This is a genomic window from Paracoccus solventivorans (assembly GCF_900142875.1).
GTDB classification, from domain to species: domain Bacteria; phylum Pseudomonadota; class Alphaproteobacteria; order Rhodobacterales; family Rhodobacteraceae; genus Paracoccus; species Paracoccus solventivorans.
In genome coordinates this window covers 223,816-449,206 of record NZ_FRCK01000002.1, presented here as the reverse complement: position 1 = coordinate 449,206, position 225,391 = coordinate 223,816, and the positions used below count along the sequence as shown (strand labels likewise).

At 68.6% G+C, this 225,391-nt stretch carries 206 protein-coding genes, 3 tRNA genes, 1 other RNA gene, 3 pseudogenes and 1 riboswitch (1 of these 214 cut by a window edge); of the genes and pseudogenes, 118 read left to right on the top strand and 95 right to left on the bottom strand.

Annotated features, from left to right (window positions below):
* From BUB57_RS05395 to BUB57_RS05345, 14 genes are all read left to right on the top strand, one after another.
* A protein-coding gene (locus BUB57_RS05395) for a hypothetical protein (RefSeq protein ID WP_073063300.1) crosses the window boundary here: on the top strand, nt 1-359 show its 3' portion. It extends 208 nt beyond the left edge of the window; only the last 359 of its 567 coding nucleotides appear in the window; its start codon lies off the left edge, out of view; its stop codon occupies nt 357-359.
* Nucleotides 359-1,543, top strand: a complete 1,185-nt coding sequence (locus BUB57_RS05390; protein ID WP_073063299.1) for a DDE-type integrase/transposase/recombinase — start codon at nt 359-361, stop codon at nt 1,541-1,543. Before BUB57_RS05395 ends, BUB57_RS05390 begins: the two co-directional genes overlap by 1 nt.
* Complete coding sequence (locus BUB57_RS05385) at nt 1,470-3,515, top strand: phage tail protein (RefSeq protein WP_073063298.1); 2,046 nt, start codon at nt 1,470-1,472, stop codon at nt 3,513-3,515. Before BUB57_RS05390 ends, BUB57_RS05385 begins: the two co-directional genes overlap by 74 nt.
* Entirely contained in the window at nt 3,508-4,092 is a 585-nt protein-coding gene (locus BUB57_RS16490; protein ID WP_143159622.1) for a hypothetical protein, read from the top strand. Before BUB57_RS05385 ends, BUB57_RS16490 begins: the two co-directional genes overlap by 8 nt.
* Entirely contained in the window at nt 4,058-4,606 is a 549-nt protein-coding gene (locus BUB57_RS17385; protein WP_456319939.1) for a glycine-rich domain-containing protein, read from the top strand. Before BUB57_RS16490 ends, BUB57_RS17385 begins: the two co-directional genes overlap by 35 nt.
* The gene (locus tag BUB57_RS05380) at nt 4,603-5,157 is read left to right on the top strand and encodes a hypothetical protein (protein WP_073063297.1); all 555 of its coding nucleotides are present in this window, start codon (nt 4,603-4,605) and stop codon (nt 5,155-5,157) included. The genes BUB57_RS17385 and BUB57_RS05380 overlap by 4 nt, the downstream gene beginning before the upstream one ends.
* Nucleotides 5,154-5,450 (top strand): hypothetical protein, encoded by a 297-nt coding sequence (locus BUB57_RS05375; RefSeq protein WP_073063296.1) that lies wholly within the window; start codon nt 5,154-5,156, stop codon nt 5,448-5,450. Before BUB57_RS05380 ends, BUB57_RS05375 begins: the two co-directional genes overlap by 4 nt.
* 1 nt (nt 5,451) lies before the next feature.
* A complete protein-coding gene (locus BUB57_RS05370) occupies nt 5,452-5,649 on the top strand; it encodes a hypothetical protein (RefSeq protein ID WP_073063295.1) in 198 nt (65 codons plus the stop codon).
* 6 nt (nt 5,650-5,655) lie between these two features.
* Nucleotides 5,656-6,042 carry a hypothetical protein gene (locus BUB57_RS16485; RefSeq protein ID WP_143159621.1) on the top strand — a complete coding sequence of 129 codons (387 nt, stop codon included), beginning with the start codon at nt 5,656-5,658 and terminating at the stop codon, nt 6,040-6,042.
* Nucleotides 6,033-6,227, top strand: a complete 195-nt coding sequence (locus BUB57_RS16245; protein ID WP_084731973.1) for a hypothetical protein — start codon at nt 6,033-6,035, stop codon at nt 6,225-6,227. Before BUB57_RS16485 ends, BUB57_RS16245 begins: the two co-directional genes overlap by 10 nt.
* Before the next feature lie 6 nt (nt 6,228-6,233).
* Entirely contained in the window at nt 6,234-6,440 is a 207-nt protein-coding gene (locus BUB57_RS05360) for a hypothetical protein (protein ID WP_073063294.1), read from the top strand.
* Nucleotides 6,437-7,096, top strand: a complete 660-nt coding sequence (locus tag BUB57_RS05355) for a hypothetical protein (protein WP_073063293.1) — start codon at nt 6,437-6,439, stop codon at nt 7,094-7,096. The genes BUB57_RS05360 and BUB57_RS05355 overlap by 4 nt, the downstream gene beginning before the upstream one ends.
* Nucleotides 7,093-7,452, top strand: coding sequence for a hypothetical protein (locus BUB57_RS05350; RefSeq protein ID WP_073063291.1), 360 nt, complete (start codon nt 7,093-7,095; stop codon nt 7,450-7,452). The genes BUB57_RS05355 and BUB57_RS05350 overlap by 4 nt, the downstream gene beginning before the upstream one ends.
* A 1,060-nt stretch (nt 7,453-8,512) precedes the next feature.
* Entirely contained in the window at nt 8,513-9,046 is a 534-nt protein-coding gene (locus BUB57_RS05345) for an HdeD family acid-resistance protein (protein WP_073063703.1), read from the top strand.
* A gap of 45 nt (nt 9,047-9,091) precedes the next feature.
* Here BUB57_RS05345 and BUB57_RS05340 read toward each other — a convergent pair whose 3' ends face one another.
* The gene (locus tag BUB57_RS05340) at nt 9,092-10,642 is read right to left on the bottom strand and encodes a phospholipase D family protein (protein WP_234951986.1); all 1,551 of its coding nucleotides are present in this window, start codon (nt 10,640-10,642) and stop codon (nt 9,092-9,094) included.
* A gap of 118 nt (nt 10,643-10,760) precedes the next feature.
* Nucleotides 10,761-11,696, bottom strand: a complete 936-nt coding sequence (locus tag BUB57_RS05335) for a patatin-like phospholipase family protein (RefSeq protein ID WP_159435558.1) — start codon at nt 11,694-11,696, stop codon at nt 10,761-10,763.
* A 618-nt stretch (nt 11,697-12,314) separates the two neighbouring features.
* Between BUB57_RS05335 and BUB57_RS05330 the strand changes: the two genes are divergently transcribed.
* The 3 genes from BUB57_RS05330 to BUB57_RS05320 all read left to right on the top strand — a co-directional run bounded on the left by BUB57_RS05330 (nt 12,315) and on the right by BUB57_RS05320 (nt 17,489).
* Complete coding sequence (locus BUB57_RS05330) at nt 12,315-13,154, top strand: universal stress protein (RefSeq protein ID WP_073063277.1); 840 nt, start codon at nt 12,315-12,317, stop codon at nt 13,152-13,154.
* Between the two features lie 306 nt (nt 13,155-13,460).
* Entirely contained in the window at nt 13,461-16,283 is a 2,823-nt protein-coding gene (locus BUB57_RS05325; protein WP_073063273.1) for a cation-translocating P-type ATPase, read from the top strand.
* Nucleotides 16,284-16,343: 60 nt separating this feature from the next.
* A complete protein-coding gene (locus tag BUB57_RS05320) occupies nt 16,344-17,489 on the top strand; it encodes an AI-2E family transporter (protein WP_200796414.1) in 1,146 nt (381 codons plus the stop codon).
* A gap of 130 nt (nt 17,490-17,619) precedes the next feature.
* On the opposite strand, the gene BUB57_RS05315 is transcribed toward BUB57_RS05320, so the two are convergent.
* Nucleotides 17,620-18,399 carry an acetoin reductase gene (locus BUB57_RS05315; RefSeq protein ID WP_073063269.1) on the bottom strand — a complete coding sequence of 260 codons (780 nt, stop codon included), beginning with the start codon at nt 18,397-18,399 and terminating at the stop codon, nt 17,620-17,622.
* 156 nt (nt 18,400-18,555) lie between these two features.
* Entirely contained in the window at nt 18,556-19,719 is a 1,164-nt protein-coding gene (locus tag BUB57_RS05310; protein ID WP_073063265.1) for a cytochrome c3 family protein, read from the bottom strand.
* A 160-nt stretch (nt 19,720-19,879) separates the two neighbouring features.
* On the opposite strand from BUB57_RS05310, the gene BUB57_RS05305 reads away from it, so the two are divergent.
* Genes BUB57_RS05305 through BUB57_RS05270 form a run of 9 tightly spaced genes read left to right on the top strand, consistent with a single transcriptional unit; the run spans nt 19,880 to nt 26,740 of the window.
* Nucleotides 19,880-21,109, top strand: coding sequence for a Na(+)-translocating NADH-quinone reductase subunit A (locus BUB57_RS05305; RefSeq protein ID WP_073063262.1), 1,230 nt, complete (start codon nt 19,880-19,882; stop codon nt 21,107-21,109).
* The gene (locus BUB57_RS05300; RefSeq protein ID WP_073063259.1) at nt 21,106-21,879 is read left to right on the top strand and encodes an RnfABCDGE type electron transport complex subunit D; all 774 of its coding nucleotides are present in this window, start codon (nt 21,106-21,108) and stop codon (nt 21,877-21,879) included. The genes BUB57_RS05305 and BUB57_RS05300 overlap by 4 nt, the downstream gene beginning before the upstream one ends.
* A complete protein-coding gene (gene nqrC / locus BUB57_RS05295) occupies nt 21,872-22,672 on the top strand; it encodes an NADH:ubiquinone reductase (Na(+)-transporting) subunit C (RefSeq protein ID WP_073063256.1) in 801 nt (266 codons plus the stop codon). Before BUB57_RS05300 ends, nqrC begins: the two co-directional genes overlap by 8 nt.
* 3 nt (nt 22,673-22,675) lie before the next feature.
* Nucleotides 22,676-23,338 (top strand): NADH:ubiquinone reductase (Na(+)-transporting) subunit D, encoded by a 663-nt coding sequence (locus tag BUB57_RS05290; protein WP_073063252.1) that lies wholly within the window; start codon nt 22,676-22,678, stop codon nt 23,336-23,338.
* Nucleotides 23,338-23,949 carry an NADH:ubiquinone reductase (Na(+)-transporting) subunit E gene (nqrE, locus tag BUB57_RS05285; protein WP_073063249.1) on the top strand — a complete coding sequence of 204 codons (612 nt, stop codon included), beginning with the start codon at nt 23,338-23,340 and terminating at the stop codon, nt 23,947-23,949. The genes BUB57_RS05290 and nqrE overlap by 1 nt, the downstream gene beginning before the upstream one ends.
* On the top strand, nt 23,946-25,166 hold the full coding sequence (gene nqrF / locus BUB57_RS05280; protein ID WP_073063246.1) for an NADH:ubiquinone reductase (Na(+)-transporting) subunit F: 1,221 nt from the start codon (nt 23,946-23,948) through the stop codon (nt 25,164-25,166). The genes nqrE and nqrF overlap by 4 nt, the downstream gene beginning before the upstream one ends.
* Nucleotides 25,167-25,178: 12 nt before the next feature.
* Complete coding sequence (locus BUB57_RS05275; protein WP_200796412.1) at nt 25,179-26,153, top strand: FAD:protein FMN transferase; 975 nt, start codon at nt 25,179-25,181, stop codon at nt 26,151-26,153.
* A 9-nt stretch (nt 26,154-26,162) separates the two neighbouring features.
* Nucleotides 26,163-26,330 (top strand): hypothetical protein, encoded by a 168-nt coding sequence (locus BUB57_RS16740; protein WP_159435557.1) that lies wholly within the window; start codon nt 26,163-26,165, stop codon nt 26,328-26,330.
* Nucleotides 26,327-26,740: a CBS domain-containing protein gene (locus BUB57_RS05270; RefSeq protein WP_073063244.1), complete on the top strand. Its 414-nt coding sequence runs from the start codon at nt 26,327-26,329 to the stop codon at nt 26,738-26,740. Before BUB57_RS16740 ends, BUB57_RS05270 begins: the two co-directional genes overlap by 4 nt.
* Before the next feature lie 308 nt (nt 26,741-27,048).
* On the opposite strand, the gene arcC is transcribed toward BUB57_RS05270, so the two are convergent.
* The 4 genes from arcC to BUB57_RS05250 are packed head-to-tail and all read right to left on the bottom strand — an operon-like array spanning nt 27,049 to nt 31,663.
* Nucleotides 27,049-27,954 (bottom strand): carbamate kinase, encoded by a 906-nt coding sequence (gene arcC / locus BUB57_RS05265; RefSeq protein WP_073063240.1) that lies wholly within the window; start codon nt 27,952-27,954, stop codon nt 27,049-27,051.
* Nucleotides 27,955-27,956: 2 nt separating this feature from the next.
* The gene (gene argF / locus BUB57_RS05260) at nt 27,957-28,958 is read right to left on the bottom strand and encodes an ornithine carbamoyltransferase (RefSeq protein ID WP_073063236.1); all 1,002 of its coding nucleotides are present in this window, start codon (nt 28,956-28,958) and stop codon (nt 27,957-27,959) included.
* Between the two features lie 11 nt (nt 28,959-28,969).
* The gene (locus tag BUB57_RS05255; RefSeq protein ID WP_073063234.1) at nt 28,970-30,199 is read right to left on the bottom strand and encodes an arginine deiminase; all 1,230 of its coding nucleotides are present in this window, start codon (nt 30,197-30,199) and stop codon (nt 28,970-28,972) included.
* 15 nt (nt 30,200-30,214) lie between these two features.
* Nucleotides 30,215-31,663 (bottom strand): YfcC family protein, encoded by a 1,449-nt coding sequence (locus BUB57_RS05250; RefSeq protein WP_073063231.1) that lies wholly within the window; start codon nt 31,661-31,663, stop codon nt 30,215-30,217.
* A gap of 323 nt (nt 31,664-31,986) precedes the next feature.
* On the opposite strand from BUB57_RS05250, the gene BUB57_RS05245 reads away from it, so the two are divergent.
* From BUB57_RS05245 to BUB57_RS05235, 3 genes are read left to right on the top strand one after another with little or no spacing between them, the layout of a single operon-like run.
* Nucleotides 31,987-33,051: an HlyD family secretion protein gene (locus BUB57_RS05245; RefSeq protein WP_073063229.1), complete on the top strand. Its 1,065-nt coding sequence runs from the start codon at nt 31,987-31,989 to the stop codon at nt 33,049-33,051.
* Complete coding sequence (gene rbbA / locus BUB57_RS05240; RefSeq protein WP_073063225.1) at nt 33,048-35,798, top strand: ribosome-associated ATPase/putative transporter RbbA; 2,751 nt, start codon at nt 33,048-33,050, stop codon at nt 35,796-35,798. Before BUB57_RS05245 ends, rbbA begins: the two co-directional genes overlap by 4 nt.
* 4 nt (nt 35,799-35,802) lie before the next feature.
* Nucleotides 35,803-36,915: an ABC transporter permease gene (locus BUB57_RS05235; protein ID WP_073063221.1), complete on the top strand. Its 1,113-nt coding sequence runs from the start codon at nt 35,803-35,805 to the stop codon at nt 36,913-36,915.
* Between the two features lie 219 nt (nt 36,916-37,134).
* On the opposite strand, the gene BUB57_RS05230 is transcribed toward BUB57_RS05235, so the two are convergent.
* Nucleotides 37,135-37,401 carry a conjugal transfer protein TraD gene (locus tag BUB57_RS05230; RefSeq protein WP_073063218.1) on the bottom strand — a complete coding sequence of 89 codons (267 nt, stop codon included), beginning with the start codon at nt 37,399-37,401 and terminating at the stop codon, nt 37,135-37,137.
* Between the two features lies 1 nt (nt 37,402).
* Nucleotides 37,403-37,729, bottom strand: a complete 327-nt coding sequence (locus BUB57_RS05225) for a conjugal transfer protein TraD (RefSeq protein ID WP_234951985.1) — start codon at nt 37,727-37,729, stop codon at nt 37,403-37,405.
* Between the two features lie 171 nt (nt 37,730-37,900).
* Here BUB57_RS05225 and traA point away from each other — a divergent pair, with 171 nt between their 5' ends.
* On the top strand, nt 37,901-40,888 hold the full coding sequence (traA, locus tag BUB57_RS05220) for a Ti-type conjugative transfer relaxase TraA (RefSeq protein WP_073063700.1): 2,988 nt from the start codon (nt 37,901-37,903) through the stop codon (nt 40,886-40,888).
* Nucleotides 40,889-41,087: 199 nt separating this feature from the next.
* Here traA and BUB57_RS05215 read toward each other — a convergent pair whose 3' ends face one another.
* The 4 genes from BUB57_RS05215 to BUB57_RS05200 form a co-directional block, all read right to left on the bottom strand.
* The gene (locus BUB57_RS05215) at nt 41,088-41,525 is read right to left on the bottom strand and encodes a hypothetical protein (protein WP_073063212.1); all 438 of its coding nucleotides are present in this window, start codon (nt 41,523-41,525) and stop codon (nt 41,088-41,090) included.
* A 55-nt stretch (nt 41,526-41,580) separates the two neighbouring features.
* Entirely contained in the window at nt 41,581-41,955 is a 375-nt protein-coding gene (locus tag BUB57_RS05210; RefSeq protein WP_073063209.1) for a hypothetical protein, read from the bottom strand.
* Nucleotides 41,956-42,078: 123 nt separating this feature from the next.
* Nucleotides 42,079-43,092: a type VI immunity family protein gene (locus tag BUB57_RS05205; RefSeq protein ID WP_073063206.1), complete on the bottom strand. Its 1,014-nt coding sequence runs from the start codon at nt 43,090-43,092 to the stop codon at nt 42,079-42,081.
* Between the two features lie 2 nt (nt 43,093-43,094).
* Entirely contained in the window at nt 43,095-43,544 is a 450-nt protein-coding gene (locus BUB57_RS05200; RefSeq protein ID WP_073063202.1) for a hypothetical protein, read from the bottom strand.
* 142 nt (nt 43,545-43,686) lie between these two features.
* On the opposite strand from BUB57_RS05200, the gene BUB57_RS16735 reads away from it, so the two are divergent.
* The 5 genes from BUB57_RS16735 (at nt 43,687) to BUB57_RS05180 (ending at nt 45,608) form a co-directional block, all read left to right on the top strand.
* A tRNA-OTHER gene (locus BUB57_RS16735) sits at nt 43,687-43,800 on the top strand.
* Nucleotides 43,801-43,883: 83 nt separating this feature from the next.
* Nucleotides 43,884-44,276 carry a hypothetical protein gene (locus tag BUB57_RS05195; protein WP_073063199.1) on the top strand — a complete coding sequence of 131 codons (393 nt, stop codon included), beginning with the start codon at nt 43,884-43,886 and terminating at the stop codon, nt 44,274-44,276.
* Between the two features lie 14 nt (nt 44,277-44,290).
* Complete coding sequence (locus BUB57_RS05190; protein WP_073063195.1) at nt 44,291-44,779, top strand: hypothetical protein; 489 nt, start codon at nt 44,291-44,293, stop codon at nt 44,777-44,779.
* A complete protein-coding gene (gene comJ, locus BUB57_RS05185; RefSeq protein ID WP_073063192.1) occupies nt 44,776-45,246 on the top strand; it encodes a competence protein ComJ in 471 nt (156 codons plus the stop codon). The genes BUB57_RS05190 and comJ overlap by 4 nt, the downstream gene beginning before the upstream one ends.
* Nucleotides 45,247-45,272: 26 nt before the next feature.
* Nucleotides 45,273-45,608 carry a hypothetical protein gene (locus BUB57_RS05180; RefSeq protein WP_073063189.1) on the top strand — a complete coding sequence of 112 codons (336 nt, stop codon included), beginning with the start codon at nt 45,273-45,275 and terminating at the stop codon, nt 45,606-45,608.
* A 44-nt stretch (nt 45,609-45,652) separates the two neighbouring features.
* On the opposite strand, the gene BUB57_RS05175 is transcribed toward BUB57_RS05180, so the two are convergent.
* Nucleotides 45,653-45,871 (bottom strand): hypothetical protein, encoded by a 219-nt coding sequence (locus tag BUB57_RS05175; protein WP_073063171.1) that lies wholly within the window; start codon nt 45,869-45,871, stop codon nt 45,653-45,655.
* Between the two features lie 287 nt (nt 45,872-46,158).
* Between BUB57_RS05175 and BUB57_RS05170 the strand changes: the two genes are divergently transcribed.
* The 4 genes and pseudogenes from BUB57_RS05170 to BUB57_RS17040 all read left to right on the top strand — a co-directional run.
* Nucleotides 46,159-46,377 (top strand): helix-turn-helix transcriptional regulator, encoded by a 219-nt coding sequence (locus BUB57_RS05170; protein WP_073063168.1) that lies wholly within the window; start codon nt 46,159-46,161, stop codon nt 46,375-46,377.
* A gap of 314 nt (nt 46,378-46,691) precedes the next feature.
* The gene (locus BUB57_RS05160) at nt 46,692-46,988 is read left to right on the top strand and encodes a type II toxin-antitoxin system RelE/ParE family toxin (RefSeq protein WP_073063163.1); all 297 of its coding nucleotides are present in this window, start codon (nt 46,692-46,694) and stop codon (nt 46,986-46,988) included.
* A gap of 13 nt (nt 46,989-47,001) precedes the next feature.
* A complete protein-coding gene (locus BUB57_RS05155) occupies nt 47,002-47,310 on the top strand; it encodes a HigA family addiction module antitoxin (protein WP_073063161.1) in 309 nt (102 codons plus the stop codon).
* Between the two features lie 58 nt (nt 47,311-47,368).
* Nucleotides 47,369-48,394 (top strand): annotated as a pseudogene (locus BUB57_RS17040) (recombinase family protein); the annotation flags it as partial.
* Nucleotides 48,395-48,616: 222 nt separating this feature from the next.
* Here BUB57_RS17040 and BUB57_RS16865 read toward each other — a convergent pair.
* From BUB57_RS16865 to BUB57_RS05125, 6 genes are all read right to left on the bottom strand, one after another.
* Nucleotides 48,617-48,829, bottom strand: coding sequence for a hypothetical protein (locus tag BUB57_RS16865; RefSeq protein WP_200796411.1), 213 nt, complete (start codon nt 48,827-48,829; stop codon nt 48,617-48,619).
* 129 nt (nt 48,830-48,958) lie between these two features.
* Nucleotides 48,959-49,048 (bottom strand) — tRNA-Ser (locus tag BUB57_RS05145).
* A 66-nt stretch (nt 49,049-49,114) separates the two neighbouring features.
* The gene (locus BUB57_RS05140; RefSeq protein ID WP_073063159.1) at nt 49,115-49,870 is read right to left on the bottom strand and encodes a squalene/phytoene synthase family protein; all 756 of its coding nucleotides are present in this window, start codon (nt 49,868-49,870) and stop codon (nt 49,115-49,117) included.
* On the bottom strand, nt 49,867-51,483 hold the full coding sequence (cimA, locus tag BUB57_RS05135; protein ID WP_073063157.1) for a citramalate synthase: 1,617 nt from the start codon (nt 51,481-51,483) through the stop codon (nt 49,867-49,869). Before cimA ends, BUB57_RS05140 begins: the two co-directional genes overlap by 4 nt.
* A gap of 28 nt (nt 51,484-51,511) precedes the next feature.
* Entirely contained in the window at nt 51,512-52,960 is a 1,449-nt protein-coding gene (cysS, locus tag BUB57_RS05130) for a cysteine--tRNA ligase (RefSeq protein WP_073063155.1), read from the bottom strand.
* A gap of 490 nt (nt 52,961-53,450) precedes the next feature.
* Entirely contained in the window at nt 53,451-54,989 is a 1,539-nt protein-coding gene (locus BUB57_RS05125; protein WP_073063153.1) for a diguanylate cyclase domain-containing protein, read from the bottom strand.
* A 120-nt stretch (nt 54,990-55,109) separates the two neighbouring features.
* Here BUB57_RS05125 and BUB57_RS16725 point away from each other — a divergent pair, with 120 nt between their 5' ends.
* From BUB57_RS16725 to BUB57_RS05110, 3 genes are read left to right on the top strand one after another with little or no spacing between them, the layout of a single operon-like run.
* On the top strand, nt 55,110-55,388 hold the full coding sequence (locus BUB57_RS16725) for a DUF3572 family protein (protein ID WP_073063150.1): 279 nt from the start codon (nt 55,110-55,112) through the stop codon (nt 55,386-55,388).
* Between the two features lie 56 nt (nt 55,389-55,444).
* The gene (locus BUB57_RS05115; protein WP_073063148.1) at nt 55,445-56,011 is read left to right on the top strand and encodes a heme NO-binding domain-containing protein; all 567 of its coding nucleotides are present in this window, start codon (nt 55,445-55,447) and stop codon (nt 56,009-56,011) included.
* On the top strand, nt 56,008-57,012 hold the full coding sequence (locus BUB57_RS05110; protein ID WP_073063145.1) for a GGDEF domain-containing protein: 1,005 nt from the start codon (nt 56,008-56,010) through the stop codon (nt 57,010-57,012). Before BUB57_RS05115 ends, BUB57_RS05110 begins: the two co-directional genes overlap by 4 nt.
* Nucleotides 57,013-57,698: 686 nt before the next feature.
* On the opposite strand, the gene BUB57_RS05105 is transcribed toward BUB57_RS05110, so the two are convergent.
* Together BUB57_RS05105 and BUB57_RS05100 are read right to left on the bottom strand one after the other, a co-directional pair.
* Nucleotides 57,699-59,126 carry a mannose-1-phosphate guanylyltransferase/mannose-6-phosphate isomerase gene (locus tag BUB57_RS05105; RefSeq protein ID WP_073063142.1) on the bottom strand — a complete coding sequence of 476 codons (1,428 nt, stop codon included), beginning with the start codon at nt 59,124-59,126 and terminating at the stop codon, nt 57,699-57,701.
* Nucleotides 59,127-59,247: 121 nt separating this feature from the next.
* Nucleotides 59,248-59,805: a peptidoglycan L,D-endopeptidase MepK gene (locus tag BUB57_RS05100; RefSeq protein ID WP_073063139.1), complete on the bottom strand. Its 558-nt coding sequence runs from the start codon at nt 59,803-59,805 to the stop codon at nt 59,248-59,250.
* A 294-nt stretch (nt 59,806-60,099) separates the two neighbouring features.
* Between BUB57_RS05100 and BUB57_RS05095 the strand changes: the two genes are divergently transcribed.
* From BUB57_RS05095 to BUB57_RS05075, 5 genes are all read left to right on the top strand, one after another.
* Entirely contained in the window at nt 60,100-61,728 is a 1,629-nt protein-coding gene (locus BUB57_RS05095; protein ID WP_143159620.1) for a L,D-transpeptidase family protein, read from the top strand.
* A gap of 21 nt (nt 61,729-61,749) precedes the next feature.
* Complete coding sequence (locus tag BUB57_RS05090) at nt 61,750-62,850, top strand: UDP-3-O-(3-hydroxymyristoyl)glucosamine N-acyltransferase (RefSeq protein WP_073063135.1); 1,101 nt, start codon at nt 61,750-61,752, stop codon at nt 62,848-62,850.
* Between the two features lie 15 nt (nt 62,851-62,865).
* Nucleotides 62,866-63,138, top strand: a complete 273-nt coding sequence (locus BUB57_RS05085) for an acyl carrier protein (protein WP_073063132.1) — start codon at nt 62,866-62,868, stop codon at nt 63,136-63,138.
* Nucleotides 63,135-64,352, top strand: a complete 1,218-nt coding sequence (locus BUB57_RS05080; protein WP_073063129.1) for a beta-ketoacyl-[acyl-carrier-protein] synthase family protein — start codon at nt 63,135-63,137, stop codon at nt 64,350-64,352. The genes BUB57_RS05085 and BUB57_RS05080 overlap by 4 nt, the downstream gene beginning before the upstream one ends.
* 311 nt (nt 64,353-64,663) lie before the next feature.
* Nucleotides 64,664-64,987, top strand: coding sequence for a 2Fe-2S iron-sulfur cluster-binding protein (locus BUB57_RS05075; RefSeq protein ID WP_073063126.1), 324 nt, complete (start codon nt 64,664-64,666; stop codon nt 64,985-64,987).
* A gap of 25 nt (nt 64,988-65,012) precedes the next feature.
* On the opposite strand, the gene BUB57_RS05070 is transcribed toward BUB57_RS05075, so the two are convergent.
* Together BUB57_RS05070 and typA are read right to left on the bottom strand one after the other, a co-directional pair.
* On the bottom strand, nt 65,013-65,630 hold the full coding sequence (locus BUB57_RS05070) for a WHG domain-containing protein (protein WP_143159619.1): 618 nt from the start codon (nt 65,628-65,630) through the stop codon (nt 65,013-65,015).
* A gap of 109 nt (nt 65,631-65,739) precedes the next feature.
* A complete protein-coding gene (gene typA, locus BUB57_RS05065; RefSeq protein ID WP_073063119.1) occupies nt 65,740-67,560 on the bottom strand; it encodes a translational GTPase TypA in 1,821 nt (606 codons plus the stop codon).
* A 451-nt stretch (nt 67,561-68,011) separates the two neighbouring features.
* Here typA and BUB57_RS05060 point away from each other — a divergent pair, with 451 nt between their 5' ends.
* The 4 genes from BUB57_RS05060 to cls all read left to right on the top strand — a co-directional run bounded on the left by BUB57_RS05060 (nt 68,012) and on the right by cls (nt 74,944).
* Nucleotides 68,012-68,701 (top strand): TetR family transcriptional regulator, encoded by a 690-nt coding sequence (locus BUB57_RS05060; protein ID WP_073063115.1) that lies wholly within the window; start codon nt 68,012-68,014, stop codon nt 68,699-68,701.
* A gap of 86 nt (nt 68,702-68,787) precedes the next feature.
* Nucleotides 68,788-70,089 (top strand): efflux RND transporter periplasmic adaptor subunit, encoded by a 1,302-nt coding sequence (locus tag BUB57_RS05055; protein WP_073063110.1) that lies wholly within the window; start codon nt 68,788-68,790, stop codon nt 70,087-70,089.
* Between the two features lie 3 nt (nt 70,090-70,092).
* Nucleotides 70,093-73,254, top strand: coding sequence for an efflux RND transporter permease subunit (locus tag BUB57_RS05050; protein WP_073063107.1), 3,162 nt, complete (start codon nt 70,093-70,095; stop codon nt 73,252-73,254).
* Between the two features lie 235 nt (nt 73,255-73,489).
* Nucleotides 73,490-74,944 (top strand): cardiolipin synthase, encoded by a 1,455-nt coding sequence (gene cls / locus BUB57_RS05045; RefSeq protein WP_073063698.1) that lies wholly within the window; start codon nt 73,490-73,492, stop codon nt 74,942-74,944.
* 85 nt (nt 74,945-75,029) lie between these two features.
* Here the strand turns inward: cls and BUB57_RS05040 are convergent, their stop codons facing one another.
* The gene (locus BUB57_RS05040) at nt 75,030-75,896 is read right to left on the bottom strand and encodes an NAD(P)-dependent oxidoreductase (protein ID WP_073063104.1); all 867 of its coding nucleotides are present in this window, start codon (nt 75,894-75,896) and stop codon (nt 75,030-75,032) included.
* A gap of 120 nt (nt 75,897-76,016) precedes the next feature.
* Between BUB57_RS05040 and BUB57_RS05035 the strand changes: the two genes are divergently transcribed.
* A complete protein-coding gene (locus tag BUB57_RS05035; RefSeq protein WP_073063099.1) occupies nt 76,017-78,476 on the top strand; it encodes a penicillin acylase family protein in 2,460 nt (819 codons plus the stop codon).
* Here BUB57_RS05035 and BUB57_RS16480 read toward each other — a convergent pair whose 3' ends face one another.
* The 4 genes and pseudogenes from BUB57_RS16480 to BUB57_RS05020 form a co-directional block, all read right to left on the bottom strand.
* Complete coding sequence (locus tag BUB57_RS16480; RefSeq protein ID WP_143159618.1) at nt 78,477-79,358, bottom strand: hypothetical protein; 882 nt, start codon at nt 79,356-79,358, stop codon at nt 78,477-78,479.
* A gap of 192 nt (nt 79,359-79,550) precedes the next feature.
* On the bottom strand, nt 79,551-80,717 hold the full coding sequence (metK, locus tag BUB57_RS05030) for a methionine adenosyltransferase (RefSeq protein ID WP_073063096.1): 1,167 nt from the start codon (nt 80,715-80,717) through the stop codon (nt 79,551-79,553).
* A 3-nt stretch (nt 80,718-80,720) separates the two neighbouring features.
* Nucleotides 80,721-80,771: riboswitch (SAM-SAH riboswitch) on the bottom strand.
* Nucleotides 80,772-80,804: 33 nt separating this feature from the next.
* Nucleotides 80,805-82,379: an apolipoprotein N-acyltransferase gene (gene lnt, locus BUB57_RS05025; RefSeq protein ID WP_084731968.1), complete on the bottom strand. Its 1,575-nt coding sequence runs from the start codon at nt 82,377-82,379 to the stop codon at nt 80,805-80,807.
* 860 nt (nt 82,380-83,239) lie between these two features.
* Nucleotides 83,240-84,781, bottom strand: a pseudogene (locus tag BUB57_RS05020) (DEAD/DEAH box helicase); the annotation flags it as partial.
* A gap of 300 nt (nt 84,782-85,081) precedes the next feature.
* Between BUB57_RS05020 and argS the strand changes: the two are divergent.
* From argS to nagZ, 3 genes are all read left to right on the top strand, one after another.
* Nucleotides 85,082-86,821: an arginine--tRNA ligase gene (argS, locus tag BUB57_RS05015; protein ID WP_073063093.1), complete on the top strand. Its 1,740-nt coding sequence runs from the start codon at nt 85,082-85,084 to the stop codon at nt 86,819-86,821.
* A 192-nt stretch (nt 86,822-87,013) separates the two neighbouring features.
* The gene (locus tag BUB57_RS05010) at nt 87,014-88,099 is read left to right on the top strand and encodes an SPOR domain-containing protein (RefSeq protein WP_234951984.1); all 1,086 of its coding nucleotides are present in this window, start codon (nt 87,014-87,016) and stop codon (nt 88,097-88,099) included.
* Nucleotides 88,096-89,130, top strand: coding sequence for a beta-N-acetylhexosaminidase (gene nagZ / locus BUB57_RS05005; RefSeq protein ID WP_073063090.1), 1,035 nt, complete (start codon nt 88,096-88,098; stop codon nt 89,128-89,130). Before BUB57_RS05010 ends, nagZ begins: the two co-directional genes overlap by 4 nt.
* Nucleotides 89,131-89,163: 33 nt before the next feature.
* On the opposite strand, the gene BUB57_RS05000 is transcribed toward nagZ, so the two are convergent.
* Nucleotides 89,164-89,853, bottom strand: coding sequence for an HAD-IA family hydrolase (locus BUB57_RS05000; protein ID WP_073063087.1), 690 nt, complete (start codon nt 89,851-89,853; stop codon nt 89,164-89,166).
* A 101-nt stretch (nt 89,854-89,954) separates the two neighbouring features.
* Between BUB57_RS05000 and glmU the strand changes: the two genes are divergently transcribed.
* Together glmU and glmS are read left to right on the top strand one after the other, a co-directional pair.
* Entirely contained in the window at nt 89,955-91,298 is a 1,344-nt protein-coding gene (gene glmU / locus BUB57_RS04995; RefSeq protein ID WP_073063084.1) for a bifunctional UDP-N-acetylglucosamine diphosphorylase/glucosamine-1-phosphate N-acetyltransferase GlmU, read from the top strand.
* A 1-nt stretch (nt 91,299) separates the two neighbouring features.
* A complete protein-coding gene (gene glmS, locus BUB57_RS04990; protein ID WP_073063081.1) occupies nt 91,300-93,117 on the top strand; it encodes a glutamine--fructose-6-phosphate transaminase (isomerizing) in 1,818 nt (605 codons plus the stop codon).
* A 155-nt stretch (nt 93,118-93,272) separates the two neighbouring features.
* Here the strand turns inward: glmS and rarD are convergent, their stop codons facing one another.
* Nucleotides 93,273-94,157 carry an EamA family transporter RarD gene (gene rarD / locus BUB57_RS04985; protein WP_073063077.1) on the bottom strand — a complete coding sequence of 295 codons (885 nt, stop codon included), beginning with the start codon at nt 94,155-94,157 and terminating at the stop codon, nt 93,273-93,275.
* A 107-nt stretch (nt 94,158-94,264) separates the two neighbouring features.
* On the opposite strand from rarD, the gene BUB57_RS04980 reads away from it, so the two are divergent.
* Together BUB57_RS04980 and BUB57_RS04975 are read left to right on the top strand one after the other, a co-directional pair.
* Nucleotides 94,265-95,080: a TIGR00282 family metallophosphoesterase gene (locus BUB57_RS04980; RefSeq protein ID WP_073063074.1), complete on the top strand. Its 816-nt coding sequence runs from the start codon at nt 94,265-94,267 to the stop codon at nt 95,078-95,080.
* A gap of 107 nt (nt 95,081-95,187) precedes the next feature.
* Entirely contained in the window at nt 95,188-96,966 is a 1,779-nt protein-coding gene (locus BUB57_RS04975; RefSeq protein ID WP_073063071.1) for an SLC13 family permease, read from the top strand.
* A 3-nt stretch (nt 96,967-96,969) separates the two neighbouring features.
* Here BUB57_RS04975 and olsA read toward each other — a convergent pair whose 3' ends face one another.
* Together olsA and olsB are read right to left on the bottom strand one after the other, a co-directional pair.
* On the bottom strand, nt 96,970-97,884 hold the full coding sequence (gene olsA / locus BUB57_RS04970; protein ID WP_084731965.1) for a lyso-ornithine lipid O-acyltransferase: 915 nt from the start codon (nt 97,882-97,884) through the stop codon (nt 96,970-96,972).
* A complete protein-coding gene (gene olsB / locus BUB57_RS04965; protein WP_073063068.1) occupies nt 97,881-98,663 on the bottom strand; it encodes an L-ornithine N(alpha)-acyltransferase in 783 nt (260 codons plus the stop codon). Before olsB ends, olsA begins: the two co-directional genes overlap by 4 nt.
* 355 nt (nt 98,664-99,018) lie before the next feature.
* Between olsB and BUB57_RS04960 the strand changes: the two genes are divergently transcribed.
* Nucleotides 99,019-99,678: a histidine phosphotransferase family protein gene (locus tag BUB57_RS04960; RefSeq protein ID WP_084731964.1), complete on the top strand. Its 660-nt coding sequence runs from the start codon at nt 99,019-99,021 to the stop codon at nt 99,676-99,678.
* A 19-nt stretch (nt 99,679-99,697) separates the two neighbouring features.
* Here BUB57_RS04960 and BUB57_RS04955 read toward each other — a convergent pair whose 3' ends face one another.
* A complete protein-coding gene (locus BUB57_RS04955; RefSeq protein WP_073063064.1) occupies nt 99,698-100,969 on the bottom strand; it encodes a glutamate-5-semialdehyde dehydrogenase in 1,272 nt (423 codons plus the stop codon).
* Between the two features lie 194 nt (nt 100,970-101,163).
* Between BUB57_RS04955 and BUB57_RS04950 the strand changes: the two genes are divergently transcribed.
* A complete protein-coding gene (locus BUB57_RS04950) occupies nt 101,164-101,853 on the top strand; it encodes a DUF2270 domain-containing protein (RefSeq protein ID WP_073063061.1) in 690 nt (229 codons plus the stop codon).
* Between the two features lie 17 nt (nt 101,854-101,870).
* Here the strand turns inward: BUB57_RS04950 and ssrA are convergent.
* The 4 genes from ssrA to BUB57_RS04930 all read right to left on the bottom strand — a co-directional run bounded on the left by ssrA (nt 101,871) and on the right by BUB57_RS04930 (nt 104,423).
* Nucleotides 101,871-102,225: a transfer-messenger RNA gene (ssrA, locus tag BUB57_RS04945) on the bottom strand.
* 18 nt (nt 102,226-102,243) lie between these two features.
* Nucleotides 102,244-102,744: a DsrE family protein gene (locus tag BUB57_RS04940; RefSeq protein ID WP_084731991.1), complete on the bottom strand. Its 501-nt coding sequence runs from the start codon at nt 102,742-102,744 to the stop codon at nt 102,244-102,246.
* Nucleotides 102,745-102,857: 113 nt separating this feature from the next.
* Nucleotides 102,858-103,271, bottom strand: a complete 414-nt coding sequence (locus BUB57_RS04935; RefSeq protein ID WP_073063057.1) for a PaaI family thioesterase — start codon at nt 103,269-103,271, stop codon at nt 102,858-102,860.
* A gap of 66 nt (nt 103,272-103,337) precedes the next feature.
* Nucleotides 103,338-104,423 (bottom strand): TRAP transporter substrate-binding protein, encoded by a 1,086-nt coding sequence (locus tag BUB57_RS04930; RefSeq protein WP_073063054.1) that lies wholly within the window; start codon nt 104,421-104,423, stop codon nt 103,338-103,340.
* Nucleotides 104,424-104,571: 148 nt separating this feature from the next.
* Here BUB57_RS04930 and BUB57_RS04925 point away from each other — a divergent pair, with 148 nt between their 5' ends.
* Nucleotides 104,572-104,841: a PepSY domain-containing protein gene (locus tag BUB57_RS04925; protein ID WP_073063051.1), complete on the top strand. Its 270-nt coding sequence runs from the start codon at nt 104,572-104,574 to the stop codon at nt 104,839-104,841.
* Nucleotides 104,842-104,996: 155 nt separating this feature from the next.
* Here the strand turns inward: BUB57_RS04925 and BUB57_RS04920 are convergent, their stop codons facing one another.
* Nucleotides 104,997-106,025: an extracellular solute-binding protein gene (locus BUB57_RS04920; RefSeq protein WP_073063677.1), complete on the bottom strand. Its 1,029-nt coding sequence runs from the start codon at nt 106,023-106,025 to the stop codon at nt 104,997-104,999.
* 175 nt (nt 106,026-106,200) lie between these two features.
* Between BUB57_RS04920 and BUB57_RS04915 the strand changes: the two genes are divergently transcribed.
* Nucleotides 106,201-106,893, top strand: a complete 693-nt coding sequence (locus BUB57_RS04915; RefSeq protein WP_084731963.1) for a 5'-methylthioadenosine/S-adenosylhomocysteine nucleosidase — start codon at nt 106,201-106,203, stop codon at nt 106,891-106,893.
* Here BUB57_RS04915 and BUB57_RS04910 read toward each other — a convergent pair.
* From BUB57_RS04910 to BUB57_RS04900, 3 genes are all read right to left on the bottom strand, one after another.
* Entirely contained in the window at nt 106,890-107,873 is a 984-nt protein-coding gene (locus BUB57_RS04910; protein ID WP_073063047.1) for an NAD(P)/FAD-dependent oxidoreductase, read from the bottom strand. The two genes, BUB57_RS04915 and BUB57_RS04910, sit on opposite strands and share 4 nt — an antisense overlap.
* A gap of 34 nt (nt 107,874-107,907) precedes the next feature.
* Nucleotides 107,908-108,651: an SDR family oxidoreductase gene (locus BUB57_RS04905; protein ID WP_073063043.1), complete on the bottom strand. Its 744-nt coding sequence runs from the start codon at nt 108,649-108,651 to the stop codon at nt 107,908-107,910.
* 76 nt (nt 108,652-108,727) lie between these two features.
* The gene (locus BUB57_RS04900) at nt 108,728-109,630 is read right to left on the bottom strand and encodes a TPM domain-containing protein (RefSeq protein WP_084731962.1); all 903 of its coding nucleotides are present in this window, start codon (nt 109,628-109,630) and stop codon (nt 108,728-108,730) included.
* A gap of 96 nt (nt 109,631-109,726) precedes the next feature.
* Between BUB57_RS04900 and BUB57_RS04895 the strand changes: the two genes are divergently transcribed.
* Nucleotides 109,727-110,359, top strand: coding sequence for a hypothetical protein (locus BUB57_RS04895; protein ID WP_073063040.1), 633 nt, complete (start codon nt 109,727-109,729; stop codon nt 110,357-110,359).
* 31 nt (nt 110,360-110,390) lie between these two features.
* On the opposite strand, the gene metA is transcribed toward BUB57_RS04895, so the two are convergent.
* The 3 genes from metA to BUB57_RS04880 form a co-directional block, all read right to left on the bottom strand.
* Nucleotides 110,391-111,317, bottom strand: coding sequence for a homoserine O-acetyltransferase MetA (gene metA / locus BUB57_RS04890; protein WP_073063037.1), 927 nt, complete (start codon nt 111,315-111,317; stop codon nt 110,391-110,393).
* Nucleotides 111,317-112,180, bottom strand: coding sequence for an ATPase (locus tag BUB57_RS04885; protein WP_073063033.1), 864 nt, complete (start codon nt 112,178-112,180; stop codon nt 111,317-111,319). Before BUB57_RS04885 ends, metA begins: the two co-directional genes overlap by 1 nt.
* Nucleotides 112,181-112,283: 103 nt before the next feature.
* Nucleotides 112,284-113,423, bottom strand: a complete 1,140-nt coding sequence (locus BUB57_RS04880; RefSeq protein ID WP_073063029.1) for an OmpP1/FadL family transporter — start codon at nt 113,421-113,423, stop codon at nt 112,284-112,286.
* A 223-nt stretch (nt 113,424-113,646) separates the two neighbouring features.
* Here BUB57_RS04880 and BUB57_RS04875 point away from each other — a divergent pair, with 223 nt between their 5' ends.
* Together BUB57_RS04875 and guaB are read left to right on the top strand one after the other, a co-directional pair.
* The gene (locus tag BUB57_RS04875; RefSeq protein WP_073063026.1) at nt 113,647-114,645 is read left to right on the top strand and encodes a TDT family transporter; all 999 of its coding nucleotides are present in this window, start codon (nt 113,647-113,649) and stop codon (nt 114,643-114,645) included.
* Nucleotides 114,646-114,746: 101 nt separating this feature from the next.
* A complete protein-coding gene (guaB, locus tag BUB57_RS04870) occupies nt 114,747-116,195 on the top strand; it encodes an IMP dehydrogenase (RefSeq protein WP_073063023.1) in 1,449 nt (482 codons plus the stop codon).
* 120 nt (nt 116,196-116,315) lie between these two features.
* Here the strand turns inward: guaB and BUB57_RS04865 are convergent, their stop codons facing one another.
* Nucleotides 116,316-117,074: a hydroxypyruvate isomerase family protein gene (locus BUB57_RS04865; RefSeq protein ID WP_073063020.1), complete on the bottom strand. Its 759-nt coding sequence runs from the start codon at nt 117,072-117,074 to the stop codon at nt 116,316-116,318.
* Nucleotides 117,075-117,644 carry a DUF1285 domain-containing protein gene (locus tag BUB57_RS04860; RefSeq protein ID WP_073063017.1) on the bottom strand — a complete coding sequence of 190 codons (570 nt, stop codon included), beginning with the start codon at nt 117,642-117,644 and terminating at the stop codon, nt 117,075-117,077.
* Between the two features lie 63 nt (nt 117,645-117,707).
* On the opposite strand from BUB57_RS04860, the gene BUB57_RS04855 reads away from it, so the two are divergent.
* Genes BUB57_RS04855 through BUB57_RS04830 form a run of 6 tightly spaced genes read left to right on the top strand, consistent with a single transcriptional unit; the run spans nt 117,708 to nt 125,984 of the window.
* Nucleotides 117,708-118,727 carry an AAA family ATPase gene (locus BUB57_RS04855; protein WP_143159617.1) on the top strand — a complete coding sequence of 340 codons (1,020 nt, stop codon included), beginning with the start codon at nt 117,708-117,710 and terminating at the stop codon, nt 118,725-118,727.
* A 1-nt stretch (nt 118,728) separates the two neighbouring features.
* On the top strand, nt 118,729-119,619 hold the full coding sequence (locus BUB57_RS04850) for a DUF58 domain-containing protein (RefSeq protein ID WP_073063014.1): 891 nt from the start codon (nt 118,729-118,731) through the stop codon (nt 119,617-119,619).
* A complete protein-coding gene (locus BUB57_RS04845; RefSeq protein ID WP_073063010.1) occupies nt 119,616-121,547 on the top strand; it encodes a BatA domain-containing protein in 1,932 nt (643 codons plus the stop codon). Before BUB57_RS04850 ends, BUB57_RS04845 begins: the two co-directional genes overlap by 4 nt.
* Nucleotides 121,544-122,437, top strand: coding sequence for a DUF4159 domain-containing protein (locus tag BUB57_RS17290; RefSeq protein ID WP_073063007.1), 894 nt, complete (start codon nt 121,544-121,546; stop codon nt 122,435-122,437). Before BUB57_RS04845 ends, BUB57_RS17290 begins: the two co-directional genes overlap by 4 nt.
* Nucleotides 122,434-124,563 carry a hypothetical protein gene (locus tag BUB57_RS04835; protein ID WP_073063004.1) on the top strand — a complete coding sequence of 710 codons (2,130 nt, stop codon included), beginning with the start codon at nt 122,434-122,436 and terminating at the stop codon, nt 124,561-124,563. The genes BUB57_RS17290 and BUB57_RS04835 overlap by 4 nt, the downstream gene beginning before the upstream one ends.
* Nucleotides 124,560-125,984, top strand: a complete 1,425-nt coding sequence (locus BUB57_RS04830; protein WP_073063001.1) for a D-alanyl-D-alanine carboxypeptidase/D-alanyl-D-alanine-endopeptidase — start codon at nt 124,560-124,562, stop codon at nt 125,982-125,984. The genes BUB57_RS04835 and BUB57_RS04830 overlap by 4 nt, the downstream gene beginning before the upstream one ends.
* On the opposite strand, the gene BUB57_RS04825 is transcribed toward BUB57_RS04830, so the two are convergent.
* Complete coding sequence (locus BUB57_RS04825) at nt 125,981-126,403, bottom strand: tellurite resistance TerB family protein (RefSeq protein WP_073062998.1); 423 nt, start codon at nt 126,401-126,403, stop codon at nt 125,981-125,983. The two genes, BUB57_RS04830 and BUB57_RS04825, sit on opposite strands and share 4 nt — an antisense overlap.
* A gap of 96 nt (nt 126,404-126,499) precedes the next feature.
* Here BUB57_RS04825 and BUB57_RS04820 point away from each other — a divergent pair, with 96 nt between their 5' ends.
* Entirely contained in the window at nt 126,500-128,083 is a 1,584-nt protein-coding gene (locus BUB57_RS04820) for a lysine--tRNA ligase (protein ID WP_073062995.1), read from the top strand.
* A 221-nt stretch (nt 128,084-128,304) separates the two neighbouring features.
* Nucleotides 128,305-130,596, top strand: a complete 2,292-nt coding sequence (locus BUB57_RS04815) for a glycosyl hydrolase family 28-related protein (protein ID WP_073062992.1) — start codon at nt 128,305-128,307, stop codon at nt 130,594-130,596.
* A gap of 59 nt (nt 130,597-130,655) precedes the next feature.
* Here the strand turns inward: BUB57_RS04815 and BUB57_RS04810 are convergent, their stop codons facing one another.
* Nucleotides 130,656-131,183: a HugZ family pyridoxamine 5'-phosphate oxidase gene (locus BUB57_RS04810; protein ID WP_073062989.1), complete on the bottom strand. Its 528-nt coding sequence runs from the start codon at nt 131,181-131,183 to the stop codon at nt 130,656-130,658.
* Nucleotides 131,184-131,363: 180 nt separating this feature from the next.
* On the opposite strand from BUB57_RS04810, the gene acs reads away from it, so the two are divergent.
* The 7 genes from acs to BUB57_RS04775 all read left to right on the top strand — a co-directional run bounded on the left by acs (nt 131,364) and on the right by BUB57_RS04775 (nt 140,338).
* A complete protein-coding gene (acs, locus tag BUB57_RS04805) occupies nt 131,364-133,319 on the top strand; it encodes an acetate--CoA ligase (protein ID WP_073062986.1) in 1,956 nt (651 codons plus the stop codon).
* 142 nt (nt 133,320-133,461) lie between these two features.
* Nucleotides 133,462-133,770: a DUF485 domain-containing protein gene (locus tag BUB57_RS04800; protein WP_073062984.1), complete on the top strand. Its 309-nt coding sequence runs from the start codon at nt 133,462-133,464 to the stop codon at nt 133,768-133,770.
* Nucleotides 133,770-135,491 (top strand): cation acetate symporter, encoded by a 1,722-nt coding sequence (locus BUB57_RS04795; RefSeq protein WP_073063664.1) that lies wholly within the window; start codon nt 133,770-133,772, stop codon nt 135,489-135,491. The genes BUB57_RS04800 and BUB57_RS04795 overlap by 1 nt, the downstream gene beginning before the upstream one ends.
* A gap of 53 nt (nt 135,492-135,544) precedes the next feature.
* Nucleotides 135,545-136,996, top strand: coding sequence for a DUF294 nucleotidyltransferase-like domain-containing protein (locus BUB57_RS04790; protein WP_073062982.1), 1,452 nt, complete (start codon nt 135,545-135,547; stop codon nt 136,994-136,996).
* On the top strand, nt 136,993-137,760 hold the full coding sequence (locus tag BUB57_RS04785; RefSeq protein ID WP_073062980.1) for a sensor histidine kinase: 768 nt from the start codon (nt 136,993-136,995) through the stop codon (nt 137,758-137,760). The genes BUB57_RS04790 and BUB57_RS04785 overlap by 4 nt, the downstream gene beginning before the upstream one ends.
* Nucleotides 137,757-138,122: a response regulator transcription factor gene (locus tag BUB57_RS04780; protein WP_073062978.1), complete on the top strand. Its 366-nt coding sequence runs from the start codon at nt 137,757-137,759 to the stop codon at nt 138,120-138,122. The genes BUB57_RS04785 and BUB57_RS04780 overlap by 4 nt, the downstream gene beginning before the upstream one ends.
* Nucleotides 138,119-140,338, top strand: coding sequence for a 3'-5' exonuclease (locus BUB57_RS04775; RefSeq protein WP_073062976.1), 2,220 nt, complete (start codon nt 138,119-138,121; stop codon nt 140,336-140,338). The genes BUB57_RS04780 and BUB57_RS04775 overlap by 4 nt, the downstream gene beginning before the upstream one ends.
* Here BUB57_RS04775 and BUB57_RS04770 read toward each other — a convergent pair.
* The 3 genes from BUB57_RS04770 to trpA all read right to left on the bottom strand — a co-directional run bounded on the left by BUB57_RS04770 (nt 140,335) and on the right by trpA (nt 142,802).
* Nucleotides 140,335-140,820: a hypothetical protein gene (locus tag BUB57_RS04770; RefSeq protein WP_073062973.1), complete on the bottom strand. Its 486-nt coding sequence runs from the start codon at nt 140,818-140,820 to the stop codon at nt 140,335-140,337. The genes BUB57_RS04775 and BUB57_RS04770 overlap by 4 nt on opposite strands.
* Before the next feature lie 107 nt (nt 140,821-140,927).
* Complete coding sequence (locus BUB57_RS04765; RefSeq protein WP_073062971.1) at nt 140,928-141,650, bottom strand: molecular chaperone DjiA; 723 nt, start codon at nt 141,648-141,650, stop codon at nt 140,928-140,930.
* Between the two features lie 306 nt (nt 141,651-141,956).
* The gene (trpA, locus tag BUB57_RS04760) at nt 141,957-142,802 is read right to left on the bottom strand and encodes a tryptophan synthase subunit alpha (protein WP_073062968.1); all 846 of its coding nucleotides are present in this window, start codon (nt 142,800-142,802) and stop codon (nt 141,957-141,959) included.
* A gap of 136 nt (nt 142,803-142,938) precedes the next feature.
* Between trpA and ychF the strand changes: the two genes are divergently transcribed.
* From ychF to BUB57_RS04715, 9 genes are all read left to right on the top strand, one after another.
* On the top strand, nt 142,939-144,036 hold the full coding sequence (ychF, locus tag BUB57_RS04755) for a redox-regulated ATPase YchF (protein WP_073062964.1): 1,098 nt from the start codon (nt 142,939-142,941) through the stop codon (nt 144,034-144,036).
* Nucleotides 144,037-144,305: 269 nt separating this feature from the next.
* Nucleotides 144,306-144,920: a class I SAM-dependent methyltransferase gene (locus BUB57_RS04750; protein WP_200796410.1), complete on the top strand. Its 615-nt coding sequence runs from the start codon at nt 144,306-144,308 to the stop codon at nt 144,918-144,920.
* 245 nt (nt 144,921-145,165) lie between these two features.
* The gene (locus tag BUB57_RS04745; protein WP_084731961.1) at nt 145,166-145,516 is read left to right on the top strand and encodes a hexameric tyrosine-coordinated heme protein; all 351 of its coding nucleotides are present in this window, start codon (nt 145,166-145,168) and stop codon (nt 145,514-145,516) included.
* Nucleotides 145,517-145,529: 13 nt separating this feature from the next.
* Entirely contained in the window at nt 145,530-145,889 is a 360-nt protein-coding gene (locus tag BUB57_RS04740; protein ID WP_073062960.1) for a carboxymuconolactone decarboxylase family protein, read from the top strand.
* A complete protein-coding gene (locus BUB57_RS04735; protein WP_073062958.1) occupies nt 145,886-146,248 on the top strand; it encodes a DUF488 domain-containing protein in 363 nt (120 codons plus the stop codon). The genes BUB57_RS04740 and BUB57_RS04735 overlap by 4 nt, the downstream gene beginning before the upstream one ends.
* Before the next feature lie 179 nt (nt 146,249-146,427).
* Nucleotides 146,428-147,621, top strand: a complete 1,194-nt coding sequence (locus BUB57_RS04730) for a cytochrome c3 family protein (RefSeq protein WP_200796409.1) — start codon at nt 146,428-146,430, stop codon at nt 147,619-147,621.
* A gap of 103 nt (nt 147,622-147,724) precedes the next feature.
* Nucleotides 147,725-148,489, top strand: coding sequence for an RNA methyltransferase (locus BUB57_RS04725; RefSeq protein WP_073062954.1), 765 nt, complete (start codon nt 147,725-147,727; stop codon nt 148,487-148,489).
* Nucleotides 148,490-148,578: 89 nt separating this feature from the next.
* A complete protein-coding gene (ctaA, locus tag BUB57_RS04720) occupies nt 148,579-149,724 on the top strand; it encodes a heme A synthase (protein WP_073062951.1) in 1,146 nt (381 codons plus the stop codon).
* Nucleotides 149,721-151,217 (top strand): carboxypeptidase M32, encoded by a 1,497-nt coding sequence (locus BUB57_RS04715; RefSeq protein WP_073062948.1) that lies wholly within the window; start codon nt 149,721-149,723, stop codon nt 151,215-151,217. Before ctaA ends, BUB57_RS04715 begins: the two co-directional genes overlap by 4 nt.
* A 656-nt stretch (nt 151,218-151,873) precedes the next feature.
* Here BUB57_RS04715 and BUB57_RS04710 read toward each other — a convergent pair.
* From BUB57_RS04710 to BUB57_RS04700, 3 genes are all read right to left on the bottom strand, one after another.
* On the bottom strand, nt 151,874-152,569 hold the full coding sequence (locus tag BUB57_RS04710; RefSeq protein WP_073062945.1) for an SDR family NAD(P)-dependent oxidoreductase: 696 nt from the start codon (nt 152,567-152,569) through the stop codon (nt 151,874-151,876).
* Between the two features lie 84 nt (nt 152,570-152,653).
* The gene (locus tag BUB57_RS04705; protein ID WP_073062941.1) at nt 152,654-154,006 is read right to left on the bottom strand and encodes a glutamine synthetase family protein; all 1,353 of its coding nucleotides are present in this window, start codon (nt 154,004-154,006) and stop codon (nt 152,654-152,656) included.
* 58 nt (nt 154,007-154,064) lie between these two features.
* Nucleotides 154,065-154,745 (bottom strand): type 1 glutamine amidotransferase, encoded by a 681-nt coding sequence (locus tag BUB57_RS04700; protein WP_073062938.1) that lies wholly within the window; start codon nt 154,743-154,745, stop codon nt 154,065-154,067.
* A gap of 170 nt (nt 154,746-154,915) precedes the next feature.
* Between BUB57_RS04700 and BUB57_RS04695 the strand changes: the two genes are divergently transcribed.
* The gene (locus BUB57_RS04695) at nt 154,916-156,061 is read left to right on the top strand and encodes an aminotransferase class V-fold PLP-dependent enzyme (RefSeq protein ID WP_073062934.1); all 1,146 of its coding nucleotides are present in this window, start codon (nt 154,916-154,918) and stop codon (nt 156,059-156,061) included.
* Nucleotides 156,062-156,656: 595 nt separating this feature from the next.
* Here BUB57_RS04695 and BUB57_RS04690 read toward each other — a convergent pair.
* From BUB57_RS04690 to BUB57_RS04630, 13 genes are all read right to left on the bottom strand, one after another.
* The gene (locus BUB57_RS04690) at nt 156,657-157,826 is read right to left on the bottom strand and encodes an acetate/propionate family kinase (protein ID WP_073062931.1); all 1,170 of its coding nucleotides are present in this window, start codon (nt 157,824-157,826) and stop codon (nt 156,657-156,659) included.
* Entirely contained in the window at nt 157,823-159,208 is a 1,386-nt protein-coding gene (locus BUB57_RS04685) for a bifunctional enoyl-CoA hydratase/phosphate acetyltransferase (RefSeq protein WP_073062928.1), read from the bottom strand. The genes BUB57_RS04690 and BUB57_RS04685 overlap by 4 nt, the downstream gene beginning before the upstream one ends.
* A gap of 248 nt (nt 159,209-159,456) precedes the next feature.
* Nucleotides 159,457-159,912: a MaoC family dehydratase gene (locus BUB57_RS04680; RefSeq protein ID WP_073062925.1), complete on the bottom strand. Its 456-nt coding sequence runs from the start codon at nt 159,910-159,912 to the stop codon at nt 159,457-159,459.
* A 14-nt stretch (nt 159,913-159,926) separates the two neighbouring features.
* Nucleotides 159,927-161,270, bottom strand: a complete 1,344-nt coding sequence (locus BUB57_RS04675; protein ID WP_159435555.1) for an MFS transporter — start codon at nt 161,268-161,270, stop codon at nt 159,927-159,929.
* 66 nt (nt 161,271-161,336) lie between these two features.
* The gene (locus BUB57_RS04670; protein WP_159435554.1) at nt 161,337-162,380 is read right to left on the bottom strand and encodes a TRAP transporter substrate-binding protein; all 1,044 of its coding nucleotides are present in this window, start codon (nt 162,378-162,380) and stop codon (nt 161,337-161,339) included.
* A gap of 35 nt (nt 162,381-162,415) precedes the next feature.
* Entirely contained in the window at nt 162,416-163,699 is a 1,284-nt protein-coding gene (locus BUB57_RS04665; RefSeq protein ID WP_073062919.1) for a TRAP transporter large permease, read from the bottom strand.
* Nucleotides 163,696-164,280 (bottom strand): TRAP transporter small permease, encoded by a 585-nt coding sequence (locus BUB57_RS04660; protein WP_084731958.1) that lies wholly within the window; start codon nt 164,278-164,280, stop codon nt 163,696-163,698. The genes BUB57_RS04665 and BUB57_RS04660 overlap by 4 nt, the downstream gene beginning before the upstream one ends.
* Nucleotides 164,281-164,307: 27 nt before the next feature.
* On the bottom strand, nt 164,308-165,186 hold the full coding sequence (locus BUB57_RS04655; protein ID WP_073062888.1) for an HpcH/HpaI aldolase/citrate lyase family protein: 879 nt from the start codon (nt 165,184-165,186) through the stop codon (nt 164,308-164,310).
* Nucleotides 165,186-165,641: a MaoC family dehydratase gene (locus BUB57_RS04650; RefSeq protein ID WP_073062885.1), complete on the bottom strand. Its 456-nt coding sequence runs from the start codon at nt 165,639-165,641 to the stop codon at nt 165,186-165,188. Before BUB57_RS04650 ends, BUB57_RS04655 begins: the two co-directional genes overlap by 1 nt.
* Before the next feature lie 15 nt (nt 165,642-165,656).
* Entirely contained in the window at nt 165,657-166,817 is a 1,161-nt protein-coding gene (locus BUB57_RS04645; protein WP_073062882.1) for a CaiB/BaiF CoA transferase family protein, read from the bottom strand.
* Entirely contained in the window at nt 166,810-168,108 is a 1,299-nt protein-coding gene (locus tag BUB57_RS04640; protein WP_073062878.1) for an acetyl-CoA hydrolase/transferase family protein, read from the bottom strand. Before BUB57_RS04640 ends, BUB57_RS04645 begins: the two co-directional genes overlap by 8 nt.
* A 32-nt stretch (nt 168,109-168,140) precedes the next feature.
* Nucleotides 168,141-169,307, bottom strand: coding sequence for an acyl-CoA dehydrogenase family protein (locus BUB57_RS04635; protein WP_073062873.1), 1,167 nt, complete (start codon nt 169,305-169,307; stop codon nt 168,141-168,143).
* A 13-nt stretch (nt 169,308-169,320) separates the two neighbouring features.
* Complete coding sequence (locus tag BUB57_RS04630; protein WP_073063651.1) at nt 169,321-170,538, bottom strand: CaiB/BaiF CoA transferase family protein; 1,218 nt, start codon at nt 170,536-170,538, stop codon at nt 169,321-169,323.
* Between the two features lie 195 nt (nt 170,539-170,733).
* On the opposite strand from BUB57_RS04630, the gene BUB57_RS04625 reads away from it, so the two are divergent.
* The 3 genes from BUB57_RS04625 to BUB57_RS16720 all read left to right on the top strand — a co-directional run bounded on the left by BUB57_RS04625 (nt 170,734) and on the right by BUB57_RS16720 (nt 172,685).
* Nucleotides 170,734-171,486 carry an IclR family transcriptional regulator gene (locus BUB57_RS04625; RefSeq protein ID WP_159435553.1) on the top strand — a complete coding sequence of 251 codons (753 nt, stop codon included), beginning with the start codon at nt 170,734-170,736 and terminating at the stop codon, nt 171,484-171,486.
* Nucleotides 171,487-172,287: 801 nt separating this feature from the next.
* The gene (locus BUB57_RS04620) at nt 172,288-172,533 is read left to right on the top strand and encodes a hypothetical protein (RefSeq protein ID WP_073062866.1); all 246 of its coding nucleotides are present in this window, start codon (nt 172,288-172,290) and stop codon (nt 172,531-172,533) included.
* Nucleotides 172,530-172,685, top strand: a complete 156-nt coding sequence (locus BUB57_RS16720; RefSeq protein WP_159435552.1) for a hypothetical protein — start codon at nt 172,530-172,532, stop codon at nt 172,683-172,685. Before BUB57_RS04620 ends, BUB57_RS16720 begins: the two co-directional genes overlap by 4 nt.
* A 453-nt stretch (nt 172,686-173,138) precedes the next feature.
* On the opposite strand, the gene BUB57_RS04615 is transcribed toward BUB57_RS16720, so the two are convergent.
* The 4 genes from BUB57_RS04615 to BUB57_RS04600 form a co-directional block, all read right to left on the bottom strand.
* Nucleotides 173,139-173,214, bottom strand: a tRNA-Thr gene (locus BUB57_RS04615).
* A gap of 45 nt (nt 173,215-173,259) precedes the next feature.
* The gene (locus tag BUB57_RS04610; protein WP_073062863.1) at nt 173,260-175,074 is read right to left on the bottom strand and encodes a heme biosynthesis protein HemY; all 1,815 of its coding nucleotides are present in this window, start codon (nt 175,072-175,074) and stop codon (nt 173,260-173,262) included.
* 12 nt (nt 175,075-175,086) lie between these two features.
* Nucleotides 175,087-177,039 carry a COG4223 family protein gene (locus tag BUB57_RS04605; protein ID WP_073062844.1) on the bottom strand — a complete coding sequence of 651 codons (1,953 nt, stop codon included), beginning with the start codon at nt 177,037-177,039 and terminating at the stop codon, nt 175,087-175,089.
* Between the two features lie 134 nt (nt 177,040-177,173).
* On the bottom strand, nt 177,174-177,911 hold the full coding sequence (locus tag BUB57_RS04600; RefSeq protein ID WP_073062841.1) for a uroporphyrinogen-III synthase: 738 nt from the start codon (nt 177,909-177,911) through the stop codon (nt 177,174-177,176).
* A gap of 61 nt (nt 177,912-177,972) precedes the next feature.
* On the opposite strand from BUB57_RS04600, the gene tsaD reads away from it, so the two are divergent.
* The 6 genes from tsaD (at nt 177,973) to BUB57_RS04570 (ending at nt 183,225) form a co-directional block, all read left to right on the top strand.
* The gene (tsaD, locus tag BUB57_RS04595) at nt 177,973-179,037 is read left to right on the top strand and encodes a tRNA (adenosine(37)-N6)-threonylcarbamoyltransferase complex transferase subunit TsaD (protein ID WP_073062839.1); all 1,065 of its coding nucleotides are present in this window, start codon (nt 177,973-177,975) and stop codon (nt 179,035-179,037) included.
* Nucleotides 179,034-179,972, top strand: coding sequence for an NAD(P)H-dependent glycerol-3-phosphate dehydrogenase (locus tag BUB57_RS04590; protein ID WP_073062836.1), 939 nt, complete (start codon nt 179,034-179,036; stop codon nt 179,970-179,972). Before tsaD ends, BUB57_RS04590 begins: the two co-directional genes overlap by 4 nt.
* Nucleotides 179,969-180,244: a YciI family protein gene (locus tag BUB57_RS04585; RefSeq protein ID WP_200796408.1), complete on the top strand. Its 276-nt coding sequence runs from the start codon at nt 179,969-179,971 to the stop codon at nt 180,242-180,244. The genes BUB57_RS04590 and BUB57_RS04585 overlap by 4 nt, the downstream gene beginning before the upstream one ends.
* On the top strand, nt 180,241-180,669 hold the full coding sequence (locus BUB57_RS04580) for an EVE domain-containing protein (RefSeq protein WP_073062834.1): 429 nt from the start codon (nt 180,241-180,243) through the stop codon (nt 180,667-180,669). Before BUB57_RS04585 ends, BUB57_RS04580 begins: the two co-directional genes overlap by 4 nt.
* Nucleotides 180,670-180,672: 3 nt before the next feature.
* Entirely contained in the window at nt 180,673-181,065 is a 393-nt protein-coding gene (locus BUB57_RS04575) for a DUF1761 domain-containing protein (RefSeq protein ID WP_073062825.1), read from the top strand.
* A 354-nt stretch (nt 181,066-181,419) separates the two neighbouring features.
* Complete coding sequence (locus tag BUB57_RS04570; RefSeq protein ID WP_073063645.1) at nt 181,420-183,225, top strand: ABC transporter transmembrane domain-containing protein; 1,806 nt, start codon at nt 181,420-181,422, stop codon at nt 183,223-183,225.
* A gap of 157 nt (nt 183,226-183,382) precedes the next feature.
* Here BUB57_RS04570 and map read toward each other — a convergent pair whose 3' ends face one another.
* Nucleotides 183,383-184,183 (bottom strand): type I methionyl aminopeptidase, encoded by an 801-nt coding sequence (gene map, locus BUB57_RS04565; protein WP_073062822.1) that lies wholly within the window; start codon nt 184,181-184,183, stop codon nt 183,383-183,385.
* Between the two features lie 133 nt (nt 184,184-184,316).
* Between map and BUB57_RS04560 the strand changes: the two genes are divergently transcribed.
* Both BUB57_RS04560 and BUB57_RS04555 read left to right on the top strand, forming a co-directional pair.
* Nucleotides 184,317-185,057, top strand: a complete 741-nt coding sequence (locus BUB57_RS04560) for a competence/damage-inducible protein A (RefSeq protein ID WP_073063642.1) — start codon at nt 184,317-184,319, stop codon at nt 185,055-185,057.
* Nucleotides 185,054-185,788: a GNAT family N-acetyltransferase gene (locus BUB57_RS04555; protein WP_073062819.1), complete on the top strand. Its 735-nt coding sequence runs from the start codon at nt 185,054-185,056 to the stop codon at nt 185,786-185,788. The genes BUB57_RS04560 and BUB57_RS04555 overlap by 4 nt, the downstream gene beginning before the upstream one ends.
* Nucleotides 185,789-186,309: 521 nt before the next feature.
* Here the strand turns inward: BUB57_RS04555 and BUB57_RS17240 are convergent.
* From BUB57_RS17240 to BUB57_RS04530, 6 genes are all read right to left on the bottom strand, one after another.
* On the bottom strand, nt 186,310-186,432 hold the full coding sequence (locus BUB57_RS17240) for a hypothetical protein (RefSeq protein ID WP_268801858.1): 123 nt from the start codon (nt 186,430-186,432) through the stop codon (nt 186,310-186,312).
* Nucleotides 186,433-186,593: 161 nt separating this feature from the next.
* A complete protein-coding gene (locus BUB57_RS04550; RefSeq protein ID WP_073062818.1) occupies nt 186,594-186,992 on the bottom strand; it encodes a hypothetical protein in 399 nt (132 codons plus the stop codon).
* Between the two features lie 13 nt (nt 186,993-187,005).
* Entirely contained in the window at nt 187,006-187,791 is a 786-nt protein-coding gene (locus BUB57_RS04545; protein WP_073062817.1) for a DUF6478 family protein, read from the bottom strand.
* Between the two features lie 31 nt (nt 187,792-187,822).
* Nucleotides 187,823-189,556, bottom strand: a complete 1,734-nt coding sequence (gene ilvD, locus BUB57_RS04540; protein WP_073062816.1) for a dihydroxy-acid dehydratase — start codon at nt 189,554-189,556, stop codon at nt 187,823-187,825.
* A 76-nt stretch (nt 189,557-189,632) separates the two neighbouring features.
* Entirely contained in the window at nt 189,633-189,944 is a 312-nt protein-coding gene (locus tag BUB57_RS04535; protein ID WP_073062815.1) for an AzlD domain-containing protein, read from the bottom strand.
* Nucleotides 189,941-190,630, bottom strand: a complete 690-nt coding sequence (locus BUB57_RS04530) for an AzlC family ABC transporter permease (protein WP_073062813.1) — start codon at nt 190,628-190,630, stop codon at nt 189,941-189,943. The genes BUB57_RS04535 and BUB57_RS04530 overlap by 4 nt, the downstream gene beginning before the upstream one ends.
* A gap of 274 nt (nt 190,631-190,904) precedes the next feature.
* Here BUB57_RS04530 and accD point away from each other — a divergent pair, with 274 nt between their 5' ends.
* Together accD and BUB57_RS04520 are read left to right on the top strand one after the other, a co-directional pair.
* Nucleotides 190,905-191,894 carry an acetyl-CoA carboxylase, carboxyltransferase subunit beta gene (gene accD / locus BUB57_RS04525; RefSeq protein WP_073062812.1) on the top strand — a complete coding sequence of 330 codons (990 nt, stop codon included), beginning with the start codon at nt 190,905-190,907 and terminating at the stop codon, nt 191,892-191,894.
* A 1-nt stretch (nt 191,895) separates the two neighbouring features.
* On the top strand, nt 191,896-193,161 hold the full coding sequence (locus tag BUB57_RS04520) for a bifunctional folylpolyglutamate synthase/dihydrofolate synthase (protein ID WP_073062811.1): 1,266 nt from the start codon (nt 191,896-191,898) through the stop codon (nt 193,159-193,161).
* 144 nt (nt 193,162-193,305) lie between these two features.
* Here the strand turns inward: BUB57_RS04520 and zapE are convergent, their stop codons facing one another.
* The 4 genes from zapE to ccmI all read right to left on the bottom strand — a co-directional run bounded on the left by zapE (nt 193,306) and on the right by ccmI (nt 196,823).
* A complete protein-coding gene (gene zapE / locus BUB57_RS04515) occupies nt 193,306-194,448 on the bottom strand; it encodes a cell division protein ZapE (protein ID WP_073062810.1) in 1,143 nt (380 codons plus the stop codon).
* 448 nt (nt 194,449-194,896) lie between these two features.
* On the bottom strand, nt 194,897-195,058 hold the full coding sequence (locus BUB57_RS04510; RefSeq protein WP_073062809.1) for a DUF1289 domain-containing protein: 162 nt from the start codon (nt 195,056-195,058) through the stop codon (nt 194,897-194,899).
* On the bottom strand, nt 195,055-195,522 hold the full coding sequence (ruvX, locus tag BUB57_RS04505; RefSeq protein ID WP_073062808.1) for a Holliday junction resolvase RuvX: 468 nt from the start codon (nt 195,520-195,522) through the stop codon (nt 195,055-195,057). Before ruvX ends, BUB57_RS04510 begins: the two co-directional genes overlap by 4 nt.
* The gene (gene ccmI / locus BUB57_RS04500; RefSeq protein WP_073062805.1) at nt 195,519-196,823 is read right to left on the bottom strand and encodes a c-type cytochrome biogenesis protein CcmI; all 1,305 of its coding nucleotides are present in this window, start codon (nt 196,821-196,823) and stop codon (nt 195,519-195,521) included. The genes ruvX and ccmI overlap by 4 nt, the downstream gene beginning before the upstream one ends.
* A 213-nt stretch (nt 196,824-197,036) precedes the next feature.
* On the opposite strand from ccmI, the gene BUB57_RS04495 reads away from it, so the two are divergent.
* Nucleotides 197,037-197,378: a hypothetical protein gene (locus BUB57_RS04495; protein WP_073062802.1), complete on the top strand. Its 342-nt coding sequence runs from the start codon at nt 197,037-197,039 to the stop codon at nt 197,376-197,378.
* A gap of 136 nt (nt 197,379-197,514) precedes the next feature.
* Nucleotides 197,515-197,787: a hypothetical protein gene (locus BUB57_RS04490; protein ID WP_073062799.1), complete on the top strand. Its 273-nt coding sequence runs from the start codon at nt 197,515-197,517 to the stop codon at nt 197,785-197,787.
* Nucleotides 197,788-198,006: 219 nt separating this feature from the next.
* Here the strand turns inward: BUB57_RS04490 and BUB57_RS04485 are convergent, their stop codons facing one another.
* Nucleotides 198,007-198,606, bottom strand: a complete 600-nt coding sequence (locus BUB57_RS04485; RefSeq protein WP_073062797.1) for a superoxide dismutase — start codon at nt 198,604-198,606, stop codon at nt 198,007-198,009.
* Nucleotides 198,607-198,849: 243 nt separating this feature from the next.
* On the opposite strand from BUB57_RS04485, the gene BUB57_RS04480 reads away from it, so the two are divergent.
* Genes BUB57_RS04480 through der form a run of 3 tightly spaced genes read left to right on the top strand, consistent with a single transcriptional unit; the run spans nt 198,850 to nt 202,449 of the window.
* Nucleotides 198,850-199,578, top strand: a complete 729-nt coding sequence (locus tag BUB57_RS04480; protein ID WP_073062794.1) for a tetratricopeptide repeat protein — start codon at nt 198,850-198,852, stop codon at nt 199,576-199,578.
* A 55-nt stretch (nt 199,579-199,633) separates the two neighbouring features.
* Nucleotides 199,634-200,968, top strand: coding sequence for an outer membrane protein assembly factor BamB family protein (locus tag BUB57_RS04475; protein ID WP_073062790.1), 1,335 nt, complete (start codon nt 199,634-199,636; stop codon nt 200,966-200,968).
* Nucleotides 200,968-202,449 carry a ribosome biogenesis GTPase Der gene (gene der, locus BUB57_RS04470; protein ID WP_073062787.1) on the top strand — a complete coding sequence of 494 codons (1,482 nt, stop codon included), beginning with the start codon at nt 200,968-200,970 and terminating at the stop codon, nt 202,447-202,449. Before BUB57_RS04475 ends, der begins: the two co-directional genes overlap by 1 nt.
* 329 nt (nt 202,450-202,778) lie before the next feature.
* Here the strand turns inward: der and pip are convergent, their stop codons facing one another.
* On the bottom strand, nt 202,779-203,756 hold the full coding sequence (pip, locus tag BUB57_RS04465) for a prolyl aminopeptidase (RefSeq protein ID WP_073062783.1): 978 nt from the start codon (nt 203,754-203,756) through the stop codon (nt 202,779-202,781).
* Nucleotides 203,757-203,815: 59 nt separating this feature from the next.
* On the opposite strand from pip, the gene ubiG reads away from it, so the two are divergent.
* Entirely contained in the window at nt 203,816-204,559 is a 744-nt protein-coding gene (gene ubiG, locus BUB57_RS04460) for a bifunctional 2-polyprenyl-6-hydroxyphenol methylase/3-demethylubiquinol 3-O-methyltransferase UbiG (protein WP_073062780.1), read from the top strand.
* Here the strand turns inward: ubiG and BUB57_RS04455 are convergent.
* The 3 genes from BUB57_RS04455 to grxC are packed head-to-tail and all read right to left on the bottom strand — an operon-like array spanning nt 204,556 to nt 206,108.
* Nucleotides 204,556-205,008, bottom strand: a complete 453-nt coding sequence (locus BUB57_RS04455; RefSeq protein WP_073062777.1) for a MarR family winged helix-turn-helix transcriptional regulator — start codon at nt 205,006-205,008, stop codon at nt 204,556-204,558. The genes ubiG and BUB57_RS04455 overlap by 4 nt on opposite strands.
* Entirely contained in the window at nt 205,005-205,841 is an 837-nt protein-coding gene (locus tag BUB57_RS04450; protein ID WP_073063639.1) for a carbon-nitrogen hydrolase family protein, read from the bottom strand. Before BUB57_RS04450 ends, BUB57_RS04455 begins: the two co-directional genes overlap by 4 nt.
* A 6-nt stretch (nt 205,842-205,847) precedes the next feature.
* Entirely contained in the window at nt 205,848-206,108 is a 261-nt protein-coding gene (gene grxC / locus BUB57_RS04445; protein ID WP_073062772.1) for a glutaredoxin 3, read from the bottom strand.
* A gap of 217 nt (nt 206,109-206,325) precedes the next feature.
* On the opposite strand from grxC, the gene BUB57_RS04440 reads away from it, so the two are divergent.
* The 7 genes and pseudogenes from BUB57_RS04440 (at nt 206,326) to infB (ending at nt 216,397) form a co-directional block, all read left to right on the top strand.
* Nucleotides 206,326-207,435 carry a carboxynorspermidine decarboxylase gene (locus BUB57_RS04440; protein ID WP_073062769.1) on the top strand — a complete coding sequence of 370 codons (1,110 nt, stop codon included), beginning with the start codon at nt 206,326-206,328 and terminating at the stop codon, nt 207,433-207,435.
* Nucleotides 207,436-207,488: 53 nt separating this feature from the next.
* Nucleotides 207,489-208,721, top strand: coding sequence for a saccharopine dehydrogenase family protein (locus tag BUB57_RS04435; RefSeq protein ID WP_073062766.1), 1,233 nt, complete (start codon nt 207,489-207,491; stop codon nt 208,719-208,721).
* 507 nt (nt 208,722-209,228) lie between these two features.
* Nucleotides 209,229-210,602, top strand: coding sequence for an AI-2E family transporter (locus tag BUB57_RS04430; protein ID WP_159435551.1), 1,374 nt, complete (start codon nt 209,229-209,231; stop codon nt 210,600-210,602).
* Nucleotides 210,603-210,822: 220 nt separating this feature from the next.
* Nucleotides 210,823-211,353, top strand: a pseudogene (rimP, locus tag BUB57_RS04425) (ribosome maturation factor RimP); the annotation flags it as partial.
* 191 nt (nt 211,354-211,544) lie between these two features.
* On the top strand, nt 211,545-213,221 hold the full coding sequence (gene nusA, locus BUB57_RS04420; protein WP_073062762.1) for a transcription termination factor NusA: 1,677 nt from the start codon (nt 211,545-211,547) through the stop codon (nt 213,219-213,221).
* Between the two features lie 16 nt (nt 213,222-213,237).
* Complete coding sequence (locus BUB57_RS04415) at nt 213,238-213,876, top strand: RNA-binding protein (protein WP_073062760.1); 639 nt, start codon at nt 213,238-213,240, stop codon at nt 213,874-213,876.
* A complete protein-coding gene (gene infB, locus BUB57_RS04410) occupies nt 213,866-216,397 on the top strand; it encodes a translation initiation factor IF-2 (protein WP_073062758.1) in 2,532 nt (843 codons plus the stop codon). Before BUB57_RS04415 ends, infB begins: the two co-directional genes overlap by 11 nt.
* 473 nt (nt 216,398-216,870) lie before the next feature.
* On the opposite strand, the gene BUB57_RS04405 is transcribed toward infB, so the two are convergent.
* The 4 genes from BUB57_RS04405 to hisA all read right to left on the bottom strand — a co-directional run bounded on the left by BUB57_RS04405 (nt 216,871) and on the right by hisA (nt 220,794).
* A complete protein-coding gene (locus tag BUB57_RS04405; RefSeq protein WP_073063635.1) occupies nt 216,871-217,386 on the bottom strand; it encodes a hypothetical protein in 516 nt (171 codons plus the stop codon).
* 53 nt (nt 217,387-217,439) lie between these two features.
* Entirely contained in the window at nt 217,440-219,086 is a 1,647-nt protein-coding gene (locus BUB57_RS04400; protein ID WP_073062756.1) for a CTP synthase, read from the bottom strand.
* A gap of 152 nt (nt 219,087-219,238) precedes the next feature.
* A complete protein-coding gene (gene secG / locus BUB57_RS04395; protein WP_073062754.1) occupies nt 219,239-219,808 on the bottom strand; it encodes a preprotein translocase subunit SecG in 570 nt (189 codons plus the stop codon).
* 269 nt (nt 219,809-220,077) lie between these two features.
* Nucleotides 220,078-220,794 carry a 1-(5-phosphoribosyl)-5-[(5-phosphoribosylamino)methylideneamino]imidazole-4-carboxamide isomerase gene (gene hisA, locus BUB57_RS04390; RefSeq protein ID WP_073062753.1) on the bottom strand — a complete coding sequence of 239 codons (717 nt, stop codon included), beginning with the start codon at nt 220,792-220,794 and terminating at the stop codon, nt 220,078-220,080.
* Between the two features lie 157 nt (nt 220,795-220,951).
* Here hisA and BUB57_RS04385 point away from each other — a divergent pair, with 157 nt between their 5' ends.
* Nucleotides 220,952-221,338: a DUF2147 domain-containing protein gene (locus tag BUB57_RS04385; protein ID WP_073062750.1), complete on the top strand. Its 387-nt coding sequence runs from the start codon at nt 220,952-220,954 to the stop codon at nt 221,336-221,338.
* Between the two features lie 78 nt (nt 221,339-221,416).
* Here the strand turns inward: BUB57_RS04385 and edd are convergent, their stop codons facing one another.
* Complete coding sequence (gene edd, locus BUB57_RS04380) at nt 221,417-223,219, bottom strand: phosphogluconate dehydratase (RefSeq protein WP_073062747.1); 1,803 nt, start codon at nt 223,217-223,219, stop codon at nt 221,417-221,419.
* Nucleotides 223,220-224,004: 785 nt separating this feature from the next.
* A complete protein-coding gene (clpX, locus tag BUB57_RS04375; RefSeq protein WP_073062743.1) occupies nt 224,005-225,270 on the bottom strand; it encodes an ATP-dependent Clp protease ATP-binding subunit ClpX in 1,266 nt (421 codons plus the stop codon).
* Between the last annotated feature and the right edge of the window lie 121 nt (nt 225,271-225,391).

Here is a 225,391-nt window from a genome sequence, read left to right as displayed (position 1 = left end):
CCCGCCGGATCGTGCATTGCGACGATGCTCCCGTGTCCACTTCTGAGACCGAGGCGGAGGCTAAGGCGCGGATGGCCGCTGTTGCCAACGGACTGCTGCCGGTCCGCGAACTCGGACGCGAGATCGCTCGATCTGCCTTGGACGACTTGCCCGAAGAGGCGCGGGCCAAGCTCCTGGCCGATATGTTGTGCGATTTGCGCGGCCCGGCTGCGCGGGACGCGCTGGTCACCGCCCGTAATCGGATCACCCACCATCTGCATGATCTGATCACCGCAGAATACGACGCCGAACTGACGCGGATGAGCGGGCGTGATGTGGCCGAGTTGGCCCGGGACGATACCCCCGGAGGGCAGCTGTAATGCCACAGGAAAATGCTGTGCCTGCGGGCGCGACCAAGTCCGATCATTGTCTCCGCGCTCCGGCTGCCACCGTCGAGCTGCGTGAGCCCGCCAGCACGCGCCTCCTCCCCCTGCGCGCGGGCTGGCAGCGGCTCAAGGCCGCGGCGGCCTGGCTGGATGACAGCTGGCTGCGGGACGTGCAGCGGGCCATGCGGCGGTGGGAAGTCGAGTACCGCAACGAGCTGCTGCGGTTGCGGGATCCCGATGCCTACCGGTCGCGCGTGGAGTTCGCTGCCACCGGGTCGACCCGGGCCGACGACCTGAACGACCTCTGGCAGATCGACGCGTCGCCCGCCGACGTCATGCTGACGGGGGGCAAGCGGCATTCGATCTATATGTGCATCGACATCTACAGCCGCCGCACCATCGTCCTGGTGACCCAGACGCCCCGCGCCTCGGCCGTGGGCGCGCTGATCCGCAAGGCGATTCTCGCGTGGGGTGTGCCGAAGGTTATCAAGACCGACAACGGCAGCGATTTCACGGCCAGTTCGACGACACGCCTGTTCGAAGCCCTCGGCATCACGATCGAGCTGTCCCCGCCATACCAGCCCAAGACCAAGGGCGACGTCGAGCGCGTGATCGGCACCTTCCAGCGGGATCTGGCCGGCTGCCCCGGGTTCATCGGGCACAGTGTCGCCGACCGGAAGGTGCTGGAAAATCGAAAGGCCTTCAACGCCCGCCTGGGTGCAAAAGCCGAGGCGCTGTTCGACGTCGAGATGGACCTGCGTGAGTTCCAGAACTGGTGTGACAGCTGGTCGGACCAGATCTATGGCCATGCCCCGCATGAAAGCCTGCGGCGCAAGACGCCGTTCGAGGTTGCAGCGGCGTGGCGCGGGACGGTTCGCCGGATCGAGCACCCCGAGGCTCTGGATATCCTGCTGGCGCCGATCCCGGGCAACGACGGCATCCGCACCGTGACCAAGACCGGCGTCCGCGTTGACCATCATCACTATTACACATCCGCAGCCATGCCCGGCACCCGGGTCCTGGTGCGCATGGACCCGACCGACATGGGGCGGGTGCTGCTGTTCGCCGAGGACGGCGAGGCGTGGCTGGGCGCGGTCAGACGAGGTGGTCGAGGCTGTGTTCGCGCTGGCGGGGCCGCATCGACTGTCGGATATCCGCATCGGCTCCGCCACGATTGAAGATGTCGCCGGGGTCGAGGTCGAGACTCGGGAAGGCTGGCCGGGAGATGCCCGCCTTGATCTGATCCGCCGGCAGGCCCGTACCGAAAGCGTGCAGGCGCAGCTCTCGGCCCATATCACCGATGGTGATGATGGGACGCGTCTCGACCCCACGCTTGATCCGTCGCTCGCGATCCCCCAATCCACGATCGTCGCCACCAGGGCCGCGCCCCATGAGCACCAGCTGCAGCTGATATTTCCGCAGGGGCTGTTCACGCAAGAGGATGGCAATATACGTCTGCGCGTGCCGGTCCGGCTGCGACTGCGGTTGCGCAACGGTGGTGCCTGGCGCAATCTCCCCGAGCTGCACTTCCAGGCCGCCAACCTGCGCCAGCTGCGCGCCACCATCCGCCTGATCTGGACGGACCGCGTTGCCACCCCATCCGCCGCCAGCGGCGAGGGGTGGGTCGAGGCCCGCCGCCATTGCCCTGCCCAGACCGTGGTCCCCGAAAACACGGAATGGGTTGCAGATCAGGCCTTCGGAACCAGCGAACCGGCATGGATGGCCGCCGGCAATGTCGGTACCACCGGGGTCCAGTCCGTCGAACTCGACCGTTACGAGGCCCGTATTCTGCTGGACCCTGCCGACTGGCCGCCCGGGATGTGGGAAATCGAAATCATCCGCGGCGCCTGCTTCAAGGCCTCGAACTGGACCGCATCGAGCTATCAACTGTCAGGATCAGTCTGGGACCTGTTCGGTTATCGCAACCCTGCGGCGCCGACGATTGCCATGTCGCGCGACCAGATCGGCGACAACCTGATGCTGCTGCGATCGGTCAGTATCTGGAATGAGACCCCGGTGGTAACGGGCGATGTGGCGCTGATCGCGGTGCGGGCGCGCAACCGGAAGCTTGACCGGCTGTCAGTCCTGGCCGGTGGCTGGGTGCCGGATTGGGACGGTTCCGGCTGGCAGGACTGGCGGGTCACTGACAACCCCGCGCCCCATATTCGTGACATGCTGTCGGGCATGCTCAACGCCGATCCGCTGCCCGCGGCTGCGTTGGACGAGGCGGGATTGCAGGATTTTCGCGCCCACTGCAGCCAGCAGGGCTATCGCGTGAATGCCGTGCTCGAGGGCCAGTCGGTTGCCACCGCGGTGGAGCTGGCTGCCGCCTGCGGCTATGCCCGCCCGATGGCTTCCGAGATCTGGGGCGTGGCGATGGACCGCGACACCTCTCTCGAAGCGCCCGTGCAACTGTTCACCCCGCGCAACTCCTCCGACTTTGCCTGGCGCCGCGCAATGCCGCGACTACCTGACGGGCTTCGGGTGAATTTCCGGGATGCCGACCTTGATTACGAGGCCCGCCAGCTCACCGTCCTGCGGCCGGGCGGCAGCCTTGGCGGCGTGCTCGAACAGATCGATTATGAGGGATTGGTGACCGAGCCCGAGATCCGCGCCCGAGCACTCTACGACCTGTCCCAGCCGGTGGCACGCGGTACCGAATACAGCCTGACCGCCCCGGCCGAGGCCATTATCTGCCGGCGCGGCAGCTTGGTGGCGGTCAGCCATGACAGCATTGCACGCCAGATCGGTGCGGCACGGGTGGCGGTGGTGCATTTCGGCGCGGCGGGCATGGTCGAGGGCCTTACGCTTGACGCTGCCGTAATGCTGCATGCGCGCCCCGGCTTTGATGCCATCGCCGACCTGGGCGCAGTCGAGGACATGGGACTGATCGGCGCAGGTTCGGCCGCAATGATCCGGCGCACCGACGGCAGCACGACGACCCATCCGGTCATCGGCGACGGCGAAACCGACCACATCGCATTCATCCCCCCGATCTCGCCTGCGGGTATCGCCGAGGATGTGCTGGTCGCTATCGGCCTGAAAGCCTCCGAGACCCTCCGGCTGAAGGTGACCGCGATCGAACCGCGCGAGGACTTCAGCGCCGTGCTGACCCTGATCGACGAAGCAAACGAGGTGTTCAATGGCTGACCGCACCACATTCAACGGGGCGTCAAGCCCTATGCCGACCGGGCTCCAATTCCTTGACCAATACGCCGATCGCATTGGGCAGTTGTTCGATGCCTCGGTCCTGCAGCTGACCGGTATCGGCGGCAGTCCCGACATGGTCACTGCCATGCTGGACCCGGCGCTGTCCGGGGGACTTATCTCGGGGATGAAGTTCACACTGACCTGGTCGGGGACCAACACCGGCCCGATGACATTGGCAATAAATGGCGGGCCGGCCAGCCCGATCCTCACCGCCGCAGGCAGCACGATGACGCAAGGAGCTGCCCAGGAAGGCGCACGCGCGTTACTTGAATATACGGGCGGCGCGTTTCGCATCCTGTCAGCATCCGGCGACGCCGGCGGTAGGGCGGCAAGTCATTACTGGCAGTTCACCTCGTCGGGAACATGGTCCAAGCCGACCGGTTTGCCCGACGATACCATGGTTACCGTCGAGCTTTGGGGGGGCGGAGGTGGTGGGGGGGGGTGGCGACTACCGTGCTGGCGGGGGCGGTGGTGGTGGATACATGCGCGCGCAATTCCGGATCACCGATCTGCCTAGCACGGTGTCGATTTCCATCGGGGCGGGCGGCCTAACAGGCCAGGCGGGCGGCAATACGACCTTTGGCACGCTAGCGACTGCGTATGGCGGCGGCGGTGCTGCGTCGGTGAGCGGTTTCAACATATCTGTCGGCGGCGGTGGCGGCGGACCCTTTGGTGCAGGCGGCACAAGTGGAACCGACAACGCTGGCCGCGGCGGCGGGGGTGACGGTGGTATTGGGAAAGCAGCCGATGCCAAGAATATGTTCGGCGGTGGCGGTGGTGGCAACGGGCAGAACGGGTCCACCAACGCTGGCGGTGGTAATGCCGTGTATGGCGGCGGCGGCGGTGGTGGCGGCGCTGGCGGTAGTAATGCATCCCCCGGCGGGGTCTCCATCTTCGGCGGCAATGGCGGTGGCGGCCCTGGCGGTCGAGTTGCCGGGTCTGCACCCGGGGGTGGCGGATCGGGATCCGGCCCTGCGGTGGGTCAAACTGGCGGGCCAGGCGCCCGCGGCGAGGTGAGGATCTGGATATGAGGCTGGCGCAGATCGAGGACGGCATTATCGTCAACGTGATCGAGGTGGACCCTGCGGCTATGCCGGACTGGGCGTCCGATTGGCCGAAGGTGGACCAAGCCGGGCCGGGCTGGACTTTCGACGGCGCGGATTTTATCCCGCCGCCGGAATCTACCGCCGCTTTGTCAGAGGTTTGTGCTGCCGCAATCGACAGCATCAATTCAGCCATCGGCCAAGCGCGCACCGAGTTCATCACCGATCTTCCCGGGCAGGAAATGCTCTACCTCGTAAAAGAAGATGAGGCCGGGCGTTTCATCAAAGACCTTGACGCGGATTTGGAGAATTATCCGCTGATTGCGGCGGAAATCGGCATTACCGGACCAACGGCCTACGAGGTGGCGCAGGTCTATCTCAATCTTGGGGCGCAATTCCGCCAGATCGGCGCCCAGCTGGAAACCATCCGGCTGGGTCATATCGCCCAGGTCGAGATTGCCGAAACCGCCACGGACGTCACGGTGGTGCTGGCCAGCTTTGCCGATGCCATGGGTGCCATTCAGGGCTCCGTGCCATGATCGACATCCACTACACCCAGGGCGAGCGCAAAATCTGGCGCGCCACCCCGCGCACCCGAACGGGCGAGATGCCCGATCTCGACGGCGCCACGGCCGAGCTGCGGATCACCACCAGCGACGGCTGCCTGCCGCTGGTGGCGGATCCTGACGATCGCGGCTTTCCGTTCACGCTCTCGCCCGACGCCCTGGACCTGGCACCGGGGCGCTATGCGGCGCTGTTCTGGATCCGCTGGCCGGACGGGCAGCTGCGCAACTACGGCCGCCTCGTCCTCCACATCCACAAGGGGTGCTGACGTGACAGACGTTGCCATCATCGAAATCGACGACGACCGGGTCGCGGTCCTCGAGATCGGCATCGAGGGGCCGCGCGGCCGCGACGGGGCCGCCACCCTGCTGCAAGGCGCCCCCGGCCAGCTGCTCGGCTATGGCCCGGACGGCGCCCCGGTCGCGGTCAATCCTCCCCTACCAACCCTTTCCTCCCAGCAGTGGTGATTCATCATGCCCGCACCCGCATACGAAGTCTTCAAAGAGACCGCCGTCCCGGCCCAGATCGTGCCCAACGCCGTCTATCTGGTCGGGCCGACCGCCCGGCCCGGCGTGCTCGAGATCTATGTCAGCGACGCCGCCGGCACCGCGGTGCGAAAGGCGATCGACGAGGCGACCGTGCAGACCATGATCGACGCCGCGGTCCAGGCCGGGAGCGGCGGGTTGCTCATCGTCGATGACATCGCCGCGCGCGACCTGCTTGCCCCGGCCAACGGCACCCATGTGCTTGTCGTGGATGCCAGCGCCGATTCCACCGTGACCTCGGGATCCGCCACCTATGTCTGGCGCGAGGCCACCTCGGCCTGGATCAAGATCTCCAAGTTGAGAGCATGGACCTGACCTTGGCCTGGGACGGGATCATCGGCCGCCCGACCAGCAGCCCCGCCCAGATCGATGCCGCCGTCACCGCCAGCCACAACCACGTCAACAAGACCCAGCTCGACGCGCTTGGCGAGGACGAGGGCCAGAACCTGACCTATCGCGGCCAGCGCCCGACCATCGCCTGGTCCAGCACCAACTGGTGACCGGGGATGGCTGATGTCGCACTGAGCAAGATCGTCGGCGCCCTGCCGGCCGAGCCCGACCCGGACGCGCTGTATTTCGTGCGGGTCGGCGCGGGGTTCGACCTCTATGTCGGGGGGACGCGGCTCAACCCCGGCTGGGTCGAGATTACCCAGGCGGCCTATGAAGCACTCGATCCGCCCACGCCCGGGGTCATGTACGTGGTAACGGAATGACCGCGCTGGCCGAGGCCGGGGCGGTCTACATCGGCGACAAGGCCGCACAGCGCATCTATCTGGGGGCGCAGCTGGTCTGGGCACGGGCCTCCGGGCCGGCGTTGCCGCCGATTACCGCCGGGCTGATCTGGCATACCGACACGCCGATCGCATTCACCGAAACCGGCGCGGCTGTCCCGCCGATCGCCATGCCGAGGCCGGCCGGGCCGCTCTACGTGGTAATTTCGTATCATCAGGCCGCCACGGCCGAGAGCGAGACCGCAGTATTCTACGTCGGCGATCCGACCGATAACCTCTGGCTGACAAATACCTTCTATGTTCAGCGGGACTGGGGGACGGGCATTGCGGTTTATACCTCCCCGGGAGCGGGCAAGCTGGTGAGCCTGCCCGAGCCGCCCTCTGATTTCGTCGGGGAGATCTGGGCAGCTGCGACCGGGGCCAACATGGTCGACCATGCGCCGGGCACCACCAGCTGGTATATGGACCCGATCCCCAACCACAATCCGGTCGCCACGTCGCATCTGTTCGTCGGCTACAAGCCTCAGGACGGCAATCCGGCCTGGCGCGGCGCCGGCACGATCCGCCGCATGGCGATCTATGACCGGGTCCCGTCTGAGGCCGAGCGCGGGCAGCTGGTCGCCTGGGTGCAGGGATGATCGAGCTGCTGCGCCAGATGTTCGCCGAGCCCGAGGCGCAGGCCGACGCCTATGCCTGGGCCGCGGCGCTGCTGGGCCACTGGGCGATCGGCGCCGCCCTGGCGGTGCTGGCCATGGCCGCCGCCCGTCCCGCCGCCGCCGCGGCAGCCGTCAGCCTCGCCTATGGCCTGCTCTGGGAGGGCGGCCAGCTGCTGCTCGCCGGCGCCTCGCCCTGGGACAGCGCCCTCGACTGGACCGCCGTCACCCTCGGCGCCACCGCCGCCGCCGCCACCTGGCAACACCGCCGCCGCCTCGCCGCCGCCGCCATCGCCGCGGTGGTGGCGATCCTGACGGCAGGGGTCGGCAGGAGGCGGTAAGCTATGCATACACCGCAACGGTATGCGGGTATGGCCCGGATTGGCGTTTTCTCGACGATTGCCCGGCGATCAGCGCGTAACCCGTTGATTTTACGCAACATGCAAATGCACCGTTCGGACCGTGCAGGATTTGCACCTTCGTCATTCCGTAGGTATGATTGCGGGGTCACGAAATCAGCCGCTAAACCTGTGATGTTACGGGGTTTCAAACAGGCCGCGCGCGGGCGTCACCCGCTCCCTGTGCAACCGACTTTCGCAGCGGCTCGAACCGATGTCGTTCTAACATGCAAATGGACGGCACACGGTCTGCAGATCGCGCTCGGAGCGCCAATCTCCAGCAATTGTTGGGTTTTACCGCCTAATCCCACCTGTTCCCGCATGAGCGCGGTCAGGCCCTAGAACACCCATGTTTCTGTCGCGTTACAAAATGCTACTCATTTTTCAGCACATAGCTTCGCCATAAGGCAGTAAATGCTGGCTATGTGGGGATTGAGTGGCGGGCCGCGACCGATAGTGATGATCACTACATTTACGCTATAGCTTTCTGGGGCGCGAAATCTTTGTGAAGCAAAACGAGAAGCGATATCGTCGCGGCCTCGTGGAAATTCTGGTTCTCGAATAGTGGGAGGGCAGCGGTCCCTCGTTTCGTTGGCCGCCATGTCTGCCTCAATCCCTGACACGAATTCCCACCTTGACCGGAACGGTTTTCAAGGTAGCATCAATGCGAGGCAAGTTTGTGAGCGGTCAAAACCAGACGATCCCGTGCGGCAAGACCAATCGCGGAACGATCGATTCCGAAACGATCGGATCGCTGTTTCCGGTTGTGCGTGAGGTCCAACCTGCTAAGGTTCCGGTCGGATGTCGAGCTTCGCAGGACGCGTCTCGCTGACTCCACCGCCCGGTCGGGAAGCCCGCTTCCAGAGACCACTTCAGGAGCAGCTCGACGCCTCCGATGCGCAAGTATGCACTTCATGGTTCGTCCGATACCGCCAACTGACGCAGAATTGGGAAAGCAAGCATGATTGCCACAATATTCGGTCCGATCGCGAACAAGGATCTGATGCTGCTGCGCGAACGGTGGGGACTGCTGCTGGCATTCGGGCTTGCGATCTGCGGCCTTGGCATCGTTGCGTTCTTCAACGTCACGATCGCCACGGTGGCTTCGATCTATTATGTCGGCGCCACGATGCTGATCGCGGGGATATTGCAGATTGCCTACGCTTTTCAGGTGAGTGGGTGGCGACCGTTCCTGAACTGGTTTCTGATAGGCCTGCTTTATTCGGTCGCGGGTGTCCTTGCATTCTTCAATCCGCTGCTTGCCTCGTCGGTTCTGACTCTGCTTCTCGGGTTCAGCCTTCTGGTGGTGGGCGTGTTGCGGATTGCGGCCGGCTTCTCGCTCCGGCCGGCGAGTTTTGCGAGCTGGATGTTGGCGGCCGGAACGGTCACGCTCCTTGCCGGGATCATCGTCCTGGCGGGCTGGCCTCTCAACAGTCTCTGGCTGATCGGAATGCTGCTCGCGGTCGATCTGGCTTTTCACGGGGTAGCGCTGGCGGTGTTCGCCATCATGCTCAAGCGCTCGCATCAAGCGGGTTAGACCCGACCGACATTCGGCCAACGTAGCTTGCCGAACTACGGCTCTTCAAAGCAGCCATTCGATCGGGAGCAGACCGAGAAACCAGAGGGAAAAGCGCGACAGGGTATTCGTTCCCGGTTCCTCCTCGTGGCGGATCGGCTTTCCGTCAATTCCGACTTCGTCCCACACCATCGCGCCGTCGTCGGTCAGTTTCGGCACGTAACTCATCAGCCGATAGCGTTCCGAATAGGCGGCGGAAAGCCCGCATGCCATGCGCGGACTGTCGATGACGACGCCCATCTCGGTATTGAGGAGCAGGGAACGCAGATCGAAATTGAACGAGCCGATAAAGATCCGCTCTCCGTCGACAGCGAGGGTCTTGGAATGAAGGCTTGCGCTGGACGAGCCTACGAGCCCTCGGGCGTCGGGTTCGTCCTGCACCGCGAACTCGGGCTTCAGTTCGTAAAGCTCAACGCCCGAGCGCAACAGATCCGGCCGATACTTCACATAGGCGCTATGCACGACGACCACATCGGTAGCCGCCTGCGAATTGGTGAGTATCCGCACGCTGACGCCCTGATCTGCAGCTCGAGCCAGCGCGGCCGTGAATTCCCTGCCCGGAACGAAGTAGGCGGAGACAATATCGACCGAACGTGACGGCCTGGACAGCAGCGTCATCAGTTGAGTGAAAAGCAGGTCGCGGTTCTCGGCCTCTCCAAGTCCCTTGGCGGGATCGTCGCTGACCAGCGCGACCTTGACCCATTCGAGCGTCAACTGGCCCGCGGCCATCCGGGTGACGATGTCGGATTGCCGCAGCCGTTCGGCATAGAGCCTGCCCTCCGCCGATTCCCCCGCCTCCTTCGCGTCCGAAATCAGCCGGTCGAGCGAACCCTGCCCCGGATCGTCGACGATTCGATCGATCGGGTGGGAGGAACGGCTTTGCCAGTAGCGGTCGAAGTCGCTGCCGATGTCGGCGGCGGCCTGACCCGCGACCATGACGTCGGTATCGATGTACCCGACGCCTGTCCCGAATCCGAAATAGATGTCGCCGATGTTACGGCCGCCAAGGATGCTGACCGCTCCGTCCACGGTGAGCGACTTGTTGTGCATCCGCCGATTCAGCCGAACGAAATCGAACGCGTAGCCGAGCGTCTTGAAGCTGCGCAGGATGAAAGGATTGAACAGTCTGACTTCGACGTTCGGCAAAGCGTCGAGGGCGGCGAGATCCTCATCGAGACCGCCTATGCCGTTATCATCAAGCAGGAGGCGAATGCGCACCCCGCGCTCAGCCGCCTTGCGCAACTCGTCAAGCAGGATCAGCCCGGTCGCGTCACGGTTCCAGATGTAGTACCGGACGTCGAGGGCCACCTCGGCAGCACGAATCAGCGCTACGCGGGCCGCGAAAGCATCAGGGCCATCGAGCAACGGCAAGACGCCGCTCTCTCCGCCCTGTCGCGCTGCCGGTGCCAGCAGGGCCGCGCCGAGCGCGGTCGATACCGACGCTTCGACGGCCTCGGAGACGGTCCGTCCCTCCAGCGAGGGGGGCCTGAATAGGATATGGGCGGCGGCCAGAATCGCGATGACCACAGCCAGCGTCAGGCCGATCTTCTTCAGCACGTGTTGTGGCACCCCCCTCTGTCTACAGCACGTCGCATCCAGCGTATCTTATCCAAGTGTCCGGGGAAAAGCGCCAATTACGAAGAGCGGAAGAGTTGTCGCGATCTTCCCGGCGGCATCAGCACGACAGCATATCCCTGATCGCACCGATGGTCCTTTCGACCGCGGCGCGACCGGCGGCGATGGTTTCCTTTGCGCGATCGAATTCGAGCAGGTTGATGGAAGCGACCTCCGGTGCAATCATCACATGCGGCGGCTCTCCCGCCAGCCGCGAACGGGTGATTCTTTCCTGCATGATGTTCAGGGAATTGACCAGCACGTCGAAATAGCCGGGGGATTGCGGCCCGCCCTTCACCAGATAGGGCAAAATATGCTCCGCAGGGCTGCGCAGGCCTGCCGGCACCTGACCCAGCATCTGCGACACCCGCGCCTCGCGCTCCGCGTCTTCGTTGCCGCCGAGGCCGGCGCGCAGCTTTTCCCTGCGTCGGTCCAGAAGCCCCTCGCTGACGCTGACGGCGATGACAAAGTCCGCGCCAAGCGCGCGACAGGTCGAGACCGGAACTCGGTTGATCAACCCGCCATCGACGAGCCACCTGTCTTCCAGCAAGACCGGGCTGAAAATCCCGGGCATCGAGATCGAGGCGCGTATCGCGGCCGCCGCCGGTCCCTTCTCCAGCCAGATTTCGCTCCCGTCGGCCAGATCGGTCGCCACCGCCGCGAACGCAACGGGAAAGGATTCAATCAACTGGCCAATGCCCAATTCGACCAAGAGGTTCTGGATACGTTGTCCATCGACGACACCGCCCCTGGTAAGGCTAATGTCGAGGAGCGACACCATGGCCTTTCGGTCCAACGCTTCGGCCCATTTCCGTAGCGCGTCGAGCCTGCCGGCGGCATAGGCGCCACCGACCAATGCGCCCATCGAGGTGCCGGCAATGGCGACTGGCTCGATGCCCGCTTCGAGCAGCGCTTCGATGACGCCGATATGCGACCACCCTCGCGCGGCGCCGCCGCCGAGCGCCAGACCTACCTTGTAGCCATTGGCGCCAACCACCGTTCCATTCCTGCCGCGTCGCGGCATTTTGCCGTTCCGATGGAACGTGCTCAAAATGTCGCTTGACCGCAAGTGGATTGAAAGTCGGAAGACAACGTATGGCCCGCCCGTCGGCAAGAGGTTTATTTCTGATGGCAACTATTGGTCTGCATCAACGTATACGGCGTATCGGCTGAAGCCGTCGCCAAGATGGAGATCCGCACGTTCAGTGTTGGAATTGGGAACTGGTGTTCATACCGTTCCCCTGACGCGTAGTTGATGCTCTGGTCAAAATTCTTCTGTGCAGGGCTTTTAACGGCGTTGCGTATTCTGGGAGATCAGGCCGGTCCTCTCAAGAACCTCGACGACTGCCAAAACTCATGCGATTTTGTCGCGCGCCAGACCAAATTCGTCGATCGATTCTTGGAATGCCAGCCGGGATGGCGACCGAACTACAGTCTTTTTCGGCACGGGTTTCCTCGCCAGCGGCAAATGACCCTGCTCGGCCTTGCAAGTATTGGCTGCGGAATCCAGCTTACAGGTTAGAATTTGTCGCAATCTCGGGACAGGTCAATACCGTTATTGCAAGCATTGGGAGCCCGGATCAAAATGAGACAAGGTGCAACGACGCATCCCAGGATGTCCACAGGACCGTTCAAATCCATTCTGGTCGGCATTCCAGGCGGTGAGAGGGTCGAAACGCCGGCCCTGAAAGCCGCGATCGCGATAGCCCAGCGCTCCCAGGCCGTGGTTTCGCTTTACGTCTTCGCACCATCTATCAGTGAACCCTTGCCGATATCCAATGCTAGAGCAGTTGGCTGGCTGGAGGCTGAGAGTGCAAGGCTAGAAACGCTCAGTGCCGCCGCAACGCATGCGGCCGGCAAGGTGATCGCGCGGGCAGGCGTTGATTTTGTTGCCGAGCATCCGCACTCCCCGTTCGAGACAGGGTCGTACCGATTCGTCCATATAGCGCGGGTCAACGACATCACAGTGCTGGATGCGGTCGATGCCGCCGATGCGGCTCTCCGGGAGGCTGCCGAAGATGTTTTGTTCGATAGCGGAAGGCCTGTGCTACTCGTGCCTCCTCATGGCGGCGCGGCATCACCGCAACGGATTGTCGTCGCCTGGGACGGCAGCGCTCGCTGTGCGCGTGCAGTCCGGGATGCGTTGCCGCTTCTTGCCGCCGCGTCGATGGTCGTGGCCGTCACGGTGACGGGGGAGAAGGATCTCTCGCGCATGGCACCTGGATCAGACCTTGCCACTTATCTGGCCCTGCATTGCATTGACTGCAAGCTTGCTACCCTTGTGGCCGAGCGGCGTGACGTAGCCGAACGGCTGCGCCTTTTCGTGGCGGAAGAGGAGATCGACACGATCGTCATGGGCGCATTCGTACATTCGCGTTTCAGGCAGGCAATCCTTGGCGGGGTCACGAGTTCCTTGCTCGACCAACCTCCGGTTCAATTGTTCATGGCTCACTAGCGAGACCAGAATTTTTGTTACCTCCCTCGACGTGGTCCGGAAGCGAAACCGCAAGTCCTTGCGCACAATATGCGTACCGAAATCCGCAATCCCACCTCATCTTCCTGGCTGGCGGGACGGACATTGAATTCGAAGCCGGCGCCGGCAACCCGGGTCGCTCTCAAAGCTTTGGCCGCCAGGAAGCTGGTCGCTGGCTGACAGAGGCTCGAAGATCATATTATTGTACAACGTTTCTGCAAAGAAGGGCGGGGACACGACCAACTGCGGACTGCATTGCCGCTAATGGTAACCCGCAGAGATGTTGGAATGATCGTGCAAACTTTTGCGCCCATGACGGGTGATCCTTCTTTCGAATCTTCCGACGCGGTTGCGCACGCGCTTGGCGTCGACCCCGCTGTCGGCCTTACAACAGCGGAGGTCTCGCGGCGTCAGGAGCAGTATGGCCCCAACGAGTTGCGGCAGAGGGTGCAACGACCGCTCTGGCGACGTATCCTGGCGCAATTTGCTGATCCTTTGACGTATCTCCTGCTCGCCGCGGTGGCTGTGGCGACTGCGGCCTGGCTGATCGAGGGCCATGAGAGCTGGCCTGTCGATGCAGTCGTGATCGCAGCTGTCATCTTTTTCAACGCAGCACTTGGCTTTACCCAGGAACGAAAGGCCGCCAACGCCGTCGCTGCCTTGGCCCGGATGACGGCGGTGACGTCATCGGTTCTTCGTGATGGCGAGCGCCGGCGGGTTCCGAGCGCTGAACTGGTTCCGGGTGACGTGTTGCTCCTTGAAGAAGGCGATGCCGTGGGCGCGGACGCACGGCTTCTCGCCGCAACCGCGCTCAGCGTTCAGGAAGCGTCGCTCACAGGCGAAAGCGAAGCGGTGCTGAAAGATCCGAAACCTTTACCAGTTCCAGCACCGCTCGCGGAGCGGACGCCGATGGTTTTCAAAGGCACGGCTGTCGTCCAGGGAACCGGCCGCGCGGTCGTGACCGCGACCGGCATGCGTACCGAAATGGGCGCGATCGCCACGATGCTCGACGAAACCCAGGAAGGGGCAACGCCGCTTCAGAGGGAGGTGGCACTTATCGGACGAATGCTGGGTGTCGCCGTGGTCGTCATTGCTGCAATCGTGGTGGCGACGATCCTGATCTTGTCGCCGATCGATGATGTCGGCGATGTCGTTGACGTGCTGCTGCTCGGTGTTTCACTCGCTGTCGCGGCCGTCCCTGAGGGCTTGCCGGCAATCCTGTCGTTGGTGCTGGCGCTCGGCGTTCAACGCATGGCGGCCCACAAGGCCGTAGTAAAGAACCTGTCCTCTGTCGAAACCCTCGGTGCGGCCACGGTCATCTGTTCGGATAAGACGGGGACGTTGACGCGCTCGGAAATGACGATCCAGCGCATAGTGACAGCCTCCGGAGATAGCAGCGTCACCGGTGTCGGCTACGCGCCGCAGGGCCGGATCGAGACAGTGAACCACACACCGCTGGGCGCCGCCGCAAGGGCCGAGCACATCGTGGTGCTTAGCGGCGGAAGTCTCGCGAGCAATGCCGACCTTCGGCAAACGCAAGACGGGACGTGGGAAATTCAGGGCGATCCCACTGAAGCGGCGTTTCTGGTGGCGGAAAGGAAACTCGGTATCGATAACCGCCGAAAGAAGCGCTTCGAGCGCGTCACGGAAATCCCGTTCAGTTCCGACCGCAAGATGATGTCGAGCATCGAGCGCGACCTCGAACATGAAGGCGAACTGGTCATCATCACGAAGGGAGCACCCGATGTGTTGATCGGCCGGTGCAGCCGCGTTCGGGTCGGCATGGATATCGTATCGTTTGACGACGCTCGTCGCGCTGAAGCGCTGGGCGACGTTGAACGCCTTTCAGGCGAGGCGCTGCGCACGCTTGCCGTTGCATACCGGCCACTTGCGGAGGAGGAAAGTGTAGCCCCGGGGGAGGGTCTCGAACAGGACCTGATCTTCGTCGGTATCGTAGGCATCATCGATCCGCCGCGCGAGGAAGCCGCCCTGGCGATCGCTGAGGCGCATCGTGCGGGCATCCGCGTCATGATGATTACCGGCGATCATCCGCGCACCGCGGCTCGCATCGCCGCCATGCTCGGCATCGCCGGTCCGGACGCAAGGGTGTTGACCGGCGCCGACCTGGATAGCCTGGACGAAAGCGCCCTTGCCGCCGCTGTGCGGAAGACAACCGTCTATGCCCGGGTGGCGCCCGTCCACAAGCTGCGCATCGTCGATGCCTTGCAAGCCGATGGCAATGTGGTCGCGATGACCGGAGACGGTGTGAACGACGCGCCGGCGCTGAAATCGGCGGATATCGGGATTGCGATGGGCATCACCGGCGCCGAGGTTACGAAGGAAGCCGCCAAGATGATCCTGGCGGACGACAATTTCGCCACCATCGTCGCGGCGGTCCGCGAGGGCCGCGCGATCTTCGACAATATCCGGAAGTTCCTGCGCTATCTCCTCTCCTCGAACATGGGTGAGGTGCTGACGGTGTTTTTCGGCGTCGTCGGCGCCGGCGTGATTGGGCTGGACGGTGGGAGTAGCGGCCAGGGCCTGATCGCCCCGCTGCTCGCCACGCAAATCCTCTGGATCAATCTGATCACCGATTCCGGTCCCGCGCTCGCGATGGGCGTGGACCCGGAAACGGAGGACGTCATGGCGAGGCCACCGCGCCGCGCCGGCGAGCGTGCGATCGACAGCCCGATGTGGAGGGGTGTCATCGAGATCGGGCTGGTGATGGCGGTGGCCACCCTGCTCACCATCGATTTTTATCTGCCGGCGGGATTGATTGAAGGCAACCACACATTGGCCGAGGCGCGCACGGCCGGCTTCACCGTGCTGGTCTTCGCGCAGCTGTTCAACTGCTTCAGCGCGCGGTCCGAGACAGTGAGCGCCTTTATCAACCTGTTCGGCAATCGCTGGCTTTGGGGCGCTGTCGTTTTCGCCGTCGTGCTGCAGGTGGCGGTGGTCCATGTCGCGCCGCTTAACGTCGCTTTCGGCACCAATCCTCTGTCGCTCGATCAATGGCTTCTATGCGCGCTGATGGGAAGCATGGTGCTATGGTACGCCGAAACTCGAAAATGGGTGCTGCGTCGCCTGAGTGTTGCAAGCCATGCGTCCTGAATGGGCGGTGCCGCTGAGCGTCGGCGCGCCTTACCAGTCTTTCAGCAGAAGGATGTATGAATGTTCGGCAGGCCGCTGCGCCTCTGTTGGAGCATCGTGGAGACCCAAATGCGCACAATAGAGGACCAAGCATTTCTGTGGCTCCTCGTCGGGACCTCGCTCGCATTCGGTTACATCATATGGCCCTACTTCGGTGCGGTGCTCTGGGGCATCGTAGCCGCAATCGTCTTCGCCCCGCTTTATCGTCGCCTTTTGAAGGCGACGGGCCGGCGCGCCGGCCTCGCGGCCATGCTTACGGTCGTGCTGGTCGTTCTCCTGGTCATCGTTCCGCTGATGCTGATCGCATCGTCGCTGGTGGTCGAGGCCAACAGCCTCTACAATAGCATCCAGTCGGGACGGCTGGATGTAAATCAGTATCTCAACGACGTCGGCAAGACACTGCCCGCCTGGGTCAAAGACCTGCTTGACCGTTTCGATCTTTCCAACTTCGAGACGATCCGCGAGCGGCTGTCACAACTGTTCACCCAGTTCCTCCAGTCGCTCCTCGCGCGCGCGGTGACCGTCGGGCAGGCCACGTTCGAGTTCATCGTGGCTCTCGGCGTGATGCTGTACCTGCTGTTCTTCCTGTTGAGGGACGGCTCGAGCCGGACGCGCCGGATCAAGGACGCCATCCCGTTGCACGCCGCGCAGCGGGACGCACTCATCGAGAAGTTCACGGTCGTCGTTCGCGCGACCGTCAAGGGCTCAGTCCTCGTTGCCGCCCTGCAGGGCGCGCTCGGCGGTCTGATCTTCTGGCTGCTTGGTCTTCATGCGCCCGTGTTATGGGCGGTGGTAATGGCCTTCTTCGCGCTGCTGCCGGCTGTCGGGGCGAGCATCGTCTGGCTACCCGTCGCGCTCTATCTGTTGATATCTGGGGCGACCTGGAAAGCGATCATCCTGGTTGCCTACGGCATGCTGGTTATCGGTCTCATCGACAATCTCCTGCGGCCCGTGCTTGTCGGCAAGTCCACAAGGATGCCGGACTACCTGGTCCTGATCTCCACCCTCGGCGGCATTTCGATCGCTGGCCTCAACGGGTTCGTCATCGGTCCAATGGTTGCTGCCATGTTCATCGCTGTATGGGACATGTTCACGACCACCCGCGGCACATCGAATGGCTCAACACTGATTCCGCCAGCGGAGGCAGACCGATCCTCGTTGGAATGAGATCATCGTGCCGTGAGCGAAAACGTCTGCGTCGTCTGGACTGGTGGGTAACGAACACCGCCCACCAGGCGAACAGTCGGCGGGAGCAACGAGATGCGATCTTGCGCTACCGTCACGCAAAGGTGTCGGATCAACGGTAAACGATACCACCATCGGTCAGGATTGCCTGGCCGGTGATGTAGTCGGAATCATCGCTCGACAAAAAGGCGACCAGGGCTGCCACGTCCTCCGGCGTCTGGGCCCGGCCGAGCGCAATACCTTCAACGAACTTCTTGTAGGTCGAGCCCTTGGCAGCGCCAGTCAGCTCCGAGAAGCGCTCGTCGATCTCGACCCACATGTCCGTGCCGACGATACCGGGACAGTAGGCGTTCACGGTGATGCCGGCACTGGCATATTCCTTGGCTGCAGCCTGCGTCAACGCGCGCACGGCGAATTTGGTCGCCGAATAGACACCAAGCATGGCGAAGCCGTCATGGCCGGCGATTGACGAGGCGTTGATGATCTTGCCTTTGCGACCGCGCGCCTTGAACTTGGCGGCCGCAGCCTGGATTCCCCAGACGACGCCGTCGATATTGATCCGGAAGATGCGGTCGAGGTCCTCGGGCTGCACATCGGCCAGCGGCTTCACCTGTGCGATTCCGGCGTTGTTGATGATAACGTCGAAGCCCCCGAGTTCTTTCTCGGCGTGATCGATCGCAGCATAGACCTCGTCGCGCTTGCTGACATCAGTGACAAAGGTGGTGGCCTTTGCGCCAAGCGTCTCCACTTCCTTGCGCACGTCTTCCAGCTTGTCGGCCTTGATGTCGACGAGTGCGACATTGGCCCCGTCCTTCGCCAGACGCAGCGCGATGCCTCGCCCTATTCCCTGACTTGCTCCCGTGATCAGTACAATCTTATCTTTGACAGACATGCCATTTCTCCTTTTTGACCAGTTTTGCGCCCGAGGCGCAGTCATCTCGCGCCGTCGTCCGCCACAATCGAGCGTGCCTCCGCATTTCTCCCGCAGAACGCTGCCGGAGCGATGCTAGGCAATGACTGTCACCGATCGTCCGAGGCATCACGGGTCTCACCGCATCAGGTTCAACCCGGCAAAATCGATGTCCAGCGGGTCGGCCAAGTCCTCCATCGAATCGTAAAGCAACTCCAGCGCATAGTGGGGGTTGTGGACGTGGATGCCAGCATCGGAACCGATGAACTTCCAGTTGTAGGCTGCCCTCAGCAAGCGCGGGGTCCACGCATTATAGGGAACCGGCTTGCCGTCCGCCAAGTCGGCGACACCATCGCCATTGGCGTCCGTGAAGAAATAGGGATGCTGGTGGCCGTCGTAGTGGATCGGCACGCCGGCGACCCTGGTCGCATAGTCCTCCAGCATTCCCATGAGCCGCGCCGCGTTGGCTGCAATGTCGGCGCGTATGCCTTTTTTCAGGTCGCCGCTGCCGTCGAAGCTGTTGCGCGAAATGCGGATGTTTTCCGCCTTGCCGTCGGCGTGGCAGGTCAGACAGGTCTCTTCCGCCACGCTCAGACTATGCGGGTCGTGGCAGGATGCGCAGGTCGAGACCGGGCGTGCATGCAGGAAGCGGCCGGAATAGTCTTTCCCAGCGTATTGATAGCCCATCCCGCCATAGCCGCCGAGCAGCGTCGCCGCAGCCGTCGCATAATGTGGATTGATGAATGTGAGGGCGGGATCGGGGGTGTCTTCAGCCTTGCCGCTCACCGCGCGTTCGACCATGGCGCCCGCCGCCCGACTCTGGTGACAGGTCATGCAAGATGCCTCTCCGGCATTGACGGGGTGGCTGAGGCCGCTCGGCAGCGAGATCGCGCTTATCGACGCCAGTCCGGGATTGTGGCAGGTCTCACAGTCGACGACACCCCCTACCGGCACCGGATGCTCGGGCAGGCCAGGCGTGCTGCCGTCCAGGCCGTGGAACGATCGAAAGCCGACGCCTGAATGGCAGACAGAGCAAACAGGTGGGATGGACCCTGCATCGTTCCAGTAGGAAAAGGAAACCGACGACGCGTCCGAATGGCCCGAACGCGCCCACGCCGCGATGTATTCACTTTGCGGGATCGCTACCTGTTCGGGAGCAAAGGGTCCCGATTTGGGCATGACGTAGATTGGAGTTTCGCCGTTGGCCTCCTGCGCGTTGCTGCTCATGGTGTGGCTGAGATACGCACTGGCAGCCGGCAGGATCGTGCAGAGAGCGACGAGCGGTATCAGGATTCGGCGCATCCATGCCTCGCAACTTGCTGGGGTAAACGGACTTTGTTAGCCTCAAACTAACAAGGTATTCGATGGTAGAGCAAGGATAGCCGTACTGATCCAGATCAAAGAGCAGCGTCAAATACCGGAGTCGCTGGCGGGCAGACTGACCGTGCCGAAAGCTCTTGCCATGCCTGCGAGCGCCGACATCCGGGTTCACATCACGGACCAGTGCGCGCTGTTTGCCCGCCCCAGCGATGATTTCCGCGCCGACATCCTTGTTGCGGCTGGTGACAAGGTTGCACAAGGCGCTCCGGTGCTGCGCTCGCGCCGGCATCCCGATCTGACTCTCGTTGCGCCGGTCGCGGGCGAGGTTGCTGCGGCTGATCTCGGACCGGGCAAGCGGCTCTCCCACATCCTCTTCTTCCACGATGCAAAGGCCGGACGTCACGAACACGATGTGTCCGCCGCACGCGCCGAAAATGACCCGGTGGCCGTGCGCGCGCTGCTGCTGTCGGCTGGCATGTGGCCGCTTTTCCGGTCGCGCCCTTTCGGACGCGTGCCGCTGCCAGCCGAGCAGCCGGCAGCGATCTTCGTCATGGCGCTCGACACGAGGCCGGACGCGCCACTGCCGCAGTTGGCGCTGGCGGGCCGTCTCGACGCCTTCTTGCGAGGTTGTCAGGCGTTGGCGAGCCTGACCAACGGTCCCGTGTACGTGTGCCATGACGGCGCCGCCGACCTGGACGACCTCGACGTCGGCAACGACCGCATCCGACTGACCAGGATCGGGCCGTTCCACCCTCATGGTCTGGCCGGGCTGCAGATCGCCGCCCGCTTTCCCGCCGCGCCGGGCCGCCCGGTCTGGGATGTTCATGCCGAGGACGTCGTCGGCCTTGGCTCCTTCCTCGAAACCGGGCTTGTGCCGGAGACGAGACTTGTTTCAGTGTCGGGAGGGGCGCTGCGCGAACATCGCCTGGTGCGCTGTCAGCCAGGCGCCGATCTGCGCGCGCTGACCTTCGACATCGTGAAACCCGGCCCGCACCGCCTGCTGTCGGGTTCATCGCTGGACGGGGTGGAAGGTCGCTGGCTCGGCCCGTGGCGGAGGCAGGTCGCAGCGATCGCCGGGACCGGTACGGAGCGGTCGCCGCATTGGTTTTCGGCTGCGCTCCGCCGCTCCAGCCGACCGCTGCCGATCATCCCGACCGCTGCGCTCGACCATGCCTTCGGCGGCATCCTGCCCGCCGCACTGCTGGTGCGTGCGCTTGCGGCGAACGATTCCGAGACCGCCATGCGGCTTGGTGCATTGTCGCTGGTCGAAGAGGACGTGGCGCTCGCCGACTACATCACAGCGGCCGCGCCGCACCTCACCGCCATGCTGCGCGCCATGCTGGACCGTATCGCGGCCGAGGAGATCGCATGACACGGGGTATCTGGGATCGCGAGACCGTTGCGCTATTGTTGCTGGCGGCAGCGATGCCCCTGGCGGTGACTTGGCTTCTCGCGACGGGTATGCAGGGCGCGCTGCGTCTCGTCTTCGTGCTCATCGCCGCCGGCCTGTGGCACCTCGCCTTCATGCTTGCGCGTGCGCAGCCTCCGTCCTTCGCCGGCGCGCTGACGGCGTTCGCCGTCGCGGTTCTGGCACCGGCCGAACTCGGCCTGCTGCCGATGCTGATCGGCATCAGCTTCGGCGTCGTGGCGGGCGAACTCGCTTTCGGCGGATGGGGGCGCAACGTGGTCAACCCGGCCACCGTCGCCATCGCCTTTCTCGGCTTTGGCTTTCCGGCTGCGCCGTGGCCCGTGCTGCCGATCCAGTTGGGTTGGGCCGCGATTGCTATGGCGGCAATCGGTATGCTTGTAGGCGTGATGGCGTGGCGCATCGCGGTGAGCGCGACCGCAGTGCTCGTGATTGCATGGTATGGCGGTATGCTCGCCATGCCGTTCCTGACAGCGGCAGCGGTGGTGCTCGTCCTGTTGGTCTGCGACCCGGTGACCAGCGCGGCGACGGATCTGGGTCGCTGGCTTAATGGCTTGCTCTACGCCGCGCTCGTGATGGTGTTCGCTTCAGGCTGGCAGGGAGCGGCTGCGGTTCAGGTTGCGATCTCGGCGGCACTCCTGACCTCTCTGGCTGCACCGCTCCTCGATGAAATTGCCATGCGCCGATGGCTTGCGCGGAGGAAGCATCTTGGCTGACCTCAATCCGCTGTCGCTGTGGCGACGCTTCCTTGCCACCCCGAATGACAGCCGCGCCAAGACGTTGGTCGTAGCCTTTCTGGTGTCCGCCATCTGCGCGGTTCTCGTCACCGGCGCGACAGTTGTACTGAGGCCAATCCAGACACAGAACCGCGCCGCCGAGCAGCAGGCCCGGCTCGAAGCGTTGATTGCGGCCGTGCCCGGCATGTCGGAACTGGTCGAAGAGGCGGGCGGCGACGCCTTGTCCACGGTGGTCGTCAACCTCGATGCCGGCGCCGCAGCGACCGACGTCACGCCTGAGACCCTGGACACGGCGCTCGCCGACGTCTCGAACTGGACGACGCTCGCCGCCGGCGACGATCTCGCCGGAATCGGCAGCCGGCCGAACTATGCGCAGATCTATCTGCTGCGCAGGGGCGATGCCGTCTCGCTGGTCATCCTGCCGATGGCAGGCACCGGCTATGGCGGTCGTATCCAGGCACTGCTGGCCTTGCGCGGCGACATGGCTACGCTGGCAGGCATAGCAATTACAGAACAGGCGGAGACGCCGGGCCTCGGCGCGCGCATTGAGGAGGCGCAATGGCAGCAAAGCTTTGCCAGCAAGCGTCTTTTTGACGAGATCGGTGTCCCGCGCTTCGCCGTTGCGCGCGGACAGGCCCGAACCGAATATGAGGTCGACGGCATCACCGGCGCCACCCGTACCAGTAACGCCGTCACCCAGATGGTGCGCTTCTGGACCGGACCGAAGGGCTACGGCCCGTTAATGACCGCCATCCGTCGCGGAGAGTTCTAGGCGATGGCGAGCAACGTGAGCCTTTGGGGCACGCTGACGACGCCGCTGATCCGTCAGAACCCGGTGACGCTGCAAATCCTCGGCATCTGCTCGGCCCTTGCCGTAACCACCTCGCTCGACACCGCGCTCACCATGTCGATCTCGCTGACTGTGGTGGTGGTGCTCGCCGCCGGCATCATCAGCGCGATCCGCCGCCACATCCCGAACACGATCCGCATCATCGTGCAGATCATCATCGTTGCCTCGCTGGTGATCGTCATCGATCAGGTCCTGCAGGCCTACTTCTACGGGCTCAGCCAGCGCCTGTCGGTATTCGTCAGCCTGATCGCCACCAACTGCATCGTTCTCGGACGGACCGAATCCTTCGCCCGCACGAACCCGCCGCTGCCGTCCATGGTCGACGCACTCGGCAGCGGGCTTGGCTATGGGCTTGTGTTGATGCTGGTTGGGGCCTGCCGCGAACTGTTCGGCTCAGGCAAGCTTCTTGGCTATCAGGTGCTGCCGCTAGCCGATCAGGGCGGCTGGTTCACGCCGCTCAGCCTGATGCTGCTCGCCCCCAGCGCCTTCTTTCTGCTCGGGGCGCTGGTCTGGACGATGCGCAGCATCTGGCCCGAGCAGGCGGATGAGCCCGACTTCGCGCCGCATGAGATCGAGGAGGAACGCTGATGGCCGATCTCGGCGCGCTCTTCCTGCGGGCGATGTTCATCGAGAACATGCCGCTCACCTATTTCCTCGGCCTGTGCACCTTCCTGGCGCTGTCGCGCCGCACCGACACGGCTTTCGGCCTTGGCGTCGCGGTCATCGTGGTGATGGGTGTCACGGTTCCCCTCAACCAGCTCATCTACAACGCGGTGCTGGCGCCGGGTGCTTGGGGCTGGGCCGGTATGCCGGAGGTGGACCTGTCCTATCTGTCGCTGCTAACCTTCATCGGCGTTGTCGCGGCAAGCGTGCAACTGCTGGAAATGGTGCTCGAGCGCTATCTACCGCGTGTTCAGGCCGCGTTCGGCGCATTCCTGCCGCTGCTTGCGATCCACTGTGCGATCCTCGGCGGCAGCCTGTTCATGGTCGAGCGGCGTTACGATCTCGCCGAGGCTGTCGTCTATGGTCTCGGAAGCGGGGCAGGCTTCGCTCTGGCCGTGATTCTGCTTGGCGCGGTGCGTGCTCGACTTGCTTATGCCGACCTGCCCGCAGGGCTGCGGGGCCTCGGCGTCGCCTTCCTGATTACCGGCATGATGTCGCTCGGCTTCTCCTCTTTCGCACAGATGGCAGCCCAATGACCGAGGTCGTGTTGGGCACTGTGTTCATCATCCTGCTGATCGTTGCGTTGACGACGGCGCTGATTCTTGCGCGCGGGCGGCTCATCCCGCCAGGCGCGGTCGCCGTCACGGTCAACGGCGGCAAGCAAATCGACGCGGCGCGTGGCGACCAGTTGCTTGCCGTCCTCCATGGCGCTGGTATCGCCATTCCGGCCGCCTGCGGCGGCGCAGGCACCTGCGGTCTCTGTCGCGTCGCAGTCGAGGGCGAGGGTCTGGGCGACCCGCAGGCGACCGAGATGGGCCTGCTGTCACCTGCCGAGCGGCGCGACCATGTGCGCCTCGCCTGCCAGACCAAGCTGCGCGGCCCGGTCGAGGTCACCGTCGCAGCCGACGTGCTGGCGGCGGACTCCTTTCCCTGCAAGGTCCTGTCCAGTCGCATGCTGGCGCCGCTTATCCGCGAGCTGGTGCTGGAGCTGCCGGCCGGCCGAGACTTCCGTTTCCGCGCCGGCGGCTTCGCCCAGCTCACAGCGCCCGCCTACGCGCTCGACTTCGCGACGATGGAAATCGACCCGGCGCATGCCCAAGCTTGGCGCATCGCCGGCTGGTCGTCATTGAAGTCGGCATCACCGAAGCCCGTGACGCGCGCCTATTCCGTCGCCAGCCGGCCGCTGGATGCCGGCCGCATCGTCTTCAACATCCGGCTCGCCGTGCCGCCGGCCGGTCGCGAGCACAACATCCCGCCCGGCGTTGTCTCCTCCTGGCTGTTCTCGCTGAAGCCGGGCGATACGGTCGAGACGGGAGGCCCGTTCGGCGAGTTCCACGTCCAGCCCACGCAGCGCGAGATGGTGTTCATCGGCGGCGGCGTCGGCATGGCGCCGCTGCGCGCCATGATCCACGAGCAGATCGGTCTCGGCACGACGCGGCGCATGTCCTATTTCTACGGCGCGCGCACGGCAGCCGACCTCTTCTATGTCGATGAGTTCGAGGAGATCGCAGCAAGGCACCCGAACTTCACCTGGGTTCCGGCCCTCTCCGACCCCGCTCCGTCCGACCGCTGGACCGGCGCAACCGGCTTCATCCACGACACGGTGCGCAAGGTGCTGGCCGGCCATCCCGCGCCGGAGGAATGCGAATACTATCTCTGCGGACCGCCGGTGATGATTTCGGCCGTGCTCGCCATGTTGAACCGGCTGGGTGTCGAGCCGCATTCCATCTACAATGACGATTTCGGAGGCTGACCCATGCGCCCCATGTCCACCCTCATCGACCGGCGTCGCTTCCTCGCCCTCGGCGCCGCCTGTGTCGCGGCTCCCGCCGTCGCGCGCGGCGTCTCGCCGCTGGCGGGCATCGGCGGAGCCGCGTTCGGTACCGGCTGGAGCGTTTCGCTGCCGGCAGGCACGCCAACCGCCGCCTTGCAGGCTCACATCGAAGCGCTGCTCGCCGATCTGGACCTCGTCTTCTCACCGTGGCGGGCCGACAGCGTGATTTCCCGTTTCAATGACGCCGGCGCCGGAGACATGGCCGTTGCCGACGAGGTCGCGGAAGTGGCGCATTCGGCTCTCATCATCGCCGAGAGCAGCAGCGGCCACTTCGACCCGACGGTCGGCCCGCTGGTCGCGCGCTGGGGTTTCGGGCCGATCGACCATGGCGAGGCGATGCCCGGAGGTTGGCGCGGCCTGTCCGTGGCCAACGACCACATCGCAAAGACGAGACCGGGTCTCACGCTCGACCTGTGCGGCATCGCGAAAGGCCACGCGCTCGACCGCATGGCCGGCCTGCTGCTGGATGCCGGCCACGACGACTTCCTGATCGACTTCGGTGGCGAGCTAGCCGCTCGTGGACGGCATCCGTCGGGACGCGTCTGGCAGGTGGGCATCGAGGACCCGCGACCTGAAGCGGAAGGCTTCGTCGGCATGCTGCGGCTGGACAGCCTCGCGGTCGCGACGTCGGGCGATCGCGCCAACGGCTACAACATCGGCCCGCGCCGCTACAGCCACATCATCGACCCCGCCACGCGGGAGCCGGTCGAAGGCGCGCTTGCCTCGGTGAGCGTGCTGACGGCCTCAGCGCGCGAGGCCGACGGCTGGGCGACGGCGCTGATGGCGGCCGGCGAGGCCGGGCCGGAGCTGGCGCGCAACCGAGATATCGCCGCGCTGTTCCTGTTCCGCGACGGTGTCGGCCTGCGAAGCGTTGCGACCGGCGCGGTCGAAAAGCATCTCGCCTGAGGTCCGCCGATGGAAGCGCTTCTCGCAATTCTGATCGTCTGCCTGTCCGCCATCGGCCTCGGCGCTGGCCTGATGATGGGCCGGGGGGCGCCGAGCCGGGGTTGCGATGGCCTTGCCTGTGTCGGCGGAACGCGCTGCGACGGCTGTCCGCACGCGAAGGAGGAGAACCGGCGATGACCATGGGCACCACCGTCGAGCACATCATGCGTGCGGAGTTTCCGCGCCTGTCTCCCGAGATGCCGATCCGTGAAGCGGTCGCGGCCTTCGCCAGGCAACGCATGGCCTCGGCGCCGGTCATCGACGATCGTGGAGGGCTGGTCGGTATCCTGACGGAGAAGGACTGCTTCCGCCCGATGTTGAACGCCAGCTACTACCAGCAATGGGGCGGAGCGGTTGCCGACTTCATGACCCGGGAGGTACGCGCGCTCACTGTCGATCTCGACCTTGTCTCCGCCGCCGAAGAGTTCCTGGCGCGCTCGCACCGTGTCTATCCCGTGCTGCGCGACGGCGAGGTGGCCGGCATGCTGCACCGGTCGGATCTCTTCGCTGCGATCCTGACTGCCTCCGAGCACAGTTCAGGGCCTTGATTAGCTAGTCACGAAGTAAAAATGATGGTCATGCACCGATGAACTCATTATCGCGCGGAGGGGATTCGGATTGATCCAGTGCCATTCGATTGTCCGATGACAGACATCTGCCGACACGGTTCCAAACCCGGCTCTTGCACGCAATCGTTCAGCAGGATCCGTCTCTTGTCGCTCGCTAAGAGGTGCCGTCGCGCTCGGCGCGACGTCCCTTACCACCTGCTCGGCAGGCTTTGGTGATTGGAGATCTTGATTTCCTCTTCGGTCCTTCATTATTACGTTGAGATCAGACTCCCTTTTAGACCACAATGTCAATTCTGGACGCGCGTGCCTGCGCGCCGTTCCAGAATTTCCACAGCCTGATCAAGCCGGCCGATACCCGCCAGCCCACCCTGATCCGCAAAGTCTGCCGCAGCTGTCATCTTCGGTCCCATCGACCCGGCGGGAAGATCGAGTACGCGTGCCTCGTCTGGTGTCAATGTGGCGATCGGTGCCTCTGTCGGGGTGCCGAAACCGCGATAGACCGCGTCCACGTCGGTCAGCAGCAGAAGGGCATCGGCTCCGATCTGGCGCGCGAGAAGCGCGCTGGCGGCGTCCTTGTCGATCACCGCCTCGATGCCGCTCATGCTGCCGTCGCGCTGCCGCAGCACCGGAATGCCGCCTCCGCCGGTGCAGATAATGATCACATCCCGATCCAGGAGAAGCTGCAGCACACGAATGTCGGGGATTTCCTTCGGCATGGGCGAGGGCACGACGCGGCGCCACTTGTCCCCATCCTGCGCGATGGTCCAACCGGCCGCGTTTGCGCGGGCCTCGGCTTCTTTGCGTTCATAGACCGGGCCGATGAACTTCGTGGGTTTGTGAAAGGCCGGATCGTCAGCGTCCACAATCACCTGTGTCAGGAGCGTGGCGACAGGCCGCGTGTGGCCCAGTGCGTTCTCCAGTTCCTGTTCGATCATGTAGCCGATCATGCCGCCGGTTTCGGCCCCGAGCACATCCAGCGGATAGGCCTCGTCCGGCTTGTAGGCCGCGCCCTGAAGCGCCAGCAACCCGACCTGCGGACCGTTGCCGTGCGTGATGACCAGCCTGTGCCCGGCCTCGACGATGCAGGCCAGTGCGCGCGCGGCCTGGCGCACATTGGCCCGCTGGTTCTCGGCCGTCAGAGGCTCCCCGCGCCGGAGCAGCGCATTCCCGCCAAGTGCTGCCACGACAAGCATGTTCAGCCCCCCAGGGTGGCGACCAGAACCGCCTTGATCGTGTGCAGCCGGTTCTCGGCCTGATCGAAGACGATCGAGGCCGGCCCTTCAAAGACCTCCTCGGTCACTTCCATGCAGTCCAGACCGTACTCGTCCTTGATCTGCTGGCCAACCGTCGTCTCGGTATTGTGGAAGGCGGGCAGGCAATGCATGAAACGGGCGCGCGGGTTGCCGGTCTTGTTCATCACATCGGCATTGACCTGATAGGGTATCAGCAGCTTGATGCGGTCGGCCCACTTCTCCTTGGCCTCGCCCATCGAAAGCCAGACATCGGTATAGACGAAATCCACGCCCTTCACGCCCTCGTCGATGGAATCGGTCAGGGTGATCCGCGCGCCGGTGTCTTTTGCGACGGCCTTTGCATAGTCCTGGACTTCGGTCGTGGGCCACAGTGTCCGAGGGGCGCAAAGCCGCACATCCATGCCCATCTTGGCACCGCCGATCAGCAGGCTGTCACCCATATTGTTGCGGGCATCGCCGAGGAAGCAATAGGATACCTCGCGCAACGGCTTTTCGGCATGTTCCTGCATCGTCAGGAAATCGGCGAGGATCTGGGTCGGGTGGAATTCGTCCGTCAGCCCGTTATAGACCGGCACGCCGGACCAGTCGGCCAGGGTTTGCACCACCTCTTGCCCGAAGCCGCGGTACTCGATCGCGTCATAGACACGGCCCAGCACCCGGGCGGTATCCTTGACGGTCTCCTTGTGGCCCATGTGATTGCCCGAGGGGCCAAGATAGGTCACGGTCGCGCCCTGGTCATGCGCCGCCACCTCGAAGCCGACGCGGGTGCGGGTGCTGTCCTTCTCGAAGATCAGCGCGATCTCCTTGCCCCTGAGCGTCGGAACCTCGGTGCCCGCGTATTTCGCGGCCTTCAGATCGGCGGAGAGCTTGAGAAGATAGCCGATCTCCTGCGGGGTGAAGTCCCGCAGGGTCAGGAAATGACGGTTCTTCAGGTTGAAAGCCATTGTGCGCCTCCTCAAACTGCGTCGCGGATGGTGGGACAGGACATGCAGTGGCTGCCGCCGCGGCCCCGGCCCAGTTCGGCGCCGGGAATGGCGCGCACCTCGATGCCGGCGGCCTTCAACGCCGCATTGGTGTCATCGTTGCGGTCATAGCCGACGACCACGCCGGGACGCAGGCAGAGCACGTTGTTGCCGTCATTCCACTGCTCGCGCTTGCGTTCCTCTTCGGTGTTGCCGCCGGTCGGCACCAGTTCCAGCGACTTGTAGCCCAGAACCTCCGCCACGATCTCGAAAATTGGACGCGGATCGTGGCGGAATTCCACCGGCGCTCCGCCCTTGCCGGGGCCTATGTCGTAACAGACCAGTTCATCTGCCACTTCCTTGAAAGTCGTCACCACGTTGCCGCCGCAAAGGGTGAAGATCGTGTCAAGATGCATCGCGGCGCGCGACTTGGGGATGGCGAAAGCCAGAACCCGATGGGCGGCTCCTTTTTCGAACAGCGAAACCGCCAATTGCCCGATGCCCTGCGGCGAGGACCGTTCGCCCATGCCCACCAGCACGGCGCCATTGCCGACCGGCATCACATCGCCGCCTTCGACGGTCGACAGCCCATGATCGACAGCTGGGTCTCCGAAGTAGATTTCCGCCTTGCCGGCAAACTTCGGATGAAACTTGTAGATCGCGGTGTTCAGCAGCGTCTCGGGACGGCGCGCCGGCCAATGCATCGGGTTGACGGATACGCCGCCGTAGATCCAGGCCGAGTTGTCGCGGGTGAACAGCGCGTTGGGCAGCGGCGGCAGGATCAGGCCCTGATAGCCCAGATAAGCACCGAACAGGCCATGCGGCTTGAACGGCAGGTCGCTGGTGGCCAGCCCGCCCAACAGGTATTCGGCCAGCCTAACGCCGGGCAGTTCCTCCATCCAGGCGCGGAGATCCGACAGCATGCCGACGCCGACCTGATCGCGGTTGATGCGGTGATCCAGCACATATTTGCGACCTTCGGCCACATCCAGCGTTTCGGCCAGCAGGTCGTTCACGTCCAGCACTTCGATGCCTTCCTCGCGCATGACAGAGGAGAACACGTCGTGATCCTTTTGAGCCTGCTTGACCCAGAAGACGTCGTCGAACAGCAGTTCCTGGCAATTGTCCGGGGTCAGACGGCGATGGGCAAGGCCGGGGCGGCACACAATCACCTGATGCAACTTGCCGGTTTCGGAGTGAACACCGAGAGTACGATCAGACATGGCATTTCCTTTCTCTTACAGAAGCGCACCAAGGGTAAGTACCACCGAGATGAACGCCAACAGGATCAGCATCAGCGGCCAGATGAAGACGATCCAGCGGTCGTATGACACACGGCCGATGGCGAGACCGCCGATCACCACCGCGAAGGTGGGGTTGATGAGGTTTACCAAGCCGTTTGCCGACTGATAGGCTGTCACCACTAGATCACGGCCGACACCTGCAAAGTCGGCAAGCGGCGCAAGAATCGGCATCGACAGCACGGCGAGCCCCGACGAGGACGGCACGAAAAAACTCATCCCGATCTCGATCCAGAGCATCAGGTTGATGAAGGCCAGTTCGCCCAGCCCTCCCAGCGTTTGCTCGGCGCCATGCAGAATAGTGTCGGCAATCCGCCCATGGTCCATGATGACGACGATGCCGCGGGCGAGACCTATCACAAGCGCCACGCCGAGAAGGTCACGCGCACCGTCCACGAAATTGCCGGTAAGTTTTTTTTCGCCCATCCGCGCCACCAGCCCGATAACGATGGCCGATCCGAGAAACAATGCTCCCATTTGCGCCATCCACCAGCCCTGGCCGGCAACGCCCCAGATCATCACCGCAAAGGTCATGGCGAAGATGACAAGGACGAGCTTCTGCGTGCCGGTCAAGGCAGTATCTGCATCCTTGCCGGCCTTGCCCTGCAAGAACACTTTGCGATGCGATTCGGCCTGCCCGGCCACGACCGAGCGTGAGGGATCGGCCTTGATTCGATGCGCATAGCGCATGACATAGGCCGCGCAGATCACCAGTCCACCCAGCAGGATCACCAGGCGGAGGGTCATTCCTTCGGTGAATGCGACACCGGCCGCATTGGAGGCGATGACCGTGGCAAAAGGGTTGATGGTCGAGCCCAGCACGCCGATCCCTGCGCCGATCAGGATGATGGCCACACCCGTCACCGCGTCATAGCCCGCCGCAATCACTACCGGGATGAGGATTGCATAAAAGGCCAGCGTTTCCTCGGCCATGCCGTAGGTCGTCCCGCCCAGCGCGAAGAGGGACATCATGATCGGGATCATCCAGATCTCGCGTCCCTTCACTGCCGACATCGCCGTCCTGATCCCTGTGTCTATCGCTCCGGTGGCGTTCACGACGCCCAGAAACCCGCCAAGGAACAGCACGAAAAGCGCGACGTCGATGGCGTTCGCCGCGTTGCTGTCGGGATCGTAAAAGCCCGCAACAGGCGCAAGCATCACGTGGACGAAGCCCTGTGGGTTCCGCTCGACCTCGCGGTAGGTTCCGACCACGGCTACCTCGCGGCCGACTTCCTCGTTCATCACGCGGTCATATTGGCCAGCGGGAATGATCCAGGTCAGAGCGGCGACAAATACGATGAGAAGAAAAAGGATCGTGTATGCAGTCGGAAAACGGGACGAAAGCTCTTGTGCCGGATCGTCGCGTTGCATCGTTTCTTCGGTCATTGAAAACTCCTTCCGGCGCGTCTCCCTGCGCATTTTGCCTGTGATTCTATCGCATAGCAACGATTTCGCCTATCTATTGTCAAGGCCGCACTCAATGCGGTCATTGACGTGCATCAAGTCGGGTCGGATTTCCTTGTGGTAGTTTTACTGTAACTAATCCCGCCACCGTCGCATCAGACGGAAACTTGCCATCGCCATCCAGAGGCAAAGACTCCGCTACCTTGCCAAAGACAATCGTCGAGGCGTGCTTGCGCTAGATAGTTTGCCCCGGTACCCTCAAACGCGACGTGAGGCCATAAATTGCCGTACTTGAGGACCAGTTCGTGAAGAAAAGATCGAAGTATCTCATCCCGGTCATTCTGGCGGTCGCGGTCGTCGCGGCTTATTTTGCTTGGGGCAAACTGAAGGCACCGGCCTTGCCCGACGGCATCGTCAGTGCGAACGGGCGGATCGAGGCAACCGAGATCGACATCGCGGCCCTGACTGGGGGACGCATCGCCGACATCACGGCTGCCGAAGGAGACTTCGTCAAGGCTGGCGCTGTTCTGGTGCAAATGGATATCGTCCAGCTCAACGCCCAGAAACGGCAGGCCGAGGCACAGCTGCGCCGGGCTGAAATCGCGGTCGAGACCGCGAAGGTCCTGGTCGCAAAGGCAGAAGCGGAAAAGCGTGCTTCAGTAGCCAGAGTCGATCAGGCGGAAGCGGTGGCGGATGCGGCGGCGCGGAAGCTGGCGCGCTCGGAACGGCTTCTTCTGTCGAACACGACTTCCCAGCAGGTGGTTGACGACGACCGGGCGCAGGATCGCCAGGCAAAGGCGGGTGTCGCCTCGGCCGAGGCCTCGGATGCCGCCGCCCAGGCCGGCATCAATTCCGCACAGGCGCAGGTGGTGGACGCCCAGGCTGCGGTCGAGGCCGCACAGGCGTCGATCGATTCGATCACGGCCTCGATCAACGACGCGACGCTGGTTTCGCCCCGCGACGGCCGCATCCAGTACCGCGTCGCAGAAGAAGGTGAGATCGTCGCCTCGGGTGGCCGTATCCTCAGCCTTGTCGATCTGGGCGACGTCTACATGACGATCTTCCTGCCCACCTCGCAGGCCGGGCGGGTGCAGGTCGGATCCGAAGTGCGGCTGGTCATGGATGCCGCCCCCGACTATGTGATCCCTGCGACGGTCAGCTATGTGGCAGACGTGGCGCAGTTCACCCCCAAGACGGTCGAAACCGCCGACGAACGCGAAAAGCTGATGTTCCGCATCCGTGCGCGGATCGACCCGGAACTGCTTGTCCGCTATATCGAATACGTCAAGACCGGCCTGCCGGGCATGGCCTATCTGCGGCTTGATCCATCGGTCGACTGGCCGGCCACACTTGCCAATATCGTGAAATGATCGGGGCCGAACATCCGCCCGTAGCGACAGTTGCCGGCCTGACGCTGCGTTACGGCAAGGTCACGGCGCTGGACAATGTGACGCTGGACGTTCCCGCCGGCATGATGGTCGGACTGATCGGCCCCGACGGGGTGGGCAAGTCCAGCCTGTTGTCGCTACTGGCCGGAGCGCGCGTGATCCAGGAGGGGCGCGTCGCGGTTCTGGGTGGCGACATGCGCGATGCCGGGCACCGGGGGCGGGTCTGCCCGCGCATCGCCTATATGCCACAGGGCCTGGGCAAGAACCTCTATCCCACGCTATCGGTCGAAGAGAATCTCGATTTCTTCGGCAGCCTTTTCGGCCACGACAATGTCGAGCGTGCGCGGCGCATCACCGACCTGTTGGCCGCCACCGGCATGTCGCCGTTTCGCAACCGTCCGGCGGCAAAGCTCTCGGGCGGCATGAAACAGAAGCTCGGCCTGTGCTGCGCGCTCATCCATGACCCGGATTTCCTGATCCTCGATGAGCCGACCACCGGTGTCGATCCTCTCTCACGCCGTCAGTTCTGGGATCTGATCGACCGGATCCGCAAGGACCGCCCCGGTATGAGCGTGATCACCGCCACCGCCTATATGGAGGAGGCCGCGCGTTTCGACTGGCTGGTGGCGATGAATGCGGGCGAGGTGCTGGCGATCGGGACCACCGCCGAACTGCTCGGCCGGACCGGCGCGGCGGATCTGGATGCCGCCTTCATCGCGCTTTTGCCTGAAGACGACCGGGGTGACGATGTCGCCGTTGTCATTCCGCCGCGCGAAGGCGGCGACAGCGAGATCGCCATCGAGGCCGAGGGGCTGACCCAGCGGTTCGGCGATTTCACTGCCGTCGACAATGTCAGATTCCGCATTTCCAAGGGCGAGATTTTTGGCTTCCTCGGCTCGAATGGCTGCGGCAAGACCACGACGATGAAGATGCTGACCGGGCTGCTGGAGCCGACCGAGGGGACGGCAAAGCTGTTCGGGCATGAGGTCGATGCACGCGATATGGCGGTGCGCCGCCGTGTCGGATTCATGTCTCAAGCGTTCTCTCTCTACTCCGAGCTTACGGTGTTTCAGAACCTGGAGCTGCACGCGAAGCTTTTCGCGATGGATCCGGAAATGATTCCCGCACGCGTTCAGGAGATGATCACCCGCTTCGATCTTGAGGATGTGACCGACACACTCCCCGAGGCGCTGCCTCTGGGCATCCGTCAACGGCTGTCGCTGGCGGTGGCGATGATCCACGGCCCCGAGATACTGATCCTCGACGAGCCGACTTCCGGGGTCGATCCTGTGGCGAGGAACGGCTTCTGGCGCATCCTTGCGGAACTGTCGCGCAAGGATGGCGTCACCATCTTTGTCTCGACCCATTTCATGAACGAGGCCGAATGGTGCGACCGCATCAGCCTGATGCATGCGGGCAAGGTGCTGGTCAGCGACACGGCGGAGGCGATCACGAAATCCAAAGGCTGTGCGACCCTTGAGGATGCCTTTGTCGCTTATCTGCAAGAGGCGATCGACGACACTGCGCCTGAACCCGCGCCAGAGCCCGCTACTGTGCCGGCTTCGTCCGGAACAGCGCCGGCCCGTCACAACGAAACCGGCGGCTACAGTCTTCGCCGCCTGATCAGCTATTCGAGGCTTGAAAGCCTGCAGTTGCAGCGCGATCCGATCCGGCTGGCCATGGCCCTGATCGGCTCGGTGCTTCTGATGATCGTCATCGGTTTCGGCATCAACATGGATGTCGAGGATCTCACCTTCGCGGTCCTCGACCATGACCAGACCACCGCAAGCCGCGACTATGTCCAGGACATCGCCGGATCGCGCTACTTCATCGAAAAGGCGCCGCTCACAAGCTATGAGGATATCGACGCACGGATGCGTGCGGGAGACATCAGCCTTGCCATCGAGATCCCTCCCGGTTTCGCCGCCGATGTCGCACGTGGCCGCAGCGTCGAGATCGGCGCCTGGTTTGACGGGGCTAACCCGTCCCTTGCCAATACGGTCCAAGGCTATATCCAGGGGATGCATGGCGACTGGATCACGCGCAAAATGCGCGAAGCTTACGGCGACAGAGCCTCAACCGCGGATTTCCAGCTTGTCATCCGCTATCGTTATAACCCGGATGTAAAAAGCATCGTCGCCATGGCGCCGGCGGTCATTCCGATGCTGCTGTTGATGATTCCCGCGATCCTGACCACCCTTTCGGTGGCGCGGGAGAAAGAGTTGGGCTCGATCATCAATTTCTACGTCACGCCGGTCACGCGGCTGGAATTCCTGCTGGGAAAGCAACTGCCCTATATTGGCCTTGCCATGGTCAACTTCTTCCTGATGATGGCATTGGCCGTGTTCTTCTTTGGCGTGCCGTTCACCGGCAGTTTCGCAGGCTTGACGGTAGCCGCGCTGATCTACGTGACGGCATCGACGGCGCTTGGCTTTCTGGTGTCGGTCTTCATCTCAAGCCAGGTGGCGGCGCTGTTCGCCACCGCGCTGCTGACAATGATTCCGGCTGTGTCCTATTCAGGGTTGATTGATCCGGTTTCGTCCCTGCAAGGCTTCGGACGCTTGATCGGCGAGATCTACCCAACGACCTGGTTCGTCACCGCGGCGCGGGGCGCCTTTTCCAAGGCCTTCGGCTTCGCTGAAATGCTCGGGCCGATGCTGGCGATGGGGCTTGCTGTTCCGGTGATCCTTGCCCTGGCCGCGACTTTCCTGAAAAAGCAGGCGGGATAGGGTCATGGATCTGAAGAACGTCTGGAACCTCGGAACCAAGGAACTGCGTGGCCTTGCTCGGGACTGGATCATGCTGATCCTGATTGCCTATTCCTTCAGTCTTTCGGTTTGGACCTCGGCCAACTCCCGCCCCGACGCGCTGAGCAAGGCGGCGATCTCGATCGTTGACGAGGATCAGTCGCAGCTGTCCTCGCGGATCACTTCTGCCTTCTATCCACCGTATTTCGTTCCTCCGAATCTGATCACGGCTGCCGAAGTCGACAGGCGGATGGATGCCGGCCTTGATACTTTCGCACTGGATATACCCCCGGACTTTGAACGCGACGTGCTGGCGGGCAAGTCACCGGAAATCCAGCTCAGCGTCGACGCCACCCGGATGAGCCAGGCCTTTACCGGGGGCGGTTATGTCAGCCAGATCGTTTCCAGCGAAGTTTCGGAATATGTAGCCGGTCATCGGACGCAGACCGCCCTGCCGGTCGGGTTGGCCTTGCGCGCCCGCTACAACCCCGCGCTCGATCCCAGCTGGTTCGGGGCGATTTCCAGCGTGATCCAGTCGATCACCATGCTCTCACTGATCCTGACCGGCGCGGCGCTGATCCGGGAAAAGGAACACGGCACGGTCGAGCATCTGCTGGTCATGCCGGTGACAGCGACCGAGATCATGCTGTCCAAGATCTGGTCGATGGGTTTTGTCGTTCTGCTCGGTTCGGCCTTCTCCCTGATGGTCGTGGTTCAGACGCTGATGGCGGTGCCGGTGCAGGGTTCTGTACCGCTGTTCCTGGGCGGAGCGGTGCTGATGATGTTCGCGATGACTTCGCTGGGGATATTCATGGCGACAGTGGCCGGGACCATGCCTCAGTTCGCGCTGCTGATGATGCTGGTGCTGCTGCCGTTACAGGTGCTGTCGGGCGCCATGACGCCGCGCGAATCCATGCCTGAAATCATCCAGTTCATCATGCTGGCCGCGCCCAACACGCATTTCATAATCCTGTCGCAGGCCATTCTGTTCCGTGGCGCCGGGTTCGATGTCGTCTGGCCGCAGTTCCTCGCGCTGGCGGTGATCGGAGGGGCGCTGTTCTGGCTGGCGCTGCAGAGGTTCCGCGCCTTCCTGAAGTAGTAGCCTCACTCGGCATGCCCCGATCTTGCAAGACAGGCCAAGGATTGACGGGGCGTTGATAATGTAACCACCCCCCGACGGCATTGATGTGCCAGAGTAGGATCGTGTGTCAATGAAGCTGGGCGATATTGACCGGGCCGTTCTCCGGGAGCCTCAGTAGGAGGGCCAGAGTCAAAATATCGAGCGGGCCGAACGGGTCTCCGCGCCGCCCGCCATCGGTCACGCCCCATCCAGCTGTGGCTGTGGCTTGTTGTGTGCGCCTGCTGAGTGTTCCGCCTCGAACGCGCTCTTTCCCTTTTCGGCCCAGAGCGCGATTGCTTTGTCGCGCTCATCGCTTCGGAGCTTGTCGGCCATCCAGATGAGCGCGCCAAGAATGGTCGCGCGGTCGTCGCCGGTCAGGTCCACGATGCCCGCTTTGAAAATGAGACCGCCCAGTTCGATGAGATGCCGGGTGCGCTTGCGGCGTTCGACCTGCCATGTTCGCATGTCATTGCGCGCCCGTGCCGCCTGATGCCGGTTGCGCGCTGCCCGGTTGCGATTGAGCGCCGTCAGTGTTGCGGTCAGACGCTGACGCAGATCGCCGCGACCGCCCTTGAAAGAATGCCGCGCCGCGCTTCGCCCATGCCTCCCTCTTTCCGGCATCGGTCGTTTCGGCCAGCACGACCAGCGCCCCAGCCAGTTCGTCGGCGGTGAGGCCGTCCGCCCCGGCGGCGATGACCAGTTCGCCAAGCTGCTGAACCTTGCGCTGTTTCAGTTCACGCGCCTTGTCTTCCAGGGCCTTCAATTCCGCATCAAAGTCCCGCGGCTTGCGCATTGCGTCCTCCATAAGCTGTTGATGCAGCGATAATAGTTGAGCGCGTTGCGGATTGCTTCTATGTTGCCGGGACGGTGTGGCACGGCCCGGTCCATCCCGAGATTTTTTCGAGGGAGGGCGCGCTTATACGTCGTTCCGACGTGCGCTTGGCCGTGCCAATGCTTGATCGCGATGGCGATCTATCATCTTCACGTCAAGGTCATTGGCCGCAAGGCCGGGTCGAGCGCGGTGGCGTCCGCCGCCTACCGCTCGGCCTCGCGGATGCGCGACGAGCGTATCGACCGCGTGCAGGACTTTTCCAACAAGCGCGGCGTCGTCCATTCCGAGATCATGTTGCCGGAAGGAGCACCGGAGCATCTTGGCGACCGCGAACGGCTCTGGAACGATGTCGAGGCGTTCGAGGTACGCAAGGACGCCCAGCTCGCCCGCGAGGTGGAGTTCGCCATTCCGCGCGAGATGACACAGGCGCAAGGCATCGAACTTGCCCGCGATTTCGCCCAAGCCGAATTTGTCGATCAGGGCATGATCGCCGATGTGAACGTGCATTGGGACATGGCCGAGGACGGAAGCCCCAAACCTCATGCCCATGTCATGCTGACCATGCGCAGCGTGGACGAGAACGGTTTCGGCCCAAAAGTGCGGGACTGGAACCGCACGGAGATGGTGGAGCGCTGGCGCGAACGCTGGGCCGAACATGTCAACGAGCGCCTTGCCGAACTCGACATTGACGCCCGCATTGACCATCGCAGCCTTGAGGCCCAGGGCATCGGGCTTGAGCCGCAAAGCCAGATCGGGGCACCCGCGCAACGCATCGAGGGCGAAGGCATTGAGGCCGCCGACCGCGCCGACATGCACCGTGAGATCGCCCGCAACAACGGCGCGCGGATCATCGCCGATCCATCGGTAGCGCTGGACGCGATCACACAGCAGCAATCGACCTTCACGCGGCGCGACATGGCGAAGTTCGCGCACCGGCACAGCGACGGGATCGAGCAGTTCAACGAGGTCATGGGCGCAATGCGCGGCTCGCCCGATCTGGTCGAACTCGGGCAGGACGGGCGCGGCGAGGATCGCTTCACCACCCGCAACATGATCGAGGCGGAACAGCGCCTTCACCGTGCTGCCGAGATGATGGCCGTGAAGGAACGTCACGAGGTGAACGATACGCATCGCGACATGGCATTGGCGCGCGCTGAACAACGCGGCCTTGTTCTTTCCGGCGAGCAGGCCGACGCGCTGGCGCATGTCACGGACGGGCGCGATCTTGGCATCGTCGTCGGCTATGCCGGGACGGGAAAGAGCGCCATGCTCGGCGTCGCCCGCGAGGCATGGGAGGCGGCAGGCTTTGAGGTTTGCGGTGTTGCCCTGTCAGGCATCGCGGCTGAAAACCTTGAAGGCGGATCGGGCATTGCGTCCCGCACCATCGCCAGCATGGAACATGGCTGGGGACAGGGCCACGACATGCTGACGTCCCGCGATGTGCTGGTCATCGACGAGGCGGGCATGGTCGGCACGCGGCAATTGGAGCGCGTGCTTTCCCATGCGGCGGAAGCCGGTGCCAAGGTGGTGCTGGTCGGCGATCCGCAGCAGTTGCAATCCATTGAGGCGGGCGCCGCGTTCCGTTCGATCCATGAACGTCATGGCGGTGCGGAAATCGGCGAGGTGCGCCGCCAGCGCGAGGACTGGCAGCGGGACGCGACTCGCGATCTGGCGACCGGCAGGACCGGCAATGCCATCGCCGCCTATGACCGTCACGGCATGATGCATGCCGCCGAGACCCGCGAGCAGGCGCGCGGCGATCTGATCGACCGCTGGGGCCGCGACCGGCAGGCATCGCCGGACGCGAGCCGCATCATTCTCACCCACACCAACGCCGAGGTGCGCGAACTCAACGAGGCGGCCCGTGACCGTATGCGGACGGCGGGTGATCTGGGCGAGGATGTGCGCGTGACCGTCGAGCGCGGCGACCGGAATTTTGCCAGCGGGGATCGCGTCATGTTTCTGCAAAACGAGCGCGGCCTTGGCGTCAAGAACGGCACGCTCGGCACCATCGAACAGGTCAGCTCGGAGAGCATGACCGTGCAGACCGATGACGGACGCGGCATCTCTTTTGATCTGAAAGACTACGACCGCATCGACCATGGTTACGCTGCGACAATCCATAAGGCGCAGGGCATGACGGTGGATCGCACCCATGTTCTGGCGACACCGGGCATGGACGCCCATGGCAGCTATGTCGCCCTGTCGCGCCACCGCGACGGCATGGACCTGCACTATGGCCGCGACGACTTCACCAGTCAGGATAAACTCATCAACACCCTGTCGCGTGACCGGGCCAAAGACATGGCGACGGATTACGAACAGATCGACCCGGCCCAGGACTATGCCGAACGGCGCGGCATCACCTTCCGCGCCCGTGTCGCCCAGATCATGCGCAGGCTGATGCCGGAGCGGCTGCGCGATGCTGTCGATGGGATGCTGGACGGTCTGCGCCAGCCCGGTGACGCCGCGCCTGGCGCTGATGGTGTGAGACGACCGGAAAGGGAAAGGACCGGAAAGCCGGTGGTGGAGCGGCAGATCGGGGAAGACCCCGAGGCCGCGTTGCGCCGCGCCCGTGGCCGGGCCTTTGTCCGTCATGCCCGTGCCGTGGATGCGGTCTTCAAGGCGCAGGACCGGGGTATCTCGGCGACGCCCGAGCAGGTGCAGGAACTGCATGAGGCCCGCGCCGGATTTGACGATATGCGCCCTCATGGCTCCCGCGACGCCGAGGCCGTCTATAAACGGAATCCCGGATTCGCCGCCGATGTCGCTTCAGGTGATGCCGACCGCGCCTTGCCCGCCAGACGCGCCCTGCAACTGGAAACCGAAATGCGCCAGAACCCCGATCTGCGCGCCGACCGCTTCGTGGAACGTTTTCGCGACCTCAGGCAGACCGGCGACCGCCAATATGCGGCGGGCAACTATTCCGGCTACAAGGCCGCCCGCGCCGAGATGGGCAACATGGCAATGAGCCTTGAGCGCGATCCCCAGATGGAATCCCTGCTCGAAGGTCGCAAGAAGCAACTCGGCATCGACATGGATTTCGACTCAGGCATGAGGCTCGGTCGGCAACTCGCCCTCAGTCACGGCCTCGGCAGGGGAAGGGGCATCGGGTTGTAAAACCGTCCTGTTAGCCACCGCCCCCTTGTCGCATATCGTGTCGCGTGTCGTTCGCGACCTGCGACAAAAACTTGCGACACGAAACCGCCTGATTTTCTGGGGACTGCCGATCTGGTGGAGGTTTTAGGATTTCCGCGAACAAGGAAAGCTCTCCGAGGCGACCCGCCCTTAGCCGAACCGGCCGACCATATTGCGCAAATCACTTCCAACGCTGAGCGCAGACATGCTCACCCTCCGTGTCGGCCAGATAGAGTGGGTAGAAGGTCCGCAGCCGGACCGCGCCGACGATCTTGCAGCCTGCCTTGTCGGCACAGATGGCCAGCGTCTTGCGCGCATCGTCAACGGTGCAGAGCACTGTCGAACAGCGCCGGTGATGCAACGCCCCGCTCGCATCCGAGGTCAGAAGGCCAAGCCGCTCGGCATCGTCAATGTCGAGGCCGAACAGATCGGCCTCGGCCAGCGGGTGCGTTCCCGTAACCTGTGGCGGCGGCACCTCGACACCATAGGCGATAGCGCTGGACCAATGGACCGTCGATTTGGCATCGGCGCGGCACATCAGGCCGAGGTCGACGGGCCCGGCTTCGCTGGACGCCGGGAAAAGCGCGAGGATGACAAGAAAAAACAGCACTGGTTTCATTCGTCTCATTCCGTGGCGCGGATGCGGGCATTGCCGTTTCCACGTTGCAAATCCTTCACATGCCCCCCGATGTCGGGAAGCGAATGTATGAACTTGTCGATGCGACGTAGAGCCAGACGAGGCTAGCCCCCACCCACAGGATGGCAAGCCAGGAGAGGACGCGCAGGACACTCGATTGTCCGGCCCGCTTCCACCTGAGATCGACAAGGCCGGCGACAGGGAACCAGATCGCCCATAGCATGCCGGCCCAGATCGTCGCGGGCCAGACATCATCGCCGCTCCAGTCGTTCAGATTTCCGTAGAGGGGCGCAAGGAGCGGATAGCAGGCGTAATAGAGTCCGACGCCCAGCATGCCCATGCTGAACAGGCCGAGGGCCGCGACGACGAAGCCGGCAATAATGGAGCCTTTGATGGCGAAAAGCGTGTTCATTGGGATCGGGTCTTCCTCAGGTCTTGTATTACGTCCAGACGCCGATCGGCAGGATCGGCACGCCGAGAATTGCCGTCGGCCAATGCTCGACGGTGAAGCCGCCGATCACCCTGAAGAAACCGGTCATGTGGCCTCCGGTGCCGGCTCCGCGGCTGGTTCGGGGCGGCCGTCCCTGTCGAAGCGAAAGATCCAGTTCAGCGTTTCGCTGTGACGATCTAGCCTTGCGGGCAGCTTGATCAGGTCGCCCGGCCGGTCCCGATATCCGGTGAAGACGATCGGGCGCAAGGCGGCGCTGACGGCATGATAGGTTTCGGGGACGCCTTCCTCCTGAAGATCGCCCATCTGCGGATAGCCCCCCGCGCGGATGACGACGCCGCCGTCGAAATCGTGAAGGGCAAAGCCGGGCGCGGCCGGCGCGATGTCCACCCATGCCCGCGCAAGGCGCGCCTCCAGCCGCTCGCGCCCGCCGATGGCGGTGAGCGCGGCGTCGCCGAGGACGGTCAGCCAGTTCACGGCCTGGATGCGGCCGGGCTTCCTGCTCAGGTTGAAGGCGCCGGGAAAGTCGAGCCCGCAGAAGCGCGATAGGATCGGCCAGCTTTCGTCGGGCCACTGAAGCTCCATCCCCGGTTCCGCGATGAGGGCGAAGCCGGCCGAGCCGTAATCTGGCTTCACGATCGAGGCCCATTCCACAACCGCCGCGACATAGCGGTCCGGGTCTTCCTTCATGAACGAAGCGGGCAACACCGCATGGAAATACGACAGCCAGTCCGGCGCGTAGTCTCCGACCAGTTGCGCCACGCCATGCCAAAGAGGAATCTCCCGGTCCTCGCAGATCGTGATGCCGAACGCCTTGACCGCCTCGGCTTCGGTCGCCTGCCTGCGTTGCCTTTCCGGAAAATCCGCCTTGGCGAGAGCCGAAAGACGTTTCGAGTCGTTCGGCAGGATGCGCGTGACATGCGGGCCGGCGAGCCTTGCATAGGCGGCGAGCGCATCGACTGCCGAGGTCCGCACCCGCGGCTCCGGGCCGTTCGGGAAGTAGAACTGCGCCCGCACGCCGATACGCATGATCGGCTTGCCGCTGTGGCGGTGGGGGATGAGCGCGTCGTCAAGCGTCTCGTAATCCATGCGGCGGTCCATGGTCAGTCCCTTTCACCGCCTCGCCGAAGGCCGAGAAGCGATCCGGCCAGCCACATGCAGAGGGCCGCCCGCACGATGGCGACCGTGCTGAAATCCATCGTGCCCACAGCCGCGCCGGTCGCGGCCATGATCATCAATTCGCGTTGCAGGCGCGGCGCGAGTTCATCGCGAATGGCGGAAGCCAACGCATCCCGCTCGTCCGCCGCGAACGGCTTCAGGTTGGCGCGATACCAGGTGCTTTCGGGACGCCAGATGCGCGGGGCCGAGCGCAGGCAGGCCATGGCGATCAACCAGTAGAGCCCGACCGCCAACAGCGCCATCGACGCCACGAGTGGAACGGCCGGCAGAAACTCGTACAGGGGCAAGGCGAACTGCGACGCCACGAACAGGCCGGCGAGCGCAAGATAGGGAACGGAGCCCGGCAGGCCGCGGGCGTTGCGCAAGTCGATCATCGGGCCGGTTCCGGTATTTTCGTGCAGTGAATCGCCTCCGAGGATTGCAGATCGAATCGTCACGCAAGCATAAAGGTCCCGCCAAGCCGGGCAAACCGCCAGACGGTTACATCTTTGCTGCAAATGGCTATATTGGCACATACGAGGCGTGGCAGAGAGGTTTATCGCGGGCGGCGGCTTCGAAAGAGGCCCGCTCCGGGCTTTGAGGCCTTCAGGACTCTCACGGCGCGCGCAGGTTCGAATCCTGTCGCCTCGTCTCTGGAGCGGGTGGATGCATCCTCACGATCTGCTGTGCATGATGCGGGCGCCAGATTATCGCGTGAACAACCGGGCAGGACGATGCTGAGCGCCTCTTTGCAAGATTTCATCGACACCTACGATCTGGACGACAAGGGCGTGGATGCGATCACGCAGGATGACGCCGGACGGGTGCGCTTCGTCTTCGAGCTGTTCCATTGCGACGATGCGCTTCGCAGCGACGAATCCATGGATTACCGGCTGGCCGCTACGTTTCGCCCGGAAGATGTGACCCTCCACGAGGGTGTGCTGTGGCACGAGGAGGGAGACTGGCTGGGTACGATTCTCGATCTTCAGACGCAGGACGGCCCGTTGCGCCTCGGCATCGAATGGCGGAGCCTCATTGACCGGAACCATTCCTGGACGAGCCTGTCGCTGTGCGATGGTCCGCTCCAGGCCGAGGAAATCGTCAGTGAACGCAGGAGAGAACGCTGACGAAAGGAAACGAAATGGACAGCTTTGCACGATTCATTCCCGACGGGGCAGAGCTCGACGCCAGGGCGATCCGCGCCGCCGGTCTTGCGGCGCGACCGTTTCCCGAATTGGCAATTCCCGCCGAAATCGCCGCTGTCGGCAGGCTGGTGGGAGCCGAGCAGGCGGAACTCTGGAGCTGCCAGTATCAACGGGAACCACTTCACCTCGCGGGATTGAGCTTGGATGAAGCCGGACGCCAGTCCTTCGCCCTCGGTTATGAAAGCGTTCTGGTCGCGTTCGAGGCAGCGCGAACCTATATCTGGCAGCCGCTCGAACATGAGTTCTTCGTCATCTTCGCTCCCCAGCCGACGCTGGAAGCCATTCGCTCGGCCGGCATCTTCGCGTATGATTTCCACGACTATGCCCGTGAAGACTATTTCAAGGGAAAGCGGTCCGACTATCTCGTTGAAATGGGCAGGCGCTACACGATCGCCGGTCGTGATCCGCAAGGAGATGACGCATGATGCTGGCTGATTTCCCAGCGACTATCTTATACACGCAGGTGCTGGTCCAGACTGAAAGCCATGCGGGGATCGGCCTGCTGTGGACCGACGAGCATGTGGCGCAAGGCTTTGCCTGGTCGGACGGCCTCGTTTCCTTCGGCGTGCCGGATCATGACGGCGAGTGCCGGATACAGGTCGAGGTCTCCCGTGGCGCCGTTCCGGACCCGCAGGCGCTGTGGGCGGTGCAGGTTCCCTTCTACGTCGCCGGCCCGTTGCAAATCGGCGCCATCTTCGATCCGCACAGCGTCGTTGTTCCGAATGGGAGCTATAACCTCACCTGGCAGGCGTTTTCAGGCGGAAGCGACCATGCCTATACGCTGCGGCTGACCTTCTCGCAGAGCGCCACGCCGGAGTTCCGCATCCTGAAGAAGGGCGGCGACATCACCGCCGATACGGTCCTGCGCCGCGACGCCGAAGCGGCGAAATAGAAGCGGCCGCAGGCGGAGGACGAGTCGTGCATTGGACAGAGATAGACTGGAAGAGGATAAATCCGATCCACGACGACCTTCTGGCGAAGGTTCGCAGCGAGACCGGCCGAGCCTGGAAGGATGCCAACGGGGAGTTGCATTCCCACTACAAGGAAATGCCGTTCTGGATCGTCCTTCATGAGGATGGCGATGTCCGCCAGGCGCATGCTGTCTTCCGGGAGATCGTTCGTCCGGCGCTCAGTGAGATCGAGCCGGTACAGTGCACGGTCGGGTATAGCGTCGTGAAGGATGGAAAGCGCCGGCACTACTTTCTCGGGACCAACGCCGAAATCCTGAATGACGGCGGCCTGCTCGACGATTGACCCCGTAGGACCAAATACGTTGCCTCAAGTGTAAATCGGAGGGATCAAAGGTCACATCGACTATCGTTTTCTTTTGTCGGTGATGCTGCAATATCGTCGGGGATCTCGCTCAGGAAGCTGCTGCTCTGCTGAAGCCGAATGGCAAACGTCTGGGCGAAGCCCTCGAAACGCTCCTTGCCCTTGACCTGCTCTGGCCCAGCACGCTTCAGTTCGCAAAACTCCCGAAACGTGCAACATGACGGCCGGAACGCCGAGAGGGCCATGCCTCGCACTTTTGGCGCATCCGTAGAAATCCTCAACTGGAATCCATCCTCGCCAACCGCAGCCGGGAAATCCCGCTCGAATCAGGATGCCGCCCAGCGCAAAACTCATGTTCATCCATAGCATCGAATACGGCATGGGTGGAGAGTCGGGCCGTAGAACCATCCTATTTACCGTCGCTTCTACGCCACACTACTACGCCAACTAAATATCTATTGCACAACGATAATTCGTTGCTCTGTCTGGTCTCTGCAATCGTCAAAAACGACCAGCAGGAGGCAGCACGACCATGCGCCAACCAGACCGTATCGTCCGTTTGAAGACCGTTCTCGCCCGCACCGGGCTGTCCCGGTCCACCATCTACCGTAAGATCGCCGAGGGCACGTTCCCGCCCCAGCTCAAAATCAGCGCCAACGGCGCGGGATGGAAGGAATCCGACATCAATCACTGGGTCGCCGATCCCGTCAGGTGGAGGCCGCGCAGCGAGTTCGATGCCGATGCCCTCTGATCGCAGGGACAGCAAGCCGGAGGCGGCATCCCGGTCCCGGCGTGTCAAACGCCCGCCCACGGCGTCGGAGCAGCTTGAGGAATTGCTGGGCTATTCGTGGCCGTTCCCCGGCAGACCGCCGAAACACGACCTCAGTACATGGACCGTGACCGACGACTGGCCCGACCCTGTTCCGGTTACGGAAGCCGAGATTGAGGTGTTCGAGCGATGGTTTGGCGACCTGTTCGATGAATTGTTTGGCCCGGACAGTTGAGCCGTTTCCGTTGCAATGTGAGTTATAGTGTGGTACATATGCCCATTGTTGGAGTGAACCTGTGATCGTAGGCTTTCGGGACGACTGGCTTCGGGCCTTCTTTGTGGATGATGTTCGTTCCCGCAACATCCCGCCCGATCTTGAGGCCCGCTTGTTCCGCAAGCTCCAGATGATTGACGACGCCGTGACCGATCAGGACTTGCGCGTGCCGCCCAGCAATCACTTCGAGAAGCTGCGCGGCAATCTGGCAGGACTGCATTCGATCCGCGTCAACCAGCAATGGCGGTTGATCTTCCGCTGGGATGGTGAGCGCGGTGAGGCTGACGGGATTTATCTGGACGACCACAGTTACCGATGAAAGTGAGGCGAACATGCTGACCACCAAGCGCAAGCCGGCGACCGTCGGCGAGATACTGACCGAGGAGTTCATGCAGCCGATGGGGCTGACACAGGGCGCGCTTGCCGAGGCGATGGGCGTCCAGCGCAAGCACGTCAACGAGCTATGCGGCAATCGCAGGAACGTGACGGCGGCGACGGCGCTGATCCTGGCCCGCGTGTTCGGCACCAGCCCTGACTTCTGGCTCAACGTGCAGCGGCGAAGCGATCTTTGGGAGGTGATGAACACGCCCAAGGAGCGCGAACGAGTTGAGCGCGCGCGCCCGTTGGAGAAAGCGGCCTGAGCGCGTCCATGCGGTCCGATGGTTGGGGCCGAGCCACGATTGTGAAGGAGACATCACCATGACCGTGCCGCTGCGCGCCGCCCTCTATCTGCGCGTTTCGACGGCGCGGCAGGCCGAGCATGATGTCTCCATTCCCGACCAGAAGCGGCAGGGTGAAGCCTATTGCGAATCCCGTGGTCTGCAACTGGTCGAGACTTTCATCGAACCCGGCGCATCAGCCACGAACGACCGCCGCCCCGAGTTCCAGCGCATGATTGAGGCGGGGACCAGCAAGCCCGCGCCGTTCGATGTCGTCGTGGTCCATTCGTTCAGCCGGTTCTTCCGCGATCACTTCGAGCTTGAGTTCTATGTCCGCAAGCTGGCGAAGAATGGCGTGAAGCTGGTCTCGATCACCCAGGAAATGGGGGATGACCCTATGCACGTCATGATGCGGCAGATCATGGCGCTGTTCGATGAATACCAGTCCAAGGAAAATGCCAAGCACGTCATGCGGGCCTTGAAGGAGAATGCCCGCCAAGGCTTCTGGAACGGCTCGCTTCCTCCTATCGGCTATCGCACCGTCGCCGCCGAGCAGCGCGGGGCCAAGACCAAGAAGAAGCTGGAAATCGACCCGCTGCACGCCGACACGGTGCGGCTGATCTATCGCCTCGCGCTGGAAGGCGACGGCACCACCGGCCAGATGGGCGTGAAGAACATCGTTTCCTATCTCAATAGCCGCCGCATCTTCACCCGCGACGGCGGGCGTTGGGGCATCGGGCAGGTTCACCGCATCCTGACCCGCCGCACCTATATGGGCGAGCATGAGTTCAACAAACGCAGCAAGACCAAGGAATTGAAGCCGGTCAGCGAGATCGTGATGGTTCCCGTCCCGCCGATCATCGACCGTGACACGTTCGACACCGTGCAGAAGCTGCTCAAGGCGCGCAATCCCAAGGTCATGCCCGCCCGCGTCATCAGCGGCCCGACCATGCTGACCGGCCTGATCCATTGCGCCAAGTGCGGTGGGGCCATGACCATCCGCACCGGCAAGGGCGGGCGCTATCGCTATTACGCCTGCTCGATGAAAGCGCGACAGGGACCGACCGCGTGCAGTGGCATGGCCGTTCCGATGGAGAAGCTGGACGATCTGGTCGTCAATCACCTTGAAAAGCAGCTTCTCCGGCCCGAGCGTCTGGAAATGATTCTTGCCGCCGCGCTCGACCGCAGGGAAGAACATGCCGAGCGCCGCCGCGAGCATATCGCCGAATTGAACAAGCGCTCAGCCGAATCGGAACTGCGGCTCAAACGCCTCTATGACGCCATCGAGTCAGGTGTTGCCGATCTGAACGATCCGGCGCTGAAAGACCGCATCGACGGCCTCAAAGCCATTCGTGACCAGGCCAAGGTGGATTCCGACCGGGCGCAGGCCATGCTCCAGAACTCGGGGCAAAAGGCCGTCACGCCGCAGATGCTTCGAAAGTTCGCCACGACAGCGCGCCAACGTATCCGGCTGGAAGGTGGAGGCTATCGCCGCGATCACCTGCGCGCGCTTGCTCAGCGTGTCGAGGTCGCCGAGGGCGAGGTTCGTATCATGGGATCGAAGTCCCGGCTGCTACAGACGCTCGTGGCGGGAAGTGGCGTAAACTCAGTGCCCACTCAGGGACTGAAGTGGCGGAGGCGGTGGGATTCGAACCCACGGTGGAGTTGCCCCCACGTCGGTTTTCAAGACCGGTGCATTAAACCACTCTGCCACGCCTCCGTGCGCGGGTGTTAGCGTGGGGCGGGCGGGCGATCAAGCGAATGCGGGGGTGGGTTTCGCTGTGGATCACAGCCACCAGCGGCCGGTCAGCGCCAGCCGGGCGAGTGCTGCGCGGCGGGTGAATTCGGACGGCGCGGCGGGGGTGGTTGCCGCCAGCGCGGCGCGCAGAGCGGGGCGGATGGCGGGGCCGGGGAACAGCGCCGGGGCGGCCTCGCGCGGGATCTCGCGGCGGGAGCGGGCGGCCTCGGCAAAGGCGGCAGCGGCGGTGCGGGCCAGCGATTGCAGGGCTGCGGGCTCGGGGCGGGCAAGGCCCAATCCCAGCTCCTGCAGTGCGGGGCGGGCGCGCAGCCAGGCGACCAGCGCGGCGCCGCGGCCTTGCGCGCGCAGGGCAGGCCCATCCGCGGCCCCCAGCGCCTGCGCGGCATGGGCCATCAGCGCGGCGCCGGTGGCGTCGGCATAGGCGACCACCGCGTCGGGGGTGGCAAAGGGCTCGCGGTCGGCGTCGTGCAGCCGCGCCTCGGCCAGCGGGGCGAACGCCGCGGCGTCGGCCCCCCAGGCGGACCATAGCGGCGACAGCAGTTCGTGCGGGGGCGGGGGCGCGTCGCGCAGCGCCGCCAGCTGCTCGGCCCACCACTGCACCCGCATCCCGGCCAGCAGCGGGTCGCGCGCCGACAGTGCGGTGCGGGCAAGCTCGGCGTTCAGCGCGTACAGCGTCAGCAGCCGCGGCCGCGCGGCGGGGGCGGCCAGCATCGCCATCGCCCAGCGGTCCGGGTCCTCACCCCGCAGCCGCTGCGCGAGCGCGTCGAGCGCCTCAGCCGTCATGCCGCGCCGTCATGGATCAGCTTCCAGCGGATCGCGTCGATCAGCGCCTCGAAACTGGCATCGACGATGTTCGGCGACACGCCCACGGTGGACCAGGCCGCGCCGCTGCGGTCGATGGAATCGATGGTCACCCGCGTCACCGCGTCGGTGCCGGCGCCGATGATCCGCACCCGGAAATCCGCCAGCGCCATCTGGTCGATCGAGCCCTGCCACGGCCCCAGGTCCTTGGCCAGCGCCCGCCACAGCGCATGGACCGGCCCGGCATCCTCGCCATTCTCGCCCAGCCCGTCGCTGACCGACATCACCCGTTGCCCGCCGACACGGGCCACCACCACCGCCTCGCTGACGGAAATGCGGCGTCCCAGCGCGTTCATCCGCCGCTCGACGGTGACGCGATAGCGCTCGACCTCGAAGAAATCGGGCAGGGCGCCCAGCTCTTCGCGCGCCAGCAGCTCAAAGGAAGCCTGGGCGGAATCATAGGCATAGCCCTGGTCCTCGCGCTGCTTGACCGCGGCGAGGATGCGCGGCAGCGCCGGGTCGCCGGGGGCGACCTCGATCCCCGCACCGGCCAGCCGGGCGCGCAGGTTCGACTGCCCTGCCTGGTTCGACATCGGGATCACCCGTTCGTTGCCGACGGTCGCAGGGTCCACATGCTCATAGGTCTGCGGCGCCTTGAGGATGGCGCTGGCGTGCAGCCCGGCCTTGTGTGCGAATGCCGAGGCCCCGACATAGGGCGCGGCGCGCAGCGGCACCCGGTTCAGGATCTCGTCCAGCCGCCGCGAGATCCGGGTCAGGCTTTCCAGCGCCTTAGGCCCCACCCCCGTGGTCAGGGTCGAGCGGAAGGGTTCCTTCAGCAGCAGCGTCGGGATCAGGCTGGTCAGGCTGGCGTTGCCGCAGCGCTCGCCCAACCCGTTCAGCGTGCCCTGCACCTGCCGCGCCCCGGCCTCGATCGCGGCCAGCGAACAGGCGACGGCGTTGCCGGTGTCGTCATGGGCGTGGATGCCCAGCCGCTCGCCGGGGATGCCGGCGGCGATCACCGCGCGGGTAACCTCGCCCACCCGGGCGGGCAGGGTGCCGCCGTTGGTGTCGCACAGCACGATCCAGCGCGCGCCCGCCTCCATTGCCGCCTGCAGGCAGGACAGCGCATAGGCCGGGTTGGCGGTGTAGCCGTCAAAGAAATGCTCGGCGTCGAACAGCGCCTCGCGCCCCTGCGCCACCACATGGGCGACCGAGTCCGCGATGCAGGCGAGGTTGTCGTCCAGCCCGATCCCCAGCGCCTCGGTCACGTGGTAATCGTGGGTCTTGCCGACCAGGCAGACCGCCCTTGTCCCCGCATCCAGCACCGCCGCCAGCACATCGTCGTTTGCGGCCGAACGCCCGGCGCGCTTGGTCATGCCGAATGCGGTCATCGTGGCCCGCGTCGCCGGCGCATCGGCAAAGAAATCGCTGTCGGTGGGGTTGGCGCCGGGCCAGCCGCCCTCGATGTAATCCACCCCCAGAGCGTCGAGCATCCGCGCGATCTCGGCCTTTTCCGCGGCCGAGAACTGCACGCCCTGCGTCTGCTGCCCGTCGCGCAGCGTGGTGTCGTAAAGGTAAAGGCGCTGGCGCGTCATGGGCTTGGCCCTTTTGGCTGGCTGGTGGTTATTGCGGCAATCTCGATGCATCGAAGCCGGCGCTGGGGAGCAGTTCCACCCCCTGCGCGGTCATGCGGACCTCGACCCCGGCCTCGGTCAATGCGGTTTTCAGGGCGTCCACGGCCGAAAAATCCTTGCTGGCCTTGGCCTCGGCGCGCAGCATCTGCATCCGTGCGGCCAGCGGCGAAAGGTCGGGCGCAGGGGCGATCCAGCCGCCGAGTGCGTCGGTCAGCAGCCCCAGCATCCCGGCGCTGGCGAGGAAGATGCGGTTGAGCTCCAGTGCGTCGCCGTCTGCGAGCTGCCGCAGGTCGTCGGGCATGGCATCCGGGTTGCGGATCGCCTCGGCAATGCGGTGCAGTTCGGCGATGGCGCCCGCGGTGTTCAGGTCGTCGGCCAGCGCGGCGACGACGGCGTGCGCCGGGCTTGCCGCGGGCTCGATGCCCGCGACAAGACCACGCCAGCGGCGCAGCACCGCCTCGGCCTCGCGGGCCTTGTCGGCGGTCCAGTCCATCGGCTTGCGGTAATGCGTCATCAGGAAGACGAAGCGGATCACCTCGCCCGGGATGCCCTGGTCCAGCAGGTCGCGGACGGTGAAGAAATTGCCGAGGCTTTTCGACATTTTCCTGCCCTCGACCTGCAGCATCTCGTTATGCAGCCAGATCCGGGCGAACTCGTCATGCGGGTGGGCGCAGCAGCTTTGCGCGATCTCGTTTTCGTGGTGGGGGAATTGCAGGTCGATGCCGCCGCCGTGGATGTCGAATGAGCGGCCCAGCAGCGCCTCGGACATGGCCGAGCATTCGATATGCCAGCCCGGACGGCCGCGGCCCCAGGGGCTGTCCCAGCCCGGCAACTCGGCGTCCGAAGGCTTCCACAGCACGAAATCCATCGGGTCGCGCTTGAACGGCGCGATCTCGACCCGCGCGCCGGCGATCATGTCGTCGACCGAGCGTCCCGAGAGCTGCCCGTATTCTGGAAACGAGCGCACGTCGAACAGCACATGGCCTTCGGCTGCATAGGCGTGGCCCTTGGCGACCAGATCCTCGATCATGGCGATCATCTGCGGGATATAGTCGGTGGCCCTCGGTTCGTGGTCGGGGCGCAGCGCCCCCAGCGCGTCCATGTCGGCGTGATACCAGCCGATGGTTTCCTCGGTGCGCTCGCGGATCAGCTCTTCCAGCGGGCGGGAGTCGCCCTGTTGCTGCCGGGCCAGCGCCGCCGCGTTGATCTTGTCATCAACGTCGGTGAAGTTGCGCACATAGGTGACGTGGCGCGCGCCATGGACATGCCGCAGCAGCCGATAGAGCACGTCGAACACCACCACCGGCCGCGCATTGCCCAGATGCGCCCGGTCGTAGACGGTCGGGCCGCACAGATACATCCGCAGGTTCTGCGGGTCGATCGGGACCAGGCGCTCTTTCGAGCGGCTGCGGGTGTTGGTCAGCTGGATTTCGACCATGAGTTCCCCCTGTGGCGGGGTCCATGTCGCGCGTGAACGGCCCGCCTGCGCTTGCTCAGACGGTAATGCAGATAGTGGTGGAATAACCGTTCATGGCGGCCGCCATAGCAGCGGCGCGGCGCTGCGGCAAGCGGCTTGTCCGCCGGGAAGGCGCGCGGTTTCGCCGCTGCGATGGCTGCGATGGCTGCGATGGCTGCGATGGCTGCGGTGGCTGCGGCGAGGGCTACGGTGGCCGCGGCGAGGGCGGCTCCGGCGGCAAGAGCGGATCGGGCGGCGAGGATGCCTCGGACGGCCGTTGCGGCGGTGCTCCGGCTCGGGCAGCAAGAGCGGCTCGGCTAGCGTCTGCAAGCGTACCCGCGGTCCCGTTCCGCGGCGACGGGAGGCTGGCGGCAAGAGCGGATCAACCAGCGTCTGCAAGCGTGGCCGCGGTCGCCCCGTTGCGACCGCGGGTCGGCGACAGGGCGGATCAGCCGCGGCAGCCGGGGCGCGCTCATGCCGCGGCTTCCTCGCGCCAGACCATCAGCCGGTCGCGGCCGCGGCGCTTGGCGCGCAGCAATGCGGCATCCGCCCGTTCCAGCAGCGCCGCGGCCGCCGCGCGGCCGGTGTCGGGGTGGCTGGCCCATGGCTGGCCTTCGCCCGCATGAAGCCTGCCCGCATGGCTCTCGCCCGGGTGGATCAGGCTCGCATGGCCCTCGCCTGCCTGGCGGCTGCCGCCACAGGCTCCGCCGGAATGACCCGCGCCGCCCGGGCCTGCGCCATGGCAGGCGATCCCCGCAGAGAGGGTGATCCGCAGCGCCAGCCCCGGGTCGCGGCCGGGCAGGTGCACGGCGGTCCCCGAGACCTGCGCCCGCATGATCTGTGCCAGCTCGGCCGCCTCGGTCTCGGCAAGGCCCGGCAGCACGGTCAGGAATTCTTCGCCCCCCACGCGGGCCACGAAGCCCGGCGCCGGGACGCAGCGTTCCAGCCGCGCCGCGATCTCGGCCAGCACCGCGTCGCCGGCGGCATGGCCGTAGCGGTCGTTCACCTCCTTGAAGCGGTCGATGTCCATGGCGACCACCGCGCAGCCCGGCCGCCCGGGCCCGCCCTGGCAATGCTCGGCCAGCCGCGGCAGCGCAAAGCGCCGGTTCGGAAGCCCGGTCAGCGGGTCGATCCAGGCCAGCGAGCGTTCCCGCTCGGCCGCCTCGCGCTGGGCGTCGGCGGCCAGCTTGCGGCGGATCAGCGCGGTCAGCCGCAGCGCGGCCTCGTCCGCCGCCTTGCCGCCGGTGAAACCCGAGGTCAGCACGTCCCCCGCCCCCAGGTCCAGCGCCACCGACATCATCTCCAGCCGCGCCGGGTCCAGCACCACCGCAAACGCCGCGTTCCGTGACGAGCGGCGCGAGCGCAGCTCGGACAGCAGCCGCAGCCCGTCGCCCGGCTGCATCATGTCGGCGGCGACGAGATAGAGGTCCGGCACCATCCCCATCGCCGCCTCGGCCAGGGCGCGCTCGGGGTCGGCGATCCGCAGATGCGCCGAAAGCCGCGGCAGCAGCGCGTGGCGCCAGCCCAGCCCGGCGCCGGCATCTCCCGCAATCAGCAGCGCCGTGCAGGGGCGGGGGGGCGCCTCGTGCCGGAACGGCTGCTGCCCTTCGGCCAACCCTGGCCCATGGGTACCGCCATGCCCGGCCACGCCGGCAAGCTGGTTGCGCATCAGCCCGCGGATCCGTGCGAACAGCGCCATCTCGTCGATCGGCATGTCCAGCACCGCCGCCGCCCCGGCCTCGAGCGCGGCGATTCGCCGCTCTTGCGGGACCGTCATCACCACCGGCACCGTCGAGCCGGCGGTGATCCGGCGGCACAGCTCGATCGCGTCCATGTCGCCCGGAGCCCCGCCGATCAGCACCATGCTGGGCCGGGCGCCCTCCAGCGCCTCCAGCGCTTCAGCCCCGGTGCGCGCGGTCAGCGGCTGGTAACAGGCCGCCGCCAGGCGCACCTTGAGCGTGATCCGGTTCGTGGCCGCGCCGTCGACCACCAGGATTGGCCCCTCGATCAATTTTCCGCCCCCGCAGCCTGTGCTCTCCCGACTCACTCCTAGACCGAAACCATTAACAAAGCGTTTCCGCCGCCGCAGTCGGTGCTTGCGAAATCCGCCGGCCGGGGCCAAGCATCGGGCATGATCGACCGGAAATCCCTTGACCTGCTGGCGCAGGCGATCCTCGACCACCTGTTGCGCAACCCCGATCTGATCGGCGCGCTGGTCGCCGAAAGCGGGCTGCTGCCGGGCGATCTGCGGGGGCTTGCCGCCGATCCGACGCCGGCCTTCGCCACCGCGCTGGTCGATTTCATCTGCGCCAGCGACGAGCGCCTGACCGGCTTTGCCGCGGAATCGGGCTGGCCTCCGTTGAAGGTCGCGCAGATCCGCGAGGCGCTGTCCTGCGGATTCCCGGACTGAATTCACCGCATCTTAACGTCTGCTGGCCATAGAGGCGGGGCAACAGAGGGAATCGGATGCACGGCCTCGTCAACCGCTCGATCGAATATTTCGCGCGCCAGACCCATGGCGACGCGGTGTGGACGGCGGCGGCGACCGCCGCGGGCGTCGATCCGCGGGGGGTCGAGCTGATGTGCGAACAGGATGATTCGACGGCGCGCCGGCTCTTGCACGAGATTGCGGCGCTGGTCGGCTGCTCGCCCCCGGAACTGGCCGGGGATATCGGCGCCTGGGTCGCGCAGCGCTCGGCGATCCGGCGGCTGCTGCGTTTCGCCGGGCGGGATTTCGCCTCCTTCGTCACCACGCTCGACGAATTGCGCGGCCGGGCCCGGCTGGTGCTGCGCGATCTCGAGCTGCCGGCGATTTCGGTGGCGCCGCTGCCTCGTGGATGGAAGCTCACCCCCGCCTGCGACGAGGTCTGGCTGCACGCGCTGGCCGGGGTGCTGCACGCCATGGCCGATGATTACGGGGTGCTGGCGGTGATCGAGATCCGGGGCGATGCCATCCTGGTCGATGTCCCGGTCGTCGATTTCAACGAGGGGCGGCCGTTTTCGATCAGCGACCCCAGCGTGGGCGCGGCATGAACCTGGAACGCGCCGCGCTGATGCTGATGCCGATGCATCTGCATGTCGATGCCGCCGGGCGGGTGCTGTCGGCCGGCTCCACCCTGCAGCGCATGGTCGGCCCGGTCCGCGATTTCGATGCGGCGTTCGAGCCGGTCGGGCCGGTCGCCGGCGCCAGCCTGGCGCAGCTTGCGGCGGCCGAGCGGGTGTTCCTGCGCAGCCGCGCCGACCCCGGGCAGGTGCTGCGGGGGCGGGCGATCGCGCTGGCGGACGGCGGGCTGGTCTTCAACCTCGGGCTGGGGATCGGGCTGGTCGAGGCGATCCGCAACCACGAGCTGACCGACCGCGACTTTGCGCCCTCGGACCTCGCGATGGAGTTCCTGTTCCTGCACGAGGCCAACAATGCGATGATGGACGAGCTGTCGCAGGCCAATCTGCGGCTGGAGGAGGCGCGGCGGCGGGCCGAGGCGCAGGCCTTCACCGACCCGCTGACCGGGCTGAGCAACCGCCGCGGGCTGCAGCTGTCCTTCGAGGCGCTGCGCCAGGGGACCCTGCACGCGGCGCCCGGCCATTTCGCGCTGGTCGCGATGGACCTCGACCGTTTCAAGGAGCTGAACGACAGCCGCGGCCATGCGGTGGGCGACGCCATGCTGTGCGAGGTCGCGGCGCGGCTGCGCGCGATCACCCGCAGCTGCGACACCATCGCCCGCACCGGCGGTGATGAATTCGTGCTGCTGCTGCCCGGAATCTCGGACCCCGCCGCGCTCGAGCAGCTGGGCCGGCGGATCGTGCGGCGGATCGAGGCCCCGGCCCGCATCGCCGGGGCGGTCAGCCGGATTTCCGCCAGCCTCGGGGTGGCAATCTCCTCGCGTTACGCCCGCATCGACTGGAGCCGGATGGAATCCGACGCCGATGCAGCACTTTACCGCGCCAAACGCGAGGGGCAGGGCCTGCTCCGCATCGCTCCGGGTGATCATGGGGAGGCTGGCCTGGCGGGGGGCCGGGGCAATGGCGGGGTGTAAGCCGGAACGGGCGATGCGAGGACCAGTGGATTGCCGCTATGCGCCAAGGAGCGCCGCGCAGGGACAAGGACGGAGCAATACAATGGTCTGAAGGAAACTACGGCGGCGGCGCAAGAAGCAGGCAGCTGGCGGCTGGTGGCAACGGGCAAGCCGTTGGTGGCGGGCGGTAACATCCAGGCCGCATCTATATCCTCTTGCCGACGGCCTGTGGCGGCGCAGGGGTCACAGGGAGGAGGTCGGGGCAATACAACGGCCTGAATGAAACTGCGGCGGCTGCGCAGGAGCAGGCAACTGGCGGCCGGTGATAACGGCGAAGCCGCTGGCGGGGGCGGTAACATCCAACCGCATCTATATCCTCTTGTCGACGGCCTGTGGCGGCGCAGGGGCCGGAGGGAGTAGACCGGGCCAATACAACGGCCTGAATGAAACTGCGGCGGCTGCGCAAGAAACAGACAACTGGCGGCTGGTGGCAACGGGGAGGTCGCTGGTGGCTGGTGGCAACGAGGCAGGCCGCTGGCGACTGACTGCAGCGGGCAGGCCGCATCAATCTCCCTCCTCTCAACCGACCGTTAGTTGCAGCGCGGATGAAGCAAGCAGTCTGCGACGCTTACCTGCGACGCTTGAACACGCTCCACCGCCCCCCCCCAGCACATGCCGACGGCCGCTCCGCCGAATCAGCCGGCGGTTCAGTTGCGGGCGTAGACGTCGTCGTAGCGGATGATGTCGTCCTCGCCCAGATAAACGCCGGTCTGCACCTCGATCAGCACCATCGGCACCTTGCCCGGGTTCTCCATCCGGTGGACCGCGCCCAGGGGCACGTAGATCGACTGGTTCTCCGTGATCAGCGACACCTTGTCGTCCACCGTCACCTTGGCGGTGCCGCTGACCACGATCCAATGTTCCGCCCGATGGACGTGGCTTTGCAGCGAAAGCGCCGCGCCGGGGTGGACGACGATGCGCTTGACCTGGAAACGCTCGCCCATCACCAGCGTCTCGAACCAGCCCCAGGGGCGGTGGTCGCGGCGGAAGCTTTCCGCCTGCCGCAGGCCGCGGGACTTCAGCGCGGTCACCGCCTGGCGCACGTCCTGCGCGCGGTCCATGTCGGCGACCAGCACCGCGTCGCGCGTGGCCACGACCATGGTGTTCTTCAGCCCGATGCCGACGACCTGCATGTCCTCGTCGTCCGAGCGCAGCAGCACGTCGTCGCAGTCGATCGCGGTCGAGCGCGAATCGGCCACCACCCCCCGCCAGGCCGGGCGGTCGATCTGCGCCTCGCGCCAGATCGCGTCCCAGCCGCCCAGGTCCGACCAATGCTCGGCGAATCGCACCACCGACAGGTTGTCGGCCTTTTCCATCACCGCATAGTCGATCGACAGCTCCGGCAGCGTCTCCCACGGTTCGGGGGCAAGCCGCAGGAAACCTAGGTCGCGGGTGGCGCCGTCCAGCGCCGCCTGCACCGGGTCGAGGAATTGCGGGGCATGGGCGCGGAAGGCCTCGATCATGCTGCGGGCGGTGAACAGGAAAATCCCGGCATTCCACAGGAAATTGCCGGCCCTAAGCATGGATTCGGCGGTCTCGGCGTCGGGTTTCTCGACAAAGCGGCGCAGCGTGGTGGGGCCGGGACCGGCGTCGTCCTCGCACTCCAGATAGCCATAGCCGGTCTCGGGGCGGGTGGGCTCGATCCCGAAGGTGACGATGCGGCCGGCCAGCGCCGGGGCGATGCCCTGGTCGACGGCGCGGCCGAAGGCCTCGGCATCCGGCACCACGTGGTCCGAGGGCGCGACCAGCAGCAGCGAATCGGGGTTGTCGCGCGCGACATGCAGCGCCGCCGCCAGGATCGCGGGGGCGGTGTTGCGGCCGGCCGGCTCGATCAGGATGCCGGCGGGGGTGATTCCCGCCTCGGCCAGCTGCTCGGTCACGATGAAGCGGAAATCGGCGTTGGTCAGCACCAGCGGCGGCGCGTAGCGCGGCCCCGACAGCCGCAGCGCCGAGGCCTGGAACAGCGATTCTTCACCCGTCAGCGGCGCGAATTGCTTGGGAAAGGACTTGCGCGAGACCGGCCACAGCCTTGTCCCCGAGCCGCCGGACAGAAGAACGGGAATCACGCTGGACATGTCGGCTCTCCGCGAAGGGCCCGGCGGCGCGGGCGGATATCTCCCTCATGCACCGCCGCGTGAAAATGCGAAAGCCCGCAGGAATATGCGGGCTTCGCAAGGCTTGCGCCGGAGGATGAACTCAGGAGCCCCAGGTCCGCAGCGGGCCGCAGTCCATATGGACGAAGTTCGAGCGCGAGTATTTGCCGACGCCGCCCGCCCGGCACGAGGCCGCGGCCTTGTACATCTGCCCGACCGACCGCGATTTCAGCCGCAGATCCGCGGCCTTGCCGCTCATGTGCAGCGAGCTTTTCGCGACGCCGCTGCTTTGGGCGCGCAGCATGGCGTTGGTCTTGGGCGAGCGGTAGCCCGACAGCATCATGTAGGGTTCGTTGGTCTGCAGCAGCCGGTGGCTGGCGGCAGCGATGTCGATGGTCCGCGGGTCGATCCCGATCACCTGCCCGGTGCGCCAGTCCCGCATGAAAATGTTGATCTCATTGAGGGAATCGCGGATATACTTGCCATCCACCCAATAGACCGTATCGAGGCTTTCGCCCGTCCGGCCGGAATACATCCGGACGCGCCGGTAATCGCCGGCGCCGCGCATGAGGCCAAAGGCATTCGCCATAACCGGAGCCGCCGCAACCGTGGTTGCCGCGAACACGCCGAGAATGCCGCGTCGCGAGAATTCGAAGGTCATGTTCAGATCCGCCTGTCCTGCGTTCTTCTTTGCGCCAGTCGCCTGACGGTGCCGGTTTACCCCGGACTGCTTAACAATATGTCACCGCGGGCACGGTTGCGGAACCGTGAGTTCCCGTGGCAGGCGATTTCATGCCATCATAGGCGAAATCCTGCCGATCGTGACCAGGGTGCAGCAGATGGCCCACAGCACTGTATCCGCAATGCAACGCTCGGGGCCGCAATCCCGGCCCTCGCCGGTTCCATCTGCGCGATTCTGTCGCATATGTCTGGGGATGACCTGTCAGGATTCCGCATGATGCTCTGCCCGCTTTTCCTTTGTCGCATGGGGGCGATTCTGCTGGCGGCGGCCGTGGCGCTGCCAACCGCCGCCGCTGCCGGCGCGCCGGCGCCGCGACTCGACTTCGGCGCTGCGGATTGGGCACTGGCGCGGGGGGTGTCGGACGACCCGGGGCTGGCGGCGTGGTACGGCGGAACCGGCTTGCAGCCGGTCTTTGCCGCGCCCGAGGGGGCGCCGCTGCGGGCCGCGCTGATTGCCGAGGTGGGGCAGGCGGCGGCGCACGGGCTGCCCGATGTTTATGGCGTCGAACGTCTGCGCCGGCTGGATGCCGCGATGCCGGCGCCGGTCGAGACCGAGCTCGCCTTTGCCCGCAGCTTTGCCCGCTGGACCCATGACGTCGGCGGCGGCATCCTCGAGCCGCGCCGCGTCCACCCGGAAATCCGCCGCGATGTGCTGCGAACGCCGCTCGACCAGCTGCTGCGGCGCTTTGTCGAGGCCCCGGACCCGACGGCCGCGCTGGCCTCGGTCGCGCCGCAGACCCCCGAATACCGTGTGTTACAGGCGGCGCTGGCGGCGCGGACCGGCCCTGCCATCGACCCCGACCTGCCGCAGGTGCCCGCCGGCGCCTGGCGCGAGGGCGCGCGCGACCCGGCCGTCGCGCTGCTGCGCGCCCGGCTGGCGGCGGCGGGATTCGCGGCCGACTCGGCCGAGCCCGAGCTGTTCGACGCCGATCTCGCCCGGCAGCTTCGCGCCTATCAGGCCCGGGTGGGGCTCGCGCCCGATGGGGTGGCCGGGCCGCGCACCCTCGACCGCCTGAACGGGGGTAGGGACGCCGATTCGCGCGACCTGCTGATCGCGCTGGAACGGATGCGCTGGATGAACGGCCACGACCTGGACACGCGGATGATCTGGGTGAACCTGCCCGAGTTCAACGTGCGGGTGAAGGACGGCGGCCGCACCATCTATGAAAGCCGCGCAGTGATCGGCAAGGACCGCGACGACTGGCGCACGCCCGAGTTTTCCGACGTGATGCAGAACGTGGTGGTCAACCCCAGCTGGAACGTGCCGCGCAGCATGGCGATCCGGGACTATCTGCCGCGGCTGCAGCAGAACCGCTTTGCCGCCGCGCATCTGGACGTGGTGGACAGCCGCGGCCGGGTGGTGGACCGCGCCTCGGTCGATTTCTCGCGCTATACCGCCAAGAGCTTTCCCTATCGGCTGCGCCAGAAACCCAGCGCCGACAACGCCTTGGGAGAGGTCAAGTTCATCTTCCCCAACAGCATGAACATCTATCTGCATGACACGCCAACCAAAGGACTTTTCAGCGAATCGGTGCGCGCGTTCTCCAACGGCTGCATCCGGGTGCAGAAGCCGGTCGAGCTGGCCCATGTGCTGCTGGAAGGCGCCAGCGCCGACCCGGCCGCCACCTATGCCCGCGCCCGCCAGTCGGGGACCGAGCGGTTCCTGAAGGCCGCCGGCCAGCCGGTGCATCTGGTCTATTTCACCACCACCGTGGACGAGGACGGCACCATCCGCCATTTCCGCGACATCTACGACCGCGACCCGGCGGTGTGGCGCGCGTTGCAGCAGGCCGCCGCCGAGGCCGGGGCCACCGGGCTGGAAACGGCCGCGCTGGCGCAGTAGGACCATCGCAAGGAGAGCGGCATGACGATAACCTTGGAAGATCTTGCGCGCGATCTCGGGGCGCGGCTGTGGGGCGATGGCGCGCTGCGGATCACCGGCGCGGCCGAGCCCGCCGACGCCGCCCCCGCGGCGGACGGCGCGGCGCGGATCGCCATGGCGATGTCGCCCAAGTTCGCCGCCGACCTGGTCCCCGGCGCCGTGGCGCTGCTGTCCGAAGGCATGGACCCGCAGGCGCTGGGCCTGGCCGGCGCCGCCATCGTGGCGCGGCCGCGGCTGGCGATGGCCGGGGTCACCCGCGCACTGGACCGCGGCGCCGAGTTTCCCGCCGGCATCCACCCCTCCGCGGTGATCGACCCCAGCGCAGAGATCGGCGAGGGTGCCTCGATCGGGCCCTTCGTGGTGATCGGGCCGCGGGTGCGGCTGGGCGGCGGCGCCCGGATCGGCGCCCATGCCAGCATCGGCGCGGAGAGCGTGATCGGCCGGGACGCCACCATCCACGCAGGCGTGCGCATCGCCCATGGCGTGACCGCCGGCGAGCGGCTGATCGTGCAGTCCGGGGCGGTGATCGGCGGCGACGGGTTCTCATTCGTCACCCCCGAGGTCTCGGGGATCGAGGAAATCCGCCACACCCTCGGCGCCCGCAGCGAGATCCGCGACCAGCACTGGGTGCGCATCCATTCGCTGGGCGGCGTCACCCTGGGCGACGACGTCGAGATCGGGGCGAACGCCACCATCGACCGCGGCACCATCCGGGACACCTCGGTCGGGTCGGGAACCAAGATCGACAGCCTGGTGCAGGTCGGCCACAACGTCCGCATCGGCCGCGACTGCCTGTTGTGCGGGCTGGCCGGGGTCGCGGGCTCGGCCCGGATCGGCGACCGGGTGGTGCTGGCCGGGCATTGCGGGGTGAACGACAACATCTTCATCGGCGACGACGTGATCGCCGGCGGCGCCAGCAAGATCTTTACCAACGTGCCGGCGGGGCGGGTGGTGCTGGGCTCACCGGCCACCAGGATGGAAACCCAGCTGGAAATCAACAAGGCGGTGCGCCGCCTGCCGCGCATGGCCGCGCAATTCGCCGAGCTGCAGAAGACCGTGGCCCGGCTGATGCAGAAGGACTGAGACAGAGGCGCTTTCATGTCGACCAGCACCCCCAGCATTCATGACCGCATCGTGGCGATCATCGCCGAACAGGCCATGCTCGACCCCGCGCAGATCACCCCGGACGCCAGCCCGGCCGAGCTGGGGGTCGACAGCCTCGGGCTGGTCGAATCGATCTTCGCCATCGAAGAGGCGTTCGACATCACCATCCCGTTCAATGCCAACGAGCCGGAGAAATCCGACTTCGACATCTCCTCGATGGGCGCGATCATCGCGGCGGTGGAACGGCTGATCGCCGAGCGCGGATGAGCGGTCCGCGGCGGGTCGCGATCACCGGGGCCGGCACGGTCAACGCGCTGGGCCGCGACGTGCCGCAGACCCTGGCGGCGATGCGCGAGGGGCGCTGCGGCATCAGCCCGCTGGAGTTCCGCGACGTCGAGCGCCTGTCGGTCCGCATCGGCGCGCAGGTGCGGGACTGGCGCGCCGAGGATCATTTCAACCGCCAGCAGATCGCGCTTTACGACCGCTTTACCCAGTTCACCATGCTGGCCGCGAAACAAGCGGTGGCGCAGTCCGGGCTGAGCTTCCAGGGCGAGCTGGGGCTGTGTTCGGGGGTGGTGCTGGGCACCGCCGGAGGCGGGCTGAACACCTGGGACGAGAATTACCGCGCCGTCTTCGAAGAGGGGAAGAACCGCGTCCACCCCTTTGTCGTGCCCAAGCTGATGAACAACGCCGCCACCAGCCATGTCAGCATGGAGTTCGGGCTGCGCGGCCCTTCGTTCACCGTGGCGACGGCCTGCGCCTCGTCCAATCACGCCATGGGGCTGGCGTTCCAGATGGTGCGCGCGGGCGCGGCGCGGGTGATGCTTTCGGGGGGCGCCGAGGCGATGCTGTGTTTCGGCGGCATCAAGGCGTGGGAGGGGCTGCGCGTGATGTCGCGCGACGCCTGCCGGCCGTTTTCCGCCAACCGCAACGGCATGGTGCAGGGCGAGGGCGCCGGGGTCTTCGTCTTCGAGGACTGGGACCATGCCGCTGCCCGCGGCGCCGAGATCCTGGCCGAGGTGGTGGGTTTCGCCATGTCGGCGGATGCGCAGGACATCGTGATGCCCTCGGCCCAGGGCGCGGAACGCGCCATCGCCGGGGCGATGCGCGACGCCGGGCTGAACCCCGACGAGATCGGCTATATCAACGCGCATGGCACCGGCACCGCCGCCAACGACAAGACCGAATGTGCCGCCGTCGCCCATGCCTTCGGCCAGCACGCCGACCGGCTGCTGATCTCGTCCACGAAATCCATGCACGGGCATCTGATCGGCGGCACCGGCGCGGTCGAGCTGCTGGCCTGCATCATGGCGCTGCGCGACGGGATCATCGCCCCCACCATCGGCTATGAAGAGCCGGACCCGGAATGCGCGCTGGACGTGGTGCCGAACCAGGCGCGCGAGGCAAGGGTCGGGGCGGTGCTGTCCAACGCCTTCGCCTTTGGCGGGCTGAACGCGGTGCTGGCGCTGAAACGGGCATGAGCTGATCCTGGCGGCACGGGGCGCATGGGTATTTGGACCAGAAAGAAACCCGAGGGGGTGCGCCCCGGCCAACCCCGCCGCGCGGACGGGACGGGATGTCTCACCCATGACCGGGGCGGCTTCTCTCTGGGCGGTCATCGGCTCCCCAGCCTGTACCGCGATTCGGACCATGGCAGGGCCAGGTTAAGATTCGGTTGACGGGCTTCTTTCTGGTCCCAATACCCATGCGGCGGCGACGCGGGCTGGGCCGCGCATCTTTTCATCCGTGCCCCCATCGCCTATCTGCGTCGGCGCAGACAAAGGATGGGCCGATGGCGAAGATCACCTATATCGAATGGAACGGCACAAGGCACGAGGTTGAGGTCCGTCCCGGCATGACCGTGATGGAAGGGGCCCGCGACAACGGCGTTCCGGGGATCGAGGCCGATTGCGGCGGCGCCTGCGCCTGTTCCACCTGCCATGTCTATGTCGCGCCCGAATGGGTGGACCGGCTGCCGCCCCGCGACCCGATGGAGGCCGACATGCTCGATTTTGCCTGGCAGCCCGACCCGGTGCGTTCGCGCCTGACCTGCCAGCTGAAGGTCACCCCCGAGCTCGACGGGCTGGTGGTCCAGATCCCCGAACGGCAGATCTGAGGGCCCGGCCCGGGGGCGGGGCCGCTCAGCCCCCGGCGGGCCGTCCGGTCAGCAGCAGGTCCACAAGCTCGGCGATGGTGGCCGAGATCTCGGCATCAAGGTCCTGGTGCGGCAGCAGCCAGATGGTCTCGCGCCGCTCCAGGATGAGATCGGTCAGTCCGAACATCGCCGCCCGCGCCAGCGCGGCGCGGCGGGTGGTGCTGCCCGGTTTGTCCTCGCTCAGGTAGCGGCGGACCAGCGGCGCAAAGCTGGCATCATAGCGCCGCACGATCGAATCGGCGCCCGAGGGCTGCAGCAGCCGGCTCGAGATGGCGCCGTAAAGCGCGCGGTTGCGGCGTGCCCAGTTCACATAGGCCTCGGACAGGCCGATCAGCGCGGCGCGGTTGTCGCCGCCGGGCGCCGCGATCAGCGCCTGGGTCATCGCGTCGGCCATCTGCACCATGGCAAACCCGGCGAGGGATTCGTTCAGCGCCGCATCCTCGGGAAAGATCGCCCGCGCCTCTTGCCGCGGAATGCCGGCCCGGTCCGCAACCTCGTCCACCCTGACCCGGAACGTGGGGATTTCGCGCAGCTGATCCACTGCGGAATGCAGCAATCGGTCCATGACCGAGCGGCCAGCGTCATTTTCCGTCGAAGTCGTCATTTCAGGGTTGTCTGTTTGTCAGATCGCCACCAAGCCGGCGAACCTTGGGTCAGGGTCCGACGGATCGCAAGCGAATTTTCGTGTCTTTGCGCGGAATTGCAGTCCCGGGTCAGGTTTCCGCGCGGGCCTGGCGCTTGCGTTCATGCGGGTCCAGGAAGCGCTTGCGCAGCCGCACGATCTTGGGCGTGACCTCGACCAGCTCGTCGTCGGCGATATAGGCGATCGCCTCTTCCAGCGACATCCGCACCGGCGGCGTCAGTCGCACCGCCTCGTCCGAGCCCGAGGCGCGGATGTTGGTCAGCTTCTTGCCCTTGAGCGGGTTCACTTCCAGGTCGTTGTCGCGGGAATGCTCGCCGATGATCATCCCCTGGTAGACCTGTTCCTGCGCGCCGATGAACAGCCGCCCGCGTTCTTCCAGATTCCACAGCGCATAGGCGACGGACACCCCGTCCTCCATGGAAATCAGCACGCCCTGGCGGCGGCCCTGGATCGGGCCCTTGTAGGGGGTCCAGCCGTGGAAGATGCGGTTCAGCACTCCGTTGCCGCGGGTGTCGGTCATGAACTCGCCCTGATAGCCGATCAGCCCGCGCGAGGGCACATGCGCGACGACGCGGGTCTTGCCGTGGCCGGCCGGGCGCATGTCGATTAGCTCGCCCTTGCGGTCGCCGGTCAGCTTCTCGATGACCACGCCGGTGAAGTCGTCGTCGACGTCGATGATGACTTCCTCGACCGGCTCCAGCCGCTGGCCGTCCTCTTCGTGGAAGATCACGCGCGGGCGGGAAATCGACAGCTCGAACCCCTCGCGGCGCATGTTCTCGATCAGCACGCCCATCTGCAATTCGCCGCGGCCCGAGACGACGAAGGCCTCGCCGCCCGGGGTATCCTCGACCCGGATCGCGACGTTGGATTCGGCCTCTTTCAGCAGACGCTCGCGGATGACGCGGGACTGCACCTTGCTGCCGTCGCGGCCCGCGAGCGGGCTGTCGTTGATCCCGAAGGTGACCGAGATCGTCGGCGGGTCGATGGGCTGCGCGGGCAGGGGGGTGTCGACCTCAGGGGCGCAGATGGTGTCGGCGACGGTGGCTTTCGCCATCCCCGCCAGCGTCACGATATCGCCCGCCACCGCCTGGTCGATCGGCGTCTGGGTGAGCCCGCGGAACGCCAGCACCTTGGAGATGCGGAACTGTTCCACCCGCTGGCCGTCGCGCGACAGCGCCTTGACGGTGTCGCCGGCGCGGGCGGTGCCGGCCTCGACCCGGCCGGTCAGCAACCGGCCCAGGAACGGGTCCACCCCCAGGGTGGTGGCCAGCATCCGGAACGGCTCGTCGCGGCGGGCCAACTGCCGGGGCGGCTCCACATGGCGCAGGATCAGGTCGAACAGCGCGCCCATCCCCTCGCGCGGGTCGTCGAGCGAGGCCACCGCCCAGCCGTTCACCCCCGAGGCATAGACATGCGGGAAATCCAGCTGCGCGTCCGAGGCGCCCAGATTGGCGAACAGGTCGAAGACCTCGTTCAGGGTCTGGTCGGGGTCGGCGGCGGGCTTGTCGACCTTGTTCAGCACCACGATGGGTTTCAACCCCAGCGCCAGCGCCTTGGAGGTCACGAACTTGGTCTGCGGCATCGGCCCTTCGGCCGCGTCCACCAGCAGGCAGACGCCATCGACCATCGACAGGATCCGCTCGACCTCGCCGCCGAAATCGGCGTGGCCGGGGGTGTCGACGATGTTGATGCGCGTGCCCTTCCATTCGACCGAGGTCGCCTTGGCCAGGATGGTGATGCCGCGCTCACGCTCGATGTCGCCGGAATCCATGATCCGCTCGGCCACGGCCTGGTTCTCGCGGAACGATCCCGACTGCTTGAGCAGCTGGTCGACCAGCGTCGTCTTGCCGTGGTCGACGTGAGCGATGATCGCGATGTTGCGGATGTCCATGCGGGGGGCCTGTCTTGCAGCTTTGGGCGCGACCTATCGCAGCAGCGGCGGGAACGCCACCCGGAATTGCGGGGCCGGTGCCCGTGGCGCTGCGGAAGCCGGGGCCGGAACCCGGGGGCTGCCTGCCCCCGGACCCCCCAGGATACTTGCGGCAAGATGAAAGACCCGGGCGCCGCGGGGCGGGGCAGAACGGTCAGCGCAGGCCCAGCATCGAAAGGATGAACAGCACGACGACGACCAGCCCGACGATGTAGATGATGGAGTTCATTGCAGAAGTTTCCTTTGTCCCTGGGGCTGTCCTGTGGGCCAACGGCCGCGCCCCGGGCCGAGTTCCGTTGCGGCACCGGGGAATATGCCCATGGTTCGGCGGCGGTTTCCAGCCCGGGCGGGGTTTACATACATTCGTGAATGTTGGTAAGGGCGGCGGGCACAAATCCAGGCCCGACCCCATATGCGCCGCCGCAAGGACGATTCAGAACAGACCCGCAATGCGATCCTCGACGCCGCCGAACAGGCGTTCTGCGAACGGGGCTACGCTGCCACCACGCTCGAGATGATCTCGCGCGCGGCGGGGGTGACGCGAGGGGCGTTCTACTGGCATTTCAAGGACAAGGCCGAGCTGCTGACGGCGCTGCACGCCCGCATCCTGCTGCCGCAGGAACAGTTCCTGGCCGCGGCCGCCGATGCGGGCGGGCCCTGCGATCCGCTGGACCAGCTGCTGCACGCCGGGCTCGAGGCGCTGCGCGACTTCGAGGTGAACGAGAGCCGGCAGCGGATGTTCCGCATCATGTCCGACCTGGGGATCGGCCCGGCCGGGCGGGCGGCGCTGTCGCGGCTCGAATGCGAACTGTGGAGCCTGATGCTGCGGGTGATGCAGCGGGCGCGCGACGAGGGCTCGCTGCACCCCGATTTCACCCCGCACGAGGCGGCGGTGATGGTCCATGTCACCTTTCTTGGGCTGCTGGGCGAATGGCTGCGGTCGGACCAGGGGTTCCCGCTGGCCGGCTACGGCGAAAAGCTGGTGCGCCGCCAGTTCGCGGCGCTGCGCGCGGATGGCAGCGGCCGGGCGGATGCCGGCGGCGCCGGTCCCCGCGACCCGCCGGCCGTCCCCGTCCCCGAGTCGGAGGTTTTGGCGGATTGACAACCAGGCCCGAAACCCGTCGAAAAAACCCAGCCGGGACCGCCGCGAATCCCGAACCCCCACCTGATCACCGAAAGCTGCCCCCGATGCCTCGCACCCCGATTCTCTTGTCTCTTGGCCTCGCCGCCGCGCTGGTGCTGGGCCCGGTCCCAGCCGCGCGGGCGCAGGAGGACGGCCCGCCGCCGACCCCGGTCACGGTGATCGAGGCCCAGCCCACCGACTACACCGTTACCGCAAGGCTGCCGGGGCGGATCAAGGCCTCGACCGTCTCCGAGGTGCGCCCGCAGGTCGCCGGCATCATCCGCGAGCGCCTGTTCGAGGAAGGCACGGTGATCGAGGCGGGGCAGCCGCTCTACCAGATCGAATCCGACACCTATGCGGCGGCGGTCGCGGCGGCGCAGGCGGCGGTGGCGCAGGCGCAGGCGAATTACGACCTGGCCATCCGCGAGGCCGAGCGCGCCCAGGAGCTGTTCGAGAGCAATACCGGCTCGGGCCAGCGGCTGGACAGCGCCGTCGCCGCCCGCGACGCCGCCGATGCGGCGCTGCAGCTGGCCAAGGCGCAGCTGCAATCGGCCGAGATCGACCTGGACCGCACCACGATCCGCGCGGCCATCTCGGGCGTGATCGGATTTTCGCAGGTCAGCACCGGCGCGCTGGTCGCCGCGCAGCAGGCCAACCCGCTGGCGACGATCCGGGCGCTGGACCCGGTGCATGTCGACGTGACGCAATCGGCCAACGACCTGCTGCGCTGGCAGCAGACCCAACACGCCACCACCCCGGAACACCGCCAGGCGACGCTGATCCTGCCGACCGGCGAGCATTATCCGCTGCGCGGCGAGCTGCGCGCCGCCGAGCCGCAGGTCGAGCCGACCACCGGCATGATCACGCTGCGCATCTCGTTCCCCAACCCCCAGCACCTGCTGCTGCCGGGGCTTTACGTCGAGGTGATCCTGCCGCAGGCCGAGGAAAAGGACGTCTACCTGGTCCCGCAATCGGCGGTGATGCGCGACACCCAGGGCACGCCGCACGCCTGGGTGGTCGAGAACGACACCGTGGCGGTGCGCACGCTCGAGGTGCTGACCTCGGACGGCAGCAACTGGGTGGTGACGGCCGGGCTGGAGCCCGGGGACCGGATCATCACCTCGGGCTTCCAGAAGACCGGGCCGGGCGCCCCGATCACCGTTATTCCCGGCCAGCAGCCTACGCCCGCCGCCGGGGCTGCACCCGATGCGGCCCCCGCCGATGCTGCCTCCGACGCTGCGCCGGATGCCGCGGCGGAAGCGGGTGCGGAAGCGGGTGACGCTGTGAACGCCGAGGCGCCGGAAGCGGGTGCGGACGCGGGTGACGCCGCCGATGCTGCCGACACCGCCGCGCCGCAGGGGAACTGACCCATGGCCCGTTTCTTCATCGACCGCCCGATCTTCGCCTGGGTGATCGCGATCATCATCATGGGGCTGGGCACGCTGTCGGTGCTGCGGCTGCCGATCTCGCAATATCCGACCATCGCCGGGCCGTCGGTCGTCATCAACACCGTCTATCCCGGCGCCTCGGCCGAGACCGTGGCCGACACCGTGGTCCAGCTGATCGAGCGCGAGATGACCGGGCTGGACGGGCTGCGCTACATCAACTCGACCACCACCTCGACCGGCGGCGCGACGATCACCCTGACCTTCGAGATGGGCACCGACGCCGACATCGCGCAGGTGCAGGTGCAGAACAAGCTGGCCCGGGCGCAGGCGATCCTGCCCGAACCGGTGGTCCGCCAGGGCGTGGCGGTGTCGAAATCCGCCACCGGCTTCCTGATGGTGGTCGGGCTGATTTCCAGCGACGGCGCGCGCACCGCGGTGGACCTGGCGGACTATCTCAACTCGTTCATGGTCGAGCCGATCTCGCGGATCGAGGGCGTGGGCAAGGTGCAGGTGTTCGGGTCGGAATACTCGATGCGCATCTGGCTGGACCCGACGCGGCTGAAATACTACGACCTCTCGCCCGCGCAGGTGGTGGCGGCGATCCGGGCGCAGAACGCCCAGATCTCGGCCGGCGCCTTTGGCGCCATGCCGGCGCCTCCCGGCCAGCAGCTGAACGCCACCATCACCGCGCAATCGCTGCTGCGCACCCCCGAAGATTTCGAGCGCATCGTGCTGCGCGCCGACACCGACGGCGGGCTGGTGCTGCTGCGCGACGTGGCACGGGCCGAGCTGGGGTCGGAAAACTACGAGATCGCCGGCACCTACAACGGGTTGCCGTCCTCGGGGATGGCAATCCAGCTGGCCTCGGGGGCCAATGCGCTGGACACCTCGAAGCTGGTCAAGGACAAGCTGGACGAGCTGGCGCAGTTCCTGCCCGCAGGGATGGAATACGTCATCCCCTATGACACCACGCCCTTCGTGCTGATCTCGATCGAGGCGGTGGTCAAGACGCTGATCGAGGCGATGGCGCTGGTCTTTCTCGTCATGCTGATCTTCCTGCACAACTTCCGCGCCACGCTGATTCCGACGCTGGCGGTGCCGGTGGTGATCCTGGGCACCTTCGGGATCATGGCGGCGCTGGGGTTCACCATCAACACGCTGACCATGCTGGCGATGGTGCTGGCCATCGGCCTGCTGGTCGACGACGCCATCGTGGTGGTCGAGAACGTCGAGCGGATCATGCGCGACGAGGGGTTGGGCCCGCTCGAGGCCACCCGCAAGTCGATGGACGAGATCTCGGGCGCGCTGGTCGGCATCGGGCTGGTGATCTCGGCCGTGTTCGTGCCGATGGCCTTCTACGGCGGCTCGACCGGTGAGATGTACAAGCAGTTCGCCGTCACCATCGTTTCAGCCATGCTGCTGTCGGTGGTGGTGGCGCTGGTGTTCACGCCGGCGCTGTGCGCCACCATGCTGAAGCCCCACGCCCATTCCCATGCGCACGCGCCGCGCCAGGGGCTGCTGGGCCGGCTCGGCTCGGGCTTCGGCAACTGGTTCGAGCGCAACTTCACCCACGTGACCCATGGCTATGTGGCGATCGTGCGGGCGACCACGGCGCGGCCGTTCCGCATGATCCTGGTCTATCTGCTGATCGTGGGCGGGATGGTGGTGCTTTATCAGCGCACCCCCACCGCCTTCCTGCCCGACGAGGATCAGGGCGCGCTCATGGTGATCGTGCAGGGCCCGACCGGCACCACCGCCGAGGCGACCGAGGCGGTGATGGCCCGGGTGTCCGAGTATTTCACCACCGCCGAGGCGGGCAACGTGGAATCGGTGTTCGCCGTGCGCGGGTTCTCGTTCGCGGGGCAGGGGCAGAACATGGGGATGATGTTCGTGCGGCTGACCGACTGGTCCGAACGCCCCGAGCCCGACCAGTCTGCCGCCGCCATCGCCGGGCGCGCCTTCGGCCCGCTGATGGGCGGCATCCGCGAGGCGCTGGTGATCCCGATCGTGCCCCCGGCGGTGCTGGAACTGGGCAACGCCAGCGGGTTTTCCGCCTATCTCTCGGCCGCTGCCGGCCAGAGCCACGAAGAGCTGCTGGCCGCGCGCAACCAGCTGCTGGGCATGGCCAGCCAAAGCCCGGTGCTGACCGCGGTGCGCCCGAACGGGGTCGAGGACGCCTCGCAGTTCAAGCTGAACATCGACTGGGCCAAGGCCGGCGCGGTGGGCGTGACGGCGACCGATGTCGGCTCGTTCCTGGCGACGATCTGGTCGGGCACCTATGTCAACGACTTCCTGTACAACGGCCGCATCAAGCGGGTGTATGTGCAGGGCGAGCCCTGGGCCCGCACCGCGCCGCGCGATCTGGAGCTGTGGCGGCTGCAGAACGGCAATGGCGAGTTCGTCGATTTCTCGACCTTTGCCACCCAGGACTGGGTGTTCGGGCCGCAGCAGGTGACGCGCTACAACGCGCTGCCCGCGATGGCGATCGAGGGCCAGCCCGCACCCGGCTATTCCTCGGGCGACGCGCTGGCCGAGATCGAGGCGCTGGCCGCACAGCTGCCGCCCGGCTTCAACCTGCAATGGAGCGGCCTCTCGCTCGAGGAAAAAGAGGCCGGGGCCGGGGCGCTGACGCTTTACGCGCTGGCGCTGGCGACGGTGTTCCTGTGCCTGGCCGCGCTTTACGAAAGCTGGACCATCCCCATCGCGGTGCTGCTGTCGATGCCGGTCGGCATCCTCGGCGCGCTGATCGGCGCCTGGGTCGGCGGGCAGGCGAACGGGGTCTATTTCCAGGTCGGGCTGCTGACCGTGGTCGGGCTGACCGGCAAGAACGGCATCATGATCGTGGCCTTTGCCCGCGAACGCATGGAGGGGATGGGCGAATCCGCCCTGACCGCCGTGCGCGAGGCCGCCCGCCTGCGGTTCCGCCCGATCCTGATGACCTCGCTGGCCTTCGGGCTGGGGGTGCTGCCGCTGGTGCTGTCCTCGGGGGCCGGGGCGGGGGCGCGCCACGCCATCGGCTACGCCACCTTCTTCGGCACCGTCACTGGCACCCTGCTGACGCTGCTGTTCGTGCCGGTGTTCTTCGTGATGGTGACGCGGCTGTTCCGCCCCCGCCGCAAGGACCCCGCGCCGCAACCGGCCTGACCTGACCGGCACCATGATTTGCAAAGGCCCCGCCCCCACCGGACGGGGCCTTTTGCCGTTCTGCCCCCCGCTCCTGCTTTGCCGCCCCTGCTTTCATCGTGGAGGAAATATCCCGCGGGATCGTCGTATACGACGATGGGGGCGCGCAGCCCCCGGCGGCGCCGCCCGAACCGCGTCTGGCCCTTTCCCCCCGCCCGCGCCATGATGCGCCCAACCACGAACACCAGGGGACATGATGCCGGCGCCGATCCTGACCGCCCTATCGCTTGGATTTGCCGCCTATCTCGTCGTCATCGGCGTCTACATCATCGCCGAGAACCGCCGCCCCAGCGCCACCCTGGCGTGGATGCTGCTGTTCGCGCTGCTGCCCGGGGTGGGGGTGGTGCTCTACCTGCTGTTCGGACGCCAGCACCAGAACTTCGGCCTGACCGGCAAGCTGATGCGGCAGGAACTGGACGCGCGGCTGGCGCCGCTGATCGCCGGGCTTGAACCCGAACACCGCGAGGCGCTGGCAAGGATGGAGGCCGAGGACGGCTCGGCCGCCTCGCTGTCCGAGCTGGTGCGCAACACCACCCGCTCGACCGTGACCACCCGCAACCGGATCGAGCTGCTGCAGGACGCGCCCAACGCCTATCCGCGGCTGATCGAGGATCTGCGCGGGGCCACCCACTCGATCCACCTGCAGTATTTCAGCTGGAATGCCGATGATTTCGGCGAAGAGCTGAAGGCGATCCTGACCGAAAAGGCGGCGCAGGGGGTGGCGGTGCGCATCCTCTACGACCCGGTGGGCTCGATCTTCATGCTGCGCCGGGGCTATATCCGCCAGATGCGGGCGGGCGGGGTGCGGTTCGAGCCGTTCTCGAAACTGTGGCGGGTGCACACGATTTCCTATCGCAACCACCGCAAGATCGCGGTGATCGACGGGCGGGTCGGCCATACCGGCGGGCTGAACATCGGGGGTGAGCATCTGCACCCGCCGCGCGGCTTCCGGCTGTGGCGCGACACCAATATCCGCATGACCGGATCGTCGGTGGCGCTGCTGCAGGCGGTGTTCGCGGTCGACTGGCGCAACGCCACCGGCGAGGACCTGTTCCAGCCCGACCATTTCCCGCCCACCCCCGCGGAGTTGCAGGACGCGCGGCTGCCGGTGCAGCTGACGCTGTCGGGGCCGGACTCGGAATGGCAGGCGATAAGGCAGCTGTATTTCGCGATGATCGTGGGGGCGCGGGAACGGGTCTATCTGCAATCGCCGTTCTTCATCCTCGACACCAGCATCGCCGAGGCGCTCAAGGCGGCGGCGCTGTCGGGGGTGGATGTGCGGGTGATGATCAGCGAACGCGGGGCCCGGCAATATGTGCCCTACTGGGCGGCGAACACCTATATGCGGGAAATCGCCGCCTCGGGGGCGCAGGTGCTGCTGTATCAGCCGGGCTATCTGCACGCCAAGACGGTGATCGCCGACGGGCGGGTCTGCTCCATCGGCTCGGCCAACATCGACATCCGCAGCTTCGGCATCAATTACGAGCTGAACGCGGTGATCTATGACGAGGCGTTCTCGCAGCGGCTGGAACGGGATTTCCTGCGCGACATGCAGGACTGCCGCGAGTTCACCGTCGAGGGCTACCGCGCCCGTAACCCGCTGCTGCGGTTCCGCGATTCGCTGGCGCGGCTGTTTTCGCCGCTGATGTAGCGGGGAAAGGGGGCTTTGCCCCCGCCGGCCTTGCGGCCGGCCCCCCAGGATATTTTCATGATGAAGAAGCGGCGCGCAGGGTCTGTCAGCCCTTGAGCCGGGCGAGCAGGGACGAGGTGTCCCAGCGGCCGCCGCCCATCAGCTGCACGTCCTTGTAGAACTGGTCGACCAGCGCGGTGACCGGCAGGGCGGCGCCGATCTCATCGCCGGCCTTCAGGCAGATCCCCAGGTCCTTGCGCATCCAGTCCACCGCAAATCCGAAGTCATAGCGCCCCTCGGCCATGGTGGCGTGGCGGTTCTGCATCTGCCAGCTGCCGGCGGCGCCCTGGCTGATCACCTCGACCAGCTCGGGGATCGAAAGTCCGGCGCGCTGCGCGAAGTTCAGCGATTCGGCCAGCCCCTGCACCAGCCCGGCGATGGCGATCTGGTTGCACATCTTCGCCAACTGCCCCGCGCCGCTGTCGCCCATGCGCCGGCAGATGCGCGCATAGGCGGCGATCAGCGGCTCGGCGGCGTCATAATCTGCCTGCGCCCCGCCGCACATCACCGACAGCTGCCCGTTTTCCGCGCCCGCCTGCCCGCCGGACACCGGCGCATCCACGAAACCGATGCCAAGCTCGCGCGCCGCCGCCGACAGCTCCCGCGTGACCTCGGCCGACACCGTGGTGTGATCGACGAAGATCGCCCCCGGGGCCATGCCGGCAAAGGCGCCGTCCGGGCCCAGGCACACTGCGCGCAGGTCGTCGTCGTTGCCCACGCAGGCCATGACGAACCGCGCGCCCTGCGCCGCCTCTCGCGGGGTGGCGGCGTGTCGGCCGGGATGGCGGCCGGTCCAGTCCAGCGCCCGTGCCGCCGTGCGGTTGTAGACCGTGACCTCGTGTCCCTTGGCGGCCAGATGCCCCGCCATCGGGAATCCCATCACGCCCAGCCCCAGAAACGCCACCTGCGCCATTGCATCCTCCTGTCCGGGCCGCGTTGAAAACCGGCGGCCGCTGCCCTATCAGCCTGTCACATTCCATTGCCCTCTGGCCCCGTCAACCGGGGCCGCCCGTTTTCAAGGACGCCGCCGCCCATGCTTTCGCTGTTTCGCTGGCTGGTCCGGCTGACCATCGGCCTGATCGCGGTCCTTGTCGGCGCGCTGGCGCTGGCGTGGTATTTCGCCGTCCGCTCGCTGCCCGACTATGACGCCGAGCTGGCGCTGGCGGGGGTCGAGCAGCCGGTCGAGATCGTGCGCACGACCGAGAACATCCCCCATATCCTCGCCTCGACCGACCGCGACGCGTTCTTTGCGCTGGGGTTCGCCCATGCGCAGGACCGGCTGTTCCAGATGGTGGTGCTGCGCCGCGCCGCGCAGGGCCGGCTGGCCGAGATGTTCGGCGAACGCGCCTTTGCCGCCGACGATCTGGCGCGGCGGCTGGGGCTGTGGCGCCATGCGCAGGACTCGCTGGCCGCGCAGGACCCGGCGACGCAGACGGCACTGCAGGCCTATGCCGACGGGGTGAACGCCTGGGTCGAGCAGGTGAATCAAGGCGCCCTGGGCCGCGGCGCGCCCGAGTTCTTCCTGCTGCCCGGCGACATCGCCTATTGGCAGCCGGCGGATTCGCTGGCGATCCTCAAGCTGGTCGCCGCCGGCGCCTCGCGTCAGGTCGCGGCCGAGGTGACGCGGGCGCGGGTCTCTCTGGCCGCGCCCGAACGGGGGGGCGATCTGGTCCGCGCCGCCGGCGAAGCGCCGCTGCCCCCCTATGCGGCGCTGTTCGGAGAGGGCGCGCGCTTTGCCCCCGTGCCCGAGGCCGCGGCCGAGGACTGGTTCGCGGGGCTGGTCGGCTATATCCGCGTCGGCCGCGGCAGCTCTGCCAACGGCTTTGCCGCCGGCGCCAGCCGCACCGCCGCCGGCGCGCCGCTGCTGGCCAACGACCCGCAGGTGGCGCTGACCGCGCCCTCGCTGTGGTATCTGGCGCGGATGGATTTGCGCGCGGGCAGCGTGATCGGCGGCACCATCCCCGGAATCCCGGCGGTGCTGACCGGGCGCAACCAGAGCCTCGCCTGGGGGCTGACTCCGGCCTGGGTGGACGATCAGGACATCGTGATGGAGGAGGTCCAGCCCGGCGCCCCCGACCGCTATCTGGCCGATGGCGGCTGGCGCGAGTTCACCACGCGGCACGAGGTGATCCGCATCCACGGCGCGGAGGACCGCCGCATCACCCTGCGCGAAACCGAATCCGGGCCGGTGATCCCGCCCGCGCATCTGGGGCTGCTGGCGGTGACCCCGGGCGGCTATGTCCCGGCGCTGCGCTGGACCGGGCTGTCCGGGCAGGACACCACGCTCAGCGCGCTGATCGCGCTGATGCAGGCGCCCGACCGCGCCGGCGCCGCGCAGGCCGCGCGCGGCATCGTCGCCCCGGCGGTGCAGGTGACGCTGGCCGACGCCGAGGGCGTGGCGCAGGTCCTGGCGGGGGAAATCCCCCGCCGCCCGCCCGAGCATCCCACCGCCGGGCGGATGCCCGCGCCCGGCCGCGACCCGGCGGTGCGCTGGCTCGAGCCGGTGGCGCCGGACGATCCGCTGCGGATGACCGAGCCCGCGCAGGGCATGGTCGCCGCGACCGGGGCCGAGGCGACCGGGGCCAGCGCTCTGGCCCTTGGCCATGACCGCGACGAGCCGCTGCGGCTGCTGCGGCTGTCGCGGCTGCTGGCCTCGCGCGAGATCCATTCCCGCGACAGCTTCATCGACGCGCAGCTGGATACGGTCAGCCCGGCGGCGCGGGCGCTGCTGCCGCTGGTCGGCGCCGACCTGTGGTTCACCGGCGAGGCCGCCGCCCCCGGCACCCCCGAACGCCAGCGCCAGGACGCGCTGGCGCTGCTGGCGGAATGGGACGGCAACATGGGCGAGCACCTGCCCGAGCCGCTGATCTATTCCGCCTGGATGCAGCAGCTGCAGCTGCGGCTGATCCATGACGAGCTGGGGGCCCTGGCGGCAGAGGTCTCGGCCGAGCTGCGTCCCGCCTTCATCGACCGGGTGTTCCGGGACACCGGCGGCGCCGCGGTCTGGTGCGACGTGGTGCAGTCGGCCCCGGTTGAGGACTGCACCACCATCGCCCGGCAGGCGCTGGACGCGGCGCTGGTCGAGCTGAGCGCGCGGTTCGGCCCCGACGTGGAAAGCTGGCGCTGGGGCGACGCCCATGTCGCGCGCCACGAACACCCGGCGCTGGGGCGGATGCCGCTGATCGGCTGGGTGGTCAGCCTGGTGCAATCCACCTCGGGCGACGGCTCGAGCCTGGCCCGGGCGCCGGTGATGGGGCAGGGCGCCAACCCCTGGGCCGCGGTCGGCGGCGCCGGCTATCGCGGCGTCTACGATCTCGCCGACCCCGACAGCTCGGTCTTCGTCATCGCCACCGGCCAGTCCGGCCACCCGCTGTCACGCCACTACGACGACCTGTCGGAACGCTGGCGGCGCGGCGAATACGTGACGATGTCGCTGGACCCGACCCTGGCCCGCGCCGGCGCCCGCGGGGTGACGGTGCTGCGGCCGGATTGATCAGATGCAATTTTCCGATGCTTTGAGCTGCGGTATGCAGCGAAATATTGGAACAAGACTGGCTAGTTCTGCATTGGTGCGAGCTTTGTATGTAGTCATTTTCGGATTCTTGTCATGCATTTTTTTATGTGCTAAAATCGATACTAGCCCTGCAGCATCAATAATGTCATTGTGGACTAAGATTTCGAGTTGGCGCGTAGTTAAGTCTATTCTTGCGGCTCGTTGTCCATCTGGAAGTTGCCAAACCAGTCGGTTAACGCTTAGTTCGATATATCCACTGGATATTTCAACGTCCTCGTCCTGTAGCATGGAAAGGAATTTTCCAAGTGGAGAATCATGCCTCACGCCGATAAATGATGCAAGAATAACATCAATAGCTTCGCGGAGACTTTTTGTTTCTTTCTTTTCTGCATAGATTCGCTCGCCCGTACCTTTTCCCAAATACCAGACGGCTGGCGACATGGTCTTCTGATAGTCGACCCAGGTGCTTTGCCAGTTGTCAAGCGAAGCTTTTGCTGAAATTGGATCAGTTTGTGAAAGGGTTGAAATGATACGGTCTAACTTGGACTGAATAAGAAAGCCTTGTGGGTCGAGAATGGGACCCACGACTGCTGACTGGTCTTGTATGTGGAATATCCATATGTTTCCGTTTGAAACAACTCCCATTTCCCCGCTGGTCAAATAAGGAGTTATGAATCCTGGATTGAGGATGCGGGAATATTTTTTTGCCTCTATCATCCATACCGGCTGATCGTCATTGATCAGTGCGATATCCACGGATAGGCGACGATTTGGTCCGTTTGGGCGAAAGTATTCGAAGTAAGGTTCAAGTCCGCTGATGGTGCAGGCCTCGTCAACGATGGGAGTGATGAGTCTATACATAGCCCACCTCTCCGCAGGCTGGGGCTTGAATTGCCTTTTGGTCCAGTGACTCACAGGTCTGCCCTTGCAGTTTTTATCGCACGAGCCTTCCTATTCTGCACATTTTGTTGCAATGCTTTAACCCAAAGTGAATAGATCGGTGGATCAGAAAACAACCTGCCCAGCGTAGACTGAGCAGGGCTGCGCCGTCCCTCAAAACGCCTTCTTCAGCGCCTCGGCCAGATCGGTGCGTTCCCAGCTGAAGCCGCCGTCCGCTTCCGGCGTGCGGCCGAAATGGCCGTAGGCGGCGGTGCGGCGGTAGATGGGCTTGCACAGGTCGAGGTGGTTGCGGATGCCCAGCGGCGTCAGGTCCATGACCTCGCGCAGGGCGCGCTCGATCTCGGCCTCGGGGACCTCGCCGGTGCCGTAGGTGTCGGCATAGATCGACAGCGGCTCGGCCACCCCGATTGCATAGGACAGCTGGATCACGCAGCGTTTCGCCAGCCCGGCGGCGACCACGTTCTTGGCCAGGTAGCGCGCGGCATAGGCCGCCGAGCGGTCGACCTTGGTCGGGTCCTTGCCGGAAAACGCCCCGCCGCCGTGGGGGGCGGCGCCGCCGTAGGTGTCGACGATGATCTTGCGCCCGGTCAGCCCCGCATCCCCGTCCGGGCCGCCGATGACGAAGGTGCCGGTGGGGTTGACGTGCCAGACGGTGTCCTCGGTCAGCCAGCCCTCGGGCAGCACCTCGCGCACATAGGGTTCCACGATGGCGCGGATGTCGTCCGAGGTCTGCGCCTTGTCGTGGTGCTGGTGGCTGACCACGATCTGGGTGATCCCGACCGGGCGGCCGTTTTCATAGCGCACCGACAGCTGCGACTTGGCGTCCGGGCCCAGCGTCGGCTGTTCGCCCGACTTGCGGGCTTCGGCCAGGCGGCGCAGGATCGCGTGGGCATACTGGATCGGCGCGGGCATCAGCTCGGGCGTCTCGTCCACCGCATAGCCGAACATGATCCCCTGATCGCCGGCCCCGTCCTTGTCCACGCCCTGCGCGATATGGGCGGATTGCTCGTGCAGGAAGTTCAGCACGTGGCAGGTGTTCCAGTGGAACTTTTCCTGCTCGTAGCCGATGTCGCGGATCACGCCCCGGGCGATTTCCGGGATCCGCCCCATGGTCGAGGTCAGCCGCCCCTTGTCCTTCAGCCCGATCTCGCCCCCGATCACCACCATCCCGGTGGTGGCGAAGGTCTCGCAGGCGACGCGGGCCAGCGGCTCCTGTTCTAGCAGCGCGTCGAGCACCGCATCCGAGATCTGGTCGCACAGCTTGTCGGGATGCCCCTCCGAGACGGACTCGGAGGTGAAGACGTAATTCTGACGGGACATGATTGCTCCATTGGTTCAGGACCTCTCCACGCCAGGAAGCCGTTGTGGGGGTCGTCGCCCGGGCGATACGCGCTTGCGCCGGTGGCGTCAATGACTGCGGCGGTTGCGCCGGGCGATGGCCAGCGCCGCGGCGGCCAGCGCCATCAGCGCCAGCATCGGCAGATCGCCCCAGCGCCACCATAGCGTCGGCGGCAGCGCGCCCGGCAGCGGCGCGTCCAGCACGCCGTCGCGGTTCAGCGCCAGCGTTGCGCGCAGCCCCCCGCGCGCGTCGATCACCGCCGAAACCCCGGTATTGGCCGCCCGCAGCAGCGGCAGCCCGGACTGGATCGCCCGCAGCCGCGCCTGCGCCAGATGCTGGTAGGGGCCGGACCAGGTGCCGAACCAGGCGTCGTTGGTCACCTGCAGTATCCATTCCGGGCGCTGGCCGCGCAACAGGTGGCGCTCAAAGATCGCCTCGTAGCAGATCAGCGGCTGGAAGGGGGGCAGGCCCTCGACGGCGATCACCTGCGGGCCGGGGCCGCGGGAATAGCCGTTGCCGTGCTGGGCGGCAAAGGCGGTGATCCCGAACCGCGCCAAGGCATCGCCCCAGGGGATGTATTCGCCGAAGGGGACCAGGTGGAACTTGTCGTAGACCGCGCCGATACGGGCGTCCGGGGTGAACTCGGCCAGGCTGTTGAACCATGCGGCGCCGTCAGAGCGCTGGATGCCGACCAGGGTGGTGGTGCCGGACTGGGAGGCGATGTCCTCCAGCGCCGGTCCGGCCTCGTTCAGCAGGAACGGCACCGCGGTTTCCGGCCAGACCACCAGATCGGGGCGGCCCTCCCCCAGCGCCGGGTCCAGCGGCAGCGCCGACAGCGCGGTCAGCCGGTCGTAGAACTGCGGGGCCCAGAACGGGTCCCATTTCAGCGTCTGATCGGCGTTGGGCTGGACCAGGCGGATGATTTGGGGCTGGTCCGGCGGCAGGGGCTGCGCCAACCGGGCCAGCCCGGCGCCCCAGGCCAGGGCGATCAGCACCGCCGACAGCCCGGCGCCGATGGTGATGCTGCGGCGCGTGCTGCCCAGCACCGGCAGCAATGCCGCCGCCAGCGTCAGCGCCGACAGCCCCGGCGCGCCCAACCAGGCGGCGATCTGCCCGGCGGGGGTGTCGATCCAGACATGCCCGGTCAGCGCCCAGGGTAGGCCGGTGAAAATCCAGCCCCGCAGCCAGTCCGAGACCAGCAGCGCCAGCGCCAGCGCCGCCGCGCGGATGGCGCGGTTCCAGCCAAGCCGATGCGCGGCCAGCGCCGGCAGCGCCCAGAACAGCGCACCGCCAAGTGCGGTCAGCAGCAGAGCAAAGGGTGACATCCAGCCGTAGCGGTCGGCCTCGACCAGAAAGGGCTGGGTGATCCAGGCCAGCGCCAGCGCGAAATGCCCGGCGCCGATGGCCAGCGCCCGCCAGGCGGCCGCGCGGGCCGAGGGCGCCGTCGCCACCCGCCAGATCAGCGCCGCCAGCGCCAGCACCGTCACCGGCCAGAGCCCCCAGGGGGCCTGACCCAGCGCCGCCGCCGCCCCGATCAGCAGGTCGGCGCCAAGGCGCAGCGCAAGGGGGAGCCGGCGGGCCGGGGTTGCCTGCAAAGCGCCGGGCGCCGCCCCCGAGTCGGGCCGCCGCGGGGCGGGACGCATCAGAGGCGTCAGCCCTGCGCCGGGCCGGCGTCCTTCTGGCCGTCCGCGGGCTTGGTGTCAGCGGCATCCGCGGCCGCGGGCGCGGCGGCATCCGTGCCGGTGCCGGCGTCGCCCGCCTTGCTGGTGGCGGCCTTGGCGGGCTTGGCAGGCGCCTTGCGGGTGCGCGGCTTTGCGGCGGGTTTCGCCGGGGCCTCGGTCGTTTCGGTCGCAACGTCGGCGGCGGGGGCCTCTGCCGCCTCGGCAGGAGCCTTGGCCGCGGATTTCGCGCTGCGGGTGGATTTTGCGGGCGCCTTGGCGGCCGTCCTGGCCGCGGGCTTCGCCGCGGTCGTGCGGCGGGTGCGCTTGGGCTTTTCCGCGACCTCGGCCTCGGCGGCGGGAACCTCCGCGGGCGTCTCGCTGCCCGTATCCTGAACCTCGGCCGCCACCTCCGGCGCCGCCGCTTCCGGGAGGACTGCGGGCACGGCGGCATCGGCCGCAGCAGCGTCCTCGCTGACCGCTTCCACTGCTGCCGTCTCGGTCGCAGGGGCAACCGACCCGGCCGGTTGGTCGCTGGCCGCTTCTGCGACCGCTTCGGTTGCGGGGGCAACCGTCTCGGCGGCAGCCTCGACAGCCTCGACGACCTCGACCGCCTGATCGCCCACGGCCGCATCCGCAGCTTCGGTCACAGCCTCGGTGCTGCGGTCCTTGCTGCGCGAGCGGCTGCGCGAGCGGCTGCGGCCCGAACCCGAGGACGCGGCGGCCGGGGTCTCGGCCGGGGCCGCGTCTTCCTCGGCCGGCTGCGGCTCGGACTGGCTGCGGCTGGCCATGCGGGCGTCGGTGATCGCCAGCGCCTCGGTGAAGCTGGTGCGCATGAAGTCGGGAACGTGGTCGCCCATCCCGGCCACCGCCGGGCCGCGGTCGTGGTCGCGATGGCGGTCGCGCCGGTCATCGCGGCGCTCGTCACGCCGGTCATCCCTGCGGTCGTCGCGGCGATGCTCGCCGCCGTGGCGGCCCTCGCCACCCGACTGGCCGTTGCCGTGACCACCCCGCCGCGGCTCGGCGCTGCGCTCGCTGCGTTCCGGGGCCGCCGCGCGCGGCGCCTCTTCGGGCTGAGCGACGGGGGCGGCGGCGCTTGCCTCCACCACCTCGGCGCTATCCTTCGCCGGTTCCCTCAACCCGCCGCGGCGCGAGCGGCTGCGCGCCGGTGCGCCCCGGGTGACGCCGCGCTCGGATGCCGGGCGCGGCGGGCGCTGCGCCGCATCGGACAGGCGGAAGCCCTCGGGGACATCGGCGCGGGGCAGGGACTGCTTGACCAGATTCTCGATCGCCGACAGGTATTTCTCATCCGCCGGGGTCGAGATGGAAATCGCCGTGCCCTGCCGGCCGGCGCGCCCGGTGCGGCCGATGCGGTGGACGTAATCCTCGGCGTGCGAGGGCAGGTCGAAGTTGAACACATGGCTGACCGCCGGAATATCCAGCCCGCGCGCCGCCACGTCCGAGGCCACCAGAAACCGCAGCGAGCCGTCGCGGAACCCGTCCAGCGTCGTCATCCGCACCCGCTGGTCCAGGTCGCCATGGATCGGCGCGGCGTCATAGCCATGCGCCTTCAGCGACTTGGCGACGATATCCACGTCGGTCTTGCGGTTGCAGAAGATGATGGCGTTCTTCAGCCCCTCGCCCTCGGCGTCGATCAGCGCCCGCAGCAGCTCGCGCTTCTGCTTGGCGGACTGGTCCTTGCGGGTGGGGGTCAGCTCGACCAGCTTCTGGGTGATCGTCTCGCTGGTGGTGGCCTGGCGGGCGACCTCGATCCGCTCGGGGGCGTGCAGGAAGGTGTTGGTGATCCGCTCGATCTCGGGCGCCATGGTGGCGGAAAAGAACAGCGTCTGCCGGGTGAAGGGGGTCAGCTGGAAGATCCGCTCGATATCCGGGATGAAACCCATGTCGAGCATCCGGTCGGCCTCGTCCACCACCATGATCTGCACGCCGGTCAGCAGCAGCTTGCCGCGCTCGAAGTGATCCAGCAGCCGGCCGGGGGTGGCGATCAGCACGTCGACGCCGCGGTCGATCAGCAGGTCCTGTTCCTTGAACGACACGCCGCCGATCAGCAGCGCCTTGGTCAGGCGGGTATGCTTGGCGTAGATGTCGAAGTTCTCGGCCACCTGCGCGGCCAGCTCGCGGGTCGGGCACAGCACCAGGCTGCGCGGCATCCGCGCCCGCGCCCGGCCGCGGCCCAGCAGGGTGATCATCGGCAGCACGAAGCCGGCGGTCTTGCCGGTGCCGGTCTGCGCGATGCCCAGCACGTCGCGGCCTTCCAGCGCGGGGGGGATGGCGCCGACCTGGATCGGGGTGGGGGTCTCATAGCCCGCCTCGGTAACGGCCTGCAGCACCTTGGGGTCGAGCTTGAGATCGGAAAACTTGGTCATCGGGGTCTTTCGTCAGGAAGTATCGCGGTCCGACGCGCGACGCTTGCGCGCAAAATGGGACGCGGCCTTCCATGCGCCCCTCGGTCGCCCGCCGGATGCGGGCTTGCGGCCCCTAGCGCAGAATGGGCCTCGCGTCAATTCTTGACTGCGGTGCGCCACCCCCGGGGCTTTCATCTTGCGACAAATATCCCGCGGGGGAGCCTGAAGGGCGGGGGGCGCGAAGCCCCCGGCCGGGCCCTGCAAGGTTGCGGCTTTCAGGCCGCTTCGCTACTGCATTGCGGGCAAGAGCGAGAAAGCCCGATGAACATCTTTGCCGATATCCGCGTGCGCGTGCTGGACGCGCTGACCGACATGACCGCCGCCGGGCAGCTGCCCGCGGGGCTGGATTTCGCCGCCGTGGCGGTGGAGCCGCCGCGCGACCCCGCGCATGGGGACATGGCGACCAACGCCGCGATGGTGCTGGCCAAGCCCGCCGGGTTGAAGCCGCGCGAGATCGCCGAGGCGCTGGCCGCCCGCCTTGCCGCCGACCCGAGGATCGAGGCCGCCGAGGTCGCCGGACCCGGCTTCCTCAACCTGCGGCTTTCCCCCGAGGTCTGGACCGGGGTGCTGCGCGCGGCGCTGGACGCCGGCGATGATTATGGCCGCGCCCCTGGCGGGCAGGGCGCCCGCATCAACGTCGAGTTCGTCAGCGCCAACCCCACCGGCCCGATGCATGTCGGCCACATGCGCGGGGCGGTGTTCGGCGATGCGCTGGCCAGCCTGCTGCACTTCGCCGGCAACGATGTGACCCGCGAATACTACATCAACGACGGCGGCGCGCAGGTCGATGTGCTGGCCCGCTCGGCCTATGAACGCTACCGCGAGGCCCACGGGCAAGAGCCTCGCATCGCCGAGGGGCTCTATCCCGGCGACTACCTGATCCCGGTGGGGCAGGCGCTCAAGGACCGCTACGGCGACAGCCTGCTCGACCGTCCCGAATCCGAATGGCTGGCCGAGGTGCGCGACTTTGCCACCGGGCTGATGATGCAGGTGATCCGCGACGACCTGGCGCTGCTGGGCGTCGAAATGGACGTCTATTCCAGCGAAAAGGCGCTGTACGGCACCGGCCGGATCGAGGCCGCGATCCAGCGGCTTGCCGACGCGGGGCTGATCTACGAAGGCGTGCTGGCCCCCCCCAAGGGCAAGCTGCCCGAGGATTGGGAGGCGCGCGAGCAGACGCTGTTCCGGTCCACCGCCCACGGCGACGACGTGGACCGGCCGGTGAAGAAATCGGACGGCAGCTGGACCTATTTCGCCCCCGACATCGCCTATCACTGGGACAAGATCGACCGCGGCTTCGACCAGCTGATCGACATCTTCGGCGCCGACCACGGCGGTTACGTCAAGCGGATGCAGGCGGCGGTTGCGGCGCTGTCGGGCGGGCGCGTGCCGCTGGACGTCAAGCTGATCCAGCTGGTGCGGCTGTTCAAGAACGGCGAGCCCTTCAAGATGTCCAAGCGCGCCGGCACCTTCGTCACCCTGCGCGACGTGGTGGAACAGGCGGGGCGCGACGTGACCCGTTTCCACATGCTGACCCGCAAGAACGATGCGGCGCTGGATTTCGACTTCGACAAGGTTCTGGAGCAATCCAAGGACAACCCGGTCTGGTATGTCCAATATGCCAGCGCCCGCATCAACTCGGTGCTGCGCCGCGCGGCCGAGATGGGCGTGGACGTGTCGGACGCGGCGCTGGCGCAGGCGGTGGCGCTGGACCACCCGGCACAAGGGGCGCTGGCCCGGCGCATCGCCGAATGGCCGCGCACGGTGGAAATCGCCGCCCGCGCGCATGAGCCCCACCGCATCGCGTTCTTCCTCTACGACCTCGCCTCGGACCTGCATGCGCTGTGGAACCGCGGCAACGACGAACCCGGGCTGCGCTTCGTGCAGGATGGTGACATCGACGCAACAGCAGCGAAAATCGCGCTGGCGCGGGCCGTCGGCGTTGTCATTTCGGCGGGCTTGGGTATCTTGGGGGTAACTCCGGCCAAGGAAATGCGCTGACTCAACGAGGCGTCCGGTCCGGGGAAGGAACGAGCAGTCAACGACAACCGGGTCAACCGGCGGACAGGCAGGACGATAGCGATGACGGTGGTGGATTTCCGCTCCGGCGGGTATGGGGACTCTTCTCACTTGTATCCGGGGCGCGATGGGGATGATTCGCCCGCGCCCGGGCGCCACGCCGCGGATTGGGGCGTGCAGGACGACGAGGTTCTGGAAGGGCACGGCTGGACCGCGCAGGACTGGGACGAATCGCGCTACGCCACCCATGGCGACGGGCTGCGGCTGACCGACCGCGACAGCGTGCTGGGCCGGGTGGCGCGGCTGACCCATTACCTGGGCGCGCTGGTCTCGGTGTTCCTGATGGCCAGCCTGGCGGTCTGGGGCTACCAGCTGGTGGTGCGCGACGTGTCCGGCGTGCCGGTGATCCGCGCGGTCGAGGGCGACAGCCGCATAGCCCCTGCCGACCCCGGCGGAATGCTCAGCGACCGCGAGGGGCTGGCCGTCAACGGCGTGGCCGCCGGTGCCGGCGCCGCCCCGGTCGAACGGGTGGCGATCGCCCCTGCGCCGACCGCGCTCGACCAGCAGGACGTCGCGATGGGAGAGCTGGGCGCCACCGCCCGCGAAGCCGCCGCCGAGGATGATTTCGTCGAGGATGCCGGCGCCCCGGTCGTCGCCACCAGCGACGCCGAGGCCGCGCGCCGCGCCGCCGAGCTTGCGGCCGAGGCCGATCTGGCCGTGGGCGTGCCCGCCGTCGGCCCGATGGAGGCCGATGCCGTGCCGGTGACCGCCGCGGTCACCGATGCCGCCGGCCAGCCCGCGCTGGACCACGCCATCACCGCCGCGCTGGCCGAGGCCGGGGCGCAGCCCGCGGTCGCCACCTCGGCACGCCCGATGCCGCGCCCGCGCCGTCTGGCCGCTGCAGCAGCCGCCCCGGCCCCCGCGGCCCCGGCTGCCGCCGAAACCGCCGTGGCTGCCGCCCCCGAGGCCGCGCCCGCCGCTGCTGCGCCGGCGCCGGTCAAGGTCGCCTCGGGCGCGCCGCTGGTGCAGATCGGCGCCTTCGACAGCAACGCCATCGCCGAAAGCGAATGGAGCCGCGTGTCGGGCCGCTATGGCGATCTGTTCGCCGGCAAGGCGCCCTTGGTGCAGGAGCACAAGGCCGGCGGCCGGGTGTTCTACCGCCTGCGCGTCGCCGGGTTCGAGACCCGCGACGAGGCCCGCAAGTTCTGCGCCGACCTGATCGCCGCCGGCACCGACTGCATCCCCGCGGCGGCGAATTGAGCCGGACCCCCGGTCCTGGCCCCGCGCATGGCGCCACCATCCTCGGGGTCGAGGGCCTGACCCTCGGCCGCGACGAGCGCGCCTTCCTGCGCGAGGCCGACCCCTGGGGCTTCATCCTCTTTGCCCGCAACGTCGATACTCCCGAACAGCTGCGCTGCCTGACCGCCGATCTGCGCGAGGCGGTCGGCCGCGACGCGGTGGTGATGACCGATCAAGAGGGCGGCCGCGTCCAGCGCCTGCGCGCGCCCCACTGGACCGACTGGCCTGCACCGCTCGACAGCGCAAGCGACGGCGCCGAGGCCGTGCGCCTGCGCCACCGGCTGATGGGCCGCGAACTGCGCGCGGTCGGGATCGACGCCGACGCCGCCCCCTGCCTCGACATCGCCGGGGACCAGACCCACGAGTTCCTTAGGAACCGCTGCTTCGGCACCGATGCCGCCACCGTCGCCACCATGGGCCGCGCCGCGGCTGAGGGGCTGCTGGCCGCCGGCGTGCTGCCCATCGTCAAGCACATGCCGGGCCACGGCCGCGCGCTCGTGGACAGCCACCACCAGCTGCCGGTGCTGGACACGGCGCTTGACGAGCTCGACGCCAGCGATTTCCAGCCGTTCCGGGCGCTTGCCGACCTGCCGCTGGGGATGACCGCGCATATCCGCCTGACGCAGCTGGACGACCGCCCGGCCACCGCCTCACCCGCCGCGATCCGCCTGATCCGCAAGCGTATCGGCTTCGACGGCCTGCTGATGAGCGACGACATCGGCATGAACGCGCTGAGCGGAACCCCGGCCGAGCGCACCGCCGCCGCCATCGCCGCCGGCTGCGACCTGGTGCTGGCCTGCAACCTGAGCCGCGTCGAGTTCGAACAGGTCGCCGCCGCCGCGGGAACCATGGGCCTTGCCGCCCGCCGCCGCGCGAACGCGGCGCTTGCCCGCCGTGCCGCCCCCGACGCGGCTGATCCCGCCGAACTGCGCGCCGAACTCGCCGCGCTTCTGGATCCACGCCATCTTCTGTCGAAAAATATCCCGGGGTGAGCGCCGCAGGCGCGAGGGGCAGCGCCCCTTTCGTCAGCCCAGCCACCCCCGCGCCAGCGCCGGCAGCGCGTCGAACCCCGCCAGCACATGGTCGGGCCGCAGCCGCGAAATCGCCGCGCCCTCGGGGCCGAAGCCGACCAGCGACACCCGCACGCCGCTGGCGCGGGCGGTCTTCAGGTCGGTCTCGGTATCGCCCAGCAGGAACGACCGCGCCACCGTGCCGCCGGCGCGTTCCACCGCCGCCGCATAGGGGCGCGGGTCGGGCTTCCTGACCGGCAGCGTGTCGGCGCCGATCATGGCGCCGAACAGCACCCGCACCCCCAGCGCCGCCAGCAGCTTTTCGGCCAGCGCCTCGGGCTTGTTGGTGCAGACCGACAGCAGATAACCCTCGGCCCGCAGCTGCTCCAGCGCCTCTTCCACCCCGTCATACAGCCGGGTCGAATCGGCGATGCAGTCGCCATAGAACCCCAGCAGCCGCGGGAAATCTTCGTCCTCGGCGCCCGGGGGCAGCAGCGCATCGGCCGGGATCCGCCCATAGCCCGCCCGCAGCATCGCCCGCCCGCCGTGGAATGCGATGCCGGCATCCGCCACCGGGTCCAGCAGCCGCCCCAGCCCGCGGGCCGCGAAACAGGCATTCGCCGCCGCGATCAGGTCGGCGGCGGTATCGGCCAGCGTGCCGTCCAGATCGAACACCACCGTGCCGCGATCGCCCCTTGCCGTCATCTTCCGTAACCTTTCGACAGATACCGTGACCGGGCGCACCCTTCCGTCCCGTGCCGGGCCTAGCTACAAGACGCCGAAAGATCAACGAAGGGCAGGCGCGGATGACGGAACGGGCGGTGGCGCTGATCGTGCTGGCGGCGGGGCAGGGCAGCCGGATGCAGTCCGACCTGCCCAAGGTGCTGCACCGGCTGGGGGGCACGGCGCTGCTGGCGCATGCGCTGGCGGCGGGGCGCAGCCTCGACCCCGCGCTGGTGGTCGTCGTCGCGGGCCATGGCGCCGATGCGGTGAGCCGCGCGGTGGCCAGGCTCGACCCTCAGGCGCAGGTGGCGCTGCAATCCGAACAGCTGGGCACCGGCCACGCGGTGGCGCAGGCGCTGCCGCTGCTGGACGGGTTCGACGGCCGGGTGGTGGTGCTTTACGGGGACACGCCCTTTATCGGCGAGGACACGCTGGCCGCGCTGGTGTCGCACCCGGCCGATGTGGTGGTGCTGGGGTTCCGGGCCGCCGATCCGGGCCGCTATGGCCGACTGGTGGCCGATGGCGATACGCTCGACCGCATCGTGGAATACAAGGACGCGGATGATGCCACCCGTGCGATCACCCTGTGCAATTCCGGGGTGATGGCGGTGGATGCGGCCCTGCTGCGCGATCTGGTCGGGCAGCTGTCGAACGACAACGCCGCCGGGGAATACTACCTGACCGACGTGGTGGCGCTGGCCCGTGCGCAGGGCCGCAGCGCCGCCGTCGTCACCTGCGACGAGGCGGAAACCCTGGGCATCAACACCCGCGCCGAGCTCGCCGCCGCCGAGGCCGCCTTCCAGTCCCGCAAGCGCGCCGAGGCGCTGGAAAACGGCGTCACCATGGCCGACCCGGCCACCGTCTGGTTCGCGCTGGACACCCATGTCGGCCGTGACGCCATCATCGGGCAGAACGTGGTCTTCGGCCCCGGCGTCACCGTTGAGAGCGGCGCCGAGATCCTGCCCTTCTGCCATCTCGAGGGCTGCCACGTCAGCGCCGGTGCCAGCGTCGGCCCGTTTGCGCGGCTGCGCCCGGGGGCGGAGCTCGGCGGCGACGCCCATGTCGGCAATTTCGTGGAAATCAAGAACGCGGTGCTGGCCGAGGGTGTCAAGGTCGGCCACCTGACCTATCTGGGCGACGCCGAGGTGGGCGAGCGCACGAATATCGGCGCCGGCACCGTCACCTGCAACTATGACGGGGTGGGCAAGCACCGCACGGTGATCGGGGCGGATGCGTTCATCGGCTCGGACACCATGCTGGTAGCGCCGGTCAGCGTGGGGGCGCGGGCGATGACCGGCTCGGGCTCGGTGATCACCCGGGACGTGCCGGACGGGGCGCTGGCGCTGGGCCGCGCCCGGCAGGTGACCAAGCCGGGGCTGGCCGTGCGGATCATGCAGGCGCTGCGCGCCGCCAAGGGGAGAGCCTGACATGTGCGGAATCATCGGTATCCTCGGCAAGAACCAGGTGGCGCCGCAGCTGGTCGAGGGGCTGCGGCGGCTGGAATACCGCGGCTATGACAGCGCCGGCGTGGCGACCGTCGACAGCGAGGGGCGGCTGGACCGCCGCCGGGCGGTGGGCAAGCTGGTCAACCTGTCCGACCTGCTGGTGCATCAGCCGCTGGAAGGCCGCGCCGGCATCGGCCACACCCGCTGGGCCACCCATGGCGCGGCCACCGAAACCAACGCCCACCCGCACAGCCACGGCCCCGTCGCCGTGATCCATAACGGCATCATCGAGAACTTCCGCGAGCTGCGCGCGGACCTTGCCGCCCACGGCATCGTCGCCCGAACCGAGACCGACACCGAGACCGTGGCGCTGCTGACCGCGCACCACATGGCGCAGGGCATGGCCCCGACTGACGCCGTGCGCGCCACGCTCTCGCGGCTGCACGGGGCCTTTGCGCTCGCCTTCCTGTTCCAGGGCGAACCCGACCTGATGATCGGCGCCCGCAAGGGCAGCCCGCTGGCGCTGGGCCATGGCGAGGGCGAGATGTTCCTGGGCTCGGACGCGATCGCGCTGGCCCCGTTCACCGACCGCATCACCTATCTCGAGGATGGCGACCATGTGGTGATCACCCGCGCGGGGGCCGAGATCTTCGACGCCGCCGGCCGCCGCGCCAACCGCGACATGGCCCGCATCGACGTCGGCGCCACCGCCATCGACAAGGGCGGCTACCGGCATTTCATGGCCAAGGAGATCGCCCAGCAGCCGGTGGTGTTGGGCGACGCGCTCAGCCACTACATCAAGGACGGCCGCATCGTCCTGCCCGACTCGGTCGATTTCCGCGGCGTCGACCGCATCACCCTGGTCGGCTGCGGCACCGCCTATTACGCCGCCTGCGTGGCGAAATACTGGTTCGAGCGGCTGGCGGGTCTGCCCTGCGACGTCGATGTGGCGTCAGAGTTCCGCTATCGCGAGCCGCCGCTGTCCCCCGAAAGCTGGGCGATCTTCGTCAGCCAGTCGGGCGAGACCGCCGACACGCTGGCGGCGCTGCATTACTGCAAGGACAAGGTGGCGCGCACGCTGGGGGTGGTGAACGTGGGCACCTCGGCCATCGCGCGCGATACCGACATCGCCCTGCCGATCCTGGCGGGCGTCGAGGTGGGCGTGGCCTCGACCAAGGCCTTCACCTGCCAGCTGGCGGTGCTGGCGGTGCTGGCGCTGAAGGCCGCGGCCGACCGCGACGCGCTGGAGCCGGCGGAGCTGGCGGCGCATCTGGACCAGCTGATCGCGGTCCCGGCGCTGGTGGCGCAGGCGGTGGGGGCCAGCGACGACTGCCGCCGGCTGGCCGATTGGCTGGCCGAGGCGCAGGACGTGCTGTTCCTGGGCCGCGGCGCGCAATACCCGGTCGCGCTGGAGGGGGCGCTGAAGCTCAAGGAAATCAGCTATATCCACGCCGAGGGCTATGCCGCGGGCGAGCTCAAGCACGGGCCTATCGCGCTGATCGACCGCAACGTGCCGGTGGTGGTGGTGGCGCCCTCGGACGCGCTGTTCGAAAAGACCCTGTCGAACATGCAAGAGGTGATGGCCCGCCACGGGCAGGTGCTGCTGGTGTCCGACAGCGCCGGGATCGAGGCGGGGGCCGAGGGCACCCATGCCGTGCTGACCATGCCCGCCGGCGCCGGCGCCTTCGCGCCCATCGTCTATGCGGTGCCGATGCAGCTGCTGGCCTATCACACCGCGGTGGCCAAGGGCACCGACGTGGACCAGCCCCGCAACCTCGCGAAATCCGTCACGGTGGAATAGGCGCCGCCCGCCGGCCCAGCCTGCGGCACAAGCGGCTTCTTCATCATGAAAATATCCCGGGGCCTCCGAGCACCCGGAAAACGGTCCAGTGGACCGTTTTCAGCGAGGAAGGCCGCGGCAGCGGCCCGGGGCAGCGCCCCGGTCCGGCCGCCCCGTCAACCGATCCGAGCGGGCCTGCGGATCAGCGTCGCCGTATACAGCACCAGCGCCGCCCAGATCAGCGGGAAGGCGACCAGCCGCACGCCCGCAAAGGGCTCGTGGAAGATTGCCACCGCGATCAGGAACACCATGGTCGGCGCCAGATATTGCAGCACCGCGATGGTGGACAGCCGCAGCAGCTTGGCGCCGTTGGCATACAGCATCAGCGGCACCGCGGTGATCACCCCGGTGCCCACCAGCAGCAGCGATTCGCCAGCCGAGCGGCCGAAATGCCCGGCCCCGGTCCACTCCAGCCACAGCAGATAGCCGGCGGCGGGCACGAACAGCAGCAGCACCTCGACGGTGAAGCCCTCGTTCGGGGGCAGCGGCAGGCGGCGCTTGCAATAGGCATAGACCCCCCAGGTCACGGTCAGGGTCAGCGCCACCACCGGCAGCCCGCCCGCGGCGGTGGTCAGCAGCACCACCGCCAGCACCGCCAGCGAGATCGCGGCCAGCTGCGGGCGGCTCAGCCGCTCGCCCAGCAGCGCCCAGCCCAGGAAGATGCTGAACAGGGGGTTGATGTAATACCCCAGCGCGGCCTCGACGGTCTGGCCGTGGGTCACGGCCCAGACATAGGTCAGCCAGTTCACGGTAATCAGCACCGCGGTCAGCCCGGCCATGGCCACCAGCCGCGGCTTGCGCAGGGTCGCGGCCACCGTTTCCAGCTGCCCGTTCTGGCGCAGCACGATCAGCGCGATCGGCAGCGACCACAGCACCCGGTGCGCCACCACCTCGCCCGCGGGGACGTCGCGCAGCGTGTAGAGATACAGCGGCATCAGGCCCCAGATCAGATAGGCGCCGATGGCGAAGGACAGGCCGCGGGGGGAATCATGGGGGTTCATGCGGCATGATTAGCGCCGCGCCCCGGCAGCGTCCATCGCGACCATCGGCCCGCCCCGTGGCGTATCAGTGCTTGATGCGCCGCTTGCAGTTGTCGTAACGCTGTCGGATGCGGATACTTTTTCTTGGCGACGTGATGGGCCGCACCGGGCGGCGGGCGATCTCGGAACGGCTTGCGGGGCTCAAGTCCCGGCACCGGGCGGATTTCACCATTGTGAACGGGGAAAACGCCAGCGGCGGCATGGGGCTGACCGGCGCCCACGCGCGGCTGCTGCTCGAGGCGGGGGCCGACTGCCTGACGCTGGGCGACCACGCCTTTGATCAAAAGGACATGCTGAGCTTCATCGAGACCGAGCCGCGGGTGCTGCGGCCGCTGAACTTCGCGCGCGAGGCGCCGGGGCGGGGGGCGCGGGTGTTCCAGGATGCGCGCGGGCGCAAGATCCTGGTGGCGCAGGCGCTGGGGCAGGTGTTCATGCGCCGCCCCTTCGACGACCCGTTCAGCGCCATCGACGCAGTGCTGCGCGCCCATCCCGCCGGCGGCATGGTGCAGGCGGCGGTGCTGGATTTCCACGCCGAGGCCACCAGCGAAAAGATGGCGATGGGGCATTTCTGCGACGGCCGCGCCAGCTTGGTGGTGGGCACCCACACCCATGTCCCCACCGCCGACACCCAGATCCTGCCGCGCGGCACCGCCTATCAGTCCGATGCCGGCATGTGCGGCGACTATGACAGCGTGATCGGCATGGACAAGGCGGAACCCATGCGCCGCTTCCTGACCGGCATGACCCGCGAGCGCTTCACCCCTGCCGAGGGCGAGGCCACGCTGTCGGGCCTGCTGGTGGTGACCGACGACCGCACCGGGCTGGCGAGCTCGGTCGAGCCGATCCGCGAGGGCGGCAGGCTGGCGCTGCCCCTGCCGGTCTGAGCTGCGCGCGCGCCCATGCAAGCCCGCGAAATCCCTTGCGGACAGGTAGGAAATAGCGCATCCGGGGCCGCGACCGCCCCGCGGCGGTCAGGTGACGAGGTTCGACGATGTTCGATGCAGGACTGACCGGCCATGCAGCCGCGGTCACGACGCTGGTCATCATCGCGGCAATGTTCGTGATGTTCGTGCGCGAGCGCCACCCGCCCGAGGTGGTGGCGGTCGGCACCGCCGCCCTGATGCTGGCGCTGGGGCTGGCGCCCTATGACGACGCGGTGGGGGTGCTGTCCAACAGCGCGCCCTGGACCATCGCCTTCATGTTCATCCTGATGGGGGGGCTGCTGCGCACCGGGGCGCTGAACCAGCTCAGCCGGCTGGTGACCTCGCGCGCCGAAGCGGCGCCGCTGCTGACCATTGCGGGGATGTTCGCCTTTGTCTGCATCGCCTCGGGGATCATGAACAATACCCCGGTGGTGGCGGTGATGATCCCCATCGTGATCCAGGTCGCCCGCAAGACCGGCATCCCGGCATCCCGGCTGCTGATGCCGCTGAGCTATTTCACCGTCATGGGCGGGATGCTCACCCTGATCGGCACCTCGACCAACCTGCTGGTGGACGGGGTGATCCGCGCCCGCGAGATGGAACCGTTCGGCATCTTCGACATCCTGCCGGTCGGCTTGGCCGTGACCGTGGTCGGCGCGCTTTACCTGGGGCTGGTCGGCTGGCGGCTGCTGCCGGACCGGGGCTCGATGGCCTCGTTCCTGACCGACCGCAGCCAGATGAAATACTTCACCGAGTTCGCCATCCCCGAGGGCAGCAACCTGATCGGGATGGGCCTGTCCGACGTCAAGCTGTTCAAGCGCGAGAACGTGCGGGTGATGGACGTGCTGCGCGGGGACACCTCGCTGCGGCGCAACCTGGCCGATGTGGTGCTGGAACACGGCGACCGGGTGGTGCTGCGCTCGGGGATGGCCGACCTGCTGGAAATGCAGAAGGACAAGGGGCTGCGCGCCTTCGACAAGCTGTCCTCGGTCGAGACCGAGACGGTGGAGGTGCTGATCTCGCCCGGCGCGCGGATGATCGGGCGGCGGCTGGGCGACCTGCGGCTGCGGCGGCGCTATGGGGTCTATCCCATCGCCGCGCACCGGCGGAACCAGAACATCGGCCGCCAGCTCGACGACCTCGAGGTCCGCGTCGGCGACACGCTGCTGCTGGAAGGCGCCCCGGCCGACATCGCGCGGCTGGCGGCGGACATGGACTTGGTGGACGTGTCCCACCCCACCACCAAGCCGTTCCGCCGCAGCCACGCCCCCATCGCCACCATCGCGCTTTTGTCGGTGGTGCTGCTGGCGGCGCTGGATCTGGCGCCGATCATGGGGCTGGCTTTCCTGGCCTCGGCCATCATCCTGCTGACCCGCTGCGTGGACGCCGACGAGGCCTTCGGCTTTATCGAGGCGCGGCTGCTGGCGATGATCTTTGCCATGCTGGTGGTCGGCGAGGCGCTGGAGGCCACCGGCGCCGTCAACCTGATCGTGGACAACGTGGCGCCGTGGCTGCAGGGGCTCAGCCCGTTCTGGACGCTGGTGGCGGTGTATTTCCTGGGCCTCGTCATGACCGAGGTGCTGTCGAACAACGCCGTGGCGGTGATGCTGACCCCGATCGCGATCGAGCTTGCGCTGCAGCTGGGCCATGATCCGCGCGCCTATGTGGTGGCGGTGATGTTCTCGGCCTCGGTCGCCTTTGCCACCCCCATCGGCTATCAGACCCATATGATGGTCTATGGACCGGGCGGCTACAGGTTCACCGATTTCATCCGGGTCGGGCTGCCGCTGGACATCGTGACCGGGCTGGCCGCCTGCCTGACGATCCCGCTGTTCTGGCCGCTCTAGGTCTTAGGCGCGCGGCGCGGGCTCGGGGAAGGGCGCGCGTACCGCGGCCTCGGCTGCGGCGGCCAGCGACTTGCGGTCGTGGCCGGCGACCGGGATCGGCGGATGCAGGGTCACGGTGACGCTGCCCTGCCGCCACTGGCCCAGCACCGCCAGCAGATGCGGGCCCAGATCCATGTCGCCCCACCAGCCATAGAAGCGCGGTTCGCGCCCCCAGGGGGCGGTATAGCGCACGCTTACCGGCTGGATCGCCAGCCCCTCGGGCAGCGCCGGGTCCAGGAACGCTTGGAACAGCGTCGGCTTGAAGGGCAGCACGCGGCGGCCGTCGGTGCTGGTGCCTTCGGGAAAGAACAGCAGCCGGTGGCCAAGCGCGGTGCGTTCCGCGAACTCGGCCGCCTGCACGCGGGCGAGCTTGGGGTCGCGGGTCACGAAATGCGTGTCGGTGACCCGGGTCAGGATGTTGATCCCGGGCCAGCCCGCGACCTCGGACTTGCTGACGAAGAACACCGGCGCCGCCGCGTTCAGCACGAAGATGTCGAGCCAGCTGGAGTGATTGGCGACCATCGCGCCCGGGCCGCGCATCCTTGCGCCGCGGCATTGCCAGCGGATCCCCAGCGCCAGCAGGCACAGCCGGCACACCCCTTGCACCCAGGGCCCGGTCAGCGGCCGCCTGCGCCCCGCCGCCAGCCGCTCCGCCCCGCGCAGCGGCAACAGCAGCAGCACCCCGACCAGCAGCACCGCCACCACCGCGCCCCCGCGCAGCGCCACCAGCAGCCAGCCCAGCCCCGAGGGCCGCGGCGGCACGTCGGAGGGCAGGCCCCGCCAGGTCGCGCCGTTCGGCCGCGCGGCGCCGCCCGCTGCCGTGTCCTCGCCGGCAGGCGCCGCTGCGGCGGGCGCGGGTCGGGGGGGCGCCGTGGTCATGCCCCCTGCCGGCGGTCCTGGTAATACTGGCGGTGGCGTTCGGACATGGCGGCGGTGTCCATCAGCAGGAACACGTCGGTGGTGTTGAACTCGTGGTCGATCCAGGCGCCGTCGCCGACCACGCCGCCCAGCCGCAGATAGGCCTTGATTAGCGCCGGCATCGCGGTCATCGCGGCGCGGCGGTCCAGCGCCTCGGGGGCGATCAGGTCCATGCGCTGGTAATGCGGCGCCCGCGCCACCGGCCGCAGCGCCGCGGGCGCCAGATGGTGGTGATGCAGCCAGGACAGCGCCTGCGCCAGCGGCTCGATCCGGGTGCCGTGGAAACTGGCGACGCCGAACAGGATCTCGATGTCGTGGGCCAGCACATAGTCGGCCAGCGCGTTCCACAGCAGGAACATCCCCGAGCCGCCGCGATAGGCCGGGTCCACGCAAGAGCGCCCCAGCTCGACCAGCCGCCGTCCGGACTGGCGCAGCGGGGTCAGGTCGTATTCGCTGTCGCAGTAATAGCGGCCGAACGCCTCGGCCACCTGGCTGCGCAGCAGCCGATAGGCGCCGATCACATGCTCGCCCGCGTCGGGGTCGCGGCGGGTGTCGACCAGCAGCAGGTGATCGACCACCGGGTCGAACTCGTCCCGCTCCAGCCGGGCGTCATGATCGACCAGCGGCCCGTCTCCGCCCAGCTCTTCGACAAAGACGCGATAGCGCAGCCGTTGCGCCGCGCGCAGGTCGCGCTCATCTGCCGCCAGCCGCACCTCGAGCCAGCCCGGATCGGTCTTCATCGGCTCTCCTTTCGCTCGGGCGTTGCAAATGCGCGGCACTCCGCCGACGGCAATCGCCAAATCGGCGGAAAATTGCTTGACACATCCGCAGATTGCAAGGAATTGGTTGTTGCAATTAGAGCAGAAAACATCACGAGGGCGCAGGAGTGAGCAGTTCTGATCCAACACGGCCCGGACCCGCATCCCGCCCGCACCAAGAGCGCCATCGCGTCCGGCCCGGGGTGCAGCGGCCATCGGCCGGGACGGCACCGGGGGCGGGCATCCCGGCAATCGGCCCGGCGTCGGGCGCGGCTGTGGATGTCGTGTTCATCTTGGGATCCGCCTTGGCTGGTCTGGGCGCAAAGGCTAGCGGACGATGAGGCCGGTCACAATCCCGGCCGACGCGATCCCGGCCGGCGCATCCGGCGGGCTGGGCATCGAACTGGCCAGCCTGGTCGCGGCGCGGTTGTGCCATGATCTGGTCTCTCCGCTGGGGGCGATCGGCAACGGGGTCGAGCTGCTGGAAATGGCCGGCGAATACCCGGGGCTGGCCAAGTCGCCCGAGCTGTCGCTGATCGGCGAAAGCGTCAAGGCGGCGCGGGCGCGGGTGCGGTTCTACCGCACCGCCTTTGGCCATGCCACCCGCGACCAGCGCACCGCCGTGACCGAGGTCGCGCAGCTGGCGCAGGATTACGCCCGCGGGACAAGGCTGGCGGTCGAGATCGAGGGCAGCGGCGATCTGTCGCGGGTCGAGGCGCGGATGCTGCTGCTGGCGCTGATGTGCATGGATTCGGCGATGCCCTGGGGCGGGCGGGTGCTGGTCTGCCGCTCGATGTCGGGCTGGCGGGTGGTGGGCGAGGCCTCGCGCACCCGCAGTCAGCCGGGGCTGTGGGGCTGGCTGGCGCCGCTGGGGGCGCCGCTGTCGCCGCCCGAGCCGTCCGAGGTGCATTTCGCGGTGCTGGGGGTGCTGGCGCAGCAGCACCATCGCCCCATCCTGTGGGAGGTGGACGCGACCGGCGGCGAGATCAGTTTCTGACCCCGCCCACCTGCGTGGTTCAGGGACGGATGGTGCCGTCCCCGGTCACCAGATACTTGAAGCTGGTCAGCTGCTCGGCCCCGACCGGCCCGCGGGCGTGCAGCTTGCCGGTGGCGATGCCGATCTCGGCGCCCATCCCGAATTCTCCGCCATCGGCGAACTGGGTCGACGCATTGCGCAGCAGGATCGCGGAATCGATGCGCTGCATGAACCGGGCGGCGGTGGCGTCGTTTTCCGTCAGGATCGATTCGGTGTGGCCAGAGCTGTGCTGGCTTATATGGGCGATCGCCCCGTCCACGCCGTCGACCAGCTTTGCCGCGATGATCATGTCCAGGAACTCTTGCCCGAAATCCTCGGGGCGGGCCTGGGTGGTGCCGGGAATGGCGGCCAGCTCGCCCTCGGCCCGGACCTCGACGCCCGCGTCCAGCAGGTCGCGAATCAGCACCTCGCCGTGGCGTTCATAAAAGCCGCGGTCGATCAGCAGGGTCTCGGCCGCGCCGCAGACGCCGGTGCGCCGGGTTTTGGCGTTCAGCACCACGCGCCGCGCCTTGTCCAGATCGGCGTCGCGGTCGGCATAGACGTGGCAGATGCCTTCCAGATGCGCAAACACCGGCACGCGGGCCTCGGCCTGCACCAGCCCGACCAGCCCCTTGCCGCCGCGCGGGATGATGACGTCAATCAGCCCCTGCGCGCGCAGCATCGCGGCGACGGCGGCGCGGTCGCGCACCGGCACCATCTGGATCGCGTCCTCGGGCAGCCCGGCCTGCCGCAGCCCCCGTTTCATGCAGTCGAGGATCGCGCCCGAGGAATGGATGCTATCCGTCCCCCCGCGCAGGATCACCGCATTGCCGGATTTCAGCGCCAGTGCGCCCGCGTCGGCGGTGACGTTGGGGCGGCTTTCGTAGATCACCCCCAGCACCCCGATGGGCGTGGCCACCCGCTGGATATGCAGCCCGTTCGGCCGGTCCCATTCCGCCAGCACCCGCCCCACCGGATCGGGCTGTTCGGCCACCGTGCGCAGCCCGTCGGCGATGTCGCGGATCCGGGCCGGGTCCAGCCGCAGCCGGTCGATCATCGCCGGCGACAGGCCCTTTTGCTCGGCATAGGTCAGATCCTCGGCATTGGCGTCGAGGATGGCGGCTTCCGATTCGACGATGGCATGGGCGGCCCCGATCAGCGCGGCGTATTTGCGCTCGGCGTCGGCATGGGCCAGCGCGGCCGCGGCGGCGCGCGCGGCCGCGCCCATGCGGGCGATCAGGGTCTCGGCATCGCGGGCGTCATCCTGCGGCATCTCGGCGGCACCTTCCAGCAAACCTGCCCGCACCAGCGGCGGGCCGGGCGTTGGTCGCACAAGCAGGCGCAAAACGAAAGGGCCCGCGCAGGCCCGCCCGCGCCCAAGCTGCGGGCTTGCGCGGCCCCATTGCGGCGTGGTCCACTTGCCCGACCGGGACCCGGAAACCCGGCAGGGAAGGGGAGGGGCAGGACTTGACCACGGACAGCGCCAGCGACGACCAGCCCGAGCCGCGCCGCTTCACCCCGGCCGAGCTTGGGGCGCTGGCCCATCTCTACCGGGGCGAGATCTATCGCTCGACCGTCTGGCGCACGCGGCTGGACACCACCACCAACTGGTCGGTGGTGACGCTGGGGGTGGCGCTGTCGATCACCTTCGCCTCGCGCGATTCCTCGCCGCTGCCGCTGGTGCTGGTGGGGATCCTGATCCTGCTGTTCCTTGCGCTCGAGGCGCGGCGCTATCGCTATTTCAACGTCTGGCGGGCGCGGGCGCGCTGGATGGAAAAGCATCTCTATGTGCCGATGCTGCGCGACGGGGTGCTGGACGACGGCACCAACTGGCAGCTGACGCTGGCCGACGACTATCGCGCGCCGCGCTATCACGTCAGCTATCTGGTGGCGATGTCGCGGCGCATCCGGCGCAACTACCTGTGGATCCTGCTGATCCAGTCCATCGCCTATGTCGGCAAGCTGCTGGTCCACCCCAGCCCGGTCACCTCGCCGGCCCATTTCATCGAACGCGCCCGCATCGGCCCGATCCCGGGCGTCGTGGTGCTGGCGATGGGGCTGCTTTATATCGGTGTGTTCCTGGGGCTGGCGATCTGGGTCCGGCGCGAGGATGCGCGGCGCGCCAGCATGCGCGGATCGCAGGGGCCGATGGGATAGCGGAAAAAGGGGGGGAAGGTGCAGGATTCTGTTGCCAGGCTCCTGCGGGCCCCGCCTGCCGCGGCTAAGCGACAGGGCTTAGTTTTCGGTTACCCGAGCTGCTTACGCAGCCAGAGCCACCGGAGCACGGTTGTCGTTGGCAACTGTACTTTTCGCACCGATAACGGTGGTAGCTCACCGAGACAAAGCAAACAGCTTTAGACGTTCGTCGATCCTGTTTCGGCCCCATTCGCCCCCAACGAGGGATGGGTGGTGGAGCCGCCGGGTACCGCCCCCGGGTCCGATCCGCTTATTACCTGCGCGTTTATGTCCATAGTCCGGGCGAACCCGGACAGCTCTAAGATAGGGGGGCCGCCGCCCCCCTGCAAGGTCCGATCGAGGGGCCTCGCGTCAGGGCTTGATATAGACAAAGCCCTCCTGCTGCAGCCGGGCGACCTCGGCCACCCCGGCCTGCACGATATCCTCGGGCCAGACGTCGAACAGGTCGGTTTCCGGGTCGATGTTGCGGCCGACCAGCGTGTTGTTGCAGACGAGGAATCGCACCCCCCGCGCCTTGAGGTCCGAGATCGTGGCCTGCAGCGCCTGGTCCTTGTTCGCCGCGGCCAGCAGCCCCAGCCCGTCGCCGTGCATCACCACCCGCAGGTCCAGATTGTCCTCGCCCACCGCGTTCAGGTGGTTGTCGAGGTTGTTCAGCGCCGGCTTGTAGCCCGAGCCGTCGATGCCGCCCGGATAGTTGATGTGATAGACGGCCTTTTGCGGCGCGTATTCCTGCGCCGCCGCTTCCGGCGCGGCCTGTCCCGCGGTCTCGGCCCGGGCGGCGGCGTCCTGGGCCAGCGCCGGAGCCGTGGCCAGCAGCAGCGCCAGCGCGGCGGAACGAAGGGTGTCTTGCATGTTCATGGTCGGCCTTTCCTGTTGGGGGAACGGCCATGGTCGGGGCTGGGCAAGCTTATTACAACCTGTTTTGTCCTTTTGTCGGTCCGCCGGGACGCCCGTGCCGCCGGGGCTCAGCCCTTCCAGTCGATGACCATCTGGGTCTGGGTGACGATCGCCGCCACCTTGCCGTCGCCGCGGGTGATGGTGGTCTGCCACACCATCGTCGTGCGCCCGCGGTGCAGCGGAATGCTGCGGCCGGTGGCGGTGTCGCCGACGCGGATCGGGCGCAGGAAATTGGTCTTGCTTTCCACGGTGGTGGTGGTCTTGCCGGGGGGCAGGTTGATCATCGTGGCGGTGCCGCCCAGATTGTCGGCCATCGCCATGATCGCGCCGCCATGCATGACGCCGTTGCGGTTGGCCAGCTCGTCGGTGACCGCGACCTCGCCCACCAGCTCGTCCTGGGTGATGCCGACCAGCCGAAACCCCAGCAGCCGCGCGAAGGCGGGCTGGTCAAGGGCGATGCGTTCCTGTTCGCTGCGGTCCATGCGCTGTTCCCGTTCATGAAGGCGGCGCGGCCCGGGCGGGGCCGCGCGCAGGTGGAGGTTGGAGTGTTACTGCCCGGCCTGGGCCGAGGTGAAGTAATCGTAGGGCAGCTCCGCCACCCGCAGCCACTGTTGCTGCCGGGTCCAATAGGCCGACCAGTGGTCGTAGATCTTGCGGAAATTGTCGTTCGCCGCCGCATATTCCGCATAGAGCTTGCGCGATTCCGCAAAGGCCGCCGCCAGCACGTCGTCGGGGAACGCCTGCAGCTGCGCGCCGCTGGACACCAGCCGCATCAGTGCCTCGGGGTTGCCGTTGTCGTATTTGGCGACGCAATGGGTCATCGCCTCGGAACAGGCGGTTTCCAGCACGGCCTGGTAGGACGCGGGCAGCGCCCCCCAGGCGTCAAGGTTGATGTACAGCCCGACGTTGGCCGTGCCTTCCCACCAGCCGGGGTAATAGTAATAGGGCGCGACCCGCTGGAACCCCAGCTTCTCGTCGTCGTAGGGCCCCGAGAACTCGGCCGCGTCGATGGTGCCGCGTTCCAGCGCCGCATAGATGTCGCCGCCGCCGATCTGCTGGGGAACCACCCCCAGCCGCGACAGGATGGTGCCGCCCAGCCCGGCGATGCGCAGCTTGAGCCCGTTCAGGTCCGCGACCGAGGTGATCGGCTTGCGATACCAGCCGCCCATCTGCGCCCCGGTGTTGCCCGAGGGGATCGAGCGGACGTTGGCGCTGGCGATGAACTCGTTCACCAGCTCGAGCCCGCCGCCGTACAGCAGCCAGGCGGTGTTCTGGCGGGTGTTCATCCCGAAGGGCAGCGAAGTGTCGAAAGCCCAGGTCGGGTCCTTGCCGATGTTGTAGGAGCCCAGCGTATGCGCGCATTCCACCGTGCCGTCCGACACCGCGTCCAGCGCCTGCAGCGGCGGCACCAGCTCTCCGGCCGCAAAGGGCTGGATCTGGAAGCCGCCGTCGGTCATCTCGGCCACCCGGCGCGGGACATGCTCGGAAATGCCGTAGAGCGTCTCGAGGCTTTTCGGATAGCTCGAGGTCAGCCGCCAGGTGACATTCGGCCGGGCCTGCGCCAGCGCCGGGGCGGCCAGCGCGCCGGCGGCCGAGGCCAGCGCGGCGGTGGACAGGAAGTCGCGACGTTTCATGGGAATATCCTTCCGAGATTCATGGGCGCAAGCTACACAAAGCTGCCGCGGCCGCAATGTGATCCGCGGGGGCGGGCGCCGCGCGCCCCGGAACCATCCGCCCCCCGCGGCGTTGCCGGGCAGTCACCGACATGATCGAGGTTTTCCCATGCGTATTTTCCCCGCCGCCGCCGCCCTGACCCTGACCCTGGGCCTTGCCCCCGCCCTCGCGATCGCCGCGCCGCCGCCCGCCGACGGGCTGAAGCTGTCGCAGATCGTCGCGCAGGTCGAGACCAGCGCCGGCGCCGCGCTCGCCTATATCGACGAGCTGGAATGGGACGACGACGGCTATTGGGAGGTGAAATACATCACCACCGATGGCAGGAAGATCGAGGAAAAGCTGGATCCCCGCACCGGCGCCACCATGCCGCGGCGCTGAGCCTGCCCGAAAAAGAAAGGGGGGCTGTCTGCCCCCCATCGCCTGGCGGCGATTCCCCCCCGAGGATGTTTGCGCCACGATGAAACCCTCGGCTGGTTTCATCGTGGCCCAAATATCCCGGGGGTGCGGGGGCAGCGCCCCCGCGTCCGGGCCGCTCAGTAGCCGGCCTTGATCTTTTCGAACTCGATCAGCTGGCGCTCGCGCTGTTCGGGGTCGTTGGGGACCTGCGCCAGCACCGGGGCGTCGATCTCGGCCAGACCGTGGACCACCCGCGGGTCGTCGGCGACGGTTTCCAGCCCCTTGGTGTTGGTCAGCCCATAGCCGATGGTGTCCAGCAGCCCGATCGCGGAACCGGGGTCCAGCCAGGCGTTGATGAAGTCATAGGCCTTGTCCTCGCTGCCCGGGCCGTTCTTGAGGTTCACGAAGCCGCAGAAGAAGGTCGAGGACCCCTCGGTCGCGGTGCGCTGGAAGCCGATCGGATAGCCCTCGGCCTCGAGCAGCGGCAGCACGTCGTTCCACGACCACGCCACGTCCACCGCCCCCGAGGCCATCAGCTGCGCCTCTTCCGCGGGGTCGGCCCAATAGACGGCGACGTTCTGGTGCGCCTTGCGCAGCCAGTCGGCGGCGGCCTGGAATTGTTCGTCGCTGACGTCGGTCCAGTCGGTCACCCCGGTGGCCAGATAGCCCAGCGCCCAGACGTCATCGGCGGAATCGGGCAGCGAGGTGCGGCCCTGATAGGCCGGGTTCACGAAGATCTGCAGGGTCGAGACGTCTTCCTCGGGCACCGTCTCGGTGTTGTAGGCGACGGCGGTCGAGCCGAAATCGGCGGGGATGTACCACAGCCCCTGATCGTCGCGGAACACCTCGGAATCGAGGAAGCGCGGGTCGATGTCGGCCACCGCCGGGATGCGGCTTTCGTCCCAGGGCTCGATCAGCCCGGCGTCGCGGTATTTCGACACCATCTGGCTGCACGGGTGCGCCACGTCCGCCCGGAACCCCGAGGCGATTTTCTGGTAAGCCTCGTCGTCGTCGCCGTAAAAGGCGAAGGTCGGGCCCTGGCCGTGCTTGTCGATGTATTTCTGATAGATCACCGGCTCTTCGAACCCTGCCCAGTCAAAGACGGTCAGCTCGGGATCGGCGGCAAGGGCGGGGGACAGGCTGGGCGCGGCAAGGACAAGCGCCATGGCGGTGGTGCGCAGGATGGACACGGGCTGGACTCCGGGTTGGACGTTTGGTCAGAACGCTAGCGGCGGGTCGGCCGCGGGGCAAGGGCGAAGGCCGCGGGTGCGGCCTGCCTTTGGCAAGACAGAGAATGTCGGCCGTGGCTGGGACAGGATGGGACGGCAGCGAGGGGATGCGATGAGCGGTGATGCAGGCGAAGCGTTCGGCGGGTTGCGCCCGCCCCGGATCGGCGCGGGGCTGCCGGCGGTGGATCTGGTCGCCGGGCGGCCGCTGCTGTTCGTCATGGCCGCGCCCGAGGAGTACGGTCCGGCGCTGCGGGCGCGGATCACGCCGCTGATGGCCGGCATCGGCCCGGTCGAGGCCGCCGTCGCCGTCACCGCCGCGCTGACCCGGCTGGAATCCGCGGGCGCGCTGCCGCTGGCCGTGGTGTCGCTGGGCAGCGCCGGGTCGCGGCATCTGGAACAGGGCGGGGTCTATCAGGCGCAATCGGTCAGCTATCGCGACATGGATGTCTCGGCGCTGGGGTTCCCACGCGGGCTGACCCCGGGGCTGGACCTGCCGGCCGAGCTGGCGCTGGCCCCGCATGTCCCCGGCATCCCGCTGGCGCGCCTGTCCTCGGGCGCGGCGATCGTGTCGGGCGGGGATTACGACGCCATCGACGCCGACATGGTGGACATGGAGACCCATGCCGTCTGCCGCGCCTGCCTGGGGTTCGGGCTGCCGTTGATCGGGCTGCGCGGGATTTCCGACGGGGCCGAGCCGCTGTCGGGTTTCATGGACTGGACCCGCTACCTGGCCGAGATCGACCTGCGGCTGGCCGCGGCGGTGGACCTTCTGTCGGCGGCGGTGGCCGAGGGGCTGCTGGGCTAGGGAACCAGCAGCTCGTCGTCGCGGGCGCGCAGGTCGTTGTGGATGGCGACGGCGGCGCGGGCGCCGGTGCCGATGGCGATGCCGATCTGGTCCAGCGCGTCCACCGCGTCGCCGGCTGCATAGACCCCGCTGGCGGTGGTGCGCTGATGGGCGTCGGTGACGAAACACTCGCCATCGACCAGCCGCGTGCCCAGCATCTCGCCCAGGCGGTTGCGGGTATGGGTACCAAGCGCGGCATAGAGCGTGTCGAACACATGCTGCGAGCCGTCGGCCAGGGTCAGCCGCACCTCGCCCTTGTTAAAGCCGAAATGCGACACCGGCGCGGGGGTCAGCGCCACGCCGGCGCGCTCCGCCTCGGCCCGTTCGGCGGGGTCCAGCGCCAGCCCGGTCAGCGAGACCAGCGTGACGTCGCGGCTGTAGCTGCGCAGGAACACCGCCTCGGCCAGCCCGTGGCGGTCGCCGCCTAGCACCGCGATGCGCTTGCCGCTTTGTTCGTAGCCGTCGCAGATCGGGCAGTAGCGCAGCAGCCCTGCGGCGACGGCGCGGTCGTGGGTGGCTGCGTCCAGCGGCGGGCGGTGGTTCACCACCCCGGTCGCCAGCAGCACGGTGCGGGCGCGCACCGATTGGGCGAGGGGGGCGCCGGTGGCAGGGCCGGTGACAGGCGCGCCGGCGGCGGGGCCCGCGATCTCGGCCTCGATCAGCCCGTCCGCGTGGCGCAGCGCGGTCACCTCGGCCTGAACCAGCGCCGCGCCGTAGCGGGCGGCCTGGCCGCGCATCTCGGACAGCAGGTCGGCCCCGCGGATACCCTGCGGATAGCCGGCAAGGTTATGGGTCCGCGGGATCATCTGCAGCCGCCCCTCGCCCTTGTCCACCACCATCACCCGGCGGTGGAAGCGCGCCAGATACAGCGCCGCCGTCAGCCCGGCCGGGCCGCCGCCGACGATCAGGCAGTCAAGCGGGTCGGCGGCGGCGTCGGGCATCTTGCGGCACCTTTCGGGCTGGGGCAGGGCAGGGTCAGCGCATCCGCAACGCGCCGTCGATGCGGATCGTTTCACCGTTCATGTAGCCGTTTTCCACGATGAAGGCCGCCAGCCGCGCATATTCCGCCGGATCGCCCAGCCGCTTTGGGTTGGTGACTTCGGCCGCGAGGCTGTCCTGCACCTCTTGCGGCAGGCCGCGCAACATCGGCGTGCCGAAGATGCCCGGCGCGATGGCGCAGATGCGGATGTTGTTGCGGGCAAGGTCGCGGGCGATCGGCAGGTTCATGCCCGCGATGGCGGCTTTCGAGGCCGCATAGGCCGCCTGTCCCGCCTGCCCGTCGAAGGCCGCGACCGAGGCGGTGTTGACGATCACCCCGTTTTCCTCGCGCCCGTTCTTCGCCATTTCGGCGGCGGCCAGCCGCAGCACGTTGAAGCTGCCGATCAGGTTGATCTCGATCACGCGGCGGAAGCTGTCCAGCGCCAACGGCCCCTCGCGGCCCAGGGTCTTGCCGGCGGTGGCCACGCCCGCGCAGTTCACGCAGATGTCGATGCCGCCCATGCGTTCCACCGCCAGCGCGATGGCGGCGGCGACCGAAGCCTCGTCGGTCACGTCGGTGCGGGCGAAGTGCGCGCCGATGGCGTTGGCCGCGGCCTGGCCGGCCTCGTCACGGTCCAGCACCGTGACTTGGGCGCCGCGCTGGCGGAAAAGCTCGGCAGTGGCGGCCCCCAGCCCCGAGGCGCCGCCGGTGACGATGGCGCGGGCATTCGACAGATCCATGGTGTCCCTCTCCTCAACTTGGTTTCGGTGCCGGTGCTAGGGCGCGGCGGCGGCGCTGGCAAGCGTTCCGCGCCCGCTACCAGCGCCCTGAGGCGCCGCCGCCGCCCGAGGATCCGCCCCCGAACCCGCCGCCACCGCCGCCGCCGACTCCGCTGCGGCCCGGGGCTGGCTCGACCCGTTCCCGCCGCCCGTCGCGGTCGTAATGGGTGATGACCGGCAGCGGGATGGTCCGGTCGCGGCTCCAGCCGCAAGCGGGGCAGTGCTGGCGCCGCGAGGCCTCGGCCGTGCGCCAGCCGCCGTCGGGGCGGTCCTCGCGCAGGGGGGTGTCGGTGGTGGAAAGCCCGGCGCCGCATTGCGGGCAGCGGTTGCGGCGGGCCCGCGCGCGCAGCTGCAGCCCGACCATTGCCGCCGCTGCGGCCAGGAACGCCGCCAGCCCGCCCCAGCCGCTGCGGTCGCGCGGCGGCGGCACCGGCGGCTGCCCGGCGGCATGGGGGCGGGCGATATGGTCGATCACCGCCAGCGTGCCGTCGCGCAGCGCGGCCGAGACCTCGCCGCGCCGCAACGCCGGCAGCATCACTCGCGACATGATGTCCTGCGCGACGATGTCGGATTCGACCGGATAGCCGCGCCCGAGCTCGATCCGCGCCTCGCGGTCGTCGCGCAGGAACAGCAGCATGAAACCGTCGTTGCGCTGGGCGTCGCCGATGCCCCAGTGGTTGAACAGCCGCGTGGCAAAGGGCTCCAGCGCCTCGCCGCCGTAGCGGGCGCGGTCGGGCAGGGTGACCAGCGTGCCCTCGACGCCGCTGTCCCGGCGCAGCTGCGCCAGCGCCTGGTCGACCGCCTGCGCGTCCTGCGGGGCCAGCACCGCGGCGAGGTCGTTGACCGTGGTCGCCTGCCAGTCGGGCAGCGCCTGCGCCCCGGCCCCGGTTGCGGCCCAGACCAGCAGCAGGAACGGTGCGAGGATTCGGCACAGGCGCATGGTGGGTCCGCGGGCGGTTGAAGAATCCGCCTCAGGGTTGGCGCCCGTTAACCCTCTGTCAACCTTGCTGCGCTAGGGAGGGGCGAGAGGTCCCCCATGCGCCTGTTTCGCCTGCTGTCCCTGCTGATCGCGCTCTGCGCCGCTGCCCCGGTGCTGGCGGCGGATGGCAGCTGGACCCAGCTCGACCTGCACCGCGAGGGCGGCCAGCTGGTGGTGCAGGTTGAAAAGGGCCGGCTGCTCTGGGGGATGTCGCTGGGCGAGGATGCCAAGGACCGCTGGGCGCGCGCCTCGGTGCTGTATACATGGCCGCTGGGTGGCGGGCAGGCGCCGTGGAACCTGCGCGCCGGCCCCGCGCTCAAGGCCGAGGAGATCGGCTGGTGGCAGGTCGCGGATTACCGCTGGGCCACCTGCCTGGAGGACCGCGACCGCTGCGGCGCGCTGCGCGCGGGCTGGCGGCTGTCGGCGGACCGCTGGGCGCAATACGGCGACTGGGGGCTGTTCCTGATGGTGGATTTCACCAGCATCGACCGGGCCACGCTGGCGGTGGCGGGGGCAACGCATCTGCCCTCGGGCTGGGGCGGGCAGGTCTCGCTGTGGCACGAGCAGGGCGGAGAGTTGACCCCCACGCTGATGCTGACCCGCCGGCTGAGCCAGCGGCTGACGCTGCGGCTGGGCCACAAGTTCGTTGAGGATGAAACGTTTCTGGGGATCAGCGTCTCGACCTATTGAAGGGGGCGAGACCACGGCCCCGCCCGCCCGATCATTCGCGCCCGATCTCGGCCAGGTCGAAGGGCGTGGTCTGGTAGATCTCGTTGATCCAGTTGCCGTAAAGCAGATGCGCGTGGCTGCGCCAGCGGTTCGTCGGCGTGCGCGAGGGGTCGTTGTCGGGATAGTAGTTCGCGGGCACCTCGATCGGCTTTCCGGCCGCCACGTCGCGGTCGTATTCGTCCTTCAGCGTGGTGGAATCATATTCCAGGTGGTTGAAGATATAGAGCCGCCGCGCCGCCGCATCCTCGATCAGGCAGGGGCCGACCTGTTCCGAGGCCAGCAGCGTCTGCAATTCGCCGCGCGCGTCGATGTCGGACTGGCGCACCTCGGTCCAGCGGCTGACCGGGATCAGCACGTCGTCCGAGAACCCGCGCAGATAGGGCGACGAGGGCGCAAGGTTGCGATGCCGGAAGCAGCCGAAGGCCTTTTCCGCCAGCATGTGCTTGGGCAGGCCGTGGAAATGCCAGGCCATCGCCATGCCGCCCCAGCAGACCCCGAAGCTCGAATGCACATGGGTCCGGGTCCAGTCGAACACTCGACGCAGCTCGTCCCAATAGGTCACCTGGTCGAAATCCAGATGCTCGACCGGGGCGCCGGTGACGATCAGCCCGTCGAAACGCTCGCCCGAGGCCTCGACCTCGTTGAACGGCCGGTAGAAGGATTCCAGGTGGTCGGCGGCGGTATTGCGCGATTCGTGGTCCGACATGCGGATCAGCGACAGGTCGATCTGCAGCGGCGTCGCCCCGATCAGCCGGGCGAACTGGTTTTCCGTCTGGATCTTCTTGGGCATCAGGTTCAGCAGCGCGATCCGCAGCGGGCGGATGTCCTGGCGCGCGGCGCGGTCGGGCGCCATCACCATCACCCCTTCGCGCTTGAGGATTTCAAACGCCGGCAGGTTCGAGGGCAGCGTAATCGGCATCAGGCGTCCTTTCGGTGTTTGCGGGTGATCGCGCGGGCGATCAGCGCGGCGAAATCCTGGGGCGAGGCGACGCGGGCGATCTCGTCGGCCTCGACGGTCACGCCGCGCCGGGCCATGGCCTCGTATCGGGGCTGCCTGTGGGCCAGCGCGCGGGCATAGGTCCAGCGGATGAAGGCGTCGGGGCAGACCGGGCCGGGGTGGGTATCGGCGTAATCGCTCCACGCGCGGGACAGGAAATCCGGCTGGTAATACATCGGCTTGGGCGCGCGGTCAAAGCGGCGCACCAGTTCCGCGGTATGCGCCTCGGTCCCGCGGATCCAGACCGGCAGCATCAGCCGGGCGGTCGCCGCCAGCACCGGATCGTGGGGATCGTCGGGGTCCACCACCTCGCACACCGAGCCCGAGGTGTCGCAGACGAAATCGCGATAGCCGTAGATCGCGCGGGCGCGGTCGATGAAATGCCCGCAATCCAGCATCGCCGCGATTTCCGCGGCGCGGTGCTGGTTCTGCCGGGTCATGTAGTCGGGAAACGCCAGCCCGCCCCGCGCCGGATCGCCGGGCTTGCCCAGATACATCGACAGCGGCGCCAGGTTGTCGAAGGTGATGTTCGAGCGGATGCGCACGGAATCGGTCAGCAGCAGCTCGCGCAGCAGCGGCACCTGCATGGCGTGCAGCTTGAACTCGTCGGCGATCAGCTCGCCCATGTAGCGGGTGCCGATGCGGTAGTCGACGCTGTAGTGGAACCAGCCGCCGGCGCGGCGCAGCATCGAGGCGACATGGGTTTTCCCCAGCCCGGACATGCCGAACAGCATCACCCGCTTTTCGGGCGCCTCCAGCCACGATTCTGCGCTGTCGTAGATCATCGGTCCCGCCCGTCTGCCTTGCCGCCGCGATAGGTAGGCCGCGACGCGGCAAAGGAAAAGGGGCGGCCGACGGGCCGCCCCCTGTGACACCCCGTGGAGGGGGTCAGAAGCTGTAGCCGACCTTGACGCCGATGCCCCAGGCGTCGTTGTCGCGGAACTCGGCCGACGGCTCCGCCGCGTCGGCAGTGGCATCGCCCAGCTTGATGTAGGTGATGCCGGTGGTGACCTTCCAGTTGTCCTGGGTGTAGATCGCGGCGAGGCCGACGCTTTTGCGGCCGGTGGTGGGCGAGAGCGGCGACACCAGCCGGTTGCCGGATTTCTCGTAGCCGAGCGAGAGGGCCCCGGACCAGTTCTCGGTAAACTTGCGGGCAACACCCAGCGTGTAGGTGGTGGTGTTCTCGAGCGTCACGAGGCCGTCGGTCTGACCGAAACAGGGCGTCGGCGGCGTCGGGTTCATCGGCGCGCAGGAAAATGCTTCGGGTGCAACCTTGAACTCGGACCACTTCACCCAGCGGATCGAGCCGAACACCAGCGTATCGGCGGCCACCCCGGTCTGTCCTTCCAGCGTCCACGAGCGGGGAGTGTCCACCGAGGTCGTTGTCTGGCCGGCTCTCAGAGGCCCCCCGGAAAGCGTCTCCGTGGTGTCGAAATCATGCGTAACCGGCGAGTTGTAGGTCAGCGAGACGCGTGCGGCGATTTCGGGCTTTTCCCAGCTTGCGCCCAGCACATAACCCCAACCCCAGGTGCCGTCTAGGACGGCGCTATAGCCGTCCAGCAGGGCGTATCCGTCACCCCGCAGATCGACCTCGCCGCTGGCGTGCGAGCCGCGGATCCCGCCGTGGATGCCGATGTTGTTATCGAACTTGTAGCGCAGCAGCGCCGTGTAGGTGGTCGAGTCGATGGTCACCGCCGTCCCGCCCAGCATCGCCGAGCCGGTGGTGGGATAATACATATCCGCCCCGAACGGCTGTTCGACAATGATCGCGCCCGAGAGGTTCTCGTTGAACTGGTGCTTGTAGCCCAAGCCGAAGAAGTTGTAATTCTTGGCGATGTCCCCGGTCGGCGTGCCGGAGCCAACGTCGTTCCCCGACAGCTCCGGGCTCACCCGGCCGACGCCAAACTCGACGTAATTCCCTTCCTCGAACAGGATGCCCAGCGACTGCGGCGCGCGCTCGATGGCGCCGGCAAAAACCGGTGCGGCGGTCAGCATCAGCGCCGCGGTGCCCGTCAACAGATGTTTCATCGAATTAACCTCCCCCTGTCTCGCAAAACCGTCATTGGCGGTTTCCTGTCATTTTCGGCCTGTAAAGGCGCTGGTCAATCCATTGTGCATGTGACGCGGCGTTCCGCGGCCCGGGTGGGGCTTTGCGTGGCGGCAGTGCAACGTCCGGGCCGCTGTCGCGGCCGCTGTGCCTGCGCGATTTGCCGCGCTTGGCAAGCGCGCGCGGGGCTGCGATCATGCGCCCATGACCAGGGACCGCCTGCATTTCGCCATGCCCCGCACCGTTCCGCCCGGCCTGTGGCGCCGGGTGCCTCCGGCCGTGTTCCCGCCGGTGCTGGGGGCGCTGGGGCTGGCGCTGGCCTGGCTGGGGGGCGTGGCGGCCTTTGCGCTGCCGCGGGCGCTGGCGCAGCTGCTGGCGGGGATGGCGGTGGCGATCGCGGGGTTCGCGATGCTGGCCTATGCGGTCAAGCTGGCCCGCCGCCCGGCCGTGCTGGCCGAGGAGCTGGCGATCCTGCCCGGCCGCGCCGGGGTCGCGGCGGGGGTGCTGGCGGTCTATCTGGTGGCGGCACTGCTGGCGGCGCTGGGCATGGTGGGCGCCGGCAAGGCGGTGCTGGGCGCGGGGCTCATCCTGCACGGGGTGCTGCTGGTGGTGCTGGTCGCGGTGCTGCGCGGCCTGCCCCCCGAACAGCGCCGCGTCGCCCCGGCGTGGCATCTGAGCTTCACCGGCCCCATCGTCGCGGCGCGGGTGGCGGTGGCTCTGGGCTGGCCGGGGCTGGCGTGGTGGCTGTTCTGGCCGACGCTGCTGGTGGCGCTGGCGATCTATGCGGTCAGCGCCCGGCAGGCGCTGAGCCTACGGGTGCCGCCGCCGCTGCGGCCGCTGCTGGCCATCCACCTTGCCCCGATTGCGCTGTTCGGCACGGTGGCGCTGGGGCTGGGCTGGACCGCCGCGGGGACGGTGCTGGCCTGGCTGGCGCTGGCGCTGCTGGTCCTGGGGCTCGCCGCGGCGCGCTGGCTGCTGGCGGACGGGTTTTCCGCGCTGTGGGGGGCGCTGACCTTCCCGGTGGCGGCGACCGCGGGGCTGTGGGTGACGCTGTGGCAGGTCCAGCCGTCCGAACTGCACCGGCTGATCGCCGGGGTGGTGCTGGTGGTCGCGACGCTGGTCGCCGTCCCGATCCTCGCGCTGGTGCTGAAAGCCTGGGCGCAGGGGCGGCTGCCGGTCAAGACCAACGCTGCCATCGCCTGAACCCGCAGTCGCCTGACATACATTCTTATGGGCGGCTGGACTTTCCGGCCCGCCCGTGAAATGGGGAACCGCCAAACGAACCCCTGACAGGATTGCATCCCATGCAGATTCGCGAGGCGCTGACCTTCGACGACGTTCTTCTGGTTCCCGCCGCATCCAGCGTGATGCCATCGACGGCGGATGTGACCACGCGGGTCTCTCGCAACATCCGCATGAACATCCCGCTGGTCAGCTCGGCCATGGATACGGTGACCGAAAGCCGCATGGCCATCGCCATGGCGCAGGCGGGCGGCATCGGGGTGATCCACCGCAACCTGTCCCCCGAAAAACAGGCCGCCGAGGTCCGCCGCGTCAAGCGCTTTGAATCGGGGATCGTGTATGAGCCGATCACCCTGCGTCCCGACCAGACCCTGGCCGATGCCAAGGCGCTGCAGGAACACTACCACGTCACCGGGTTTCCGGTGGTGGACGACCAGGGCCGCGTCGTCGGCATCGTCACCAACCGCGACATGCGCTTCGCCAGTGACGACCGCACCCCGGTGCGGGTGATGATGACCTCGGACGACCTGGCGATCCTGCACGAGCCCGCCGACCGGGACGAGGCGATCAGCCTGATGAAGGCGCGGCGCATCGAAAAGCTGCTGGTCACCGACGGGCAGGGGCGGCTGACCGGGCTGCTGACCCTGAAGGACACGGAAAAATCGGTGCTGAATCCCCTGGCCTGCAAGGACGACCAGGGGCGGCTGCGGGTGGCCGCGGCGTCCTCGGTCGGCGACGAGGGGTATGAGCGCAGCGTGGCGCTGATCGAGGCGGGCGTGGACATGGTCATCATCGACACCGCCCACGGCCATTCCGAAGGCGTGGGCGAGGCCGTCCGCCGCCTGAAAGCGGCCTTTCCGCAGGCCGAGATCTGCGCGGGCAACGTCGCCACCGCCGGCGCCGCGCGCGCGCTGGTCGATGCGGGGGTGGATGCGGTCAAGGTGGGCATCGGCCCCGGCTCGATCTGCACCACGCGCATCGTGGCGGGCGTGGGCGTGCCGCAGCTGACCGCGATTCTGGATGCGGTGGCGGGCGCGGGCGACGTGCCGGTGATCGCCGACGGCGGCATCAAGTATTCGGGCGATTTCGCCAAGGCCATCGCGGCGGGCGCTACCTGCGCCATGGTCGGCAGCGCCATTGCCGGCACCGACGAATCGCCGGGCGAGGTGATCCTGTATCAGGGCCGCAGCTTCAAATCCTATCGCGGCATGGGCAGCCTTGGCGCCATGGCGCGCGGCTCGGCCGACCGCTATTTCCAGAAAGACGCGGCCAGCGACAAGCTGGTCCCCGAGGGGATCGAGGGGCAGGTGCCCTACAAGGGCTCGGTCACCGCGGTGCTGCACCAGATGGTCGGCGGCCTGCGCGCAGCCATGGGCTATACCGGCTGCGCTACCATCGAGCAGATGCGCACCGGCTGCGAGTTCGTGCGCATCACCGGCGCCGGCCTGCGCGAAAGCCACGTCCACGACGTGCAGATCACCCGCGAATCGCCGAACTATCGGCTGGGGTGAGCCGCGCGGTGCGGCCGCCCGCAGGGGCGGCCCACCCCCGTGGATTGCGGCACCGCCCCCGGCGATACCCACCGCAGCACCCGGCAGCAATTCCAGCAGCCGCGCCGGATGCGGGACCCGTCACCCCACATCGGTGAGCCAGCCCAGCCCGGCCTCGGTGGTAGTGGCGGGGATGTATTCGGCCGATACGAACCCGTCATAGCCCGAGGCCGCCAGCCGCCGGAAGAACGCCGGATAGTCGATGTCGCCGCCCGCAGGCTCGTGCCGGCCGGGGACGCCGGCGATCTGGACGTGGCGGGCGCGGGCGCCGTGGCGGTCCCAGCAGGCGAGCGCGTCGCCGGTGATGCGCTGCGCGTGATAGGCGTCGAATTGCAGGCCGATATTCGGCGCCCCGATCTCGTCCAGGATCTCGGCGGCGAGGTCGAAGTCGTCCAGGAAATAGCCGGGCAGGTCGGCGGTATTGGCGGGCTCGATCAGCAGGCTGGCCTGCGGCGCCCGTGCCGCCGCCCAGGACAGGTTGCGGATGAAGCTCTGCCGCGCCTCTGGCCCCCGCGCGCGTCCGGCCATGACATGGATATGCCGCGCGCCCAGCTCGCCGGCAAAGCGCAGCGCGCGGTCGAAGTCGCGGCGAAAGCGATCCTCGCCGCCGGGGATGGCGGCAAAGCCGCGCGGCCCGCCCGCCCAGTTCGGGGGCGGGGTGTTCAGCGCCACGAACTCCAGCCCCTCGGCGCGGGCGGCGCGGGTCAGCTCGCGCGTGGCGAGGTCATAGGGAAACAGCACCTCGACCCCGGAAAACCCCGCCCGCCGCGCCGCGGCAAAGCGCTCGGTCATCGGCAGTTCGGTGAACAGAAAGGTCAGGTTGGCCGCCAGCCGCGCCATTCAGCCCTCCAGCGCGAAGCTGGCCCCGCGCGAGCGCAGCACCAGCCGGCCCGCTTCATCCTCGGACGCGGCCTCGACCAGCCGATAGAAGGTCTTGCGGTCGATCAGCGCATCGAGGCCGCCGCGCACATGCACATAGGGGCGCGGCTCGCCGTCGCGACTTTCGACCCGGATCGGGTTGTCGGGCCCGGCCACCACCTCGTCGCCGATATTGGTGACAAAGCGGATCTCGTCCGCGGCGATCTCGGCGTCCACGGCCAGGAACGGCGCGTCCTGCACCTTGATGCCCAGTTTTTCCACCGGGGTGACCAGGAAGAAACGGTCCCCCTCGCGTTTCAGGACTGAGGCGAACAGCCGCACCATCTCGGGGCGGCCGATGGGGCTGCCCTCGTGGATCCAGCGCCCGTCGGCGCGGATTTCCAGGTCCATCTCGCCGCAATAGGGCGGGTTCCACAGATGCACCGGCGCCGGGCCGCGGCCCTTGGCCTGCCGCGCCGCGGCGATGATGCCGGCGCCCGGGGTGGTCGCCGTCGCGCGATCGTGCGGCGAATCTGCCTGTCTGTCCGTCATTGCTGGTGGAGCCTCTGCATTTCTCCTCATATGCTCGGGATAACGCAGAGCAGGGGCAGAGTCATGGCCGCACACGCCGATATCGCCGCAGGGCAGGATCTTGCCGCCGAGGCCGGGCAACTGGCCGCGCGCCTGACCGCGGCCCGCGCCAGCATCGAGCGCCGCTTCGTCGGCCAGCACGAGGTGGTGGAACAGGTGCTGGCTGCGATCCTGTCGGGCGGGCACGCGCTGCTGGTCGGGCAGCCGGGGCTGGGCAAGACCATGTTGGTCGATACGCTGTCGACGGTGCTGGGGCTGGACAGCGCCCGCATCCAGTTCACCCCGGACCTGATGCCGGCCGACATCCTCGGGTCCGAAGTGCTGGACATGAACGCCGACGGCAGCCGCGCATTCCGTTTCGTTCAGGGGCCGGTGTTCACCCAGCTGCTGATGGCGGACGAGATCAACCGCGCCAGCCCCCGCACCCAATCCGCGCTGCTGCAGGCCATGCAGGAGGGCGAGGTCACCATCGGCGGCGCCCATCGCCCGCTGGGCCGGCCTTTCCACGTGCTGGCCACGCAGAACCCCATCGAGCAGGAGGGCACCTATCCGCTGCCCGAGGCGCAGCTGGACCGTTTCCTGGTGCAGGTGGACATCGACTATCCCGACCGGGACACCGAACGCGCGATCCTGCTGGCCACCACCGGGGTCGAGCAGGACCGTCCCCACCCGGTGCTGGACGCGCCGGCGCTGATCGCGGCGCAGCATCTGGTGCGGGCGATGCCGGTGGGGGAAAGCGTGACCTCGGCCATTCTCGACCTGGTGCGGGGCGCAAGGCCCGGCGCGCCCGAGGCCGATGCGTGGCTGTCCGAGACGCTGGTCTGGGGGCCGGGGCCGCGCGCGGCGCAGGCGCTGATGCTGCTGGTGCGGGCGCGGGCGGTGCTGCAGGGACGGCTGGCGCCGACGCTGGACGACGTGGCCGCCATGGCCGCGCCGGTGCTGCGCCACCGCATGGCGCTGTCGTTCGCAGCGCGGGCGCGGGGCGCGACCTCTGACGAGGTGGTGGCGCGGCTGATCGAGGGCAGCCTGCTGGCGGCCGCCTGACATGAGGGGGGCCGGGTCCAGCCGCGGATTCGCGGCGACAGGGACGGGCGGGGCGGCGGCGCTGCGGTTGCGGGCCGAGGCGGCGGCGCTGGGGCTGCCCGAGCTGATGCTGGCGGCCGAGCGGCTGGCCTCCAGCGTCGATCCGGGCGCGCATGGGCTGCGCCGCGCCGGCACCGGCGAGGATTTCTGGCAATACCGCGCCGCCGTGCCCGGCGATCCGGCCGGGCTGATCGACTGGCGCCGCTCGGCGCGCTCTGACGCGGCCTTTGTGCGCGAACGCGAATTGCAGGCGCCGCAGGCGGCGGTGCTGTGGGTCTCCGGCGCGCCCGGCATGGGGTGGAGCGGCGATCCCGCCCGGCCAGCCAAGCGCGACCGCGGCCGGGTGCTGGCGCTGGCGCTGGGGCTGTTGATGCTGCGCGGGGGCGAACGGGTGGGCGTCGGCGCCTCGCCCGCACGGCCCGGCCGCACGCAGGCCGATGCGCTGGCCCGCGACCTGCTGGCCGCCACCGACGAGCTGCCGGGCGAAGCCGCGCTGCGCCCGCATCGCCGCGTGGTGCTGGTCGGGGATTTCGTGGGCGATCTGACGGGCCTGCGCGGGCTGCTGGGGCAGGCGGCGGCGCTGAATTGCCGGGGCGCGCTGCTGCAACTGCTCGATCCGGTCGAGGAGACTTTTCCTTTTGCCGGGGCGGTGCGGTTCCGTGCCCCTTCGGGCGAACGCCACGCCACCGGCAACGCCGCCGCCCTGCGTGACGCCTATCTGGCCCGGCTCGCCGCCCGCCGCGACGAGCTTGCGCAGCTGGCCGCGGGCGCGGGCTGGCAGTTCGGCACCCACGACACCGGCGCCGCGCCCGCGGCCGCGCTGCTGTGGCTGCACGGGGCGCTGTCGCCATGATGACGCTGGGCCCCCTTGGATTTGCGGCGCCGTGGCTGCTGACCGCGGGGCTGGCGCTGCCGCTGCTGTGGCTGCTGCTGCGCGCGGTGCCGCCCGCCCCGCGCGAGGTCGAGTTTCCCGGCACCGCGCTGCTGCTGGGGCTGGCCGACCCCGCGCCGGTTACCCGCCATACGCCCTGGTGGCTGCTAGCGCTGCGGCTGCTGGCGGTGGCGGCGGCGATCATCGCCTTTGCCGGGCCGGTCTGGCGTCCGCAGCCGCAGGCAGCCGGCGGGGATGGCCCGCTGCTGGTCCTGATGGACGCCGGCTGGGCCGCTGCCCCCGGCTGGGCCGAGGCGCAGGCGCGCGCCCGCGCCTCGGTCGACCGCGCGCAGGCCCAGGGCCGCCCGGTGGCGCTGTGGCTGGCCGACGGGCAGGGCGGGCGGGGGCAGGGGCCGGTGTTCGGCACCGCCACCGATGCCGCTGCCACCCTGCGCGCCGCCAGCCCGCAGCCGTGGGAAACCCGCTATTCCGCCGACCCCGCCGCGATGCTGGGCGATGCGCCCGCGCAGTTCCAGACGCTGTGGATCGCGGACGGGCTGGACCATCCGGGGCGCGCTTCGCTGCTGGCGGCGCTGGCCGCGCGTGGGGCGGTGACGGTGGCGGTGCCTGCCCGTCCGCTGCTCTCGTTGGCCGTACAGGATAGTGCGCAGCCCTCGCTGATCCTGCGGGCACATCCCCCCGGACCGCTGCCCGAGGTACTGGCGATGGGGCCGGACCCGCAAGGCATCCCGCGCCAGCTTGCGCGGCTGCGCGCAGCCGCGGACAGCGACCCCGCGGCCGCCGTCATCCCGATCGACCTGCCGCCCGAGTTGCGCAACCGCATCACCAGTTTCGCCGTCGAGGGCGCGGCATCGGCCGGGGCGGTGGTGCTGGCCGACGACCGCATGCGGCGGCGCAAGCTGGCGCTGGTCGGCGACGCCCGCGCGACCGAAGGCCAGCACCTGCTGTCGCCGCTGCATTACCTGCGCCAGGCGCTCGCGCCCTCGACCGACCTGATCGAGGGCACGCTGACCGATGTGCTGCAGGCAAGCCCCGACGTGGTGGTGCTGGCCGATACCGCCCCCGGTGCGCAGGCGCAGGAGCTGGCGGAATGGGTGGTGCAGGGCGGGCTGCTTGTGCGCTTTGCCGGGCCGCGGATGGCGGCGCAGCCTGATCTGTCGCAGGACGGGCTGCTGCCGGTGCGCCTGCGCCCGGGGGGCCGCGACGCCGGCGGCGCGCTCAGCTGGGGCGAGCCGCGGGCGCTGGCGCCATTCACAGCGGACGGGATTTTCGCCGGGCTGGCGATCCCCGCCGATGTGCTTGTGCGCGCGCAGCTGCTGCCCGAGCCGGACCCCGACCTTGCCGCCCGCACCATCGCGCAGCTTGAGGACGGCACCCCCCTGGTCACCCGCGACAGCGTGGGCGCGGGCCGGATCCTGCTGGTCCACACCACCGCCAACGCGGAATGGGGCAATCTGGCGCTGTCGGGGCTGTTCGTGGCGATGCTGGACCGGATCGTGCAAAGCGCCCCGGGTGCGGCGGGGGCGGATGCCCCGGATACCGCGCCCGCCGAGACCGGCCATTGGGCGGCGCAGCTGGTGCTGGACGGCTTCGGCCGCCCCCGCGCGCCCGAGGGGCTGGCCCCGGTCGCGGCCGAGGATTTCGCGCAAGGGCCCGGGCCGCTGGCGCCGGCGGGAGTCTACGCCTCGGGCGAGCGTCAGGCGGCGCTGAACGCGGGCGGGCCGATGGTGGCGGCGGACTGGCCCGGCGCCACGGTCGAGGCCGCCGAGGCCGCGCCCGGCACGCCGCTGGGCGGCTGGCTGCTGGCGCTGGCCGGTCTGGCGCTGGCGGCGGACGCCCTTGGCAGCGCGCTGGTCGCGGGCGGGCGGCGCCGGATGGGGGTGGCATGAGCAGGCGCATCCTTTCCCTGGCGCTGGCCCTGCTGCTGGCCGCACTGCCCGCGGCGGCGCAGGAGCCGCCCGCGCCCGATCCGCGGCTGGTCGCCGCGGCGGCGGATTCGGCGCTGGCCTTTGTGATCACAGGCGATCCGCAGCTGGACCGCGCCTCGGAGCTGGGGCTTGCCGGGCTCAGTGCCGCGCTGCGGGCCCGCACCACCGTCGAGCCGGGCACCCCGGTCGGCGTCGATCTGGACCAGGACGACCTGTCGCTGCTGACCTTCCTCTACTGGCCGGTGACGGCGGATCAGCCGCCGCCCTCGCCGCTGGCCTATGCGCGGCTGAACCGGTTCCTGCGCAGCGGCGGCATGATCCTGTTCGACACCGGCGACGGCGATCTGGAAGGGATCGGCGGGCTTGAGAGCACCGGCAGCGGTGCGTTGCAGCAACTGGCGGCGCCGCTGGAAATCCCGCCGCTGGCGCCGGTGCCGCGCGACCATGTGCTGACGCGCTCATACTATCTGCTGAGCGAGTTTCCCGGCCGCCACCGCGGCGGCACGCTCTGGGTCGAGGCGACCTCGGCCAGCGCCGAACAGGGGGCGCTGGGGGTGACCAACGACGGGGTGTCGCCGGTGGTGATCGGCGGCAACGCCTGGGCCGAGGCCTGGGCCGAGGACGACTCGGGCCGCCCCGCCTATGCGATCGGGCCGGGCTACGACAGCGGCCGACAGCGCGAGCTGGCGCTGAGATTCGGCATCAACATCGTGATGTATGCGCTTGGTGGCAATTACAAATCCGACCAGGTGCATGTGCCGGAACTGCTGGAGCGGCTGGGCCGCGAACAGGGCGGCTATGAGTTCGGCGCCCCCGACTATGCCCCGCTGCCGCAAAGGCTGCTGCCATGAGCGTGGTGGGTCTCGGGCTGGGTTTCGCGCCGCTGCTGGGCTGGGGCGTGGTCGCCGCGGCTCTGGTGCTGGCGCTGCTGGCCGCCGCGCTGGCGTGGTGGCACGGCCTGCGCGGCTGGGCGTGGCGGCTGGCCGCGGGGCTGGCGGCGGCGGCGGCCATGGCGGGGCCGATGCTGGAAACGGGCGTGCGCCGGGCGCTGTCCGACATCGTGCTGCTGGTCGAGGATCACAGCGCCAGCCAGTCCCTGCCGGGTCGGGCCGCGCAGCTGGCGGCGGCCTCGGAGGCGATGGCCGCGCAGATCGCCGCCCGCCCGGATACGGAACTGCGCCGCGTGACGCTGGCGGACGACCCTGACGGCACGCTGCTGGGCGAGGCCATCGCCCGCGCGCTGGCGGCGGAACCCGAGTCGCGTCTCGCCGGGATGATTGTGATCACGGACGGGCGACTGCACGATCCCGCGGCGCTGCCGGCCGAGGCGCCGGCGCCGGTGCATGTGCTGCTGACCGGGCAGGCGGAGGATTGGGACCGCCGGCTGGTGATCGAGGAATCCCCCGGTTTCGGCCTGATCGGCCAGCCGGTGACGCTGCGGCTGCGGATCGAGGATCAGGGCGCCGTCCCCGACGAGGTGGCCGGCCGCGCCGCCACCCTGCGCCTGTCGCTGGACGGCGAGGACGAGCAGATCGTCTCGATCCCGCCGGGGATGCCGCTGGACATTCAGGTAACGCCGGAACACCCCGGGCAGAACGTGGTGGCGCTGGCGCTGGACCCGCCGGACGCGGGCCCGCCGCAGCTGACCGAGCTGAACGACCGCGCCGTGGTCCGCATCGAGGGCGTGCGCGACCGGCTGCGGGTGCTGCTGGTGTCGGGCGAGCCACACTCGGGTGGAAGAGTATGGCGCAACATCCTGAAATCGGACACGAATGTCGATCTGGTTCATTTCACCATCCTGCGGCCGCCGGACAAGATGGACGGGGTGCCGGTGGATGAGCTGGCGCTGATTGCCTTTCCGACCGAGGCGCTGTTCCACGACCGGATCAACGATTTCGACCTGATCATCTTTGACCGCTACCGGGTGCGCGGCATCCTGCCGCCGCAGTATTTCGACAATATCCGCCGCTATGTCGAAGCCGGGGGCGCGCTGCTGGTCGCCTCGGGGCCCGAGATGGCGGGGGTGGAAAGCCTGCATCTGTCGCCGCTGGGCGCGATCCTGCCGGCGCGGCCGACGGGGCGGTTCGTTGATGCGCCGTTCCGGCCGCAGCTGACCGAGGCCGGGCGCCGCCACCCCGTCACCGCCGCGCTGCAGGGCGCGCCGGGCAGCGCCGGCGCGCCCTGGGGCCGCTGGCTGCGCAGGGGCGAGGTGGTGGCCGACCCCCGCGCCGAGGTGCTGATGACCGGCGAGGGAGAGCGCCCGCTGCTGGTCGCCGGCCGCGCGGGTCAGGGGCGGGTGGCGCTGCTGACCTCGGACCAGGTGTGGCTGTGGGGGCGCGGCTTCGAGGGCGGCGGTCCGCAGGCCGAGCTTTTGCGCCGCGTCGCGCATTGGTCGATGAAGGAACCGGATCTGGAGGAAGAGACGCTCTCGGTCCGCGTCGCCGAGGGGCCGGTGCTGGCGATCACCCGCCGCACCATGGAGGACGCCATCGGCCCGGTCGAGATCACCCGCCCCGATGGGTCCACCGCGACGCTGGTGCTGGAGCCCGAGGGCGCCGGGCGGTTCTCGGGGCGGTTTCCGGCGCCGGCGCCGGGGCTGTATCGGCTGGCCGAGGGCGAGCTGACGCGGGTGGTGGCCGTCGGTCCCGCCGCCCCGCGCGAGTTCGAGCAGACCGTCGCCGACGCTGCTGCGCTGAGGCCGCTGGTGGCGGCGACGCAGGGCGCGGTGCTGCCGCTGTCCGAGGGCGTGCCGGACCTGCGCGCGGTGGCAGTTGGGCGGCAGGCGCATGGGCAGGGCATCGCGCGCCCGTGGATCGCGATCACCCCGCGCGGTGCCGAGGCGGTCGAGGGGCTGGCGGTGCGGCCGCTGCTGCCGCCCTGGGCGTGGCTGCTGCTGATCGTCGGGCTGGCGCTGGCGGCGTGGCTGGTTGAAGGCGGGCGGCTGCGGACACGACGTGAGGATTCCGGGGTTCGATGATGAAAAGGCGTGAGTTTCTGCTGGCGGCCTCGGCTGCGGTCATGGCCGGTCCGGCAGGGGCAGGGCGGCCGCGCCGCAGGCCGGCGCCCTCGGTCGCGCAGCTGTTCGCGGGGGCGGGGCTGGGCAATGCCTCGCTGGGATTCGCGGCGATCGACCTGGGTCCGGGCGCGGTCCTGCAGGCCGAGGGCGCAGAGCTCGCGCTGCCCCCGGCCAGCACGCTCAAGACCGTGACCGCGCTTTATGCGCTGGACCGGCTGGGGCCGCAGCACCGGTTCACGACGCGGGTGCTGCGCGAGGGCGACACGCTGGTGCTGGCGGGGGGCGGCGACCCGGCGCTGGACACCGATGCGCTGGCGGTGCTGGCGGCCGAGACCGCGCAGGCGGTGGGCGATTGGCGGCCCTTGCGCTTTGCGGTCTGGGGCGGCGCGCTGCCGCAGGTAGAGGAGATCGCGCCGGGGCAGGCGGCGCATCTGGCCTATAATCCAAGCGTTTCCGGGATGATCCTCAACTATAACCGCGTCTATCTGGGCTGGCGCTGCGAGGCGGATTGCACGCTGGATCTGCAGGCGCGCGGGTCCGCGCAGTCGCCGCGAGCCTGGACGATCAGCGCCGGCACCAAATCGGGCGGCGGCTTTGGCCACAGCGTCGCCGAGGGGCGCGAGCATTGGCAAGTGCCGCGCGCCGGGCTGGGGCGCAGCGGTTCGCGCTGGCTGCCGGTGCGCCGTCCCGAGGCCTATGCGGGCGACGTGTTCCAGACGCTGGCGCGCGCGCAAGGGTTGCCGCTGCCCGCGCCCGAGGTGGCGCATATGCCGCCCGCGGGGGTCGAGATCGCGCGACTGGACAGCGCGCCGCTGACCGTGCTGCTGCGCGGGATGCTGGAACATTCCACCAACCTGACCGCCGAGGTGGTGGGGTTGGCCGCCAGCGGGGCTATGAGCCAAGCGGATTCGGCCCGGGCGATGGGCGAGTGGCTGGCGGCGGCGGGGATCACCGGCGCGGTGCTGGCGGATCATTCGGGGATGAGCCCGCAGAACCGCATCACCGCGCAGGCGCTGGCGCGGCTGCTGGCCCGGCCGCAGGCCCGCGCGGCGCTGCGGCCGCTGCTGAACACCGACCCGCTGCGCGAAGTGCTGGGCGAGGCCGCGCAGGGCCACGGCCGCAACGGCGCCCCGCTGGTGCAGGCCAAGACCGGGACGCTGAACTTCGTGTCCTGCCTGGCCGGCTATGCGGCGGCGGAGGGGCGCGAGATCGCCTTTGCCACGCTGATGGCGGATGAGCCGCGGCTGGCGGCCACGACCGGGCAGGACTGGCCTCAGGGCTCGCTGGCTTGGGTGAAGCGCGCCAAGCTGTTGCAGCGCGACCTGGTGGCGGCGAGCCTGCGCGACGATGCCGCACCCGCCGCGCTGCCGCCGGAAATCTAGAGCTGACGGTTGCGGGCGTTGGCGGCCAGCTCGATGGCGGCGGCGTGCAGGCGGTCGATCTGCAGTTCCTCGCGCAGCTCGACCAGCAGCCGCAGCTCGACCTGATCGGCGCGGCCATCGGCGGCGGCCACGTCGCAGGCCAGCACATAGGCGGTTTCGTAAAGCGATTCGGGCAGCGCGTCGCGGATCAGCCCGAACAGCGCGTCCAGCCCGTCCTCTTCCTCGAAGATCGACAGCACGGTCTGCGACACCCCCCGCACCCGGTCGATGTCATAGGCGGCAAAGACCGGGGTGTGGTTCACCAGCCGCTCGATCGCCACCATCTCGGCGGTGCCCAGGCCCTGTCCGGCGGCCGAAACCGCCACCATCACGGCGACAAGCGCGTCGCAGGGCGACATTGCGGGCAGGGGCAGGGTCATGGGGGCCTCGGGGTCGCGGGCGGCGCTTGGGCGCGCCTGTGTTGACGATATCTGGACCGCCCGCTACGGCAGGGGCCGAACGGACGGAGAATGACGATGACCACCCTGCGCGATGCCGCGATGAATTCCAAGGCCTGGCCTTTCGAGGAAGCGCGCCGGGTGCTGAAACGTTACGCCAAGAAAGACCCCGAAAAGGGCTATGTGCTGTTCGAGACCGGCTATGGCCCCTCGGGCCTGCCGCATATCGGCACTTTCGGCGAGGTGGCGCGCACCACCATGGTGCGCCGCGCGTTCGAGATCATCAGCGACATCCCCACGCGGCTGTTCTGTTTTTCCGACGACCTGGACGGGATGCGGAAGGTGCCGGACAACGTGCCGCAGACCGAGATGCTGCGCCAGCATCTGCAAAAGCCGCTGACCAGCGTGCCGGACCCGTTCGGCGAATACCCCAGCTTCGGCGACCACAACAACGCCATGCTGCGCCGGTTCCTGGACACTTTCGGGTTCGAATACGAGTTCATCAGCGCGACCGAGTTCTATCGCTCGGGGCAGTTCGATGCCACGCTGCTGCTGGCGGCGGAACGCTATGACGCGATCATGGAGATCATGCTGGCCAGTCTGCGCGAGGAGCGCCAGCAGACCTACAGCTGCTTCCTGCCGATCCACCCGGAAACCGGGCGGGTGCTGTATGTACCGATCAAGAATGTCGATGCGGCGCGGGGCGAGATCACCTTTGACGACGAGACCGGGCGCGAATGGACGCTGCCGGTCACCGGCGGCAACGTGAAGCTGCAGTGGAAGCCCGACTTCGGCGCCCGCTGGGCGGCGCTGGATGTGGATTTCGAGATGTATGGCAAGGACCATTCCACCAACACCCCGATCTATGACGGCATCTGCGAGGTGCTGGGCGGCCGCGCCCCCGAGCATTTCACCTATGAGCTGTTCCTGGACCAGCACGGGCAGAAGATCAGCAAATCCAAGGGCAACGGCCTGTCGATCGACGAATGGCTGACCTATGCGGCCACTGAAAGCCTGTCCTATTTCATGTATCAGAAGCCCAAGACCGCCAAGCGGATGCATTTCGACGTGATCCCCAAGGCGGTGGACGAATACCACCAGCAGCTGCGCGCCTATCCCGGGCAGACGGTGGACCAGCAGCTGGCGAACCCGGTCTGGCACATCCACGGCGGCAAGGTGCCCGAATCGAATCTGGTGGTGCCGTTCCAGATGCTGCTGAACCTGGCCTCGGTGTCCGCGGCGCAGGACAAGGAAACGCTGTGGGGCTTCATCCGCCGCTATGCGCCCGAGGCGACGCCGCAGACCCACCCCGACCTGGATGCGGCGGCCGGGTTCGCGGTGCGGTATTTCAACGACTTCGTGGCCCCCACCCGCGCCTTCCGCGCCCCCACCGACACCGAGCGCGCGGCGCTGGAGGATCTGGCGGCGCGGCTGGCGGCGTGGGACGGTCCCGCGGACCCGGAAGCGTTGCAGACCATGGTCTTCGCCATCGGCAACGCGCACGGGTTCGAGCCGCTGCGCGACTGGTTCCAGGCGCTGTATCAGGTGCTGCTGGGCGCCGATCAGGGGCCGCGGTTCGGCGGCTTCATCGCGCTTTACGGGGTGGCCGAGACCCGCGCGCTGATCGAGCGGGCGCTGGCCGGAGAGCTTGAGGCGGTCTGAGGGCGGATGGTGCGTGCGGAGCACGCACCCTACGGCCGAGGATGCGTGGTGGCCGCGTAGGGTGCGTGCTTTGCACGCACCGCCCCCCGCCTCTGGCCCGTTGCCGTCCCCCTTCTTGCACCGCGCGGCTGGTTAACCGGGCGTCAACCCTTGCGCGGCAGTGTTCCGGGCTGCTGCGGGGCGTGTCGTGACCTCGCATCCTCAAGGGGAAGGACGAGCGCATGAACATCGCCATCACATCGGGGTTGCAGCTGATGCCGCCGGGGTTCGCCGCGGGGCTGGCGGCATGGTCGCAAGAGGACGGGAGGTCGGGCCAGACCACCTGGGCCAGCGCCGCCAACGCGGCCGTCGTCCCGGCCGATCAGGATTTCGGCGCCTGCCTGGAAATCGTCAAGCAGGCGACCGAAACCCGCATCCGCTTCACCGGGGAAACCCCGATCCTGCCGGGGACCTATCTGCGGGTCTCGGCGCGGGTCAAGGCGGTGGCGGGGAACCTGGCTTCCGTCCGCATCGCGGGCTGGCCGGGGAACGCGCAGCGCCAGCGGGTGAACGGGGTCACCGTCACCGGCCCGGTGGTGGCGCTGCCGGGGCACGGGCAGGTGGTCGAGGTCTCGGCCATCGTCGGCACCTCGGCCCGGCCGGGGGTGCATATGGGCTGGGGGCCGACGGCGGTGTTCGGCCATCTGGGGCTGGACATCACCGGCCCGAACGGCGGCGCCGTCCGTATCGAGAGCATCCGCATCGAGGACATCACCGCCGCCTTTGTCCCCGCGATGATCGACTGGGTGGATGTGCGCGACTATGGCGCAAAAGGCGACGGGGTGACCGACGACCGCGCGGCGTTCCAGCTGGCCGACGCGGCGGCGGCGGGCGGGCAGGTGCTGGTGCCGGCGGGCAGCTATTACATCGGCGGCAACCTGACCATGAACGAGCCGGTGCGCTTCGTCGGCACGCTGGTGATGCCCCGCACCGCCCGGCTGGGGCTGCGGCGCAATTTCGACCTGCCCTCTTACGCCGATGCCTTCGGCGACGAGACCGAGGGGATGAAGCGCGGGTTGCAGGCGCTGCTGGATTACAGCGACCACAACATCTTCGACCTGTGCGGCCGCAAGGTCGACCTGACCGAGCCGCTGGTGATCGGCGACATCATCCCCGGGCTGACGCAGTTTTCCGCCCGCCGCGTCATCGCCAACGGCCAGATCGCCATCGTGGACGGCCCCGCCTGGGAAACCGGCACGCTCACCGCCACCGCCACCTATGACCCCGAGCGCCCGCTGGAGCTGCGCGCCGTGGGCCAGATCGCCGCGATCGAGGTCGGCGCGCGCATCTCGGGTCCCGGGGTCGGGCGCGAGATCTATGTGCGCGACAAGAACATCGCCACCGGCACGCTGACCCTGTCGCAGGCGCTCTATGGCGGCGCCGGCACCCGCAGCTATACGTTCGAGCGCTACCGCTACGCCTTCGATTTCTCGACCGTGCCTCAGGTCGACCGCTTCTATTTCATGAACGTGGATTTCGGGCTGGACGGGCGGGCCAGCGGGGTGATGCTGCCGCCGCAGGGCGAGCTGTGGTCGTTCCGCGACTGTTTCATGACAAGGCCCAAGGACCGCGGCATCACCTCGATCGGCGAGGCGTGCCAGGGGATGCTGATCGACCGCTGCGAGTTCATGTCCCACGACATGGGCCAGCCGGTGCAAAGCCGCACCAGCGTCTGCCTGAACGTCAACGCCAACGACGCAAAGATCCGCGACAACCGCTTTGTCCGCTTCGGGCATTTCTGCGTGGCGGCGGGGACCGGGCATCTGATTTCCGGCAACCACTGGTTCCAGGGCGACAGCCAGAACACCGGGCTGCGCAGCGCCGGGCTGGTGCTGACCGGGCGCAATGCGCAGGTGACGATCACCGGCAACTATATCGACAACGCCAGCATCGAATGGACGAACGAGCACCACCCGGTGCCGAACTCTGCCGGGCAGCCGCCGTTCGGGGGGGTGACGATGACCGGCAACACCTTCCTGTGCTCGCACACGGTGGCCAGCTTTTCGTGGATCGTCATCAAGCCGTTTGGCACCAACCACTGGCTGCACGGGCTGACGGTGATGGGCAACGTGTTCAAGTCGCTTTACGCGCAGATCGACCGGGTCGAGCGGGTGGACACCAGCTTTGCCAATCTGGACGTGGCGCGGATGCGCAACGTCCGGTTCGAGGGCAACACCTTCAGCGGCGTGCGCACCCCCACCGCCAACCCGCTGACCGTCAGCCACCGCCAGAATACCGCCGCCGCGCGCTGGGTGGTGGGGACGGGCGGCGCGCTGCCGTTCAGCGCGCAGGCGCTGCGGGTGGAATCGGTGGTGGCCGAGGGCGCGGTGACCACCGCCAGCGGCGCCCGCAACACCGACCTGCCCTCGGTCACCGCGGCGCAGGGGACGGCGAAGGACCAGCTCTATCTGGATTTCTCGCAGGCTGTGCGCGGCACGATGGCGCTGAAGATCCGCATGGATCAGGCGGAATGACCCGCGTTCCGCGCTGAACATCCTGCCCGGCAGCCTTGTGCTGCCGGGGCTTTGTCGCGTCAGCTCAGATCGGCCGGGCCCAGTTGATAGGCCCGGCCGAAACCTGCGTTCAGCAGCCCGCCGCGGGGTTGCAGCCGCCACAGCCGGAAATCCGGCAGCCGCGCATAGACCGCCGCCTTGGGGTCGCGGGCCAGCCAGTCCGCGCGCAGGGTGGCGTCTTCGGCGGGGTCCCGCAGCTCTTGCGCCTCGACCTGCAGCGACAACCGCGCCCGCGCCAGGGCGATGCCGCGCGCATCCGGTGCGGTAGGGGCGTCGATCAGCAGCGCCGCGCGCGGGTCGCGGCGCAGCGCGGCGGTGTGCAGCGCCAGCCCCGACAACATCGCCCACAGCCCCCCGGCAGCATCCCGCTGCACCGCGATCCGCGACGTCATCGGCCAGCCCTGCGCGTCCAGAACCGCCAGCACCGCGCTGTCTGCCGCCCGCAGGATCGCCTCTGCGTGCGCGCGGGCGGGGTCGTCGGCGGGACGATGCGGGCCGGTTGGCGGGTTCTCGCCGGTTTTGCCCGCGACAAATTGCCCAATTCCCATGTTTATGTCCCCGAATCCGATGGTTTTTTACAATATACGCAAGAAACAGGGTTTATTTTGCAATTTTTGCATATGACAACCGCGCCGGGCGCTTCTAGGCTCCGTCCTATCGTCGGCCGCTTGTGCCGGCGGTTCGCGGCGTTGAGGATCGCTGCGGTTCTGGACGGCTAGGGAGGTTATATGTCTGTCGCACCAGTGGCCAAGCACCCTGTTCCCGAAGGCTATGAAAAGGCTCATGTGACGCCCGAATCCTATCGTGCGCTCTATCAGGAATCCCTGTCCGACCCCGACGGGTTCTGGGGTCGCGAGGGGCGGCGGCTGGACTGGATCAAGCCCTATACAAGGGTGAAGAACACCGATTTCATGATGGGTCAGGTCTCGATCAAGTGGTACGAGGACGGGATCCTGAACGTCTGCGTCAACTGCGTGGACCGGCACCTGCCCAAACGCGCCAACCAGACCGCGATCATCTGGGAACCCGACGATCCCGACACCCCCGCCCGCCACATCACCTATGCCGAGCTGTCGGAAAAGGTGAACCGGATGGCGAACGTGCTGCTGAGCCAGGGGGTGATGCGCGGCGACCGGGTGGTGATCTACCTGCCGATGATCCCCGAGGCCGCCTATGCGATGCTGGCCTGCGCGCGGATCGGGGCGATTCATTCCATCGTCTTTGCCGGGTTCTCGCCCGATGCGCTGGCCAACCGGATCAACGACTGCGGCGCCAAGCTGCTGATCACCGCCGACAGCGCCCCGCGCGGCGGCCGCCGCACCGCGCTGAAATCCAACGCCGATGCGGCGCTGCTGCATTGCTCGGACAGGGTGCGCTGCCTGGTGGTCAAGCACACCGGCGACCAGACCACCTGGGTGCAGGGCCGCGACGTGGACGTGCTGGCGCTGATGGAACACGCCAGCCCCGACTGCCCGCCGCGCCCGATGGGGGCCGAGGATCCGCTGTTCATCCTGTATACCTCGGGCTCGACCGGCAAGCCCAAGGGGGTGGTGCACAGCTCGGGCGGCTATCTGGTCTATGCGTCGATGACGCATCAGAACACCTTCGACTATCAGGACGGCGACGTGTTCTGGTGCACCGCCGACGTGGGCTGGGTCACCGGCCACAGCTATATCGTCTATGGGCCGCTGGCCAACGGCGCCACCACCATCATGTTCGAGGGCGTGCCGAACTATCCCGACCCCGGCCGCTTCTGGGCGGTGTGCGAAAAGCACAAGGTGACGCAGTTCTATACCGCGCCCACCGCGATCCGCAGCCTGATCAGCCAGGGCACCGAATGGGTCGAGAAATACGACCTGTCCAGCCTGCGGGTGCTGGGCTCGGTCGGCGAGCCGATCAACCCCGAGGCGTGGAACTGGTACGACAAGCACATCGGCAAGGGCAAATGCCCGATCGTGGACACGTTCTGGCAGACGGAGAACGGCGGCCACATGATCACTTCGCTGCCCTACGCGATCGAGACCAAGCCCGGCTCGGCGACGCTGCCCTGCTTCGGGGTGCGCCCCGAGGTGCTGGACCCGACCACCGGCGCCGTGATCGACGGCAACGGGGTCGAGGGGGTGCTGTGCTTCGCCGACAGCTGGCCGGGGCAGATGCGCACGCTGTGGGGCGACCACCAGCGTTTCGAAGAGGCGTATTTCCAGCAATATCCCGGCTATTACTTCACCGGCGACGGCTGCCGCCGCGACGAGGACGGGTATTACTGGATCACCGGCCGGGTGGATGACGTGATCAACGTCTCGGGGCACCGCATGGGCACCGCCGAGATCGAAAGCGCGCTGGTCGCCCATCCCAAGGTGGCCGAGGCCGCGGTCGTGGGCTATCCGCACGACCTCAAGGGGCAGGGCATCTACGCCTATGTCACGGTGATGAACGGGGTCGAGCCCTCGGACGAGCTGCGCAAGGAGCTGGAGACCTGGGTCCGCACCGAGATCGGCCCCATCGCCAGGCCCGACCTGATCCAGTGGGCGCCGGGGATGCCCAAGACCCGCTCGGGCAAGATCATGCGCCGGATCCTGCGCAAGATCGCCGAAAACGACTATGGCAGCCTGGGCGACATCTCGACGCTGGCCGACCCGGGCGTGGTCGACGAGCTGATCGAAAACCGCATGAACCGCGGATAGCCCCGACAAGCGCAGCGCCGGCCGGATCGAGGAGGTCCGGCCGGCCACCGGCGAGCTGGCCGGATCCGTGACGGGCCCCCGTGGCCGCGCCGCGCGGGCAGATTGTCAAAGAATATCATTTTACTCGTGGGAGGATTTCTCCATGCAGGACTCGATGCTCGAACGTATCGCTTCCGACCCGAACTATCAGGAGCTGCGACAGAAACGGCTGCGATTTGGCTGGAGGCTGACCATTGCGATGCTGGTCGTCTATTACGGCTTCATCACGCTGATCGCCTTCAGCAAGGAAACGCTGGCTGCGCGCATCGGCGACGGCGTCATGACCTGGGGGATCCCGATCGGCTTCGGCGTGATCCTGTTCACCATCGTCATCACCGGGGTCTATGTCGCCCGCGCCAACAGCGAATACGACGACCTGAACGAGCGGATCAAGCGGGAGGCGCTGAAATGATGCCGGGACTTTCCATGGGCCGCTTCCTGGGCCTGTCCACGCTGCTGCTGGTGCCCTCGCTGGTCGTCGCCGCCCCCGCGCTGGAAGGCGAGATCCAGAAACAGGCGACCAACTGGACCGCGATCGGGATGTTCGCGATCTTTGTCGCCGGGACCCTGTTCATCACCAAATGGGCCGCCTCGCGCACCAAGTCGGCGGCGGATTTCTATACCGCCGGCGGCGGCATCACCGGGTTCCAGAACGGGCTGGCGATCGCTGGCGACTACATGTCCGCGGCCTCGTTCCTGGGGATCTCGGCGGCGGTGATGTCGAACGGCTATGACGGGCTGATCTATTCCATCGGCTTCCTGGTCGGCTGGCCGATCCTGACCTTCCTGATGGCCGAGCGCCTGCGCAACCTGGGCAAGTTCACCTTTGCCGACGTGGCCTCGTTCCGCTTTGCCCAGACGCCGGTGCGGGTGTTCGCGGCCAGTTCCACGCTGGTGGTGGTCGCCTTCTACCTGATCGCGCAGATGGTCGGCGCCGGGCAGCTGATCAAGCTGCTGTTCGGGCTGGAATACTGGATGGCGGTGGTCATCGTCGGCGCGCTGATGATGGTCTATGTGCTGTTCGGCGGCATGACCGCCACCACCTGGGTTCAGATCATCAAGGCCTGCCTGCTGCTGGGCGGGGCGTCCTTCATGGCGTTCATGGTGATGATGTCGGTGGGCTTCAGCCCCGAGCGGCTGTTCGCCGGCGCGGTGCAGATCAAGACCGACCTGGCGCTGGGCGCCGGCCAGACCCCGGAAGAGGCGGCGGTCGCCGGCCAGTCGATCATGGGGCCGGGCAACTTCATCAAGGACCCGATCTCGGCCATCAGCTTCGGTATGGCGCTGATGTTCGGCACCGCCGGGCTGCCGCATATCCTGATGCGCTTCTTCACCGTCCCCAGCGCGAAAGAGGCGCGCAAGTCGGTGATGTGGGCGACCGTCTGGATCGGCTATTTCTACCTGCTGACCTTCATCATCGGCTTTGGCGCCATCCTGTTCGTGCTGACCAACCCCAGCTTCCTGGAAGCGGACGGCGGGCTGATCGGCGGCGTCAACATGGCGGCGGTGCATCTGGCCGACGCGGTGGGCGGCAACATCTTCCTGGGCTTCATGTCGGCGGTGGCGTTCGCGACCATCCTTGCGGTGGTGGCGGGGCTGACGCTGTCGGGGGCCTCGGCGGTGTCGCACGACATCTATTCCAGCGTGCTGCGCAAGGGGAACGCCGACAGCGCCACGGAACTGCGGGTGTCGCGGATCACCACGATCGCGCTGGGGATCATCGCCGTGATCCTGGGGATCGCCTTCGAAAAGCAGAACATCGCCTTCATGGTGTCGCTGGCCTTTGCGGTGGCGGCGTCCGCGAACTTCCCGGTGCTGTTCCTGTCGATCCTGTGGAAGGACATGACCACCCGCGGCGCGGTGATCGGCGGCTTCCTGGGGCTGATCTCGTCGGTGCTGCTGACCGTGCTGTCGCCTTCGGTGTGGGAGGCCACGCTGGGCAACCCGGCCGGGTCCGCGCCCTTCCCCTATACCTCGCCTGCGCTCTTCTCGATGACGCTGGCGTTCCTGGGGATCTGGCTGTTCTCGGTCACCGACAAGAGCCGGCGCGCCGCGGTCGACCGCGCGGGCTTCCTGGCGCAGCAGGTCCGGTCCGAGACCGGGATCGGCGCCTCTGCGGCCTCGGCGCATTGACGCCTGCGGGGCTCAGGGAAAACGACGGTGCGGCCGGGCCTTCGGGTCCGGCCGTGCCGCTGGCGTCTGGCGGCGGCGATCATGCCCGGCGCGAGACGCTGACGCTGATCACCTCGCGCGTGGGGGACGCGCCGGTGCGCAAGCCGTTCTTTCTGGAGGCGGGCACCGACATCGTCAGCGCCTGCCGGCAGATGGCGGCGGCCGGCGTCACCGACGTGCTGGTGCAGGACGGGGGCGCGGCGGGGGACCGGCTGGGCATCTTCACCACCACCAACCTGCGCGACGTGCTGCTGATGGACCGCCCGCCCGCGTCCATCACCCTGCGCGAGGTCGCGGCCTTTCCCGCCATCACCATCGACCGCGGCGCCGAGCTGTTCGAGGCGATGATCCTGATGCTGCGCCATGGCGTCCACCGGCTGGTGGTCTGCGAGCGCGGGCAGGTGGCGGGGGTGCTGCGGCAGCTGGACCTGATGGGGTTCCTGGCCAACCATTCGCATCTGATCGCGCTCGAGGCGGCCGAGGCCGGCAGCGTCGCGGCGCTGAAACGCGCCGCCGACCAGATCGCGCCGCTGGTCGCGGTGCTGCATCAGGACGGGGTGCGCATCGAGGTCATCGCCAGGCTGGTGGGCGAGCTGAACCGCACCGTGTTCCGCCGCCTGTGGGAGCTGGTGGCCCCCGAGAGCCTGCGCGAGAACTCCTGCCTGATCGTGATGGGCAGCGAGGGGCGCGGCGAACAGATCATGCGCACCGATCAGGACAACGGCCTGATCCTGCGCGACGGCGTAGCGCCTGAAACCGCGGCCGCCGCCACCGCCGCATTCACCGCGGCGCTGGTCGATTTCGGCTATCCGCCGTGCCCCGGCGGCATCATGGCCAGCCGCCCGGACTGGTGCCGGCCGGTGGCCGGGTTCCGCCGCGCCATCGGGCAATGGGTGCATGGCGACGACCCCGAGGGGCCGATGAAGCTGGCCATCTTCATGGATGCGCTGGCGGTGTCGGGCGATGCGGAGCTGCTGGCCGGCCTGCGCGCGCAACTGGCGCGGCTGATGTCGGACAGCGACGCCTATCTGGCGCGCTTCGCGGCTTCGGTGAACAGTTTCTCGCAGGACCGCAGCTGGTGGTCGCGGCTGCCGGGGATGACCGGGCGCGGCTCGGCCGAGATCGACATCAAGAAGCTGGGGATCTTTCCCATCGTGCAGGGCGCGCGGGCGCTGGCGCTGAAATACCGGGTGTCGGACCTGCCCACCACCGCGCGGCTGGCGGCGCTGGCGCAGGCGCGGCGGATCACGCCTGCGCAGGCCCGCGACCTGTCGGATGCGCTGCATTTCCTGATGGGGGTCAAGCTCGACAGCAACCTGCGCCAGATCGAGGACGGCCGCACCCCCGACAATCTGATCCGGCTGGACGCGCTGGGGGCCTTGGACCGCGAGGGGCTGAAAGAGGCGCTGGCCATCGTGCGCGGTTTCCGCGACTGGATCACCCAGCATTTCCGGTTGCAGACATGAGCGGGCGCGGCGGTCCCCCGGCGCCCGGCGCCATGGAAGCGCCGCATGACGAGGTCTTGGCCGCTGCCGTCCACGAATTGCGCACGCCGCTGACCGCGATCCGGGCGCTGGCCGAGCTGATGCAGGACAGCCCCGACATGGACCCCGCCGAGCGCGAGGGCTTCCTGTCGATCATCGCCGATGAGGCCGCGCGGCTGGGGCGGCTGGTGGACGGCATCCTCGACGCCGCGAAGCTGGGCACCGCGTTTGCCGAATGGGACATGGCGGCGCTGGACCCGGCCGCGCTGCTGCGGGACGCGGCGGCGGTGGTGCGGCCGCTGCTGGCGGCGCGGGGTGTGGCGCTGGAACTCGATCTTGCGCCGGTGCCGGTGATGCGCGGCGACCGCGACCGGCTGTTGCAGGTGGCGCTGAACCTGCTGTCGAACGCCGCCAAGTTCGCGCCCGAGGGCCGCGGCCGCATCACCGCCGCGCTGCATCCCGTGCCCGCGGGGATCGAGATTTCTGTCACCGACAACGGCCCTGGCATCCCCGAGGAGGAACGCGAGGCGATCTTTCGCCCCTGGCACCAGTCCGGCGCCCCGGGCGCGCGCACCAAGGGCAGCGGGCTGGGCCTGCCGCTGGCCCGCAGCATCGTCGCCCGCCACGGCGGCCGCATCCTCGCCGGGCCCGCGCCGGACGGGGGCGCGCGCTTCGTCGTCACCCTGCCGCTGGACCCGGCCCCGGCAGGCGACGCTGCGGCAGGCGGAAAGGAGGAGACCCCATGACCCACACCGTGCTGATCGCCGACGACGAGCCGAACATCGTCGTCTCGCTGGAGTTCCTGCTGAAACGCGAGGGCCACCGCGTGCTGATCGCCCGCGACGGCGCCGAGGCGCTGGCGATGATCCGCGCCGAGCGTCCGCGGCTGGTGCTGCTGGACGCGATGATGCCGGGCCTCTCCGGCTTCGACCTGTGCGAGACGCTGCGCAGCGACCCCGCGCTGGCGGGCACCCGCATCGTCATGCTGACCGCGCGTTCGCGCGAGGCCGATCAGGCCCGCGCCATGGGGGCGGGGGCGGATGCCTTTGTCGCCAAGCCGTTTTCGACCCGCGATCTCGCGGCCCGCATCCGGGGGCTGCTGGCATGAAGCCCGGGCGGCTCGCACCCCTGATCGCGCCGGGGGTGGCGCTGGGGCTGTGGTCGCTGGGCGGCGCGGTGGTGTTCCTGTCGGTGCTGGGACCGCGGGGCGCGGCGCTGCGGCAGGCGGTGTTCCAGGCGCTGGAAGCGACCTGGATGGTGATGTTCCTGTGGTGGCTGGGGGCGGCGGTGCTGCTGGGGTGGCTGGCGCAGCGCGCCCGCCACCGGTTGATCGTCGCCCCCCAGCGCCTGCTGGGCGCGATGCGCATCGCCGCCGCCGACGAGACGATGGATTCCGTCCCCGACATCGCCCACACCCCCGAAACCCAGGCGCTGGCGCAGGAAATCGACCGGCTGCTGGGCCAGCGTCGGGCGCTGGCCTCCTACATGGCGCGGCTGGTCGCCGACGCCAGCCGCAGCGTCGCCGAGCAGCGCGACCAGCTGGCGGCGCTGATGACCGAGCTCGACCACGCCGTCGTGGTCTGCAACCGCGAGGGGCGGATCCTGCTTTACAACGGCCGGATGCGGGCGCTGGCGCGGCGGATTTCGGGGCGCGGCGGCGGCGACAGCGCGGGGGCAGAGCTGATCGGGCTGGGCCGCTCGATCCACGCGCTGATCGACAAGGCGGCGCTGGACCACGCGCTGGACCGGGTCGAGGCCCGCATCGCCCGCGGCGCCGACGGCAGCGCGGCGGCCGCGCAATTCGTCACCGCCTCGGACGCCGGGCATCTGCTGCGCGCCAGCGTGGCGCCGGTGCGGCGCACCGATTTCGCCGAGATGGGGGGCGAGGCCGACGACAGCGACGGCAGCGACCCCGAGGCGCTGACCGGGTTTCTGCTGATGCTCGACGACATCACCGAGGATCACGAGCGCCAGACCCGCCGCGACCGCGCCCTGCAGGACATGTATGAACGCAGCCGCGCCGCGGTCGCCAACATGCAGGCGGCGCTGGACATGCTGGAATACCCCGACCTTGGCGCCGCCGACCACGACCGCTTCCTGTCGGTGATCCGCGACGAGGTGGCGGCCATGCACCGGCGGCTGCTGGCGGACGAGGAGGCGGCGGCGCAGGATATCGGCTCGCGCTGGCCGCTGCACGACATGCTGGGTACCGACCTGCTGGCGGCGGCGGTGCGCCGGCTGGCCGCCACCGCGGGCGCGCCGATCACCACCCAGCCGATGGCGCAGGACCTGTGGCTGCTCATCGACAGCTTCGGGCTGATCGGGGCGCTGGACCATCTGGCGCGCCGCATCCTGGCGCTGCATCCCGACCCGGTGCTGTGGCTGCGGCTGACCCCGGCGGGGCCGCGGGCGCATCTGGACCTGGGCTGGGTGGCCGATGGCGCGGCGCTGGACCCGCGCGACTATTCGGCGCTGCCCGACGAGCCGATGGCGCAGCCGGTGGCCGGGGCGCTGAGCGTGCGCGAGGTGGTGGACCGCCACGGCGGCGAGATCTGGCTGGAGCGCGAGCGCGACAGTTTCGGGGGCAGTGGCGGCGGGCGGTTCTTCCGGCTGCTGCTGCCCCGCGCCACCGCCGACACCGCGCCCCCCGAATCCGCCATCGGCAGCCGCCCCGAGTTCTACGACTTCGGCCTGTTCGCCGCCGGCCACGCCAGCGCCGACGACAACCGCAAGCTGTCGGAACTGGCCTTCACCGTCTTCGACTGCGAGATGACCGGCCTCGACCCCGCCGGCGGCGACGAGATCATCCAGATCGGGGCGCTGCGCATCGTCAACACCCGCATCCTGCGCGGCGAGACCATCGACCAGCTGGTCGACCCGCAGCGCTCGATCCCCGAGGCGGGCATCGCCATCCACCACATCACCCCGCAGATGGTCCGCGGCCAGCCCGCCATCGCCGAGGTGCTGCCGGTGTTCCACCGCTTTGCCGCCGACAGCGTGCTGGTCGGCCACAACATCGCATTCGACATGCGGTTCCTGAAGCTCAAGGAAGCCGCGACCGGGCTGCGCTTCGACCATCCGCTGCTGGATACGCTGCTGCTGTCCAGCGTGCTGCACCCGGCCGAGGACAGCCATTCGCTGGAGGCGGTGGCCGCGCGGCTGGGGGTGGAGATCGGCGCCCGCCACACCGCGCTGGGCGACGCCATCGCCACCGCCGAGGTGTTCGTGCGCATGATCCCGCTGCTGGCCCGGCAGGGGATCGAGACGCTGGGGCAGGCGCGGGCGGCCTCGGACCGCTCGCAATTCGCGCGGCTGCGCTATTAAAGCTCGATCTGCGGCAGCAGCGGCGGCGGGCTGGGCGGGTCGGACAGCGGCGGATGCCCGGGCGGCAGCGCGCCGGGGCTGCGCGGCATCAGGTTTTCCACCGGCGGCGGCGGCGGTGCGCCCGGCTTGCGGCGGATCAGGATGTCGCCGTTCGCCAGCCGCTCGGGCGGCAGCTCGTAATTGCCGATGTCGTCCATCAGCCGCCCGAGGTCGTCGAGCATGGGGCGGTATTCCTCCATCAGCCCGCCCATGTCCTCGGCCAGCCCCTCCAGATGCGGCTGGGCGCGGTCGAAAAGCTCCATCAGGAAACCCTCGAGCACGCTTCCGGCGGGGGCGTCGTCGGAGGGCGCCCCGGGCGCGGGATCATCCGCGCGCGGCATCTGGAAGGGGGTGTCGGGGGCTTGCTGCGCGGCGGCGGGTAGGGCGGACAGCGCCAGTGCGAGGGCCAGTGCGAGGGCCGTGGCCAGGGTGAAACGGGACATCGGCACTCCTGCAACCGGAAAACGGGACGGGCCGCGGGGCCCGGTTCCCAAGGAACACCCTGAGCAGATGGGAGTTCCGCCCCGGGCGGTCAACCAGAGTGGGGGCCTCAGCCGAACTCGGCGCGATAGGCGGCCCAGGCGGCGTTGATCGCGCGGGTGCGCGATTCCGCCAGCCGCACCGCCTCGGGCGGCAGGCCGTGGGCCTGCGCGCGGTCGGGGTGGTTCTCGAAGATCAGCCGGCGATAGCGTTCGCGGGCCATCTCCAGCGGCGTGCCGGGGGTCAGCCCCAGAACCTCGCAGGGCAGGCAGCGGTGGTCGGGGGCGCGGCGGGCGCGGATCGCCGCATGATCGCGCGGGGCGATGCCGAAAATGCGCGCCACCTCGTCCAGGAACACCCGCTCGGCCTCCAGCAGCCGCGGCTGCTCGCCGGCGGTGGCGATCACGTAAAGCCCGTCCAGCACGTCGACCAGCACCGGGTCGCCGGGGGGAAACAGCCGCGCCAGCCGTTCCGCCCACAGCTCGAACCCGGCCACGTCCTGGCGGGCAAGGTCGAAGACCCGCGCGGCGTGGCGTTCCTCGGACCGCGGGATCTTGAAGATGCGGCGGAAGGCGGCGACCTCGTCGCGGGTGACGCGGCCGTCGGCCTTGGCCATCTTGGCCCCCAGCGCGATCACCCCGATGGTGAAGGCGACCGAGCGTTCCGGCGGCACGGCGGCCCGCCGCGCCCCGATCAGCGCCGCCAGGCGATCGCCGATTCGCTGCCAGAACCCGCGGGGCGGGGGCAGCTGCGGCGCCGGGGTGCCGATATGGGCGTGGGTCGGATCGTCCATGCGCGCCAACCTATCCGACCGGGGCGGTGCGCGAAAGAAGAACCCTCGGGTTTGGCGGGGCGAAGCGCGCGCTTCGCGATCACAAGACGGACAGCTTGTCGTGCCTGCCGGTAGAAGCGGCGCAGGGCAGGGGGGCGCTGCCCCCGTCGCGCCTTGCGCGACCCGCCCGGGATAGTTGGGCAAGGAAGAAACTCCGGCGCAACGGGCATTTGGCCGAGTGCTGGCTGCGGCCGGGCTTCGGGCGGTCCCAAATATCCCGGGGTCCGGGGCAGCGCCCCGGTCCGGCCGCGCCGCCGGGATCGCGCGTCAGGCCCGGCGCACGCCCTCGGCCAGGCTGCGCACGAAGCCCAGCACCTGATCTACCGGCTTGCCCTCGCCGATCTGGCGCACGATGGCAGAGCCCACCACGCAGCCATCCGCCACCGCCGCCACCGCCTGCGCGGCCTCGGGAGTCGAGATGCCGAAGCCCACCACCACCGGCAGGCCCGAGGCGCTGCGGATGCGCGCCACCTCGGGGGCGACCTCGGCAGCATTGGCGGCGGGGCCGCCGGTGATCCCGGTCACGCTGACGTAATAGACGAACCCGCTGGTGTTCTGCACCACGGCCGGCAGGCGCCGGTCGTCGGTGGTGGGCGTCGCCAGCCGGATGAAGCTGATCCCGGCCTCTGCGGCGGGGATGCAGAGCTCGGCGTCCTCCTCGGGGGGCAGGTCGACGACGATCAGCCCGTCCACCCCGGCCGCGGCCGCATCCGCCAGAAACTGCGCCACCCCGCCCGCACGCGCATAGATCGGGTTGTAATAGCCCATCAGCACGATCGGGGTGTCGTCGTCGTGCTGCCGGAACTCGCGCACCATCCCCAGCACCCCGGTGGCCGACCCGCCCGCGGCCAGCGCCCGCTGCCCCGCCGCCTGGATCGTCGGCCCGTCGGCCATCGGGTCGGTGAAGGGCATCCCCAGCTCGATGATGTCGACCCCCGCGCCGGGCAGTCCGCGCAGCACCTGCATCGAGGTGTCCCGGTCGGGATCGTAGCCCATGGTATAGGTGGCGAACGCCTTGCGGTTTTCGCGGCCCAGCCGCTGGAACAGCCGGTCGATGCGGGTGCTGGGGCGGGTGGTGGGGCGGGTGATGGTGCGCGCGGTCGCGTCGGTCATGGGGCGGGGCCTTTCCTGCATGGGGAAATCCTTAGCCGGGCCACGGCGAAAGGGAAAGATGCGCGGGGCGCCGCTCCCGCTTTACCCGCCCCCGCCCGTGACCTAGAACCCCGGCGAAACCGGGAAAGGATGCAAGATGGGCTTTCGCATGGGGATCGTCGGGCTGCCGAATGTCGGCAAGTCCACGCTGTTCAACGCGCTGACGCGCACCGCCGCCGCGCAGGCCGCGAACTTCCCCTTCTGCACGATCGAGCCCAACGTGGGCGAGGTCGCGGTCCCCGACCCGCGGCTGGACCAGTTGGCCGAGATCGCCGGGTCGAAGCAGATCATCCCGACCCGGATCACCTTTGTCGACATCGCAGGCCTGGTGAAGGGCGCCAGCCGCGGCGAGGGGCTGGGCAACCAGTTCCTGGCCAATATCCGCGAGGTCGACGCCATCGCCCATGTGCTGCGCTGTTTCGAGGACGGCGACATCACCCATGTCGAGGGCCGCGTGGACCCGGTGGCGGATGCCGAGACCATCGAGACCGAGCTGATGATCGCCGATCTCGAATCGATCGAGCGGCGGCGGGCGAACCTATCGCGCAAGCTCAAGGGCGGCGACAAGGAGGCCGCGGACCAGGACCGGCTGCTGAAACTGGCGCAAGAGGCGCTCGAGGCCGGGCGCCCGGCCCGCAGCGTCGCGGTGGCCGAGGACGACCGCCGCGCCTGGGGGATGCTGCAACTGCTGACGGCGAAGCCGGTTCTTTACGTCTGCAACGTTGCCGAGGCGGATGCCGCCGCCGGCAACGACCAGACCCGTGCCGTGGCCGAGATGGCGCGCGCGCAGGGGGCGGGGCATGTGGTGATCTCGGCCCGGATCGAGGAAGAGATCAGCCAGCTGCCCGAGGACGAGGCGCAGCTGTTCTTGTCGGAGATGGGGCTGGAGGAGGCCGGGCTCGACCGGCTGATTCGCGCCGGCTACGAGCTGCTGGGCCTGCAGACCTATTTCACCGTCGGCCCGAAAGAGGCCCGCGCCTGGACCATCACCCGCGGCACCCTGGCCCCGCAGGCGGCCGGGGTGATCCACGGCGATTTCGAAAAGGGCTTCATCCGCGCGGAAACCATCGCCTTTGACGATTACATCGCCGGCAAGGGCGAGGCCGGCGCCCGCGAGGCCGGCAAGTTCCGCGTCGAGGGCAAGACCTATGAGGTCAAGGACGGCGACGTGCTGCATTTCCTGTTCAACGCCTGACCGGAAAAGCCATTCCTCAGGAGAGCCCCGGAGCTTCCGGGGTTTTCGTTTCCGGTGAAATGTCCGGGCTGCGAGGCGGCAGAGGACGCTTTTCCCCGGGCCCCGGATTTTCAAGGGCAGCACATGCACAACCGTTACGGAAAACTTGCCGCCTGGGTCTACAATCTGGACAAGCCCGTCGGCCGCTCTTTCGGTGATGTGGAGTTCTATCGCCGCCGCCTGGAACGCTGCGATGGCCCGATTCTGGAACCGGCGGTCGGCAACGGCGGATGCTGGTTCCGCTGCTTGAATCGGGGCTGCGCATCGAGGGGTTCGACAGCTCGGACGAGATGCTGGCCTATTGCGAAGCCGAGTGCCGGCAGCGCGGGTTGAGGGCGGGACTGAGCCGGCAGAGCTTTGAGGATTTCAGCTATGAAACGCGGTTCTCTGCCATCATCCTGCCGGCAGGGTCTTTCCAGCTGATCACCGATGGCGCTGCGGCCGCCGCGGTGCTGCGGCGGTTCCACGACCATCTTGCCCCCGGCGGCCGCCTGATTGTCGATCTCGACCCGATCGGCTGTTTCCTTGCCGGCGGCACCTCGGTGCGCAGCTGGGTGACCGGGGACGGCGATCTTCTGACCCTGAACGATCAGCATGTCGAAACCTGCTACATCGCCCAGACCACGCTGTCCCATCTGCGTTACGAGCATTGGCGCGAGGGCAGCCTGGTCCGCAGCGAGCTCGACCTGTTCAAGCTGCGCTGGTGGGGTGTCGACGAGTTTTCCATGGCGCTGCTGGCGGCGGGTTGTGCCGAGGTGGAGGTCTCGGGCAATTACGAACATGGCCGCGCGCCACGGGAGGGCGATGCCATCATCAGCTTTGAGGCCACGCGCGGGGCAGGGTGAGAGCGCGGGTCGTTCCGGCTGACCGCCTGTTGTTTGGGGGCGCCCCTGCAGGCATCCCATGGCTTCACTCGGCAGCGGGATTTCCGGGTGCCCGGGCGTTCTCTGGATATTTGGACAAGGAAGAATGGCGCAGGCCGGTCCCCGGCAGGCGATTGGTTTGGCGGGATGGAACGAAAGCGCGGCTCTGACGTTTCCGTGAACGGGGGATGAACCCCTGTTTTTCCCGGAAAAAAAGGAGCCCACTCATGCGCAAGTTCCTGACCATGCTTGCGGTGTCCTCGGCCTTTGCGCTGCCGGTCGCGGCGCAGGACGCTGCCCCGCCCGCGACCGATGCCGCCCCCGGCGCCGCTGCCGGAATGGCGCCGCAGGCCGAGCCCTGGCTGACCAGCCTGATCACCGAGACCCCGCAGGCGGGGTTCGACCTTGCGGTCACCATGGCGCGCAAGGCGGTCACCACCACCCAGACCGACAAGGACACGCTGCACAAGCTGCGCCCGAACTACGCCCATGACCCGCAAAGCCTGATCGGGGTGTCGGGGGTGGCCGCGACCTGGTTCGCCACCATCGCCGCCGCCAATGATTACTGGCGCGAGTAAGGGGGGCGCGGCCATGTCGGATATCCATTTCCCGAAATCCACCCCTGACATCGCCCGCCGCCGGCACGAGCTGGCCCCGGCGATGGACGACGCCTTCAAGGCGTTCTCGCAGGCGGTGTTTGCCGATGGCGCGCTCGATAAGCGCACCAAGCAGCTGATCGCGGTGGCGGTCGCCCATGTCACCCAATGCCCTTGGTGCATCGAGGGCCACGTCAAGGGCGCCCGCCACGCGGGCGCCAGCGACGCCCAGATCATGGAGGCGATCTGGGTCGCGGCCGAGATGCGCGCAGGCGCGGCGTTCGCCCATTCGATCAAGTCGCTGGACCTGCTGGGGCCCGCGCAGGGACAGGGACAGGGGCAGGAGGGCGGATGAGCGCGCGCCCCGCCATCCATCTGGCGCGGGCCTGGGACGGGCCCGGGGCGATGGTGGGCGCGCGGCTGCTGGTCGACCGGGTGTGGCCGCGCGGGGTCGCCAAGGACGATTTGCGCCTGGATGCCTGGCTGCGCAACATCGCGCCCAGCAGCGGGCTGCGCAAGTGGTTCGGCCACGACCCCGCCCGCTGGGACGAGTTCCGCGACCGCTACCGGGCCGAGCTGGACCGGAATCCCGACGCCGTGGCGCAGGCGCTGGACTGGTGCCGCAGGGGGCCGGTGACGCTGATCTTTGGCGCGAAGGATCGCGACCGCAACCAGGCGGTGGTGCTGCGCGACTATCTGGCCGGGCGGCTGTAGCGGCGTTTTCCGGCGCGGCTGCCGGGGTTTGCGGGCGGCCTGCGGCAACTTGCCGGCGTGCGAGGGGCGGCCCCGCGGCCTTAGGCTGAGAGGCGGAAAGCCACGTCAAGGACGTCTGCTGTTCGCATCCAGCCAGTGTCGCCGCATCCCGGGACCCGCCAGATCAAGAAGGAAGACCGATGACCAAGCCAGATCCCGCGCCTCGTCAGGGGGTGCTTCCGCGCCTGCGTTCGCTGCCGTTGCTGGCGCTGATCCTGTGGGGCGCCGCCGGCCCCGCCGCCGCCCAGGCCCCCGCCGCCAAGCCAGAACCGCCCGCGGCCGCGCAGCCCGCCGCCCCCGCAGCTGGTGCCGCGCCGCAGATGATGCCGGTCGAGCGGGTGCCGTTCTATCACGACTGGGCGCAATCGCCGCACGCCAAGGCCGATGCGCAGGCCTTCAACAACTGGAACGAGCAGGGCGAGATCCCGGAAGCCTGCGCGCGCTGCCACTCGACGCCCGGGTTCCTCGACTATATCGGCGCCGACGGCAGCGCCCCGGGGGTGGTCGACAAGAAGGCGCCGACCGGCTCGCTGATCGGCTGCTCGGCCTGCCACAACGAGACCACGCGGATGATGACCTCGGTCACCTTCCCCTCGACCCTGCGGGTGGAGAACCTGGGCGCCGATGCGCGCTGCATGACCTGCCATCAGGGCCGCACCGCCGGCGTCACGGTGGACGCCGCCGTCGCCGGCCGCGACGAGGATACGGTGGTTCCCGAGCTCGAGTTCATCAACGTCCATTATCGCGCCGCGGGCGCCACGCTGATGGGCACGCTGGCCCGCGGCGGTTATGAATACCCGGGCCGCGCCTATGCCTCGGCGCGCAACCACCCCGGCCCGTTCAACAGCTGCACCACCTGCCACGAGCTGCATACGGTGGCGCCGAAATCCGAACCCTGCGCCGCCTGCCACGACGGGGTGAGCAACCGCGAATCGCTGGCCTCGATCCGCAAGGGCAAGATCGACTTCGACGGCAACGGCAACGTGACCGAAGGGATCGCAGCCGAGATCGCCGCCCTGCACGAGCGCCTGCTGGTGGCGATCCGCGCCTATGCCGCCGACACCGCCGGGGCGCCGATCGGCTATGACGGCCATGCGCATCCGTATTTCTTCAACGACAGCGACGGCGACGGCGCGATCAGCGAGGCCGAGGCGCAGGGGACGAACAAATACGTCTCGTGGACGCCGCGGCTGCTCAAGGCGGCCTACAACTATCAGTTCGTGGCCAAGGACCCCGGCGCCTATGCCCATAACGCGCCCTATGTCATCCAGCTGATGCACGATTCGCTGGCCGACCTGGCCGAGGCGAATGTCGCGGGGCTGACAAGGCCCTGAGTTGCCGCCGCTTGTGCTGTCACGCCCGGCCGCGCCCCCCCGCGCGGCCGGTTTGCGTTTCCGCCGCTTGCCTGCCGCCCCGGCGCGCGCTAGGGCGCAGCCCATGTCGGACACCCCCTCACTCGCCCCCTTGCAGCCGGTCGTGATCCTCGTGCGGCCGCAGATGGGGGAAAACATCGGCGCCGCCGCCCGCGCCATGCTGAACTTTGGCCTGACCGAGATGCGGCTGGTGGCGCCGCGCGACGGCTGGCCGAACCCGCGTGCGGTGGCGATGGCCTCGGGCGCGGCGGGGCAGGTGCTGGACCGGGCGCTTGTGTTTCCGACGCTGGCCGAGGCGATGGAGGGCATCCACCACGCCTATGCCACCACCGCCCGCGGGCGCGAGCTGACCAAGACCGTCCACACCCCCGCCAGCGCTATGGCCGAGGCGCGACAGATCGCCGCCGGGGGCCGCCGGGTGGCGCTGATCTTTGGCCCCGAACGCGCCGGGCTGGAAAACGACGACGTGGCGCGCGCCAGCGCGGTGGTGACCGTGCCGGTGAACCCGGAGTTCCCCTCGCTCAACCTCGCGCAGGCGGTGCTGCTGCTGGGCTATGAATGGGCGCGCGAGGCGCTGCCCTCGCAGCCCGCCCCGCCCGGCCGGCGCCCGCCCGGTGAAACCCCCGCCACGCGGCTGGAGATCGAGCGGCTGGCCGACCACTGGGAAGAGCGGCTGGAGGCGGCGCGGTTCTTTTTCCCGCCCGACAAGGGGGCCTCGATGCGGCTGGCGCTGCGCAACCTGTGGTCGCGGATGCCCCTGATGCGCGCGGATGTGCAGATCCTGCACGGGGTGGTGCGACAGCTGACCTGGAAGCCGCGCGACGATTGACCTTTGGCGCCGTCGCCGCCAATGTCCGGCCGCGGTTGCGCAGCTGTGGCAGCCGCGCTTTCGCGCCCCTAACTCCGAAAGGCCCTGCCATGGCCAAGCGCCCGATCTTTCAAGAGGTGTCGAGCCAAACCCCGCCGGCACAACCGCCCGCGGGCGGCATGATCGATGCCCGCCCCAAGGGCGCGCGCGGCGCGATCCGCATCTGGCTGGTGGCGCTGTTCGTGATGGTCGCGGCGATGATCGCGCTGGGGGGCGCCACCCGGCTGACCGGCTCGGGGCTGTCGATCACGGAATGGAAGCCCGTCACCGGCGCGCTGCCCCCCAGCGGCCAGGCCGCGTGGGAGGCCGAGTTCGCCAAATACCAGGCGATCCCGCAGTTCCAGGTGGACAACCCCACCATGGACCTGGCCGGGTTCAAGCGCATCTACTGGTGGGAATGGGCGCATCGGCAGCTGGGCCGCGCGGTCGGGATGGTCTGGGCGCTGGGGTTCCTGTTCTTCTGGGCCTCGGGGCGGATGCCCGCGGGCTGGGCGCCGCGGCTGCTGGTGCTGGGGGCACTCGGCGGGCTGCAGGGCGCGGTCGGCTGGTGGATGGTCAGTTCCGGGCTGGTCGAGGGGATGACGGCGGTCGCCTCTTACCGGCTGGCGGTGCATCTGGGGCTGGCCTTTGCCATCCTCGGGCTGATCGCCTGGCAGGTGCTGCAGCTGTCGCGCCCGGAATCGCAGCTGCTGCGCGCCCGCCGGGCAGGCGAGCCCAAGCTGTTTTCCATGGCCACCGGGCTGATGCATCTGGCCTTCGTGCAGATCCTGCTGGGGGCGCTGGTCGCCGGCATCGACGCCGGGCGGCAGTATACCGGCTGGCCGAAAATGGGCGGCGAGTGGATCCCGGCGGCGATCTGGGACGCCGGGCTGGGCTGGCGCAACTTCTTCGAAAACGCCGCCACCGTGCAGTTCACCCACCGCATGGTCGGCTATCTGCTGGCGGTGTTCGCGGTGGTGGTGTGGCTGCGCGCCCGCCGCTCGCCCCATCCGGTCACGCGGGGCGCGTTCACCGCGATGATCGCCGCCGTGGGCTTGCAGATCGCGCTGGGGATCGTCACCGTGATCCATGGCGCGCCCCTGGGCGAGGCGCTGGCCCACCAGTTCGGCGCGGTGGCGCTGTTCGTCCTGATCATCCGCGCCCGCCATCACGCGCGCTATCCTTTTGAAACCAGCGTCCGGGGGACGATCCGATGATTTCCGCAAATGCCGCGATGAACGAGCTGCTGGAATACCAGCGCCAGACCGAGGCGCTGTCGTCGGTGGCCGAGCGGCTGGTCTGGGACCAGGAAACCGTGATGCCCCGCGGCGCCACCGAGCAGCGCGCCGAGGAAACCGCCGCCATGGAGGCGATGCTGCACGAGCGCCGCACCGATCCGCGCATCGGCGAATGGCTGGACATCGCGGTGCCGCAGTCGCCGTCCGAGGAACGCATCCTGGCGCTGATCGCCCGCGACTATGCCCGCGCCGGTGCGGTGCCGGCGCAGCTGGCCACCGAGATCGCCCGGCAGACCAGCCTGGGGCAGGGGATCTGGGCGGCGGCGCGCGCCAACGAGGCGCCCGAGGATTTCATGCCGCTGCTGGACCAGATCCTCAGCCTCAAGCAGGACGAGGCCCATGCGCTGGTCGCCGCCGGCTTCGGCAACGGCGACCCCTATGACGCGCTGCTGGACGATTACGAGCCCGGCGCCACCCAGTCCCAGATCGCCGGGCTGTTCGAGACCATGCGCCCACGGCTGGTCGCCCTGCGCGAGGCGGTGCTGGACGCCGACGGCCAGCCCGAGCCGCTGCGCGGCCGTTTCGCGCAGGAAGCGCAGCTGCGGCTGGCCCGGGCCTGCGCCACCGGCTTCGGCTACGACTGGACCCGCGGGCGGATGGATATCGCCGTGCACCCGTTTTCCAGCGGCCGCTGGCAGGACAGCCGCATCACCACCCGCATCGTCGAGGCCGACCCCTTCAACTGCATCTACTCGACCATCCACGAGGTCGGGCATTCCAGCTACGAACAGGGCATCGACCAGGACCACGCCTTCACCCCGCTGGGCCGCGGCGTCTCGATGGGCGTCCACGAAAGCCAGAGCCGCATCTACGAAAACCAGCTGGGCCGTAGCCGCGCCTTTACCGGCTGGCTGCACGCGCGCATGGGCGACATGGTGGGCGGGCTGTCGATCGCCGATGCGGACGAGTTCTACCGCACCGTGAACCGCGTCACCCCCGGCTATATCCGCACCGAGGCCGACGAGGTGCAATACAACCTGCATATCCTGATGCGCTTCGACCTCGAACGCGAGCTGATCGCCGGGCGCCTGTCCACCGACGACCTGGAAGAGGCGTGGAACGCCCGCTTCCTGCGCGACTTCGGGGTGGCGGTCGACAAACCCTCGAACGGGGTGTTGCAGGATGTGCACTGGTCGGTGGGGCTGTTCGGCTATTTCCCCACCTATGCGCTGGGCAACGTCTATGCCGGCGCCCTGCACCGGGCGCTGCGGGCGGCGGTCCCCGATCTCGACGACAGCCTCGAGGACGGCGACGCCACCCCGGCGGCCGAGTGGCTGCGCGAGAACGTCCACCGCCACGGCGCGCTGTTCGAGCCGGGCGAGCTGATCGAAAGCGCCGTCGGCGGCCCGGTCACCCCCGAGCCGCTGCTGGCCTATCTGGAAGAGAAGTTCGGCGCGATCTACGATCTTTGATCGGCGCGGGTGATGGGGGCGCTGCCCCCGTCGCCCTGACGGGCGACTCCCCCGGGATATTTTCGTGATGAAGAAGCACGCCGCGGCCGTGGGCGGGGAGGGCAGGGGCGCTGCCTTCGGCCACGCCGCGGCCTTCTTCGCTGAAAGCGGTCCACTGGACCATCCGGCAAAAACGGCCTTGTGGGCTGCCTGATCCGCCTTCCATTCCGGGCGCACGGAAGCCTCCGGGATATTTCTGCAAGGAAGAAGGACGCCGTGGTCTTCCTCGCTGAAAATGGTCCACTGGACCATCCGGCGGGAAAACAGTCTCGGGGGTTGTTTTCTGATCCGCGTTCTATTCCGGGCGCTCGGAAGCCCCCGGGATATTTTCGCAAGGAAGAAGGACGCCGCGGTCTTCCCCGCTGAAAACAGTCCACCGGACCATCCGGCGGGAAAACAGCCTCGGGGGTTGTTTTCTGATCCGCGTTCTATTCCGGGCGTTCGGAAGCCCCCGGGATATTTTTACAAGGAAGAAGAACGCCGCGACCTTTGGGGCGGAGCTTCTGGCTGCATCACCGCCGTCATGCAGTGGGTGACCCGGCAGAGGCCCCCGAGGCGCGCACTGGCTGGCATCGGCTGACGATGCCGTTGCCTGCGGATTGGGGCCGAAATCCGGCTCAGTCGGCGAGTTCCGCCAGGATCCGTTCCGCCTCGGCCACGCAGGGGGTGAGGGCGGCGCGGTCCTCGCCGGGGTAGAAGCGGGCGCGTAGCGCGGTCGGCATCGGCTGGGGGGCGGCGATCACCACCTTGGGGCCCAGCCTGCGGTTTTCCTCTTGCCAGCTGCGGGCAAAGGCGATCTGCGCGGCCTTGGTCGCGCCATAGGCGCCGAAGAACGGCTGGCCGCCGCGGGGGTCGTCGAAGAACAGCGCCGTGCCCGCGCGCGCGCGCAGCAGCGGCTCGAACAGCACCGCCAGCCCGTGGCTGGCCAGCAGGTTGACCGCGACCGAGCGTTCCATGTCCTTGGGATCGACATGCGGGGCGGGCGACAGCGGTGCGGCGTGGATCGCGGCATGGACCCACAGGTCGCAGCCGCCCCAGCGTTCCAGCACCGCCTTGGCCAGCTGGATCATCGCCGCGGGCTGGGTGATGTCCATCGGCGCCAGCGTCGCCGCGCCGCCGACCGCGCGGATGCGGTCGTCGAGTTCCTCGAGCGCACCGACCGTGCGGGCCACGGCCACCACGTGATGGCCGCGCGCCGCCAGCAGCCGCGCCATGGAAGCGCCAAGGCCGCGCGAGGCGCCGGTGACGATGGCGATCTTGCCGCCTTGGGCAGTCGCGGATTGCAGGGCGGGATCTTGATCGGTCTGGGTCATGCCCGCCCCTTGCCACCCCGCGCCGCCTATCGCAAGCGGTGAATGGACGCAGGGGCGCGGGCGGCGCGGGGGCGGCGCGGCGGCCTAGACGTTCAGCAGCAGATGTTCGCGTTCCCAGGGCGAGATGACCTGCAGGAACTCTTTGTATTCGTTGCGCTTGACCGATTCGTAGACATCGACGAACTCGGACCCCAGCACCTCGCGGATGGGGTCGGATTCGACCATCAGGTCCAGCGCGTCGCCAAGATTGGTGGGCAGCTCGTCCTCGGACATATAGGCGTCGCCCAGGCATTCGGCGCGCGGGCTGTCCTGCTGGGTCAGCCCCAGATAGCCGGTCGCCAGCGAGGCCGCGAGCCCGAGATAGGGGTTGCAGTCCATCCCTGCCAGCCGGTTTTCCACCCGCCGCGCCACCGGCCCGGAAATCGGCACCCGCAGCCCGGTGGTGCGGTTGTCGCGCCCCCATTCCAGGTTGATCGGGGCCGCGAAGTCCGGGACATAGCGGCGATAGCTGTTCACATAAGGCGCCAGCAGCGCGATGGCCGCGGGCAGATGCGCCTGCATCCCGGCGATGAAATGCATGAAGGCGGGGGTCTCGCGCCCCTGTTCGTCGGAAAAGATGTTGCGGCCCGCTGCGTCCACCACCGAATGGTGGATGTGCATGGCCGACCCCGGCTCGCCCTCGATCGGCTTGGCCATGAAGGTGGCGAAACAGTCGTGGCGCAGCGCGGCCTCGCGGATCAGGCGCTTGAAATAGAAGATCTCGTCGGCCAGCGCGACCGGATCGCCGTGCGCGAGGTTGATTTCCACCTGCCCGGCGCCGCCCTCTTGCAGGATGCCGTCGATCTCGAACCCCTGCGCCTCGGCGAAATCATAGATGTCGTCGATCACCTTGCCGTATTCGTCCACCGCCGACAGCGAATAGGCCTGTTTCGCCGCCGCGCGCCGCCCGGATCGCCCCATCGGCGGCTGGATCGGCTGGTTGGGGTCGATGTTGCGGGCGACCAGGAAGAACTCCATTTCCGGTGCAACGATCGGCCGCCAGCCGCGTTCCGCATACAGCGCGACGATGCGTTTCAGCACGTTGCGCGGCGCCACTGGCACCGGGTTGCCCTGCTGGTCCAGCACGTCGTGGATGACCTGCAGTGTCACATCCGCCGTCCAGGGCGCGGCCGAGACGGTTTCATGATCCGGCACCAGCACCATGTCGGGTTCGGTGAACGCCCCCGAGGGGTTGTCGGCCCATTCCCCGGTGATGGTCTGCAGGAAGATCGAGTTGGGCAGGAAGAAGCTTTCCTGCCGGGCGAATTTCGACGCGGGCATGGCCTTGCCGCGCGCGACGCCGGCGATGTCGGGGACGATGCACTCGACCTCGTCGAGCCTGCGGCCGGCGATGTATTCGCGCGCCGCTTCGGGGATTTTCGTCAGCCAGTCTGACATGGGAACTTTCCGCCGGGCTGTCCGGCTTTCGCTGTTGGGCGCCCGGGGGGCGCGAGGGTCACGGGGCCGGGCGGCTCTGGCGAAAGAACGCCTCGATCCGGTCGGTGATGGGCGAGGGGTCGGCGCGGCCCTGCCGGTCGCGGGCGGCATCCAGCAGCGCGGGCGGGATCGCGGCGCCGCGATGCGCCATCAGCCCCTCGATGAACTCGTCTCGGAACTCGGGGTGGGCCTGCACGGTAAAGGCGCGGTCCCCATAGACCAGCGCGGCATTGGCGCAGAAGGCGTTGTGGGCCGCGACCTCGGCCCCCTCGGGCGGGGTCACCACCTGGTCCTGATGCCAGGCGTTCAGGGAAATGGTCTCGCCGCCGAAATCATAGTCCTGCGCCCCCACCGCCCAGCCGGCCGGGTGCTTGCCGACCTGCCCGCCAAGCGCCTGCGCGACGATCTGGTGGCCGAAGCAGATGCCGACCAGCGGCACCCGCGCCGCCACCGCCTGGCGGATGAAATCCTCCAGCGGCGCGATGAACGGGTGATCCTCGTAGACGCCGTGGCGAGAGCCGGTGATGAGCCAGCCGTCGGCGTCGTGGACGGAGGCGGGAAACTCCATCGCCTCGACGTGGTAGCTGGTGAAGTCGAAGCCGCGCCCGGCCAGCAGCCGTTCGAACATGTCGTCGTAGTCGCCGTGTTCGGCGCGGATTTCGCCGGGCGGCTGCCCGGTCTTGAGGATGCCGATGCGCATCGCGGTCTTTCCTGGTGCTTTGCACCCAAGTTAGGCGCGGGGGCAGGGGGCTCGCAAGGGGGGGGGGGGCACGCATGGGGGCCGCCCAAGGTGGCAGGGGGCGGTGCGGATGCTGGCACAGCCGCGCATCCGCCGCTAGGATCGCGCGGTCACATGCAGGGGAAACGCAGATGTCGGGATTGCGCGCGGATGGTCACAGCAAGGTCGACCCCGAGGGGCTGATGGAGTTCTCGGTGGTGTTCACCGACCGCAGCCTCAACCACATGTCGCAGAAGTTCCAGCAGGTGATGCGCGACATCTCTGCCATCGCGCGCGAGGTCTATAACGCGCAAGCGGTGGCGCTGGTCCCGGGCGGCGGCACCTATGCGATGGAAGCGGTCGCCCGGCAGTTCGCCCGCGAATCGGACGCGCTGATCGTGCGCAACGGCCTGTTCAGCTTTCGCTGGAGCCAGATCATCGAGACCGCGGGCTTTGACGGCACCGCCATCGTGCAGCCGGCCCGGCCCGAAGGGAACGCCCCCCGCCCCGCCTATGCGCCGCCGCCGATCGAGGATGTGGTGGCCGAGATCCGCAGCAGCCGCCCCTCGGTGGTGTTCGCGCCGCATGTGGAAACCGCGGCCGGGCTGATCCTGCCCGACGACTATATCGCAGCGCTGGCGGCGGCGGTGCATGAGCACGACGGGCTGATGGTGCTGGACTGCATCGCCTCGGGGACGATCTGGGTCGACATGCAGGCGCTGGGGGTCGACGTGCTGATCTCGGCCCCGCAGAAGGGGTGGAGCGCGCCGCCCTCGGCCGGGATGGTGATGTTCTCGGCCCGCGGGGCGGAACGGCTTGCCGCCACCACCTCGGACAGTTTCGCGCTGGACCTGAAGAAATGGCGCGCGATCATGCAGGCCTATGAGGACGGCGGCCACGCCTATCACGCCACCATGCCGACCGACGCGCTGCTGACCCTGCGCGACGCGATGGTGGAAACCCGCGAGATGGGGTTCGAGGCCGCCCGCGAAGCCCAGTGGGAGCTGGGCCGCAAGGTGCGGGCAGTGCTGGCGGAACGCGGCTTCGCCTCGGTCGCTGCCGAGGGGTTCGGGGCGCCGGGGGTGGTGGTCAGCTACACCGACGACCCAGACATCCGCTCGGGGCGCAAGTTTGCGCAACAGGGCGTGCAGATCGCCGCCGGTGTGCCGCTGCAGGTGGGCGAGGGGCAGGATTTCTCGACCTTCCGGCTGGGGCTGTTCGGGCTGGACAAGCTCAAGGACGTGGACGGGACGGTGGCGCGGCTGACCTGCGCGCTGGACGCGGTGGCAGAGGGCTGAGGTTCCCGGCAGGCGGCGCGGGGTTTTCGGCGCCGTCGCAATGGGTATTTGGGCCAGAAAGAAGCGGCGTGCGCTGGTTTCCCGCCGCCCGGGCGTGTGGTTGCGGGGGCTTGGCAGCGGGTAAATCCGGCGTGGTCGGCCTGCGCCAGGGGAGAGGTGGTGCCAGCGCTGGAACGTGGAGAGGCGTTCGCGTGGGCAGGGGCTGGTCCGGACACCAACCCGCCGGTGCCATTTTCGCCGCGCAGGCTCGTCTTTGGTGCGGAAATATCCCGGGCTTCCGAGCGCCCGGAATAGAAGGCGGATCAGAAAACAGCCCCTGAGGCGGTTTTTCCCGCCGGATGGTCAGTGAACTGTTTTCAGCGAGGGATGCCACGGCAGTGCCGGGGCTGGTGCCAACGCTGGAACGCGCAGAAGCGTTTCGCAGGGGCTGGTCCAGACACCAACCGCCGAGGCCGTTTTCCGCCGCGCAGGCTTCTCTTTGGTGTGAAAATATCCCGGGCTTCCGAGCGCCCGGAAAACAGTCCGGTGGACTGTTTTCAGCGAGGAAGGCCACGGTACTGGCCGGGGGCCGGCCCCCGCTCCGGCAGTGCCGTTCTCAGGCGCCGATCATTTTCCGCGCCGCGCGGGCGATCACCAGTTCCTCATCGGTCGGGATCACCATGATGGTGGTGCGCGAGAAGGCGGTCGAGATCACCGGGGCGTTGTCCTGGTTGCGGCTGTGGTCGAGCTCGATCCCCATCCACTCGGTCCGCTCGCAGACCCGGGCGCGGATCAGGCGGGAGTTTTCCCCGATGCCGCCGCAGAACACCAGCGCATCGACCCCGCCCATGGCGGCCGCCATCCCGCCCAGCTCGCGCTGCAGGCGGAACACGTAGTAGTCGATGGCCTCGCGCGCGTGGGGGTGGTCCGAGGCCTCCAGCTCGCGCATGTCGTTGGAAATCCCCGACAGCCCCAGCATGCCCGATTGCGTATAGAGCAGATCGGCGATCTCGTCGGGCGACAGGCCCTCCTGCTGCATCAGATACAGCACCGCGCCCGGGTCCAGCTGCCCGCAGCGGGTGCCCATCGGCAGCCCGTCCAGCGCCGAAAACCCCATGGTCGAGGCGACCGAGCGCCCGTGCTGCACCGCGCACATCGAGGCGCCATTGCCCAGATGCGCGATCACCACCCGCCCCGCCGCCAGCGTCGGCGCAATGCGGGCGAGCTCTCCCGACACATATTCGTAGCTGAGCCCGTGGAACCCGTAGCGCCGCACGCCCCGGTCGTAGAAGCGCCGGGGCAGGGCGAAGGTGTCGTTCACGAAGGGCTGGTTGCGGTGGAAGGCGGTGTCGAAACAGGCGATCTGCGGCACGCCCGGATAAGCCTCCATCGCGGCGCGCACCCCGTCGAGATTGTGGGGCTGGTGCAGCGGCGCAAAGGGGGACAGCGCGCGCAACTCCTCCAGCATCGCCGCGTCCAGCATGACGGGGCGGTCGTGGAAGATGCCGCCATGCACGATCCGGTGGCCGATGGCGATGGCGCGGGCCTCGGGGAACGCGCCGCGCAGGCTGCCCAGCACCCGCGCCACCGCGTCGTCGTGATCGCAAAGCGGCCCCGGCGCCACCGGCAGCGCCGCCCCGTCCGCGTCCTTCATCGTCAGCGTCGCGGCGGGGCCGATCCGGTCCACCTGCCCGCGGGCCAGCAGCGTATCGGTCTGCGCCTCATAGAGGGCGAATTTCAGCGAGGACGACCCGGCGTTCAGGGTCAGGATCACCGGGGTGGTCATGGTTTCGCCCCGCTCAGCCGCGCATGATGCAGCGCCGCCACCGCGCAGGAGGCCAGCCGCGACATGGCACTGTCCGAGCGCGAGTTCAGGATCACCGGCACGCGCGCGCCCAGCACCAGCCCGGCGCTTTCCGCGTGGCTGATGTAGGACAGCTGCTTGGCCAGCATGTTGCCCGCGTCGATCCCGGGCGCGACCAGGATGTTGGCGCGGCCCGCCACCTCGCAGCGCAGCCCCTTGGTGCGGGCCGCGGCCAGGTCGACGGCGTTGTCCATCGCCAGCGGCCCCTCGACCAGCCCGCCGGTGATCTGGCCGCGATCCGCCATCTTGGACAGCAGCGCCGCATCGACCGAGGACTGGATGTCGGGATTGACCGTCTCGACTGCCGACAGCACCCCCACCAGCGGCTGCTGCGAGCCCAGAGAGATCGCAAGGTCGATGGCATTCTGCACGATATCGACCTTGGTACGCAGGTCGGGGGCGATGTTGATCGCGGCGTCGGTGACCATGATCGGATGCGCCATCCCCGGCACGTCCATCACGAACACGTGGGTCAGCCGCCGGTTGCCCACCCGCAGCCCGGTCTGCCGGTCCACCATCGGGCGCAGCAGCTGGTCGGTGTGCAGATGCCCCTTCATCACCGCGTCGGCGCGGCCCTCGTGGACCAGCGCGCAGGCGCGGGCGGCAGCTTTCAGGTGGTCGGGCTCGTCGATGATCTCGATGCCCGCCAGCGAACCCTCGCCCGCCGCCGCGGCGATCAGCGCCTTGTCGCCGATCAGGATCGGGGTGATCAGCCCCTCGCGCCAGGCCAGCAGCGCGCCCGACAGCGAGCGGTCGTCCTCGGGCGCGACCACGGCGGTGCGCATGGGCGGCAGCGGGCGCGCGCGCTCCAGCAGCGCCTCGAAATGGCGGTGGCGCTGGACGATCAGCCCGGGGATCTCGATGTCGTCGCGGGCAAAGCGCACACGGGGGGCGCTGACCAGCGCCTCGCCCGACAGGATCAGCGCGCCATCGGCCGGGCGCGTTACCCTGATCGCCATGGTGACGCTGCCGTCGTCGTGTTTCGCAGCCACGGTCAGGCGGCTTTCCAGCTCGTCCCCTTCGCGGGCATGTTGGTGGAATTGCAGCGATTGCGTGCGATAGAGCGTCCCCGGCCCTGGCAGCAGCGTGCCCAGCACCGCCGAAACCAGCGAGGCCACGAACATCGCCGGCGCCAGCCCGTCCGGCACCCCGTCGCCGTCGCCATCCTCGCCCGGCAGGTGCATCGGGTTGTAGTTCCCCGAGGCCGCCGCGAACACGTAAAGGTCGTCGGCAGTGATCAGCCGCCGCAGACAGGCGGTTTCCCCCGGCTGCAGCTCATCGAAGATGCGGTTCGTCAGATGCATGTCGGTTCCCGTCGCATGGTCGGGGAAGGTTATGGTCCGCCAGACGGCCGTGGGGCAAGGGTTCCGTCACGGCCCGATCGCCGCAGGGGCGAGTTGCGGCAAGGCGGCGGTTCCGTCAGAGCGTTCCGCCGATCATCCGCCGATCATCCGCCGATCATCCGCCATCGCCGGCCTCGACTAGCCGGCACCATGCGCATCACCGCAAGTGAGCCTTGCGAAGTCTGCAAATGCGCTGTGCCCGGACGTGGCTATGCGCGCCCGGCCATCAGCCGCAGCGGCGTATAGGTGATTGCGACTTCGCCTCTTTGGTTGATCACCCGGTTGCGGGTGCGCACCAGTCCGCGGTTGTTCTTGCTGGCCGGGCGGATCTCGGTGATCTCGATTTCGACGTGGATGGTGTCGCCCTGAAGGACCGGCCGCTCGACATTCATTTCCATGTGCAGAAACGCAAGCCCGGTGCCCTGGGCGGTGGCGTTCAGCGTTAGCCCCTCGGCCAGCGCGAGGACCAGCGCGGCAGGGGCGGGGCGGCCCTCGATCGCGGCATGCGCGGCACGGTATTCCGCGTCGAGAAACAGAGATTCGAGCATTCCGGCCGACGACACGAAATTCACGATATCGGTTTCGGTGATCGTGCGGCCAAAGGTGCGGAAGCAGTCGCCGACGGCAAGCTCGTCCCAGTGGAAGCCTTCTCCGAGAAGTTTCATGTGGCAGTTTCCTTTTATAACGGGTGTGACGGCGCGGGCAGCGGTCCGGGATTGCGCAGGCGCGACGAATACCAGAACGGCGACACCGCGCCGATCACGCTGGCGGCGGCGAACAGGAATGCGGCGCGGTAATCGCCGGTCAGGTCATGCAGGAACCCGGTGATCCACGCCCCCAGCGCCGAGCCGAACGACATGGTCATGAAGATCGCCCCGAAGATTGTCCCGACCTGTCCGCGGGCAAAGATGCGGGTCGAGAGCGTCGAAACCACCGGACCTCGCGCCCCTTGGCTGACCCCGAAGCCAAGGACATAGACCAGCACCAGCACCCGCGCCGGCACAAAGGAAAACCCCAGCAGCGCGATGATCCCGATCAGCGTGGCGGCAAAGGACAGCGTGACCGTGAAACGGAACCCGCGCTGCGCGGCAAGCCAGCCCGACCCCAGCACGCCGATGACCGACAGCATCCCCGACGCGCCAAAGGCAAAGGCGGCCTCCAGCGGCGGATAGCCCTGATCGACCAGAAAGCTGACCGTCTGCACCACGACGCTGTAGGTCGAGCAGGCGGTGAAGAAGAAGCACTGGACCAGCAGCCAGAATTCGCGCGTGCGGATGGCCAGGCCGATGGTCCAGCCCGGGTCGGTTTCGCCGGTGATGTCCGTGATGTCGGGGGCGTCGCCGGGGACGGCACTGGCGGCGGCGGGGTCGGGCCCGGGGGCCTGTCGCCCCCGGGTCGCCGCCAGCCCCGGCCGGCCCCGGGCGATCCGGCCCCAGGGCAGCGCCATGAGGAACGGCAGCAATGCCACCAGCGCCACCGCCAGCGTGCGATAGGCGCCACGCCAGCCTCCAGCGTCGATCAGTCCCTGCGTCAGCGGAACGATGACCAGGATGCCAGAGCCAAGCCCCGCATAGGCAAAGGCCACGGCAAGGCTGAGCTTGCGGTCGAACCAGCGCCCGATCAGCGCCGCGGCGGGGACGATGCCCAGGCAGGCCGCGGCAATCCCGCCGAAGATGCCGTGAAAGACATAGATCTGCCATAATGCGCCTGCGGTCGAGGCCGCGCCCATGCCGCCGGCCAGAACGACCAGCCCGATCCCGTAGGTCCAGCGCGGTCCCCAGCGATCAAGCAGCATTCCCGCCAGCGGCGAGGTGATGCCGGCGACCAGCAGATAGGCCGAATAGACCCCGGTCAGGGTCGAGCGGCTCCAGCCGAATTCCGCCTCAAGCGGCAGGATGAACACCAGGAAACTGTCGATCACGCCCCGAACGACGAAATTGAACAGGAACCCGGTGGCGACGACGATACCCGCCATCATCGCGACCGGGGCGGTCGGGGTGACATCCTGGCGGGGGGCTTGCATCAACGGGATTCTGTCCATCGCAGGGGCGAGGCCTAGCCGGCGCCATGCCGGACAGGCCGGGTCGCATTATTCGGCGGCAGGGGTCTGCCCGGCCAGCGCCTCGCGGAAGGCGGTCAGGATTTCGGTCCCGGCCAGCCCGCGCGCATCCAGATCCGCTGCCCAACGTTCGCCGATACCGGCAAGATCGGCCTCGATCTTTTCCTTGTCGGCGTCGGGCAGCGAAACAAAGGTCACGCCGGCATCGGCCATTTCCTGCTTGTCCTTGAGGTCGAGTTCCTCGGCCACGGCGCAGGCCGAGCGGATGATATCCTCTGCGGCGTCCGTCATCGCCTGCTGCGCCTTGGGCGAAAGCTGCTGCCAACGGCTTTCGCTGATGACATAGCTGGCCACGAAGGACCCGAAGTTCATGTCCTGCGTTCCCCACTGCAACTCCGGCGCCAGCCCATAGGGCAGGGCGCTGGAATGGGGGAAGAGCACGCCGTCGATGGTGCCGCGCGACAGCGCGTCGCGAGTCTCGGGCGCGGGGATCGACACCGGGGTCGCCCCCAGCAACTCGACGGCGATTTCCTTGGTCCCGCCCGTGGCGCGCAGCTTGCGGCCGCGGAAACTGTCCGCGCCGGTGATTTCCTTGCGCGCCATCATGATCTGATAGGGCGGCAGCACCATGACCAGCAGCATCCGGACGCCCTGCGGCGCCAGTTCGGCCTGATCCAGCACACCGCCGGGATGTGCGATGCTCCAGAATGCGTTGGTGCCTTCGCAGGACTTGGTGAAGGCCTCGGGCAGTTCGCCCACCGCCGACAGCGGCAGCGTGTCGGCCAGATAGGACACACCCGCATAGCCGATGTCCACCACCCCGGTCTGGGCAAGCGACATCAGGTCCTTGGATTTCCCCATCTGTTCGGCGGGATAATAGTCAAAGGTGATCTCGCCGTCCGTCAGTTCGGTCACCTTGTCCATCCAGGCCTTGGTCATGTTTTCCGCGATGTAATGACCAACGGGAAAACTGTCGGCGACGCGCAGCGTTTCGGCGGCGGCAGGTCCGCTGCCCAGTGCCGCGAGCGCGCATAGCGCTGCGGCAGCAAGCGGGGTGTTCAGGGGGTATGTCATGTCTCTTCTCCCAATGTTGGTCTTGATCACGGTCGTTACATCGTTGAGGGCAGCCATAGGATCAGCGCGGGGAATGCCAGCATCAGGCCGATGACGATCAGATGCGCCCAGACGTGGGGCATGACGCCGCGGAACAGTTCGCCCAGCGGTCGTCTTGTGTATCGGGCAACGACAAAGACGTTCATGCCCATGGGTGGAGTGACCATCCCGACCTCGGCCGTCACCACGACGATGACGCCGAACCAGACCGGGTCATAGCCAAGCTGGATGACGATGGGCAGCATCACCGGCACGGTCAGGATCAGGATTGCGACCTGATCCATGAAGAAGCCGAGGATGATATAGCCGATCAGGATGATGATCATGATCATCGTCGGCGACATGTCGAGCCCGCCGACCCACATGCTCAGGTCGTTGGTCACCCGCGACAGGGTCAGGAAATAGCCGAAGACATGCGCGCCCAGGATGATGAACAGGATCATGCAGCTGGTCTGCGCGGTCGAGCGCAGCGCGTGCCACAACCCGGCCAGCGTCAGCTTGCGTTCCCACATCGCGATCGCCATAGCGACAAAGGCGCCCATGCCCGCGGCCTCGGTCGGGGTCGCCATGCCGGAATAGATCGAGCCGCTGACCGCGATCAGCAGAATCAGCATCGGCCCGACATGCGCCAGCGAGGCGATCTTTTCGCGCATCGTATAGGCGCGGCCGGCCGGCGCCGATCCCGGCTCGATCCGCACCAGCAGCGCGACCGTCAGGATGATCGCAAGGGTGACGATGATGCCGGGAATGACCCCTCCGATCAGCAGGTCGCCGATCGAGACATCGGCGATGATCCCGTAAAGGATCAGTGCGATCGAGGGCGGAATCAGCATCGCCAGCGTCCCCGAGATCGCGACCACCCCGCCGGCCAGCTTGGGGTCGTAGCCCTCGCGCAGCATGGCGGGCATCGAGGTCGAGGCCAGCGTCGCCGCCGCCGCCGTCGACGACCCCGAGATCGCGCCGAAACCGGCCCCGGCCAGCGCCGTGGCCATTGCCAGCCCCCCGCGCAGCCGCCCGACCCAGATGCTTGCCGAACGGAACAGATCGTTCGCCACGCCCGAGATGATGACGAATTCGGCCATCAGGATGAACATCGGAATGGTGATGATTTCATAGCTGTTGGCGGTGGACAGCGGCGAGGTGCGCAGGATCCCGGTCAGGAACTGCATCCCGCCCAGCATATACAGGCCGGTCGCCCCGGATACCGCCATCGCCAGCGCGACGGGCAGCCCCACGATCAGAAAGAAGGCCAGAACAGCAAGAACGATCGCGACGGTCATACGCCATGCTCCGATTCGCTTGAGGTGGTGAGGGGCGGCGGCGGCATGTCGGCCAGCTCGCGACCGGTGACGGCCGAGGCGGCGTGGCTCAGCGCGCGCAACCCGCAGCGCAGCGTGACGAGCACGGCGCCGATCACGACCATGAAATAGGACGGCCAAGTCGGCCAGGGCACGGTGGCGCTGATCAGGTTGCTGGCGTTCCACGCGCCCGTGGTGCGGATCCACGCCTGCCATGCGATCATTGCCAGAAGCGCCGTCCCCAGCGCATAGCCGACCGCCAGCGAGCCGTGAAGAAAGCGTCGCGGCAGCGCATTGGCGAAAATGTCGATGGCGATATGGCCGTGATGATGCAGCGTGTCCGAAAGCGCAAAGAAGAACACGCAGACCATCAGATAGCTGCCGATAAGATCGTAGCTCCAGCCGAGCGGCCGGCTGACCGCATATCGCATCGTCACGTCCAGGACGACGACGACCATGATGATCGCCAGCGATACCCCGGCAAGAAACACCAGCGCGGTTTCAGCTCGGGCGAGGACCGCCGAAAGCCCGGTCTCGTGCTTTGCTGTCATGGAACTTGACATGATCCAGGGCCTCCCGTCCCTTTGTCATCACTGGGGCAACCCCCGGCCCTGGCGGCCGGATGCCGCGAGGATCTTGCGCGCCGCCCGCTCATGCGGCTTGTCGATCATCCGCCCGTCGATGGTCACGACGCCGGCCTGCGGATCGTCGCGGAACGCATCGACCACGCGCTGCGCCCAGTCCGCTTCGGCCTCGGTCGGGGTGAAGGCGCGGTTGACGATCTCGACATGGCTGGGATGGATCACGGCCTTGGCGCCAAAGCCGTCGCGGCGCGCGGCGCGGGCCTCGGCCTCCACGTGATCCAGATCCTTGATGCGGGTGCTCACCGTGTCGATGGCGACAATTCCGGCCGCCGCGGCCCCCATCAGGCACAGGTTGCGCGCCAGCAGGAACGGTTCCGTAAAGGCGCCCTCGATGCTGTTCGTCGTCGCACCCAGCGAGGCCGCCAGATCCTCGCCCCCCCACATGATGCCCCACAGGCGCGGGCTGGCCCCCCTGTAGCCCCCAAGGCCAAAGATCGCATCGGCGGTTTCCGTGGCCACCCCGACGATCTGGGTCGACCCGGACTCGCTGCCCGTGGCGGCTTCGAACGCGTCCAGATAATTCGCAAGCTGCGCGACATCGGCCGCGCCGGCGCATTTCGGCAGGACGATGCCGTCGGGGCGCAGCGGCATCACCGCCGCCAGATCGCCCAGCGTGCGCCCACTGTCCAGCGCGTTGACCCGCACGAACAGCGCCTGGGTATTGCGATCGGCGCCAAGCATGTCGCGCGTGATCCCGCGGGCCGCGTCCTTCTGGCCGGCGGCGACGGAATCTTCCAGATCGAGGATCAGCGCGTCGGCCGCGCCCTCGCGGGCGCGCTGGAACTTGCGCGCGCTGTCACCGGGAACGAACAGGAAGGACCGCATCACCCCTCGCCCCGCTTGCGCATCATCGCGGCGCGGCGGCAGACGGCCACCAGCTCGTCGCGCTGGTTGAAGCAGCTGTGCTCCAGCTCGACGATGCCCACATCCGGGCGGGACTTGCTTTCACGCACCGAGACCACGCGGGTTTCGGCACGCAGCGTGTCGCCATGGAACACCGGCTTGGGAAAGCGCACGTCGCTCATCCCCAGATTGCCGACAGTGGTGCCCAGCGTCGTGTCCTGCACCGACATGCCGATCATGATCGCCAGCGTCATCAGTGAGTTGAACAGCGGCTGCCCCCATTCGGTGCCGGCCGCGAAATGCGCATCGACATGCAGCGGCTGCGGGTTCATCGTCATGAGGCTGAACATGGTGTTGTCCGCCTCGTTCACGGTGCGGGTCAGCGGATGGCGGAAATGCCGATCCACGGTGAATTCCTCGAAATACAGACCTGCCATCAACCTCTCCTGTCTTTACTGCCGCGCGCCGAGAGCGCCGTTTTCGATCAATGTTCCGATCCGGTCAGGGTCGATGCCCCAATCCCGCAGGATCGTGGCGCCATCCGTGCCGGGATCGTCTTCGGGTGCGGCGGGCAGCGGCACCTGCGTCCGCCCGAAGCGGGGCGCGGGGGCGGGCTGCATGATGCCGTCGATCCGGACATGGGTGCGGCGGGCCGCGTTATGCGGGTGGTCCGGGGCCTCGGCCAGGCTCAGCACGGGGGCGACGCAGGCGTCCTGCCTGTCGAACACGGCGCACCATTCGTCACGGCTGCGCTGTGCCAGGCGGGCGGCGATCAGGCGCCGCGCCTCGGGCCACATGGCCCTGTCGTCCATGTCCGGGAAATCTGCCGGATCGAAGCCGAGCCCGCGCAGGAAGATTTCCCGGAACTTGCGCTCGATCGGCGCCACCGACAGGAACTTGCCATCGGCGCAGGCATAGACGTCGTAATAGGGCGCGCCCCCGTCAAGGATGTTGGTGCCGCGCGGCCCGTCATGCAGCCCGGCCGCGCGCAGCCCCGTCATCGCGGTCGCCAGCAGCGCCACGCCGTCCACCATGGCCGCATCCACCACCTGCCCCTGCCCGCTGCGCTGCGCATCCAGCAGCGCGGCCAGCAGCCCCGCTACCAGCATCAGGCTGCCGCCCGCGTAATCGGCCACAAGGTTCAGCGGCGGCACCGGCGGTTGCCCTTCGCGGCCGATCATGTCCAGCACCCCGGTCAGGGCCAGATAATTGAGATCATGCCCCGCCGCATGGGCCAGCAGCCCGTCCTGCCCCCAGCCGGTCAGCCGGCCATAGACCAGCCGCGGGTTCCGGGCCCGGCAGGCATCTGGGCCCAGCCCCAGCCGCTCCATCACGCCGGGGCGAAAGCCCTCGACCAGCCCGTCGGCCGCCGCGATCAGCTCAAGCGCGCAGGCCACCCCCTCGGGGTGCTTGAGGTCCAGCGTCACCGTCCGCCGACCCCGCGCCACCAGATCGAAGCGCGGCGCCCGGGCGATGCCGTTGCCCGAAGGGGTCGGGCGGTCGATGCGGATCACCTCGGCCCCCATATCGGCAAGGATCATGGCGGCAAAGGGGGCCGGGCCGATGCCGACCATCTCGACGATGCGGATGCCGCGCAGCGGACCTTCAGACATGGCGGTGCCTTTCCTGATCGTGCCAGCAGCGGGACAGCTCCTCGCGGAAATCGGGCGCGGAAATCGCGATCATGCGGCGGGCGCGTTCTTCCAGCGGCTGGCCCGCCAGCTCCGCCACGCCCCATTCCGTCACCACCGTATCGGCGTCGGTCCGCGCAACGGTGACGCACGAAACCTGCCGCACGATGCGCCCGACCGCGCCGCCCTTCGCCGTCGATGGCAGCGCGACGATGGCCCGCCCCCCGGCCGACGCCTGCGCGCCGCGGGTGACATCCACCTGCCCGCCGGTGCCGCCCACGCGGCGGCGGCCGGCGAATTCGGCGTTGATCTGGCCGGTCAGGTCGACCTCGATCGCCGAGTTGATCGCGGTGAACCGCGACAGCCGGGCGATATTGCCCGTGGCATGGGTATAGGCAGTTGGCCGGATCTCGACCGAGCGGTCCTGCCGGACATGGTCCAGCAGCGCCGACCCCCCGATGATCACGCCCGCGACGGAACGGCCGGCGTCGATTTCCTTGGCGGCATTGGTCAGCGCGCCCGCCCGGATCAACGCGCCCGCACCGTCGCCAAGCACGCCGGAATGCAGCCCCAGGTCGCGGTGATGGCGCAGCGCCTCGGCAATGCGGTCGGGCAGGCGGCCGATGCCCAGTTGCAGGACGGCGCGGTCGGGCACGATGCCGGCGACATGGGCGGCAATCCTGTGGTCGTCCGGGGTCGCCTCGACCGCGCGGGGCGCAAGGGGTGCGCCCTCGGCCGCGACCGCCACATGCACCGGCAGGTCGTCGGGCCAGCGCGTGCCGGGCGTATGCGGCGTCTGCGGGTTGATCTCGGCGATGACCACGCGGGCGCGGCGGGCGGCGTCGATCATGTGCAGATCGCCCATGCCGATATGGTGCCGGCCGTCCGCGTCCGGCGGCGAAAGCTGGACGAACACCACGTCGCAGGGCAGCCGCCCGTCGGCGATCCGCGCGATGAACTGCGAATAATGCAGCGGCAGCACCGTCAGCGCGGCTTCGGGCAGTTGCGCCGCCGTGCCCATCGCGCCGTAGCTTTCAAAGCGCAGCCCCTCGTCCCCGCCGCTGGCCGCGCCGTCCGCCCGGGGCAGTTCGCCCAGCGTGGTGCCGATGATGGCGGTCAGCCCCCGACGCTCGGTCGCCGCCTGCCCCAGCAGGCGCATCAGCGCCCCCGGCTCGCCAGAGCCCTGCCCGACCAGAATCCGGTCCCCGTCCCGCAGCCAGCGGGACAGCGAAACGGACGCGGTGGTGATCGGCTCTGGCAGTTGTCGGTGCATTGTGGCCCCCTCCCCAGGGCGCTGCGGCGGTGTCAGTAGGACTTGGGCAGCCCCAGGACACGTTCGGCCAGATAGGACAGGCAAAGCTGCGGGCTGATCGGCGCAATGCGGGGGATGAAGACCTCGCGCAGGTAGCGCTCGACGTGATATTCCTTGGCATAGCCAAAGCCGCCGTGGGCCATCACCGCGGTCTCGCAGGCGCTGAACCCGGCCTCGCCCGCCAGATACTTGGCCGCGTTGGCCGCCGCGCCGCAGGGCAGGCCCCGGTCGTATTGCGAGGCCGCCGCCAGCACCATCATCCACGCCGCCTCAAGTTCGGCCCAGCACTTGGCAAGCGGATGCTGGATGGCTTGGTTCTGCCCGATGGGCCGGTTGAACACGATGCGCTCTTTCGCGTATTTCGCCGCGCGCGAAACGGCGAGCATCCCCAGCCCCACGGCCTCGGCGGCGATCAGGACGCGCTCGGGATTCATCCCGTGCAGGATATACTCGAAGCCGCGGCCCTCCTCGCCGATCAGATCCTCGGCGGGGATTTCAAATTCATCGAAGAACAGTTCGTTGGAATCGACGGCCTTGCGGCCCATCTTTTCGATTTCGCGCACCCGGATCCGGTCCCGGTCAAAGCGGGTATAAAACAGGCTCAGCCCGCGCGTCGGCTTTTCGACCTCTTCCAGCGGGGTGGTGCGCGCCAAGAGCAGGATGCGGTCGGCCTCTTGCGCGGTCGAGATCCACACCTTCTGCCCGTTGACCACATATTTGTCGCCCTGGCGGATGGCGCGCAGCTTCAGCTGGGTGGTGTTCAGCCCAGTGTTGGGCTCGGTCACGGCAAAGCAGGCTTTTTCGCGGCCCTCGGCCATCGGCCGCAGCATCCGCGCCTTTTGCTCTTCGGTGCCGAAAACCGCCACCGGGTTCAGGCCGAAGATGTTGATATGCACCGAGGACGCACCCGTCATCCCCGCCCCGGATTCCGAAATCGTGCGCATGACCAGCGCCGCCTCGGTGATGCCCAGCCCGGCGCCGCCATGCGCCTCGGGGGTGCAGACGCCCAGCCAGCCTTCACGCGCCAGCGCGTCATAGAAATCATGGGGGAATTCGCCGTCGCGGTCGCGCGCCAGCCAGTAGTCGTCGTCGAAACGCGCGCAGATCGCCGCGACGGCATCGCGGATGGCTTCCTGTTCCTCGGTCAGCTCAAAGTTCATTCCGGTTTCCCCCTCAGATTTCAATGGCGGTGGACGGCGCCTGTTCGGCGGGTGCGGTGGCGGTCAGATCGGCGATCTCGTCTTCCGTGAACCCGGCCTCGCGCAGAATCTCGGCGCCCTGTTCCCCCTGACGGGGCGCCAGCCGCGATGGAACCGCAGGGGTGCGCGACCACTGCGCCGGAACGCCCATCTGGCGGATGCTGCCTTCGCTGGGATGTTCGACGGTCTGGAAAAAGCCGGTCGCGACCAGATGCGGATCGTTCAGGACACCTTGGAAATCATACATCGGCATCGCAGGCACATCGGCCTTTTCCAGCAGGTCCATCCATTCGGCGGTGGTGCGGGTCAGGAAGATCTCGGCCAGCTCGCCATAGACCTCGTTGATATGGGCCATCCGGGAAACGAAACTGCGATAGCGCGGATCGGCCTGGGGCATTTCGGGCCGCCCGATCGCGGCGAAAAAGCGCTGCCAGTGTCCGTCGTTGTAGATGAGCGCGCAGATATGCCCGTCCAGCGTCTGATAGGGGCGCCGGTCCGCGGACAGTTGCCGCGCATAGCCGCCGTTATCCAGTGGCGGCTGAAAGGTCAGCCCGCCCAGATGGTCGCCCAGCACGAAGGACACCATGGTTTCGAACATCGGCACGTCCACGCGCTGGCCGCACCCGCTTTTGTCGCGCTCGACGACCGAGGCGAGGATTGCGCTGGCTGCGACCAGCCCCACCACGCGGTCGGCCACCGCCGAGGGCACATAGCGCGGCTGCCCCTCGTTCACCCGCGAAAACAGATAGGGCAGTGTCGAGGCACCCTGGATCAGATCGTCATAGGCCGGCCGGTCGGCATAGGGACCGTCCTGCGAATAGCCGAACATTCCCGCATAGATGATCCGCGGATTGACCGCCGCGACATCTTCGTGGGACAGCCCCAGCCGGGCCATGGCCTTGGGCCGGACATTATAGACCAGCACATCCGCATCCCGGCACAGTCGCAAGAGCGCATCGCGACACTCGGGGCGTTTCAGGTTCAGGGTGATCGAGCGTTTGGACCGGTTGGCATTCAGAAACAGCGGCCCCATGCCGGAATTGCGCGCCGGTCCGATCTGACGGACCAGATCGCCGTCCGGCGATTCGACCTTGATCACATCGGCGCCGAAATCACCCAGCAACTGCGTGGAGTAGGGCCCCATCAGCACTGACGACATGTCGATGATGCGCAAACCCGCCAGGGGACCCATGACCATTTCCTCCGCACTTTTCCAATTAAGTCCATATATCGGGACTTTAAGTCCATGAACGCAGGATAGCCGCAAGGCAGGACGAGGTGTCAACCCGAAAATGCCTTGAAACCAAAAAATCCGGGATTTATGGTCCACGGACATGGACCTGAAGTTGGGGCGGAGCCGATCATGCTGGTGAAACAGGCTGCAAATGTGCTTGATCTGCTTGAGTATTTTGCGCGCGAACAGAAATCGGCCAATCTCGCCGAGCTTTCCACGCATTTCGGCTGGCCCAGATCCAGCACCTTCAACCTGATCCAGACGCTGGTGGACCGGGGTTTCCTGTATGAACCCCGACCGCGGGGCGGGTTTTACCCCACGGCGCGCTGGCTGGCGCTGGCGCAGGACGTGGCAAGCGCGGAACCGCTGCCGCAGGCGGCGCTGGCGCTGATCCGCGACCTTGCCGACAGCTCGGGGGAAACCACCTGGATTTCGGCCGCCAGCGGACAATCTGCCGTTGTGCTGGCGGTGTTTCAGTCCGCCCACGCCGTGCGCTATACCGCCGAGCCGGGCAAGCGCGTGCCGATCCACGGCACGGCGACCGGCCAGGCGATCATGAGCCAGATGACGGAACCCCAGAAAGCCGCGATCCTGCGCAAGGCAGTGTTCGAGGAGTTCGGCCCCGGAAGCCCCTTGAGCGTGGCCGAGGTCGAAAAAAGCATTGCCGATTCGCTGCAACGCGGATCTTTCCGCAGTGCCTCTGCTTTCAGCCGCGATCTGGGCGGGGTTTCGGTGCCGCTGGTGCTTGGCGGGCGTATCTTTTCGGCAACCGTCGCCGGGCCGCTGTTCCGCATCGAAAGCCTGATGGATGAAACCGCGGTCGAGATCCACCGCGCCGTCGCGCGGCATCTCGGCGAGGATTATTTCCGCAAACATGTCCCGAACCTGCATCGGCTGTGCGGCTAGCGGGGCGCCGCGGTGCAGTGATCGTCGCTGCTGTGCCGAAATCTTGGCATGGTTGAGCGGGCGGGCGACGGCAGATGCCGCCTGCTGCGCCTCGGCTTCCGCGAAAGCCGGGCGGGATGGCTGCGGGATGATCGGCGGGCTTGCCTTGGATTTCCGAATGGTAATATCGTGCTGAAATATCCCGTGCGCTTTTCAGATCATGGATGATTTCAGTTGGTTTATGCCCATAGCCTGAGCAACCGCCCGCCCCGTGAATGGGAACCGCCGGAAACGCATTCAACACAGGTCGCCCGGGCCGCGGCAGCGCGGGCGGAAGCCTTCGGTTGCGGGCCGCGGCGCCTGTGCTGAGGCTTTTGCACGATCTGGGCAAGGTCAAGCCGGGCTTTCAGGCCAAGCTTACCGGTGCCCGGAATGACGTGCCGCATTCCGGCGAGGGCGCGCTGGTCCTGCACCGGGCCGGGGCTTTGCCCGCAGCCTGGTGGGGGCGATTGCGGGGCACCACGGGCGTCTGCCCAATCTCGAGCGGTTGCAGAATCGTCTTGCCGCCACGGAACCTGTTACCTTGCCGGAATGGTGTTCCTTCCCGCAAGCGCTGGCCGAGATGCAGCCACTGGCCAGAGTTCTGCAGGATCGGGACCCGGTCCGCCTATCGACTGCAATTCCTGATCCGCATGCTCTACGGCTGCCTGACCGATGCGATGATTGGGAAACCGCAAGGTTCTACGACCGGGCTGAAGACAAGCCCGCCGATCCGCGGGCGCATGTGCTGGTGACACCCATCGGGCCGCATTCGACGCCTATATGGGGCGGCTTGCCGGCAGCGGCCCGGTAAACGAGCTGCGCCGGCGCGTGCTGGCACATGCCCGCCCCCAGGCCGCCCACCGGCCCGGGCTGTTCATGCTGACGGTGCCCACGGGCGGCGGCAAGACGCTGACTTCGCTCGGATTCGGCATCGATCATGCACTTTGCCACGGGCTGCGGCGGCTGATCCATGTCATCCCCTATACCTCGATCGTCGAGCAGACCGCCGATGTGTTCCGGCCTTGAACGCGTTGCTGGCCAAGGGCTCGGATAACTCTCTGCGCATCGGGGACGATAAGCTGGCCTTCTGGGTCAACGAGACGGTGGCCGAGGATGCGTTCCTTGCCGCTTTCGCCGATGCGGATAGCGAGGGCGAGAAAAGCTGCGCCAGCGCCTGATCGCCGTGGCCGGAGGCCGAGCGCGTCCTCGGCACCACCACCGTCGTCGCCACCTGGCAACACTGCCGCCGTCTCGCCGCCGCCGCCATTGCCGCGTGGTGGTGATCCTGACGGCCAGGGTCGGGAAGAGGCGGCCTTAGCTGTCAGGATTGGCGCGGCTGGGTCGGAACCTGAACACCAGCGGGCAAAATTTTCCGTCCGGAAGCTGGTGCGACGCAACAGGTATGGGCCAGCGGAACAGCTGCCATCTGGTCGATGATATTCGTAGGTTCTGCGCGGTATTCATTCTACAGGGAAGGGGCCGCCGAAACCGCTGGGGGTCACGGTTTTTCTCATACCCTCTCTGAAAGGTTCGCTCCGATATATGCCCGTGCATGCTTGAATGTGCACCAAGGGAGCTGCTGTCTATCTATCGGATAGTCATGGATATTTTCACCCCCATATCGGGGAAAATGGTGCCGCAGAAGGGACTCGAACCCCCGACCCCATCATTACGAATGACGTGCTCTACCAGCTGAGCTACTGCGGCCTGACCCGCGCGAGTTAGCACCTTCGCGCGGGCAGGGAAAGGGGGTCAGCGCGATTCCGCGGTTGCGGCGGCGGCCTGCTCGGGCGGTTCCACGTCGGGGCGCACCGGCGGGTCGCCTGCCGTGGGGGCGGGCGCTGTGGCCGGGGCTGCGGAGGATGCGGCGGCCGGGGCGGGGGGCTCCGTCCCGCTGACCGTTGGGCGGGCCCCAGTAATCGCGTCGATGCCGTCGCCGGGCGGGGTGATCGCGGCTGCCGCTTTCGGCGCGGCCGGGGCGGGCGCCTCGCGGTGGGTCAGCGTGACCGAGGGCGCATAGTCCGATTCGCGCGGGATGTAGCCGGGGCGGACCACCGGCACCTCGGCCGCCACCTTCTCGGGAGCCGGGGGCTGCGGGGGCGGCTCGGTCGCGGGGACGGGGCGCAGCGCCGGGGTTTCCGGGCGGGCGGTGTCCGCGGCTGGCGCGCTCGCCCCCGCCTCGGCCGGGCGGCCGATGATCAGCGGCAGCATCTCGACGCCGTTGCCGGCGGTGGCCATACGGCCGGCGACCGGCGGCTCGCGCCAGCTCAGCGTGTCGAAGCCGTGGCAGCTGTCGCAGACCGGCGACCATTCCGACATGATGTTGTGGCAGTTCTCGCAGACCCATTGCGGGCCGCGGCTGGCGTTCATCGCGCGCGCCAGCCACGCCCGCACCACGCTGTCGTCGGCGCCCGAGCCGCGTTCCACCGCCGCCATGATCGCGATCGAGCGCACGGTCGGGTGCGTCTCGGCCAGGTCGCCAAGGGCGCGGCGGGCGGCGGGGAAATCCTCGGCCGCCAGCGCCAGCTCGGCCTGCAGCAGCCGCGATTCCTCGTGGTCGGGGTTCTGGCGGATCAGCTCGCCGAAGCGGCGCAGCCGCTGGGCCGGGGTCTCGTCCGGCTCGATCTCGGCATAGGCGGCGGCGAGCGAGGGGTGGGGCTGCACCGCCCAGGTCTTTTGCAGCAGCCGCGCGGCGTTGCGCGGGTCCTTCTGCGCCAGGTAGCTGCGCGCGGCCAGCACCGCGGCCGGCACCAGGTCGGGCGAGGCGCGGTTGGCGCTGATCGCGGCCTCGCGCGCGCTGATCGAATTGCCCTGCGCCAGCACCTCGGACGCCTCTTGCAGCGCCAGCACCGCGTCGCGGCGGATCGCCACGTCCTTGGGCAAGAGCCCGTGGCGGCGCTTGTCCTTGAGCGTGGTGCGCGCGCCCTTCCAGTCATGGGCGCGGGTCTGCAGGTCCAGCAGCGCGTCCTGCATCCCGGTATGGGCGGGCTTCAGCGCGTAAGCCTTTTCGGCCAGCCGCAGCGCGGTGGCGGTGTCGCCCATCGCCAGCCGCTGCTGCATCAGCCCGCGGATGCCGACGAAGCGGGTGCGCTGGTCGGTCAGCATGGTGCGATAGACCTGCTCGGCATGTCTGGCGTCGCCCGCGGTCTCGGCCGCCTGCGCGGCCAGCAGGTTGGTCAGATGCGGCTGGTCCAGGTATTTCGCGGCCTTCTGGGCATGGGCCTGTGCCGCCCGCCCCTCGCCCGAGGCGACGGCCAGCATCCCCTCGGCCAGCGCCCGGTAGCCCTTGCGCTCGCGCGAGCGGTCGAAATAGCGGTCGATGGCGGTGCGGTCCCCGGCCAGGAAGCGCAGGAAGGCCCAGAGGATGCGCAGCGCCTGCACCGCCAGCCACGCCAGGAACAGCGCCAGGATCGCCGCCACCGCCGCCTGCATCGGGCCCAGCGTGTATTCCATCCCGTTGAACTGGATGATTAGCGGCGCGCCGTGTTCGGCCAGATAGACCGCCCCCAGTGCCGCCGCCAGAACGACGCCGAAGAAGAACGTGACCTTGAGAAGCGTGAGCAGCATCTTCGGAGGACCTCAGTTGGATGGGGCGGCAGCAGAGGGGGCGGCAGCGGTTCCGGCGGGCGGCGACTGGCCCGGGGCGGGCGCCGGTGCGGATGCGTCGGGGGCGGGGGCCGCCGGTGGCGCGGCCTCGCCGGGCGCGACCAGCGCGCCAAGCGCCGCCTGGGCGGCGACATAGGCCTGCGCCTGCGCGGTCCAGTCGGCCATGGCCGGGCGGGCGGGTTCGGGCAGGGCTGAAAGCTCGTCCAGCGCCGCGGCGATGGCGCCGCGCTGCACCGCATCGCCCGCGCGCGACAGCACCGCATCGGCGTCCGCGCCCTCGCGCGGGGCGACCGAGCGGGCGCCGGTCTGGGCGCGCAGGAAATTGCCGATGACGCTGCCGGTGCCCTGCGCGGGCTCGGCCGCGCGGGCGTCGCGCAGCGCGGCGCGGGCGGCGGGGGCGAACCCTTCGGCCAGCGCCTCGAGCGTCGGCAGCTCGCCGGTCAGGGCGGGCGAGGGCTCGACCCCGGCCTCGGCCAGCGCGCTCAGCGCCTGCTGGCGGGGGGCGCCGGTCTGCAGCGCCTCGGACAGGGCGACGGCGGCGCTGGCGGTGCGGGCGCGGCGGGCGGCCTCGTCCGCGGCGGCGGCAAGCTCGCCTGCGCGCGATTCGGCCTGTGCGAGCTGCGCCTGCGCCTGCTCGGCGGCTTCCAGGATGCGGGCGGTGGCGGATTCGGCATCGGCGCGCAACTGCGCCAGCGCCTCGGGGTCGACGGCGGGGCGTTCGGCCAGCGTGGCAAGCTGCCGTTCCAGCGCCTCGATCCGGGGGGCGAGTTCGGCCGCGGGCGCGGCCCCGGCATCCGTGGCGGGTGCGGCACGCAGTTCCGCCAGCGCGTCGTTCAGCGCCTTGTCCAGCGCGGCCAGCTGCTGCGCCTGCGCGGCCAGCGCGGCCTGCACCGAAGGGTCGGCCTCGCCGTTGGCGCCCGCGGGCGCCTCGGCCAGCAGCTTGGTGGCAGCCTCGGCCCCGGCCTGCCGCGCCTGTTCCAGCAGCGCGTCCCCCTGCGCCAGCCCCTGCGCGAGGCTGGCGTCGGCGGCAGAGGTGGCGGCTGCGGCAGCAGCCTCGCGCGCGGCCTCGACGGCACGCGATTCGATCTCGGTGCCGGCGCGGGCCAGTTCGGTGCGCGCAGCCTCGGCCCCGGCCTCGCGGGCGGCGTCGGCCAGGGCGGCGGGGTCGGGCGCCGGGGTGCTGGCCACGGGCTGCCAGGCGGCGGGCAGGCGCGGGATGGCGACCCACGCTGCCCCGGCACCCAGTCCCGCGGCGACGATGCCGCCGAGCACCATCGGCGCAAATCCGCCGCGCCGCGGGGGCGGGGCGGCGGGGGGTGCTGCGGCGGGGATGGGGGCGGAGGCGGCGCGGGCCGTGGCGGCTTCAGAGGAGGCCGGTGGCACAGCGGCTGCAATGCGGCCAGTGGAGGCTGCCGAAGAGGAGGCGGGCGGCGCAACGGATGCGGCTGCCTGAGTCGGCGCAGCAGTTGCGGTCGCGGCCCGCGTCTCGGCCGCGGCCCCTGCGGCGGGCGCGCCCGGGCGCGGCAGTCCGGCGCCCGCCACGGCCTTGCCCGCCTTGGCCGCCGTCCCGTCCTCGGTGATCCCTTTCGCGCCGGGCTTGTCCTTGCCGGCCTCGGTCGCGCCGTGAGCGGCTTCGCCCGCCCCGCCGGCCGCGGCTTCAAGTCGCAGCGGCGCACCCCGGTTCTCGGCCCCGGATGCGGCGGGGCGCGGGCTCATCGGGGGCAATTTGCCGCCCGTCCCGACCAGTGTCGATTCGATTGCCGGGGCCGGATCGCGGGGGGGCGCGGCGCCCGCCCGTCCGTCCCCGATCCCGTGCGAGGGGACCAGCGTGCCCGGCGCGGCCGCCTGTGCCGCCGGCTTTGCAGGCGTTTCCGGGGCGGTTTTCGAGGAGCCCTTGGGCGGGGCGGCATCGGGGCGTTTGGTCATGGCGCGGCGAGTCCTTGCAGTCGAGGGGCGCAATCCGGGGGCTGGGCCGGCCCGCGGAACGGTCGAAAACCTTGGTCTGGATGGCGCCGCAGGCGGCGCGATCGCGCCAAACCTAGACGGGCCGGGGGAACTGCTCAACCCGCCGCGATGTCGCTGCGTTCCCCGCGCTCTTGCGGGGAAAGCGCGCGCAGCACCCCTTCGGCGTCGGGGGTGTCGGTCACCACCGCGGGCAGCGGCGGGTGGGGCCAGTGCGACTGCCACGCCTTGCGTGCGGCCTCGCTGATGGCGATCAGCCACAGCGGCGCCAACGGCCCCTCGGCGGCCAGCGGCGCCAGCGCCTGCGCCGCCAGCCGCGCCGAGCGGGGCGAAAACAGCGGCAGGATCACCGGCCCGCGCCCGCGCAGCAGCGCCTGTGCCGGCGCCGACAGCGGCAGCGCCTGCTGGTCGTAGACCACCACCCCCGGCACCGGCAGCCTTGCCGCCAGATGGGTGCCATGCGCGTGCAGCCAGCCGGGCCCGAGGTCGGAAATCAGCGGGATCAGCCGCGCCGCATCCCCCGGGCCGGTGATGGCGTCGTAACCTGCGGCGGCGGCGACCTTGGCCGTCCTCGGCCCCACGCACCACGCCGGCCGCCCCCGCCCCGGCCCGGCAAAGCGCACACCGTTTTCCGAGGTGAACACCAGCCCCTGCGCCGCCTGCAACGCCGCCGCGTCATGGGGAACCGGCACGATCCGCAGCATCGGCGAGATCAGCGCGCGCAGCCCCATGGGCGCGATCCTTGCGGCAAAGCGCTCGGCCGCCTCTTGCGGACGGATCAGCAGCACCACGGGGACAGATTCAGGGGGGGCAAAATCGGGCGCTGGCTCTTGCATGGCGTTTCCTCGCAACCGGTGTTACCCCCCGATAAGCCGCAGCAGACCCGTGAATACAACCATGACCCTGACCGTGCTTGGGATCGAGAGCAGTTGCGACGACACCGCCGCCGCTGTCGTGACCGGGGACCGGCGGGTGCTGTCCTCGGTCGTGGCGGGGCAGGCGGCGCTGCACGCGGATTTCGGCGGCGTGGTGCCGGAAATCGCCGCCCGCGCCCATGCCGAGCGGCTGGATCACTGTGTCGAGGCCGCGCTGGCGCAGGCCGGCGTCACCCTGCGCGACCTGGATGCGATTGCGGTGACGGCGGGGCCGGGGCTGATCGGCGGGGTGATGGCCGGGGTGATGCTGGCCAAGGGGCTGGCGGCCGGGACCGGGCTGCCGCTGGTCGGCGTGAACCACCTGGCCGGGCATGCGCTGACCCCGCGGCTGACCGACGGCATCGGCTTTCCCTATCTGATGCTGCTGGTCTCGGGCGGGCATTGCCAGTTCCTGCTGGTCCGCGGGCCCGAGGACTTCACCCGGCTGGGCGGCACCATCGACGACGCCCCCGGAGAAGCCTTCGACAAGGTGGCCAAGCTTTTGGGCCTGCCCCAGCCCGGCGGCCCGGCGGTGGAAGCCGAGGCCGCGCGCGGCGATCCCGCCGCGGTGGCGCTGCCCCGGCCGCTGCTGGACCGCCCGGGCTGCGACCTGAGCTTTTCGGGACTGAAGACCGCGGTGCTGCGGCTGCGCGATCAGGCGGTGGCGGCGGACGGCGGGCTGCGCCAGGGCATGCGCGCCGATATCTGCGCCGGGTTCCAGCAGGCGGTGGCCGAGGTGCTGGCCGAAAAGACCCGCCGCGCGCTGGCGCTGGCCGCGGTGCCGGTGCTGGCCGTCGCCGGCGGCGTCGCCGCGAATCGCGCCATCCGCGCGGCGCTGGAACAGGTGGCCGAGGCAGAGGGCGTGCGCTTTGTCGCGCCGCCGCTGGCGCTGTGCACCGACAACGCCGCGATGATCGCCTGGGCGGGGATCGAGCGCTTTCGCCTGGGCCACCGCGACGGCATGGATCTGGCCGCGCGGCCGCGCTGGCCGCTGGACGAACGCGCCGCCCCGATGCTGGGCGCCGGCAAGCGGGGGGCAAAGGCATGAGCGGGAACATCGCGATCCTGGGCGCGGGCGCATTCGGCACTGCGCTGGCGGTGGCGCTGTCGGCGAACGGGCCGGTCACGCTCTGGGGTCGCCGCATCGGCTGGAGCGGCGAAAACCCGGCTCTGCCCGGGGTGAGGCTGCCGGACGCGGTGACGGTGACCGAGACGCTGCCCGCGGCCGAGATCCTGCTGCTGGCGGTGCCGGCGCAGGCGCTGTCGGGGTTTCTGGCCGCACATGCCGCGCATCTGGACGGGCGCGCGCTGGTCAGCTGCGCCAAGGGCATCGACCTGGCCAGCGGGCAGTCGCCAGCGCGGATGATGAGCTCGGCCTGCCCGGCGGCGGTGGTGGCGGTGCTGACCGGCCCCAGCTTTGCCGCCGATATCGCCCGCGGCCTGCCGACGGCGCTGACGCTGGCCTGCGCCGACGCGGCGGTAGGGCACCGGCTGCAACATGCGCTGTCGACCGCGGTGCTGCGGCTTTACCGCACCACCGACGTGACCGGGGCGGAACTGGGCGGCGCGCTGAAGAACGTGATCGCCATCGCCGCGGGCGTCGCCATCGGCGCGGGTCTGGGCGATTCCGCCCGTGCCGCCATCATTAGCCGCGGATTTGCGGAAATGACCCGCTTCGCCGTCCATCGCGGGGCCGAGGCCGACACGCTGACCGGGCTTTCGGGCCTGGGCGATCTGGTGCTGACCGCGACATCCGAGGGCTCGCGCAACTTCCGCTATGGGCTGGCGCTGGGGCGGGGCGAGGGTTTCGACCCCGCAATCACGGTCGAGGGCGCCGCCACCGCCCGCGCCGTCGCCGCCATCGCCGCCGCCGAATCGGTCGAGATGCCGATCTCGACCCTGATTGCCGGGCTTGCCGCTGGGCAGGTTGACGTTAAAAAGGCAATGCGACTTTTGCTCGCACGTCCGCTCAAGGAGGAATGATGCCGCTTTATGCCGTGATCTGCCGGGACAAGCCCGGCCGTGTCGAGACCCGCGCCGCCACCCGCCCCGCGCATCTGGACTGGCTGGCCGCCCATGGCGGCGTGCAGTTCGCCGGGCCGCTGATCGAGGACGGCGCCCCCGTCGGCTCGCTGGTGGTGATCGAGGCGGAGGATCTGGCGGCGGCGAAAGCCTGGGTCGCGACCGACCCCTATGCGGCGGCGGATGTATTCGCCGCGGTCGAGGTGACCGAGTGGAAGAAGGCGATCGGATGAGGCTCTGGCTGTTCAAGTCCGAGCCGGACGTGTTTTCCTGGGATCATCTGGTCGCGAAAGGCGCCGCCGGCGAGGAATGGGACGGGGTGCGCAGCTACCAGGCCCGCAACTTCATGCGCGAGATGCGGCTGGGCGACCGCGGGTTCTTCTATCACTCCAACATCGGCAAGGAGATCGTCGGCATCGTCGAGGTGATCGCCGAGGCGCACCCGGATTCGACCGCCGACGACCCGAAATGGGAATGCGTGGACGTGCGCGCGGTGGAAAAGCTGGCGCGGCCGGTGCCGCTGGCCACGATCAAGACCGACCCGCAATTCGCCGCCATGATGCTGGTGACGCATTCGCGGCTGTCGGTGCAGCCGGTCACGCAGGACGAATGGGACGCGGTGCTGCGCCTGTCCCGCGACGCGCAGGGTGGGGAGTAGCGGATGGAGCTGATGATCGTGATCGCCGCCGCGATCCTCGCCTGGGTGATCGGCGCCATCATCTATCGGCTGGCGGATGGGGTCTATGCCAGCGCCTCGGCCCTGCAGGTGCGCAATATCGGCGACCCGCGCGACCGCCCGGTCACCCCCTATCTGCTGGCCGGGGTCGGGCTGGTCGCGGTGTCGGCGATGATCCGGGTGCTGTTCCTGCGCGCCGGCATCGACGGGATGGTGACCGGCGCCGGCTGGGGGGCGCTGATCGGCGCGGCGCTGGTCTCGCCCTGGCTGGTGATCGAGAACACCCACGCCTCGCGGCCCATGCTCACCACGCTGATCGACGCCGGTTTCGCGGTCGCCGCCTGCGCCGCCATCGGCGCGGTGATGGGGGCGGTCTGAGCCGCTGGCTTTGCGTCGCCGCCGGAGCGGGGGCCAGCCCCCGCACCCCCGGGATATTTGGATGATGAAGAACCACCGCCCCCTCCGCCTCGGGGGCTGTTTTCTGATCCGCCGTCTATTCCGGGCGCTCGGAAGCCCCGGGATATTTTCGGCAAGATGAAAGCAGCCGGGCAGGCGTGAGCTTCGGGGTTTCGGCAGGGTTTGCGCGGTCGCGATGGGGCGGGCGGCGGGGGGCCGGTCCGGGGGGCGTGGGCGCTGCGCCGGCTGGTGGCGGGCGTGGGCCGCGGGGGCACGGGTTGCCCTGCGGCCCCCCCGCGCCTAAACGGGGCCAGTCCCATGAACCGGGAGGCAGAATTGGCCCGCTCACCCTCGACCCTTGTCGATCGCCCGACCACCAGGCGCATCGGCGCGCTGAAGGCGCTGTGGCCCTTCATGCGGCCCTATCGGCTGCGGCTGCTGGCGGCGCTGGCGGCGCTGCTGCTGACCGCCGCGGTCAGCCTGGTGCTGCCGGTCGCGGTGCGCCGGATCGTGGACGGCTTCGATCAGGGCGCGGGGCTGCTGGACCAGTATTTCCTGGCGGCGCTGGCGATCGCCGCGCTGCTGGCGGTGGGCACGGCGCTGCGCTACGCGCTGGTCACCCTGCTGGGCGAACGGGTGGTGGCCGACATCCGCCGCGCGGTCTTCGACCGGGTGATCGGCCTGTCGCCCGCGTTCTACGAGCGGGTGATGACCGGAGAGATCATCAGCCGCATCACCACCGACACCACGCTGATCCTGTCGGTGATCGGCAGCTCGGTGTCGCTGGCGCTGCGCCAGACCGTGGTGGTGATCGGCGGCATGGTGATGCTGCTGTTCACCTCGCTGAAGCTGACCGGGCTTTTGCTGCTGCTGGTGCCGCTGGTGCTGGTGCCGATCATCGTGCTGGGGCGGCGGCTGCGGGTGCTGTCGCGCGAAAACCAGGACTGGATCGCCAATTCCTCGGGTGCTGCGTCCGAGCATCTGCTGGCCGCGCAGACCGTGCAGGCCTTTACCGCCGAAGAGCCCGCGCGGCAGGGCTTCGCCCGGGTGACCGAGGCCGCCTATGCCTCGGCCGAGCGGCGCATCCGCATCCGGGCGCTGATGACCGCGGCGGTGATCTTTCTGATCTTTGCCGGGGTCGTCGGCGTGCTGTGGATTGGCGCCCGCGACGTGCGCGCCGGCGCGATGAGCGTGGGCGAGCTGGTGCAGTTCGTCATCTACGCGGTGCTGGTGGCCGGTTCTGCCGGGGCGCTGTCCGAGATCTGGGGTGAGCTGCAGCGCGCCGCCGGCGCCACCGAGCGTCTGGGCGAGCTGCTGGCGACCGAGGATGCCCTGCGCGACCCCGCCCACCCGGTGGCGCTGCCGCGCCCGGCTCGCGGCGGGATCGAGTTCGCCGGCGTCAGCTTCCATTACCCGACGCGGCCCGACGTGTCCGCCCTGCGCGACGTGACGCTGACCATCCGCCCCGGCGAGACCGTGGCGCTGGTCGGGCCCTCGGGCTCGGGCAAGACCACGGTGGTGCAGTTGATCCAGCGCTTCTGGGACCCGGCCGAGGGGCATGTCGCCATCGACGGCATCGACCTGCGCGCCATGGCCCGCAGCGATTTCCGCCGCGCCATCGCGCTGGTGCCGCAGGACCCGGTGATCTTTGCCACCACCGCACGCGAGAATATCCGCTTCGGCCGCCCCGAGGCGACGGATGCCGAGATCGAGGCCGCCGCCCGCGCCGCCAATGCGCATGAGTTCCTGATGTCGCTGCCGCAGGGCTATGATTCCCAGGTGGGCGAGCGCGGGGTGATGCTGTCGGGCGGCCAGAAACAGCGCATCGCCATCGCCCGCGCCATCCTGCGCGACGCCCCGATCCTGCTGCTGGACGAGGCCACCAGCGCGCTGGACGCGCAGTCCGAGCGGCTGGTGCAGGACGCCATCGACGCGGTGGCCGAGGGGCGCACCACCATCATCGTGGCGCACCGGCTGGCGACGGTGAAAAAGGCCGACCGCATCGTGGTGCTGGACGAGGGCCGCATCGTGCAGCAGGGCACCCATGACGAGCTGGTGGCGCAGGGCGGGCTTTACGCGCGGCTGGCGCGGCTGCAGTTCACCGATGGCGCCGAGGCCGAGGTGGCGGTGGTCGACGCCTGAGGCTGTCGCGCCGGGGTTGGCGCGGCTGGTGCAGGTGGCGCGGCCGGAGCGGGGGTTTTCCACCCCCGCACCCCCGGAGGATATTTGTGACCGCCCGAAGCATTGGAGGCCGGGCAGGGGAAGCGGCTGCTTTTCTGGGGATGGCGCCGCGCGTCGTTCAGAAGCTGGGGAAGAACTTGCCGGCGGGCGAGAGGGTGAAGATCTCGCAGCCGTCGGCGGTGACGCCGATTGCGTGTTCGAACTGCGCCGACAGCGACTTGTCGCGGGTGACGGCGGTCCAGTCGTCGGCCAGCACTTTGGTTTCCGGGCGGCCGAGGTTGATCATCGGCTCGATGGTGAAGAACATCCCTTCCTCCAGCAGCGGGCCTTTGCCGGGACGGCCGAAATGCAGCACGTTCGGCGGCGCGTGGAACACCCGCCCGATGCCGTGACCGCAGAAATCGCGCACCACGGACATGCGGTGGCCCTCGGCATAGGCTTGGATGGCGTGGCCGATGTCGCCGAAGCTGTTGCCGGGTCGCACCGCCTCGATCCCCTTCATCAGCGCGTCATGGGTGACCTGCATCAGCCGCCGCGCCTTGACCGAAGGCGTGCCCGCCACATACATCCGGCTGGAATCCCCGAACCACCCGTCCAGGATCACCGTCACGTCGATGTTAAGGATGTCGCCGTCGGCCAGCCGCTTGTCGCCCGGAATCCCGTGGCAGACCACGTGGTTCACGCTGATGCAGCTGGCGTGCTGGTAGCCGCGATAGCCGATGGTGGCGCTGGTCGCGCCCAGCTCCTCGACCCGGAGGCGGATGAAATCGTCGATCTCGGCGGTGGTGGCGCCGGGCTGGACGCGGCTGCCCACCTCGTCGAGGATGCGCGCCGTCAGCTGCCCGGCCGCGTGCATCCCGGCGAAATCCTCGGCGGCATGGATACGGATCCCCTCGCGGGTGACGCGGGCTTCGTTCATCGGACGGTCCTTTCGCTTTATCGTCCGAGATAGACCCGGCAGCGCGGTTGTTCCAGCCCCCCGCTTCCTGCGGGACGGCCTTGTCCCGGCCCGGCAGCCTGTCATTATGGCGCCCGAAGCGAAGGGAACCCCGATGCAGTCCGACAATCCGACCGCCGCCATCCTGCTGATCGGCGACGAAATCCTGTCCGGTCGCACCCGCGACCTGAATGCCCATCACCTGGCCGACGTGCTGAACGCGATCGGCATCGACCTGCGTGAAATCCGCGTGGTGGCCGACGATCACGCGGCCATCGTGGCGGCGCTGCGGGCGCTGGACCGGCATCTGGGCGGCGCCTGGGACATGGTGTTCAGCTCGGGCGGGATCGGGCCGACCCATGACGACATCACCGCCGACGCCGTGGCCGAGGCCTATGGCGCGGCGCTGGAGCTGAACCCCGATGCCCGCCGCGTGATGGAAGAGCACTGGGGCGCGCGCGGGGTCGAGATCACCGAAAGCCGCCTGCGCATGGCCCGCATCCCCCGCGGCGCCACGCTGATCCGGAATGCGGTGTCGGCGGCGCCGGGGTTTTCCATCGGCGGGTTGCATGTGATGGCGGGGGTGCCCTCGGTCTTTCGCAGCATGGTCGAGGCGATCGTGCCGCAGCTGGCCACCGGCCGCCCGGTGCAATCCGCCACCATCGAGGTGCTGCGCCCGGAATCCGAGGTCGCCGAGGATCTGCGCGCCGTCGCCGACGCCCATCCTTCGCTGTCGCTGGGCAGCTACCCGTTCCGCGACGATCGCGGCTACGGCACCAACGTGGTGGTGCGCGGTCTGGACGCGGGCGAGGTCGAGCGGGCTCGCGCCGCGCTGGTCGAAAGATTCGGCGCATGATCTCGGGGGCGTTCGATGCGGCCTGGGCCGCGACCTGGCCGGCGGCGGAATATGTGCTGGCCGGCGGGCTGGTGGTCGGGCGCGGCGCCGGCGGCGGCGGCCGCGTCAGCTGCGCGCGCCGGCTCGAGGATGCGGCCCCGGCCGGCCAGGGCGGCATCGGCGCCGATGTCGAGGCTGCCGAGGCCCGCCACCGCGCCTGGGGCCAGCCGGCGCTGTTCGCGGTCGAGCGCGAGGACGCGGCGCTGGCCCACGCGCTGCGCCGGCGCGGCTACGCCGAGAGCGAGCCGACGCTGATCCTGTCCAGCCCGGTGGCGCCGCTGTGCGAGCCCGAGATTCCCTCGGTCACTGCCATGGCACTGTGGCCGCCGCTGGCGATCCAGCGCGAGCTGTGGTTGGCCTGCGACGTCGGTCCCGAGCGGCAGGCGATCATGGAGCGGGTGCAGACCCCCAAGGCCGCGATCATCGGCCGGATGGAGGATCGCGCCGCCGGGGCCTGTTTCGTCGCCGTGCAGGGCGAGGTCGCGCTGATGCACGCGCTGGCGGTGCTGCCGCAATGGCGCGGCCGCGGCCTGGGCGCCTGGATGGTACGCCGCGCCGCCCGCTTTGCCCGCGCGCAAGGCGCGGCGCAGCTGGGCCTGTCGGTGACCGAGGACAACGCGGTCGCGCGCGCATTCTACGCGCGGCTGGGGTTTTCCGAGATCGGCGGGTATTCCTATTGGCGACAGGGGTGATGTCGGCACCACTGGGGGGGGCACCCCGCACCCCCGGGATATTTTTACAAGGAAGAAGGAGTTGGGGAGAGCGGGTGAACGGGGTTCTGTTGCCTGAGCCGCCCCCTGTTGTGGGTGCCCGGAAACCGGGATGCTTTTGCAAGAAAGTCGAAGGCGGGAAAGCCGGAAACGGGCTTCTGTTTTCTAACTCGCCCCCTGTTCCGGGTGCAGGGAGGCAAAAATGTTCTTACAAGAAAGAACGGGATATTTTTACAGAGTAAGCCTGAAAGCGGGTAACGGCCTTCTGTATTTTGGCCCGCCTCCTGTTTCGGGCGCTCGGAAGCCCCGGGATATGTGAGGCAAGATGAAAGAGGGCAGGCGGGGGTCTTGCGGGCTGTGCGGCGTCGTTTCCCGGGCGTTCGAAAGCAAGGGACAACGGGCAGGCGCGGGCAGCCGGACAGCAGCCACGGCGTCCTGAGCGGGCATCCTGCCGGGCCGGGCTGGCCGCAGTCCTGCTGCCGCGGGACGCGCGGCAGCGCGGCTCAGCCGGTGGCGAGGCGGCGGAGTTCGCGTTTGAGCAGGTCCATCTCGGCCCGCAGCAGGTCGATCTCGGCGCGCAGGTCGTCGGCCAGCGCCTCGCCGGCCAGCAGCGGCAGATGCGCCAAGCGGGTGGCACCGGCGGCAGCCGGACAGCAGTCATGGCGTCCTGAACGGGCATCATGCCGGGCGCCGGGGAGTTGCGAGCAGCTGCGGTATCCCACCAGCCGCGGCATCTTTCAGCCGGGCCGCCGCAGTCCTGCTGCCGCGGGACGCGCGGCAGCTCGGCTCAGCCGGTGGCGAGGCGGCGGAGTTCGCGTTTGAGCAGGTCCATCTCGGCCCGCAGCAGGTCGATCTCGGCGCGCAGGTCGTCGGCCAGCGCCTCGCCGGCCAGCAGCGGCAGATGCGCCAGGCGGGTGGCGCCGGGGCGGGGGTCCTCGGTGCCGTCGCCGTCGTCGGCGACCAGCACATAGGTCTGGGCGCCGTCGGACAGGGTTTCGGGCGGGATCCGGGCGCTGGCGCGCCAGCTGCCTTCGTCTTCGGGGGTCAGCTGGGCCAGCGCCACCGTGCGCCCCTCGAGCGTCAGCGCCACGCGCGGCGGCGGGGCGGGGCTGCGCCAGGTGCATTCCCACACCCCGCGGCGAAGCCCCAGCGACGAGACATCTGCGGCGGTGATCCGTCCGGGCATGGCGTTTCCTTTGTCAGACCTGGGCGCGGGGGTGGCGCGACAGGAACAGGTCGCGGATCCGGGCCGCGTTCATCTGCGGCGCCTCGAAGATCAGGTCGAGCCACATCTTTTCCAGCCGCCGCTCGTTGATGTCGAGATAATGCAGGTCGAACTCGACCACCCTCGGCGTGGTCTCGTCGGGGCGGAAATCGCCCAGGTGGCGCAGGGCGCTGTCGGTGTTCGGGCCGTGGCCGATGTTCAGCCGCGCAAAGATGCTGAGCGGGCGTTCGACGCTGAGCACGCTGTCCAGCCGCAGGATATGGCCGCGGGTCAGCCCGGCCAGGCTTTCGGGCGGCAGGTCGATGGCGATGGACAGATAGCTGCCCCGGAACCCCATGGTTTCCAGCTGCAGTCCATAGGGGGCAAGATCGGCGGCCGAGCGGTTGGGCAGCTGCCGCAGCACCAGCGCCCGCGAAACGCAGTCGTGCCAGAGGCCGGTTTCCTCGCCCAGCCGGGTGCCGCTGTCGGGGGCGGCGATGCCGGGGCGGTCCAGCCGCGCCAGCAGCACCCCCGGGCGCCAGCGCCAGTCGGTCCCCGGCGGCAGATGCGGCACATCCGCCGCCCGCCCGGTCCCGTCCAGCCGCAGCTGCGCGCGGGCGATGAAACGGTCGAGGTCGCGGCGCAGCGCCCGGCCTTCGTCGCGCAGCCGCCGCAGCCGCCCCGGCGGCAGCGCCCCGGCGCGTTCGGCCAGGGCGTCCCATTGTCCGCAGCCGTGCAGCCGCAGCCGGTCGGCCAGCCAGCGCCGCGGGCGCAGCTTCATCGCCGCCGCTCCGTCATCGGTCCCCGTCCCGTCACTGGTCCATGTAGACGTGGGTTTCCTCCTTGGCGCCGGGGTGGGTGACGGCGCCGTAGCGGGCCGAGCCGACCAGCTGCGCGTATTTCCACAGCGCCCCCGAGGCATAGTCGGTCTTGCGCGGGCCGGCCCAGTCCTGCTTGCGGCGGGCGAGCTCCTCGTCGGACAGATCGACCGAGATTTCACCCTTGATTGCGTCGATGGTGATCATGTCGCCGTTCCGGATCAGCGCGATCGGGCCGCCATGCGCGGCCTCGGGGCCGACGTGGCCCACGCAGAAGCCGCGGGTGGCGCCGGAAAACCGGCCGTCGGTGATCAGCGCGACCTTTTTGCCCATGCCCTGGCCGGACAGCGCGGCGGTGGTGGCCAGCATCTCGCGCATCCCCGGACCGCCGGCGGGGCCCTCGTTGCGGATGACGAAGACGCAGCCTTCCTGGTAGGTGCGGTTCTGCACCGCCTCGAACGCGTCTTCCTCGCATTCGAAGACCAGCGCCGGGCCGGTGAAGATCTGGTCTTCCTCGGCCATGCCGGCGACCTTGACGATGGCCCCGTCGGGGGCAAGGTTGCCGCGCAGCCCGACCACGCCGCCGGTCTTGCTGAGCGGGGTGGCGACGGGGTGGATCACGCGGCCGTCGGGCTCGCCCCGGATGTCGTCCAGCTCTTCGCCCAGGGTGCGGCCGGATGCGGTGATGCAGTCCAGATGCAGCAGGCCTTCGCGGGCCAGTTCCTTCATCACGACCGGGATGCCGCCGGCCTCATAGAGGTCCTTGGCGACATATTCGCCGCCCGGGCGCAGGTTCACGAAATAGGGGGTGTCGTGGAAGATGTCGCAGACGTCGAACAGGTCGAAGTCGATCCCCGCCTCATGCGCGATGGCCGGCAGGTGCAGCCCGCCATTGGTCGAGCCGCCGGTGCAGGCGACCACGCGGGCGGCGTTTTCCAGCGACTTGCGGGTCACGATGTCGCGGGGGCGGATGTTCTTTTCCAGCAGGTTCATCACCGCCACGCCCGAGGCATCCCCGAACGCGTCGCGCGATTCATAGGGCGCCGGCGCCCCCGACGAGTTCATCAGCGCCAGCCCGATCGCCTCGGACACGCAGGCCATGGTGTTGGCGGTATACTGGCCGCCGCAGGCCCCGGCCGAGGGGCAGGCCAGTTTTTCCATGATCGCCAGTTCCGCATCCGACAGCAGCCCGGCGGCGTGCTGGCCGGCGGCCTCGAACATGTCCTGGACCACGATGTCGCGGCCCTTGTACTTGCCCGGCAAGATCGAGCCGCCGTAGATGAAGACCGAGGGCACGTTCAGCCGCACCATCGCCATCATCATCCCCGGCAGCGACTTGTCGCAGCCCGCCAGCCCGACCAGCGCGTCGTAGCAATGGCCGCGCATGGTCAGTTCCACCGTGTCGGCAATGGCATCGCGCGAGGCCAGCGACGAGCGCATCCCCTCATGCCCCATGGCGATGCCGTCGGTCACGGTGATGGTGGTGAATTCGCGCGGGGTGCCGCCGCCCTTCTTGACGCCCATCTTCACCGACTGCGCCTGCCGGTTCAGGGCGATGTTGCAGGGCGCGGCTTCGTTCCAGCAGGTGGCGACGCCGACGAAGGGCTGGTGAATTTCCTCTTCGGTGATGCCCATCGCGTAAAGATAGCTGCGATGCGCGGCACGCGACGGCCCCTCGGTGACGTGACGGCTGGGCAGTTTCGACTTGTCGAAGCGCGTGTTCTTCATGGCAATCCCCTCTGGCTGAAGGTGGAATAGTCCCGCGCGGCCCGGCGGGCAAGGGTGCTGGGGAGGGGGCGTTGTCTCAGATCGCCAGCCAATAGGCCGCAACCCCGGCCAGCGTCGCCAGCCCGGCATCGCGGCGCCACAGCATGACCGCGGCGGCGGCGGCCGATCCCAGCGCAAAGGGGCGCCAGCTGTCCGCGGCCAGCGCGGCGCGGGCCTCGGGCAGCAGCACGGCGACGGCGATGGCGGCGAGGATGCAGGGGCCGAGCGCGTCCAGCCACGCAGGCGGCGGCGCCCCGCTGCCGCGGCGGCGCGACAGCAGCGGCAGGACGCGGGTCAGATAGGTCAGCGCCCCGATGAGGGCAAAGGCGAGCCACAGCGCCGCGCTCAACGGAACCACCTTGCGCTCAGGCACGCCAGCGCGCCGCCGGGGATGGCCAGCTGCGCATGGCCCGACAGCACGGCCAGCGCGGCGATGGCGGCGGCAAGCGCCACCGGCACCGCGACCTCGCGCCGCAGGGCGCCCAGCATCAGCCCGATGAACAGCGCGGGCAGGGCAAAGCCCATGGCGGCGGCGGCCGATTCGCTTAAGCGCCGCAGCGCGTCGCCCGCGGCGGCGCCGGCGACGCTGCCCAGGCTCCACGCCGCCCAGGCGGTCAGGGCCAGGCCGATCAGCCAGCGGCCGCCGGGGCGAGCCTTTCCATGATCGCCGGTGCTGGCGGCAAGGGCGGTGGCGAACACCTCATCCGTCAGCCCATAGGCGAATGCGGCGCGCTGGGGACGGCTGCCGCCGATGCGGTCGCGCAGCACCAGCCCGTAAAGCAGGTGCCGCAGGCTGGCCGCGGCGGTCAGCGCCACCATCAGCACGACCGGCATCCCCGCCGGGATCGCGGCCAGCAGGAACGCCTGGTTGGCGCCGGAAAACACGATGGCCGACATGGCGCCGACCTCGGGCGCGCTCAGCCCGATGGCACTGGCCGCGGCGCCAAAGGCGAAGGCCGCCGGCAGATACCCCAGCGCCACCGGCAACCCGGCCCGCATCCCCGCGGCGATCCTGTCCCTGTCCGTCCCATCCATGCCGCGGTGATTGCCGCGCGGCGGGCGGGATGGCAAGCGGGCCGACGGTGGTGCGGGCTGTCTGCCCCGGACCCCGAGGATATTTCCGGCAAGATGAAAGAAGGTGGCGTATTGCGCTGTCTGCTCTTTCGGGCGGTTCTTAAATATCCCGGGGTCCGGGGCAGAGCCCCGGTCCGGCACTTGCCCGTCGTCTCGGCCCGGATTCCGGCTTTGCGTTGCATCATCCGTCCCGGCGGCCTATTTCACGCCCGAACCGTCAGGCAGGGGCAACAGGATGAACTGGATCACCAACTACGTCCGGCCGCGCATCAACTCGCTGTTTTCGCGGCGCGAAGTGCCCGAGAACCTGTGGACCAAATGCCCCGAATGCGGGACGATGCTGTTTCACCGGGAACTGGCCGACAACCTCAACGTCTGCTCGAACTGCGATCACCATCTGGCGATCTCGCCGCGCGCGCGGTTCACCGCGCTGTTCGACGGCGGGGTCTTCGTCGAGGTCAAGGTGCCCGAGCCGCTGGCCGACCCGCTGGGGTTCCGCGACCAGAAGAAATACCCCGAGCGGATGAAGGCCGCGCAGAAATCCACCGGCGAGAAAGAGGCGATGCTGGTCGCCGAGGGCGAGATGGGGCGCACCCCGATCGTCGCCGCCGCGCAGGATTTCAACTTCATGGGCGGCTCGATGGGGATGTATGTCGGCAACGCCATCGTCGCCGCCGCCGAACGCGCGGTGAAGCTCAAGCGCCCGCTGGTGCTGTTTTCCGCCGCCGGCGGCGCCCGGATGCAGGAAGGCATCCTGTCGCTGATGCAGATGCCGCGGTCCACCGTCGCGGTGCAGATGCTGAAAGAGGCCGGGCTGCCCTATATCGTGGTGCTGACCCATCCGACCACCGGCGGCGTCACCGCCAGCTACGCCATGCTGGGCGACATCCAGATCGCCGAGCCCAATGCGCTGATCTGCTTCGCCGGCCCCCGGGTGATCGAGCAGACCATCCGCGAGAAGCTGCCCGAGGGGTTCCAGCGCGCCGAATACCTGCTGGAACACGGGATGCTGGACCGGGTGACCCATCGCAAGAAGCTGCGCGAGGAGCTGATCTCGATCCTGAGGATGCTGGGCGGGCTGTCGGCGCCGGTGGTGGCCGACCTGCCGGCGCCCGGGGTGCTGCCCTCGGCCCTGCCGGCCGCGCCGACCTCGACCCCGCCCGCCGCACCGGAAACCGCCGAAAACGGCGCCGAGCCCGCGCCCGCTGCCACCGGGCGCGACTGAGTTGACCGCCGCCGTCGATGCGATCCTGCAGCGCCTGACCGCGCTGCATCCCAAGGTGATCGACCTGTCGCTGGACCGGGTGCAGCGGCTGCTGTCCGATCTGGGCGACCCGCAGGACCGACTGCCGTCGGTGATCCATGTGGCGGGGACGAACGGCAAGGGCTCGACCCAGGCCTTCATCCGGGCGGGGCTGGAAGCGGCGGGGCTGCGGGTCCACGCCTATACCTCGCCACATCTGGCCTGGTTCAATGAACGCATCCGCCTGGCAGGCGCACTGATCCCCGACGACATGCTGGCCGCGACGCTGGCCGAGGTCGAATCGGTCAACGCCGGCCGTCCGATCACGTTTTTCGAGGTGACCACCGCCGCCGCATTCCTGGCGTTCTCGCGGGTGCCTGCGGATTTCACCCTGCTCGAGGTCGGGCTTGGCGGGCGGCTGGATGCGACCAATGTGGTGGCGCGGCCGCGGCTGACGGTTCTCACCCCGATCAGCATCGACCACACGCAATATCTGGGCGAGACCCTGCCCGAGATCGCCGGCGAGAAAGCCGGTATCCTCAAGCGCGGGGTGCCCTGCGTGGTGGCCCGGCAAGAGGATGCGGCGCTGGAGGTGATCGAGGCGCGCGCCGCCCGGCTGGGCTGCCCGCTGTCGGTTGCCGGCCAGCACTGGACCATCGCGCGCGAGGGTCAGGCGCTGGTGTTCCAGGACGAGCGCGGGCTGCTGGACCTGCCGCTGCCGGCGTTGCCGGGGCCGTTCCAGACCGGCAACGCCGGCACCGCGGTGGCGGCGCTGCGCGAGCTGGGCTTCGGCCAGGCCGAGGCCGCAGCGGCGATGACCGGGGTCGAATGGCCCGCGCGGATGCAGCGGCTGCGCCAAGGGCCGCTGGTGGCGGCGGGCTGCGAGCTGTGGCTCGACGGCGGCCACAACCCGGCCGGAGGGCAGGCGGTCGCCTCGACGCTGGCCGAACTGCCGCCGCGGCCCACGCATCTGATCTGCGGGATGCTGAACACCAAGGACGTCGGCGGCTATCTGCGCGCGCTGGCGCCGCAGGTGGAAACCCTGACCGCGGTCAGCATCGCGGGCGAGGCCGCGACGCTCTCGGCCGACGACACCGCCGCTTTTGCCCGCGATGCCGGCATCCCCGCCAGCACCGCGCCCGATGTGGCGCAGGCGGTTGCGGCGCTGGCCGCGGCCCATCCGGGGGCGCGGCTGCTGATCTGCGGCTCGCTGTATCTGGCCGGGCGTGTGCTGCGCGAAAACGGCTAGGGCGCGGTTTCGTCTGTAACGATCCAGGGACATGGCCGGTTTTGCCCGCAAGGCCGGCATTCCCGCCAGCACCGCGCCAGATCTGGCGCAGGCGGTCGCGGCGCTGGCCGCGGCCCATCCGGCGGGGCGGCTGCGTGAGAACGGTTAGGGCGCGGTTTCGCCAGTAGCGCGATCCGAGGCCCAGTCGGCGGCCTGCATCTCGTTCAGGCGGCTGGCGGTGCGCTCGAACTCGAAGGCGCCGCGGCCCTCGGGGTAGAGCCGCTCGGGCTCGGCGGCGGCCGAGGCGAAAAGCTTGACCTTGGCCTCATACAGCGCGTCGATCAGGGTGACGAAACGTTTCGCCATGTCGTAGTTCCCCGGGCCAAGCCAGGGAATGTCGTCGATGATCAGCGCATCGAACGCCTCGGCGATGGCCAGGTAATCCGCCGGTCCCAGCGGCCGCCCGCAGAGGTCATAGAAATCCGCCCGCGCCACCCGTTCATGCGCGGCCGGAATGGTGACGCTGCGGCCCTTGAGCTCCAGCGCGCGCGGGCAGGCAGGGGCGGCGCCGGTCAGCTCGTCCCAGATCTCGTCCAGCGTGGCGCGGCGGTTGCCGTCCTCGGGCGTGAACCAGACCTGCCCGCCTGCGGCCCGGCCCTGCCGGTGGTCGCGGTCGGAATCGAGCCGGATCACCTGCATCCGTTCCCGGATCAGCGCGATGAAGGGCAGGAAAAGCTGGCGGTTGAGGCCGTTCTTGTACAGGTCCTCGGGCACCCGGTTCGAGGTGGTGACCACCGTCACCCCTTTCTCGAACAGCAGCTGGAACAGCCGCCCGACGATCATCGCATCGGCGATGTCGGTGATCTGCATCTCGTCGAAGCACAAAAGCCGGGTCGAGGCGGCGATGGACTCGGCCACCGGCCGCACCGCATCGGCGTCGCCGCGCAGGCGGGCGTCGTTGAGCCCGGCCTGGACCTCTTGCATGAACTCGTGGAAATGCACCCGGCGCTTTTCCGCTATGGGGGCGGCGCCGACCACCAGGTCCATCAGCATCGACTTGCCGCGCCCGACGCCCCCCCAGAGATAAACCCCGCGCGCCACCGGCCCGGGCGGAGGCTTGGCCGCCGCGCCGAAGATGCGGCCCAGAAGTCCCCCGGGCTTGCTGGCCGCCGGCGCGCGCGCCACTGCCGCGACCAGCCGGTCGAGCGCCGGCAGCACCGCGCGCTGGGCAGCGTCGTCCTTGATCCGCCCTTCGGCGACGATGCGGTCATAAGCCGCGGTGACGGGGTGCGAGACGGGATCGGCCATGCCCCGGCCGTGCCAGAGTTTCGCCTTGCCTGCAAGCCGCAGTGGCCCGCGTGCACCGCGCGGGGCGCTGCGGCGGCATCGTTCGCTGAACGGTCAGCCGGACCATCCGGGAGACAGGCTCGGGGGCCGCGTCCTGATCCGCTTGCTGTTCCGGGCGCTCGGACCGGGCTCTGCCCCGGGCCGCGGCCTTCCTCGCTGAAAATTATCCACCGGACCATTTTCCGGGCTCGGAAGCCCGGGATATTCAAGAACCGTCCGAAGGAGAGAGCGCCGCGCCGCGTCCCAACCAATTCATCTTCTGGAATATCCCGGCTGGGGCACGGCTGGAAAACAGCCCGAGGAGTGCTTTCAGCGAGGAACGCAGCAGCGCGTCGCCTGATCTTCGGGCGGTTCTGAAATATCCCGGGGGTGCGGGGGCTGGCCCCCGCTTGCGGCAGCGCGTGCGGGCTCAGCGAGCTTCCGCAGCGATGCGGTCCAGCACGCGGCGTTTTTCGGCGTCGCTCATCCGGCTCCAGCCGCCGATTTCCTCCAGCGTGCGCAGGCAGGCGGTGCAGATCCTCGTGTCGCGGTCGAGCGTGCAGATGTTGAGGCAGGGGCTTTCGACGCTCATTCCAGATAGCCCAGCCGGTCCAGCGCGCCTTGCAGGATATAGGCGGCGGCCACCTGATCGATCACCTCGGCGCGCTTGCGGCGCGAGGCGTCGGCCTCGAGCAGGGCGCGTTCGGCGGCGACGGTGGACAGGCGCTCGTCCCAGAACGCCAGCGGCAGGGGGGTCAGCCGTTCCAGGTTGCGGGCAAAGGCGCGGGTGGATTGCGCGCGCGCACCTTCGGTGCCGTCCATGTTGCGCGGCAGGCCCAGCACCAGCCCGGCCAGCCCGCGCTCGGCGGCGATGCGCAGCAGCTCGGCGGCGTCCAGGGTGAATTTCTGCCGCCGGATCACCGTCAGCGGCGAGGCGACGCTGCGCAGCCCGTCGCTGACCGCCACGCCGATGGTCTTGGTCCCCAGGTCCAGCCCGGCGATGGCGCCGGTGCGGGGCAGGGCGGCGGCGAAATCCTCGATCCGCTCGCAGATCATTCGGCTGCCGCCGCGGCGGCGGGGGTGGGTGCGGCCGCTGGTCCGGCGTCTGCGCCCGCCTCGGCGTTGCCGTCCAGCCCGACCTCGGCCGCGGCGGCCTCGATCACCGCGGCGGCTTCCGGGGTGGCGCCGAAGCGCGCCCGTGCCTCGGCCAGGATCTCCTGCGCATGGGAAACGTCGCCGATCCGCACCAGCGAGGTGATCAGCCGCGCCCATTCCTCGGGGGTGCCGCCCTCGGTCGCCAGCCGGGTTTCCAGGTTGGCGACCATGCCGCGGACCATCTGCTCGCGTTCCTCGGCGCTCATCTCGCCGGCGGCGGCCATGGCGTCGGCATCGGGGCCGGGCAGGGCGGGCATCCCCGGCGCGGCCGCTTCCGGCGGGCGGTATTCGGGATGGCCGGCGAACCAGGCCAGCTCGGGGATCAGCTGGCGGATGGTCAGGCTCCAGGGCGCGCCGGGGGGCGAGGTTTCCAGCAGGTCGCGCCACAGCTCGAAGGCCAGGTCAGGCCGGTCGTTCTGCGCATAGGCCAGCCCCTGCAGATAGCGGGCCTGCGGCAGCCGCGGGTCCAGGCGCAGCGCGGTCGCCACCTCGGCGGCGGCCTCGGCCGAGACCACGCCCCCCGCCGCCTCGACCCGCAGCAGCGCCAGCCGTGCGTGGTCGAAGGGCTCGGCCGCGTCGCCGCGCAGGGCGATCAGCCGGGTCTGCGCCTCGGTCGCGGCGGCGATGTTGCCCAGCCGCGCCTCGTGCTCGGCCAGCAGCTCCAGCCCCTGCTGGTCGTCGGGGTTGCGCGCCACGGCCTCGCGCAGCTTCTCGATCAGCTGCGCATATTCGGGGTCGGCGACCGGCGGCTCGCGCACGGGGGCCCGCGCTTCCAGCTCGGCCTGCGCGGGCAGGGCGGCAAGCCTTGCGTCGGCGGCGGCGATGCGGCCCTTCAACGGCACGTCCGGCATCCGCGGGCTGCCCTCGCGCCAGTAGACCGCGGCGCTGGCGGCCACCGCCAGCACCAGCAGCGCCACCGCCAGCCACGGCCGCGCCGCCGGGCCGTCGCCCGCCGCATGGCGGCTCAGCGCCCGGTCGGCGTCGAGGATCTTGCGCCCGATCTCGGTGCGCAGCCGCCCGGCCTCGGCCTCGGTCAGCACGCCGCGCTTCACGTCGCGGTCGACCTCGCGCAGCTGATCGCGATAGACCCCCAGGTCATAGGCGGCGGCGGGAATGGCCCGGGCCTGTCCGCCACGCAGGAACGGCCGCAGGATCGCCCCCGCCACCACCAAGGTCATTGCCGCCGAAATGATCCAGAACATCGCCGCCTCGCTTGTGTCCCCGGGGTGATAGGCAGTTTCGCCGCCGGGCGAAAGCGCCGCGAGGCCGCAGGCAGTTCACGCGCGCGTGGGGCCGGGCCGGGTGCGGGCGGTTTCCGCGGTGAAAAACCGCAGCGCGGCGACTATCGCGCTGATGGCGCTTGATATTGCTGCGCCGCAGCGTATGAGTCGGGCCATATCAACGGAGTAATTGAAATGGCCTCGACCAACGAAAGCAAGAACCTGTGGTACATCGTCGGCGCGGTGGTCGTCGCGGCGGCGGCGGCCTTCTGGTATTTCGGTTCGGATGCACCGACCCCGGCGGGCGATGTCTCGGTCGAGACCGCCCCGGTCGTGGAAGCCCCTGCCGTAGAGGCGCCTGCCGCCGACGCCCCGGCCGCCGCGCCCGTCACCGTCGAGCCTGTGACGGACGACGCGGCCGATGACGCTGACGACGCTGCCGACGTTGCCGACGACGCGGCCGACGATGCCGCCGAGGCAGAGACCCCGGCGGTCGAGGTCGAGCCGGCAGCCGACGCCGAGACCACCGGCAACTGATTCCCGGCGCGGGGGCGGCAACGCCCCCGCGATGCGAGCCGAAACCGCGGCGCGGGTCGCGGCGTTGGGACAGTCCCACGGTGGCCCGCACCGGACGATCCGGCGCGGGCACGGATCTGTTCCAAAGGTGCTTCCAATGGCTTTACCCCGCGAAACTTCCGGCATCGGCATCTGGCCCCTCATTCTCGGCGTTGCCGCCGTCATCCTGGCCGCGGTGCTGTTCTTCATGCTCGTCCCGATCCAGAGGCCGGTGCCGACCCCCGACAGCCCGGCCGCGCTGGGCATCGAGGGCGCCCCGGCCGGCGTCACCGGCGACGGGCTGCGCCCCGGCGCCCCGGAAGGCACCGAGGTGCCCCCCGCCGTCGTGCCGGTCGAGCCCGCCCCTGCCGCCCCTGCTCCGGCGGAGTGATCCCGGGTCGGGGCGCTGCCGCAGCCTCCTGGCCCCGCACCGCCGCTGGCGGGGCCAGTGCGGATCCGGCGCCCCTCCCGATCGTCTTTGGTGCCAAGATATCCTCCGGGGATCGTCGTATACGACGATGGGGTGGAAACCCCCGCTCCGGCGGCGCCGAAAGCAAAGGGCCCGCCGGTCGCGGCGGGCCCTCGCAATCACGTCTTCAATCCCGCGCGATCACATCCGCGCGGCGACGTTTTCCCAGTTCACCAGCTTGCCCAGAAAGTTCTCCAGGTATTTCGGGCGGGCGTTGCGGAAGTCGATGTAGTAGCTGTGCTCCCACACGTCGCAGCCCAGCAGCGCGGTCTGGCCGAAGCACAGCGGGTTCACACCGTTCTCGGTCTTGGTGACCTTCAGGCTGCCGTCCTGGTCCTTGACCAGCCAGGCCCAGCCCGAGCCGAACTGGCCGGCGCCGGCCTCGGCGAATTTCTTCTTGAAGTCGTCGACCGAGCCAAAGCTTTCGGTCAGTGCCTTTTCCAGCTCTCCGGGGATGGCGCCGGGGGTGGGGGTCATCATTTCCCAGAACTGCGCGTGGTTCCAGTGCTGGCTGGCGTTGTTGAAGATGCCGTTCTGGGCGACCGCGCCGTCCTTGTAGTTGCCGCGCACGATGTCTTCGAGCGAGGCGTTTTCCCACTCGGTCCCGGCGATCAGCTCGTTGAGCTTGTCGACATAGGCCTTGTGGTGCTTGTCATGGTGGTATTCCAGGGTTTCCCGCGACATGCCGCCGCCGGCCAGAGCGTCGTGGGCATAGGGCAGATCGGGCAAAGTGAAAGCCATGGGTCTCAATCCTTTCAATGGGTTTCGGGCAGAGCCTAGAGCGTGGCTCGTCCAGCCGGCGGGCAGTCTCGCTGCCGGCCGAACGCGGGTCAAGCGGATAGGGTTCCACCGGCCTGCCTGCTGCCCCGCGCGCCGCCCTGCCGGTGCCGGTGCTGCTGCCGGTACTGCCGCGCGGGCGTTGGCAAACCCCCGGCCGCATGTGTAGAAGGGCAAAAACCGGATCAAGGCAGGCGCGGACCCTTCATGGCGAACCAGAACGACCATTTCATCGACGAGGTGACCGAGGATCTGCGCCGGGACCGGCTGTTCCAGATGATGCGCCGCTATGGCTGGGTCGCGGGGCTGCTGGTGGTGGCGCTGGTGGGGGGCGCGGCGTGGCGCGAATACGACCGCGCCCGCGACACCGCCTCGGCGCAGGCGTTCGGCGATGCGATCCTGGCCGCGCAATCGGCGGGCGAGGATGCCGCCGCCCGCGCCGCCGCCATCGCCGCGGTAGCGGCGGACAACCCGCGCCAGGCGGTGCTGCGCGACATCCTGGCCGGGAATGCGCTGGTCGAGGCCGGCGACATCGCCGCTGCCGCGCAGCGCTATGACACCGCCGCCACCGCCGCCGGCGGCGACGTGGTGATTCGCGACCTCGCGGCGCTGAAATCGGTGATCGCGCAGGGCCCCGACATGGACCCCGCCGCCCGCGACGCGGCGCTGTCGCGGCTGTCGGCCCCCGGCGCCCCGTTCGAGATGATCGCGCTCGAGCTCAAGGCCGTGGCGCTGTCGGGGGCCGGGCGCAGCCAGGATGCCGTCACCCTGATCCGCCAGATCCAGAAGATGAACGGGCTGAGCCCGCAGATGCGCCAGCGCCTGGCCGACCATCTGGTGACGCTGGGCGCCGACCCCGACCCCGAGGCCGCCAGCCAGACCGCCCCCGACCCCACGCTCGCCCCCGAGGTGGTCCAGCCCGCCGACGAGGACTGAGCCTCTGCCGACCCCTGACCGCCGACCCACCGCCTGCACCGCACCGGAGCCACAGATGTCCAGACTGAACGCGCTGCTGCCCCTGATCGCCCCCATGGTCGCCGTCGCCGCGCTGTCGGCCTGTGCCCCGCGCGAAGTGATCCTGACCGGCGAGCGGCTCGACCCCCGCGACATCGCCTCGGCCGAAGGCCCGGCGGTGCTGGGCGAGCCGGGCGTGACCTCGACCGCGCTGAACCTAGCGGCGCCGGTCTCGACCGAATGGACCACGCGGGCGGCGAATGCGGCGCATCTGATGCCGCACGCGGCGCTGGCGGGCGGCGGGCTGCAGCGGATCTGGTCGGCGCCGATCGGCCAGCCCTCGGGCAAGCGCCACCGTATCACCGCCGACCCGGTGGTGGCGGGGGGGCGCGTCTTCACGCTGGACAGCCGCGCGCAGGTGGTGGCCACCGCGCTGTCGGGCGGCACCGCGTGGATCGCCGATCTGCGCCCCGCGGCCGAAAGCGGCGACGGGGTGTCGGGCGGCGGCATTTCCTATGAAGCCGGCCGGGTCTTCGTGACCACCGGCTATGGCGAGCTGGTGGCGCTGGACGCGGCCAGCGGCCGGGTGCTGTGGCGCCAGCGCGTGCAGGCGCCGATCGGCGGCGCCCCCACGGCCGCGGGCGGGGTGGTCTATGTCGCGGCGCGCAACGCCACCGGCTGGGCGGTGCGGGCCGAGGACGGCAAGGTTCTGTGGACGGTTTCCGGCATCTCGGCGCCCTCGGGCGTGACCGGGGTCTCGGCCCCGGCGGTGGCAGGTGGGCAGGTGATCTTCCCCTTCGCCTCGGGGCAGCTGCTGGCCGTGGACACCGCCACCGGCGCCGAACGGTGGAGCGCGCAGGTCGCCGGCTCGCGGCTGGGCCGGGCCATCGCCTTTATCCGCGACCTGACCGGCGACCCGGTGATTGCGGGGAACGTGGTGCTGGCGGGCTCGTCCTCGGGGCGGATCAACGCCTTTGACCGCGACAGCGGCGCGGTGCTGTGGTCGGGCCGCGACGGCGCCAACAGCCCGGTGGTGCTGGCCGGCGGCTCGGTCTTTGCGGTGAACGACCAGGCCGAGCTGGTGCGGCTGGACGCGCAGACCGGCGGGCGCATCTTTGCCACGCCCCTGCCGCTGTTCGTCGAGCAGAAGACCAGGAAACAGGCCGCGATCCATGCGCATTACGGGCCGGTGCTGGCAGGGGGGCGGCTGTTCGTCGCCTCGTCCGACGGCTATCTGCGCGCCTTCGACCCGCGCTCGGGCGGGCTGGTCGGGCAGGCGGCGATCCCCGGCGGTGCGGCGACCGCGCCGGTCGTGTCGGGCGGCACGCTTTACGTCACCGGCCAGGACGGCCATCTGCACGCCTATCGCTGATGAGCTTTACCCTCGCCATCGTCGGGCGCCCGAATGTCGGCAAGTCCACCCTGTTCAACCGCCTGGTCGGCAAGCGGCTGGCGCTGGTCGATGACCAGCCCGGCGTCACCCGCGACCTGCGCGAAGGCGACGCACGGCTGGGCGATCTGCGCTTTGTCGTGATCGACAGCGCCGGGCTGGAAATGGTCGAGGACGACAGCCTGCAAGGAAGGATGCGGCGGCTGACCGAACGCGCGGTCGACGAATCCGACATCTGCCTGTTCGTGATCGACGCCCGCGTCGGCGTGACCGCCGCCGACGAATATTTCGCCGATATCCTGCGCAAGCGCGCCAAACACGTGATCCTGGCCGCCAACAAGGCCGAGGGCGCTGCAGGGGAAGCCGGCGCCGCCGAGGGCTGGGCGCTGGGTCTGGGCGAGCCGCTCCAGATCTCGGCCGAGCATGGCGAGGGGATGGAGGATCTCTACCGCGTCCTGAAGCCCCTCTCCGAGATCGTGGAAAGCGAACGCCCCGCCCCCATCGCCCCCGCCGTCGAGGTGACGTTGAGCGAGGCCGAGGCCGAATCGGGCGAGGGCGCCGAGGACTGGCGCCCCAGCGCCGCCCGCCCCCTGCAGATCGCGGTGATCGGGCGGCCGAATGCTGGGAAATCGACGCTGATCAACAAGATCATCGGCGAGGACCGGCTGCTGACCGGCCCCGAGGCCGGGATCACCCGCGATTCGATCTCGGTGCGGACCGAGTTCATGGGCACTCCGACCCGCATCTTCGATACCGCGGGGATGCGGCGGAAATCGCGGATCACCGACAAGGTGGAAAAGCTCTCGGTTGCCGACGGCTTGCGGGCGGTGCGGTTTGCCGAGGTGGTGGTGGTGCTGCTGGACGTGGCGATCCCCTTCGAGCAGCAGGACCTGCGCATCGCCGATTTCGCGGAAACCGAGGGCCGCGCCGTGGTGGTCGCCGCCAACAAATGGGACTTGGAAGAGGACAAGCCGCACAAGCTCAACGAGCTGCGCGAGGCCTTCGAGCGGCTGCTGCCGCAGCTGAAAGGCGCGCCACTGGTCACCGTCTCGGCCCGCACCGGCAAGGGGCTGGACCGGCTGCACGCCGCAATCCTGCGCGCGCATGAGGTCTGGAACCGCCGCGTCCCCACCGCACGGCTGAACCAGTGGCTGAGCGCGATGACCGAGGCGCACCCGCCACCGGCCCCGGGTGGCCGCCGCATCCGCCTGCGCTACATGACGCAAGTGAAGACAAGGCCGCCGGGCTTCGTGGTGATGGCGACGCACACCGATCAGCTGCCCGAGGCCTATCGGCGCTATCTGGTCAACGGGCTGCGGGCGGATTTCGACCTGCCCGGCACGCCGATCCGGCTGAGCTTTCGCGACCAGGGGACCAAGAACCCGTACAAGGACCGCTCGAACAAGCGGCCCACCGGGGCGCTGGCCAAGCACAAGGACCGGCAGAAGCCCAAGGGCAGCTGAGCTTCCGGCGGCACGGCCGCAACGGGGGTTTTCCACCCCCGGCCGCTGCCGCGGCCTTCCTCGCTGAAAACGGTTCACCGGACCATCCCGCGGGAAAACAGCCTTGCGGGCTGTTTTCTGGTCCGCCTCCTGTTCCGGGCGCTCGGAAGCCTTCGGGGATATTTGCGCAAGGAAGAACTTGCGGCGCTTTGTTCCCGCTTCGGGCGGTTGGAAATATCCCGGGCTTCCGAGCGCCCGGAAAACGGTCCTGCGGACCGTTTTCAGCGAGGAAGGCCACGGCAGTGGCCCGGGGCAGCGCCCCGGTCCGGCCGCGCGGCTCAGGGGGCGGCTCAGCCTGCCGCCGCCATCGCATCCATGACCCGCACCAGCTCGGCGGCGATGCGGGGTTCGGTCAGGGCGTGGCCCGAGGCGGGGACCATGCGCAGTTCCGCCCCCGGCCAGCCGCGCGCCAGTTCCCATGCGCTTTGCGGCGGGCAGACCATGTCGTAGCGGCCCTGCACGATCGCTGCCGGCAGGTGCTCGATGCGGTGGCGGTCGCGCAGCAGCTGCTCGGGTTCCAGAAAGCATTGATGCGCGAAATAGTGATTTTCCAGCCGGGCGAAGGCGCGGGCATAGGCCGGCGGAATGTGGCTGGTGGTCGGGGTGTCCAGCCCGGCCAGCGCGTTTTCCCAAGCCAGCCAGGGGATGGCGTGGCGGGTCTCGGTCGGCTCGTCGCCGCTGAACAGCCGGCGGTGATAGGCGGCGATCAGGTCGCCGCGTTCCTCGGGCGGGATCGGTGCGACGAAGCGTTCCCAGAGGTCGGGCCAGAACCGCCCGGCGCCGCCGCCATAGAACCAGTCAAGCTCGCTCTGCCGTCCCAGGAACACGCCGCGCAGCACCAGCGCCGACACCGCCTCGGGCCGGGCCTGCGCATAGGCCAGCGCCAGCGTCGCGCCCCATGAGCCGCCGAACAGCACCGCCGGCGGCAGCGCCAGCGCCTGCCGGATCGCGTCGATGTCCGAGATCAGATGCGCAGTGGTGTTGGCCACCACCGACGCCTGCGGGCGCGAACGGCCGCAGCCGCGCTGGTCGAACAGCACCACCCGCCAATGCGCCGGGTCGAAGAAACGCCGCATCACCGGGCTGGTGCCGCCGCCCGGGCCCCCGTGCAGCACGATCACCGGCCGCCCCTCGGGGTTGCCGCATTGCTCGACATGGATGTGGTGGCCGTTGTCGCGCGCGATCAGGCGCTGGTCGAACGGCTCGACCTGCGGATAAAGCCGCCCCTGCGACGATGATGCGGCGTTTCGGTCTGCCAAGCGGTCCATGTTTCCGCTATACACCCTGCGCCGGGCCGACGCCAATCGGTCCCCGAAGGAGATGGGCCATGACCACCGCGCACAGCAGCATCGACCGGGCCGAGGTCGCCAAGTTCCAGGCGATGGCCGCGGAATGGTGGGACCCCGCCGGCAAGTTCAAGCCGCTGCACATGCTGAACCCGCTGCGGCTGGAATACATCGTCACCCAGATCGCCGCCGAATTCGCCCGCGACCGCAGCAGCCTGCGCCCGCTGGACGGGCTGCGGCTGCTGGACATCGGCTGCGGCGGCGGGCTGGTGTCGGAACCGATGGCGCGGCTGGGGGCGCAGGTCACCGGCGCCGACGCGGCCGCGGAAAACATCGAGATCGCCCGGCTTCATGCCGAGCAGTCGGGGCTGCAGATCGACTATCGCGCCACCACCGCCGAATCGCTGCTGGCAGAGGGCGGCGGCTACGACGTGGTGCTGGCGCTGGAAATCGTCGAGCATGTCGCCGACCCCGCAGATTTCATCGCCACCTGCGCCCGGCTGCTGCGGCCGGGCGGGGTGCTGATCGCCTCGACCGTGAACCGCACCCCGCAAAGCTTTGCCGCCGCCATCGTGGGGGCGGAATGGATCATGCGCTGGCTGCCGCGCGGCACCCACGACTGGCGCCGCTTCATCCGCCCCGACGAGCTGGCGGCGATGTTCGACGCGGCCGGCGCGCCGGTGGTGGACCGCGCCGGCATGGTGTTCAACCCGCTGGGGTGGAGCTGGTCACTGTCGCCCCGCGACCTGGCGGTGAACTATCTGATGACCGGGATCCGGCGCTAGCTCTCGTCCTCGAGCCGCTCGCGCAGGCGGCGCAGGACGGGCAGGGCGCGGCGCACCTCCGGCGCGCCCAGATCGCGCACGATGGTCGAGATCCGCGGCAGGAACGCCGCCAGCGCCGCATCGCGCGCCGCCCGTCCGGCGGGGCTGATCGCCACCCACTTGCGCCGCGCGTCGTCCCAGTCGGGGCGGACATGGACATGCCCCGCCCATTCCAGCCGGGAAATCGTGTTGCTCATGGCGCTGCGGTTGACGTGGAACGCCTCGGCCAGCTGGGCGGGGGTGCGTTCCTCGTTCAGATGCGCCAGCAGGTTCAGCACCGAGAAATGCGACAGCTGCATCCCGCCGGGCAGGCTGCGGGTGACCAGCGCCCGCGCCAGCTGCTCGCTGGCCAGCAGCTCGGCAAACAGGCTCGCGGCCAGCGCCGGGATGGTGTCGAGATCGTCGCTCATGGTCCCCAGATCACCGGATCGTGCCGCCACGCCGGGATGCGGGCGCGGGCGTCCTCTACGCGGGCGGGGTCGAGATCGACCAGCGTCACCCCCGGCGCCGTGCCCGCGTCGGCCAGCACCTCGCCCCAGGGCGCGACCGCCAGCGAATGGCCGTAGCTGCGGCGGGGCTCTCGCCCTTCGCTGTGCGGCGCGGGGTGGGTGCCGGTCTGGGCGGCGGCCAGCACGAAACAGCCGGTCTCGATGGCGCGGGCACGCAGCAGCACGTGCCAATGCGCGGCGCCGGTGGTGGGATGAAAGGCCGAGGGCACGGTCAGCAGCTGCGCCCCCGCCAGTGCCAGCCGCCGATAGAGAGCTGGAAAGCGCATGTCGTAGCAGATGGTCAGCCCCATCGGCCACGGCCCTTGCGCCAGCACCGCCCGCGCGCCGGGGCGGAAGGCCGCGCTTTCGCGGATGGCGCGGCCGTCGATGTCGACATCGAACATGTGGATCTTGTCATAGCGCGCGGCGATTCCCCCGTCCGGGGCGATCAGGAAGCTGCGGTTGACGAAGCGCGGCTCGTCCGGGTCGTCGTGGCGCAAGGACAGCGAGCCGATGGACAGCCAGATCCGCCATTCCGCCGCCGCTGCGCGCAGAGCCGCCAGCGTCCGGTCGTCGGCCTCATGTCGCAGCAGCGCGCGCTGGCGTTCGCGGTCGGGGGTCAGCAGGTTGGTCGCCTCGGGCGTCAGCACAAGCTGCGCGCCGCCGCGCGCGGCCTCGGCAACAAACGCAAGCGTCCCCGGCAGATTCGCCGCCGGATCGTCGCCGACATTCAGCTGCACCAGCGCCGCGCGCAGCATCGCTTACAGCCCCAGCATCGGGTCGAGCTTGCCCTGCCGGTCCAGCGCGTGGATGTCGTCGGACCCCCCGACGCCGACCCCGTCGAGGAAGATCTGCGGCACCGTGCGGCGGCCGTTCGCGCGCTGGGTCATCTCGGCGCGGCGGGCAGGCTCGCGGCCGACGTCGATCAGCTCATACTCCACGCCCTTGCCCCGCAGCAGGGCGCGGGCGGCGATGCAATAGGGGCAGCTCTGGGTGGCATAGACCTCGACGCGGGCGGTCATGGCATTCTCCTGTCTTCGGGTCAGACGTATCTGGGATGAAACCGCGGCTTTCGCCAGCCCCACCGTGTCCCCGAACGCCGGCGGCTTCTTTCTGGCCCAAATACCCATGCCCCCGCGCCACAGGGCGCCGCGCAGCCGGTCCGGGCGCTGCTTGTCTCTTTGCCCCGGGTTGCCTATATCCCGGCTTTCCCTTTCCGCCCCGAGGGTTCCGCCACCCATGACCCACCCGACCGACCCGCAGACGCCGTTCTACCTGATCGACCGCTCGCGGCTTCAGGCGAACATGGACAAGATGGCCCGGCTGCGCGAGCGGTCGGGGGCCAAAACCCTGCTGGCGCTGAAATGCTTTGCGACCTGGGGGGTATTCGACCAGATGTCGCGGTTCATGGACGGCACCACCTCGTCCTCGCTGAACGAGCTGCGGCTGGGGCGGGAAAAGTTCGGGGGCGAGACCCACGCCTATTCCGTCGCCTGGGCCGATCACGAGATCGACGAGGCGGTGTCCTATGCCGACAAGATCATCTTCAACAGCCTGGGCCAGCTGGACCGTTTCGCCGACCGCGCGCAGGGGATCGCGTGCGGGCTGCGGCTGAACCCGCGGTTTTCGACCAGTGGCTTCGACCTGGCCGACCCGGCGCGCAAGTTCTCGCGGCTGGGGGAATGGGACATGGCGCGGCTGGAATCGGCGCTGGACCGGATCAGCGGGGTGATGATCCACTACAACTGCGAAAACGACGATTTCGCCCTGTTCTCGACCCAGCTCGACCGGATCGAATCCGAGTTCGGCGATTTCCTGAAGAAGCTCGACTGGGTGTCGCTTGGCGGCGGCATCCATTTCACGGGTCAGGGCTATCCGCTGGACGCCCTCGCCGACCGGCTGCGGGCGTTTGCCGACCGCTTCGGGGTGCAGGTCTATCTGGAGCCGGGCGAGGCCGCGATCACCGGCACCACCACGCTGGAGGTGACGGTGCTGGACCTGCTCGACAACGGCAAGCGCATCGCCGTCGTGGACAGCTCGATCGAGGCGCATATGCTCGACCTGCTGATCTATCGCGAAAACGCCACCCTGCCGCAGGAGGGCGCCCACGACTACCAGATCGCGGGCAAGTCCTGCCTGGCCGGCGACATCTTCGGCGAGGCGCGTTTCCCCGCGCCGCTGCAGGTCGGCGACCGCATCAGCGTGCAGGATGCGGGCGGCTATACCATGGTCAAGAAGAACTGGTTCAACGGCGTGGACATGCCCGCCATCTGCATCCGCGAGCCCGACGGGACCATCACCCCGGTGCGTTCGTTCTCGTACGAAGATTATCGGGACTCGCTGTCCTGACCCCGTTCCCGGCCAGATCCCCTGGCCCGATCCCCGGAAAGGAGACCGCTGCGGTGGCAAAACCCAACGTCCTCATCATCGGCGCCGGCGGCGTCGCACAGGTCGCGGCGCACAAGGTGGCGCAGCGGGCGGATGATTTCGGCGAAATCCACATGGCGAACCGCACCCGCGCCAAGGCCGACGCCATTGTCCAGAGCATCAGGGACAAGGGCCATGCGTCGGGCCGCACCATCACCACCCATACGCTGGACGGGATGGACAGCGCCGCCGTGGCCGCGCTGATCCGCAAGACCGGCGCGAAGATCGTGATCAACGTCGGTTCCCCCTTCATCAACATGACCGTGTTGCAGGGCTGCATCGACACCGGCGCCGCCTATATCGACACCGCCATCCACGAGGACCCGGCGAAGATCTGCGAAACCCCGCCGTGGTATGAAAACTACGAATGGAAGCGGCGCGAGGACTGCGAAAAGGCCGGCGTCACCGCCATCCTGGGCGCGGGGTTCGATCCCGGCGTGGTCAACGCTTATGCGCGGCTGGCCGAGGACGAATATTTCGACAAGATCGACGAGATCGACATCGTCGACATCAACGCCGGCAACCACGGCCGCTATTTCGCCACCAACTTCGACCCCGAGATCAACTTCCGCGAGTTCACCGGCACGGTGTATTCCTGGCAGGGCGGTGAGTGGCGCGAGAATGCGATGTTCGAGATCGGCCGCGAATGGGACCTGCCGGTGGTGGGCAAGCGCACCGCCTATCTGGCCGGGCATGACGAGATCCACTCGCTGTCCGCGCGCTATCCGCAGGCCGACGTCCGCTTCTGGATGGGCTTCGGCGAGCATTACATCAACGTGTTCACGGTGCTGAAGAACCTCGGCCTGCTCAGCGAGCAGCCGGTGACCACGGCCGAGGGGCTCGAGGTGGTGCCGCTCAAGGTGGTCAAGGCGGTGCTGCCCGACCCGGCCAGCCTTGCCGCGGGCTATACCGGCAAGACCTGCATCGGCGATCTGGTCAAGGGCTCGCGCGACGGCAAAAAGGGCGAGGTGTTCATCTACAACGTCGCCGACCACGAGGAAGCCTTTGCCGAGGTCGGCAGCCAGGGCATCAGCTACACCGCGGGCGTGCCCCCGGTCGCGGCGGCGGTGCTGATCGCGCGCGGCGACTGGGACGTGAAGCGCATGGTCAACGTCGAGGACCTGCCCGCGCGCCCGTTCCTGGAACTGCTGGGCGAGATGGGCCTGCCCACCCGCATCATCGACGAGAACGGCGACCGCCCGCTGTAAGCGCCGCCGCCCCATCGCGACCGGCCCGGCACCCCGGGCCGGTCCGGCATTTCTGCGCTCCCGGCTCTTTCATCTTGTCCCAAATATCCCGGGGCTTCCGAGCGCCCGGAACAGGAGGCGGATCAGAAAACAGCCTTCGAGGCGGTTTTCCCGCCGGACGGGCCGATGACTGTTTTCAGCGAGGAAGGCCACGGCAGCGGCCGGAGGCAGGCCCCCGCCGGGGCCGCGCCGCCAGCACCGTCCGCCGCTGCGGCTCTTTCATCTTGCTGCGGATATCCGGGGGCTTCCGAGCGCCCGGAACAGGAGGCGGATCAGAGAACAGCCCCCCAGGCTGTTTTCCCGCCGGACGGTCCGATGGACTGTTTCAGCGAGGAAGGCCACGGCAGTGGCCGCGGGGGCAGCGCCCCCGCTTGCGCCCCACCCGGGGGGAACCAATCCGCACCGCCGCCGTTGGACGCTGGACCACGGGCGCCTGCAACGCCCCGATATGTATGCGGAAAGGCGGCGATGGCGCAGGATTCCTCTGACAGGCTGATGTTTCCGCCGCTGGCGGCGCGCCGGCGGCTGCGGCCGGCGAACTGGGCGATCATCGGCATCTTCATCATCCTGGCCTTCGACATGATCGCACGGGCGCGCGAGTTCCTGATGCCTGTGGCGCTGGGGGTGCTGCTGTTCTTCGTCTTCGTGCCCTTCCGGCGCTGGATGGACCGGCGCGGGGTCAAGCCCGGCATCACCGCCGGCATCGTGGTGCTGGGGATCCTTGCCACCATCGGCATGATCGGGTTTTCCGTCTCGGGCCCCGCCGGGCAGTTGATCGACGATGCGCCCCAGATCAGCCGCCAGCTCAAGCAGAAATACGAGGATTTCCGCGAGAACTTCCGCGGCATCGCCGAGGCCACGAGCCAGCTGTCGGGGGGCGAGCCGGGGGCGGTGGTCAGCTCGGTCACCTCGGACCCCGGGGAGGGCGTGACCACGACCACCACCACGCCGGCGGTGGACGGCGTCCCGGTCACGGTGCCGGTGCCGGTCCCCCCCGCGGGGGGGACGCTGCCGCAAGAGGAAATCGGCGGCGCGCCGGGGGCGGTGGCGACGGCCTCGGGGTCGGTCACCGCCTCGTCCACCGTCCGCCAGGGCGGGAACGAGGCCCCGGTCACCAACGACCTGCGGGTCGAGGTCCACACCGCGGCCGAGGGGCCGTCGCTGACCGACACGCTGTTCAGCCTGGGCCCGGCGATCGTCAGCCAGACCGCGTTCACCCTGATCTTCCTGTTCTTCCTGCTGGCCTCGGGCGACCTGCTCTATCTGCGCATCGTGCAAAGCTTCGATTCGCTGGCCCGCAAGCGCGCCGCCTATGAGGCGCTGCGCCAGATCGAGGCCAACCTGGGCTCTTATCTGGGCACGATCACCGTGATCAACGTCGGGCTGGGGGTGGTGTCGGGGCTGGCGATGTGGGCCTGGGGAATGCCCTCGCCGCTGCTGTGGGGGATCGGGGCGGCGGTGCTGAACTACATCCCCTATATCGGCGCGGCGTTGGGCTATGTGGGGGCGGCGCTGGTGGCGCTGGTGGTGTTCGACGACGCCTGGACCGCGCTGCTGGTCGGCGGCACCTATTTCGGCCTGACCGCGATCGAGGGGCAGCTCGTGACCCCCTATTTCGTCAGCTGGCGGCTGCAGCTGAACCCGGTGGTGGTGTTCCTGACCGTGGCGCTGTGGGCCTGGCTGTGGTCGGTCATCGGCATGGTGGTGGCGGTGCCGCTGCTGGTGGTGGTGCGGGTGCTGTCCGAGCATATTCCGGCGCTGCAGAGCTTCGGCAATTTCCTGGCCGGGGAATCGCCCCCGGGGCTCGAGGACGAGCCGCAGCCCGACACCCCCGCGGCGTGAGGGCTGCGTCGCGGAAGAGGGGGCTCCGCCCCCGGCGCCTTGCGCCTCCCCCGGGGTATTTGGGCCAGAAAGAAGCCACGTGAGGCGCGGGACGGCCTTGCAAGCGGGGGCCGGGCGGTCTATATGCTGGGTCACAGCGGTGCGGGGGTCCAAACCTCGCCCACCGGGACTTACGCACGGGCCGCCCTGACGGCCCGTTTTCTTTTTTCGGGATCGGACCATGACCGACCTTATCGCCAAGACCGCCATCGACCGGCGCCTGGCCGAGATCATCCAGCCGGTGATCGAGGGCATGGGGTATGAGCTGGTGCGCATCCGCCTGCAGGGCGGGCGCACCGCCACGCTGCAGATCATGGCCGACCGACCCGACGGCGGCATCGACGTCGAGGATTGCGCCGATATCTCGACCGCGGTCAGCGCGGTGCTGGACGTCGAGGACCCGCTCGAGGACGCCTATCACCTTGAGGTCTCCAGCCCCGGCATCGACCGGCCGCTGACCCGGCTGAAGGACTTCGCCACCTTCGAGGGGTATGACGCGCGGCTGGAAACCGCCCAGCCCATCGACGGCCGCCGCCGCTTCAAGGGGGTGCTGGCCGGGGTCGAGGGCGATGAGGTGCTGCTGAACATCGAGGAACAGGGCGAGACCCACACCATCGGGCTGGAGTTCGAGCTGCTGTCCGACGCCAAGCTTCTGCTGACCGACGAGCTGATCGCGCTGATGCTGAAGCAGCGCAAGGAGGCCGGCACCCTGCCGCCCGGCGCCGAGGCCGGCGCGGGGATCGGCGACGGCAAGGGGGCTGCGGCCGAGGGTTTCGGTTTCGACGAATCCGCCTTTGACGAGATCGAGGCCGATACCGATATCGCCGACACCGACACCGACACCGACACCGACGACACGGAAACAGACCAGCGCGGCGATCCTGCCGCAACCAAGGAGTGAGCATGGCCATTACCTCTGCCAACCAGCTCGAACTGTTGCAGACCGCCGAGGCGGTCGCGCGCGAGAAGATGATCGACCCCGGTCTGGTGATCGAGGCGATGGAGGACAGCCTCGCCCGCGCGGCCAAGTCCCGTTACGGCGCCGAGATGGACATCCGCGTCGTAATCGACCGCAAGACCGGCAACGCCCGCTTTACCCGGGTCCGCACCGTGGTCGAGGATGACGCGGTCGAAAACTACCAGGCGCAGTTCACCGCCGCCGAGGCGCGCGCCTATTTCGAGCCGCGCAAGGACACCCGCTGGCTGCGCGACGGCGCGGTGGTCGAGGATTTCGCCGGCGGCCCGCAGCCCGGCGACGTGTTCGAAGAGCTGGTCCCCCCGGTCGAGCTGGGCCGGATCGCCGCGCAATCGGCCAAGCAGGTGATCCTGCAGCGCGTCCGCGAGGCCGAGCGCGACCGCCAGTACGAAGAGTTCAAGGACCGCGCCGGCACCATCATCAACGGCATCGTCAAGCGCGAGGAATACGGCAACATCATCGTCGACGTGGGCCGCGGCGAGGCGGTGCTGCGCCGCAACGAAAAGATCGGCCGCGAAAGCTATCGCCCGAACGACCGCATCCGCGCCTATGTCAAGGACGTACGCCGCGAGGTGCGGGGCCCGCAGATCTTCCTGTCGCGCACCGACCCGCAGTTCATGGCCGAGCTGTTCAAGATGGAAGTGCCGGAAATCTACGACGGCGTCATCGAGATCAAGGCGGTGGCCCGCGACCCGGGCTCGCGCGCCAAGATCGCGGTGATTTCCTATGACAGCTCGATCGACCCGGTCGGCGCCTGCGTGGGGATGCGCGGTTCGCGCGTGCAGGCCGTGGTGGGTGAGCTGCAGGGCGAAAAGATCGACATCATCCCGTGGTCCGAGGATCAGGCCACCTTCCTGGTGAACGCGCTGCAGCCGGCGCAGGTCGCCAAGGTGGTGGTGGACGAGGACGCGACCCGCATCGAGGTCGTGGTCCCCGAGGAACAGCTGAGCCTGGCCATCGGCCGGCGCGGCCAGAACGTGCGGCTGGCCAGCCAACTGACCGGGCTGGATATCGACATCCTGACCGAGGAAGAGGAATCCAAGCGCCGGCAGGCCGAGTTCAACACCCGCACCCAGCTGTTCATGGACACGCTGGACCTGGACGAATTCTTCGCCCAGCTGCTGGTGGCCGAGGGCTTCACCGACCTGGAAGAGGTCGCCTATGTCGAGCTGGACGAGCTGCTGTCCATCGAAGGCGTGGACGAGGGCACGGCCGAGGAATTGCAGGCCCGCGCCCGCGACCATCTGGAAGCCGCCAGCAAGGCCGCGCTGGAAAATGCCCGCGCGCTGGGGGCCGAGGACAGCCTGATCGGCTTTGACGGGCTGACCGCGCAGATGATCGAGGCGCTGGCCAAGGACAGCGTCAAGACGCTTGAGGACTTCGCCACCTGCGCCGACTGGGAACTGGCCGGCGGCTGGACCACCCAGAACGGCCAGCGGGTCAAGGACGACGGCATCCTGGAACCCTTCGGCATCTCGCTGGAACAGGCGCAGGACATGGTGATGACCGCCCGCGTCATGCTGGGCTGGGTGGACCCCGACGAGCTGCACCGCACGAGCGGTGACGACGAAGCCGCCGCCGCAACCGAGGAGGCCGGGGTGTAACGCCCCGGAACGCTGGTTGACGCGCGGGGGCCGGGACAAGGACCGCGAGGCGCCGTCGGAACGGCGCTGCCTCGTCACGGGCGAGGTACAGCCCAAGGCCGGGTTGATCCGCTTTGTTGCGGGGCCCGAGGGCATGGTCGTGCCCGATCTGGCCGAAAAACTGCCCGGCCGCGGCTTCTGGGTCGCGGCCGACCGGACGGCCCTGCAAAAAGCCGCCGACAAGGGGCTGTTTTCCCGGGGTGCAAGGGCCCATGTAAGGGCGGAACCGGATCTCGTGGACGGAATCGAGGCGGCGCTGGCGCGGCGGGTGATCGAACTGATCTCGCTGTCGCGCAAGGCCGGCGATGCGGTCGCGGGATTCGAAAAGGTCAAGGGCTGGCTGGCCGACGGCAAGGCAAAGGTGCTTTTCCAGGCCAGCGACGGGTCGGACCGTGGCAAGGGCAAGTTGTGGACGCCGCCCGGCGGCCGCTGGTTCGGGTGCCTGACGGCATCGGAATTGGGTTTGGCATTCGGGCGCGATCATGTCATACACAGCGCGCTCGCACCCGGGGGTCTGACCGACAGGGTCATCAGGGACGCCGGCAGGCTGAATGGTCTGCGCGGGCAAATCGGCAGTTCCTCTGCCGGGAAGGATTCGAGAGCGGATGAGCGATAGAGACGGAAAGAAACCCCTGGGTCTGGGCGGCGGCGCAGGCGGGCGTTCGGGGCAGGTGAAGCAGAGCTTCAGCCACGGGCGCACGCATAACGTGGTTGTCGAGACCAAGCGCAAGCGCGTTGTGACGCCCAAACCCTCGGCCGCAGCGGCGACGGGGCTGCGCGCGAACACGCCTGCGGCAGTGGCCTCGGACCCGTCCAAGCGCCCGGCAGGGATCTCGGAAGCCGAGATGGAGCGGCGGCTCAAGGCGCTTGCCGCCGCCAAGGCGCGCGAGGCCGAGGATATCGCCCGCCGCGCCGCCGAGGAAAAGGCGCGCGAGGAAGAACGCGAACGCCGCCGCGCCGAGATCGAAGCGAAGGAACGCGAGGAGCGCGAGCGCGAGGAAGCCCTGCGGCTGAAGGCCGAAGAGGACGAGCGCCGCGCCCGCGAGGCCGAGCTGCGCGCGCAGCGCAAGGCCGAGGTGACGGCGAAACCCGCCGAGCGCAGCTCTGCCACCACCGACCGCGCCGCCGCCGAGGCCGCGGCCGCGCGCGCCGACAAAGGCACGGCCCCGCGCCGCACCCCCGAACGCGCCCGTGCCCCCGAACCCGACCGCGATCGCGGCAAGGGCCGCGGCGGCGACACCCGCCGCGAGGGCAAGCTGTCGCTGACCCAGGCGCTGTCGGGCGAGGGCGGCCGCGTCCGCTCGCTGGCCGCGATGAAGCGCAAGCAGGAAAAGGCCCGCGCCAAGGCGCTGGGTCAGTCGCATCGCGCCGAAAAGCAGGTGCGCGACGTGCAGCTGCCGGAAACCATCACCGTCGGCGAGCTGGCGAACCGCATGGCCGAGCGTTCGGCCGATGTGGTCAAGTCGCTGATGAAGATGGGCATGATGGTCACCGCCAACCAGACCATCGACGCCGACACCGCCGAGCTGGTGATCGACGAGTTCGGCCACCGCGCCGTGCGCGTCTCGGACGCCGACGTGGAGCAGGTGATCGACAGCGTCGAGGACCGCGACGAGGACCTGCGTCCCCGGCCCCCGATCGTCACCATCATGGGCCACGTGGACCACGGCAAGACCTCGCTGCTGGACCGCATCCGCCAGGCGAACGTGGTCTCGGGCGAGGCCGGCGGCATCACCCAGCACATCGGCGCCTATCAGGTGCGCGCCGAAAGCGGGGCGCTGCTGACCTTCCTCGACACCCCCGGCCACGCGGCCTTCACCTCGATGCGGGCGCGCGGGGCCAATGTCACCGACATCGTGGTGCTGGTCGTGGCCGCCGACGACGCGGTGATGCCGCAGACGGTCGAGGCGATCAGCCATGCCAAGGCCGCGGGCGTCCCGATGATCGTCGCGATCAACAAGATCGACAAGCCGACCGCCAACCCGCAGAAGGTCCGCACCGACCTGCTGCAGCACGAGGTGGTGGTCGAGGCGATGTCGGGCGACGTGCAGGACGTCGAGGTTTCGGCCCATACCGGGCAGGGCGTTGACCAGCTGCTGGAAGCCATCGCGCTGCAGGCGGAAATCCTGGAACTGCGCGCCAACCCCGAGCGCGCGGCGCTGGGGGCGGTGATCGAGGCCAAGCTGGACGTGGGCCGCGGCCCCGTCGCCACGGTGCTGGTCCAGAACGGCACGCTGAAACAGGGCGACATCTTCGTCGTGGGCGAGCAGTGGGGCAAGGTCCGCGCGCTGATCAACGATAAGGGCGACCGCGTGTCCGAGGCCGGGCCGTCGACCCCCGTCGAGGTTCTGGGCCTGAACGGCACCCCCGAGGCCGGCGACGTGCTGAACGTGGTCGAGACCGAGGCCCAAGCCCGCGAGATCGCCAGCTACCGGATCCAGGCCGCCAAGGACAAGCGCGCCGCCGCCGGTGCCGCCACCACCCTGCAAGAGCTGATGGCCAAGGCCAAGGCCGACGAAAACGTCGCGGAACTGCCGGTGGTGGTGAAGGCCGACGTGCAGGGCTCGGCCGAGGCGATCGTGCAGGCGCTGGAAAAGGTCGGCAACGAAGAGGTCCGCGTCCGTGTGCTGCATTACGGCGTCGGCGCGATCACCGAATCGGACGTCGGCCTGGCCGAGGCCTCCAGCGCCCCGGTCATCGGCTTCAACGTGCGGGCCAACGCGCCCGCGCGGGCCAGCGCCAATCAGAAGGGCGTCGAGATCCGCTACTACTCGATCATCTACGACCTGATCGACGACATCAAGGCGGCGGCCTCGGGGCTGCTCTCGGCCGAGGTGCGGGAAAACTTCATCGGCTATGCCGAGATCAAGGAAGTGTTCCGCGTCACCGGCATCGGCAACGTCGCGGGCTGTCTGGTCACCGAAGGGGTGGCGCGGCGCTCCGCCGGGGTGCGCCTGCTGCGCGACAACGTGGTCATCCACGAGGGCACGCTCAAGACGCTCAAGCGCTTCAAGGACGAGGTCAAGGAAGTGCAGTCGGGCCAGGAATGCGGTATGGCGTTCGAGAACTACGACGACATCCGCAAGGGCGACGTCATCGAGATCTTCGAGCGCGAGGAGGTCGAGCGGAAGCTCTGACCTGCCTGGAAAACGGAAAGACGGCGCGTCCCTTGGGGGCGCGCCGTTTTCGTTTGGAGGGGGCGGTGATGGGAGGGGGGCGCTGGCGTCGGCGGAGTGTCCGGGTATTTGGGCCAGAAAGAAATGTGCTTTGGGACGCTGGCTGCGGCACTACGGAGTGCGACGATTTCGTGGCGAGGAAGCACTGGCGGCCGCGAAGTATCTGGGTATTTGAGCCAGAAAGAAACAGGCCTTTGAGGCGCCGGTTGCGGATTGCGGCGATTTCCTGGTGACGGAAACACTGGTGGCTGTGAAGTGCCTGGGTATTTGGACCCGAAAGAATGTGCTTTTGGACGCTGGCTGCGGCACTACGGAGTGCGGCGACTTCCCGGCGAGGAAGCACTGGTGGACGCGAAGTGTTCGGGCGTTCGGGCCAGACGGAAATGTGCTTTTGAAGGTGCTGGGGGCGGGGTCGGCGCTGCGGGGGTAAGCTGTCAGCGCAGGAAGGCGTTGGCGCAGTCCCGGGTCAGGCCGAGGGCGATGCCGTCGGCGGTCTCCGCCACGGTGCCGCACCATGTTCCCTGCGGCGAGAACAGCGATTTCGTCCGCCCGCCGCCGGGGCGATAGGCGATGCGGTGGCCGCGGCGGTCGAACAGGTTCAGCGTGCCGCCGTTGCGGGTGTAATAACCGACCGGCTCGTCACCCGCCCAGATCGTGCGGCCGCCGCCGGGCAGGTTCGCCGGATTGTCGGGGGCGTTGGCGCGGATGCCCGAGCCGTTGCCGGGCGCGGCGCCGCTGTTGCCGGGGGCGTGCGGCAGGTTTCCCGCCCGCGCCGGCTGGTTGGCGGGCGCGCCGGGGCCCAGGTCGAAGGGCATCTGCGACGGCTCGACGATGAACAGCGGCGCATCGGCAAATGCGGCGGGCGGCAGGGCGGGCGCCGCCAGCAGCGACAGGACCAGCAGGGCAGGGACCCGCAGCGAGGGGGCGCGCAGCGACGGAGCCCGCAGCATGGAAAGCGCCCGCAGCGACCGGGCCGGCAGCAGGGCAGGGGCGCCCCGGCCGCTCACACCATCCGTTCCTGTTCCTTGGCGGCGCGGATGAAGTCGGCGAACAGCGGCGCAGGGGCGAAGGGCTTGGATTTCAGCTCGGGGTGGGCCTGCACGCCGATGAACCACGGGTGGCCCTCGATCTCGACCACCTCGGGCAGGCGGTCGTCGGGGGACATGCCGGAAAACGCCAGCCCCGCCGCCTCGAGCTGCTCGCGATAGCTCACGTCGACCTCGTAGCGGTGGCGGTGGCGGTCCTCGATCTCGGTGGCGCCGTCATAGACCCGGCTGATCAGCGAGCCGGACTTGAGCACCGCCGTATAGGCCCCCAGCCGCATGGTGCCGCCCTTGGCGTCGTCGGGCTTGCGTTCCACCTTGCGGTTGCCCTGCACCCATTCCTTGAGGTGATAGACCACCGGCGTGCAGCGCCCGGCGCCCCCGTCGCGGTCGAACTCTTGCGAGCCCGCGTCGGTGATGCCGGCCAGGTTGCGCGCCGCCTCGATCACCGCGGTCTGCATCCCCAGGCAGATGCCCAGATAGGGGACGCGCTTTTCGCGGGCGTATTGCGCGGCGGTGATCATCCCCTCGGTGCCGCGCTCGCCAAAGCCGCCGGGCACGATGATGCCGTGATAGCCGTCCAGCAGATGGGTGCCGCCGTCCTGTTCCAGATCCTCGGCCGCGATCCATTCCGGGCGCACCCGCACCCGGTTGGCCATGCCGCCATGGGTCAGCGCCTCCGACACGGATTTATACGCGTCCTCCAGCTCGGTATATTTGCCGACCACGGCGATGCGGACCTCGCCCTCGGCATGGGTCAGCCGGTCCATCACGTCTTCCCAGCGCGACAGGTCGGGGCGCGGGGCGGGGCTGATCTGGAACGCGTCCAGCACCGCCCGGTCCAATCCGGCGCGGTGATAGGCTAGGGGCGCCTCGTAGATCGACTTGAGGTCATAGGCGGGGATCACCGAATCCGGCCGCACGTTGCAGAACAGCGCGATCTTGGCGCGCTCGCGGTCGGGGATCAGCTGTTCGGAACGGCAGACCAGCACGTCGGGCTGCAAGCCAATCGAGCGCAGCTCCTTGACCGAGTGCTGGGTGGGCTTGGTCTTCAGCTCGCCGCTGGCGGCAAGCCAGGGCAGCAGCGTCAGATGCATCAGGATGACCTTGCCGCGCGGGCGTTCCTGCGCGAACTGGCGGATCGCTTCGAAGAAGGGCAGCCCCTCGATATCGCCGACGGTGCCGCCGATTTCGCACAGCATGAAATCGACCTCATCCTCGCCGATGGCAAGGAAGTCCTTGATTTCGTTGGTGACGTGCGGAATGACCTGGATGGTCTTGCCCAAGTATTCGCCGCGGCGTTCCTTTTCCAGCACGTTGGAATAGATGCGCCCGGCGCTGATCGTGTCGCTGCGCCGCGCGGAAACCCCGGTGAAACGCTCGTAATGCCCCAGGTCCAGATCGGTCTCGGCGCCGTCGTCGGTGACGAAGACCTCGCCATGCTCGAACGGCGACATGGTGCCGGGATCGACGTTCAGATAGGGGTCCAGCTTGCGCAGCCGCACCGTATAGCCGCGCGCCTGCAACAGCGCCCCCAGGGCGGCCGAGGCAAGCCCCTTGCCCAGCGAGGACACGACACCGCCGGTGATGAAGATATAGCGCGCCATTCAGGGTCCCCGTGATCGTCTAGGCAATGCGGAACTGGCCCGGTTGGACCGGCATCACGGGACCCGGCCTATAGCCGATTCTTCGCAAAACCGCAACGGACACAGCAAGATGTCGTGGGGGCACAGGCAGCGCGCCCCCGCATGTCGGTCGGTCAATTGGCCGGCGGTGTCACCGGGGCCGGCGCGGTGGCCGGGGCCGATTCGGTGGCCGCAGCGGCAGGCTCGCTGCCGGTGGCGTCGGGTGCGGGCTCTGCCGGCACCTCGGCCGCCGGTGCGGGCGGGGTGACCGGGGCGTCGGTCGCCGGAGCCTCGGCCGCGGGGGCTGCATCCTCGGCGGTAGGCGCCTCGGCCGCGGGCGCCTCGGTTGCGGGCGCGGCGCCGGGCGGCAGCACCGGCTGGCCCACCCCGGGCGGCGGCGCATAGGTCGGCAGCGTCGGCAGGTTGCCCGCGGGCGCGGCCGGCGCCGGGGCGATGCGGTCCACCACCGAGCCCCCCACCGAATTGCGCGCCGCGATCACGGTCAGCGCGATCGAGGTGATCAGGAAGGCGGTGGCGATGATCCAGGTGCCGCGCGACAGCGCGTTCGCCGCCTGCCGCCCGGTCATCACGTTGCCGCCGCCGCCGCCGATGCCAAGCCCGCCACCCTCGGATCGCTGAAGCAGCACGATGCCGATCAGCAGCAGCGCAAGGATGAGATGCACGGTCAGGACGACGTTTTCCACGGGGCGGCAGCCTTATCTTTTCGGACCGGTGTTATCTATGCAGAGCCCCCGCGGAAGGCAAGCGATGCTTCCCCCAGCCCGACCCGGCAGCCCGTCTTTGGTGCGGAAATATCCCGCGGGCTTCCGAGCGCCCGGGATAGAAGGCGGATCAGAAAACAGCCCTCAGGGCTGTTTTCCCGCCGGATGGTCCGGTGGACCGTTTTCAGCGAGGAAGGCCACGGCAGTGGTCCGGGGCGCGAAGCCCCCCGGCTTGGCGGTGCCGCCCGGTGTCAGGCCAGCGCCTGCAGCGCCTGCGTCAGGTCGATGGCCCCGTCGTAAAGCGCCCGGCCCGAGATCGCCCCGGCGATCACGCCGCTGTCGCGCAGCTCGATCAGGTCCGACAGCCGCGACACCCCGCCCGAGGCGATCACCGGGATCGAGACCGCCCGCGCCAGCGCCGCGGTCGCCGCGACATTCGGGCCCTGCATGGCGCCGTCGCGGTCGATGTCGGTATAGATGATCGCGGCGACCCCGGCGTGCTCGAAGCTGCGGGCAAGGTCGGTGGCCATCACCTCGGTGTCCTGCGCCCAGCCGCGGGTGGCGACGCGGCCGCCGCGGGCGTCGATCCCCACCGCGATGCGGCCGGGGAAACGCTGCGCGGCCTCGGTCACCAGCGCCGGATTTTCGACCGCCACCGTGCCCAGGATCACCCGGCGGACGCCGCGGTCCAGCCAGAAACCGATGGTCTCCATGTCGCGGATGCCGCCGCCCAGCTGCACGGGGATGGAGACTGTGGCAAGGATCGATTCGACCGCCGCCGCGTTCACCGGCCGCCCGGCAAAGGCGCCGTTCAGGTCGACCAGATGCAGCCAGCGCGCCCCCGCCTGCTGGAATGCCAGCGCCTGCGCCGCCGGGTCGGTGCCGAAGACCGTCGCCGCCTCCATGTCGCCGCGCAGCAGCCGCACGCAATTGCCGTCCTTGAGGTCGATGGCGGGGTAGAGGATCATGTCGCGCTCCGTTCAGCCGTGGCGGGTTGCCCGCGTCCATGCCACAGCCGCCCCTTCCGGGAAAGCCCATGCGGGCCGGGCGCGCGACCTCACGTCACGCTTGCCAGAACGCCGGCGCCGCGGCCCAATCGCCCCAGAGGAACCGGAGGAGATATCCATGCGAACCATCACCCTGGCCGCCGCCCTGTCGCTGGTGGCGGGCGCCGCGCTTGCCGCCGACCCGATCGAGGGCATCTGGCAGACCCAGCCCGACGAGGGCTCGGTCGCGCTGGTGCAGATCATCCCCTGCGGCCCGGCGTTCTGCGGCACGATCATGCGCACCTTCAAGGGGACCGAGGAATACCGCTCGCCCAATATCGGCAAGCAGATCGTGATCGACATGGTGCCCTCGGGCGGCGGCGCCTATGCCGGCAAGGTGCTGCGCCCGGCCGACAACAAGATCTACAACGGCAAGGCCAGCGTCAGCGGCACCGCGATGAAGCTGTCGGGCTGCGTGGCGGGCGGGTTGATCTGCAAGTCGCAGAGCTGGACCAAGCTGAAATAGCGGGGTGCAAGGCGGCGCGGCCGGAGCGGGGGTTTTCCACCCCCGCACCCCCGAGGATATTTCGATGATGAAGAAATACTAGAACAGGACGCTCGCCCCTTCGTCGGCCGCCGAGGCATTGGCGCGGAACAGGGCGAAAAGCTCGCGGCCCAGGCCTTCTTCGTTTGCCGACAGGTCGGCGGTGGTCGCGGGGCGGTTGGCGAAATCCGGCGTCAGGCAGTCGAGCGTGCCGGTGATCGCGTCCAGCCGCAGCACATCGCCGTCGCGCAGTTGCGCGAGCGGCCCGCCGGCGGCGGCCTCGGGCGTGCAGTGGATCGCGGCCGGCACCTTGCCCGAGGCCCCCGACATCCGCCCGTCGGTCAGCAGCGCCACCCGCAGCCCGCGGTCGAGCAGCACCGACAGCAGCGGCGTCAGCGTATGCAGCTCGGGCATGCCGTTGGCGCGCGGGCCCTGGAAGCGGACGACGACGATGCTGTCGCCGGTGAACTCGCCCGCCTGAAACGCCGCCTTGACCTGCGCCTGGTCGGTGAAGATGCGGGCAGGGGCCTCGATCACATGCAGCTCGGGCTTGACGGCCGAGACCTTGATCACCGCGCGGCCGAGGTTGCCGGACAGCATGTGCAGCCCGCCGGTGGCGGCAAAGGGCGCGGCCACCGGGCGCAGGATGCGGTCGTTGAGCGTTTCGCGCGCGCCGGCGACCCACTCGGCGCCCTCGCCCGTCAGGCGCGGTTCCTGGCGGTAGCGGTCGAGTCCCGGGTCTATGATGGTGCGCGCGTCCCCGTGCAGCAGCCCCGCGTCGAGCAGCTGCGCGATCATGAAGCCCAGACCCCCGGCGGCGTGGAAATGGTTCACGTCGGCCAGCCCGTTCGGATAGACCCGCGCCAGCAGCGGCACCACCGCGCTGATTTCGTGAAAATCCTGCAGATCCAGCAGGATGCCCGCCGCCCGCGCCATCGCCGGCAGGTGGATGACGTGGTTAGTCGAGCCGCCCGTCGCCATCAGCCCGACGATTCCGTTGACGAAGGCGCGCTCGTCCAGGATCGCGCTGATCGGGGTATAGTCGGGGCCGATCGCGGTGATCCCGGCGGCGCGATGGACGCCTGCGATGGTCAGCGCCTCGCGCAGGGCCGTGCCGGGGTTGACGAAGCTGGACCCGGGCAGTTGCAGCCCCATGAACTCCATCAGCATCTGGTTCGAATTGGCGGTGCCGTAGAATGTGCAGGTGCCCGGCGCGTGGTAGGAGGCCATCTCGGCCGCCATCAGCGCCTCGCGCCCGACATTTCCGGCGGCGAATTCCTGCCGCACCCGGGCCTTTTCGTCGTTGGGCAGGCCCGAAGGCATCGGCCCGCCGGGCAGGAACACCGCCGGCACATGCCCGGCGGTCGCGGCGGCGATCACCAGCCCCGGCACGATCTTGTCGCAGATCCCCAGCCAGACCGCGGCGTCATAGGTGTCGTGCGACATCGCCACCGTGGCGGCCAGCGCGATCACGTCGCGGGAAAACAGCGACAGCTCCATTCCGGCGCGGCCCTGGGTGACGCCGTCGCACATGGCGGGGACGCCGCCCGCCACCTGGGCGGTGGCGCCCGCGGCATGGGCGGCGCGGCGGATCAGCTCGGGGTAATGCTCATAGGGCTGATGGGCCGAGAGCATGTCGTTATAGGCGGTGACGATGCCGATATTCGGCCGCCTTGTCGCGGCGAAATCCTGCTTGTCGGGCATGGCGGCATAGGCGTGGGCCTGGTTCGAGCAGGAGAGATGCGCACGGCGCGGCCCATCCTCGGCCGCGCGCGCCACCCGGGCCAGATAGGCGGCGCGGGGGCCGGCCGAACGCTGCCGGATGCGGTCGGTCACGCGGTCGATGACGGGATGCAGGGCCATGGCGCTTGTCCGCTTGCTAGGCAATCGCCGGAGTGTAGCGCGTTAGCGATAACGGGGCAAATATGGATTGCCGCGGGTGAGAGAGGAGGGAAGCGGGCTGAGAACGCTGTCGCGGCTTTGTGCGGAAAGACGCGCCGACATGTCGGCCGGATACCGGGGGCGTGGGAATCGCCGCGTCGTCACAGCGGATATCACGGACAGAAGCGTCCGCGCGACGGGCGGCGGAGGTCGGGGTTTCGATCTGCTCGGCTGTGGTGGGGGGCTGCCTGACTGCGTTTCCCGGCGTGGAAGTCTGTTTCATCCCGCCGGCGGAACCGAGTAGTCATGCGGGAGGAAGCGTCAGTGACGCCAGTGCGGGTGGGCCAGGTGGTGGCCCGCGTCGCATGGATTTTAAGGAGAAAAGGCCGAAGTTCCGTCTGGCAGGGTGGAAGTCCCGACCTGCAAGAAACAAGGTCGCCCCCAGGGTTTGCCGATTCCCGCCGCGGGCGCTGGACCCCGGAGGACATGCCGCAGAGAGGCGGGACCGCATCCGATGTGGATCAGGACGCGGTCGCTGCTGCAGAGGCCACAACGGCGCCGGGCGCCGAGCTTGCGCCGTACCAGCCCGCGCTCCCGATTCAGCAACACTTCCGGCGGTGGGCCCCGTCATACAGAGGATCAAAGGCGGGTGGTGACTGCCTCGGGCCTGCACATTATCAACAAGCCCGGGCAATTTTGCTGCACTCTGAAACCAGAGTGCAGCCTTGCCGCATGGGTGCAAGGAACAGCGCGGTTCCTGCGCGTCCTCAGCCCGCCGCGGCCGAGTCCTTTTTTGCCTCGGCGTGGATCTGCAGCGGCCGGGCGGCGGGGTTCTCGACCGCCTCCTCGTTCACCACGATCTCGGTCACGCTGTCCAGCCCGGGCAGCTCGAACATGCTGTCCAGCAGGATGTCCTCCATGATCGAGCGCAGGCCGCGGGCGCCGGTCTTGCGCTTGATCGCCCGCCGCGCGATCGCCTTCAGCGCGTCCTCGGTGAAGGTCAGCTTGACGTCCTCGAGATCGAACAGCCGCTGATACTGCTTGACCAGCGCGTTCTTGGGCTTGGTCAGGATCGCGATCAGCGCGTCCTCGTCCAGGTCAGTCAGCGTGGCGATCACCGGCAGGCGGCCGACGAATTCGGGGATCAGGCCGAACTTCAGCAGGTCCTCGGGCTCGAGGTCCTTGAAGATCTCGCCCACGCCGCGGTCGTCCTGTTCCTTGACCGAGGCGCCGAAACCGATGGCGCTGCCCTTGTTGCGCTGCGCGATGATCCGGTCCAGCCCGGCAAAGGCGCCGCCGCAGATGAACAGGATGTTGGTCGTGTCCACCTGCAGGAACTCCTGCTGCGGATGCTTGCGGCCGCCCTGCGGCGGCACGCTGGCGACCGTGCCCTCCATGATCTTCAGCAGCGCCTGCTGCACCCCCTCGCCCGAGACGTCGCGGGTGATCGAGGGGTTGTCGGACTTGCGGGTGATCTTGTCGACCTCGTCGATATAGACGATGCCGCGCTGCGCGCGTTCGACGTTGTATTCCGACGCCTGCAGCAGCTTGAGGATGATGTTCTCCACATCCTCGCCGACATAGCCGGCCTCGGTCAGCGTGGTCGCATCGGCCATGGTGAAGGGCACGTCCAGGATGCGGGCCAGGGTCTGCGCCAGCAGCGTCTTGCCGCAGCCGGTAGGGCCGATCAGCAGGATGTTCGACTTAGCCAGCTCGATGTCGGATTTCGAGCTGTGGTTCAGCCGCTTGTAGTGGTTGTGGACCGCGACCGACAGCACCCGCTTGGCGTGTTCCTGGCCGATCACGTAATCATCCAGCACCGCCATGATCTCGCGCGGGCTGGGCACGCCGTCGCCGGTCTTGAGCCCGGCGCTCTTGGTTTCCTCGCGGATGATGTCCATGCAGAGTTCGACGCATTCATCGCAGATGAACACGGTCGGGCCCGCGATCAGCTTGCGGACCTCGTGCTGGCTCTTGCCGCAGAAGCTGCAATAGAGCGTGTTCTTGCTGTCGCCGCCGGGCTGGTTTGCCATCGTCGTCATCCTTGCCTTGTCTGGACCGCGCGGAGCCATCCGCCGCGCGGTTCGGCGCGTCCTGTCGGTTCCGCCCATGTTAGGGGGGGCGGCGTCCGGTCACAATCCCGCATTTCCGGGC

Coding starts and splice junctions, on each gene's coding strand:
- BUB57_RS04510 (WP_073062809.1), bottom strand. CDS start 195,058: ATGAGCGTCGAAAGCCCCTGCCTCAACATCTGCACGCTCGACCGCGAC.
- BUB57_RS04725 (WP_073062954.1), top strand. CDS start 147,725: ATGTCGGACACCCCCTCACTCGCCCCCTTGCAGCCGGTCGTGATCCTC.
- edd (WP_073062747.1), bottom strand. CDS start 223,219: ATGGCCCTGCATCCCGTCATCGACCGCGTGACCGACCGCATCCGGCAG.
- BUB57_RS05205 (WP_073063206.1), bottom strand. CDS start 43,092: ATGGACCGCCGCATGGATTACGAGACGCTTGACGACGCGCTCATCCCC.
- BUB57_RS04920 (WP_073063677.1), bottom strand. CDS start 106,025: ATGGCGCTTGTCCTTGCCGCGCCCAGCCTGTCCCCCGCCCTTGCCGCC.
- BUB57_RS05250 (WP_073063231.1), bottom strand. CDS start 31,663: ATGACCGAAGAAACGATGCAACGCGACGATCCGGCACAAGAGCTTTCG.
- BUB57_RS04590 (WP_073062836.1), top strand. CDS start 179,034: ATGAGCGGGAACATCGCGATCCTGGGCGCGGGCGCATTCGGCACTGCG.
- ccmI (WP_073062805.1), bottom strand. CDS start 196,823: ATGTTCTGGATCATTTCGGCGGCAATGACCTTGGTGGTGGCGGGGGCG.
- rarD (WP_073063077.1), bottom strand. CDS start 94,157: ATGAACCCCCATGATTCCCCCCGCGGCCTGTCCTTCGCCATCGGCGCC.
- BUB57_RS04975 (WP_073063071.1), top strand. CDS start 95,188: ATGTTCGATGCAGGACTGACCGGCCATGCAGCCGCGGTCACGACGCTG.
- BUB57_RS04775 (WP_073062976.1), top strand. CDS start 138,119: ATGAAGCCCGGGCGGCTCGCACCCCTGATCGCGCCGGGGGTGGCGCTG.
- map (WP_073062822.1), bottom strand. CDS start 184,183: ATGAACGAAGCCCGCGTCACCCGCGAGGGGATCCGTATCCATGCCGCC.
- BUB57_RS04480 (WP_073062794.1), top strand. CDS start 198,850: ATGGCGAACCAGAACGACCATTTCATCGACGAGGTGACCGAGGATCTG.
- BUB57_RS04820 (WP_073062995.1), top strand. CDS start 126,500: ATGACCACCCTGCGCGATGCCGCGATGAATTCCAAGGCCTGGCCTTTC.
- ruvX (WP_073062808.1), bottom strand. CDS start 195,522: ATGATCTGCGAGCGGATCGAGGATTTCGCCGCCGCCCTGCCCCGCACC.
- BUB57_RS04530 (WP_073062813.1), bottom strand. CDS start 190,630: ATGGATGGGACGGACAGGGACAGGATCGCCGCGGGGATGCGGGCCGGG.
- BUB57_RS04855 (WP_143159617.1), top strand. CDS start 117,708: ATGGCCGCACACGCCGATATCGCCGCAGGGCAGGATCTTGCCGCCGAG.
- argS (WP_073063093.1), top strand. CDS start 85,082: ATGAACATCTTTGCCGATATCCGCGTGCGCGTGCTGGACGCGCTGACC.
- BUB57_RS04385 (WP_073062750.1), top strand. CDS start 220,952: ATGCGAACCATCACCCTGGCCGCCGCCCTGTCGCTGGTGGCGGGCGCC.
- BUB57_RS04960 (WP_084731964.1), top strand. CDS start 99,019: ATGAGGCCGGTCACAATCCCGGCCGACGCGATCCCGGCCGGCGCATCC.
- BUB57_RS05235 (WP_073063221.1), top strand. CDS start 35,803: ATGGATCTGAAGAACGTCTGGAACCTCGGAACCAAGGAACTGCGTGGC.
- BUB57_RS04690 (WP_073062931.1), bottom strand. CDS start 157,826: ATGACCACCCCGGTGATCCTGACCCTGAACGCCGGGTCGTCCTCGCTG.
- lnt (WP_084731968.1), bottom strand. CDS start 82,379: ATGCGTCCCGCCCCGCGGCGGCCCGACTCGGGGGCGGCGCCCGGCGCT.
- der (WP_073062787.1), top strand. CDS start 200,968: ATGAGCTTTACCCTCGCCATCGTCGGGCGCCCGAATGTCGGCAAGTCC.
- BUB57_RS04980 (WP_073063074.1), top strand. CDS start 94,265: ATGCGGATACTTTTTCTTGGCGACGTGATGGGCCGCACCGGGCGGCGG.
- BUB57_RS05380 (WP_073063297.1), top strand. CDS start 4,603: ATGAGGCTGGCGCAGATCGAGGACGGCATTATCGTCAACGTGATCGAG.
- cimA (WP_073063157.1), bottom strand. CDS start 51,483: ATGACGCGCCAGCGCCTTTACCTTTACGACACCACGCTGCGCGACGGG.
- BUB57_RS05300 (WP_073063259.1), top strand. CDS start 21,106: ATGACACGGGGTATCTGGGATCGCGAGACCGTTGCGCTATTGTTGCTG.
- BUB57_RS05110 (WP_073063145.1), top strand. CDS start 56,008: ATGAACCTGGAACGCGCCGCGCTGATGCTGATGCCGATGCATCTGCAT.
- BUB57_RS05330 (WP_073063277.1), top strand. CDS start 12,315: ATGTCCACAGGACCGTTCAAATCCATTCTGGTCGGCATTCCAGGCGGT.
- glmU (WP_073063084.1), top strand. CDS start 89,955: ATGACGGAACGGGCGGTGGCGCTGATCGTGCTGGCGGCGGGGCAGGGC.
- BUB57_RS04495 (WP_073062802.1), top strand. CDS start 197,037: ATGGCCTCGACCAACGAAAGCAAGAACCTGTGGTACATCGTCGGCGCG.
- BUB57_RS04630 (WP_073063651.1), bottom strand. CDS start 170,538: ATGGGTCCCCTGGCGGGTTTGCGCATCATCGACATGTCGTCAGTGCTG.
- BUB57_RS05375 (WP_073063296.1), top strand. CDS start 5,154: ATGATCGACATCCACTACACCCAGGGCGAGCGCAAAATCTGGCGCGCC.
- BUB57_RS05210 (WP_073063209.1), bottom strand. CDS start 41,955: ATGAACACGCTTTTCGCCATCAAAGGCTCCATTATTGCCGGCTTCGTC.
- BUB57_RS04700 (WP_073062938.1), bottom strand. CDS start 154,745: ATGCGCATCGGCATCCTCAAGACCGGGCAGCCGCCCGGCGAAATCCGC.
- BUB57_RS05195 (WP_073063199.1), top strand. CDS start 43,884: ATGCTGAGCGCCTCTTTGCAAGATTTCATCGACACCTACGATCTGGAC.
- BUB57_RS04735 (WP_073062958.1), top strand. CDS start 145,886: ATGAGCGCGCGCCCCGCCATCCATCTGGCGCGGGCCTGGGACGGGCCC.
- nqrE (WP_073063249.1), top strand. CDS start 23,338: ATGGCCGATCTCGGCGCGCTCTTCCTGCGGGCGATGTTCATCGAGAAC.
- hisA (WP_073062753.1), bottom strand. CDS start 220,794: ATGATCCTCTACCCCGCCATCGACCTCAAGGACGGCAATTGCGTGCGG.
- BUB57_RS04610 (WP_073062863.1), bottom strand. CDS start 175,074: ATGCTGCTCACGCTTCTCAAGGTCACGTTCTTCTTCGGCGTCGTTCTG.
- comJ (WP_073063192.1), top strand. CDS start 44,776: ATGATGCTGGCTGATTTCCCAGCGACTATCTTATACACGCAGGTGCTG.
- BUB57_RS04650 (WP_073062885.1), bottom strand. CDS start 165,641: ATGGCAGGTCTGTATTTCGAGGAATTCACCGTGGATCGGCATTTCCGC.
- BUB57_RS04475 (WP_073062790.1), top strand. CDS start 199,634: ATGTCCAGACTGAACGCGCTGCTGCCCCTGATCGCCCCCATGGTCGCC.
- BUB57_RS04860 (WP_073063017.1), bottom strand. CDS start 117,644: ATGACGGACAGACAGGCAGATTCGCCGCACGATCGCGCGACGGCGACC.
- BUB57_RS05350 (WP_073063291.1), top strand. CDS start 7,093: ATGATCGAGCTGCTGCGCCAGATGTTCGCCGAGCCCGAGGCGCAGGCC.
- BUB57_RS16740 (WP_159435557.1), top strand. CDS start 26,163: ATGGAAGCGCTTCTCGCAATTCTGATCGTCTGCCTGTCCGCCATCGGC.
- BUB57_RS04940 (WP_084731991.1), bottom strand. CDS start 102,744: ATGCAAGACACCCTTCGTTCCGCCGCGCTGGCGCTGCTGCTGGCCACG.
- infB (WP_073062758.1), top strand. CDS start 213,866: ATGAGCGATAGAGACGGAAAGAAACCCCTGGGTCTGGGCGGCGGCGCA.
- BUB57_RS04490 (WP_073062799.1), top strand. CDS start 197,515: ATGGCTTTACCCCGCGAAACTTCCGGCATCGGCATCTGGCCCCTCATT.
- BUB57_RS05305 (WP_073063262.1), top strand. CDS start 19,880: ATGCCTGCGAGCGCCGACATCCGGGTTCACATCACGGACCAGTGCGCG.
- BUB57_RS04750 (WP_200796410.1), top strand. CDS start 144,306: ATGCTGGTTCCGCTGCTTGAATCGGGGCTGCGCATCGAGGGGTTCGAC.
- BUB57_RS04835 (WP_073063004.1), top strand. CDS start 122,434: ATGAGCGTGGTGGGTCTCGGGCTGGGTTTCGCGCCGCTGCTGGGCTGG.
- BUB57_RS05345 (WP_073063703.1), top strand. CDS start 8,513: ATGCTGCTGCGCGAACGGTGGGGACTGCTGCTGGCATTCGGGCTTGCG.
- BUB57_RS05200 (WP_073063202.1), bottom strand. CDS start 43,544: ATGATCGACTTGCGCAACGCCCGCGGCCTGCCGGGCTCCGTTCCCTAT.
- BUB57_RS04925 (WP_073063051.1), top strand. CDS start 104,572: ATGCGTATTTTCCCCGCCGCCGCCGCCCTGACCCTGACCCTGGGCCTT.
- BUB57_RS05055 (WP_073063110.1), top strand. CDS start 68,788: ATGCCTCGCACCCCGATTCTCTTGTCTCTTGGCCTCGCCGCCGCGCTG.
- traA (WP_073063700.1), top strand. CDS start 37,901: ATGGCGATCTATCATCTTCACGTCAAGGTCATTGGCCGCAAGGCCGGG.
- BUB57_RS04675 (WP_159435555.1), bottom strand. CDS start 161,270: ATGCAAGCCCCCCGCCAGGATGTCACCCCGACCGCCCCGGTCGCGATG.
- BUB57_RS05230 (WP_073063218.1), bottom strand. CDS start 37,401: ATGCGAACATGGCAGGTCGAACGCCGCAAGCGCACCCGGCATCTCATC.
- BUB57_RS05040 (WP_073063104.1), bottom strand. CDS start 75,896: ATGGCGCAGGTGGCGTTTCTGGGGCTGGGCGTGATGGGATTCCCGATG.
- BUB57_RS05085 (WP_073063132.1), top strand. CDS start 62,866: ATGTCGACCAGCACCCCCAGCATTCATGACCGCATCGTGGCGATCATC.
- rbbA (WP_073063225.1), top strand. CDS start 33,048: ATGATCGGGGCCGAACATCCGCCCGTAGCGACAGTTGCCGGCCTGACG.
- tsaD (WP_073062839.1), top strand. CDS start 177,973: ATGACCCTGACCGTGCTTGGGATCGAGAGCAGTTGCGACGACACCGCC.
- BUB57_RS04825 (WP_073062998.1), bottom strand. CDS start 126,403: ATGACCCTGCCCCTGCCCGCAATGTCGCCCTGCGACGCGCTTGTCGCC.
- arcC (WP_073063240.1), bottom strand. CDS start 27,954: ATGCTTGTCGTGGCAGCACTTGGCGGGAATGCGCTGCTCCGGCGCGGG.
- BUB57_RS04405 (WP_073063635.1), bottom strand. CDS start 217,386: ATGCTGCGGGCTCCGTCGCTGCGCGCCCCCTCGCTGCGGGTCCCTGCC.
- BUB57_RS05000 (WP_073063087.1), bottom strand. CDS start 89,853: ATGACGGCAAGGGGCGATCGCGGCACGGTGGTGTTCGATCTGGACGGC.
- BUB57_RS04600 (WP_073062841.1), bottom strand. CDS start 177,911: ATGCAAGAGCCAGCGCCCGATTTTGCCCCCCCTGAATCTGTCCCCGTG.
- BUB57_RS04845 (WP_073063010.1), top strand. CDS start 119,616: ATGATGACGCTGGGCCCCCTTGGATTTGCGGCGCCGTGGCTGCTGACC.
- BUB57_RS05275 (WP_200796412.1), top strand. CDS start 25,179: ATGTCCACCCTCATCGACCGGCGTCGCTTCCTCGCCCTCGGCGCCGCC.
- BUB57_RS04815 (WP_073062992.1), top strand. CDS start 128,305: ATGAACATCGCCATCACATCGGGGTTGCAGCTGATGCCGCCGGGGTTC.
- BUB57_RS05115 (WP_073063148.1), top strand. CDS start 55,445: ATGCACGGCCTCGTCAACCGCTCGATCGAATATTTCGCGCGCCAGACC.
- grxC (WP_073062772.1), bottom strand. CDS start 206,108: ATGACCGCCCGCGTCGAGGTCTATGCCACCCAGAGCTGCCCCTATTGC.
- BUB57_RS04555 (WP_073062819.1), top strand. CDS start 185,054: ATGATCTCGGGGGCGTTCGATGCGGCCTGGGCCGCGACCTGGCCGGCG.
- BUB57_RS16245 (WP_084731973.1), top strand. CDS start 6,033: ATGGACCTGACCTTGGCCTGGGACGGGATCATCGGCCGCCCGACCAGC.
- olsA (WP_084731965.1), bottom strand. CDS start 97,884: ATGACCACGGCGCCCCCCCGACCCGCGCCCGCCGCAGCGGCGCCTGCC.
- BUB57_RS04585 (WP_200796408.1), top strand. CDS start 179,969: ATGATGCCGCTTTATGCCGTGATCTGCCGGGACAAGCCCGGCCGTGTC.
- BUB57_RS05255 (WP_073063234.1), bottom strand. CDS start 30,199: ATGTCTGATCGTACTCTCGGTGTTCACTCCGAAACCGGCAAGTTGCAT.
- BUB57_RS05060 (WP_073063115.1), top strand. CDS start 68,012: ATGCGCCGCCGCAAGGACGATTCAGAACAGACCCGCAATGCGATCCTC.
- BUB57_RS04685 (WP_073062928.1), bottom strand. CDS start 159,208: ATGCATCTGACGAACCGCATCTTCGATGAGCTGCAGCCGGGGGAAACC.
- BUB57_RS16485 (WP_143159621.1), top strand. CDS start 5,656: ATGCCCGCACCCGCATACGAAGTCTTCAAAGAGACCGCCGTCCCGGCC.
- BUB57_RS04670 (WP_159435554.1), bottom strand. CDS start 162,380: ATGACATACCCCCTGAACACCCCGCTTGCTGCCGCAGCGCTATGCGCG.
- BUB57_RS05080 (WP_073063129.1), top strand. CDS start 63,135: ATGAGCGGTCCGCGGCGGGTCGCGATCACCGGGGCCGGCACGGTCAAC.
- BUB57_RS04915 (WP_084731963.1), top strand. CDS start 106,201: ATGAGCGGTGATGCAGGCGAAGCGTTCGGCGGGTTGCGCCCGCCCCGG.
- BUB57_RS05175 (WP_073063171.1), bottom strand. CDS start 45,871: ATGGCCCTCTCGGCGTTCCGGCCGTCATGTTGCACGTTTCGGGAGTTT.
- BUB57_RS04895 (WP_073063040.1), top strand. CDS start 109,727: ATGCGCCTGTTTCGCCTGCTGTCCCTGCTGATCGCGCTCTGCGCCGCT.
- BUB57_RS04400 (WP_073062756.1), bottom strand. CDS start 219,086: ATGGCGCGCTATATCTTCATCACCGGCGGTGTCGTGTCCTCGCTGGGC.
- BUB57_RS04770 (WP_073062973.1), bottom strand. CDS start 140,820: ATGTCCCGTTTCACCCTGGCCACGGCCCTCGCACTGGCCCTCGCACTG.
- BUB57_RS04865 (WP_073063020.1), bottom strand. CDS start 117,074: ATGGCGCGGCTGGCGGCCAACCTGACCTTTCTGTTCACCGAACTGCCG.
- BUB57_RS04780 (WP_073062978.1), top strand. CDS start 137,757: ATGACCCACACCGTGCTGATCGCCGACGACGAGCCGAACATCGTCGTC.
- BUB57_RS04935 (WP_073063057.1), bottom strand. CDS start 103,271: ATGGACCGCAGCGAACAGGAACGCATCGCCCTTGACCAGCCCGCCTTC.
- BUB57_RS05140 (WP_073063159.1), bottom strand. CDS start 49,870: ATGACGGCTGAGGCGCTCGACGCGCTCGCGCAGCGGCTGCGGGGTGAG.
- BUB57_RS04880 (WP_073063029.1), bottom strand. CDS start 113,423: ATGAAACATCTGTTGACGGGCACCGCGGCGCTGATGCTGACCGCCGCA.
- BUB57_RS04905 (WP_073063043.1), bottom strand. CDS start 108,651: ATGGATCTGTCGAATGCCCGCGCCATCGTCACCGGCGGCGCCTCGGGG.
- BUB57_RS04580 (WP_073062834.1), top strand. CDS start 180,241: ATGAGGCTCTGGCTGTTCAAGTCCGAGCCGGACGTGTTTTCCTGGGAT.
- BUB57_RS04810 (WP_073062989.1), bottom strand. CDS start 131,183: ATGGGAATTGGGCAATTTGTCGCGGGCAAAACCGGCGAGAACCCGCCA.
- BUB57_RS04440 (WP_073062769.1), top strand. CDS start 206,326: ATGACCCACCCGACCGACCCGCAGACGCCGTTCTACCTGATCGACCGC.
- argF (WP_073063236.1), bottom strand. CDS start 28,958: ATGGCTTTCAACCTGAAGAACCGTCATTTCCTGACCCTGCGGGACTTC.
- BUB57_RS04740 (WP_073062960.1), top strand. CDS start 145,530: ATGTCGGATATCCATTTCCCGAAATCCACCCCTGACATCGCCCGCCGC.
- BUB57_RS05225 (WP_234951985.1), bottom strand. CDS start 37,729: ATGCGCAAGCCGCGGGACTTTGATGCGGAATTGAAGGCCCTGGAAGAC.
- BUB57_RS05090 (WP_073063135.1), top strand. CDS start 61,750: ATGACGATAACCTTGGAAGATCTTGCGCGCGATCTCGGGGCGCGGCTG.
- BUB57_RS04765 (WP_073062971.1), bottom strand. CDS start 141,650: ATGGACGATCCGACCCACGCCCATATCGGCACCCCGGCGCCGCAGCTG.
- BUB57_RS05315 (WP_073063269.1), bottom strand. CDS start 18,399: ATGTCTGTCAAAGATAAGATTGTACTGATCACGGGAGCAAGTCAGGGA.
- BUB57_RS16490 (WP_143159622.1), top strand. CDS start 3,508: ATGGCTGACCGCACCACATTCAACGGGGCGTCAAGCCCTATGCCGACC.
- BUB57_RS05215 (WP_073063212.1), bottom strand. CDS start 41,525: ATGAAACCAGTGCTGTTTTTTCTTGTCATCCTCGCGCTTTTCCCGGCG.
- nusA (WP_073062762.1), top strand. CDS start 211,545: ATGGCCATTACCTCTGCCAACCAGCTCGAACTGTTGCAGACCGCCGAG.
- BUB57_RS04695 (WP_073062934.1), top strand. CDS start 154,916: ATGTCGGGATTGCGCGCGGATGGTCACAGCAAGGTCGACCCCGAGGGG.
- BUB57_RS04635 (WP_073062873.1), bottom strand. CDS start 169,307: ATGAACTTTGAGCTGACCGAGGAACAGGAAGCCATCCGCGATGCCGTC.
- BUB57_RS05095 (WP_143159620.1), top strand. CDS start 60,100: ATGATGCTCTGCCCGCTTTTCCTTTGTCGCATGGGGGCGATTCTGCTG.
- BUB57_RS04620 (WP_073062866.1), top strand. CDS start 172,288: ATGGGGCGGCTTGCCGGCAGCGGCCCGGTAAACGAGCTGCGCCGGCGC.
- typA (WP_073063119.1), bottom strand. CDS start 67,560: ATGGACATCCGCAACATCGCGATCATCGCTCACGTCGACCACGGCAAG.
- BUB57_RS05320 (WP_200796414.1), top strand. CDS start 16,344: ATGTTCGGCAGGCCGCTGCGCCTCTGTTGGAGCATCGTGGAGACCCAA.
- BUB57_RS05390 (WP_073063299.1), top strand. CDS start 359: ATGCCACAGGAAAATGCTGTGCCTGCGGGCGCGACCAAGTCCGATCAT.
- trpA (WP_073062968.1), bottom strand. CDS start 142,802: ATGACCGACGCGACCGCGCGCACCATCACCCGCCCCACCACCCGCCCC.
- BUB57_RS04705 (WP_073062941.1), bottom strand. CDS start 154,006: ATGTCAGACTGGCTGACGAAAATCCCCGAAGCGGCGCGCGAATACATC.
- BUB57_RS05070 (WP_143159619.1), bottom strand. CDS start 65,630: ATGACGACTTCGACGGAAAATGACGCTGGCCGCTCGGTCATGGACCGA.
- BUB57_RS05170 (WP_073063168.1), top strand. CDS start 46,159: ATGCGCCAACCAGACCGTATCGTCCGTTTGAAGACCGTTCTCGCCCGC.
- olsB (WP_073063068.1), bottom strand. CDS start 98,663: ATGAAGACCGATCCGGGCTGGCTCGAGGTGCGGCTGGCGGCAGATGAG.
- BUB57_RS04660 (WP_084731958.1), bottom strand. CDS start 164,280: ATGTCAAGTTCCATGACAGCAAAGCACGAGACCGGGCTTTCGGCGGTC.
- BUB57_RS05190 (WP_073063195.1), top strand. CDS start 44,291: ATGGACAGCTTTGCACGATTCATTCCCGACGGGGCAGAGCTCGACGCC.
- ctaA (WP_073062951.1), top strand. CDS start 148,579: ATGGCCAAGCGCCCGATCTTTCAAGAGGTGTCGAGCCAAACCCCGCCG.
- BUB57_RS04665 (WP_073062919.1), bottom strand. CDS start 163,699: ATGACCGTCGCGATCGTTCTTGCTGTTCTGGCCTTCTTTCTGATCGTG.
- BUB57_RS04830 (WP_073063001.1), top strand. CDS start 124,560: ATGATGAAAAGGCGTGAGTTTCTGCTGGCGGCCTCGGCTGCGGTCATG.
- BUB57_RS04715 (WP_073062948.1), top strand. CDS start 149,721: ATGATTTCCGCAAATGCCGCGATGAACGAGCTGCTGGAATACCAGCGC.
- BUB57_RS05290 (WP_073063252.1), top strand. CDS start 22,676: ATGGCGAGCAACGTGAGCCTTTGGGGCACGCTGACGACGCCGCTGATC.
- BUB57_RS04430 (WP_159435551.1), top strand. CDS start 209,229: ATGGCGCAGGATTCCTCTGACAGGCTGATGTTTCCGCCGCTGGCGGCG.
- BUB57_RS04850 (WP_073063014.1), top strand. CDS start 118,729: ATGAGGGGGGCCGGGTCCAGCCGCGGATTCGCGGCGACAGGGACGGGC.
- BUB57_RS05100 (WP_073063139.1), bottom strand. CDS start 59,805: ATGACCTTCGAATTCTCGCGACGCGGCATTCTCGGCGTGTTCGCGGCA.
- cysS (WP_073063155.1), bottom strand. CDS start 52,960: ATGGTCGAAATCCAGCTGACCAACACCCGCAGCCGCTCGAAAGAGCGC.
- ychF (WP_073062964.1), top strand. CDS start 142,939: ATGGGCTTTCGCATGGGGATCGTCGGGCTGCCGAATGTCGGCAAGTCC.
- BUB57_RS04575 (WP_073062825.1), top strand. CDS start 180,673: ATGGAGCTGATGATCGTGATCGCCGCCGCGATCCTCGCCTGGGTGATC.
- BUB57_RS04485 (WP_073062797.1), bottom strand. CDS start 198,606: ATGGCTTTCACTTTGCCCGATCTGCCCTATGCCCACGACGCTCTGGCC.
- BUB57_RS04680 (WP_073062925.1), bottom strand. CDS start 159,912: ATGAAACTTCTCGGAGAAGGCTTCCACTGGGACGAGCTTGCCGTCGGC.
- BUB57_RS05035 (WP_073063099.1), top strand. CDS start 76,017: ATGCTTTCGCTGTTTCGCTGGCTGGTCCGGCTGACCATCGGCCTGATC.
- BUB57_RS05075 (WP_073063126.1), top strand. CDS start 64,664: ATGGCGAAGATCACCTATATCGAATGGAACGGCACAAGGCACGAGGTT.
- ilvD (WP_073062816.1), bottom strand. CDS start 189,556: ATGAAGAACACGCGCTTCGACAAGTCGAAACTGCCCAGCCGTCACGTC.
- BUB57_RS04785 (WP_073062980.1), top strand. CDS start 136,993: ATGAGCGGGCGCGGCGGTCCCCCGGCGCCCGGCGCCATGGAAGCGCCG.
- BUB57_RS04545 (WP_073062817.1), bottom strand. CDS start 187,791: ATGAAGCTGCGCCCGCGGCGCTGGCTGGCCGACCGGCTGCGGCTGCAC.
- BUB57_RS05270 (WP_073063244.1), top strand. CDS start 26,327: ATGACCATGGGCACCACCGTCGAGCACATCATGCGTGCGGAGTTTCCG.
- nqrF (WP_073063246.1), top strand. CDS start 23,946: ATGACCGAGGTCGTGTTGGGCACTGTGTTCATCATCCTGCTGATCGTT.
- BUB57_RS04745 (WP_084731961.1), top strand. CDS start 145,166: ATGCGCAAGTTCCTGACCATGCTTGCGGTGTCCTCGGCCTTTGCGCTG.
- BUB57_RS05105 (WP_073063142.1), bottom strand. CDS start 59,126: ATGTCCAGCGTGATTCCCGTTCTTCTGTCCGGCGGCTCGGGGACAAGG.
- BUB57_RS04955 (WP_073063064.1), bottom strand. CDS start 100,969: ATGCCGCAGGATGACGCCCGCGATGCCGAGACCCTGATCGCCCGCATG.
- BUB57_RS04885 (WP_073063033.1), bottom strand. CDS start 112,180: ATGATCTACGACAGCGCAGAATCGTGGCTGGAGGCGCCCGAAAAGCGG.
- BUB57_RS04900 (WP_084731962.1), bottom strand. CDS start 109,630: ATGCGCCTGTGCCGAATCCTCGCACCGTTCCTGCTGCTGGTCTGGGCC.
- BUB57_RS04795 (WP_073063664.1), top strand. CDS start 133,770: ATGCCGGGACTTTCCATGGGCCGCTTCCTGGGCCTGTCCACGCTGCTG.
- pip (WP_073062783.1), bottom strand. CDS start 203,756: ATGGACCGCTTGGCAGACCGAAACGCCGCATCATCGTCGCAGGGGCGG.
- BUB57_RS05360 (WP_073063294.1), top strand. CDS start 6,234: ATGGCTGATGTCGCACTGAGCAAGATCGTCGGCGCCCTGCCGGCCGAG.
- BUB57_RS04640 (WP_073062878.1), bottom strand. CDS start 168,108: ATGCACCGACAACTGCCAGAGCCGATCACCACCGCGTCCGTTTCGCTG.
- BUB57_RS04875 (WP_073063026.1), top strand. CDS start 113,647: ATGACCAGGGACCGCCTGCATTTCGCCATGCCCCGCACCGTTCCGCCC.
- zapE (WP_073062810.1), bottom strand. CDS start 194,448: ATGGCCGATCCCGTCTCGCACCCCGTCACCGCGGCTTATGACCGCATC.
- BUB57_RS04455 (WP_073062777.1), bottom strand. CDS start 205,008: ATGAGCGACGATCTCGACACCATCCCGGCGCTGGCCGCGAGCCTGTTT.
- BUB57_RS17385 (WP_456319939.1), top strand. CDS start 4,058: ATGCGCGCGCAATTCCGGATCACCGATCTGCCTAGCACGGTGTCGATT.
- BUB57_RS04710 (WP_073062945.1), bottom strand. CDS start 152,569: ATGACCCAGACCGATCAAGATCCCGCCCTGCAATCCGCGACTGCCCAA.
- BUB57_RS17290 (WP_073063007.1), top strand. CDS start 121,544: ATGAGCAGGCGCATCCTTTCCCTGGCGCTGGCCCTGCTGCTGGCCGCA.
- metA (WP_073063037.1), bottom strand. CDS start 111,317: ATGCCGATTACGCTGCCCTCGAACCTGCCGGCGTTTGAAATCCTCAAG.
- acs (WP_073062986.1), top strand. CDS start 131,364: ATGTCTGTCGCACCAGTGGCCAAGCACCCTGTTCCCGAAGGCTATGAA.
- BUB57_RS05355 (WP_073063293.1), top strand. CDS start 6,437: ATGACCGCGCTGGCCGAGGCCGGGGCGGTCTACATCGGCGACAAGGCC.
- BUB57_RS04550 (WP_073062818.1), bottom strand. CDS start 186,992: ATGCCCGGACGGATCACCGCCGCAGATGTCTCGTCGCTGGGGCTTCGC.
- BUB57_RS04730 (WP_200796409.1), top strand. CDS start 146,428: ATGACCAAGCCAGATCCCGCGCCTCGTCAGGGGGTGCTTCCGCGCCTG.
- metK (WP_073063096.1), bottom strand. CDS start 80,717: ATGTCCCGTCAGAATTACGTCTTCACCTCCGAGTCCGTCTCGGAGGGG.
- BUB57_RS04910 (WP_073063047.1), bottom strand. CDS start 107,873: ATGCCCGACGCCGCCGCCGACCCGCTTGACTGCCTGATCGTCGGCGGC.
- BUB57_RS04605 (WP_073062844.1), bottom strand. CDS start 177,039: ATGACCAAACGCCCCGATGCCGCCCCGCCCAAGGGCTCCTCGAAAACC.
- glmS (WP_073063081.1), top strand. CDS start 91,300: ATGTGCGGAATCATCGGTATCCTCGGCAAGAACCAGGTGGCGCCGCAG.
- BUB57_RS16725 (WP_073063150.1), top strand. CDS start 55,110: ATGATCGACCGGAAATCCCTTGACCTGCTGGCGCAGGCGATCCTCGAC.
- BUB57_RS05325 (WP_073063273.1), top strand. CDS start 13,461: ATGATCGTGCAAACTTTTGCGCCCATGACGGGTGATCCTTCTTTCGAA.
- BUB57_RS04655 (WP_073062888.1), bottom strand. CDS start 165,186: ATGCGGTCCTTCCTGTTCGTTCCCGGTGACAGCGCGCGCAAGTTCCAG.
- BUB57_RS04645 (WP_073062882.1), bottom strand. CDS start 166,817: ATGTCTGAAGGTCCGCTGCGCGGCATCCGCATCGTCGAGATGGTCGGC.
- BUB57_RS05310 (WP_073063265.1), bottom strand. CDS start 19,719: ATGCGCCGAATCCTGATACCGCTCGTCGCTCTCTGCACGATCCTGCCG.
- clpX (WP_073062743.1), bottom strand. CDS start 225,270: ATGGCAAACCAGCCCGGCGGCGACAGCAAGAACACGCTCTATTGCAGC.
- BUB57_RS05050 (WP_073063107.1), top strand. CDS start 70,093: ATGGCCCGTTTCTTCATCGACCGCCCGATCTTCGCCTGGGTGATCGCG.
- BUB57_RS04560 (WP_073063642.1), top strand. CDS start 184,317: ATGCAGTCCGACAATCCGACCGCCGCCATCCTGCTGATCGGCGACGAA.
- guaB (WP_073063023.1), top strand. CDS start 114,747: ATGCAGATTCGCGAGGCGCTGACCTTCGACGACGTTCTTCTGGTTCCC.
- ubiG (WP_073062780.1), top strand. CDS start 203,816: ATGACCACCGCGCACAGCAGCATCGACCGGGCCGAGGTCGCCAAGTTC.
- BUB57_RS05155 (WP_073063161.1), top strand. CDS start 47,002: ATGCTGACCACCAAGCGCAAGCCGGCGACCGTCGGCGAGATACTGACC.
- BUB57_RS16480 (WP_143159618.1), bottom strand. CDS start 79,358: ATGTATAGACTCATCACTCCCATCGTTGACGAGGCCTGCACCATCAGC.
- BUB57_RS04800 (WP_073062984.1), top strand. CDS start 133,462: ATGCAGGACTCGATGCTCGAACGTATCGCTTCCGACCCGAACTATCAG.
- BUB57_RS04930 (WP_073063054.1), bottom strand. CDS start 104,423: ATGAAACGTCGCGACTTCCTGTCCACCGCCGCGCTGGCCTCGGCCGCC.
- cls (WP_073063698.1), top strand. CDS start 73,490: ATGCCGGCGCCGATCCTGACCGCCCTATCGCTTGGATTTGCCGCCTAT.
- accD (WP_073062812.1), top strand. CDS start 190,905: ATGAACTGGATCACCAACTACGTCCGGCCGCGCATCAACTCGCTGTTT.